Annotated in this window: 217 protein-coding genes, 6 tRNA genes and 3 pseudogenes (2 of these 226 only partly in view); 187 read left to right on the forward strand and 39 right to left on the reverse strand. The window is 61.9% G+C overall.

Features of this window, described 5'->3' with window-relative positions; translation table 11 throughout:
* The 4 genes from metG to tmk form a co-directional block, all read right to left on the reverse strand.
* A protein-coding gene (gene metG / locus ACYQ8E_RS02450; RefSeq protein ID WP_066726672.1) for a methionine--tRNA ligase crosses the window boundary here: on the reverse strand, positions 1–156 show its beginning. The gene continues 1,377 nt to the left of window position 1, outside the view; only the first 156 of its 1,533 coding nucleotides appear in the window; the start codon lies at positions 154–156; the stop codon falls past the left edge of the window.
* A 73-nt stretch (positions 157–229) separates the two neighbouring features.
* On the reverse strand, positions 230–1,318 hold the full coding sequence (locus tag ACYQ8E_RS02455; RefSeq protein ID WP_066726675.1) for a PSP1 domain-containing protein: 1,089 nt from the start codon (positions 1,316–1,318) through the stop codon (positions 230–232).
* Positions 1,319–1,396: 78 nt separating this feature from the next.
* On the reverse strand, positions 1,397–2,365 hold the full coding sequence (gene holB / locus ACYQ8E_RS02460) for a DNA polymerase III subunit delta' (protein WP_066726676.1): 969 nt from the start codon (positions 2,363–2,365) through the stop codon (positions 1,397–1,399).
* Complete coding sequence (gene tmk, locus ACYQ8E_RS02465) at positions 2,362–3,009, reverse strand: dTMP kinase (protein WP_066726679.1); 648 nt, start codon at positions 3,007–3,009, stop codon at positions 2,362–2,364. Before tmk ends, holB begins: the two co-directional genes overlap by 4 nt.
* Before the next feature lie 177 nt (positions 3,010–3,186).
* On the opposite strand from tmk, the gene rnc reads away from it, so the two are divergent.
* From rnc to ACYQ8E_RS02535, 14 genes are all read left to right on the forward strand, one after another.
* The gene (gene rnc / locus ACYQ8E_RS02470; RefSeq protein ID WP_082820243.1) at positions 3,187–3,885 is read left to right on the forward strand and encodes a ribonuclease III; all 699 of its coding nucleotides are present in this window, start codon (positions 3,187–3,189) and stop codon (positions 3,883–3,885) included.
* 3 nt (positions 3,886–3,888) lie between these two features.
* The gene (locus ACYQ8E_RS02475) at positions 3,889–4,911 is read left to right on the forward strand and encodes an elongator complex protein 3 (protein ID WP_066726683.1); all 1,023 of its coding nucleotides are present in this window, start codon (positions 3,889–3,891) and stop codon (positions 4,909–4,911) included.
* The gene (gene era / locus ACYQ8E_RS02480) at positions 4,912–5,820 is read left to right on the forward strand and encodes a GTPase Era (protein WP_066726689.1); all 909 of its coding nucleotides are present in this window, start codon (positions 4,912–4,914) and stop codon (positions 5,818–5,820) included. It abuts the gene before it with no gap.
* Between the two features lie 67 nt (positions 5,821–5,887).
* Positions 5,888–7,204: a ribosome biogenesis GTPase Der gene (gene der / locus ACYQ8E_RS02485; protein WP_066726690.1), complete on the forward strand. Its 1,317-nt coding sequence runs from the start codon at positions 5,888–5,890 to the stop codon at positions 7,202–7,204.
* Positions 7,205–7,316: 112 nt separating this feature from the next.
* The gene (locus ACYQ8E_RS02490) at positions 7,317–9,038 is read left to right on the forward strand and encodes a DUF4388 domain-containing protein (protein WP_066726691.1); all 1,722 of its coding nucleotides are present in this window, start codon (positions 7,317–7,319) and stop codon (positions 9,036–9,038) included.
* A gap of 17 nt (positions 9,039–9,055) precedes the next feature.
* A complete protein-coding gene (locus ACYQ8E_RS02495) occupies positions 9,056–9,433 on the forward strand; it encodes a response regulator (protein WP_257722366.1) in 378 nt (125 codons plus the stop codon).
* Positions 9,433–11,520, forward strand: a complete 2,088-nt coding sequence (locus ACYQ8E_RS02500) for a chemotaxis protein CheA (RefSeq protein WP_066726693.1) — start codon at positions 9,433–9,435, stop codon at positions 11,518–11,520. Before ACYQ8E_RS02495 ends, ACYQ8E_RS02500 begins: the two co-directional genes overlap by 1 nt.
* A 35-nt stretch (positions 11,521–11,555) precedes the next feature.
* Positions 11,556–12,362 carry an ExeA family protein gene (locus ACYQ8E_RS02505; RefSeq protein ID WP_066726694.1) on the forward strand — a complete coding sequence of 269 codons (807 nt, stop codon included), beginning with the start codon at positions 11,556–11,558 and terminating at the stop codon, positions 12,360–12,362.
* Between the two features lie 18 nt (positions 12,363–12,380).
* Entirely contained in the window at positions 12,381–13,064 is a 684-nt protein-coding gene (locus tag ACYQ8E_RS02510) for a chemotaxis protein CheW (RefSeq protein ID WP_082820244.1), read from the forward strand.
* 22 nt (positions 13,065–13,086) lie between these two features.
* Complete coding sequence (locus ACYQ8E_RS02515) at positions 13,087–13,458, forward strand: response regulator (protein WP_066726696.1); 372 nt, start codon at positions 13,087–13,089, stop codon at positions 13,456–13,458.
* Positions 13,455–13,997: a chemotaxis protein CheW gene (locus ACYQ8E_RS02520; RefSeq protein WP_066726698.1), complete on the forward strand. Its 543-nt coding sequence runs from the start codon at positions 13,455–13,457 to the stop codon at positions 13,995–13,997. The genes ACYQ8E_RS02515 and ACYQ8E_RS02520 overlap by 4 nt, the downstream gene beginning before the upstream one ends.
* 55 nt (positions 13,998–14,052) lie before the next feature.
* Positions 14,053–14,946, forward strand: coding sequence for a response regulator (locus tag ACYQ8E_RS02525; RefSeq protein WP_066726700.1), 894 nt, complete (start codon positions 14,053–14,055; stop codon positions 14,944–14,946).
* 21 nt (positions 14,947–14,967) lie between these two features.
* Positions 14,968–16,977, forward strand: a complete 2,010-nt coding sequence (locus ACYQ8E_RS02530) for a HEAT repeat domain-containing protein (RefSeq protein WP_197463758.1) — start codon at positions 14,968–14,970, stop codon at positions 16,975–16,977.
* Positions 16,978–16,988: 11 nt separating this feature from the next.
* A complete protein-coding gene (locus tag ACYQ8E_RS02535) occupies positions 16,989–17,870 on the forward strand; it encodes a CheR family methyltransferase (protein ID WP_066726704.1) in 882 nt (293 codons plus the stop codon).
* Between the two features lie 82 nt (positions 17,871–17,952).
* Here the strand turns inward: ACYQ8E_RS02535 and ACYQ8E_RS02540 are convergent, their stop codons facing one another.
* The gene (locus ACYQ8E_RS02540) at positions 17,953–19,326 is read right to left on the reverse strand and encodes an IS4 family transposase (protein ID WP_066728011.1); all 1,374 of its coding nucleotides are present in this window, start codon (positions 19,324–19,326) and stop codon (positions 17,953–17,955) included.
* Between the two features lie 122 nt (positions 19,327–19,448).
* On the opposite strand from ACYQ8E_RS02540, the gene cheB reads away from it, so the two are divergent.
* From cheB to holA, 7 genes are all read left to right on the forward strand, one after another.
* Positions 19,449–20,471: a chemotaxis-specific protein-glutamate methyltransferase CheB gene (gene cheB, locus ACYQ8E_RS02545; RefSeq protein ID WP_459860478.1), complete on the forward strand. Its 1,023-nt coding sequence runs from the start codon at positions 19,449–19,451 to the stop codon at positions 20,469–20,471.
* A gap of 88 nt (positions 20,472–20,559) precedes the next feature.
* A complete protein-coding gene (locus ACYQ8E_RS02550) occupies positions 20,560–21,393 on the forward strand; it encodes a GAF domain-containing protein (protein ID WP_066726710.1) in 834 nt (277 codons plus the stop codon).
* Between the two features lie 18 nt (positions 21,394–21,411).
* Entirely contained in the window at positions 21,412–21,792 is a 381-nt protein-coding gene (locus ACYQ8E_RS02555; RefSeq protein ID WP_066726711.1) for a response regulator, read from the forward strand.
* Between the two features lie 109 nt (positions 21,793–21,901).
* On the forward strand, positions 21,902–22,120 hold the full coding sequence (gene infA / locus ACYQ8E_RS02560; protein WP_066726712.1) for a translation initiation factor IF-1: 219 nt from the start codon (positions 21,902–21,904) through the stop codon (positions 22,118–22,120).
* 146 nt (positions 22,121–22,266) lie between these two features.
* Complete coding sequence (gene leuS / locus ACYQ8E_RS02565) at positions 22,267–24,822, forward strand: leucine--tRNA ligase (protein ID WP_066726715.1); 2,556 nt, start codon at positions 22,267–22,269, stop codon at positions 24,820–24,822.
* Positions 24,819–25,325: an LPS assembly lipoprotein LptE gene (lptE, locus tag ACYQ8E_RS02570; RefSeq protein ID WP_082820246.1), complete on the forward strand. Its 507-nt coding sequence runs from the start codon at positions 24,819–24,821 to the stop codon at positions 25,323–25,325. Before leuS ends, lptE begins: the two co-directional genes overlap by 4 nt.
* A 20-nt stretch (positions 25,326–25,345) precedes the next feature.
* Positions 25,346–26,341 (forward strand): DNA polymerase III subunit delta, encoded by a 996-nt coding sequence (gene holA / locus ACYQ8E_RS02575; protein ID WP_066726720.1) that lies wholly within the window; start codon positions 25,346–25,348, stop codon positions 26,339–26,341.
* Positions 26,342–26,392: 51 nt separating this feature from the next.
* Here holA and rpsT read toward each other — a convergent pair whose 3' ends face one another.
* Positions 26,393–26,656, reverse strand: a complete 264-nt coding sequence (rpsT, locus tag ACYQ8E_RS02580; protein ID WP_066726722.1) for a 30S ribosomal protein S20 — start codon at positions 26,654–26,656, stop codon at positions 26,393–26,395.
* 220 nt (positions 26,657–26,876) lie between these two features.
* On the opposite strand from rpsT, the gene murJ reads away from it, so the two are divergent.
* Both murJ and ACYQ8E_RS02590 read left to right on the forward strand, forming a co-directional pair.
* The gene (gene murJ / locus ACYQ8E_RS02585) at positions 26,877–28,451 is read left to right on the forward strand and encodes a murein biosynthesis integral membrane protein MurJ (RefSeq protein WP_459860033.1); all 1,575 of its coding nucleotides are present in this window, start codon (positions 26,877–26,879) and stop codon (positions 28,449–28,451) included.
* A complete protein-coding gene (locus tag ACYQ8E_RS02590; RefSeq protein ID WP_066726726.1) occupies positions 28,448–28,975 on the forward strand; it encodes a methylated-DNA--[protein]-cysteine S-methyltransferase in 528 nt (175 codons plus the stop codon). Before murJ ends, ACYQ8E_RS02590 begins: the two co-directional genes overlap by 4 nt.
* A gap of 60 nt (positions 28,976–29,035) precedes the next feature.
* On the opposite strand, the gene ACYQ8E_RS02595 is transcribed toward ACYQ8E_RS02590, so the two are convergent.
* The 4 genes from ACYQ8E_RS02595 to ACYQ8E_RS02610 all read right to left on the reverse strand — a co-directional run bounded on the left by ACYQ8E_RS02595 (position 29,036) and on the right by ACYQ8E_RS02610 (position 35,225).
* Positions 29,036–29,506 (reverse strand): tRNA (cytidine(34)-2'-O)-methyltransferase, encoded by a 471-nt coding sequence (locus ACYQ8E_RS02595; protein ID WP_066726729.1) that lies wholly within the window; start codon positions 29,504–29,506, stop codon positions 29,036–29,038.
* Between the two features lies 1 nt (position 29,507).
* The gene (locus ACYQ8E_RS02600) at positions 29,508–30,392 is read right to left on the reverse strand and encodes a lysophospholipid acyltransferase family protein (RefSeq protein WP_066726731.1); all 885 of its coding nucleotides are present in this window, start codon (positions 30,390–30,392) and stop codon (positions 29,508–29,510) included.
* A 173-nt stretch (positions 30,393–30,565) separates the two neighbouring features.
* Complete coding sequence (locus ACYQ8E_RS02605) at positions 30,566–33,418, reverse strand: cytochrome c family protein (protein WP_066726732.1); 2,853 nt, start codon at positions 33,416–33,418, stop codon at positions 30,566–30,568.
* A gap of 520 nt (positions 33,419–33,938) precedes the next feature.
* The gene (locus tag ACYQ8E_RS02610) at positions 33,939–35,225 is read right to left on the reverse strand and encodes an O-acetylhomoserine aminocarboxypropyltransferase/cysteine synthase family protein (protein ID WP_066726733.1); all 1,287 of its coding nucleotides are present in this window, start codon (positions 35,223–35,225) and stop codon (positions 33,939–33,941) included.
* 290 nt (positions 35,226–35,515) lie between these two features.
* Between ACYQ8E_RS02610 and ACYQ8E_RS02615 the strand changes: the two genes are divergently transcribed.
* From ACYQ8E_RS02615 to ACYQ8E_RS02685, 15 genes are all read left to right on the forward strand, one after another.
* Positions 35,516–37,198, forward strand: a complete 1,683-nt coding sequence (locus ACYQ8E_RS02615; protein ID WP_082820247.1) for an Rqc2 family fibronectin-binding protein — start codon at positions 35,516–35,518, stop codon at positions 37,196–37,198.
* 63 nt (positions 37,199–37,261) lie between these two features.
* A tRNA-Leu gene (locus ACYQ8E_RS02620) sits at positions 37,262–37,348 on the forward strand.
* A 505-nt stretch (positions 37,349–37,853) separates the two neighbouring features.
* Positions 37,854–39,257: a group II intron reverse transcriptase/maturase gene (gene ltrA, locus ACYQ8E_RS02625; protein WP_066724184.1), complete on the forward strand. Its 1,404-nt coding sequence runs from the start codon at positions 37,854–37,856 to the stop codon at positions 39,255–39,257.
* Positions 39,258–39,427: 170 nt separating this feature from the next.
* Positions 39,428–39,772, forward strand: a complete 345-nt coding sequence (locus ACYQ8E_RS02630) for an MmcQ/YjbR family DNA-binding protein (RefSeq protein WP_066726736.1) — start codon at positions 39,428–39,430, stop codon at positions 39,770–39,772.
* A gap of 45 nt (positions 39,773–39,817) precedes the next feature.
* Positions 39,818–40,096 carry a peptidylprolyl isomerase gene (locus ACYQ8E_RS02635; protein ID WP_066726738.1) on the forward strand — a complete coding sequence of 93 codons (279 nt, stop codon included), beginning with the start codon at positions 39,818–39,820 and terminating at the stop codon, positions 40,094–40,096.
* Between the two features lie 11 nt (positions 40,097–40,107).
* Positions 40,108–40,824 (forward strand): M23 family metallopeptidase, encoded by a 717-nt coding sequence (locus ACYQ8E_RS02640; RefSeq protein ID WP_066726745.1) that lies wholly within the window; start codon positions 40,108–40,110, stop codon positions 40,822–40,824.
* Between the two features lie 60 nt (positions 40,825–40,884).
* Positions 40,885–41,559: a Crp/Fnr family transcriptional regulator gene (locus ACYQ8E_RS02645; RefSeq protein ID WP_082820248.1), complete on the forward strand. Its 675-nt coding sequence runs from the start codon at positions 40,885–40,887 to the stop codon at positions 41,557–41,559.
* A 131-nt stretch (positions 41,560–41,690) separates the two neighbouring features.
* Complete coding sequence (locus ACYQ8E_RS02650; protein WP_197463759.1) at positions 41,691–43,391, forward strand: putative bifunctional diguanylate cyclase/phosphodiesterase; 1,701 nt, start codon at positions 41,691–41,693, stop codon at positions 43,389–43,391.
* A 62-nt stretch (positions 43,392–43,453) separates the two neighbouring features.
* Positions 43,454–43,831, forward strand: a complete 378-nt coding sequence (locus tag ACYQ8E_RS02655) for a nitrous oxide-stimulated promoter family protein (protein ID WP_082820250.1) — start codon at positions 43,454–43,456, stop codon at positions 43,829–43,831.
* Between the two features lie 131 nt (positions 43,832–43,962).
* Entirely contained in the window at positions 43,963–44,721 is a 759-nt protein-coding gene (locus ACYQ8E_RS02660) for an ATP-binding protein (protein WP_066726752.1), read from the forward strand.
* 102 nt (positions 44,722–44,823) lie between these two features.
* Entirely contained in the window at positions 44,824–45,240 is a 417-nt protein-coding gene (locus tag ACYQ8E_RS02665) for an acyl-CoA thioesterase (protein ID WP_066726754.1), read from the forward strand.
* A 76-nt stretch (positions 45,241–45,316) separates the two neighbouring features.
* A tRNA-Val gene (locus ACYQ8E_RS02670) sits at positions 45,317–45,391 on the forward strand.
* A 150-nt stretch (positions 45,392–45,541) separates the two neighbouring features.
* Positions 45,542–47,161 (forward strand): HD domain-containing phosphohydrolase, encoded by a 1,620-nt coding sequence (locus ACYQ8E_RS02675; RefSeq protein ID WP_066726757.1) that lies wholly within the window; start codon positions 45,542–45,544, stop codon positions 47,159–47,161.
* On the forward strand, positions 47,158–47,682 hold the full coding sequence (locus ACYQ8E_RS02680) for an alpha/beta hydrolase (protein WP_066726760.1): 525 nt from the start codon (positions 47,158–47,160) through the stop codon (positions 47,680–47,682). Before ACYQ8E_RS02675 ends, ACYQ8E_RS02680 begins: the two co-directional genes overlap by 4 nt.
* Positions 47,683–47,713: 31 nt before the next feature.
* On the forward strand, positions 47,714–48,313 hold the full coding sequence (locus ACYQ8E_RS02685; protein ID WP_082820251.1) for an NUDIX hydrolase: 600 nt from the start codon (positions 47,714–47,716) through the stop codon (positions 48,311–48,313).
* Between the two features lie 4 nt (positions 48,314–48,317).
* Here the strand turns inward: ACYQ8E_RS02685 and ACYQ8E_RS02690 are convergent, their stop codons facing one another.
* Positions 48,318–49,964, reverse strand: coding sequence for a hybrid sensor histidine kinase/response regulator (locus ACYQ8E_RS02690; protein WP_066726762.1), 1,647 nt, complete (start codon positions 49,962–49,964; stop codon positions 48,318–48,320).
* Between the two features lie 445 nt (positions 49,965–50,409).
* Here ACYQ8E_RS02690 and ACYQ8E_RS02695 point away from each other — a divergent pair, with 445 nt between their 5' ends.
* The 3 genes from ACYQ8E_RS02695 (at position 50,410) to htpG (ending at position 54,291) form a co-directional block, all read left to right on the forward strand.
* Positions 50,410–50,748 carry a P-II family nitrogen regulator gene (locus tag ACYQ8E_RS02695; RefSeq protein WP_066726765.1) on the forward strand — a complete coding sequence of 113 codons (339 nt, stop codon included), beginning with the start codon at positions 50,410–50,412 and terminating at the stop codon, positions 50,746–50,748.
* Between the two features lie 89 nt (positions 50,749–50,837).
* The gene (gene glnA / locus ACYQ8E_RS02700; protein ID WP_066726767.1) at positions 50,838–52,247 is read left to right on the forward strand and encodes a type I glutamate--ammonia ligase; all 1,410 of its coding nucleotides are present in this window, start codon (positions 50,838–50,840) and stop codon (positions 52,245–52,247) included.
* A 145-nt stretch (positions 52,248–52,392) separates the two neighbouring features.
* Positions 52,393–54,291, forward strand: coding sequence for a molecular chaperone HtpG (gene htpG, locus ACYQ8E_RS02705; protein WP_066726769.1), 1,899 nt, complete (start codon positions 52,393–52,395; stop codon positions 54,289–54,291).
* Positions 54,292–54,366: 75 nt separating this feature from the next.
* On the opposite strand, the gene msrA is transcribed toward htpG, so the two are convergent.
* Complete coding sequence (msrA, locus tag ACYQ8E_RS02710; protein WP_066726771.1) at positions 54,367–55,557, reverse strand: peptide-methionine (S)-S-oxide reductase MsrA; 1,191 nt, start codon at positions 55,555–55,557, stop codon at positions 54,367–54,369.
* Between the two features lie 239 nt (positions 55,558–55,796).
* Between msrA and ACYQ8E_RS02715 the strand changes: the two genes are divergently transcribed.
* Complete coding sequence (locus ACYQ8E_RS02715; protein WP_066726772.1) at positions 55,797–56,693, forward strand: NmrA family NAD(P)-binding protein; 897 nt, start codon at positions 55,797–55,799, stop codon at positions 56,691–56,693.
* Positions 56,694–56,792: 99 nt separating this feature from the next.
* Here ACYQ8E_RS02715 and thrC read toward each other — a convergent pair whose 3' ends face one another.
* Complete coding sequence (gene thrC, locus ACYQ8E_RS02720; RefSeq protein WP_066726774.1) at positions 56,793–58,181, reverse strand: threonine synthase; 1,389 nt, start codon at positions 58,179–58,181, stop codon at positions 56,793–56,795.
* A 211-nt stretch (positions 58,182–58,392) separates the two neighbouring features.
* Positions 58,393–60,654: an NADP-dependent malic enzyme gene (locus ACYQ8E_RS02725; RefSeq protein WP_459860040.1), complete on the reverse strand. Its 2,262-nt coding sequence runs from the start codon at positions 60,652–60,654 to the stop codon at positions 58,393–58,395.
* A 540-nt stretch (positions 60,655–61,194) separates the two neighbouring features.
* On the opposite strand from ACYQ8E_RS02725, the gene ACYQ8E_RS02730 reads away from it, so the two are divergent.
* From ACYQ8E_RS02730 to ACYQ8E_RS02760, 7 genes are all read left to right on the forward strand, one after another.
* Positions 61,195–61,692, forward strand: coding sequence for a metallophosphoesterase family protein (locus ACYQ8E_RS02730; RefSeq protein WP_066726781.1), 498 nt, complete (start codon positions 61,195–61,197; stop codon positions 61,690–61,692).
* A gap of 10 nt (positions 61,693–61,702) precedes the next feature.
* Positions 61,703–62,191: an HIT family protein gene (locus ACYQ8E_RS02735; protein ID WP_066726783.1), complete on the forward strand. Its 489-nt coding sequence runs from the start codon at positions 61,703–61,705 to the stop codon at positions 62,189–62,191.
* Positions 62,191–62,490, forward strand: a complete 300-nt coding sequence (locus tag ACYQ8E_RS02740; RefSeq protein ID WP_066726785.1) for a lipopolysaccharide assembly protein LapA domain-containing protein — start codon at positions 62,191–62,193, stop codon at positions 62,488–62,490. Before ACYQ8E_RS02735 ends, ACYQ8E_RS02740 begins: the two co-directional genes overlap by 1 nt.
* Before the next feature lie 27 nt (positions 62,491–62,517).
* Positions 62,518–63,126: a MotA/TolQ/ExbB proton channel family protein gene (locus tag ACYQ8E_RS02745; protein WP_066726786.1), complete on the forward strand. Its 609-nt coding sequence runs from the start codon at positions 62,518–62,520 to the stop codon at positions 63,124–63,126.
* Between the two features lie 4 nt (positions 63,127–63,130).
* The gene (locus ACYQ8E_RS02750; protein ID WP_066726789.1) at positions 63,131–63,541 is read left to right on the forward strand and encodes an ExbD/TolR family protein; all 411 of its coding nucleotides are present in this window, start codon (positions 63,131–63,133) and stop codon (positions 63,539–63,541) included.
* A gap of 28 nt (positions 63,542–63,569) precedes the next feature.
* Positions 63,570–64,658 (forward strand): ATP-dependent 6-phosphofructokinase, encoded by a 1,089-nt coding sequence (locus ACYQ8E_RS02755; protein WP_066726791.1) that lies wholly within the window; start codon positions 63,570–63,572, stop codon positions 64,656–64,658.
* 229 nt (positions 64,659–64,887) lie between these two features.
* Positions 64,888–66,885, forward strand: coding sequence for a methyl-accepting chemotaxis protein (locus tag ACYQ8E_RS02760; protein WP_066726793.1), 1,998 nt, complete (start codon positions 64,888–64,890; stop codon positions 66,883–66,885).
* Between the two features lie 130 nt (positions 66,886–67,015).
* On the opposite strand, the gene ACYQ8E_RS02765 is transcribed toward ACYQ8E_RS02760, so the two are convergent.
* The gene (locus tag ACYQ8E_RS02765; protein ID WP_066726795.1) at positions 67,016–67,957 is read right to left on the reverse strand and encodes a cation diffusion facilitator family transporter; all 942 of its coding nucleotides are present in this window, start codon (positions 67,955–67,957) and stop codon (positions 67,016–67,018) included.
* A 23-nt stretch (positions 67,958–67,980) separates the two neighbouring features.
* Positions 67,981–68,499 (reverse strand): hypothetical protein, encoded by a 519-nt coding sequence (locus ACYQ8E_RS02770; RefSeq protein ID WP_066726799.1) that lies wholly within the window; start codon positions 68,497–68,499, stop codon positions 67,981–67,983.
* A gap of 180 nt (positions 68,500–68,679) precedes the next feature.
* Between ACYQ8E_RS02770 and mutS the strand changes: the two genes are divergently transcribed.
* The 15 genes and pseudogenes from mutS (at position 68,680) to ACYQ8E_RS02845 (ending at position 84,020) form a co-directional block, all read left to right on the forward strand.
* Entirely contained in the window at positions 68,680–71,301 is a 2,622-nt protein-coding gene (mutS, locus tag ACYQ8E_RS02775; RefSeq protein ID WP_066726800.1) for a DNA mismatch repair protein MutS, read from the forward strand.
* 3 nt (positions 71,302–71,304) lie between these two features.
* On the forward strand, positions 71,305–73,026 hold the full coding sequence (locus ACYQ8E_RS02780) for an N-acetylmuramoyl-L-alanine amidase (RefSeq protein WP_066726801.1): 1,722 nt from the start codon (positions 71,305–71,307) through the stop codon (positions 73,024–73,026).
* A 14-nt stretch (positions 73,027–73,040) separates the two neighbouring features.
* A complete protein-coding gene (glnD, locus tag ACYQ8E_RS02785; RefSeq protein WP_459860044.1) occupies positions 73,041–75,725 on the forward strand; it encodes a [protein-PII] uridylyltransferase in 2,685 nt (894 codons plus the stop codon).
* Positions 75,726–75,860: 135 nt separating this feature from the next.
* Complete coding sequence (gene xerD / locus ACYQ8E_RS02790) at positions 75,861–76,748, forward strand: site-specific tyrosine recombinase XerD (RefSeq protein ID WP_066726804.1); 888 nt, start codon at positions 75,861–75,863, stop codon at positions 76,746–76,748.
* A gap of 22 nt (positions 76,749–76,770) precedes the next feature.
* Complete coding sequence (locus ACYQ8E_RS02795) at positions 76,771–77,982, forward strand: cofactor-independent phosphoglycerate mutase (protein WP_066726806.1); 1,212 nt, start codon at positions 76,771–76,773, stop codon at positions 77,980–77,982.
* A gap of 53 nt (positions 77,983–78,035) precedes the next feature.
* On the forward strand, positions 78,036–78,629 hold the full coding sequence (locus ACYQ8E_RS02800) for a 2-oxoacid:acceptor oxidoreductase family protein (RefSeq protein WP_066726808.1): 594 nt from the start codon (positions 78,036–78,038) through the stop codon (positions 78,627–78,629).
* Entirely contained in the window at positions 78,622–78,930 is a 309-nt protein-coding gene (locus tag ACYQ8E_RS02805; protein ID WP_066726810.1) for a 4Fe-4S binding protein, read from the forward strand. Before ACYQ8E_RS02800 ends, ACYQ8E_RS02805 begins: the two co-directional genes overlap by 8 nt.
* Positions 78,927–80,138 (forward strand): pyruvate ferredoxin oxidoreductase, encoded by a 1,212-nt coding sequence (locus ACYQ8E_RS02810; protein ID WP_066726812.1) that lies wholly within the window; start codon positions 78,927–78,929, stop codon positions 80,136–80,138. Before ACYQ8E_RS02805 ends, ACYQ8E_RS02810 begins: the two co-directional genes overlap by 4 nt.
* Positions 80,135–81,046, forward strand: coding sequence for a thiamine pyrophosphate-dependent enzyme (locus tag ACYQ8E_RS02815; protein WP_066726814.1), 912 nt, complete (start codon positions 80,135–80,137; stop codon positions 81,044–81,046). Before ACYQ8E_RS02810 ends, ACYQ8E_RS02815 begins: the two co-directional genes overlap by 4 nt.
* 237 nt (positions 81,047–81,283) lie before the next feature.
* Complete coding sequence (locus tag ACYQ8E_RS02820; RefSeq protein WP_066726816.1) at positions 81,284–81,604, forward strand: type II toxin-antitoxin system RelE/ParE family toxin; 321 nt, start codon at positions 81,284–81,286, stop codon at positions 81,602–81,604.
* Positions 81,605–81,606: 2 nt separating this feature from the next.
* Positions 81,607–81,888, forward strand: a complete 282-nt coding sequence (locus tag ACYQ8E_RS02825) for a helix-turn-helix domain-containing protein (RefSeq protein ID WP_066726818.1) — start codon at positions 81,607–81,609, stop codon at positions 81,886–81,888.
* Positions 81,889–81,988: 100 nt separating this feature from the next.
* Positions 81,989–82,687: pseudogene (locus tag ACYQ8E_RS02830) on the forward strand (IS3 family transposase); the annotation flags it as partial.
* Positions 82,688–82,931: 244 nt separating this feature from the next.
* Entirely contained in the window at positions 82,932–83,216 is a 285-nt protein-coding gene (locus ACYQ8E_RS02835) for a type II toxin-antitoxin system Phd/YefM family antitoxin (protein ID WP_066726820.1), read from the forward strand.
* 6 nt (positions 83,217–83,222) lie between these two features.
* A complete protein-coding gene (locus ACYQ8E_RS02840) occupies positions 83,223–83,522 on the forward strand; it encodes a type II toxin-antitoxin system RelE/ParE family toxin (RefSeq protein WP_066726822.1) in 300 nt (99 codons plus the stop codon).
* Between the two features lie 150 nt (positions 83,523–83,672).
* Entirely contained in the window at positions 83,673–84,020 is a 348-nt protein-coding gene (locus ACYQ8E_RS02845) for a DUF488 domain-containing protein (RefSeq protein ID WP_066729743.1), read from the forward strand.
* 337 nt (positions 84,021–84,357) lie between these two features.
* Here the strand turns inward: ACYQ8E_RS02845 and ACYQ8E_RS02850 are convergent.
* A pseudogene (locus ACYQ8E_RS02850) lies at positions 84,358–84,819 on the reverse strand (RT0821/Lpp0805 family surface protein); the annotation flags it as partial.
* Positions 84,820–85,128: 309 nt separating this feature from the next.
* On the opposite strand from ACYQ8E_RS02850, the gene ACYQ8E_RS02855 reads away from it, so the two are divergent.
* The 24 genes from ACYQ8E_RS02855 to ACYQ8E_RS02970 all read left to right on the forward strand — a co-directional run bounded on the left by ACYQ8E_RS02855 (position 85,129) and on the right by ACYQ8E_RS02970 (position 104,471).
* Positions 85,129–85,371 carry a type II toxin-antitoxin system Phd/YefM family antitoxin gene (locus ACYQ8E_RS02855; protein ID WP_066726824.1) on the forward strand — a complete coding sequence of 81 codons (243 nt, stop codon included), beginning with the start codon at positions 85,129–85,131 and terminating at the stop codon, positions 85,369–85,371.
* Positions 85,368–85,631, forward strand: coding sequence for a Txe/YoeB family addiction module toxin (locus ACYQ8E_RS02860; RefSeq protein WP_066726825.1), 264 nt, complete (start codon positions 85,368–85,370; stop codon positions 85,629–85,631). Before ACYQ8E_RS02855 ends, ACYQ8E_RS02860 begins: the two co-directional genes overlap by 4 nt.
* Positions 85,632–85,807: 176 nt before the next feature.
* Positions 85,808–86,227, forward strand: coding sequence for a DNA polymerase III subunit chi (locus ACYQ8E_RS02865; protein ID WP_066726826.1), 420 nt, complete (start codon positions 85,808–85,810; stop codon positions 86,225–86,227).
* Complete coding sequence (locus ACYQ8E_RS02870) at positions 86,205–86,969, forward strand: RsmE family RNA methyltransferase (RefSeq protein WP_066726827.1); 765 nt, start codon at positions 86,205–86,207, stop codon at positions 86,967–86,969. The genes ACYQ8E_RS02865 and ACYQ8E_RS02870 overlap by 23 nt, the downstream gene beginning before the upstream one ends.
* 180 nt (positions 86,970–87,149) lie before the next feature.
* A complete protein-coding gene (locus ACYQ8E_RS02875; RefSeq protein WP_459860050.1) occupies positions 87,150–87,953 on the forward strand; it encodes an RNA methyltransferase in 804 nt (267 codons plus the stop codon).
* Positions 87,946–88,347 (forward strand): hypothetical protein, encoded by a 402-nt coding sequence (locus ACYQ8E_RS02880; RefSeq protein ID WP_066726829.1) that lies wholly within the window; start codon positions 87,946–87,948, stop codon positions 88,345–88,347. Before ACYQ8E_RS02875 ends, ACYQ8E_RS02880 begins: the two co-directional genes overlap by 8 nt.
* Positions 88,347–89,636: a class I SAM-dependent RNA methyltransferase gene (locus ACYQ8E_RS02885; RefSeq protein ID WP_066726830.1), complete on the forward strand. Its 1,290-nt coding sequence runs from the start codon at positions 88,347–88,349 to the stop codon at positions 89,634–89,636. The genes ACYQ8E_RS02880 and ACYQ8E_RS02885 overlap by 1 nt, the downstream gene beginning before the upstream one ends.
* Positions 89,637–89,699: 63 nt before the next feature.
* Positions 89,700–90,335 (forward strand): hypothetical protein, encoded by a 636-nt coding sequence (locus tag ACYQ8E_RS02890; RefSeq protein WP_066726832.1) that lies wholly within the window; start codon positions 89,700–89,702, stop codon positions 90,333–90,335.
* A gap of 137 nt (positions 90,336–90,472) precedes the next feature.
* Positions 90,473–90,961: a ribosome maturation factor RimP gene (gene rimP / locus ACYQ8E_RS02895; RefSeq protein WP_066726833.1), complete on the forward strand. Its 489-nt coding sequence runs from the start codon at positions 90,473–90,475 to the stop codon at positions 90,959–90,961.
* A gap of 78 nt (positions 90,962–91,039) precedes the next feature.
* On the forward strand, positions 91,040–92,293 hold the full coding sequence (gene nusA, locus ACYQ8E_RS02900; protein ID WP_082820258.1) for a transcription termination factor NusA: 1,254 nt from the start codon (positions 91,040–91,042) through the stop codon (positions 92,291–92,293).
* A 7-nt stretch (positions 92,294–92,300) separates the two neighbouring features.
* Positions 92,301–92,897 carry a DUF448 domain-containing protein gene (locus tag ACYQ8E_RS02905; RefSeq protein ID WP_066726835.1) on the forward strand — a complete coding sequence of 199 codons (597 nt, stop codon included), beginning with the start codon at positions 92,301–92,303 and terminating at the stop codon, positions 92,895–92,897.
* Positions 92,897–95,692, forward strand: coding sequence for a translation initiation factor IF-2 (gene infB / locus ACYQ8E_RS02910; RefSeq protein ID WP_066726837.1), 2,796 nt, complete (start codon positions 92,897–92,899; stop codon positions 95,690–95,692). Before ACYQ8E_RS02905 ends, infB begins: the two co-directional genes overlap by 1 nt.
* A gap of 14 nt (positions 95,693–95,706) precedes the next feature.
* A complete protein-coding gene (locus ACYQ8E_RS02915; RefSeq protein WP_066726839.1) occupies positions 95,707–95,994 on the forward strand; it encodes a DUF503 domain-containing protein in 288 nt (95 codons plus the stop codon).
* A gap of 21 nt (positions 95,995–96,015) precedes the next feature.
* On the forward strand, positions 96,016–96,396 hold the full coding sequence (gene rbfA / locus ACYQ8E_RS02920; RefSeq protein WP_066726841.1) for a 30S ribosome-binding factor RbfA: 381 nt from the start codon (positions 96,016–96,018) through the stop codon (positions 96,394–96,396).
* Positions 96,365–97,315 carry a DHH family phosphoesterase gene (locus ACYQ8E_RS02925; protein ID WP_066726843.1) on the forward strand — a complete coding sequence of 317 codons (951 nt, stop codon included), beginning with the start codon at positions 96,365–96,367 and terminating at the stop codon, positions 97,313–97,315. Before rbfA ends, ACYQ8E_RS02925 begins: the two co-directional genes overlap by 32 nt.
* A 7-nt stretch (positions 97,316–97,322) precedes the next feature.
* Positions 97,323–98,261 (forward strand): tRNA pseudouridine(55) synthase TruB, encoded by a 939-nt coding sequence (gene truB, locus ACYQ8E_RS02930; RefSeq protein WP_197463760.1) that lies wholly within the window; start codon positions 97,323–97,325, stop codon positions 98,259–98,261.
* A 99-nt stretch (positions 98,262–98,360) separates the two neighbouring features.
* Positions 98,361–98,627 carry a 30S ribosomal protein S15 gene (gene rpsO / locus ACYQ8E_RS02935; protein ID WP_066726846.1) on the forward strand — a complete coding sequence of 89 codons (267 nt, stop codon included), beginning with the start codon at positions 98,361–98,363 and terminating at the stop codon, positions 98,625–98,627.
* Positions 98,628–98,846: 219 nt separating this feature from the next.
* Complete coding sequence (gene pnp, locus ACYQ8E_RS02940) at positions 98,847–100,946, forward strand: polyribonucleotide nucleotidyltransferase (protein WP_066726850.1); 2,100 nt, start codon at positions 98,847–98,849, stop codon at positions 100,944–100,946.
* Between the two features lie 14 nt (positions 100,947–100,960).
* Entirely contained in the window at positions 100,961–102,241 is a 1,281-nt protein-coding gene (locus ACYQ8E_RS02945; protein ID WP_066726852.1) for a M16 family metallopeptidase, read from the forward strand.
* Positions 102,238–102,693 carry a dUTP diphosphatase gene (gene dut, locus ACYQ8E_RS02950; protein ID WP_066726854.1) on the forward strand — a complete coding sequence of 152 codons (456 nt, stop codon included), beginning with the start codon at positions 102,238–102,240 and terminating at the stop codon, positions 102,691–102,693. The genes ACYQ8E_RS02945 and dut overlap by 4 nt, the downstream gene beginning before the upstream one ends.
* On the forward strand, positions 102,694–102,972 hold the full coding sequence (locus ACYQ8E_RS02955; protein WP_066726855.1) for a YbeD family protein: 279 nt from the start codon (positions 102,694–102,696) through the stop codon (positions 102,970–102,972). It abuts the gene before it with no gap.
* A 67-nt stretch (positions 102,973–103,039) separates the two neighbouring features.
* Positions 103,040–103,654 (forward strand): L-threonylcarbamoyladenylate synthase, encoded by a 615-nt coding sequence (locus tag ACYQ8E_RS02960; protein WP_066726857.1) that lies wholly within the window; start codon positions 103,040–103,042, stop codon positions 103,652–103,654.
* Positions 103,655–103,662: 8 nt separating this feature from the next.
* Positions 103,663–104,079 carry a PDZ domain-containing protein gene (locus ACYQ8E_RS02965; protein WP_459860054.1) on the forward strand — a complete coding sequence of 139 codons (417 nt, stop codon included), beginning with the start codon at positions 103,663–103,665 and terminating at the stop codon, positions 104,077–104,079.
* Complete coding sequence (locus ACYQ8E_RS02970) at positions 104,076–104,471, forward strand: hypothetical protein (protein ID WP_066726861.1); 396 nt, start codon at positions 104,076–104,078, stop codon at positions 104,469–104,471. Before ACYQ8E_RS02965 ends, ACYQ8E_RS02970 begins: the two co-directional genes overlap by 4 nt.
* Before the next feature lie 7 nt (positions 104,472–104,478).
* Here ACYQ8E_RS02970 and ACYQ8E_RS02975 read toward each other — a convergent pair whose 3' ends face one another.
* From ACYQ8E_RS02975 to gap, 6 genes are all read right to left on the reverse strand, one after another.
* Positions 104,479–104,793 carry a hypothetical protein gene (locus ACYQ8E_RS02975; protein WP_066726864.1) on the reverse strand — a complete coding sequence of 105 codons (315 nt, stop codon included), beginning with the start codon at positions 104,791–104,793 and terminating at the stop codon, positions 104,479–104,481.
* A 150-nt stretch (positions 104,794–104,943) separates the two neighbouring features.
* Positions 104,944–105,030 (reverse strand) — tRNA-Leu (locus ACYQ8E_RS02980).
* Positions 105,031–105,136: 106 nt separating this feature from the next.
* Entirely contained in the window at positions 105,137–105,499 is a 363-nt protein-coding gene (secG, locus tag ACYQ8E_RS02985; RefSeq protein ID WP_066726866.1) for a preprotein translocase subunit SecG, read from the reverse strand.
* A 109-nt stretch (positions 105,500–105,608) separates the two neighbouring features.
* Entirely contained in the window at positions 105,609–106,367 is a 759-nt protein-coding gene (gene tpiA, locus ACYQ8E_RS02990; RefSeq protein ID WP_066726868.1) for a triose-phosphate isomerase, read from the reverse strand.
* A gap of 94 nt (positions 106,368–106,461) precedes the next feature.
* The gene (locus ACYQ8E_RS02995) at positions 106,462–107,652 is read right to left on the reverse strand and encodes a phosphoglycerate kinase (RefSeq protein WP_066726870.1); all 1,191 of its coding nucleotides are present in this window, start codon (positions 107,650–107,652) and stop codon (positions 106,462–106,464) included.
* Positions 107,653–107,762: 110 nt separating this feature from the next.
* The gene (gene gap, locus ACYQ8E_RS03000) at positions 107,763–108,764 is read right to left on the reverse strand and encodes a type I glyceraldehyde-3-phosphate dehydrogenase (protein ID WP_066726872.1); all 1,002 of its coding nucleotides are present in this window, start codon (positions 108,762–108,764) and stop codon (positions 107,763–107,765) included.
* A 246-nt stretch (positions 108,765–109,010) separates the two neighbouring features.
* Here gap and ACYQ8E_RS03005 point away from each other — a divergent pair, with 246 nt between their 5' ends.
* From ACYQ8E_RS03005 to pyrE, 7 genes are all read left to right on the forward strand, one after another.
* Entirely contained in the window at positions 109,011–111,089 is a 2,079-nt protein-coding gene (locus tag ACYQ8E_RS03005; RefSeq protein WP_066726873.1) for an ATP-binding protein, read from the forward strand.
* Positions 111,090–111,154: 65 nt separating this feature from the next.
* On the forward strand, positions 111,155–111,928 hold the full coding sequence (locus ACYQ8E_RS03010) for an MBL fold metallo-hydrolase (RefSeq protein WP_335339869.1): 774 nt from the start codon (positions 111,155–111,157) through the stop codon (positions 111,926–111,928).
* Positions 111,929–111,968: 40 nt separating this feature from the next.
* Complete coding sequence (gene purB, locus ACYQ8E_RS03015) at positions 111,969–113,264, forward strand: adenylosuccinate lyase (RefSeq protein ID WP_066726875.1); 1,296 nt, start codon at positions 111,969–111,971, stop codon at positions 113,262–113,264.
* A 316-nt stretch (positions 113,265–113,580) separates the two neighbouring features.
* Entirely contained in the window at positions 113,581–116,562 is a 2,982-nt protein-coding gene (locus tag ACYQ8E_RS03020) for a phosphoribosylformylglycinamidine synthase subunit PurS (RefSeq protein ID WP_459860059.1), read from the forward strand.
* 2 nt (positions 116,563–116,564) lie between these two features.
* On the forward strand, positions 116,565–117,389 hold the full coding sequence (locus tag ACYQ8E_RS03025) for a phosphoribosylformylglycinamidine synthase subunit PurQ (RefSeq protein ID WP_066726879.1): 825 nt from the start codon (positions 116,565–116,567) through the stop codon (positions 117,387–117,389).
* A 149-nt stretch (positions 117,390–117,538) separates the two neighbouring features.
* The gene (gene purF, locus ACYQ8E_RS03030) at positions 117,539–118,948 is read left to right on the forward strand and encodes an amidophosphoribosyltransferase (protein WP_459860061.1); all 1,410 of its coding nucleotides are present in this window, start codon (positions 117,539–117,541) and stop codon (positions 118,946–118,948) included.
* An 85-nt stretch (positions 118,949–119,033) separates the two neighbouring features.
* Positions 119,034–119,594, forward strand: a complete 561-nt coding sequence (gene pyrE, locus ACYQ8E_RS03035) for an orotate phosphoribosyltransferase (RefSeq protein WP_459860062.1) — start codon at positions 119,034–119,036, stop codon at positions 119,592–119,594.
* Positions 119,595–119,885: 291 nt separating this feature from the next.
* On the opposite strand, the pseudogene ACYQ8E_RS03040 reads toward pyrE, so the two are convergent.
* A pseudogene (locus ACYQ8E_RS03040) lies at positions 119,886–120,986 on the reverse strand (IS4 family transposase); the annotation flags it as partial.
* A 343-nt stretch (positions 120,987–121,329) separates the two neighbouring features.
* Between ACYQ8E_RS03040 and ACYQ8E_RS03045 the strand changes: the two are divergent.
* From ACYQ8E_RS03045 to ACYQ8E_RS03065, 5 genes are all read left to right on the forward strand, one after another.
* Positions 121,330–122,742 carry a HEAT repeat domain-containing protein gene (locus tag ACYQ8E_RS03045; protein ID WP_459860064.1) on the forward strand — a complete coding sequence of 471 codons (1,413 nt, stop codon included), beginning with the start codon at positions 121,330–121,332 and terminating at the stop codon, positions 122,740–122,742.
* Positions 122,743–123,403: 661 nt separating this feature from the next.
* Complete coding sequence (locus ACYQ8E_RS03050; RefSeq protein WP_459860065.1) at positions 123,404–124,462, forward strand: hypothetical protein; 1,059 nt, start codon at positions 123,404–123,406, stop codon at positions 124,460–124,462.
* Positions 124,463–124,659: 197 nt separating this feature from the next.
* On the forward strand, positions 124,660–126,678 hold the full coding sequence (locus ACYQ8E_RS03055) for a DUF4384 domain-containing protein (protein WP_459860067.1): 2,019 nt from the start codon (positions 124,660–124,662) through the stop codon (positions 126,676–126,678).
* 43 nt (positions 126,679–126,721) lie between these two features.
* Positions 126,722–127,366, forward strand: a complete 645-nt coding sequence (locus ACYQ8E_RS03060) for a hypothetical protein (protein WP_066726893.1) — start codon at positions 126,722–126,724, stop codon at positions 127,364–127,366.
* A 94-nt stretch (positions 127,367–127,460) separates the two neighbouring features.
* The gene (locus tag ACYQ8E_RS03065; protein ID WP_066726894.1) at positions 127,461–128,186 is read left to right on the forward strand and encodes a FecR domain-containing protein; all 726 of its coding nucleotides are present in this window, start codon (positions 127,461–127,463) and stop codon (positions 128,184–128,186) included.
* 60 nt (positions 128,187–128,246) lie between these two features.
* Here ACYQ8E_RS03065 and ACYQ8E_RS03070 read toward each other — a convergent pair whose 3' ends face one another.
* Positions 128,247–130,397: a CHASE2 domain-containing protein gene (locus ACYQ8E_RS03070; protein WP_459860480.1), complete on the reverse strand. Its 2,151-nt coding sequence runs from the start codon at positions 130,395–130,397 to the stop codon at positions 128,247–128,249.
* A 138-nt stretch (positions 130,398–130,535) separates the two neighbouring features.
* Here ACYQ8E_RS03070 and ACYQ8E_RS03075 point away from each other — a divergent pair, with 138 nt between their 5' ends.
* The 31 genes from ACYQ8E_RS03075 (at position 130,536) to ACYQ8E_RS03225 (ending at position 159,876) form a co-directional block, all read left to right on the forward strand.
* Positions 130,536–130,799 (forward strand): hypothetical protein, encoded by a 264-nt coding sequence (locus ACYQ8E_RS03075; RefSeq protein WP_066726896.1) that lies wholly within the window; start codon positions 130,536–130,538, stop codon positions 130,797–130,799.
* A gap of 264 nt (positions 130,800–131,063) precedes the next feature.
* A complete protein-coding gene (gene fabG, locus ACYQ8E_RS03080; RefSeq protein WP_459860070.1) occupies positions 131,064–131,801 on the forward strand; it encodes a 3-oxoacyl-ACP reductase FabG in 738 nt (245 codons plus the stop codon).
* A gap of 76 nt (positions 131,802–131,877) precedes the next feature.
* The gene (locus tag ACYQ8E_RS03085; RefSeq protein ID WP_066726899.1) at positions 131,878–133,098 is read left to right on the forward strand and encodes a beta-ketoacyl-[acyl-carrier-protein] synthase family protein; all 1,221 of its coding nucleotides are present in this window, start codon (positions 131,878–131,880) and stop codon (positions 133,096–133,098) included.
* Positions 133,095–134,582, forward strand: coding sequence for a phytoene desaturase family protein (locus tag ACYQ8E_RS03090; RefSeq protein ID WP_459860072.1), 1,488 nt, complete (start codon positions 133,095–133,097; stop codon positions 134,580–134,582). The genes ACYQ8E_RS03085 and ACYQ8E_RS03090 overlap by 4 nt, the downstream gene beginning before the upstream one ends.
* Positions 134,570–135,808 carry a beta-ketoacyl-[acyl-carrier-protein] synthase family protein gene (locus ACYQ8E_RS03095; RefSeq protein ID WP_459860074.1) on the forward strand — a complete coding sequence of 413 codons (1,239 nt, stop codon included), beginning with the start codon at positions 134,570–134,572 and terminating at the stop codon, positions 135,806–135,808. The genes ACYQ8E_RS03090 and ACYQ8E_RS03095 overlap by 13 nt, the downstream gene beginning before the upstream one ends.
* On the forward strand, positions 135,801–136,049 hold the full coding sequence (locus tag ACYQ8E_RS03100; RefSeq protein WP_066726902.1) for a phosphopantetheine-binding protein: 249 nt from the start codon (positions 135,801–135,803) through the stop codon (positions 136,047–136,049). Before ACYQ8E_RS03095 ends, ACYQ8E_RS03100 begins: the two co-directional genes overlap by 8 nt.
* Positions 136,050–136,865, forward strand: a complete 816-nt coding sequence (locus tag ACYQ8E_RS03105) for a lysophospholipid acyltransferase family protein (RefSeq protein WP_459860076.1) — start codon at positions 136,050–136,052, stop codon at positions 136,863–136,865.
* Entirely contained in the window at positions 136,862–138,208 is a 1,347-nt protein-coding gene (locus ACYQ8E_RS03110; protein ID WP_459860078.1) for a phenylacetate--CoA ligase family protein, read from the forward strand. Before ACYQ8E_RS03105 ends, ACYQ8E_RS03110 begins: the two co-directional genes overlap by 4 nt.
* A 46-nt stretch (positions 138,209–138,254) precedes the next feature.
* Entirely contained in the window at positions 138,255–139,847 is a 1,593-nt protein-coding gene (locus tag ACYQ8E_RS03115; protein ID WP_066726903.1) for an HAL/PAL/TAL family ammonia-lyase, read from the forward strand.
* 3 nt (positions 139,848–139,850) lie between these two features.
* Complete coding sequence (locus ACYQ8E_RS03120; protein WP_459860080.1) at positions 139,851–140,303, forward strand: hotdog family protein; 453 nt, start codon at positions 139,851–139,853, stop codon at positions 140,301–140,303.
* A complete protein-coding gene (locus ACYQ8E_RS03125; protein WP_066726905.1) occupies positions 140,300–140,932 on the forward strand; it encodes a LolA family protein in 633 nt (210 codons plus the stop codon). Before ACYQ8E_RS03120 ends, ACYQ8E_RS03125 begins: the two co-directional genes overlap by 4 nt.
* A gap of 3 nt (positions 140,933–140,935) precedes the next feature.
* Complete coding sequence (locus ACYQ8E_RS03130; RefSeq protein WP_066726908.1) at positions 140,936–143,308, forward strand: MMPL family transporter; 2,373 nt, start codon at positions 140,936–140,938, stop codon at positions 143,306–143,308.
* Positions 143,305–143,976, forward strand: coding sequence for a LolA-like protein (locus tag ACYQ8E_RS03135; protein WP_066726910.1), 672 nt, complete (start codon positions 143,305–143,307; stop codon positions 143,974–143,976). The genes ACYQ8E_RS03130 and ACYQ8E_RS03135 overlap by 4 nt, the downstream gene beginning before the upstream one ends.
* Positions 143,969–144,346, forward strand: a complete 378-nt coding sequence (locus ACYQ8E_RS03140; protein ID WP_459860082.1) for an ApeI family dehydratase — start codon at positions 143,969–143,971, stop codon at positions 144,344–144,346. The genes ACYQ8E_RS03135 and ACYQ8E_RS03140 overlap by 8 nt, the downstream gene beginning before the upstream one ends.
* Before the next feature lie 30 nt (positions 144,347–144,376).
* Positions 144,377–144,838 carry an acyl-CoA thioesterase gene (locus ACYQ8E_RS03145; RefSeq protein ID WP_066726914.1) on the forward strand — a complete coding sequence of 154 codons (462 nt, stop codon included), beginning with the start codon at positions 144,377–144,379 and terminating at the stop codon, positions 144,836–144,838.
* Positions 144,835–145,968, forward strand: coding sequence for a beta-ketoacyl synthase N-terminal-like domain-containing protein (locus ACYQ8E_RS03150; protein ID WP_066726916.1), 1,134 nt, complete (start codon positions 144,835–144,837; stop codon positions 145,966–145,968). Before ACYQ8E_RS03145 ends, ACYQ8E_RS03150 begins: the two co-directional genes overlap by 4 nt.
* Complete coding sequence (locus ACYQ8E_RS03155; protein ID WP_066726918.1) at positions 145,965–146,702, forward strand: beta-ketoacyl synthase N-terminal-like domain-containing protein; 738 nt, start codon at positions 145,965–145,967, stop codon at positions 146,700–146,702. Before ACYQ8E_RS03150 ends, ACYQ8E_RS03155 begins: the two co-directional genes overlap by 4 nt.
* Entirely contained in the window at positions 146,699–147,964 is a 1,266-nt protein-coding gene (locus ACYQ8E_RS03160; protein WP_066726920.1) for a B12-binding domain-containing radical SAM protein, read from the forward strand. Before ACYQ8E_RS03155 ends, ACYQ8E_RS03160 begins: the two co-directional genes overlap by 4 nt.
* On the forward strand, positions 147,961–149,319 hold the full coding sequence (locus ACYQ8E_RS03165; protein ID WP_066726922.1) for a lipid biosynthesis B12-binding/radical SAM protein: 1,359 nt from the start codon (positions 147,961–147,963) through the stop codon (positions 149,317–149,319). The genes ACYQ8E_RS03160 and ACYQ8E_RS03165 overlap by 4 nt, the downstream gene beginning before the upstream one ends.
* A complete protein-coding gene (locus tag ACYQ8E_RS03170) occupies positions 149,319–150,776 on the forward strand; it encodes a B12-binding domain-containing radical SAM protein (protein WP_066726924.1) in 1,458 nt (485 codons plus the stop codon). The genes ACYQ8E_RS03165 and ACYQ8E_RS03170 overlap by 1 nt, the downstream gene beginning before the upstream one ends.
* Positions 150,766–151,932, forward strand: coding sequence for a DUF2062 domain-containing protein (locus ACYQ8E_RS03175; protein ID WP_231875408.1), 1,167 nt, complete (start codon positions 150,766–150,768; stop codon positions 151,930–151,932). Before ACYQ8E_RS03170 ends, ACYQ8E_RS03175 begins: the two co-directional genes overlap by 11 nt.
* On the forward strand, positions 151,919–152,878 hold the full coding sequence (locus ACYQ8E_RS03180) for a lysophospholipid acyltransferase family protein (RefSeq protein ID WP_066726929.1): 960 nt from the start codon (positions 151,919–151,921) through the stop codon (positions 152,876–152,878). The genes ACYQ8E_RS03175 and ACYQ8E_RS03180 overlap by 14 nt, the downstream gene beginning before the upstream one ends.
* A 14-nt stretch (positions 152,879–152,892) precedes the next feature.
* Positions 152,893–153,147, forward strand: coding sequence for a phosphopantetheine-binding protein (locus ACYQ8E_RS03185; RefSeq protein WP_066726931.1), 255 nt, complete (start codon positions 152,893–152,895; stop codon positions 153,145–153,147).
* Positions 153,144–154,340 carry a beta-ketoacyl-[acyl-carrier-protein] synthase family protein gene (locus ACYQ8E_RS03190; RefSeq protein ID WP_066726933.1) on the forward strand — a complete coding sequence of 399 codons (1,197 nt, stop codon included), beginning with the start codon at positions 153,144–153,146 and terminating at the stop codon, positions 154,338–154,340. The genes ACYQ8E_RS03185 and ACYQ8E_RS03190 overlap by 4 nt, the downstream gene beginning before the upstream one ends.
* Entirely contained in the window at positions 154,337–155,440 is a 1,104-nt protein-coding gene (locus ACYQ8E_RS03195; RefSeq protein ID WP_082820267.1) for a beta-ketoacyl synthase N-terminal-like domain-containing protein, read from the forward strand. Before ACYQ8E_RS03190 ends, ACYQ8E_RS03195 begins: the two co-directional genes overlap by 4 nt.
* A gap of 2 nt (positions 155,441–155,442) precedes the next feature.
* Positions 155,443–156,042, forward strand: a complete 600-nt coding sequence (locus tag ACYQ8E_RS03200; protein WP_197463762.1) for an acyloxyacyl hydrolase — start codon at positions 155,443–155,445, stop codon at positions 156,040–156,042.
* Positions 156,043–156,049: 7 nt separating this feature from the next.
* Positions 156,050–156,475, forward strand: coding sequence for a DarG family dialkylresorcinol biosynthesis protein (locus tag ACYQ8E_RS03205; protein WP_066726939.1), 426 nt, complete (start codon positions 156,050–156,052; stop codon positions 156,473–156,475).
* A 19-nt stretch (positions 156,476–156,494) separates the two neighbouring features.
* Positions 156,495–157,502, forward strand: coding sequence for a BtrH-related acyltransferase DarH (gene darH, locus ACYQ8E_RS03210; protein WP_066726943.1), 1,008 nt, complete (start codon positions 156,495–156,497; stop codon positions 157,500–157,502).
* Positions 157,499–158,251 carry an ABC transporter ATP-binding protein gene (locus ACYQ8E_RS03215; RefSeq protein WP_231875409.1) on the forward strand — a complete coding sequence of 251 codons (753 nt, stop codon included), beginning with the start codon at positions 157,499–157,501 and terminating at the stop codon, positions 158,249–158,251. The genes darH and ACYQ8E_RS03215 overlap by 4 nt, the downstream gene beginning before the upstream one ends.
* A gap of 5 nt (positions 158,252–158,256) precedes the next feature.
* A complete protein-coding gene (locus tag ACYQ8E_RS03220; RefSeq protein ID WP_066726947.1) occupies positions 158,257–159,576 on the forward strand; it encodes an ABC transporter permease in 1,320 nt (439 codons plus the stop codon).
* Between the two features lie 27 nt (positions 159,577–159,603).
* On the forward strand, positions 159,604–159,876 hold the full coding sequence (locus tag ACYQ8E_RS03225; protein WP_066726949.1) for a phosphopantetheine-binding protein: 273 nt from the start codon (positions 159,604–159,606) through the stop codon (positions 159,874–159,876).
* A 218-nt stretch (positions 159,877–160,094) separates the two neighbouring features.
* Here ACYQ8E_RS03225 and ACYQ8E_RS03230 read toward each other — a convergent pair whose 3' ends face one another.
* From ACYQ8E_RS03230 to nadB, 6 genes are all read right to left on the reverse strand, one after another.
* On the reverse strand, positions 160,095–161,243 hold the full coding sequence (locus ACYQ8E_RS03230) for a beta-ketoacyl-ACP synthase III (protein ID WP_066726950.1): 1,149 nt from the start codon (positions 161,241–161,243) through the stop codon (positions 160,095–160,097).
* Positions 161,244–161,261: 18 nt separating this feature from the next.
* The gene (locus ACYQ8E_RS03235; RefSeq protein ID WP_066726952.1) at positions 161,262–162,551 is read right to left on the reverse strand and encodes a B12-binding domain-containing radical SAM protein; all 1,290 of its coding nucleotides are present in this window, start codon (positions 162,549–162,551) and stop codon (positions 161,262–161,264) included.
* Positions 162,552–162,719: 168 nt separating this feature from the next.
* A complete protein-coding gene (locus ACYQ8E_RS03240; protein WP_066726954.1) occupies positions 162,720–163,130 on the reverse strand; it encodes a pyridoxamine 5'-phosphate oxidase family protein in 411 nt (136 codons plus the stop codon).
* On the reverse strand, positions 163,127–163,348 hold the full coding sequence (locus tag ACYQ8E_RS03245) for a hypothetical protein (protein WP_066726956.1): 222 nt from the start codon (positions 163,346–163,348) through the stop codon (positions 163,127–163,129). The genes ACYQ8E_RS03240 and ACYQ8E_RS03245 overlap by 4 nt, the downstream gene beginning before the upstream one ends.
* A gap of 4 nt (positions 163,349–163,352) precedes the next feature.
* On the reverse strand, positions 163,353–163,625 hold the full coding sequence (locus ACYQ8E_RS03250) for a chorismate mutase (RefSeq protein WP_459860090.1): 273 nt from the start codon (positions 163,623–163,625) through the stop codon (positions 163,353–163,355).
* A gap of 116 nt (positions 163,626–163,741) precedes the next feature.
* Positions 163,742–165,340, reverse strand: a complete 1,599-nt coding sequence (nadB, locus tag ACYQ8E_RS03255; RefSeq protein ID WP_459860091.1) for an L-aspartate oxidase — start codon at positions 165,338–165,340, stop codon at positions 163,742–163,744.
* Positions 165,341–165,492: 152 nt separating this feature from the next.
* On the opposite strand from nadB, the gene ACYQ8E_RS03260 reads away from it, so the two are divergent.
* The 14 genes from ACYQ8E_RS03260 (at position 165,493) to ACYQ8E_RS03325 (ending at position 180,849) form a co-directional block, all read left to right on the forward strand.
* Positions 165,493–166,062, forward strand: a complete 570-nt coding sequence (locus tag ACYQ8E_RS03260) for a lytic transglycosylase domain-containing protein (RefSeq protein ID WP_459860092.1) — start codon at positions 165,493–165,495, stop codon at positions 166,060–166,062.
* Positions 166,059–166,646, forward strand: a complete 588-nt coding sequence (gene pgsA, locus ACYQ8E_RS03265) for a CDP-diacylglycerol--glycerol-3-phosphate 3-phosphatidyltransferase (RefSeq protein WP_459860094.1) — start codon at positions 166,059–166,061, stop codon at positions 166,644–166,646. Before ACYQ8E_RS03260 ends, pgsA begins: the two co-directional genes overlap by 4 nt.
* Before the next feature lie 107 nt (positions 166,647–166,753).
* A tRNA-Gly gene (locus ACYQ8E_RS03270) sits at positions 166,754–166,828 on the forward strand.
* A gap of 500 nt (positions 166,829–167,328) precedes the next feature.
* The gene (gene ltrA, locus ACYQ8E_RS03275) at positions 167,329–168,732 is read left to right on the forward strand and encodes a group II intron reverse transcriptase/maturase (RefSeq protein WP_066724184.1); all 1,404 of its coding nucleotides are present in this window, start codon (positions 167,329–167,331) and stop codon (positions 168,730–168,732) included.
* 180 nt (positions 168,733–168,912) lie between these two features.
* Entirely contained in the window at positions 168,913–169,926 is a 1,014-nt protein-coding gene (locus ACYQ8E_RS03280; protein ID WP_459860096.1) for an MBL fold metallo-hydrolase, read from the forward strand.
* A 308-nt stretch (positions 169,927–170,234) separates the two neighbouring features.
* Positions 170,235–172,052, forward strand: a complete 1,818-nt coding sequence (locus ACYQ8E_RS03285; RefSeq protein WP_459860098.1) for a chloride channel protein — start codon at positions 170,235–170,237, stop codon at positions 172,050–172,052.
* Positions 172,053–172,122: 70 nt separating this feature from the next.
* Positions 172,123–172,866, forward strand: a complete 744-nt coding sequence (locus tag ACYQ8E_RS03290; RefSeq protein ID WP_066726975.1) for a TlyA family RNA methyltransferase — start codon at positions 172,123–172,125, stop codon at positions 172,864–172,866.
* Positions 172,863–173,630 carry an SAM-dependent methyltransferase gene (locus tag ACYQ8E_RS03295; protein ID WP_066726977.1) on the forward strand — a complete coding sequence of 256 codons (768 nt, stop codon included), beginning with the start codon at positions 172,863–172,865 and terminating at the stop codon, positions 173,628–173,630. The genes ACYQ8E_RS03290 and ACYQ8E_RS03295 overlap by 4 nt, the downstream gene beginning before the upstream one ends.
* Positions 173,631–173,632: 2 nt before the next feature.
* Positions 173,633–174,595 carry a U32 family peptidase gene (locus ACYQ8E_RS03300; RefSeq protein WP_066726979.1) on the forward strand — a complete coding sequence of 321 codons (963 nt, stop codon included), beginning with the start codon at positions 173,633–173,635 and terminating at the stop codon, positions 174,593–174,595.
* Between the two features lie 5 nt (positions 174,596–174,600).
* A complete protein-coding gene (locus ACYQ8E_RS03305; protein ID WP_066726981.1) occupies positions 174,601–175,659 on the forward strand; it encodes a metallophosphoesterase family protein in 1,059 nt (352 codons plus the stop codon).
* Positions 175,656–177,827: an ATP-binding protein gene (locus ACYQ8E_RS03310; RefSeq protein ID WP_066726983.1), complete on the forward strand. Its 2,172-nt coding sequence runs from the start codon at positions 175,656–175,658 to the stop codon at positions 177,825–177,827. The genes ACYQ8E_RS03305 and ACYQ8E_RS03310 overlap by 4 nt, the downstream gene beginning before the upstream one ends.
* Positions 177,799–178,149, forward strand: coding sequence for a histidine triad nucleotide-binding protein (locus ACYQ8E_RS03315; RefSeq protein ID WP_335339870.1), 351 nt, complete (start codon positions 177,799–177,801; stop codon positions 178,147–178,149). The genes ACYQ8E_RS03310 and ACYQ8E_RS03315 overlap by 29 nt, the downstream gene beginning before the upstream one ends.
* Positions 178,150–178,342: 193 nt before the next feature.
* Complete coding sequence (locus ACYQ8E_RS03320) at positions 178,343–179,770, forward strand: HD domain-containing protein (protein ID WP_459860102.1); 1,428 nt, start codon at positions 178,343–178,345, stop codon at positions 179,768–179,770.
* Positions 179,770–180,849 (forward strand): polysaccharide deacetylase family protein, encoded by a 1,080-nt coding sequence (locus ACYQ8E_RS03325; protein ID WP_066726989.1) that lies wholly within the window; start codon positions 179,770–179,772, stop codon positions 180,847–180,849. Before ACYQ8E_RS03320 ends, ACYQ8E_RS03325 begins: the two co-directional genes overlap by 1 nt.
* On the opposite strand, the gene ACYQ8E_RS03330 is transcribed toward ACYQ8E_RS03325, so the two are convergent.
* Positions 180,803–181,792 carry a glucosaminidase domain-containing protein gene (locus ACYQ8E_RS03330; protein WP_066726991.1) on the reverse strand — a complete coding sequence of 330 codons (990 nt, stop codon included), beginning with the start codon at positions 181,790–181,792 and terminating at the stop codon, positions 180,803–180,805. The genes ACYQ8E_RS03325 and ACYQ8E_RS03330 overlap by 47 nt on opposite strands.
* 253 nt (positions 181,793–182,045) lie before the next feature.
* Here ACYQ8E_RS03330 and ACYQ8E_RS03335 point away from each other — a divergent pair, with 253 nt between their 5' ends.
* The 3 genes from ACYQ8E_RS03335 to ACYQ8E_RS03345 all read left to right on the forward strand — a co-directional run bounded on the left by ACYQ8E_RS03335 (position 182,046) and on the right by ACYQ8E_RS03345 (position 183,172).
* Positions 182,046–182,210: a hypothetical protein gene (locus tag ACYQ8E_RS03335; RefSeq protein WP_197463764.1), complete on the forward strand. Its 165-nt coding sequence runs from the start codon at positions 182,046–182,048 to the stop codon at positions 182,208–182,210.
* A gap of 17 nt (positions 182,211–182,227) precedes the next feature.
* The gene (locus ACYQ8E_RS03340) at positions 182,228–182,701 is read left to right on the forward strand and encodes a ferritin family protein (RefSeq protein ID WP_066726993.1); all 474 of its coding nucleotides are present in this window, start codon (positions 182,228–182,230) and stop codon (positions 182,699–182,701) included.
* 111 nt (positions 182,702–182,812) lie between these two features.
* Positions 182,813–183,172, forward strand: a complete 360-nt coding sequence (locus tag ACYQ8E_RS03345) for a hypothetical protein (RefSeq protein WP_066726995.1) — start codon at positions 182,813–182,815, stop codon at positions 183,170–183,172.
* A gap of 394 nt (positions 183,173–183,566) precedes the next feature.
* On the opposite strand, the gene ACYQ8E_RS03350 is transcribed toward ACYQ8E_RS03345, so the two are convergent.
* Positions 183,567–184,289: a MazG family protein gene (locus tag ACYQ8E_RS03350; RefSeq protein WP_066726997.1), complete on the reverse strand. Its 723-nt coding sequence runs from the start codon at positions 184,287–184,289 to the stop codon at positions 183,567–183,569.
* 221 nt (positions 184,290–184,510) lie between these two features.
* Between ACYQ8E_RS03350 and ACYQ8E_RS03355 the strand changes: the two genes are divergently transcribed.
* The 23 genes from ACYQ8E_RS03355 (at position 184,511) to ACYQ8E_RS03465 (ending at position 204,477) form a co-directional block, all read left to right on the forward strand.
* A complete protein-coding gene (locus ACYQ8E_RS03355) occupies positions 184,511–185,086 on the forward strand; it encodes a YceD family protein (protein WP_197463765.1) in 576 nt (191 codons plus the stop codon).
* A 91-nt stretch (positions 185,087–185,177) separates the two neighbouring features.
* Entirely contained in the window at positions 185,178–185,357 is a 180-nt protein-coding gene (gene rpmF, locus ACYQ8E_RS03360; RefSeq protein ID WP_082820271.1) for a 50S ribosomal protein L32, read from the forward strand.
* 27 nt (positions 185,358–185,384) lie between these two features.
* Positions 185,385–186,410 carry a phosphate acyltransferase PlsX gene (plsX, locus tag ACYQ8E_RS03365; RefSeq protein ID WP_066729757.1) on the forward strand — a complete coding sequence of 342 codons (1,026 nt, stop codon included), beginning with the start codon at positions 185,385–185,387 and terminating at the stop codon, positions 186,408–186,410.
* The gene (locus ACYQ8E_RS03370; RefSeq protein WP_066727001.1) at positions 186,407–187,387 is read left to right on the forward strand and encodes a beta-ketoacyl-ACP synthase III; all 981 of its coding nucleotides are present in this window, start codon (positions 186,407–186,409) and stop codon (positions 187,385–187,387) included. The genes plsX and ACYQ8E_RS03370 overlap by 4 nt, the downstream gene beginning before the upstream one ends.
* A gap of 30 nt (positions 187,388–187,417) precedes the next feature.
* Positions 187,418–188,338, forward strand: coding sequence for an ACP S-malonyltransferase (gene fabD, locus ACYQ8E_RS03375; RefSeq protein WP_066727005.1), 921 nt, complete (start codon positions 187,418–187,420; stop codon positions 188,336–188,338).
* Positions 188,339–188,361: 23 nt separating this feature from the next.
* Positions 188,362–189,102 carry a 3-oxoacyl-[acyl-carrier-protein] reductase gene (fabG, locus tag ACYQ8E_RS03380; protein ID WP_066727006.1) on the forward strand — a complete coding sequence of 247 codons (741 nt, stop codon included), beginning with the start codon at positions 188,362–188,364 and terminating at the stop codon, positions 189,100–189,102.
* Between the two features lie 68 nt (positions 189,103–189,170).
* A complete protein-coding gene (gene acpP / locus ACYQ8E_RS03385) occupies positions 189,171–189,404 on the forward strand; it encodes an acyl carrier protein (protein ID WP_066727007.1) in 234 nt (77 codons plus the stop codon).
* Between the two features lie 158 nt (positions 189,405–189,562).
* On the forward strand, positions 189,563–190,795 hold the full coding sequence (gene fabF / locus ACYQ8E_RS03390) for a beta-ketoacyl-ACP synthase II (RefSeq protein WP_459860106.1): 1,233 nt from the start codon (positions 189,563–189,565) through the stop codon (positions 190,793–190,795).
* A gap of 7 nt (positions 190,796–190,802) precedes the next feature.
* Positions 190,803–191,258, forward strand: coding sequence for a ribose 5-phosphate isomerase B (rpiB, locus tag ACYQ8E_RS03395; RefSeq protein WP_066727011.1), 456 nt, complete (start codon positions 190,803–190,805; stop codon positions 191,256–191,258).
* Between the two features lie 101 nt (positions 191,259–191,359).
* Positions 191,360–192,610 carry a serine hydroxymethyltransferase gene (locus ACYQ8E_RS03400; RefSeq protein ID WP_066727013.1) on the forward strand — a complete coding sequence of 417 codons (1,251 nt, stop codon included), beginning with the start codon at positions 191,360–191,362 and terminating at the stop codon, positions 192,608–192,610.
* A 13-nt stretch (positions 192,611–192,623) separates the two neighbouring features.
* Positions 192,624–193,085 carry a deoxycytidylate deaminase gene (locus ACYQ8E_RS03405; protein WP_066727015.1) on the forward strand — a complete coding sequence of 154 codons (462 nt, stop codon included), beginning with the start codon at positions 192,624–192,626 and terminating at the stop codon, positions 193,083–193,085.
* The gene (gene nrdR, locus ACYQ8E_RS03410; protein WP_066727017.1) at positions 193,082–193,570 is read left to right on the forward strand and encodes a transcriptional regulator NrdR; all 489 of its coding nucleotides are present in this window, start codon (positions 193,082–193,084) and stop codon (positions 193,568–193,570) included. The genes ACYQ8E_RS03405 and nrdR overlap by 4 nt, the downstream gene beginning before the upstream one ends.
* Before the next feature lie 26 nt (positions 193,571–193,596).
* On the forward strand, positions 193,597–194,712 hold the full coding sequence (ribD, locus tag ACYQ8E_RS03415) for a bifunctional diaminohydroxyphosphoribosylaminopyrimidine deaminase/5-amino-6-(5-phosphoribosylamino)uracil reductase RibD (protein ID WP_066727019.1): 1,116 nt from the start codon (positions 193,597–193,599) through the stop codon (positions 194,710–194,712).
* Positions 194,697–195,347 (forward strand): riboflavin synthase, encoded by a 651-nt coding sequence (locus ACYQ8E_RS03420; protein WP_066727021.1) that lies wholly within the window; start codon positions 194,697–194,699, stop codon positions 195,345–195,347. Before ribD ends, ACYQ8E_RS03420 begins: the two co-directional genes overlap by 16 nt.
* A gap of 33 nt (positions 195,348–195,380) precedes the next feature.
* Positions 195,381–196,586, forward strand: a complete 1,206-nt coding sequence (locus ACYQ8E_RS03425) for a bifunctional 3,4-dihydroxy-2-butanone-4-phosphate synthase/GTP cyclohydrolase II (protein ID WP_066727023.1) — start codon at positions 195,381–195,383, stop codon at positions 196,584–196,586.
* Positions 196,587–196,663: 77 nt separating this feature from the next.
* Positions 196,664–197,128 (forward strand): 6,7-dimethyl-8-ribityllumazine synthase, encoded by a 465-nt coding sequence (gene ribH, locus ACYQ8E_RS03430; RefSeq protein ID WP_066727025.1) that lies wholly within the window; start codon positions 196,664–196,666, stop codon positions 197,126–197,128.
* A gap of 5 nt (positions 197,129–197,133) precedes the next feature.
* Positions 197,134–197,604 carry a transcription antitermination factor NusB gene (nusB, locus tag ACYQ8E_RS03435; protein WP_066727027.1) on the forward strand — a complete coding sequence of 157 codons (471 nt, stop codon included), beginning with the start codon at positions 197,134–197,136 and terminating at the stop codon, positions 197,602–197,604.
* A complete protein-coding gene (locus ACYQ8E_RS03440; protein WP_066727029.1) occupies positions 197,601–198,053 on the forward strand; it encodes a M17 family peptidase N-terminal domain-containing protein in 453 nt (150 codons plus the stop codon). Before nusB ends, ACYQ8E_RS03440 begins: the two co-directional genes overlap by 4 nt.
* 46 nt (positions 198,054–198,099) lie before the next feature.
* The gene (locus tag ACYQ8E_RS03445) at positions 198,100–199,410 is read left to right on the forward strand and encodes a homoserine dehydrogenase (protein ID WP_066727031.1); all 1,311 of its coding nucleotides are present in this window, start codon (positions 198,100–198,102) and stop codon (positions 199,408–199,410) included.
* A gap of 217 nt (positions 199,411–199,627) precedes the next feature.
* On the forward strand, positions 199,628–200,974 hold the full coding sequence (locus ACYQ8E_RS03450) for an OmpP1/FadL family transporter (RefSeq protein WP_066727033.1): 1,347 nt from the start codon (positions 199,628–199,630) through the stop codon (positions 200,972–200,974).
* Between the two features lie 63 nt (positions 200,975–201,037).
* Complete coding sequence (locus ACYQ8E_RS03455) at positions 201,038–203,098, forward strand: alpha/beta fold hydrolase (protein ID WP_066727036.1); 2,061 nt, start codon at positions 201,038–201,040, stop codon at positions 203,096–203,098.
* Between the two features lie 171 nt (positions 203,099–203,269).
* Positions 203,270–203,611, forward strand: coding sequence for a hypothetical protein (locus tag ACYQ8E_RS03460; protein WP_066726434.1), 342 nt, complete (start codon positions 203,270–203,272; stop codon positions 203,609–203,611).
* Positions 203,608–204,477: an integrase core domain-containing protein gene (locus ACYQ8E_RS03465; protein WP_066726432.1), complete on the forward strand. Its 870-nt coding sequence runs from the start codon at positions 203,608–203,610 to the stop codon at positions 204,475–204,477. Before ACYQ8E_RS03460 ends, ACYQ8E_RS03465 begins: the two co-directional genes overlap by 4 nt.
* Positions 204,478–204,578: 101 nt before the next feature.
* Here the strand turns inward: ACYQ8E_RS03465 and ACYQ8E_RS03470 are convergent, their stop codons facing one another.
* Positions 204,579–206,447, reverse strand: a complete 1,869-nt coding sequence (locus ACYQ8E_RS03470; protein ID WP_066727038.1) for an AMP-dependent synthetase/ligase — start codon at positions 206,445–206,447, stop codon at positions 204,579–204,581.
* A gap of 190 nt (positions 206,448–206,637) precedes the next feature.
* Between ACYQ8E_RS03470 and ACYQ8E_RS03475 the strand changes: the two genes are divergently transcribed.
* The 16 genes from ACYQ8E_RS03475 (at position 206,638) to ACYQ8E_RS03550 (ending at position 219,049) form a co-directional block, all read left to right on the forward strand.
* Positions 206,638–206,712 (forward strand) — tRNA-Val (locus tag ACYQ8E_RS03475).
* Positions 206,713–206,790: 78 nt separating this feature from the next.
* Positions 206,791–208,707: a threonine--tRNA ligase gene (gene thrS, locus ACYQ8E_RS03480; RefSeq protein ID WP_066727040.1), complete on the forward strand. Its 1,917-nt coding sequence runs from the start codon at positions 206,791–206,793 to the stop codon at positions 208,705–208,707.
* Positions 208,708–208,718: 11 nt separating this feature from the next.
* Complete coding sequence (gene infC / locus ACYQ8E_RS03485) at positions 208,719–209,234, forward strand: translation initiation factor IF-3 (protein ID WP_066729759.1); 516 nt, start codon at positions 208,719–208,721, stop codon at positions 209,232–209,234.
* A gap of 52 nt (positions 209,235–209,286) precedes the next feature.
* Positions 209,287–209,484 (forward strand): 50S ribosomal protein L35, encoded by a 198-nt coding sequence (rpmI, locus tag ACYQ8E_RS03490; protein WP_066727042.1) that lies wholly within the window; start codon positions 209,287–209,289, stop codon positions 209,482–209,484.
* Between the two features lie 99 nt (positions 209,485–209,583).
* Complete coding sequence (gene rplT, locus ACYQ8E_RS03495; RefSeq protein ID WP_066727044.1) at positions 209,584–209,940, forward strand: 50S ribosomal protein L20; 357 nt, start codon at positions 209,584–209,586, stop codon at positions 209,938–209,940.
* Between the two features lie 124 nt (positions 209,941–210,064).
* Positions 210,065–211,081, forward strand: a complete 1,017-nt coding sequence (gene pheS, locus ACYQ8E_RS03500) for a phenylalanine--tRNA ligase subunit alpha (RefSeq protein WP_066727046.1) — start codon at positions 210,065–210,067, stop codon at positions 211,079–211,081.
* 64 nt (positions 211,082–211,145) lie between these two features.
* On the forward strand, positions 211,146–213,560 hold the full coding sequence (gene pheT / locus ACYQ8E_RS03505; protein ID WP_066727048.1) for a phenylalanine--tRNA ligase subunit beta: 2,415 nt from the start codon (positions 211,146–211,148) through the stop codon (positions 213,558–213,560).
* A gap of 133 nt (positions 213,561–213,693) precedes the next feature.
* Entirely contained in the window at positions 213,694–213,975 is a 282-nt protein-coding gene (locus ACYQ8E_RS03510; RefSeq protein ID WP_066727050.1) for an integration host factor subunit alpha, read from the forward strand.
* 26 nt (positions 213,976–214,001) lie between these two features.
* On the forward strand, positions 214,002–214,370 hold the full coding sequence (locus ACYQ8E_RS03515) for a MerR family transcriptional regulator (RefSeq protein WP_066727052.1): 369 nt from the start codon (positions 214,002–214,004) through the stop codon (positions 214,368–214,370).
* Between the two features lie 36 nt (positions 214,371–214,406).
* Entirely contained in the window at positions 214,407–215,186 is a 780-nt protein-coding gene (gene surE, locus ACYQ8E_RS03520; RefSeq protein ID WP_066727057.1) for a 5'/3'-nucleotidase SurE, read from the forward strand.
* 8 nt (positions 215,187–215,194) lie between these two features.
* On the forward strand, positions 215,195–215,848 hold the full coding sequence (locus tag ACYQ8E_RS03525) for a protein-L-isoaspartate(D-aspartate) O-methyltransferase (RefSeq protein ID WP_066727060.1): 654 nt from the start codon (positions 215,195–215,197) through the stop codon (positions 215,846–215,848).
* Between the two features lies 1 nt (position 215,849).
* On the forward strand, positions 215,850–216,443 hold the full coding sequence (locus tag ACYQ8E_RS03530) for a YqaA family protein (protein WP_066727062.1): 594 nt from the start codon (positions 215,850–215,852) through the stop codon (positions 216,441–216,443).
* Between the two features lie 117 nt (positions 216,444–216,560).
* Positions 216,561–217,313, forward strand: coding sequence for a peptidoglycan DD-metalloendopeptidase family protein (locus tag ACYQ8E_RS03535; protein ID WP_197463619.1), 753 nt, complete (start codon positions 216,561–216,563; stop codon positions 217,311–217,313).
* Positions 217,314–217,387: 74 nt separating this feature from the next.
* Positions 217,388–218,425 carry a sigma-70 family RNA polymerase sigma factor gene (locus ACYQ8E_RS03540; RefSeq protein WP_066729760.1) on the forward strand — a complete coding sequence of 346 codons (1,038 nt, stop codon included), beginning with the start codon at positions 217,388–217,390 and terminating at the stop codon, positions 218,423–218,425.
* Positions 218,418–218,933 carry an adenine phosphoribosyltransferase gene (locus ACYQ8E_RS03545; protein WP_066727066.1) on the forward strand — a complete coding sequence of 172 codons (516 nt, stop codon included), beginning with the start codon at positions 218,418–218,420 and terminating at the stop codon, positions 218,931–218,933. Before ACYQ8E_RS03540 ends, ACYQ8E_RS03545 begins: the two co-directional genes overlap by 8 nt.
* 39 nt (positions 218,934–218,972) lie before the next feature.
* Positions 218,973–219,049, forward strand: a tRNA-Arg gene (locus ACYQ8E_RS03550).
* Between the two features lie 71 nt (positions 219,050–219,120).
* Here the strand turns inward: ACYQ8E_RS03550 and ACYQ8E_RS03555 are convergent.
* The 5 genes from ACYQ8E_RS03555 to ACYQ8E_RS03575 form a co-directional block, all read right to left on the reverse strand.
* Positions 219,121–221,034: a putative nucleotidyltransferase substrate binding domain-containing protein gene (locus tag ACYQ8E_RS03555; protein WP_066727090.1), complete on the reverse strand. Its 1,914-nt coding sequence runs from the start codon at positions 221,032–221,034 to the stop codon at positions 219,121–219,123.
* A gap of 62 nt (positions 221,035–221,096) precedes the next feature.
* Positions 221,097–221,474: a hypothetical protein gene (locus tag ACYQ8E_RS03560; RefSeq protein ID WP_066727092.1), complete on the reverse strand. Its 378-nt coding sequence runs from the start codon at positions 221,472–221,474 to the stop codon at positions 221,097–221,099.
* 179 nt (positions 221,475–221,653) lie between these two features.
* Positions 221,654–223,459, reverse strand: a complete 1,806-nt coding sequence (locus ACYQ8E_RS03565; RefSeq protein ID WP_459860118.1) for a sodium:solute symporter family protein — start codon at positions 223,457–223,459, stop codon at positions 221,654–221,656.
* Positions 223,460–223,474: 15 nt separating this feature from the next.
* Positions 223,475–223,729, reverse strand: a complete 255-nt coding sequence (locus ACYQ8E_RS03570) for a DUF4212 domain-containing protein (protein ID WP_066727095.1) — start codon at positions 223,727–223,729, stop codon at positions 223,475–223,477.
* Positions 223,730–224,436: 707 nt separating this feature from the next.
* Positions 224,437–224,962: the 3' portion of an IclR family transcriptional regulator gene (locus tag ACYQ8E_RS03575; protein ID WP_459860119.1), read on the reverse strand. The gene runs 260 nt beyond the window's last position; only the last 526 of its 786 coding nucleotides appear in the window; its start codon lies off the right edge, out of view; the stop codon is at positions 224,437–224,439.

Genomic DNA, 224,962 nt, shown 5'->3' on the forward strand with positions numbered 1-224,962 from the left:
ATGCTCATCGGTGCCGGTGAGGAAAAAGACCTCATACCCGCGAGCGCGCTTGTAGCGGGCGAGGACATCGCAGGCCAGAGTGGTGTAGGCATGACCGATGTGCGGTACGTCGTTGACGTAGTAGATCGGAGTGGTGATGTAAAAGCGTTTTTCCATGGGCCTCTCCTGGTATTGACAGCTGCTTCATTTCAGACTGGGATTTGGAGCTTGTGGCAACTTCCGGCCGCCGTCATTCACTCTTCTTCGGCCGCCGCCGGTTGCGATTCCGGCGCCGCGGTTTCTTGGCCGTCGTCCCCTCAGCCGGCGGCGCCGGCTCCCCGGCGGTTGCCGGTGGCGGCGGGCTCGGTGGCAGGTTTTTGGGTGACGGTGCGGTTTCCGGCTGCTCGCCACTGCGGGGAGGGCGGGGGCGGTCGCCGCCGGGCCGGCGCGGCGGGCGTTCGCGGCGATTGCGGTCGCGACCGGGTTCAGTACGGTCCGGAAGCGGGGTGGGCTGCTGCCCCGGCGCCAGGGGGCGGAGACGTTCGCCGCTGGCAATCTCCTCGGCGGTGAGTTGCACCCGGCTGCCATCGCCCATGCGCACCGTGACCTTCTGGCGCAGGACGTTCACCTCGGTGACTTCCCCATCGTGGCCGTCGACGGTGACCTTGCGGCCACTCTTGGGCAGCCCCTTGCGTAGCGCACAGTAGGTTTCGAATTCGTAGGCGAGGCAGCAAAGGAGCCGTCCGCACTGACCGCTGATCTTGGTCGGATTGAGGGCGAGACCCTGCTCCTTGGCCATCTTCACCGAGACTGGCGCGAAGTCGGTTAAAAAGGTGCAACAGCAGAGCTCCCGGCCGCAGATACCGATGCCGCCGGTCAGCTTGGCTTCGTCGCGAACCCCGATCTGGCGCATTTCGATGCGGGTGTGAAAGTAGTGGGCCAGGTCCTTGACCAGTTCCCGGAAGTCGATGCGGCCGTCGGCGGTGAAGTAGAAGATGATCTTGGAGCCGTCGAAGAGGTATTCGGCGCGGACCAGTTTCATCTCCAGCCGCCGCTCCGCGATCCGTTGCTGGCAAAAGCGCAGGGCATCGCGTTCCCGCGTTGCATTGGCGCTGGCCATCGCCCGGTCTTCATCACTGGCCGGGCGCAGGATCGATTTCAGGTCGCCGGAAACCTCTCCCTCAGCCTTCTCCTCTGGGGGGAGGACGACGATGCCGAGGGCACGGCCGCGGTCGGTTTCGACCACCACCTGCTCGCCGGCGCGCAACTCCCATTGCTGGGCGTTGAAGTCGTATTGCTTGCCGGCATCGCGAAATTTGATTTTTACAACTCTGGGCATCTCTCTATCCATCCCCGGGCGGCGCGCCGGATTGTGGCCGGCGGCGCCCAGCAAGAAAAAGTGGGGTAGCAAAGGGTATCAGGCGGCCAGGCGCAGCAGCAATACCTCGAGGGCAAGCTGCCGGTTGACGTTACGTGCCAGCTGCCGCCGGCAGCCGGCCAGGGCGTCGAGTTTGCGCAGCAGCGACGCGCTGTCTTCCCGGGCTGCGACACGATGAAGTTTCTCCCGCAAATCGATGTTGACCAGCTCTTCCTCGCCGCTGCCATGCTGCAGCAAGAGCAGGTCGCGATAGAAGGCCTGGAAGATCTCCAGGATATCGGGGAGACGCTCCTTCTCCTCGCTCAGACTTCGCGCGAGGTCGAAGGTCGGTGCCACGCTCCCGGCGGAGAGGGCCGTCAGGGCTTTGAGCAGGTCGCGGCGGCGTTCCAGGTAGAGGTCCCGGTCGCGACCAAGAGCGCGTTCGAAGCTCCCTTCGGAGAGGGCAGCGAGGATATGTCCCTGCGCCTCATCGAGGCTCAGCTGCTCGCGCAGCACCCGTTCAATCTCCGTCCGCGGCAGACGCGTGAAGGGGAGGCGCTGGCAGCGGGAGCGGATCGTGATCAGCAGGTTCTCCGGCAGCGGCGTCAGCAGGATCAGCAGCGCCTGCGAGGACGGTTCCTCCAACGTTTTCAGCAAGGCATTGCCCGCGCTGGCGCCCAGTTTTTCAGCGCCGTCGATGAGGCAGACCTTGCGGGGCGCCTCCAGGGGGCGGTAGGCGAGTTCCTTCTGCAGTGCTCTGATCTGTTCGATCTTGATGCTGTTTCCCTCGGCCGCGATCGTCAGCAGGTCGGGGTGGTTGTTGTGGTCGACCTTGCGGCAGGAACTGCAGCTGCCGCAGCCGGTCCCTTCCCGGCAGAAGATTGCCCGCACCAGGGCGAGGGCCATCAGCCGCTTGCCGATCCCGGCAGGGCCTTCAAAGAGATAGGCGTGGGCGAGACGGTTGCCCGCCAGGGCGCGGCGCAGGATATTCTTCTGGTGGTCGTGACCATGAATCTGCGCGAAGGTCATGTCCGGCTCCGCAGGTCAAGGAGCGGGGCCAGGGCGGCCCGGACCCGGGCGGCGACCGTCTCTTCGTCGCCGTTGGCATCGATGACCCGGAACCGCGCCTCTTTGGCGGCAAGGTCGAGGTAACCCTGGCGTACCCTCTGGTGAAAGGCGAGGGATTCAGCCTCGAAGCGCCCCTCGTCGGGTCCGGAGCTCCCTGCATTCCGGCGCCGGGCTCGGTTCAACCCTGCTTCCGGTAAAAAGTCGAGGAGGAGGGTGACATCCGGGGTGACCGACCCGGCGGCAATCTGGTTGAGTTCCCTGATCAGTTCGAGATCGAGCCCTCGGCCGTAACCCTGGTAGGCGAGGGTGGCATCGAAGAAACGGTCACAGAGGACGATCTTCCCCGCATTCAGGGCCGGACCGATCACCTCGGCGACATGCTGGGCGCGGGCGGCGGCATAGAGGAGCAGCTCGGTAGCGGGGGCCATGGCATAATTGGCACTATCCAGGAGGACCTGGCGCAGGGTGTCAGCAATGGCGCAACCGCCCGGCTCCCGGGTCAGCAGGACGGCGTGCCCAACTGCCTGCAGCTCCGCAGCCAGGCGGCGCAGCTGGGTGGTCTTGCCACACCCCTCAATTCCCTCGAACGTAATGAAAAATCCCATCTGCCCCGATTCTCTGCGCTTAAATCAGGGCATTATAGGAACGACCTGTCCGGGAATCAAGGGAAATCCCCGGTTTGAGCGGCCAAGTCAGGGACTTCACGCACGATTTTTGTGTACTCGGCTGTGGATATCTGGTAATTCTTTGGCGCATTCGCTGCGATTTTCCGAGGAGGAACGTTGGACGACACCATCCAGGACCATCCGCTGCAGCGGAGGATTGGCTACCGGTTTGCCGACCCCGGCCTGCTGTGCGAGGCCCTGACCCACAAATCCTACAGTAATGAACAGGCCGATGGCCTCGCCCCGCACAGTGAACGGCTGGAGTTTCTCGGCGACGCTGTTCTCGATCTGGCGATCAGCTCCCTGGCCTTTGCCGCCTTTCCCGGTTTTAGCGAAGGGGAGTTGACCCGGGTGCGGGCCGAAGTTGTCAGCGAGGCCAGCCTGGCCCGGATCGCCCGCGGGCTCGATCTCGGTGCCTGGCTCCGCCTCGGCCGTGGCGAGGCGCGGAGCGGCGGGCGGGAGAAGGAAAGCCTGCTCGCCGATGCCTGTGAAGCTCTGCTCGGCGCGGTTTTTTGTGACGGTGGTTATCCGGCCGCCTGCGCGGTGGTCGAGGAGCTCTTTGGCCCGGCGCTGGCAGCCGCGGCGCACAGCAAGACCGGCGCTGATTTTAAAACCCGGCTTCAGGAACTGTTGCAAAGCCGCTTTGGTCGGCCACCCCGCTATGCCCTGGTCGAAACCAGCGGCCCCGACCACCAGCGCCATTACCGGGTGGAGGTTCACTGCGGCAGTGATCTCCTCGGCAGCGGCAGCGGGCGGAGCAAGAAAGCTGCCGAGCAGGAAGCGGCCCGGGAAGCTCTCGACCGCCTCGGTCCCTGACCGATGGAGATTTATCCGGTTTTTCTCGGCCAGGCCGGCTGCCGCCAGCACTGCATCTTTTGCAGCCGCTGGCAGGTCGCGGCCAATGCGCCCACTCCGGACCCGGCCACGGTGGCCGCCCAGCTTGAGGCGCAACTCCCCGTTTCGGGAAGTGGCGAGGTCGCCTTCTATGGCGGCAGTTTTACCGCTCTGGAATGGCCGCTGCAGGCGGCCTATCTGGCGGCCGTTGCTCCCGCCCTCGCCGCAGGTCGGGTTTCGGGAATTCGGCTCTCCACCCGTCCCGACGCCATTGACGATGCGCTCTGTCAACGACTGCTGGCCGCCGGAGTGCAGACGGTAGAGCTTGGCTGTCAATCCTTTGCCCCCCGCGTTCTCCGCGCCAGCGCCCGTGGCCACGATGCTGCGGCCAGTGGCCGGGCGGTCGCGGCGCTGCGCCGCGCCGGGCTGCGGGTCGGGCTGCAACTGATGCCGGGGCTGCCCGGAGCCGACCTGGCGGAAGCGCGCTTTTCCCTGGCCGCCGCCCTCGCCCTTGAGCCCGACTTTCTGCGCATCTACCCGACCTTGGTTCTCGCCGGCAGCCGGCTGGAGCGGGAGTGGCGGGCCGGTGCCTACCGGCCGCTGGAGCTTGATGCCGCCGTCGATCTCTGTGCCGACCTGCTCCATCCCTGCCGGCTGGCGGGAGTGCCGGTCATCCGGCTCGGGCTGCAGGGGGATGCCCAGCTCGACCGCGGCGCGGGGATTTGCGCCGGGCCTTACCATCCGGCCTTCGGGCAACTGGTGCGGGCCCGGCTCTGGCGGCGTGCCCTGGCGACATTGATCGAGCAGGACTGCCGGGAGCCGATTCATGTTCCGGCGCGCGAGTTCAGTGATGCCATCGGTCATCGCCGCGCCAATTTCGACTATTTCGCCGGTCGCCAGACCCCCCTGGTTTTGCGTACCGACCCTGGCCTTGCCGCGGCCACCCTGCGGCAGGGTCGGGAGGTCTTTTCCCTGCTGCATCTTGCAGCGCAGCACAACGAGGATTGAGTGACCACTGCAGAGAAAACGCCCTTTCATTCCGGATTTGTGGCTATTGTCGGCCGGCCCAATGTCGGCAAATCGACCCTCCTCAACCAGGTCCTCGGCCAGAAGATTGCCATCACCACCGCCAAGCCGCAGACCACCCGGAACCGGATCCTCGGCATCCATACCCTGCCGCAGGGGCAGATTCTCTTTCTGGATACCCCGGGAATCCACCGCGGCAAGAGCCGCCTCAATCGCCATATGGTCGATCAGGCATTTGCCGCCTGCAACGACGTTGACCTGGTGCTGCTGCTGGTCGAAGCCGACGACCCGGTTGGGGGTGGGGATGATTTCATTCTCGAGCACCTCGGTCGCGGCCGTGCGCCGGTAGTACTGGTCATTAACAAGGTCGACAAGGTTCGTCCGGAATCGCTCCTGCCACTGATCGACGCCTACCGGCAGCGTTTTTCCTTCCGCGCCATCGTGCCGGTCTCGGCGCTGAATGGGGAAGGGGTGGAGCGCCTCGAATCGGTCATCCTCGGCGAGTTGCCGGAAGGACCGTCTTACTATCCGGAGGATATGGTGACCGATCTCCCCGAGCGGTTCATTGTCGCCGAGATGATTCGCGAACAGATTCTCCACCGGCTACGGGATGAGGTGCCTTACGGCGTGGCGGTCGAGGTCGAGAGTTTCACCGAACAGCCGGACCGCAACCTGGTCGTGATCCAGGCCGTGATCTTTGTCGAGAAAGACTCCCACAAGGGGATCCTGCTCGGCAAGGGGGGAGCGATGATCCGTACCCTTGGCCAGGCAGCGCGCAAGGAGATCGAGCGCTTTCTCGGCACCCGCGTCTTCCTCGAACTCTTCGTCAAGGTGCAGAAAGACTGGACCGATTCGGAACGGGGACTGCGCCGCTTCGGATTTCATTCCTAGCCGGCATCAGGACCAGTCCAACCCGGGAGCACCCGATCGGGAGTCCCCTTAACCAGAAGTGACGGATATGCCTATTGTTGCCATCGTCGGCCGACCCAACGTCGGCAAGTCGACCCTCTTCAACCGCATTCTCGGTCAGCGCAAGGCGATCGTCGAGGATTTTCCGGGAGTGACGCGGGACCGGAACTATGCCGAGGTGACCCGCTTCGACAAGCCCTTTACGCTGATCGATACCGGCGGCTTCGAGCCGGTCAGCGAGGACCGCCTGCTGGTGCAGATGCGCGAGCAGTCCCAGCTTGCCGTCGAGGAGGCGGACCTGATCCTCTTCCTCGCCGATGGCCGGGAGGGGCTGACCCCTTCCGATCGCGAGGTCGCACAGATGCTGCGCCGGGTCGAAAAACCAATCCTCTACGTCATCAACAAGATCGACGGCGACCGCCAGGAAGAGGCGGTGGCCGAATTTTACGCCCTTGGCATCGACCAGCTCCTCTCCGTCTCCGCCGAGCATGGCCGGGGAATCGGTGATCTCGTCGATGCCATCCTCGACCTGCTGCCGCCGGCCCCGCCGGCCCCCTCCGAGCAGGACGAGACACGGCTCGCCATTATCGGTCGACCGAACGTCGGCAAGTCCTCCCTGGTCAATCGCCTCCTCGGCAAGGAGCGGGTGGTTGCCAACCCGACCGCCGGAACCACCCGCGACAGTGTCGATACCCCCTTCGTCTATAACCGTAACCGCTACGTGCTGATCGATACCGCGGGCATCCGCCGCAAGGGGAAGGTCAGCCAGACCCTGGAAAAGTACTCGGTCATCCAGGCATTGAAGGCGATGGACCGGGCCCACGTGGTCCTGGTCGTCATCGATGCCGTGGAAGGGGTGACGGACCAGGACCTCACCGTTGCCGGCTATGCTTTCGAGAAGGGGCGGGCGGTTATCATCGTGGTCAACAAATGGGACGCCGTTGCCGACAAGGACAACAAGTCCCATACCCGATTCACCGAGGAACTGCGGCGTCGATTCAAGTTTCTCGCCTTTGCGCCGGTCCTGTTCGTTTCCGCTCTGACCGGGCAGCGCGTCAACAAGCTGATGGCCGAGGTGGAGGCGGTCAGCGCCGAATTCAACCGCCGGGTGCCGACCGGTCAGCTCAACCAGGTGGTCGGGGATGCGGTCAAGAAGCACCCGCCGCCGATCTATCAGGGACAGCGGCTGAAGTTCTTCTATGCCACCCAGACTGCGGTGCGGCCGCCAACCTTCGTTTATTTTGTCAGCCGTGCCGAAGGGGTCCATTTTTCTTACGAGCGGTTCCTCGTCAACCACCTGCGGGAGGCTTTCGGCTTTTCCGGTTCACCGATCCGCCTGCAGTTCCGGGATCGGGAACGGAGATAAAACTCCAGGAAAGGCCTTTACTTGGAGTGGTTCCTGAGATATATTTTTTTCATTTAAATTTTAGCCTGTTACGTGGGCTTTCCGGATTCCCCTCCGGAGTGGAACCTATGCCATGAGTCTAGTCGGAAATCTCGAAGACCTCGGCCTCGGCGATATTCTGCAGATTGTCAGCCTGAGCCGGAAATCGGGAGTCCTGGTTTTGAACAGCCGGGGACGCGAGGGGAAGGTTGTTTTTCTCAACGGCCAGGTGATTCGGGCGACCTCCAGTCAGTTCGGGGAAAACCTCGGTGATCTGTTGCTGCGCAAGGGACTGATTACCGTCGAGGTTCTTAAAAAGGCGGTCTTCATCCAGCGCAACAGCGAGCGGCCGCCACGCCTTGGAGCGATCCTCTCCGACAAATTTTCCGTTCCCCAGGCGGAAATCGAAGCCGCGGTCAAGGAACAGATCGAGAAGATTGTTTACAGTTTCTTTGCCTGGGACCAGGGCTCCTTTGCCTTTGAACTCGGGGAACCCGGTGAGCTGGCCACCACCAGTTTCAGCCCCCTGCAGTTCATGCTCGACCAAGGGCTCAACCCCCAATGGCTCGCCATGGAGGGGAGCCGGATCCTCGACGAGATGCGGCATCGCGGTGAGTCTTTCGAAGAGGAGAAGCGCGAACCGGGGATCGATCTCGAGGCGTTGCTGGGGGAACCCTCGCCGGCATCACCCCCGACACGGGCAGCGGCGGTCAACGGCGAGGCGGAGCCCGGAGCGGCGCTGCCGGTCCAGCTGGCCCCCGCCAGCGGCGGGCCGTTGCTCTACCTGGTCGACGATGATGGCCAGACCGGCGAGTCCCTCTCCGTCTTTCTGCGCGATCGGGGTTTCAGCGCCACCGCATTCGATTCCGGTCGGGACTTTTTGACGGCAATTGCCCGCGCTGCTGCTGCCGGGGAAAAGCCCCTGCTCCTGATTGACATGATCATGCCGCGTCTCGACGGCAGTGGTATACTCGGTGGGCTCGAATTGCTCGATCAGGTCCGGCGGCGCTTCCCGGCCCTTACCGTGGTGATGATGTCCGACCATCCCAACTCGGAGGCGACAGAGCGTGCGCGCCGGCTCGGTGTTGAGGAGGTGCTGGTCAAGCCCAAACGCGGTGACCTCGGGAGCCCGCAGGGGCAGGGGCAGCTGGCGCAGATCGGCAAATCCCTGGCCGCTCATGCCGGCCTTCCCGCCCCCTCGCAGGGGGCGGGTGTGACGGTTGACCTCGGTGCCGAACTCTTCCAGGAGTTGGGGGTCGAAGCGTCTGCCGTCAAGGCCGACCAGGGTCAGAAGAGCCCGGGGTTGCACCTGCTGCGGGGAATGCTTCAGGAGCTGCAGAGCCCGGCGCTTGGCGGTGGCATCATTCTGCTGGTGCTGCGCTTCGCCAGCGAGATCATGAACCGTGCCGTGGTCTTCTTCGTCAAGGACGAGTTGGTGGTCGGGCTCGGCCAGTTTGGCATCGAAAGCCGGAACGGGAACGCCGATGCCCGGGTCCGGGAGATCGCCATCCCGCTCAGTGAAGAATCGGTTTTCAGTAAGGTGGTGGCAGAGATGGTCCCGCTTCGCACCCGTCTTGGCAGCGGGCACTGGGATAACCAGCTCCGCCAGCAATTGGGGGGCGGAAACCCGGCCGAGGTTTTCATCGGTCCGATCTTCAGTGAAGGAAAAGTCGTTGCTGTTCTCTATGGCGACAACTATCCTTCCCGGGATCCGATCGGGGACACGGAAGCATTGGAAATTTTCCTTTCCCAGGCCGGCCTGGCCATGGAAAAGGCACTTCTCGAGCGGCGCTTGCGCAGCCGGGATGGGCAATGAAGAGGAAGGGGTCGAAGGTGGCCAAAAAAATCCTGATTGCCGAAGATTCTCCAACCATGCGGTCGCTGATCGTTTCGACGATTGTTGCCCTTGGGGATTTTACCATCGTCGAAGCCGCCAACGGTTTCGAAGCGCTGCGGATTCTCCCCAGGGAAAAGGTCGACCTGGTTATTACCGATATCAATATGCCTGATATCAATGGTTTGGAGCTGGTGAGTTTTATTAAAAACAATCCCAACTATTCCACGACTCCGCTCATAATCATCAGTACCGAAGGGAGCGAACGGGACCGGGAGAAGGGGCTCGCCCTCGGTGCTGACGCCTACCTGGTCAAACCTTTCGAACCCCGGCAACTGCATGAGCTGATCCTGCGGTATCTGGGGGAGGCCAGCTAATGAGCGATAAGCCCTCTTCCCAGGCAATCCGTGAATTCCTCGCTGAGGCCGAGGAGATTCTTGAGAAGCTCAACGTCGACCTGGTGTCCCTCGGGGATAGCCTGGAGTCCGGGGAGAGTGACCCTGATCTGCTTAACAGTGTTTTCCGCGGTGCCCACTCCCTCAAAGGGCTGGCCGGGATGTTCGGCTTCACCGATATCTCCGATCTCGGCCATCACATGGAGAATCTTCTCGACAGCTTGCGCCTGGGAAAGGTTGCTCTTGATGCCCAACTGATCGAGGTCCTGTTCGGCGCAATCGATCTGCTGACCCAGCTGGTCAACGGTAAGGGGGAGTCGGAGGAATTTAGCCTCGACATTGCCCCCATGCTGGCCCAGATTGAGGCAACTCTCGGTCGGAAACCGGCAGCGGCGGTGCTGGCTGGTCCCGGTATCCCGCAGGAAATCCTCAATGTTCTGACCGAATACGAGGAACACCGGTTGCAGGAGAACCTGCGCAAGGGACGCAACCTGGTGCGGGTGAAGGCCACTTTCAGCCTGGCAACCTTCGATCAGGAACTGGCTGAAGTCACCGATATGCTCAAGAAGCAGGGGGAAGTGATCAGCACACTTCCCTGTGTCGGGGATATCTCCGACCGCATCGCTTTCCAGATCCTGCTGGGGTCGGAGAACCAACCTGCGGCGATCACTGCCGCGCTGGGCCGGGACGATCTCGCCGTGGAACTTTTGTGCGCGGGTACCGGTCAAGCGGCCCCGGCTGAAAGTGAGACGGTGCCCCGGGGTGATCAGGCCGGATCCGAAATGCCGCCAGCACCCCCTCGCAGCGTCGAGGACTCGGGGACCGAGACGGCCCGTGACGGCGGTGAGGGCTCCGCCTCCCTGCGCTCCATCAGCCGCACCGTGCGGGTTGATATCGACAAGCTTGACCAGTTGATGAATATTGTCGGCGAGCTGGTCCTCTCCAAGGGCGCGATTGCCGATCTGACCCAGCGCCTACGCGGGCTCGGCGACAACGAGGTGCTTGGCAACCTGCAGAAGGCGACGCGGATGCTGGAGCGGCGTCTCGATGAGCTGCAAAAAGGGGTCATGGAAGTGCGCATGGTCCCGATCGCCCAGTTGTTCGAAAAGATGACACGGATAGTGCGGAGGGTCGCTGGCGAACAGGGGAAAAAGGTCTCCCTCGACATCCGCGGTGCGGACACCGAACTCGACAAGCTGATCGTCGAAGATCTCTCCGACCCGCTGATGCATATCATCCGTAATGCCATCGATCACGGCATCGAGTCCCCGGAAGAACGCCTGGCCTGCGGCAAGCCGGAGAAGGCAACGATCAGCCTCTGGGCTTCGCAGAAGGGGAACCACGTTGTTCTCGAAGTGATCGACGACGGGCGCGGCATCGATCCGGAGAAAGTCCGCCGTAAAGCGGTCCAGAAGGGACTGGTCGCCGACAACACCGAGTTGAGTCGGGAAGATGTCTTTGACCTGATCCTGGCTCCCGGATTTTCCACCCGCGACGAGGTCAGCGAGCTCTCCGGACGGGGCGTCGGTCTTGACGTGGTGCGCAACAACATCGCGGCCCTTTCGGGAATGCTCGAACTCGACAGTGAGCCGGGTGAGGGGACCCGTTTTGCCATCACCCTGCCGATCACCCTGGCGATCATCAAGGCATTGATTGTCGAGACCTGCGGACGCACTTATGCCATCCCGATCAACTCGGTTCTGGAAACCCTGATGCTCGAACCATCGGCGATCCGTACCATCGAAAAACGGGAGATGATCGAACTGCGGCAGACGACCCTTCCGCTGCTGCGGCTCGACGATGCCTTCCGGCTGTCGGCGGCTACCCGCCCGGTCGGACGTTTTTTTGTCGTAGTGGTCGGTCTGGCGGAGAAACGGATGGGGATTGTCGCCGACCAATTGCTGGGCCAGCAGGATGTCGTCATCAAGAGTCTCGGGAATACGCTCTCCTTCGTGCGCGGCATTGCGGGGGCTGCTGATCTTGGCAACCAGAAGACGATCCTGGTGCTCGATGTCGGCGGGCTGATGGGGGAGGCGTTGCGCGGCGAGTTCTCCGCCCTCAGCAACTGATGCCGGCGGGGGATCCCCGGGGCGGGTGGTAATCTATGTACCAGGCATTCTACGGTTTGCAGGAACGACCGTTCAGCAAGACTCCCGATCCGCGCTACCTCTTTCTGAGCCGTAATCACCGGGAGGGGCTGGCGCGGCTTGCCTACGCGGTGGAAGAGCGGGAGCTGGTCCTCTTGACCGGGGAAATCGGCTGCGGCAAAACAACCCTGTCGCGGGCCCTGATGGATGAGCTTGACGACAGCTACCGGGTCCTGCTGATTGTCAATCCGCGCCTGACCCCGGTTGAGTTCCTGCGTACCCTGGCGCTGCGCCTCGGCCTGCCGGAACCGCCGCGCACCCGGATCGATCTGCTGGAATCGATCGGAACGGAGCTGGTGCGGCTTTACCAGGAAGGGCTTTGCCCGGTCCTGGTCCTTGATGAGGCCCAGCTGGTTCCCTACAAGGAGACCTTCGACGAGCTGCGGCTGCTGACCAACTTTCAGCTCGATGATTGCAATCTGCTGAGCGTGGTCATGATGGGACAGCCGGAGCTGCGCAAACGCCTTGCCCATCGTGCCTATGAACCGCTGCGGCAACGGGTCGGAATGCAGTTCAACCTCGGGCCCCTGACCCTCGAGGAGACGGCAGACTATCTCGAACACCGGATCCGGGTGGCCGGGGGGCCGCCAGGAATCTTCGCCGCCGGCGCGGTGGAGCAGATTTTTCATTACTCGGGAGGGATCCCGCGCAAGATCAACCACGCCGCAACCCTTGCCCTGCTTGAGGGTTTCGGGCGGGAGGCCCGCCGGATCGACCGGGAAGTGATGGCCGCGGTAATGATCGAACTCGATCTGTCCCCCTGAACGGGGAGAGAGGCGTTTATGGATTTGGCCGACATCCGTAAAAAAGCCCGGGGCAGCAAGCCCGGACCGGTTAAACCGCCACGCTCGCCAGCGCCGGCAGATACTGATGTGCAGCTGCCGGTTCCGGTTGGGGCCGGCGAGCTTCCGCCACCGGCCCCGCGTTCCGGTCGCGATCGTCTTGCCGAACTCTTCGAATTTCCTGCAGAATTCGACCTGGCGACGGAGGAGAGTTACCTTGAAGGGCTGGAAAAGCAGTCCACCGAGTCGGTGGAGGATCTTCGCCAATGGCTGACCTTTTCTCTTGGCGCCGAGGACTATGCCCTCGATATCCAGCAGATCAGCGAGATTATCAAGCCCCGGGAAGTGACTGAAATTCCGCGGGCTCCCGATTTTGTCCTCGGGGTTGTCTCGCTGCGCGGGATCATCGTGCCGATTTTTGATCTCGGCCGCAGGCTGCGCTTGGCTCCGGCCGAGCTCAGCCCGGTTTCACGGATCATCGTCTGTCACGGGGAGGGTCGCAGTGCCGGTCTCCTGGTCGATCGCATCAATCAGGTGATCCGGCTCCCCGAGCGTTCTCTCGAACCGCCTCCGTCCGTACTTGCCGGTCTCGACCGGGACCTGCTTACCGGGGTCGGGCGCTACCAGGAGCGGATGTATATTTTACTTCACCTGCCGAGCGTACTTAACGCCGAGCTGGTCTGATGCCAAGGAAAGGAGAAAGCCTGTGGGCAAGAAAAAGATTCTCATCGTCGAGGACGAGGAAAGCCTGCTAAAACTGGAAAGCATCCTGCTGACCTCGAAGGGATACGAGGTGAGGGGGGTTGCCAATGGCAGGGCGGCGCTGGAAGCCATTGCCGCAGAGGCTCCCGATCTGGTCCTCCTCGATATCATGCTGCCGGAGATTGACGGTTTTGAGGTTTGCCAGCGGATCAAGGAAAATCCGGCAACGGCAAAGATCCCGGTCGTCATGCTAACCGCCAAAAAGAGCCGGGAGGATATGGCTCGCGGTGAAAAGGTCGGCGCTGACTGGTACATCACCAAGCCATTCAAGTCTGCAATGGTTATCGAAACGATTCAGCGGTTTCTCAACCGATGAAACCGCGCAACGAGCTCGCAGCAACCTCCGGTGCGGACCAGGCGAGTCGCCAGGAGATCCAGCTGGCCTGCTTTCGTATCGGTGCGGAGTATTATGCCCTCGATATCCTGCGGATACGGGAGGTCATTCGGCCGCAGAAGCTGACCCTGGTACCCAAGGCCCCGGAATTCGTCGAGGGGGTGATCAACCTGCGTGGAGTGGTGATTCCGGTCGTCGATCTGCGCAAACGGTTCGGTAGCAAGGTCGACGGTGATGGCAAAAAAGTGCGTACCATTATCTGCGTGCTGGCCGGAAAAATCCTCGGGCTGGTCGTCGACGAAGTCGCCGAAGTGCGTAATTACTCCCGCCAGGAAATCCAGCCGGCGCCCCAGTTTTTGCGGGGGCGGGGTGCTGAATTCTTTCTCGGCGTCTGCCGCCGCGGGGATGACCTGGTCATGATCGTCGACCTGGAAAAGATCTTGAGCTCCGATGAGAAGATCGATCTGCAGCAGGTCGAGTTTCTCCCCGACCGAAAGGGTGCCGGAACCGCAGCGCCCTGACTACCGACCCCCGACCGCAGGCCGGCCGGAATCCTATCCATGAGGTCGTTAACCTATGATCGTCAGTTGTCCCGAGTGTGCTGCGCGGCTGCGCCTCGATCCCAAACGTCTGGCCGGCAAGCGCGTCACCTTGCGCTGTGCCCGCTGCCGGAAAATTTTTCAGGTGGCGGTCCCTAATCCGCGGAAAACGGGAGAACCGTTGCGGGTACTGATTGCGCACAGTGACGAGGGGCTTTGCCAGGCGGTGGTGGAGATCCTCTCGCGCGAAGGGCTCAATGGTGAGGTCTGCCATGATGGGCACCAGGCATTACAGACCTTGCAGCAGAGCGGGGCTCAGGTAGCGGTTATTGATGTGGCCCTCCCCGGGCTGCTTGCATTCGAACTGATCGAGCAGTTGCGCAGTGAACCTGGACTCAAGGATCTGCGCATAATTTTGCTCTCCTCGGTTTTCAACAAGACGGCGTACAAACGCACACCGACCTCCCTTTACGGGGCCGATGACTATATCGAAAAACACCATATTCCCGATGACCTGGTACCTAAAATCAATCGCCTGGTGGCCAATGCCCGTTCCGGCTCCACCAACGCTGGCGTCAGGGTGACGGTCGGGGACGACTATGCCGCTGAACAAGGGTTCCTCGAGGCGATGAATGACAAGATCCAGCAGGCCGAAGAGCAGGAAACCCAGGCCAGTGGCGAGGACGAGGCACGCCAGAAGGCACGGCGACTGGCGCGCATTATCGTCTCCGATATTGCACTTTACAACCAGGAGCGGGTCGACGAAGGACTGCGCAGCGGCCGATTTTACGAGCTCTTTGCCAGCGAAATTGCCGAGGGGAAACGACTCTTTCTGGAACGTCACCCCGCCGGGGGGGAGGCCTCGATGAAGGTCCTTGAAGATGCTTTTGAGGCTTTTATCCGGCGCCGGCGCAGCGAACTCGGCCTCTAATCGTTAATGCAGGGGAAGATCGTGGACAAACGACGGGAACTGGAAGATCGATTGGCAGCGCAGGAGGAAGAACTGCGCCTGCAGGGGCTCAAGGAACTGGGACGGCTCGGGATCGGGGAGTCGCTGCCGGCTCTCTACCGGGCGCTCGGCGATGAAAGCTGGCGCGTGCGCAAGGAGGCTGTCGATCTCTTTCTCGCCCTGCCGGCCGCCACTTCCCTCTGCGGTGAAATCTGTGAACACCTGCATTCGCAGGATAACGCCGGCCTGCGCAACGCCGCGGTAGAAATTCTCACCCGCATTGGCCGACCATCCCTCCCGGTCCTTCTTGAAGAACTTACCTGCCAGGACCACGACGTTCGTAAATTCGCTCTGGATATCCTGGGTGAAATCGGCGACCCGGACGCTGCCCCAGCGATGGTGCGTTCCCTGGCGGATGAGGATGACAACGTTCGCGCGGCAGCGGCGGAGAATCTCGGAAAGCTGCGGTCGGTCGAGGCGGTCCCGGCGCTGCTCGATGCGCTTGAACAGGCCGATCTGCTGCTGCGGTTCACGATCCTGGAAGCTCTCGGGCAGATCGGGGCGAAAGTTCCCGTCGACCGGCTGTTGCCCCTCGGGGCTGACCGCATGGTTCGCAAGGCCCTCTTTGATTGCCTGGGGCGGGTCGGGGGGCTGGAGGCGCTGCCGGTTCTGGTCGCAGGGCTCGATGATGAAATGCGCAATGTTCGCGAGGCGGCCACAGTTGCCCTGATCGGAATCGGGCGGCAGGGCGGAGCTGACTTTTGGCGGCAGTTCGCCGAGTTGGCCGGCCCGAGTCGTGCCGATGCCCTGGTCGAACTCCTCTCCAGCACCAGCGAGGCGGTGCGGCACGCCGCCCTGACCCTCCTCGGTGCCTGCGGCGAGACCCGGCATGCGCGTCATCTGCTGACCCTCTCCGAGGATGGAGCACTGGGCGAAGCTGCCATCCAGGCGTTGACGGCGATGGGGCGACATGCGCCCTGCTCCCTTACCGAGTTGTGGCCCGAAGCCGACAACCGCACCCGGACCTGCCTGGCCTATGTCATTGGTGCCGCACAATGTCGCCCGGGCTGCGGCCTCCTGATCGAGGGGCTGGGGAGTGACGATCTGGACCTGCGCCTGATGTCGGCCCGTGCTCTCGGCGAACTGGGCGAGACCGTGGCTTTTTCTCCCCTGGTTGCCGCTTTGCAGGAACCTTCCGAGGAACTGCGTCGCGAGGCAACCCAGGCCCTGTCACGAATGGCAGCGTCTGCCGCAACCGAAGTTGTCGGGATGCTGCGTCCTCTCGTCAGCGAAGCCGACCCCGGTTTGCGTGCCGCCGCCATCCGGATTCTCGGCGTCTGCGCCGCACCCGAGGTCGGGGGGATGCTCCATTTTGCGCTCAAGGATGAAGCGGCCGAGGTTCGGCGGGCTGCAGTACGGGCCATCGAGGCCCGCCCCGGCGCGGAGCAGGTCACTTCCCTGATGCTGGCCCTGACCGACGAAGATGCCGATGTCCGAAGACTCGCCGCCGAGGCCCTTGGCGCCAGTGGCGAACAGACGGCAGTCAGCGCTCTGGAGCTCGCCCTCAAGGACGAGGATATCTGGGTGCGGGCGGCTGCTGTCCGTTCCCTCGGCCGCATTGGCGGCGCGGAGGCCGGGCGGCTGGTTGAAGGGGCGCTGGGCGACCCGGTCGGGTTGATCGCCATTGCCGCCCTTGAAACCCTGGGACAGCTCGATCCGGGGAGGCTTGAATCCGCGGCCATGCTCGCCCTCAGGCATGCCGATGAAGAGGTGGTCAACTCCGCCATCCAGCTGCTTGCCGGCAGCGGCAACCGCGCCTGGCTCGAAACCAGTGGCAGCGATCTGCTCAACCACCGTCATTGGGAAGTGCGGCTCAATGCGGCTCGCGCCATGGCCGCGCTGCTTGGTGCCGGCGCCGTTGCTCCCCTTGAGGCCCGGTTGCTGATCGAGGGGGAGGACCTGGTTCGCCAGGAACTCCAGGATCTGCTCCTCGATTACCGCTCCGTTTCCTAGGTAGGACCGCAATGCTACTGTTCGCCCCGGATATCCCGATGAGTGCTGACGAATTCCGCCTGTTGCGGGACTTCGTCTATCAGCATTGCGGCCTGAACTTCACGGAAGACTCCAAGTATCTGCTGGAGAAACGACTCGGGAAGCGGTTGCAGCATCATCACCTGAAGAGCTTCAAGGATTACTATTACCTGCTGCGCTACAACCAGAACAAGGATCAGGAGCTTTCCGAGGTTGTCGATCTGCTGACGACCAACGAAACTTACTTCTTCCGGGAAGATTTCCAGCTGCGCAGCTTCACCGAGGAGATCCTTCCGGAGATCCGTCAGCGCAAGGAGCAGATTGGCGACCGTCGGCTGCGGATATGGAGCGCCGGATGCTCCACCGGTGAGGAACCCTATACCATCGCCATGCTTCTGCTCGAGCAGCCCGCCTTCGCCGACTGGCAGATTGAAATTGTCGGGACCGATATCAGCCAGCGGGTGTTGCAGATCGCCCGCAAAGGGGTTTACGGCAGCGCCTCCTTTCGAACGACCCCCCCGTCGCTTCAGCAACGTTACTTTACCGAGGTGGAGGAGGGGAAACTGCGGATCGCCGATCGGGCCAAGAACCTGGTGACGATCAGCCACCTGAATCTTTTCGATGCCCCCCGCGTCGGGCTCCTGGGGCGGATGGATGTCGTCTTCTGCCGTAACGTCATCATCTACTTTGATCTCGCGGCCAAGAAACGGGTCATCGACAGTTTTTTTCAGCGCCTGCGCCCCGAAGGGTTTCTTCTGCTCGGCCACAGTGAATCGCTGATGAACGTCACCAATGCCTTTGTCCTGCGCCATTTTGTGCACGACATGGTCTACCAGCGGCCGGCCCTGGCGTCTGCGTTCGAGGCCAAGCCATGAGCAGGCCGGTCCGTGTTCTGGTTATCGACTCAACTTTCGCACCGATCAAAACACTGCAACAGAGCGAAAACACGTGGATCTTTCAGAAAATACAGGCCGGAAGTAGCATCGGCCGTCGAATTATCGCCGGAATCTGCGCCATGAACTCCTCCAAGGCGGCGGCAACCGGTGCTGCGATTTCGTCGGCGAACTTCTTGAGCATCTGGCGGAATGAATTCAGCAGCAAAGTCACGGCCTCGGCGAAACTGGCTTGCCGCAGCTCGTCGCAGCCGGCATGAAACAGAGTCCCCAACGTTCTCGGATCCTTTGCCGAGCGCCTGGCGAGTTCCAGCATGATGTAGCGGGCGAAGACAATCGTTGTATGGGCTACCAGCGCATCGTAACTGCGGCTCTGAAATTCTTTGGCCAATTTCAGATAGCTCTTTGAGATCTTGAAAAAAACTTCGATGTCCCAGCGGCGCTTGTAGAGCTTGACGATCTCTTCATCGGCAAGATCGACATCGGTCGATAGCAGCGCCAGCCACTTCTTGGTGTTGCGGGCGCGGACAAAGACGATCTTAGCCATAATAGCCCGGTTGCGGGAATCCGTCCCCAGCTCTACCTGGACCGAGGCCAGAATCTTTGCTCGGCCACACCGCTTGCGGACACTCTTGTACAATTCTTTGAGGGTGAGATCGAAACCTTTATAGCCGTATCTGGTCTTCGCCTCCTTGAGCATGCAGATGACCTGCTGCTTCTGTTCGAGCAGGCCGATGATCGTCGCAGGAAAGGCGAACCAGCTGTCGAACAGCAGATAATCGGCCCGGATGCCGCTCTCTCGGGCCTGCTGCACCAGATCCTTGAGCACCTCCGGAGCCTTGCGCAGACTTTCGGCCCGACGCTTGAATCCGTTAGTCCGCTTATCGACTGCGGCCATGGGAGCCAGGCGGTTTTTCTGCTTGGCGGAACTGAGCAGACTGAACGAGACCGGCAGATAGCTGGAACCGTCCGACCAGCCCAGGGTCAGCAGGCGGAAGCCGCGATAGTAGCGCTTGTCGTTATGGTCATGGACACGCGCCAGAAGTTCGACTTTCTTGCTCCGATTGCGGTCGTAGAGTGAGTCGTCGACGATGAAAACCTTGGGTGTCTCTTCGGCCGTCAGCGGCAGGATCGTTTTGCTGAGCACCGTCGCGCAGAGCAGGTGGAGAAACTTCCGCCAGTTGGCGTTTGAAGAATTCAGAAAGCGGTACACGGAATCCTTGCCGATCTCCGCTCCTGAGGATTCGGCCAGCAGATAGCGGAAGAGGTTCTTGCCGGTGAAGACCAGGCTGAAGATCATCCGCATGACCACAACCGGGGCGATCCCGCACTGTTTGACGATGTTGCTTTGCTTCAGTAAGAGTGCGATGCGCTGATTATCAAAGAACGACGAAATTTGGTTCTGACATGAAACAGTTTCTGCTACAATCGGGCTCAAAGCATCATCTCCTTGTATGTGTCTAGGTTGTTTGGCGACTACCTATTTTACAGCAAGAGATGATGCTTTTGTTTAATTATTTCATATTGTTACGTATTTTTTTGTCCTGCGAAAGTTGAGTTATCGATGATTCGGCCTACAACCGGCGAACCATCACCAAGATGCTCGAAGCGATCGCCGGAGTCGAGGTGATTGCCTATGCCTGTGACGGCGAAGAAGGCTTGCGCAAGGCCCTTGACCTCTGCCCCGACCTGATCACCCTCGACCTTGAAATGCCGCGGATGGATGGCTTTACTTTCCTGCGCATTATCATGCAGAACCGGCCGACTCCGGTCATTGTCGTCTCCGCCCGTGCCGACGACCAGAACGTTTTCAAAGCCCTCGATTTCGGCGCGGTTGAATTCGTGGCCAAGCCGACGGCACGAATTTCTCCGGATCTTTTCAATATCCGGGAGGACCTGGAGCGCAAGGTCTGCGCCATTGCCGGCACCGACATGAAGAAGGTGTTGCGGCGCAATCTGCCCGGCGACCGCCCGCGCCAGCTCCCGGCTACCCCCCGCAAGGAGGAGAGCGGCATCTGCCAGGTGGTGATCGGCTCTTCCACCGGCGGGCCACCGGCGCTGCAGGCGATCTTTTCTGCCATTCGCCAGCCCCTTGCCATCGGATTTGCCATCTCCCAGCATATGCCCCCCGGTTTTACCCGGGCCTTCGCCGAACGCCTCAACCGGTTCAGCGCGCTGCAGATTCGCGAGGCCCGGGATTGCGATGTGATGACCCCCGGGACCGTGTTGATCGCGCCCGGTGGCCGCAACCTGGTTTTCCGGCGCCGCGGCGCCGAGGTGCTGGTCGATGTCGTTAAGCCGGAAAAGGGACAGCGCTATGTCCCCTCCGTCGACGTCATGTTCCGTTCGGCTGCGGAAATTTACGGACCCCGTCTCCTGGGGGTGGTTCTGACCGGGATGGGGAATGATGGCGCCCAGGGGGTGACCCGGATCAAGGAAGAGGGGGGAAAGGTGATCGCCGAGGCGGAAGAGAGCAGTGTCGTCTTCGGGATGCCGAAGGAGGCCATTGCCACCGGCAAGGTCGACAAGATTGCCCCCCTGCCGGAGGTTTGCGATCATATCCTGCGCTTCTGCGGATATTAGATATTGCGCATGAAATGGTGGATATTTTTTCAGGGGGCTGCTAGGATTACGCCTGTTGTCAGTTCGCCATGCTATGAGGAGAACCGGGATGTCCGAACGGGATGAGGATAAGGGCCTGACAGGGAAGAAGGGTGAAGAGTTCCTGCAAATTTTCAAAAAGGGAGCTGAATTCACCCAGGACCTGCTCAAGGAGAACGAACGCCTTCGCTTTCAACTCCTGGAGTTGGAACAGGCCGCGCGTCAGCAGCAGGCTGGTAGTGGCGCGGGGGACCCGGAACTCGATCGCCTGCGGCGGCGGGTTGAGGACCTGGAACAGGAAAAACAGGAGATCCTCCACCGGATCAAGCATGTCGAGGAGGAGAACCTGGACTTTGCCAACCGCTATGTTGAGATCGAAAACGAGAACAACATGCTGGCCAACTTGTACATCGCTTCCTACCAACTCCATTCGACCCTCGATTTCCGCGAAGTGCTTCAGGTGATCACCGAGATCGTGATCAACCTGATCGGAGCCGAGGAGTTCGCCATCATGCTCCTCGATGAAAAGACCAACCGTCTGACCGCCATGGCGACCGAAGGGCTCGATCCGGAAACCCTGCCGACCATCGAACTGGGGCAGGGAATTATTGGCCAGATGGCGAAGACCGGCGAAAACTATTTCATCGAGGAGATGGAAAACTACCAGCGTGATTTCAGCCACCCGCTGGTCTGCATTCCGCTCAAAATCAAGGAGCATGTGATCGGCGTTATCGTCATCTACAAGCTGCTGGAGCAGAAGAGCCGGTTTGCCGAGGTCGATTATGAACTCTTCACCCTGCTGGCGGGGCATGCGGCCACGGCGATCTTCTCGTCCAAACTCTATTCCGAGTCGGAGCGGAAGCTCTCCACCATCCAGGGTTTCCTTGACCTGATGACCAAGTAATCGTCGCGGAGGGATTGCATGTCCACATATAAGGTTCTGGTAGTTGAAGACTCACCGACCATGCGGCAGCTGATCGTTTTCGCCCTTAAGCGAATTCGGGGGTTGACCATTGTCGAGGCCAACGACGGCGTCGACGGTCTGAAAAAGCTTTCCAGTGACAAGTTCGACCTGATCTTTACCGACATCAATATGCCGATCATGGACGGACTGAAGCTGGTCAGCCTGGCGCGGAATGACCCCGGTTACAAGGCGGTACCGATCGTCATCATTACCACCGAGGGGGCCAACGAGGACCGCGAACGTGCCCTGGCCATCGGCGCCAACGACTACATCACCAAACCGATCCAGACTATCCGCATCATCGAGGTGGCCAAGAAACTCCTCGATATGCCTGGCTGAGTCCAGAGTTCATCCTTTTGCGGCCGCTTGACAAGAGTGGCCGGCATCATGTCTAATGAGCGCCTCTCCGGGAAGACCGGAGGGGTCAATCGCTCCCAAGGAGGTCCATTTGGCCAAGGAAGAAGCAATCGAAGTTGAAGGCTCGGTGATCGAGCCACTCCCCAATGCCATGTTCCGTGTCAAGCTCGACAACGGTCATGTCGTTCTCGCCCATATTTCCGGCAAGATGCGCAAGTTCTATATCCGCATCCTCCCCGGTGACCGGGTGACTGTGGAATTGTCTCCCTACGACCTGACCCGCGGCCGAATCACCTATCGCGAAAAGTAGGTCTGTCAAAACTTCCCTGGCCCGCCCTGGCAGGCGGCGGACCGGGGGTGGTTTGGCCCTCATGCCTGCACACCACTGTTTCCTGATACCGGCACCGGCCGGTATTCCTGTTTGTAATCGGGTAGCCCATGGGCTACGGAGGAACTATGCAAGAGCGTTACAACCCGGCCGAGATCGAGTCCCGCTGGCAACAGTTCTGGGAAGAGCGTGGCAGCTACCGCGTGAACGAAAATTCCGCGGCTCCCAAGTACTACCTGCTGGAAATGTTTCCTTATCCCTCCGGCCGGATTCATATGGGGCATGTCCGCAATTACTCGATTGGCGACGTGGTGGCCCGCTTCAAGCGGCTGCAGGGGTTCAACGTTCTGCATCCGATGGGTTGGGACGCCTTCGGTATGCCGGCCGAAAACGCTGCCATTCAGCATGGCACCCATCCGGCCAAATGGACCTACGAGAATATCGCCAACATGCGCGCCCAGCTCAAGAAAATGGGCCTCTCCTACGACTGGTCCCGGGAACTCGCAACCTGTGACATCGCCTACTACCGCTGGGAACAGCTGATCTTTCTGCGCATGCTGGAGCGCGGCCTGGCCTATAAAAAGAGCTCCAGCGTCAACTGGTGCCCCTCCTGCCAGACCGTGCTGGCCAATGAACAGGTCGAAGACAACTGTTGCTGGCGCTGCGACAGCGAAGTGACAGCCAAGGAACTCGAGCAGTGGTTCTTCCGCATTACCGACTATGCCGAGGAGCTGCTGGCCGAGACCTGGAACCTGCCGGGTTGGCCGGAGCCGGTGTTGACCATGCAGCGCAACTGGATCGGTCGCAGCACCGGTTGCGAAATCGATTTCCCCATCGTCGGCCGTGACCAGGCGATCAAGGTCTTCACCACCCGCCAGGACACCCTCTTCGGTGCCACCTTCATGAGCCTCGCCCCGGAGCATCCCCTCGCTCTCGACCTCGCCAGCAACGAACAGCGGCCGGCGGTGGAAGCGTTTATCGCCAAGGTGCGCAAGCAGGAGAAGACGCGGCGCACCAGCGATGATTTCGAGAAGGAAGGGGTCTTTACCGGCACCTTCTGCCGCAACCCGGTAACCGGAAGGGAGATGCCGGTCTATCTCGGCAACTTTGTCCTGATGGATTACGGTACCGGGGCGGTGATGGCGGTCCCGACCCATGATCAGCGCGACTTCGAATTCGCCCGCAAGTACCAGCTGCCAATGACGGTCGTGATCCAGCCGGAAGGGGAGAGTCTCGATCCGGCGATGATGACCGCGGCCTGGACCGGCCCGGGCGTTTTGGTGAATTCCGGCCGTTTCGATGGTATGGACAACGAAGCAGCCAAGGAAGCGATCGCCGATGATCTCGCCGCCCGTGGCATCGGCCGGAAGACCGTCAACTGGCGGCTGCGCGACTGGGGCGTCTCCCGTCAGCGTTACTGGGGAACGCCGATTCCGGTTATTTACTGTCCCGATTGCGGTGTGGTGCCGGTTCCGGAGGCGGATCTGCCGGTCGTTCTGCCGACCGATGTCGAGTTTACCGGGGAAGGGGGAAGCCCCCTTGCCAGTGCGGCCAGTTTCGTCAACGTCGCCTGCCCGCGTTGCGGCGGTGCGGCCCGGCGCGAAACCGACACCTTTGATACATTTGTCGAGAGTTCATGGTATTTCGCGCGCTATGCCAGCCCCGGCTTCGCTGCCGGACCGGTCGATCGCGCGGCAGCCGAATACTGGCTCCCGGTCGACCAGTACATCGGCGGCGTCGAGCATGCGGTCATGCACCTGCTCTACGCCCGGTTTTTTACCAAGGTGATGCGTGATCTCGGTCTGATGCAGGTGGATGAGCCCTTCCGCAATCTCCTCACCCAGGGGATGGTCTGCATGGAGACCCGTTCCTGCCCGACGCACGGCTGGCTCTATCCCGAAGAGATCCGTGACGGCAACTGCAGCAAATGCGGTGCCCCGGCGGTGGTGGGACGCAACGAGAAAATGAGCAAGTCGAAGAAGAACGTGGTCGATCCCGATCACCTCATCAAGCGCTACGGTGCCGACACGGCGCGACTCTTTTCGCTCTTCGCGGCACCGCCGGAGAAGGACCTGGAGTGGAATGAAGCGGGGGTCGAAGGGTGCTACCGGTTTCTCAACCGGGTCTGGCGCGGGGTCTACGATAATCTTGAAATCATCGATGGCGTTGCCGTGGCGACCGCGGCCGAAGGTCACGGGCGGGAATTGCGGCGCCAGGTACATCGCACCATCAGGAAGGTCACCGAGGATGTTGACGGCCGTTTCCATTTCAATACCGCCATTGCCGCGGTAATGGAGCTGGTCAATGCCATCTATGCTTTCGAAGCCAAGCAAGAGCATCCTGCCGTGCTGCGCGAAGCGCTGGAGAGCGTGGTGCGACTGCTCGCCCCCTTCGTTCCGCATATTGCCGAGGAGCTATGGTCAGCGTTGGGCCATTCCGCAGGGCTTGACGCGGCGGGCTGGCCGAGCTGGGATGAAGCGGCCCTGACCGAGGATGAGCTGACGATCGTGGTGCAGGTCAACGGCAAGGTCCGCGGCAAGGTGAGCGTTCCGGCAACGGCGGACGAGGCGACGGTGCGGACAGCGGCGCTGGCGGAACCGAATGTTGCCCGCTTCCTGGAAGGAGCAACCGTGCGCAAGGTGGTGGTGGTTCCCGGTCGCCTGGTCAGCGTGGTAGCCGGATGATGCGCCGGCTGTGGCCGTTGCTGCTCCTGCTGCTCCTGGCTGGCTGCGGTTATCACCGTCCCGGCGAAGGGGACAGCCTCGGGGCGATCAGTACCCTGCGCATTCAGCTCTTTGCCAACCGCACTTTTGAGCCGTTCCTGGAGAATGTTCTGACCAATGCGGTAACCCAGCGTTTTCAGCGCACCCGTCGCTGGCGTCTGGTGGAAGACCCGGCTGCCGCCGATGCCATCTTCTCCGGGACCGTCCTCAGTTTCCGCAGTGACCCCGTCTCCTTCGATGCCAATGACAAGGTGCTTGAATACCGGGCGCAAATGACCGTTGCCGGCGAACTCCGCCGCCAGGAAGACGGCCAGGTGCTGTGGAAAGGGAGCGTGAACTGGAACGAGGAATATCCCGGCGGGCTCGACAAGGGGCTGCAGGATGATAACAAGGGGGCGGCGATCCGCCTCATCGCAGCGCGTCTCGCCGAGGAATTCTACTTCCGTCTTACGGACAATTTTTGAGGGATGGTGGAGCGGATGTCATGACTCCAGCGGAACTGCATCGCGCCCTCGCCGATCATAAGGTCCCCCCACTCCTCTGCCTCCACGGTGAAGAAGGGTTTCTCGTCGAGCAGGCCTGGCGCCAGATCCTCGCCGAACTGGTTCCGGCGGATGCCCGGGATTTCAATTTTCAGCAGTTCCAGGGGAAGGAAGCCCGGGCGGCTGCTGTCCTCGACGCCGTTCAGACCCTGCCGGTTTTCGCTCCGCGCCGCCTGGTATTGATCAAGAATGCCCAGGACCTCCCGACCGCCGAACAGGACGGACTTCTCGAGTATCTGCGCAATCCGCTCCCCGAATCGGTGCTGCTGCTGGTCTGCGACAAGATCGATGCGCGCCGCAAGCTGTTCCAGGCCTTCAAAAAAGTGGGCGCCCTGGTCGAATTCAAGCGCCTCTATGACAACCAGATTCCCGCCTTTATCCGCGAACGGTTGCGCATCTCTGGCAAGCTGATGACCGAGGATGCTCTCGCTCTCTTCAACCGCAGGGTTGGCAATAATCTGCAGGAGGTGGTGGGGGAACTGGAGAAGCTTTTCGCCTATCTCGGCGAGCGGGACCTTGCCGATGTCGCCGACGTGGCGGCGGTGGTCTCCGACAGCCGGGTCGACAGCATTTTTGAGCTGACCAACGCTCTCGGCAATGGCGAGAGTGGCGAAGCGTTGCGGCTACTGGGACGGCTGCTGGCTGACGGCCAGGCACCGCTGCTGGTGCTGAACCTGATCGTTCGGCATTTCCGTCAGCTCTGGCTGACCCGGGAACTTATCGACCAGGGAGGGAAAACCAGTGATGTCGCTCGACGGGTGGGGGTCAACCCCTACTTTGTCGATGGCCTGATCCGCCAGGCCCGGCGCTTTTCCGCCGGGCGTTTCCGCCGGGCGTTCGACCTTTTCCTGGAGGCGGATCTCGCCCTCAAGTCGAGTGGCGCCCATCCTGCCCCCTTGCTGGAACGGCTGATTCTGCAGATTGCCGTAATCAAATAAAAAAAGGGGCCGCATCGGCGGCCCCATAATCTTTCCGGCAGGGAACGTTACTCAGGACATGGCGTTGACCAGCTTGCTCAGGCGGGAAATTTTCCGGCTGGCGGTCGCCTTGTGAATAATCCCTTTGCTGGCAGCCTTGTCAATGAACGGCACGGCGCGTTCAAGGGCCGCCTGGGCGGTGGCGCTGTCCCCTTCCGCGACCGCGGTGCGGACCTGCTTGACGTAGGTGCGCATGGTCGAACGAACATGGGTGTTGCGCGCGGCGCGAACGGCATTTTGCTTGTTGCGTTTGATCGCTGATTTGTGATTGGCCAAGGTCCTATCCTCCGACGTTGTGGTGAAGAGCGTTTTGTGATGATCTGATTGGGCACGATTTATAACATTCGCCTATGGCTACGTCAAGTTAAAAAAATTCCAATCAAGTTGAATAAGTCATTAGGTGTCAGCTAGTTAACTCTTGTCGAGTGCGAATTAAATAAAAATAATCCTTTGACTTCGGGCCCTTGGCAGGGTTCCGGAGGCAGGCAGGGACAAAATGTCGGAGAAGGGGCAGATTACCAGGGCAACCGGAATCATGGGGCTGGCGACCGGGCTAAGCCGTATCGCCGGTCTGGTTCGGGACATCGTCGTGGCCGCGCTCTTTGGCGCCGGTTTCGGCACCGACGCCTTCTTCATGGCTTTCACTATTCCCAATCTGCTGCGCCGGTTTTTCGCCGAGGGTTCCCTGACCGCCGCCTTTGTGCCGACCTTCTCCGATGTCTATCACAGGCAGGGTGAGGCCGAGGCGCGGCGGGTGGCCGCCATCTGCGCCACTCTCCTGACCCTGGTGATGGTAGTGGTGGTGATGGCGGGGATCCTCTGCTCCCCCCTGGTGGTCCGGATGATCGGCTATGGATTCGGCGCGGTGGAGGGGAAACTCGCCCTGACCGACACGCTCAACCGGGTGATGTTCCCTTATATCTTCTTCGCCAGTCTCCTCGCCCTGCTGACCGGCGTGGCCAATGTCTTCGGCCATTACTTTCTCCCCGCCCTCTCGCCCCTCCTCCTCAACCTCGCCATGATCGGCGCGGCGGTCCTGCTCGCACCACTGTTCGAGGTACCGGTCATGGCGCTGGCGATTGGCGTTCTGGTCGGCGGGCTCCTGCAACTGCTGCTGCAATTCCCCCTGTTACGGCGCTATGGCCTGTCGCTGCGCCCTGATTTCCATTTCCGGCATCCGGCCGTACAAAGGGTGGCGCGCCTGATGCTTCCCGGGCTGCTCGGCGTCGCCATTTACCAGATCAATGTCATCGTCACGCGGCTGCTCGCCTCGTTTCTCCCCGAGGGGAGCGTCTCCTATCTCTACTACGGCCAGCGGCTCTTCGAATTCCCCCAGGGGATATTCATCGTCTCCCTCGCCCAGGCGGTATTGCCGGCCATGAGCCGGCAGGCGGCGCTGGGGGATCGCGACGGCCTCAAGGATTCGTTGCGCTTTGCCCTGATCCTGCTCAACCTCATCATCCTGCCCGCCGCCCTCGGGCTCCTGCTCTGCTCGGTACCGATCTTCAGCCTCTTTTTCATGGGTGGTGCCTTCACCTTCCATGATGTCCAGCAGACGGCCCTGGCTCTTTCGGCCTATGCTCCCGGCCTGATCTTCGTCGGCATCAGCCGGGTGGTGGTGCCGACCTTCTACGCCATGCAGGATACCCGCACACCGGTCCTCGTCTCCCTCTGGACTCTGCTGGTCAATGCCGGCCTCGGCCTGGCCCTGATGGGCCCCATGCAGCATACCGGCCTGGCGCTGGCGCTGACCCTCGCGGCGGCCTTCAACGCCGTGGTCCTGGTCTGGGTATTGCGGCGCAGGATCGGACACCTGGGACTGAGGGAGGTGGGATCTTCGCTGCTGCGCAGCCTGCCGCCGCTGCTGCTGATGGCTGCGGTCGTCTATCTGCTCCTCGGGCTTGGCGATTGGGCCGCCCCGGGTGAGCGCCTGGTCAAGGGGGCCGTTCTCGCCCTGGCGATCGGCGTCGGGGGGCTGGTCTACGGCGGGGGTTGCCTCCTCTGCCGGGTTCCGGAAGTCGACCGGGTCATGGTATTCTGCAGGGAGAAGATAGCGAGGAGGCGAGGATGAGGCGTAAGGCTGCCAACGCGGCGAGATGCTGCGCGATCGGGATCAGTCCTGCGGGATGGCTGGGTGTCGTGGCCGGGCCGGACGGCCTGCTGGAAATCCTGCTGGCGCCGTCAGAAGAGGATGTCCGTGCGCGGCTCGCCCGCTATGTTCCGCCGTTGCAGGAAGGGCGGGACGGACTTTGCGGGGAGGCGCTTAATCAGTTGGAAGCCTTCCTCTCCGGGGCGCGACTGCACTTCAACCTCCCCCTCGATCTTGGAGATCAAAGCCCCTTTGCCCGTGCCGTGCTGACCGCCCTGCTGCAGGTGCCCGTCGGCGGCACCGTCAGCTATGGTGAACTCGCCCGTCGCGCCGGCCACCCCGGGGCGGCCCGGGCGGTCGGGCGGGTGATGGCCGGGAACCCCCTGCCACTTGTTATCCCCTGCCATCGCGTGGTCGGTGCCAGCGGCGATCTTACCGGCTATTCCGGGGGTTCTGGAGTTGCCACCAAGGAATGGTTGCTCGCCTTTGAACGGCAGCGGACCTGACCCTTGCCAAGTTCCATAAAAATTGTCAGGGGGCGGTTACAGAGGAGAAGGAAGAAACCTTCAACCGAGGCGGCCGGCCTGGCGCAACGCCTCGTAAAGCACGATGCCGGCGGCGGTGGAAAGGTTGAGGCTGCGCACTTCGGGGACGAAGATCGGGATGCGGATCGAGCGCTCGGGGTGAGTCGCCAGCAGTTCCGCCGGCAGGCCGCTGGTTTCGCGGCCGAATATCAGCAGGTCGCCCGGGCGGAAGGTCGCGGCGGTATAGGACCGATCCGCGTTTTTCGAGGTCAACCAGAAGCGGGCGGCGGGGTAGGCGGCGAACAGCGCCTCCAGTGACGGCCAGGTGCGGACGTCGATCACCGGCCAGTAGTCGAGCCCGGCCCGTTTCAGGTAGCGGTCGTCGAGGGAGAAGCCGAGTTGACCGACCAGGTGAAGGACGCTGCCGGTGGCGCCGCAGAGACGGGCAATATTCCCGGTGTTGGGCGGGATTTCCGGTTCGACCAGGACGATATGGAAGGGGAGCACGGTCATCTCAGGGGCGCCAGCGGCGGTGGACCCAGAACCACTGGCTGATGTCGCGGCGCACTGCGGTTTCGATGCAGGCGGTGAGCAGCGCCGTGTTGGCGGTGACCGCTTCCGGCGCCGGATCGTCGGCCAGCAGGATCGGTTTCTGGAACTCGATCTCGTAGCGATTGTCGGGGGTCCGCCAGCAGAAGATCGGGACGATCGGTACCTGCTGCTTCATGGCGATCTGGGTGATGATCGGCGTGGTCCAGGCGGGGCGACCGAAGAAGGGGACCTGAACCGCATGCTTGGGGGTCATGTGCTGGTCGATGAGGATGCCGACGCAGCGTTTTTCAGCCAGGGACTTGATAATCCGCCGGGCGCCCCGCTTGGCGTCGAGAAAACGGCACCCCCCCTGTTCACGAATGCGCTGGAAATAGTCGTTGATGGAGGGATTTTTCATGCGCTTGGCGACGAAGTCGGTGGGAAAGCCGAGGGCCGGCATGACGATGGCGCCGATCTCCCAAAAACCGACGTGGCCGGAGAGGAGGATGACCCCCTTGCCATGGGCGGCCGCCTTGTCCAGATGCTCCTGGCCCTTCACCGTGACGTATCGGTTGAATTGGGCGGGGTCATTGAGGCGATCGAGGAGGAGCATTTCGACGCCGCTGAGACCGAGGTGGCGAAAATGACTGACGAGTGTCCGGTCGAGCTCAGCCGGGCTCATCGCCGGAAACGCCTGCTGCAGATTGGCGCGGGCGGTGCGACGGCGTTTGCCGAGAAGATGGCAACTGAGCCGCCCGAGTCCGGCGCCGATGGCGAGAGCGAGGCGCCGGGGAAGGGCCCTTAGCAGAGCGGCTGCCGCCTGAAAAAGGATGTTTTCTATGTAGTTTTTCAGCCTGCGATCGGCCATGGTTCCGTCTCGGTGGGCTTTGGCAATAGGAGGGCAGGTCAATTTATGCGTGCCGCCGAAGTGGGCGATACTACCATGTGCCGGGAACGGGAACCAAGCAAAATGAACGCGATGAAATGAAGAAAAAGGGCGGGCCCGATGGCCCGCCCTTTTGGTCTGGCGTGTTGCTGCTGTTACCAGCGTTCGCTGCCGTGGCAGCTGGTGGTACAGGTTCGGGTCGAAGCGTTGTAGCTGTTCACCCGGGTGGAGCCGCCACCGATGGTAGCCGCAGCCGGTCCCTCCATGGCCGCCGTGTCAAGGCGGGTGAAGTGGTTGGTCGCCAGGGTGGTGGTGTTGTGACAGACGGTGCAGGCCTGGCGCGCATGGTTGCTTCGGCTGTGCTGACCGGAATTGTAGCTGTTGTATTGACCGGTGCCAATGGTATGGCAGGCGGTGCAGTCGCTGTTGACATTGATGCTGCCGGTCGACCAGTCCGGGGTCGTCTTGCCGCCGTGGCAGCTGACGTTGACGCAGGTCGCGGTGCCGTTGGGGTTCTCGGCGGCGCTGCCGCTCTTGGCATTGTAGGCCGAGAGGAAGCCGAGATCGATCCAGCCGTTGTGGGCGGCACCGGTGTGACAGGTATTGCAGACGGTTCCGACGTTGGCGAGGGCCTTGTGCACGGCATGAGCGCCGGCGCCGTTCGGGTAGGCACTGCCATTGGGCGGCTGGCCGTGGCAGGCGGTGCAATTGCTGTAGTCGGGACCCGGGGGCGTGGTCGGGTCGGCCGGCGGCAATGCATCGGCAATCGCCTGCACCTGCTCTGCAGTCAGGACGATGTAGCCCATGTTGCCGACATTGCCGGCAATGGCGGCGCTGATAGCGGCGGCGCTACGGCCGGGCTTGGTGGTGCTCGCTAGGTCAAGGTGACAACCGGCGCACTCTGCGGCATAAAGGGCGGCGCCGTCCAGGGGACCAGGCGTCGGGGGCGGTGGCGGGGTGACGACGACGCTGTTGGTCGCAACCCAGTCGACCAGAGCGGCGACCTCATTGGCGGCCAGCGCGACGCCGTTGTGGCCGGCGGCGAGCTTGGCGGCGATCAGCGCCGATTTGTTGTTGAGGTCAGGAGCGAAACCCACGGAATCGTAGGTCCCTAGCTTGTGACAGCCGGCACAGTTGCCATCGTAGAGCACGGCACCGTCGAGAGGGGCCGGAGTCGGGTCGGGCGGCGGCGGAGTGACGACGACGCTGTTGGTCGCAATCCAGTCGACCAGGGCCGCAATCTCGTTGGCGGCCAGGACGATGCTGTTGTGACCGGCGGCAAGCTTGGCCGCAATCAGGTTCGATTTGTTGTTGAGGTCGGGAGCAAACCCGGCGGTGTCGATGCTGCCGAATTTGTGACAGCCGGCACAGTTACCGTCGTAGATTGCGGAACCGTCGACCGGAACCGGAGTCGGGTCGGGCGGCGGCGGGGTGACGACGACGCTGTTGACGGCGATCCAGTCGACCAGGGCCGTCACTTCGTTGGCAGCCAGGGCGACGCCGTTGTGACCGGCGGCGAGCTTAGCGCTGATCAGGGTCGACTTGTTGTTGAGATCAGGGGCGAAACCCACGGTATCGTAGGTATCGAATTTGTGACAGCCGGCACAGTTGCCATCGTAGAGCGCGGCACCATCGAGAGGAACCGGAGTCGGGCCGGGCGGCGGCGGGGTGACGACGGTGCTGTTGGCAGCGATCCAGTCGACCAGGGCCGTCACTTCGTTGGCGGCCAGCGCGACACCGTTGTGGCCGGTGGCAAGTTTGGCACTGATCAGGGTCGACTTGTTGTTGAGGTCGGGGGCGAAACCCGCATTATCGAAGGTGTCGAACTTGTGACAGCCGGCGCAGTTTCCGTCGTAGAGGGCGCCGCCGTCCGGGGTCGGGGTCGGCGGCGGGGTCGGAGTGGTGGCGCCGTCGAGATAGGCGGCGAGGTCGCTCACCTGGGTCGCCGAAAGGCTGACGCCGTTGTGGCCGGCGCCGATCTTGGTCGCCACCAGCGATCCCTTGTTGGCCAGGTCCGGCGCGAAGCCGCTGGTATCGGCGCTGCCGAATTTGTGACAGGAGCTGCAACTGTTGTCGTAGACGACCTTGCCGGCAACAGCGTCGCCACCGCCGCCATTGCCGCCGTTGCCACCGCCAGTGGTGCCGTGGTTGGCGACGTAATGCTGGCGGGCGACGGCAGGAGCGGTAATCAGTACGGTGTCGATAGCGTTCAGGACCGGGTTACCGAGGCGTACCGCAGCCTGGGCGCTCTGGCAAAGGCTGGTCGCCGTGGCGACGAAATCGGCAGCTGTGAGCGCAGTACCGGCATCGACAACGGCCGGGTCATTGGCAAGGGCGCTGAAATTGGCCGAATTGAGAATCTCGGTGACGATGGTGACCGCATCCTGGAAGTTGGAGTCGCTGAGACTGGCGGCGTCAGGGCTGTAGTTGCCGGTCAGTTCCATGAAGGCGTTAGCAGCCATGGCGGCCTGCAACGGGGCCAGGCGGCTACCCGCGGTGACTCCTCCGGTCTGGTTGAAGGCGGCCATCGGGTCGGCATAGAGATCGGCCGACGACAGGCCGGTGAGGCCGGAGGCGGCAAAACGGTCGAGGACCTGCTGTTCGCTGGCTCCCCCGGCAAGCAGGGTCGTCAGTGGGGAGACGACCACGGTGCCGCTGGCATTGGTGCCGACCTTGCGCTTGAGAATACCGTGGTAGTCGACGCCGTTATGCTTGGGAACCGGTGACGGTTTGATGGTAATGGTCGATCCGGGGGTCAGCGGTCCCGGGAAGGTGAAGCTGCCGTCCGCCTGGGTCGGTGTGGACTGGCGTTGCAAAACGCCGCCGTCCGCGCCGATTTCCTGCAGGACCGCGCCGACGATGTAGGGATCGACCAGTACCCCCTGGGCGGCGGGGCCGCTCACATTGGTGCCGTCGCTGGCAGAATTGGTGCTTGAGCCGCAGCCGGCCAGCAGCATGGCGGCGGCCCACAGGATCAGTCCGAGGGAAAGAAGTTTTTGAAGTTTCAAGGGTAAGCTCCTTTGGCAAAGCCGGATCCTGTAAGCAGGGACAGAATGTCCTGAATCCGGCGGTTGTTGACCAATTCGGGGAGCGCGGCAGCCTGGTTGGAAGATTGGAAACCGGGTGCAAGGGCTGAGCGCGCTTGTCACCCTCCTGGGGGGATCGTCACTGAAAGGTCCCGACGGGTCAGGGCGGGAAGAATAGGAGCAATGATGCTTACTGAAGTTTGGAGTCGTCAGGGTTTAGCTTAGCAAAACGTGGGCCAAAAATGGCACATTAAAAAAATTTGAATTGCCAACACAGGCCTTAAATGTATGAAAATAAAGTAAAAGGAAGAAACGGCAGTGTGCCGGCTTCGCAACAGCATGGTAGCTGGTGAGGAGTTATACCTGATCTGGAGGAGGGGGGGGAGGGGGGACTACGCAGGAAATTCGGAAATGAACGTAACGGCAATTGCGCAGATGCACAGTTATGAGATGGGCGCCGGCCGGAACCCGGGTATCCCGGGGACCGGCCGGCGATCAACCGTTAACCCTGGCTCGCGGCGAGCGCTTGATCCAGGTCGGCGATTATATCCTTGATATCTTCAATGCCGACAGAAACGCGGATGAAATCGGGAGTGACGCCGGCAGCAAGCTGGGCCTCGGCGGAGAGTTGCTGGTGGGTGGTGCTGGCCGGGTGAATAACCAGCGTCTTGGCGTCGCCGATATTGGCCAAATGACTTGCCAGCTTGACGCCGTCGATGAACCTGGCGCCGGCGGTCATCCCCCCCTTGATGCCAAAACCGAGAATGGCACCCTGGCCGGCCGGCAGGTAGCGGCGGGCGCGGGTATGATCGGGGTGGTTTTCCAGACCGGGGTAATTGACCCAGGAAACCAGGGGGTGAAGCTCCAGGAAGCGGGCGACGGCCAGGGCATTCTCGCAATGACGTGGCATCCGCACATGGAGGGTCTCCAGTCCCTGCAGAATCAGGAAACTGTTGAAGGGGGAAATGCAGGGGCCCAAATCCCGCAGCAGGGTCAGGCGCATCTTGAGGATGTAGGCGAGGTTGCCGAGGGCCTCGTGGTAGACCAGGCCGTGATAGCTGGGGTCAGGGGTGGTGTATTCGGGAAAACGGCCGCTCGACCAGTCGAAGTTGCCGCTATCGACCACGGCGCCGCCGATACTGGTGCCGTGTCCGCCAATGAATTTGGTCAGGGAATAAACAACGATGTCGGCGCCATGTTCGATTGGCCGGAACAGGGCAGGGGTGGCCACCGTGTTGTCAACGATAAAAGGGAGGCCGTGATCGTGGGCAAGCTTCGCCAGGGTTTCGAAATCGTCGACGTTGTTTTTCGGATTGCCAATCGTCTCCGTATAGACGGCTTTGGTGTTGTCGTCAATGGCGGCCTTCACGGCGGCCGGGTCGCCGGAGTTGACAAACTTGACGGTAATCCCCATGCGCCGGAAGGTGTGGCTGAACAAATTGTAGGTGCCGCCGTAAAGGTAGCTGCTCGCGACGATGTTGTCGCCGGCCTGGGCAAGATTGAGAATGGCCAGGGTCACCGCCGCCGAGCCGGAGGAGAGCGCCAGTGCGCCGACGCCGCCATCGAGGTCGGCCAGGCGCTTTTCGAGAACATCGCTGGTCGGGTTCATCAGCCGGGTATAGATATTCCCCATCTCCTTGAGGCCAAAAAGATTCGCGGCATGTTCCGAGGAGTTGAAGGTGTAGGAGCTGGTCTGGTAAATAGGAACCGCGCGGGCGTTGGTGGTCGGGTCGGGGACCTGACCGGCGTGAAGGGCTTTGGTGCCGATACCTGGCGACGGGTTGCTCATGGCGTTCTCCTTAACGGTTGGTTACCCAAGCTGGCAGGTCAAGAAACTGTGTGGTTAATGGCTAGCAGAATGAAGTTTGTCTGTCAAGAATATTCTCGGAGATTTAACGGTTGATCGGCGAGAATCTTCACGGCAGGGCCGGTGGCTCTTTTCTGTGCGGAATTATAACAGTTCCGGTTTGCCCTGGCACAGAAAAGAATCTGCGGGGTTGCGGCAAGGCCGGTTATTCACTAAGCTGAACCGCGACTTCCGGGTTAGGTTTGGCGCAGCAGGAATAAGCCCCCTCAGGCATGGCGGCAATGGACGAGGTTTTTCTCGAAGCCCTGGTTGTTGAGTTGCGGAGCCGGTTGTGCGGTGCCGCGGTCAACAAAATCTTCCAGTGTGGGTCGAATGACCTGGTCTTCCGAGTCTGGACCGGCCGCGACAATCTGCGGCTGCTGCTCTCCGCCGACCCGGGCGCACCACGGCTCTACCTGACCACAACCGCGCTCCCCAATCCGGCAGCGCCCCCCCGCTTCTGCCAGTTGCTGCGGTCCCGGTTACGGCGCCTGCTGACGATCGAGCGAGTGCCCGGCGAGCGCATCGTTCTTCTCCGCTTCGCCGGGGCGGGGGGTGAGCAATGGGAGGTAGTCGCCGAGTTTTTCGGCAATCGGCCCAACCTGATCCTGATCGATGGTGACGGCCGCATTGTTGATGCGTTGCAGCGCATCACCGGGGGCGAGCGTCCCTGCATTCCCGGCCAGGTTTATCCCTTGCCGCCACCTCGGGCACGTTTTCTCCTGGCCACGGGACTCCCCGCCATCCCCCCTGGAGTAGACCTTCGTTCCTGGCTTCTTCACCAGGTCACGCCGATGAGCCCCCTGGTCGCCAGCGACCTCGCCGCGGCGACAGCTACCGGGGTCGACCCGGTCGTGGCCCTGGAGCACTTCCGCCAACGTTGGGTGGCCGCAGACTTTGCGCCGGGCATCGCGGTCATCAATGACCGCCCGGTCCTGTTTGCGTTTCCGCCCGATTACCTGGAAATGGACGGGCCCCAGCTTTTTGATTCATCATCGGCGGCGGCCGAGGCCTTCTACGCTTCCCGGGCGGGGGGTGATCTTTTCGGTGGCGGGCGCAGGGAACTCGAATCGCTGGTAGCAAAGGCCGTCGCCCGCCTCGAAAAGCGCCTTGCCCATATCGCCGCCGAAGAGGAGAGGGCGGCCGGCGCCAAGCGGCAGCGCGAGTTCGGCGACCTGTTGCTCGCCAATCTGCACCTGTTGCGCCGCGGGCTGACTGAGATCGTTCTTACCGACTGGTACACCGACCCGCCGCAACCGGTATGCATCCCCCTCGATCCGGCCCTCTCTCCGCAGGAGAACGCGGCGGCCTGTTTCCGCCGTCATCGCAAGGGAAAGCGGGCGCTGAAGCACATCGAGCGCCGCCGCGCCGAAACCCGCGCCGAACTCGAATGGCTCGGCGGCGTCGCCCTCGCCCTTGATGAGCTTGAGTCGCCTGAGGAACTGGGTGCTCTGCGGGCGGAACTCGCCGCGGCCGGATTGCTCAAACTGCGCCCCGAACCGGGGCGTGCGCGCCAGGCTACTCCCGGCACTCTGTTGCGCAGCACCCGGACGCCCGGCGGGTTTCTCCTCTACTGGGGGCGCAACAATCGCAGCAACGATCGGGTCAGCAGGGAGCTTACCGCTGGCGACGACCTCTGGTTTCATGCCCATAACATTCCCGGTTGCCACCTGGTTCTGAAGCGCGATTCGAAGGGTGTCGAGGTTCCCGAGGAAGATATCGAATTTGCCGCGGCCCTGGCCGCCGGCTATTCGCGGGGGAGGGACGCGGCGCGGGTCGATGTGATCGTCGCCGCCGGTCGCGAGGTGCGCAAGCCGAAAGGGGTGCGACCGGGACTGGTCAGCGTTGGCCATTTCCGTACCGTGCGGGTTATCCCGCGGCGCCTCCCTCCGGCCGGCGATCCCGGTGAGAATTGACGCAGGGCCACTTTTTTTGGTTGCAAAGGATGAGGCCTTTTGTTATAAACACCTTCGCTTCACGCCCAAGTGGTGGAATTGGTAGACACGCTAGGTTCAGGGTCTAGTGACCGTAGGGTCGTGGGAGTTCGAGTCTCCCCTTGGGCACCACAACTAAGATGACGGGCCAGCCGATTGACGGCTGGCCCTTTTTCTTTGGTGCGCCAGGCATGGCGCGTAGCGCCTTGACTGGCGCTGTCTGATTCACTGTGGTGGTGAATCAGTGACTTGGGGGTGCAAGTCCCCTGCGGACCCTGATGGCGGGAACCGCTAGCCGGACGGCAAGGGTGTCCATCGCGAGGTGGAATCTGAAGGAAGCCGCAGGCAAAATCCCGGTCCGACGAACAGAAACCGCATGAGGCAGTCTCATCCGGGCGAGAAGGCCAATATCTTCAAAGCCCGATAGCCATCCGGGAGGGTGGGGCTGTAGATGCGGCGGGTAGATGGGAGGAAGGTCACGCGCATTACCCTGGGAGATCTGTCGGTCTGCCTCGTGCTACCGTCACCGTAAGGTGTCGGGACGGGCCGGCAGAAGTCAGCAGAGGCCGTAGTAGCCGGAGTAACCACCCGGCAAAGGGCCGAACACGAGGCGTCGTTTCAGGAGACTCGCGTTTCGATGACGACAAGAGCAGCAGAAGTCCCGGTCGAGATACCGGGAGCCGTCCCGGAGGGCAGCGGCCGGAAGCCGCCAGAGCATGGGAGCGGTGCGTCAAACGTCACGGCAACGAGAGACCCTTCCTGGACGAAAGCGGAAAGGGGGCTGATGGAAGACGTCGTCAGCCGCCCGAACATGATGGCGGCCTTAGAGCGGGTGGAAGCCAACAAGGGCGCCCCCGGCATCGACGAGATGACGACGGGCGAGCTTCGCGGTTTTCTCAAGGAGAAGTGGCCGACCATCAGGGAAGAGTTGCTGAATGGGACGTATCGCCCCCAGCCGGTGCGGAAGGTGGAAATCGAGAAGCCCGACGGGGGAGTGCGCACCCTGGGAATCCCCACGGTGTGCGATCGGCTCATTCAGCAGGCGCTGCATCAGGTGCTGACGCCGCTATTCGATCCGGACTTCTCCGAGAGCTCCTACGGGTATCGTCCCGGACGGAGTGCCTGGCAGGCGGTTAGAGCCGCCCGTCGGCATGTGGCCGACGGCAAGCGCTGGGTGGTCGATATCGACCTGGAGAAGTTCTTCGACCGGGTGAACCACGACATCCTCATGTCGCGGGTCGCCCGTAAGGTCGAAGACAAGCGGGTATTGCTGCTCATCCGGCGGTACCTGCAAGCCGGAGTGCTCGAAGGCGGGCTTGTGTCGCAGAGGGTGGAAGGGACGCCGCAGGGTGGTCCCCTCTCACCTCTTCTGTCGAACATCCTGCTCGACGCGTTCGACAAGGAACTGGAGAGGCGCGGTCACGCCTTCTGCCGCTACGCCGACGACTGCAACATTTACGTGCAGACCAGGCGCAGCGGCCAAAGGGTCATGGCCAGTCTCACCCGGTTCCTGGAGGAGCGGCTGGCACTCAAGGTCAACGTCGCCAAAAGCGCCGTCGACCGTCCTTGGAAAAGGGTCTTTCTGGGTTACAGCATGACCTTTCACAAGAAACCCCGCCTCAAAGTGGCGGAGTCGAGAGTGAAGCGGTTCAAGGCCGGACTCAGGAAGGTCTGCCGACGGGGCAGGGGACGCAGTCTCGCTCAGGTCATCAAAGAAATCACCCCGAAGCTACGGGGGTGGGCCTCTTACTTCCGCCTGGCGGAGGTCAAAGGCATCTTCGAAGAACTGGACAAATGGCTGCGGCGGAAGCTGCGCTGCATTCTATGGCGACAGTGGAAGCGCCCCTATACCCGGGCCAAGAGGTTGATGCAGCGGGGATTGCCGGAAGCCCGGGCGTGGAAATCGGCCACGAACGGGCGAGGCCCCTGGTGGAACTCAGGGGCCTCGCACATGAATGAAGCGTATCCGACATCCTTCTTTCGCTACTTGGGGCTGATCCGCTTGACCGATCAGCACCGCCGCTTTCAGAGCGCCTTGTGAACCGCCGTGTACGGAACCGTACGCACGGTGGTGTGGGAGGACGGCGGGGGCGACCCCGCCTCCTACCCGATGCCGGCAGCGGAAATCATGTCTTGCCGAGCCGGCAGCGGGCGCTGTATAAGAAAAGAGCTATTCCTGCTGATCTTGGCACCGAAGCGAAGGCTGCAAAGATGGATATTGAGACCTTGCGGAGTTATCTTCTTGCCAGACCCGGCGCCGAAGAGACCTATCCCTTCGACGCGGAGACCCTGGCTGTCAAGGTCGGCGGCAGGATCTTTGCCTTGTTGATGCCTGGCGACGGTCCGGCCTGGCTCAACCTCAAGTGCCTGCCGGAGCACGCCGAAATTCTGCGCGAGCTTTATCCCGCAGTTTTGCCGGGCTACCATATGAACAAGCGCCATTGGAACACCGTGGTCCTCGACGGCACCCTGCCGGATGCGGACCTGGAGGGGATGATCGACGAGTCGTATCGTCTGGTCGTAGCGGGGCTGCCCCGCTCGCGGCGTCCCGGTTGACACCATTATCCTGACTGCTGATTACCCACCCCAAGGGAGTGAACCATGCCGACTGCTACCGCCCGCCATATCCTGGTCGCCAGTGAAGCTGACTGCCTGAAACTCAAGGCTGAAATCGAGGCCGGCGCCGATTTTGCCGAGGTCGCCCTGCAGAATTCCTCCTGCCCGTCGCGGATGCGCGGCGGCGACCTGGGTGCGTTTCGTGCTGGCGACATGGTCCAGGAATTCGACGCCGCGGTCTTTTCCGGTCCGGTCGGGCAGCTCCTCGGACCGGTCCAGACCCAGTTCGGTTTCCACCTGATGGAAGTCACCAAGCGCTGGTAACCGGTGCGTTTATGATCGGGGTGCGTCGCTTCCTGCTGATCCTGGCCCTTCTGCTCCTCCCTTGGCCCGCCTCGGCCGCGAACCCCTGGCAGGGTTGGAACGCGCTCTGCGCGGCGATTCGCAGCGAGACGATCACCCCCGCCCAGGCCCGGGCCCAGGCCAAAAAATTGCTGCCGCAATTGCGTGCCGCCAGCCGGGAAATCGCGCCGACACCACATGTCTTCCCCGTCGCCGGTTATGGTCCCGAGTGTGGCGAGGGGGGGCGCAACTATCATCTTGGCCGGTTCGATTTCTATAACAACCGCAGCCGCAAGGGACTTCACCCCGCCCACGATCTCTTTATCACCGACCAGGACCAGGACAGTCGCGACGACGCCTCCGGCGCCCCGGTGACGATCCTTGCCTTCAGTTCCGGGGTCGTGGCCGCCACCAACAGTGGCTGGCAACCGGGGACACCCACCTATGGCGGCAACTGCATCTGGGTTTACGATCCCGCCAGCGACCGTTTCTGTTACTACGCCCACCTCGAACGGGTCGATGTCATGCCCGGCGATGTCGTCAGCGCCGGAACGCCCCTCGGCATCATGGGACGAACCGGAATCAACGCCCAGGCCCGGCGTAGCCCCACCCACCTGCACTTCATGGTGGTCGCCTGGGACCGGGGACGGATGACGCCGATCAACCCCTGGCCAGAACTCCTCGCGGCCCAACGGCTCCCGGCCCGTTAAGGGTGTGGCCAGCCGCCAATTTCCTTGCCTGGTGGTTACCCTTTTGCTACCATCAGCGCCATGGATATCCGCCTGGTTCTCAAACAATGTCCGATGTTTGCCGGTGTCACCAGCGACGACCTTGACGAGCTGTTGCAGGTGGCAAGATCCCGTGACTGCGAAAAGGGGGAACTCCTTTTCTCCAGCGGTGACACGGCCGCCGGTTTCTATGTCCTGGCTGCCGGCAAGGTCAAAATTTACAAGCTCTCCCCCGATGGCAAGGAGCGCATCCTGCACATCGTCCACCCGGTGGCAACCTTTGCCGAGGCGGCGATCTTCGGTGATGGCCGCTACCCGGCCTACGCCGAGCCCCTCGAAAAATCGTTGCTGATCTTCTTCCCGAAGCAGGAATTCCTCGACCTGTTGCAACGCCAGGGGCGCATTGCGATCAATATGATCGGTGGCCTCTCCCGCTTTTTGCGGCAGTTCGCCACCCAGGTGGAGGAGCTGACCTTCAAGGATGTCCCCGCCCGGCTCTCCCGCTATATCCTCGATCTCGCCGGGGCCAGGGAGACCGCCTTTCTGCCGATCTCCAAGTCCCAGCTCGCCTCCAACCTCGGCACTGTCAGTGAAACCCTGTCGCGAACCCTGCGCAAGCTCTCCGACGACGACCTGATTGCCGTCGAAGGGCGGACGATCCGTATTCTCGATGCCGAACGTCTCGCCGATCTGGCCGATAGTTTTCGCGAACGCTGATCCTCTTTGGCGCGCCGGGGACCCGCCGGCGGCGCAGGAGCCTGCCATGCTCTTCCCGGATCGCGCTGAATCTTCCCTTGCACGGTTTCCGGTCGATGTCACCGGCCCCGTACTCCAAGCAGGAGGTATCCTTGCCGAATAAATTGCGGGACAGCGTGGCTGGTAGAAAGCCGTCCCTTCTGCTGATCGCCGAGGATGCCGCTGTCGGGTCCCGGGTGCGTCAGGCCCTGGCAGGGATGCCGGAGCCAGCCGCCTGGACGATTCACGAGATCGCCTGGGAGCAGGGGGCAGTGACGCTTGCCAGCGCCGATTGCGCTCTGGCCCTGGTCGCCGGCAAGCCCGATAGCCAAGCGGCGCTCGAACTCCTGCGCCAGGCGCAGCTGCCTCCTTCTCGCCCGGTCCTGCTGGTTGGTGGTTTCGATCCCGCAACTGCGAACGAAGTCGGTGCCGCTGACTTAATCACCCTGGACGAACTGACACCGGCGCTCATCGGCCGGGTCCTTCGTTATCAGCTTCAACGCCGGCAGCTCGAAGACCAGATCGCCCGCCTCGGGCAATTCGATTCGCTGACCGGCCTCCCCAACCGCTTCCTCTTCCACGACCGGCTCGCCCAGCTTCTCGCCCGCGCCTGCCGCGATGCCACCCAGGTCGGGGTCATGCTCCTCGGGATTGACCGTTTCAAGGGGGTGACCGAGTCGCTCGGCCACCGGGTCGGGGACTTGGTGCTGCAGGCGGTGGCACGGCGGCTCAGCGATTCGATCCGCGAATGCGACACGGTGGCGCGTCTCGACGGGGACGAGTTCGTCCTCCTCTTTTCCGGACTGCGGAACCATCGCCAGGCAGCGGCCATGGCCGCGCGGATTCTGGTCACATTTGCCCGCCCCTCCCAGATTGGAGAGCGGGAAATCTACCTCTCGCCGAGCATCGGCATCGCCATTTACCCCTTTGACGGCAATGAAGGGGAGCTCCTGATGGGCTGCGCGGAGACCGCCCTCTCGATGGCCCGGAGCAATGGTGGCAACTGCTATCAATTCTTCGCTCCGGAGATGAACGCCGCCGCCCGGGAACGGCTCGAACTCGAAACCGGCCTGCATCGGGCGCTGGAGCGGGATGAATTCCTGCTCCATTACCTGCCCCAGTTTGACCTCGCCAGTGGTGAACTGATCGGTTTCGAGGCACTGCTGCGCTGGCAGTCGCCGGACCATGGCCTGGTGATGCCGCGCCGGTTTATCCCCCTGCTTGAGGAGAATGGCCTGATCTGCAGTGTCGGCGAGTGGGTGCTGCGCAGCGCCTGCCGGCAACTGCGGCGCTGGCAGGAGGCTGGCCTGCGACCGGGTCGCCTCGCCGTTAACCTCTCTGGTCGCCAGTTGCGGGTCCCCGGCCTGGTCGAATTGTTCATGGGGATTTTACGGGAGACCGGGGTTGATCCTGCCCAACTCGATATCGAACTGACCGAAGGGCACGTCATGCAGCAGCTGCAGCTCAACGTCGAGGTTCTGCGGCGTCTTACCGACCAGGGGGTGCAGCTGGTGATGGACGATTTCGGTACCGAGGATTCTTCTTTGAGCTGCCTTAAGCATCTTCCCGTCAACAAGGTCAAGATTGACCAGAGTTTCACCAGCCAGATCGGTCGCAGCGCCGAGGATGATGCCCTGATCCGGGCGATCATCGCCATGAGCCACAGCCTCGGTTTGAAGGTGATCGGCGAAGGGATCGAGAGCCGGGAACAGCTCGACTTTTTGCGCGCCCAGGGGTGCGAGGAAGGGCAGGGCTTCTGGTTTGCGCCGGCCCGGAGTGCTGCCGAAATCGAGCAAATGCTCAGGAGCCGCTGAGGCACGTTTCAATTTGACCCTGGTCAAGGCCGCTCTCCCGGCTCGCTGTTACTATTCCCACCATGTCTGCTAATGCTCCAGCGTTATCTCCCCTGACCCGTCGCGAGCGCAAGGATCTCAGGATTCTCGCGCACTTCACCGCGGTCTATTGTCGGAACCATCATTCCGATGAGCGTGCTCCCCTTGATCTGGCGGAGCCTGGCTACGCCCCCCTGCGCCTGGAGCGATTCCCCCTCTGCTCCGAGTGCCGGGAATTCCTTGCCTACGCCTTTGCCCGCCGTCGCTGTTGCCCCCTCGACCCGAAACCCGCCTGCAAGGAGTGCCCGGTTCACTGCTATCGCAGTGGCCATCGTGAGCAGGTTCGCGCCATCATGCGCTTTTCCGGGCGTCACCTGCTGCTCAGGGGACGGCTTGACCTGCTTTGGCACTACCTGTTCTAATCACCAGAAGGGGGAAGGCTGGCGGGCGCGCGCTTCCCTTGACCTGTGTCAATGCGGGCAGGACCGCAGTCAGGCATAATCATCCCAGTACCATGAATCCTAAACCATCCAAGAGCCATGAGGTGATAGAGATGCAGCGTGACATCGTGAGAATCGACGAAGAAAAATGCAACGGTTGTGGCCTTTGTGTGCCGGCCTGTGCCGAAGGTGCGATCCGGATTATCGACGGCAAGGCAAAGCTGATCGCCGACAACCTCTGCGACGGTCTCGGCGCCTGTCTCGGGCATTGTCCGCAGGATGCGATCATTGTCGAAAAACGGCAGGCCGAGGCTTTCGACGAAGGCGCGGTGGAAAAGCACCTGGCAGCCAGCAGCCATCCTCCGACCAGCCACCCGGCTCCCGCAACCGGAGGTTGTCCTTCGGCCCAGGTTCGGGTGATGCCGGCTGCCGGCGGTTGTCCCTCGGCCCAGGTCCGGCAGCTTGCCCCTGCCACGGGAGGCGGCGCGACCACGGCCCCCGCGCGGAGTTCGGAGCTGCGTCAGTGGCCGGTGCAGATGCACCTGGTACCGCCGACTGCCCCTTTTCTTCAGGATGCAGAGCTGGTCCTCGCTGCCGACTGCGCTCCCTTCGCCTATGCCGACTTCCACCGCGACCTGCTGCAGGGGAAGGCGCTCCTGATCGGCTGCCCCAAGCTCGACGACGGCCAGGCCTACCTCGACAAACTGACCGCCATTCTGCGCCAGAACCAGGTGCGCTCCCTGACCGTTGTTCATATGGAGGTCCCCTGTTGTTCCGGCCTGATCGCCCTGGCCCGGCGGGCGCTGGAAGCGAGCGGCAGCAGCACGCCGCTGCACACGGTCAAGGTGACGATCGGCGGCGAGCTCGCCTGATGCCGGATTCGACCGGGATTCCCCGCGCTTGACACCACACCGCTGCGGTTGCTAAGGTGACGACCTTCTGTCACCGCGCTTCCAATTCGTCGAGGGCCACCGATGACCCGTTCCATGTCGCTCACTGTCCGCTACGCCGAAACCGATGCCCAGGGGATCGTGCACCACTCCCGTTACCTGATCTGGTTCGAGGAGGGGCGATCCGATTTTCTGCGTCAGCAGGGACTGCACTACCGGGACTTTGAAAAGGCCGGTTACTTCATCGTCGTCGCCGAGGCCGAGGTCAAGTACCGGGCGCCGGCTCTCTACGAAGATGTGGTGACAGTCGAGACGACTCTGGTGCGCATGCGCGGCAAGGTGATTGAATTTTCCTACCGGGCCAGCAACGAGGCCGGGACCCTGCTTGCCGAGGGGCGCACTCGTCACGTAGTGCTCGGTCCCGACCGGCGGCCGACCCCGCTTCCGGACTCCCTGCTCGAAGCGATCGGCGTTCCTGCTGAGGTCGTTGAAACCGCCTGAGGCCGATCCTGCTGGCGAATTTCCCGTTGACAGCCGGTACGCCAATTGCTATAAATCCACACCCCCAAATGAATACGGGCGCATAGCTCAGCGGGAGAGCACTGCCTTCACACGGCAGGGGTCGTAGGTTCAATCCCTACTGCGCCCACCAGATAAAAACAGAGGGCTAGCCGACCGGCTAGCCCTCTGTTTTTATCTGGTGGCGCCGGTTCGGGGCTGGAAATAGGGTTCCGGTCCGGGCTGGCCTCTGCTATAAAGAGCTGAGAATCTGAGTTTGCAGCCCGCTTCTGGAGGAAGACGGATGACAACCAGCGACCAGCTCCTCAAGCGTATTGAACTGTTAACCCGGATCAGTACCGCTCTGTCCGCCGAGCAGGATACCAACCTGCTGCTGGAGACGATTCTGCTTGGCGCCAAGGAGTTGACCCACGCCGACGGTGGCAGCCTTTATATTCTGGAAGGGCGGAACCTGGTTTTCCAGCTGGTTCACACCACCTCGCTCCGGCTTCACATGGGCGGAAGCAGTGGCGTGCCGGTCAACTTTCCGCCGGTGCCGCTGGAACTCGCCGATGGCAGTCCCAATCTGCGCATGGTCGTCACCCGCTCGGTTCTCGAAGACCGCATCATCAATATCCCCGACGCCTACGCCGACCAGGAGTTCGACTTCTCCGGGACCCGGGCCTTCGACGCCCGGACCGGCTATCACTCGCGGTCGTTGCTGGCGGTGCCGATGAAAGATCACGAGAACCGGATTATCGGCGTTCTCCAGCTGATCAATGCCCAGGACCCGGAAAACGGCGCTACCACCATTTTCAATGATGCAGACCAGGGGCTGGCCGCGGCTCTCGCCTCCCAGGCGGCGGTAGCGCTCAACCGGCGCCAGCTGATCGATGGCCTGGAGAATCTGCTCCGCTCCCTGACCCAGCTCATCGCCAATGCCATCGACGACAAGTCGCACCACACCGGCAACCATTGTCGGCGGGTGCCTGCCATTACCATGGCGCTGGCGCGGGCGGTCAACGCCGATACCGGCCCCATTTTCGGCCCGGTTCGTTTCGACCAGAAGCAGCTCGATGAACTCGAGATTGCTTCTTGGTTGCACGATTGCGGCAAAATGACGACGCCGGAGCGGGTGGTCGATAAAAGTACCAAGCTCGAAACCATTTTCGACCGCATTCACCTCGTCGATGCCCGCCTCGAAATCCTCCGGCTGGAGGCTGAAGTCGCACGGCTCAGCAAGGGAGAGGCGGCGCACCAGACTCCTTCCGCTTCACCCCTGCCGCTGGAGCAGATTGACGCGATCCGCAGCTTCCTGCATCGCTGCAATACCGGCGGCGAGTTTCTCTCGGAGAGTGACCGGCATTACCTTGCCGAACTCGGCCGGATCACCCTGCCGAATCATGATGCCAGCGCCGCCGCCCCGCTTCTCAATGAGGACGAAATCCGCAACCTGGCGGTGCCACGGGGGACCCTGACCGACGAGGAGCGACAGATCATCAACAACCATGTCAATGTCACCTACCGCATGCTGGAAGCGCTCCCCTTCCCGGAACATCTGCAGAATGTGCCGCTGATCGCAGCCGGCCACCATGAGCGGATGGATGGCAAGGGCTACCCGCAGGGGATTCCCGCCGGGCAGCTCCCGCTGCAGACACGAATCCTGGCGATTGCCGACGTATTCGAGGCCCTGACCGCCAGCGACCGCACCTACCGCAAAGCCAATACCCTCTCGCAGGCGTTGACGATCATGGCGCGGATGTGCGCCGAAGGCCACCTCGACCCGCAACTCTTCGACCTTTTTGTCCGCAGTGAGGCCTACCGGGACTACGCCCGAGCCAATTTCCAGGCGGAGCAGCACGATGCCGTCGATTCTGCCGCCCTGCGCCAGATCTATTCGCCGGCACCTGTGGAGGGAGCGTGAGCCTCGTTGTCTTCGCCCACGGTAAGGAAAGCGGCCCCTGGGGGACCAAGAGCCTCGCCCTGGCGGCCGTGGCCCGGCGTCTCGGCTGGCGCTTTCTCAGCCCCGACCTGAGCGGCACCCGGGACGCGGAAGAACGGATCGAACGGTTTCTCGACGCCCTGCCGGCAGACCCCGGCACCCTGGTCCTGATTGGTTCGAGCATGGGAGGCTACGTCGCGACCTGTGCCTCGGCGCGCCTGCGTCCCGCCGGGTTGCTGCTGCTCGCCCCGGCCTTTTATCTCCCCGGCTACCGCAACCAGGATCCCTTGCCCTGCGCCGGGCATACAGTGGTGGTGCATGGCCGGGACGATGACCTCGTCCCGCCGGCCCATGCCTGGCGCTTTGCCGAGCGCCACGGCGCCGAATTCCATCTCCTTCCCGACCAGCATCCCCTCGCCGGTTCGGTCCCGTTCCTGGAAGAGTTACTGGCCCGGCTGCTGCGGGACCTCACCCCCGGCATCCCCTTTGCCGCCCACCTTTGACAAGCGCTTCCCCCCCAGGGAAAATCGTTTCATGTCGCATCCAAAAACGGAAATGTTCGAAATCGTCGATGAGCAGGACCGGGTCATCGGTATCGCCCCGCGCTCCGCGTGCCACGGCAACCCGGCGCTGGTGCATCGGGTCGCCCATGTGCTGGTATTCCGCCCGGGAGGAGAGCTGCTGCTGCAGAAAAGGTCACGGCACAAGGATATCCAGCCCGGGAAGTGGGACACCAGCGTCGGGGGGCATCTTGACCCGGGGGAGGACTACCTGGCCGCGGCGGTCCGGGAAATGCGCGAGGAACTTGGCCTCCGCGATCTCCCCCTGACTTTCCTCTACAGGTCACGCATCCGGAACGAGATCGAGTCGGAGAATGTCGCCACCTACCTCGCTCTCCATGCGGGCGCGATCCGGTTTGCAGCGGAGGAGATCGAGGAGGTACGGTTCTGGCGGGGAGCGGAAATCGATGCGGCGCTCGGCAGCGGCCTTTTCACCCCCAACTTCGAAATGGAGTGGCGGCTGTTTCTGGACTGGTACCGACGGCGGCTGGGGAGAACGCCAACCGGCATCACCGGCGGCGCGGACTTCGCTGAACTGCTGCGCGAGGTGATCGAGAGCGAAGGAGAACGCTGACGGATCAGTCGAGCAGGGGGAGGGTGAACACGAACCGGCTCCCACCTGCCGGGCCGAGCGGAGATTCGACCCAGATCCGACCGCCGTGGAGGTGGATGATTTCCTGGCAGATCGCCAGCCCCAGACCGGTCCCCTTGCGAAACGGGCCCCGGCTTGGCAACTGCTGGAATTTGCCGAACAGCAGTTTCTGCAATTCGACCGGGATCCCTTCGCCGGTATCGGTCACGCTGACCTGGAGCAAATCACTCTCCGCGCCGCCCGGCAGGCTGGTGGAGACAACGACGCGGCCATCGGCGGGGGTGAACTTGGCTGCATTGCTGAGCAGGTTGGCAAAAACCCGGACCAGCTGTTTGCCATCGGCGAGGAGGTAGGGGAGCTCTTCGGGAATCTCGAGTTCGACCTGGATCGACTTTTCCGCGAAGAGTGGACTGAGGTCGGCGAGAGTTTTTTCCAGCAGTGGCATCAGCTGCAGGGGCGAAGAGTGCAGTTTGAGCTTTCCCGCTTCGAGTTTGGAGAGGTCGAGGATGTCCTCGATCAGGGCAAGCAGCCGGTCACAACCGCTTTCGACATTGCCGAGTGCGTTTTTCTGCTCGGTATTGATGTCGCCGTATATCCCCTCGGCAAGGATATTGGTGAAGCCGCGAATGCTGGTCAGGGGAGCCCGCAGGTCATGGACCAGCATGGAGACGAAATCGGCCTTGACCTGTTCGATCTCGCGGGTCTTGCGCAGGTAGCCGATGACGATCTGGAGACGGTCGGCGACTATGGTCAGGGAATGGCGGCTGCCATCGGTAAGCTTGACGGCGCCGTCATGAAACAGGGCGAGCCGGGTCCCCTGGTCGCTGATCGGCAGGGTGTGGAGCAATTGCAGCCCGTCCCCAAGGGGTGAAGTTTCCGGATCGTCCGGCGGTACCAGGATTTCCCGCACCTGGGCGGAAGCTTCCTTCCGTTCCGAGGCGGCCCAGGTCTGTTCGCGGATGGCGGCCAGCGCTGCCTCGCCGAGTGGGGCAACCGAGTGGATGGCGAGTAAATATTTGTCGTCACCGTCGGCGAAAAGCAGACTTGCGGCACTGTGGCGGCAGATCACCGAGAGGAAGCGCAACACCTCACTGACCAGTTGGTCGCCGTCGTGGGCGAGACCCGTCAGCTTGAGGATCTCGTTGGAAATGGTCGACTCGTAGAGGAGGCGGTCGAGGATTGTCGTTACCCGGGACTGGATATCTTCACTGCTCAGATCCCGGGATTTGCTCGGCAGCCGGCGCAGCCCCTGCGGCGCCCGGTGCAGGGCCAACTCGGTAACGGTGTCGAGGATCGGATCGAGGTCGGTGGTTTTTTCGAGGTAACGGTCGGCGCCGGCCTTTTCCCCCCAGAAACGGTCGTGGCGTTCGCGCAGGTTGGTCAAAAGAATGATCGGGATCGCCGCCGTCAGGGGGTCGTTCTTCAACAGCCGGCAGAGATGGTATCCATTCAGCTCCGGCATCAGGACATCGGAAAGGATCAGCCCGGGGGGAGAGTGGTAGACCCGGGTCATCGCCTCGATGCCGTTGCTGGCCGTCTCGACCTGGAACCCGCGATTCTGAAGCGCGTCCCGGAGGATTGCAAGTTGCGTTTCGCTGTCGTCGACAACCAGGATTGGCGCGAATCTATTCAATGGATCCTCCATTGTCATTGCAGACCCGGTTCACCCGAAAAAGTGGACGCGGGCGAAAACCAACCAAAAAAGCAAGTCATTGTAAAGACTTCAATAGCGATTAGTCAAGCAACTCGGCGGCCTGGCGGGCGCGGATAATAATTTGGCAATGACCGTGCGCAGGCAGTAGGCGTGCCCGCTTTTTGGTCAGGCTCTTTCCGCCCTGCTCAAATTATGGGCATCAGGCCTGCCCGGTGGCGGAAACTGGGACGACGATTTGCCGGAACGTGAACAAATCCATGTGGTTGCCCATGGCTTGCGGTAATCGCCGTTTTGGCAAGCTATTTGCTCTTATGCAGTTCCGTTGTGAAAAATTGATAGTTGTCCAACACCTGATGGGTGGCTATACTGAGCATTCTGCAACTGTATCAGGCGTCCTATAATCCATACCGGGGAGGTAGCTGCGATGAGAAAAGTTGAGGCGATCATCAAGCCTTTCAAACTCGACGAGGTCAAGGAAGCGTTGAACGAGATCGGTATCCAGGGGATTACCGTCAGCGAGGTCAAGGGGTTCGGACGGCAGAAAGGGCACACGGAGCTTTACCGTGGTGCCGAATACGTCGTTGATTTCATCCCCAAGATCAAGATGGAGATCATCGTTCGCGACGACATGGTCAGCAAGGTGGTCGATACCATCGCGGAAGCGGCCAAAACCGGACGGATCGGGGACGGCAAGATTTTCGTTACCCCGGTCGACGAGATTCTGCGCATCCGTACCGGTGAACGCGGCGACGACGCCCTCTAGTTTTCAGGGGGGCAGACTGTTACTGCCTGGGCGCCCCCGGGGCGGGACGGCCAGGATTTTACTCTTACCCAGCCAAAGGAGAAGGAACCATGACCCCCAAGGATGTTGTTGCTTTTGCAAAAGAAAACAATGCCCAGATGATCGACTACAAATTCCTCGATTTCGTCGGGATCTGGCAGCATTTTTCGGTTCCGGTGACTGAATTCAGCGAAGATACCTTTGAAGAAGGGATCGGCTTTGACGGTTCCTCGATCCGCGGCTGGCAGCCGATCCACAACAGCGACATGCTGCTGATGCCCGATCCGATGACCGCCAAGATCGACCCCTTTATCGAAGTGACCACCCTCAGCCTGATCTGCGACGTCATCGACCCGATCACCCGCGAAGGTTACACCCGCGACCCCCGCTTCATCGCCAAGAAGGCCGAAGCCTATCTGAAATCGTCCGGCATTGCCGATACCGCCTATTTCGGGCCGGAGCCGGAATTCTTCATCTTTGACGACATCCGCTACGGGTCCAGCGCCAACGAGTCCTTCTACAGCATCGATTCGGTCGAGGGGGCCTGGAACACCGGCCGCGAGGAGTATCCCAACCTCGGTTACAAGCCGCGCCACAAGGAAGGTTATTTCCCCTGCGCCCCGACCGACTCCCACGTCGACCTGCGCAATGAGATGGTCCAGGTGCTGCAGAGCGTCGGCATGCGGATCGAAGCTGCCCACCACGAAGTCGCCACCGGCGGTCAGAACGAAATCGACATGCGCTTCGACTCGCTGCTGAAGATGGGCGATACCCTGCAGTGGTTCAAGTACATCGTCAAGAACGTCGCGGTCCGTAACGGCAAGACCGTCACCTTCATGCCCAAGCCTCTCTATGGCGACAACGGCTCGGGGATGCACTGCCACCAGTCTCTCTGGAAGGATGGCACCAACCTCTTCGCCGGGGACGGCTACGGCGGCCTGTCGAAGATGGCCATGTACTACATCGGCGGCATCATGAAGCACGCCAAGGCCCTCTGCGCCTTTACCAATCCGAGCGTCAACTCCTACAAGCGCCTGGTCCCCGGCTTCGAAGCCCCGGTCAACCTCGCCTACTCCAACCGCAACCGCTCCGCCTCGCTGCGGATTCCGGTCACCAGCAACCCGAAATCGAAACGGGTCGAATATCGCACCCCCGATCCGAGCTGCAACGGCTACCTCGCCTTCGCCGCCCAGCTGATGGCCGGCCTTGACGGCATCGAGAACAAGATCGATCCGGGTCAGCCCCTCGACAAGGATATCTACGGCCTCTCCCCGGAGGAGCTCAAGGATGTGCCGAACGTTGCCCGCAGCCTCGAGGACGCCCTCAATCACCTGCGGGAGGACCATGCGTGGCTGCTCAAGGGAGATGTCTTTACCGAGGACGTCATCGAGAAGTGGATCGAGTACAAGATGGAAGCGGAGGTCAACCCGAACCGCATGCGCCCGACCCCGACGGAGTTCGCCCTCTACTACGATTGCTGATCAGCACCGCCGACCAGCAAAAAAGCCCCCGGAGTCTTCCGGGGGCTTTTTTGCATTCATCCCCGCTGCGGGTTGACAAGCTCTGACCGGGTGCTTATGTTGTGACCCGTTCCACCATCTTTTGCCCACAGGAGGGACCAGTCCGATGACGGTCAGCAAACGCAAGTTCAAGGCCGAGGTAAACAAGATTCTCGACCTGATGATCCATTCTCTCTACTCCCACAAGGAGATTTTCCTGCGCGAACTGATCTCCAATGCCTCGGATGCCATCGACAAGGCGCGCTATCTCTCCCTGACCGATAGCAGCATCAACCCCGACGGTTCGGATTGGCAGATCGAGCTGATTCCGGACAGTGCCACCGGGACCCTGACCATCCGCGACAACGGCATCGGCATGACCCGGGACGAGGCCGTCGAGGCCCTCGGCACCATCGCCCATTCGGGTACCAAGGAGTTTATGAAACTCCTTGAGAGTCGTGAGGTCAAGGACAACCCGGAGCTGATCGGCCAGTTCGGGGTCGGCTTCTACTCGGCATTCATGGTTGCCGACCAGGTCACGGTTCGTACCCGCAGCGCCCAGGCCCCCGCCGATCAGGCCGTGGTCTGGCAATCCGATGCCGACGGCAGCTATACCCTGGAGGATGGGGTGAAGGAGAGTCGTGGCACCGATGTCGTTCTCCATCTCAAGGAAGATTGCCAGGAGTTCCTGCAGGAGTGGGAACTGCGAAAAATTGTCAAACAGTACTCCGACTTCATCGAGTACCCGGTGGTGATGGCGGTCACCCGCAGCAAGCCCGATCCGGATGACAAGGAGAAGCAGGTCGAGGAGACCAAAGTCGAAACCCTCAACTCGCGCAAGGCGATCTGGCTCAAGGACAAGAGCGAAATCGGTGAGGAAGAGTACAACGAATTTTACAAGCATATCTCCCACGACTTCACCGACCCGGCCCGGGTTATCCATTACCGGGCGGAGGGGACCACGGAGTTCTCGGCTCTTCTCTATTTGCCGGCGAAGCGCCCCTTCGACATCTATTATCAGGACTACAAGGTGGGGCCGACCCTCTACGTGCGCCGGGTGCAGATCATGGATCACTGCGAGGCGATGCTGCCGCCCTACCTGCGCTTCGTCAAGGGGGTGGTTGAGTCCTCCGACCTCCCCCTCAACGTCAGCCGGGAAATCCTCCAGGACAACAAGACCGTCAGCGTGATCAAAAAGAGCATCACCAAGAAGGTGCTCGACACCCTGGCGGAGATGAAGAAGGAGGATGCTGCCGGGTTCGACGAGTTTTACAGCCAGTTCGGCCGCATCCTCAAGGAGGGGATTCACCACGACTTCGAGCGCAAGGATGCCATTGCCGAACTGCTCCTCTTCGAATCGACCAAAACCGAGGCGGGGAAGAAAATCACCCTCGCCGACTACGTGGCACGGATGGTCGAGGGGCAGGAGTCGATCTACTACATGACCGGGCCCGACCGGAAGACGGCCGAATCCTCCCCCTATCTCGAAATCTTCAAGGAGAAGGGGTATGAAGTCCTGCTGATGACCGACGATATCGATGACATCATCATCAGCCGTCTCGACAGCTACCAGGAGAAGCCCTTCCAGTCGGCGCTCAAGGGGGACCTCGACCTCGGTGACAGCAACAAGGAAGAGAAGCAGAAGGAATACGGCGGCCTGCTCGAAATGATGCAGGAGGAGCTCAAGGACCAGGTCAGTGCGGTCCGCATTTCCGGACGGCTCAAGGACTCAGCCGTCTGCCTGGTCGCCGGCGAACACGATCTCGACCCGGCGATGGAGAAGATGTTCCGCGCCATGGGGCAGGAGGTCCCCCGGGGTCAACGCGCCCTCGAGGTCAACTCGGAACATCCCTTGATCGTCCGCATGCAAGATCTTTTTGCCGCTGACGCCAAGAGTGCCCAGCTCAAGGAGTATGTGGAGCTGCTCTACGACCAGGCCCTCCTCCTCGAAGGGGACCGCCCCCGGGACCCGGTCGCCTTTGCCCGGGCGATGTCGAAGCTGATGGCGCAGGGCGTGACGGTCTGATCCGCAAGTACTGGCAGAAAACGACAGCAGGGGCCGCATTTGCGGCCCCTGCTGTCGTTTTTTCACAACTCTCCCCTAGTTGAAGAGCGGCAGATACTCCTCGTATCCTTCCCTGGCCAGATCGGCCGCGGGAATGAAGCGCAGTGCCGCCGAGTCGATGCAATAGCGCAGACCAGTCGGGGGCGGGCCGTCCTTGAAGACGTGACCGAGGTGGGAGTCGGCGTGCCTGCTGCGTACCTCGACGGTGGTGCCGAAGATGCCGGGGTGTTTCACCTCCACCACGTTCTGCTGGTTGAGCGGCCGGGTGTAGCTTGGCCAGCCGGTCCCCGAGTCGTACTTGTCGGTAGAACTGAAGAGGGGTTCCCCGGAGATGATGTCGACATAGATGCCCGCTGCATGGTTGTCCCAATACGGGTTCTTAAAGGGGGGCTCGGTGCCGTCCTCCCGCGTCACCTGGTACTGGATCGGGGTCAGCAGCCGGCGCAGAGTGGCGTCGTCGGGGATGGTGTAGGTCCGCTCCTTGTGGACCACCGGCGCCATCCCTTTAGCGGTCATGCCCGGCTCACCCATCTCCTTGCCGCTCTTCGGTTCCATCTTCATCTCCATCCCGTCCCGGCCGGCGGGAAGTTTGTCGACCTCGGCTTTCCCCCAGCTCTTTTCCAGAAACTGGTCCCGCCCCGAACCCCAGCGGTAGTAGTGATAGCGAACCGGGTTCTCCTTGTAGTAATTCTGGTGATAGTCTTCGGCCGGGTAGAAGGGGCCGAGCGGTTCGATGGCGGTGACGATTTTTTTACTGAAAGGACCGGAGACAGCGAGCTGTGCCTTGGAGGCTTCCGCTGCGCGCTGCTGCTCGGGGTTGGCGTAAAAAATCGCACTGCGGTACTGGGAACCGCGATCGACAAACTGGCCGCCGGCGTCGGTGGGGTCGATATGGCGCCAGAACCAGTCGAGGAGCTGCGGGTAGGTGATGCGTGTCGGGTCGTAGATCACCTTGACCGCTTCCACATGGCCGGTGCCACCGGCCGAGACCTGTTCGTAGCTCGGGTTGGCCATCTCCCCGCCGGTATAGCCGGAGATGGCGTCGATCACCCCGGGGAGTTTTTCAAAATCGGACTCGGTACACCAGAAACAGCCGCCGGCAAAGACGGCGCTGGCGGTCATCGCCGGGCCGGGGGGTGTGCCAGGGGCCGGATCTGCACCCCAGGCGGTCAGGCCGGTTAGCAAGGTTAGGGTCAGGGCTGCCAATGCAGTTACTATCGTTTTCATGAAGACCTCCCGGAACGGGTCCGTTAGGGCACCCGGAAACGTTGGTGAATTTCTGCTCTGTCTTGATAGACAGCATAATGCATCTGCGCAATGCCTGCTTAAATGCCGTGTAAAGATTTGATAAAGTTGGCCGGACCCGGCAGCGGCGCAAACCCGGCCATCGACAGTATAATGAACCGATGTCGTTTCGTGGCGGCGGGAGTGCCGAACGGGGAGCCGGGGGGGCGAAGGAGAATTTCATGATTGTCATCACGGGAGCGACGGGGCATATCGGTAGCCAGGCGGCCGAGCGCTTGCTCTCCATGGGCAAAAAGGTGCGGGTGATCGGTCGTCGCGCCGAGCGCCTGGAGCCGCTGGTGGCGCGCGGTGCCGAAGCCGGCGTGGGCGAGCTGGGTGATGGCGTCTTTCTTGCCGATGCCTTTGCCGGCGCCACGGCGCTCTTCGCCATGATCCCGCCGAACCATGGCGCCAAGTCGTTTCGCGGCTTCCAGAACGAGATCGGTGCGGCCATCGCCGCTGCGATCAGGGGCGCCGGCGTCACCCATGTCGTCAACCTCAGCAGCCAGGGGGCCGAGCTGTCGGCCGGCAGTGGCCCGATACTCGGACTGCGTGATCAGGAGGAGCGGCTGAACCGCCTGGCGGGGGTAAATATCCTGCACCTGCGGCCAGCCTACTTCATGGAGAACCTGGAGATGTCCATACCCCTTATTCGCAAAATGGGGATGACCGGTTCGGCGGTTCGCGGTGACCAGCCGATTGCCATGATCGCGACCTGCGATATTGCCGAACGGGTTGCCGAGCACCTGGCCCGGCGGGATTTCACCGGCAAGGTGGTCGAAGACCTGCTTGGGCCGCGCGATCTGACCTTCCGGGAAGCGACGGCCATCATCGGCCGTGCGATCGGCAAGCCGGGCCTCAAATACCATCAGTTCAACTATACCGAGGCCGAGCTGGGAATGTTGGCGATGGGGATGGGACGGGACGCCGCGCGCCTCTTCATCGAAATGAGCCGGGCCCTTAACGAGGGGAAATTTGCCGTTGGCCGGCCGCGAACCGACCGCAACACGACCGGGACCACCCTGGAGATGTTTGCGGAAGATTTTGCCCGGACCTTTGCCGCTGCTCGGGAATCATAGGGTGGCCTCGACCTAAAAGCAGAGACGCAACAAAAAGACCCGGGGCCGGCAGAAGCTGGCCCCGGGTCTTTTTGTTGCGGCGGGTAGCGGCGAGGCTCGTCAGAGCGCGTGTTTCTCCACATACGCCTTGACCGTTGCCGTGTCCGCAGCGATCACCTCACAGCGCTTCTCCCGCTCCTCAATCCCGGCAAGAGATGCCGGCCGCTGCGGATTTTTGCCGGTCGCATGCAGGACCGCCTCGGCGAACTTGGCCGGGTGGGCAGTGGCGAGGCAGACCACCGGGACTTCGCCGCCGGCGAGTTCTTTGGCCGCCCGGACGCCGACTGCGGTGTGCGGATCGAGGGTGTAGCCGGTGGCGGCGTAAAAGTCGCGAATCGTTGCCACGGTCTGAGCGGTATCGACGGTGAGGGCGAGGAAGTCGTCGGCGACCCTGGCGCGCTGCGCGGCGTCGAAAGGGAGACTGCCGCTCTTCTGGAAGGCGGCCATGGCTGCCTTGACCTGCGCGGGGTTTTCGTCGAAAAGGTAGAAGAGGTAACGCTCGAAGTTGCTCGCCACCTGGATGTCCATCGATGGCGACAGGGTCGGGACGACGCTGCCGACCGAGTAGTCGCCGTCTCGGACGAAGCGGGAGAGGATGTTGTTCTCGTTGGTGGCGAGGATCAGGCGCTTGACCGGCAGCCCCATGCGCCTGGCGATATAGCCGGCAAAGATGTCGCCGAAGTTGCCGGTCGGCACCGAGAAGTAGAGCTCCCGGCAGCCGGTGCTGCGCCGGATCTCGGCCCAGGCATGGAAGTAATAGACCACCTGCGCCAGGACCCGCGCCCAGTTGATGGAGTTGACGGCGCCGAGGGCGTACTTTGCCTTGAAGGCAAGGTCGCCGAAAATTTCCTTGACGATGCGCTGGCCATCGTCAAAGGTTCCCTCGATCGCCAGGTTGAAGACGTTGGCATCGGTCACCGTCGTCATCTGCAGTTCCTGGATCGGAGAGACTTTTCCATGGGGATGCAGGATGAAGATATTGATGTTCTGTTTGCCGCGCACCCCGTAAATTGCGGCGCTGCCGGTGTCGCCGCTGGTGGCGCCGATGATATTCATATGCTCACCGCGTTCGGCGAGCAGATACTCGAAGAGGTTGCCGAGCAGTTGCAGGGCGACATCCTTGAAGGCGAGGGTCGGCCCGTGAAAAAGTTCGAGAATGTAGACGCCGTCCTGATGGACGACCGGTGTCACCTCCGGGTGGGTGAAGCTGGCATAGGAGTGTTCGATCAACAACTTCAGATCGGCCGCAGGAATATCGGTGGCGAAACGCGAGATCACCTGGAAGGCGAGCTCGGGATAGGCGAGACTGGCCAGGGCGTCGAGGTCGCCGGGGGTCAGCGTCGGGATCGATTCCGGCAGCAGCAGGCCACCGTCATCGGCCAGTCCCATCATCACGGCGTCCTTGAAGGGGATGCCTTTAACGCCGCCGCGGGTACTCTGGTACTTCATGAAAGAAACTCCTCTCGGACCGGCCGCAGGCCGGGTTTGTTGAGGGGCAATCTTAGCAGGAAAGAACCGGGCAGGGAAGGGGGAAGGGAGCAGGAAAGCATGGTATTCATAAGTCCCATAGGAACTCTGGGGGCCATCGGAGCAATGACAATAAAACCCGGGGGAGCGGTTTCGCTCCCCCGGGTTTTCCGTGACAACAGTCGTTCAGTTTTCAGCGGTCGGCCAGTTCCTGGGCGTCCACTACCGCCACCGCGGCCATGTTGATGATGTCGCCGACATCGTCGCCGCGCTGCAGGACATGCACCGGTTTCTTCATTCCCATCAGGATTGGCCCGACGGTCTCGGCGCCGCCGAGCTTGTTGAGGAGCTTGTAGCAGATGTTCCCGGACTGCAGGTCGGGGAAGATCAGGACATTGGCATCCCCCTTGAGCTTGGAGAAGGGGTACTGGATCGCGGTCAGTTCCGGATCGAGGGCGACATTGGCCTGAATCTCACCGTCGACGATCAGGTCGGGGGCCCACTCCTTGACCAGGGCGGTGGCGCGCTTGACCTTGAGGGTCAACGGATGCTCGGCGCTGCCGAAGTTGGAGAAGGAGAGCATCGCCACCTTCGGCTCGACCTCGAAGTGGCGGGCCTTCTTGGCGGTGAGGATGGCGGTCTCGGCCAGCTCCTCGGCGGTCGGCTCGATAGTCACCGTGGCGTCGGCGCAGAAGACGACCTGCTTCTTGAAGACCAGCATGTAGAGGCCGTGGACCTTGGAGAGCCCTTCCTGCTTTCCGATCACCTCGAGAGCCGGCCGGATTGTTTCCGGATAATGGTGGTTGAGGCCGGAAAGGAGCGCATCGGCGTCGCCGTGCTGTACCATCATCGCCCCGTAGTAGTTGCGGTTCTTCTTGATCAGCCGCTTTGCTTCGGCGCGGGTAATCCCCTTGCGCTGGCGCAGTTCGAAGAGCTCGTCGATATATTCGCCGCGGATGTCCGAGGTCGCCGGGTCTATGATCTGCACCCCCTTCAGGTCGAGACCGAGCTCCTGGATCTTGTCGTTGATCTCCTTGAGGTCGCCGAGCAGGATCGGGATCGCGATCCCCTCCTCGACCAGAACCTGGGCGGCGCGCAGGATTTTCTCCTCCTCCCCTTCCGGGAAGACGACCCGCTTCGGCTGGGCCTTGGCCTTGTTGATCAGGGTGCGCATGATCTCCTTGGAACGGCCCTGCAAGGCTTCCAGGTGCTCCTTGTACTTCTCCATGTTCTCGATCGGACGGCGAGCCACCCCGCTGTCCATCGCCGCCTTGGCCACGGCCGGGGCGACATGGAGCAGAACCCGGGGATCGAAGGGTTTGGGGATCAAATACTCGCGGCCGAAGCTGATCTCGACGTTGCCGTAGGCCTTGCGCACCGAGTCCGGGACGTCCTGCTTGGCAAGGTTGGCCAGCGCCAGGCAGGCCGCCATCTTCATCTCGTCGTTGATCGCCGTGGCATGGGTGTCGAGCGCGCCGCGGAAGAGGAAGGGGAAACAGAGGACATTGTTGACCTGGTTGTTATAGTCGCTGCGCCCGGTACCGACGATGACGTCGTCCCGGACCGCCTTGGCCTCGTCCGGAGTAATTTCCGGATCGGGGTTGGCCATGGCGAAGATCACTGGATCTTTGGCCATCGACTTGACCATCTCCGGAGTTACGGCTCCCTTGGCCGAGACGCCGAAGAAGACGTCGGCACCTGCCATGGCATCTTCGAGGGTGCGCGCCGCGGTATCGTTGGCGAGGCGCTCCTTGAAAGGGTTCATCCCTTCCTGGCGTCCCTTGTAGATGACCCCCTTGGTGTCGCAGGCGTAAAGATTTTCCGGTTTGGCGCCGAGGACCAGCGCCATGTTGGCACAGGCGATACCAGCAGCACCGGCGCCATTGACAACGATCTTCACATCCTCGATCTTCTTGCCGACGATCTCCAGGGCGTTGATGAGGCCGGCATTGGCGATGATGGCGGTGCCGTGCTGGTCATCGTGGAAGACCGGGATGTTCATGATCTTCTTCAGCTCTTCCTCAATGTAGAAGCACTCGGGTCCCTTGATGTCCTCAAGATTGATGCCGCCGAAAGTCGGTTCGAGGATCTTGACGGTGCGGATGATTTCATCCGAATCCTTGGTGTTCAGCTCGATATCAAAGACATCCACATCGGCGAAACGCTTGAAGAGGACCCCTTTCCCCTCCATCACCGGTTTGCCGGCCATGGCGCCGATGTCACCGAGGCCGAGGACCGCCGTGCCGTTGGAGACGACGGCAACCAGATTCCCCTTGGCCGTATATTCATAGGCCATGGCCGGGTCTTTTTCGATCTCCAGGCAGGGTTCGGCGACGCCGGGGCTGTAGGCGAGAGAGAGATCGCGGCTGGTAGCGCAGGGTTTGGTGGTGATGACTTCGATTTTTCCTTTACGGCCTGAACTGTGATAGTCCAGGGCGTCCTGACGTTTTGACATGGGGGTGGTCCTCCTGTCCGGGTGATTGGTGCCGATGGCCTCACGCTGAAGCGGGGCGAATGTCGTTTCCGTTTGGACGGGCCAAAATAAGTTTAGCTAAAAAAATAAGATAAAATTTTACTGAAGATAAAGCCGGAAAATAGCGCCTGAATTGTCAGTTGTCAAGGGTATTCTGGTTTGCCTAATCCAAAGAAAACAATGTTTCCGAAACATCGTTCGTGATTTTCAGCAATCATGGTGCCAAGCCCTTTGCTTTTGATAAAATATCGCCAATTAGCGCGGCGTCAACGTACCAAGGCGAAGAATTGACATTCGGACTGGGTAGTGGCGAGCTTCTGGGGTGGCCGATTTCGGCCATTCCAGGAATATTTCCGCCGCTGGTTACGTCCCGGTCAAAACTCAAATCCGATTGACACTCCCCGGTCGCAAGGGTACAACAGGTCGGTACCGGGATGGAGTCAGGGTCTGGTCCATCGAGCCGGGCTGAGACATCCCGACAGGACTGTTTTACGGGTCAGGGCGAGGGGCTGAATCTCCCAAATGCAACGCATCGGCGTACTTTCAGATACCCACCTGCACGGATTCGCCACCGGCGGGGCGTTCCTGGAGGGACTGGTGACCCGCTACTTCGGGGATGCCGAAATCATCCTGCACGCGGGTGATCTCGTCGATCCGGATGTACTGCTCGGGTTGAGCGACCGGACCATTTTCCAGGTGCGCGGGAACCTCGATCCGCCCCGCCGCAACCTGCCGCAACGACGGATCCTTGAAATCGGCGGTTTCCGCATCGGGCTGATTCATGGCTGGGGTCCTCCCGATGGAGTGGCCGGCAAGGTGCTGGAAGCATTCCGGGGGGAGGCCCTGGACTGCCTGGTTTTCGGCCACAGTCATCTCCCGTGCTGCGAACGCCGGGAAGGCGTGTTACTCTTCAATCCCGGGAGTCCCAGCGATCGCCGCCAGGCCCCCTGGCATTCGGTCGGTCTGCTCGAACTCGGGACGACCATCGAGGGGCGGATCATCAACATCGACAGTGACTGAAGGAGCGGGTATGGAACGGCTCTGGGCGCCCTGGCGGCTCGACTATATCCAGGGTGAAAAAGGGGAAGGCGACTGCATCTTCTGTCTCGGCGACCGGGCTGCTGAAGATTCAGCGCGCCTGGTCCTCGCCCGTACCCCCCTGGCCTGTGTCCTGATGAACCGTTATCCTTACAGCAATGGCCACCTCCTGATAGCTCCTCATCGGCACACTTCGGACCTGGACAGTCTGGGCGAGGCCGAGGTACTCGACATGCACCGTCTGCTGTGCCGCAGCCGCCAGGTTCTTGCCGAACGGGTCGGCGCCCAGGGTTTCAATATCGGCATGAACCTTGGCCAGATCGCCGGGGCCGGGATTGCCGAACACCTCCACCTTCACATTGTTCCGCGCTGGAGCGGTGACACCAATTTCATGCCGGTCTTTGCCGATGTGCGGGTTATCCCGCAGCACCTGCTGACGACCTACGAACTGCTGCGTGACGGCTTTCCCGGGAGCGAATAATGACGATTTTTCGCAACATCATGGCCTTGCTGATCCTCGGCCTGGTGCTTTTCCTCGCCCTGACCAACGCCGCGCCGGTGCGGGTCAGCGCCTTTGGCTACCAGACCCCGGAACTCCCCCTCTTTGTCTTCCTGCTGGTCTTTTTTGCTCTCGGTTACCTCCTTGCGGCACTGGTCGGGGCGGTGCGCCAGACTGCCCTGCGGCGCCAGATTGCCCGGCTCGAACGGGAACTGGCGCGAGGCGCCGGCCGCAATTCCGCCTCCCCGGCGGCAGCGGGGGGAGCAGACAACGAAAACTGATTTCAACCCGGAAAGGACGCTGCTTTCATGCTGGAGATTTTTCAAAAGGGCGGGCCGCTCATGTACCCGATCCTCTTCTGTTCGGTCCTCGGTCTGGCCATTTTTCTGGAACGGATCCTGGCCTTTTATCGCTTCCGCCGCGGAAGCGAAGAACTGATTCGGGAGGTGGTCAGCCTGCTCGGAGCCAAGCGTCTGGTCGAAGCGGTGGCGGCCTGCCAGCGCGCCGATACGCCGCTCGGGCGGGTGGTCTTCGCCGCCCTGCGTGCCGCCGGTCGCACCCGCACCCAGATCAAGGAGGTCACCGAGGAAGCCGGCCGCCGGGAGGCTGCCCCCCTAGAACGCTACCTCGGCCTGCTCGGCACCATTGCCTCCCTCTCCCCGCTGCTGGGATTGCTGGGGACCGTGCTGGGGATGATCCAGGCCTTCAATGTCATCGCCACCCAGGGGGTCGGTACCCCGGCGACCCTCGGTGGCGGCATCTCCCAGGCGCTGATCACCACCGCGGCCGGGCTGGCCGTGGCGATCCCCACTATCCTGCTGCACAAGTATCTCTCCGGGCGTCTCGACCGGCTGTTGCTGGAGATGGAAGGCTGGTCGCTGCAGATCGTTGATCTTCTCGGCAGCGAGGAGAGCTGAAGCGATGGCCTGGCTGCGCAAACGGCGCGATGAGCCGAAGGTCGACCTGACCTCGATGGTCGATGTCGTCTTTCTGCTGCTGATCTTCTTCATGATCTCGACCACCTTCGTCGAGAACCCGGGGCTGACCATCAGGCTCCCCGAATCGGGTGCAAAACGGAGTGATGCCGAACCCAAGGAGGTCAAGGTCTACCTTTCGTCCGCGGGGAAAATCTCCCTCGGCGACGAAGCGGTCACTCTGGCAGAACTGCGCCGGCGACTCGATGCTTTTGGTCCCCGCGGCGCGGCGATGACCTTTGTCCTTTATGCCGATACCGAGAGTCGTCACGGCCAGGTGGTCGAGCTGATGGATGCAGCGCGGGCGGCCGGGTTCGGCAAGCTGGCGATCGCGACCGATCCGAAAGCGCCTCGGTGATGGCCGCCCTTCGCAAGGGAGGAGATAGATGAAACCGACCATTGCCATTCTTACCGGTGGCGGTGACTGTCCGGGGCTTAACGCGGTCATTCGTGGGGTCGTACGGGCTGCGGTGCTGCAGCGAGGCTGGCGGGTCATCGGCATCGAAGACGGCTTTGACGGCCTGGTCGGCACGCCGCGCTGGCGCGAACTCGACCTCGCCGCCGTCCGTGGCATCCTGCCGCAGGGGGGGACGATTCTCGGTACCAGCAACCGCGGCAACCCTTTCGCCTACCCGGTGCGCGAAAAGGGGGAGATCGTGCTGCGCGATGTTTCGGCCGAAGTAGTGGCCAATTTTCGCGAACTGGGAGCCACCGTTTTGATCACCGTCGGCGGCGACGGCACCCTGAAGATTGCGCGCCGGCTCGGCGAACTGGGGCTTAATATCGTCGCGGTGCCGAAGACCATCGATAATGACCTGCAGGGAACCGACGTCACCTTCGGCTACAACTCGGCGGTCGGCGTGGTGACCGAAGCCCTTGATCGCCTCCACAGCACGGCAGAGAGCCATCACCGGGTGATGATCGTCGAGGTCATGGGGCGGGATGCTGGCTGGATTGCTCTTGAAGCGGGGATTGCTGGTTCGGCGGATGTGATCCTGCTGCCGGAAATTCCCTATTCTCTCGATGCTATTTGTGCCGCGATTGCCGGTCGCCGCGAACGGGGGAGCCGCTTCTCCATCCTGGTGGTTGCCGAAGGGGCTCACCCTGCGGATGGCGGCAAGGTGGTACGAGTGAGTGCCGGGGAGAATCTCGGGGTCGAACGACTCGGCGGGATCGGACAGACCCTGGCGGCGCAGCTAGGCGCACGTTTCGAGATGGAGAATCGGGTGGTGGTTCTCGGTCATTTACAGCGGGGCGGCAGCCCGACCCCCTTCGACCGCATCCTCGGTTCCCGTTTCGGGGTCAAGGCGGTGCAGCTGGTGGAGCAGGGGGAATTCGGGCGGATGGTCGCCCTGGCCGGCCGCGCGGTCGACTCGGTACCGATCGCCGCCGCCGTCGAAGCGCTGAACCTGGTCGACCCCGCCGGAGACCTCTGCCGGACCGCCGAGGAGCTGGGGATCTGTCTCGGTCGCTGAAGCGGGCAGACCCGGTTTTTTCTTGACGATGGCTAATCAGCCCGTTACTGTACGCCAAGGATTTCGTGAATTCAGCCAGTTAAGGTTGACTGCCAGCCTTTTGCGAATGGAGTGGGCATGTCGCTGAATCACTCGGGGAAACAGTGCATGCGGCACCAGGGGGGCGCCCCCGTGGGTGCCTTTTTTTATTCCGGCAAAGTCTGACGACAGGGGAGAGGGAGAAGCCATTATGCGCTCAGGCCTGGAATTCGAACGCAGCTGGAGCTACGCCTTCTATGGCGTCTGCCTCGGTTTTCTGGCGCCGGTCGGCTGGATTGCCCTGCGCCTGATCCTGTTCCGCGATCCGTCGATCGGCCTGTTTGAGCAGATTTTCGACGATATCGTTCGCAGCGCCGAGAGCCTGGCCCTGTACGGTTACATGGCTGGCGGGACCGCGCTGGTTCTCGGCACCTTCGGCTATCTGATCGGCAGCGCTTCCCAGCAGATTCACGAGCGGGCGGCCCGTCTCGATGAGCTCAACACCACCGTTGCCACCCAGAAGGAAGAGTTCGAGCGCCGCTTTCGGGACCTCAATAACGGCATCAAGAACTTCCATGCCATCAACAACCACATCCAGAAGACCAGCGACCCGCGCCAGGTGATGCACCTTGCCGCGGATGGCCTCCATGAAATCCTCGGCTACGACCGGGTCAACATCCTCATGGTCAACAAGGAACGGGACTGCCTCGAATTTACCGCCAGCCGTGGCAGCGGCAATGACAACGTCAAGGGCCTGACGGTTCCCCTCGACGAACGGGGCGGCGCGCTCTTTCTCGCCGTGCGCGACCAGCGACTGCTGCTGGTCGATGACATCACGCGCTACCCGGACGAATTCCATCTCAAGGCCCCCTGTGACCGCATTGTCCAGCTGCGGTCACGCAGCTTCATCCTCTGTCCAATCATTGTCCGCGACGAAGTGGTGGGACTCTTCGGCGTCGACAACAAGATCAAGCGTAAAGCCCTCGACGATACCGATGTCGATACCGTCAAGCTTTTTGCCGACCAGGTCTCCTCGACCCTGACCAAGCTCGAACTGCTGCAGGCGGTCGAGACCCTGACCCGGGAGCTCGAAAAGACCTTTGCCGAACTGCTGCGCTACCGGGAAGAGCACGCGCGCTGTGACGAGTCGCTCTATCGCGCCACCTCGGCGACCGGCGCGTCGATTGCCGAAATTGTCCACGCCGCCGATGTCGTCCGCCACGCGGTTGACACCACCCGCTCGGCGGCGAGCGAAATTTCGGTCTCGATCGAACAGGTGAGCCAGAACCTCAACCAGCTCAACGATTTCATGGACCGTTCCATTTCGGCGATGACCGAAATCGGCAATACCATCAAGTCAGTGGAGGAGAACGGCGCCCGCTCCCACAGCATGTCGGAGACCGTGCGCCGCCAGGCCGAAGAAGGGCGCGCCGGGGTGTCCGATACCCTGGAGGGACTGCAGGGGATTGCCGGTTCGGTCGACGAGGCCGTAGCCGCCATCGATCGTCTGGCTGAAAAGAGTGAGGAGATCGGCACCATCACCGGGGTGATTACCGAAATCACCCAGAAGACCAACCTGCTTGCCCTCAACGCGGCCATCATCGCCGCCCAGGCCGGTGAAAACGGGCGCTCCTTCGCCGTAGTGGCGGACGAGGTGCGCAGCCTCTCCCAGGAAGCAGCCAATTCGACCGGGGCGATCACCGCCATTGTCGAGGAGATCCAGTCCTTCACCCGGGAGACTGTCGACCATATCGGCCAGACCCGCAGCCTGGTCAGGCAGGGGATCGATAAGGGGAATGACCTGGAAATTTCCCTGCAGCAGATCCTGCAATCTTCCGAGCAGGCGATGCTCATGGCCCAGGATATCCGCAAGGCGACCCGCGAGGTATCCAAGGCGGTCGAGTCGGTGAGCCAATCGATCGAGGATCTCGGCGAAATGTCTTCCCAGGTCTTTGTCGCCTCCCGGGAGCAGGCCCAGGGGACCCGCAGCATTGTCAAGTCGATCGAAGAGGTCGTGACCATGGCCGACGACATGGCCGAGGCGACCACCCGGCAACAGCAGTCGACCCGGGATATCGAAGCGGCGGCCCGGGTGGTCACCGGCATGGTCGGGCGGATATTCCAAGCGATGGAAGAGCGCCAGGCCGGCAGCCGCGAGGTCTTCGAGCGGCTGGAAAAACTGAAGGCCGTGGACAGCAGGGGCGCCTAAAGCAGATTCGGGGCAGGGTGCCGGGCCGCAGCAGGCAACCGGAACAGTAACCAGAAAGACCGTCGGGCGCGCGTGAACGCCGGGCGGTCTTTTTTTGTAGTCAGGAAGGGGGGAGGATGCTGCGTTGAGTTCAGGAGGCGGCCTGATCATCCTCGTCCAGGCGGGTCGAGTCGCTGGGACAGTCTTCGCGCCCGGGGCAATGCTCGCGCCGGCAGGGCTCGATGTGGATGGTGACATCGGCCCCCTGGATGTCGGCTTCGATGCGCTTTTCGAGGTGATCGGCAATGCTGTGTGCCTCTTCCACCGAGAGGTGCTTGCAGACAGTGAGGTGGAAATCCATGATCTTCTGCGAACCGGCGCGCCGGGTGCGCAGGTTGTGGTAGCCGGTGATGTCATGCTCGTGAGCCTGGATCAGGCGGTCGACCTCGTCACGTACCACCGCAGGCAGCTCCTCGTCGAGGACGTCGCGCAGGCCCTGGCGGACCAGGCGCAGCGCTTCGAAGAGGATATAACAGGCGATGAGAATGGAGAGGACCGGGTCGAGCCAGGGGATGGCGACAAAGCGGATAAGGATCAGGCCGAGCATCAGGCCGAGGTTGGTGTAAACGTCCATGGCGAAGTGGAGCGAATCGGCCTGCAGCGCCGACGAGTCGGTCGCCTTGGCGACCCGGCGCAGGTAGCGACTGATCAGGACCGAAGCGATGGTTCCGATCAGGAGGACGACGATGCCGCTGTCGATGCGGGTGAGGGTCACCCCGGCGCGCAGCCGGGAGATCGACTCGGCGATGATCCAGATGCCCGAGCCGGCGATCACCAGCGACTGGATCATCGTCGCCAGGGTTTCGTACTTGCCGTGGCCGAAGGGGTGGTTTTCGTCGGCGGGCTGTTCCGCCTGGCGGATGGCGAGAAAGTTCACTCCGGACATCAGGATGTCGAGCAGGGAGTCGATCGCCGAGGAGAGGACCGCCATCGAGCCGGTCATGACGCCGGCGACCAGCTTCAGGATGGCGAGGCTGGTGGCGGTGAGAATCGAGATGCTGGCAGCGCGGATTTTTGCCGAGAGCTGGGCCATGCGTAGTCTTCCCGGTGGTCGGTTCAGTCGCCGACCGGACAGGCCCGGTCCCAGCGGCTGTAGCCGTCGTTGTCGATAGCCCAGAAGGCGTCGATGCGCCCGCGAAAGAATTCGACGTCTCTGGCCTGGTTTTGCATTTCGGTTGCCAGGGTCGGCGGAACCAGTCCCTGTTCGGCCAGGTAGTGATAAAAGACCGTGACCCCCTCGAGGATGGCGCAAAGCTCCTTCAGGTTCGGTTCGAGGTTGCGCACGATGTACCAGTTGCCGGCAAACTGCCGCAGGCGTTGCGGCTGCAATTGCAGGATGTTCTCGCGGCGATCGCCGATGACGAATTCGCGCAGAAAGTAGTCGGCGCCATGGGCGAGGGCGCCGGCTGCGGCCGAATCGAAGTCGCCGGCGGCGACCAGGTCGGAAGCGAAACGGAGCAGCAGCTGGTGGCAGAAGCGGTCGGCGCGAATTTCATCTTCAAGGGTGGTGATACTGAAGACACTTTCCGGGAAGGCTTCGCTCAGCGGCAGATCGGTGGGGAGGGAAGACGGCATGAAGAGCTCCTTGAATGGGGCCTTTCTTATCACTCTGGCGCCTCCCCGTCAAGGATATACCTCTCCTGGCCGGGTTGGGAGGCGTTCCCCTTTACCTGTTTACAGAGGGGTGTGGCGTTTGTTAACATAACGCCCATTTCGAACCTGCCGAGACCGGCTCCTTCCCGCGAGGATTGCTGCATGAACGCCCCCACCCCGATGATGCGTCAGTACCTGGAGATCAAGGCCGATTACCCTGACGCCATCCTCTTCTTCCGCCTCGGGGACTTCTACGAGATGTTCCTGGACGATGCGGTGACGGCGTCACGGGTCCTCGACATCACCCTCACCTCCCGCAACAAGGGGGCCGCCGACGAGGTCCCCTTGTGCGGCATCCCCTACCACAGCTGCCAGCCCTATATTGCTCGTCTGGTGGAGAATGGCTACAAGGTCGCGGTCTGCGAGCAGGTCGAGGACCCGAAGAGTGCCAAGGGGATCGTGCGCCGCGAAGTGGTGCGCGTCGTTACCCCCGGCCTGGTGGTTGACAGCGACACCCTGCGGCCCAAGGAAAACAACTACCTCGCTGCCGTCGCCGGCGCTCCCGGAGGGCGTTGGGGGGTGGCGGTCCTCGATATCACCACTGGTGAATTCCGCGCCACCGAGGTGGCCGGGGAGGGCCCCCTGCGCAGCGAGCTGGCCGCCTTCAACCCGCGCGAGGTGCTCGTTGCCGCCGCCGAGGACGGCAGTGCCTTGCCGCCGGTGCTGGCCGAACTGCCGCCGGAGGTGGTGGTCAACCGGCTGCCGGCCTGGGTCTACGAACCGGACCGGGCGGCGGAACAGATTCGGCGTTTCTTCGCCTGCGCCAGCCTCGAGTCCTTCGGCTGCGCCGAGCTGCCGTTGGCGGTCGCCGCCGCCGGGGCGGTCCTGCATTACCTGGAGCTGACCCAGAAGCAGGGGGTCGCCCATGTCCGCACCCTGCAGACCTACCACAGCCGCGATTTCATGGTGCTCGATGCCGCCACCCGGCGTAATCTCGAACTGACCGCCACCATCTACGACGGCAGTCGCAAGGGCTCGCTGCTCGGGGTCCTCGACCGCACCCTGACCGCCATGGGGGGGCGCAAGCTGCGGCATTGGGTGCATCACCCGCTGGTTGCGGTTGAGCCGGTCCGGCGCCGCCACCAGGCGGTGACCGAACTGGTCGAGCAGTCGCTGCCGCGCCTTGAGCTGCGCCAGGGACTTGACGGCGTCTACGATCTTGAACGTCTCAGCGCCCGCATCAGCATGGCCAATGCCAACGCCAAGGACCTGGCCGCCCTGCGCAGCTCGCTGGAGCGGCTGCCGGCGCTGCGCGATACCCTGCAGGGGCTGGCCAGCCCACTGCTGGCGGAACTGGTGGCGGCGATCGATCCCCTTGAGGATGTCGCCGCGCTGATCGCCGCCGCCCTGGTCGAAGATCCCCCCTTCGTGCTGCGCGAGGGGGGGCTGATCCGCGACGGCTTCGATCCCGGCCTCGATGAGCTGCGGACCATCGCCCGGGAAGGGAAGGGGTGGATCGCCCGTCTCGAACAGGAGGAGAAGGTGCGCACCGGCATCTCTTCTCTCAAGGTGCGCTACAACAAGGTCTTCGGCTATTACCTCGAAGTGACCCGCAGCCACCTCGACAAGGTTCCCGACGACTACCAGCGCAAGCAGACCCTCGCCAACGCCGAGCGCTACATCACCCCGGCGCTGAAGGAATACGAGGAGAAGGTCCTCGGCGCCGAGGAGCGCCTGGTCGAGCTCGAGTACGACCTCTTCCAGCAGTTGCGCCAGCAGGTCTCGGCCCAGGCCGAACGGATCCAGCGCACCGCCGACGCCCTCGCCAGCTGCGATGTCCTCGCCGCCCTCGCCGACCTGGCCCATGAACGGAACTATGTCTGCCCGCAGATCGATGGCGGCGACCAGCTGGTGATCGTCGAAGGACGGCATCCCGTCATCGAAACCATGTCCCTTGGCGAACGTTTCGTCCCCAACGACGTCGACCTCGACAGCGGCGAAAACCAGTTGCTGATTATCACCGGTCCGAACATGGCCGGCAAGTCGACCTTCATGCGCCAGGTGGCGCTGATTACCCTGATGGCACAGATGGGGAGCCTGGTGCCCGCCAAAGAGGCACGGATCGGGCTGGTCGACCGCATCTTTACCCGCGTCGGCGCCAGCGACAACCTCGCCCGCGGCCAGTCGACCTTCATGGTCGAGATGACCGAAACCGCCAATATTCTCAACCACGCGACGCCGAAAAGCCTGATCATCCTCGACGAGATCGGGCGCGGCACCTCGACCTTCGACGGTGTCAGTATTGCCTGGGCGGTGGCAGAGTACTTGCACGACCATGCTCCGGTGGCGGCGCGCACCCTCTTCGCCACCCATTACCACGAGCTGACCGAACTCGCCGTGACCCGGCCGCGGGTGCGTAACTACAACATCGCGGTCAAGGAGTGGAACGACCAGATCGTCTTCTTGCGCAAGATCGTCAAGGGGGGCGCCAGCCACTCCTACGGTATCCAGGTCGCCCGCCTTGCCGGTCTCCCCGAGGAGGTCATCGCCCGCGCCCGCGAGATCCTGCGCAACCTCGAAGCAGGGGAATTCGTCGGCGAAGGGGAACCGCGTCTGGCGCGCAGCCGGCGCCCCGGGCGGCAGGCCACGCCGTCGCCGCAGCTCTCCCTCTTTGCCGCCGCGGGACCCGACCCGCTGCGCGAACGCCTCGAGTGCGTCGACGTATCGGTAGTGACGCCCCTTGAAGCCCTTAATCTCCTAGATGAACTGAAGAGACTGGTATAGCCAATGCCTTTGGTCCGCTCGCTGACGATACTGCTGCTCCTCTTCACCCTGGTGGCGCCGTGCCAAGCCGCCACCAGCGCGGCGGACGCCTATGGGGCGGCCCGCAAGTCGTACCAGCGCCTCCAGGATTCCCCCAAAAAACAACGCTATCGCGACCAATGGCAACGGGTGATCGATGCGTTTCTGGCCATTCCGCAGCGTTATCCCGATGCCGACGAGGGGGCGCGCGCCCTCTACCTGGCGGGTAAAGCGAGCGAGGGGCTCTATGACGTTTCGCGCATCGGCAGCGACGCGCGCCAGGCCGTCGCTCTCTACCTGCGGCTGGTGGCGGAATACCCGCGCAGCTCTCTGGCCGACGACGCCTTGTTGCTGGCCGCTGAAATCTATTCCGCTACGCTCGCCGATCCGGCCGCGGCGGCGCGCCTCTATCGGCAGATTCTGGCCGACTATCCGCAAGGCGACATGGTAGCCAAGGCGCGCCAGGCCTGCCGGGAACTGGACGGCTGCAGCGACCCGGCCCCCGCCGCGGTCAAAACGGCCACCCCTTCCGTGGCGGTGGTCGGCGGCAGTGCTGGCGCTGAATTGACCGGGGTGCGTTTCTGGTCCAACCCCGGGTATACCCGGGTGGTGCTCGATCTCTCGGCCCCGGTGCAGTTCCTCTCCAACCTCCTCGCCGGCAATCCCGGCAAGGGAGTGACGCCGCGGCTCTACGTCGACCTGGTCGGAACTGTCCCGGCGTCCGGTCTGAACGACACCACCAGCGTCGATGACGGCCTGCTGAAACAGATCCGCTCCGGCCGTCCCGCTGAAGAGCGGACCCGGGTGGTCCTCGACCTGGTCAGTTTCAAGGACTACAAGGTCTTCCCCCTCGACGACCCCTTCCGTATCGTCATTGACGTGATCGGCGATGGTCCGATCCTGGAACCGAACCGCCCCGCCCTTGGTCCGCTGCCGGCCGATGACGGCATCTCCAGGATCCTCGAAAATACCCCGGTCGAGCGTCCCGTCAAGCTGCATATTCCGCAGAAAGGGAACAACGCCCTGCGCCGCATCGTCGTCGATGCCGGTCATGGCGGCAAGGACCCCGGCGCCGTCGGGCCCGGCGGATCCCTGGAGAAGGACGTGACCCTCGCCCTGGCCCGGGAGCTAGCCCGCCGCCTCGAAAAGGACCTCGGTTGCGAAGTGGTGATGACTCGTGACGGCGATGTCTTTCTCCCCCTTGAGGAACGGACCGCCATTGCCAACAAGGTCGGCGCCGACCTCTTCATCTCCCTGCACGCCAATGCCAGCACCAAGGGGAGCGTCTACGGCATCGAAACCTACTACCTGAACTTTTCCAAGAACGACCAGGCGGTAGCGGTGGCGGCCCGGGAAAACGGAACCTCCCTCAAACAGGTCGGCGATCTCGAACTGATCCTGTTCGATCTGATGGCCAACTCCAAGATCAACGAGTCGAGCCGCCTGGCGGCGGAGATCCAGAACTCCCTGGTGGCGGGCCTCACCCGCAACTACCCCTCCATTCGTGACCTCGGCGTGCGCCAGGGACCCTTTTACGTCCTGCTCGGCGCCACCATGCCATCGGTCCTGGTCGAGAGCGCCTTCATCAGTCACCCGCGGGAAGAGTCCCGCCTTAAGGATCCAGCCTTTCGCGCCCGCACCGCCGATGCCATTGTTCGCGGTGTCCGCAATTACGCCACCGCTCTGAAGATGATTGCCGCCCAATGAAAGCTGAGCCTGGTATGCAGACCGAACCCTTATTCTCCCGTGAGCTTTTGACCGATCCGGCGCTCCCCTACGAGGAACGCCGGGCCCGCCTGCTCGAGGCTTCGCGCAAATTTCTCGACCATCACCTCGAACAGATCCGTCAGCGTCACCGCAGCGGCGAGAGCGGCCGTCGCATCGTCGGCAGCCTCACCTCGCTGGCCGATACCCTGATCCGCAACCTCTATCGCAGCGTCTCCGCCGATCTCCCCGAGGCCGGCCAGGGATCCTGCACTCTCATTGCTCTTGGCGGCTATGGCCGTGGCGAGCTCAACCCGCGCAGCGACATCGACCTGATGTTCTACTACAGCGGCAAGGATCGCCCTTACGCCGAGAAGATTTCCGAACGCATGCTTTACCTGCTCTGGGACCTCGGCGTCGAAGTCGGTTACAGCGTGCGCACCGAGAAGGATTGCCTGGAGATGGCCGAAAAGGACATCACCGCACGCACCGCCCTGCTCGATTCCCGTTACCTGGTTGGCGACGAGATCCTCTTCCAGGCGTATGAACGCAGCGTCATGACGGCGATTCTCGGCCGCAATACCCCGGGCTTCATCAAGGAGAAACTGGAGGAAAATCGGCGTCGCCTGCAAAAATACGGTTCTTCGGTCTTTCTCCTCGAACCGAACATCAAGGAAGGGGAGGGGGGCCTGCGCGACCTGCATACCGCCCTCTGGATCGCCCAGGTCAAGTTCAAGGCCCGCTCCCTGCGTGACCTGATCATCAAGGGGGTGATGACCGAGCAGGAGGGGGCGAGCTTCGAGGCGGCCCTCGATTATCTCTGGCGCATTCGCAACGAGCTCCATTTCCTCTCGCCGCGCAAGAACGAGCAGATCAACTTCGAGCAGCAGGAGAAGATCGCCGCCTTCCTCGGTTACCAGGACAACCGCAAGGCTCCGGCCGTCGAACAGTTCATGCAGGACTACTACTCCCATGCCACCCAGGTCGAGCACATCGCTTCGCTGCTGATCACCAAGGCGACCCAGCAGGAGGAATCGGGACTGCGCCTCTTCGGTTATCTCAAGCGGCGCGCCGTGGCCGATGGTTTCTACATCCTGCGCGGCGAGCTGCGGCTGACCCGGGACGATCTTTTTGAGAAGAACCCGGCGGCGATGATGACGGCCTTCCAGCTCGCCCAGCACCATGGGGTGAAGCTCGCCGTCCCCCTCAAGGGGCTGATCCGCGACAACCTGCACCGCATCAACGACCGCATCCGCCGCAGCCGCACCATGAGTGAGGGGTTCCTCGAGATCCTGCGGCAGCCGCGGGGACTGGGGCGAATCCTGCGCGACATGCATCACCTGCAGTTCCTCAACCGCTTTATCCCCGAATTCGAGCGCATCTACTGCAAGGTCCAGCATGACGCCTACCACATCTACACCGTCGACATCCATACCCTCTTTGCCATGGAGGAGATCGCCAAGCTCTGGCTCGGGGAGTACCGCGAAAAGAAACCGCTGCTGACCCAGGTCGCCAACGATATCGAAAAGAAGGAGCTGCTGCTACTGGCGGTGATGTTCCACGATATCGGCAAGGGGGAGGGGAAGGATCACTCCAACAAGGGGGCCGACATGGTGCCGACCATCGCCCGCCGCCTTGGCCTTAACAAGGAGGACAGCCTGCGCCTCGAGTTTTTGGTCCGCAATCATCTGCAGATGGCGCACATCTCCCAGCGCCGCGACCTCCATGATGACAAGCTGATCATCCAGTTCGCCCGCACCATGGAGATGAGCGAAAACCTCAGGATGCTCTTTCTGCTTACCTTCGCCGACATCAAGGCAGTCGGTCCCGATGTCTGGTCGGAGTGGAAGGGACTGCTGCTGCAGGAACTCTACGAGAAGGCCTACGAGGTGCTGGAGCGGGGCAATTTCCAGCTCGAGAAGCGCTCGGAGAAGCTGCGCAACCGTCGCCGCAAGGTGCTGGAGCGGCTCAGCGACGAGTTCGACAGCCGCCAGGTCAAGGAACTGGTCGCCTCCCTCGGTACCCGCTACCTGATGTCCTATCGCTCCCAGGGGATCGCCGAACACCTGCGGGTGCTGCTCGGGCGCGGTGAAAAGACCGTGGCGCTCAAGGTCGAGCAGGTTGCCGAGGCCGATTTCACCCAGGTGACGATCACCACCGTCGACATCCCCGGCCTCTTCTCCAAGATCGCCGGGGTGATGGCGGCCAACGGCATCAACATTCTCGGGGCGCAGATTTTCACCACCGGCAACGGCATCGCCCTCGATATTCTCCAGGTCCTCAGTGCCGGCGGCGAGCGCATCACCTCCGCTGACAAGTGGGCGCGTTTCGAGGCCGACCTGACCGCCGTCATCGAGGGGCGGGCCCGGGTCGACGACCTGGTGAAGAAGCGGCACCGGCCGAGCTACCTTTCCGAACGTCCGCTCCCCAGGCATCCCAACCGGGTCGAGATCGACAACGAGATTTCCGCCGAATACACGGTCATCGATCTCTTCGCCCGCGACCAGGTCGGCCTCCTCTACCGCATTACCAGGACCCTCAAGGAACTCGGGCTCTACATCGGGGTTTCGAAGATCTCGACCAAGGTTGATCAGGTCACCGACACCTTCTACGTCCAGGATATTTTCGGCCAGAAGGTGATCGCCGAGGAGAAACTACGGGAAGTGCGGGAAAAGCTCCTGGCGTGCCTCGACGAGGAGTGAAGCCCGGGTGTTGCGGTTTCGCGGGCTCAACCCAACCTTCACGATTTCACATGGGATCCGTAGGTTGGGTTGAATGGAATGAAACCCAACAAGGGCCAGGGTGCCGTTCCATTTCTGCTGATGGAGTAATAGGTTATGAATGAATTCCTTGATCTCTTCCTCAGCTATCTGACGGTGGAGCGGGGGCTCTCCCGCAACACCCTCGACGCTTATGGCCGCGACCTCGCCCGCTACCTCGACTTTCTCGAACGGGAGGGGATCGGCGCACCGGCGGCGATCACCCCGCCGGTGATCCTGCGCTACCTTGCCCACCTGCGCGCCGGCGGTCTTGCCGCGCGCAGCCGGGCGCGGGCCCTGGTGGCGCTGCGCATGTTTCACAGGTTCCTGCTCAGCGAAGGGTACGCCGAGCGCAACCCGACCGCCCTGGTCGAAGCGCCGAAGAGCCTCGCCGCGCTCCCCCACACTCTCAGCCCCGGCGAGGTCGAGCAGCTGCTGGCGGCGCCGCGCGGCGCCGCGCCGCTCGCCCTGCGCGACCGGGCGATGCTCGAGGTTCTCTACGCTACCGGCCTGAGGGTCTCCGAGCTGGTCGGGCTCAAGCAGTCCGACCTGCAGCTTGATGTCGGCTACCTGACCGCCTTTGGCAAGCGCAGCAAGCAGCGCATCGTCCCCCTTGGCGAGACCGCCATCAGCGAATTGCGCAGTTACCTGGCCGATGGCCGGCCCCTCCTCGACAAGGGGAAGGGGGGGAAGCTCCTCTTTCTCAACCGCCTCGGCCAGGGGTTGACACGCCAGGGCTTCTGGAAGATTATTAAGCGCCGCGCCCGGGAGACCGGGATCGGCAAGAAGATCACCCCGCATACCCTGCGTCATTCTTTTGCGACCCACCTGCTCGAGAATGGCGCCGATCTGCGGGCCGTGCAGAGCATGCTCGGCCACGCCGATATCTCGACTACCCAGATCTATACCCACGTGACCCGCGAGCGCCTGCGCCGGCTCCATGAACAGCACCATCCACGGGGCTAAAGCGGCGATCCGAGAGGAGTTTATGAAATACGTCATTCTGCTCGGCGACGGCATGGCCGACGAACCGCTCGAAGAACTCGGCGGCCTCACCCCGCTGCAGCATGCCAGGACCCCGCGCATGGACGAGGTTGCCCGGCGCGGCGTCATCGGCCTTGCCGAGACGGTCCCGGAAGGCTATCATCCCGGCAGCGACGTCGCCAATCTCTCGGTTTTCGGCTACGATCCCGCGACCTGTTACAGCGGCCGTTCGCCGCTGGAGGCGGCGAGCATGGGGGTCGAGCTCGGGCCGGACGATGTCGCCTTTCGTCTCAACCTGGTGACCCTCACCGCCCAGTACGGCCACCTCTACATGGAGGACTTCTCCGCCGGGCACATCACCACCGCCGAAGCCCGCGAGCTGATCGAGTCGTTGCAGCAGGAACTTGGCGATGAGCGCTTCAGCTTCCATGCCGGCGTCTCCTACCGGCATCTGCTGGTCTGGCACGGCGGCAAGGACGACCTGACCTTTACCCCGCCCCACGATCTGACCCACCAGAGCGTCTCCGGCCACCTCCCCCGTGGCGACGGGGCCGACGAGCTGATCCAGCTGACGACCTCGGCGCAGATGCTCCTCAATGCCCACCCGGTCAACCTGCGGCGGCAGAAGGCGCGCCTGCCGGTGGCCAATTCGATCTGGCTCTGGGGGCACGGCCGGGCGCCGCGCATGGCGACCCTGCAGGAGAAGTTCGGCCTCACCGGCGCGGTGATCTCCGCCGTCGACCTGATCAAGGGGATCGGCGTCTACGCCGGCCTCGACGTCATCGAAGTCCCCGGCGCCACCGGCTACATCGACACCAACTACCGCGGCAAAGCCGAGGCGGCCCTCGACGCGCTCAAGAGCCGCGACTTCGTTTACCTCCACGTCGAAGCCCCTGACGAGGCGGCCCACGCCGGCAACCTCGACGACAAGCTCAAGGCGATCGAGGATTTCGACGCCCAGGTGGTCGGCCCGGTTCTCGACGGCCTGCCGGCCCTCGGTCCTTTCCGGGTCCTGGTCCTCCCCGACCACCCGACCCCGGTCAAGCGCATGACCCACACCCTCGGCCCGGTCCCCTTCGCCCTCTACGGCAGCGGCGGTGAATTTGTCGCCGCGACGCCGGCGAGCGGCTACGACGAGGTTGCGGCCGCCGCCTCCGGGCTCAGTATCGACGCCGCCTGGCGGCTGCTGCCGGGGATGGTCGCCGGCAAGCTCTGAGCGGCCGGGACCTGTACCATGATCCGCACATTTTCGTTTTTCAGGAGCAGCAGATGACAAAGACGTCCTCCAAATTGATCCAGATCCGCTGGCATGGCCGCGGCGGCCAAGGCGCCATCACCGCCGCCAAGGTCTTCGCCGAGGCAATGTTCCAGAGCGGCTATGGCGGTGTCGTCATGGCGCCGACCTTCGGCACCGAACGGCGCGGCGCGCCGGTCAGCACCTCGCTGAAAATCTCCCGCGACAAGATCTTCGACCTCTCGCCGATCCAGACCCCGGATATCGTCGTCGTCCTCGATCACCTGATCCTGAACGAGGTCGACGTCACCGTCGGCCTCCAGCCCGGGGGGCTCTTGATCCTCAATTCGCCCCGCAGCGCGGAGGAGCACCAGCTCGATCATTTCCGGGTGGCGGTCGCCAACGTTACCCGCCTCGGCATCGAGGCCGGGCTGCGCAAGGGGATCGTCAACAGCGGCATCATCGGTGTCCTCGGCCGCGCCACCGGGCTGGCGGACCTCGCCACCCTGGAGCGCTGCATCGTCCACGAATTCGTCGGCCGTCGGCCGGAAGAGAACGCCCGGTCCGCCCGGCTGGCCTATGAGGCCACCCAACTCTGCGAACCGCGGGCAGGAGTTGTCAATGGTTGATTCCCGATTCAAGGTTCTGACTTCGGCCTCTACTGCCGGCCCCGGTGACGCCGGCCGCACCGGCTCCTGGCGCGTCGAGCGTCCGGTTATCGATTACAGCCGCTGCACCCCGGCCAAGAGTGGCAGGCACGCCTGTCACCTTTGCTGGCTCTACTGCCCGGATGCGGCGGTGACCAAGACCATCGAGCCGACCTTCGATCTCGAGTACTGCAAGGGGTGCGGCATCTGCGCCGAGGAGTGCCCGGTCAAGGCGATCCGCATGGTGCCGGAGGAGGAATTCGAGAAGGGGGACGAGCAATGAGCGAGAAACGGATCGACTCGGGCAACACCGCCGCCGCCCTCGCGGTGCGTCTGGCTGGCGCCGAAGTCATCGCCGCCTACCCGATCACCCCGCAGACGCCACTTACCGAGAAGCTCTCCGAGCTGATCGCCGCCGGCGAGATGGACGCCGAGTACGTCGCCGTCGAGAGTGAGCACAGCGCCCTCGGTGTCTGCATCGGCGCCGCCAGTGCCGGGGTGCGCGCCTTCACCGCCACCTCTTCCAATGGCCTCCTCTACATGAGCGAGCAGTTGCACTGGGCAGCCGGGGCGCGGCTGCCGCTGGTGATGTGCGTGGTCAACCGCGGCGTCGGCGCCCCCTGGTCGGTCTGGAACGATCACCAGGACGCCATCAGCCAGCGCGACGCCGGCTGGATCCAGGTCTTCGCCAAGGACCACCAGGAGATCGTCGACATGACGCTGAAGGCGTTCCGCCTCGCCGAGTTGGTGCATATCCCGGTGATGGTCAACTACGACGGCTACTACCTCTCCCACACCTACATGCCCTACGAACTCCCCGATGCGGCGGCGGTGAAGGAATTCCTGCCCCCTTACCGCTACCTGCACACCCTCGACCCGGCCCGCCCGGAGAGCCTCAACACCGTTACTCTCCCTGACGCCCGCAACGACATCCACGGTGTCAAGCAGGGGGGATACATGGATATCCGCCACAACCTCCACCAGGAGATGCGCCTGGCGATGGATCTCTGGGAGGAGATCGACGCCGACTACCAGCGGCGCTTCGGCCGCGGCGGCGCCCCGATCCTCGATCCCTACCGCTGCGCGGACGCCGATTTCGTCGTCGTCGCCATGGGGACCCTCGCCAACCAGTTCCGGGATGTCGTCGACCGGTTGCGGGAGGACGGCCTCAAGGCCGGGGTGCTGGCATTGCAGATCTATCGACCCTTCCCGACGGCGCGCATCGCCGAGGCGCTGCAGGGAGCGAAAGGGGTGATGGTCTTCGAGAAGGGCTTAAGCTACGGCAACCAGGGGGCGCTCTACGCCGACCTCAAATCGGCCCTCTACCCCTATCCGAACCGCCCGGCGCTGCAGAACTTCATCGTCGGCCTCGGCGGGCGCGATATCCGCACCGACGACCTCTATCAGCACATGAAGTCGGCCTGCCTGCAGGAGGCACCGCTCGCCCCGGAGCAGCTCGACACGCCGCAATGGATTGGATTACAGCTATGACCACTGCTGCCAAGACCAACGTTCTGACCCTCACCGATGAGGAACTCGTCCACTCGGGGAACCGCGCCTGCTCCGGCTGCGGCCTCAGCGTCCTCTACCGCATCGGCATCAAGGCCCTCGGCCGCGACTGCATCTTCGTGGTGCCGCCGAGCTGTCTCACCGTCATGCAGGGGCTCTACCCGATCGCCGCCAGCCAGCTGCCGATCCTCAACGGCACCTTCGCCGCCACCGCCGCCATCGCCACCGGGGTGCGGGCGGCGATGAAGCGCCTCGGCAAGGCGACCCAGGTGGTCGCCTGGGCCGGCGACGGCGGCACTTCGGACATCGGCATCCAGGCCCTCTCCGGGGCGCTGGAGCGCGGCGAGGATATCATCTACATCTGCTATGACAACGAAGCCTACATGAACACCGGGGTGCAGCGTTCCGGCACCACGCCGCAGGGGGGCCTGACCACCACCACCCCCTACGCCGGCAAGAAGGAGCACGGCAAGAACGTGCCGGCGATCGTCGCCGCCCACAACCCGGCCTACGTCGCCACCTGCTCGGCCGCCTATCCCCTCGATTTCCACGACAAGCTGCTCAAGGCGAAGCAGATCCGCGGCCTCAAGTACATCCACATCCAGACCCCCTGTCCGCCGGGCTGGGGGTGCGAAGAGCACATGACGATCAAGATCGGCAAGGCCGCCGTCGACTGCGGTCTCTTCGACCTCTTTGAAATCGAGAACGGCAAGAAGACCCTCTCCGAACCGTCCCGCCGCCTGCTCGACAAGAGCAAGCAGCACCCGGTCAACGACTATCTGGGAATGCAGGTGCGTTTCAAGGCGCTCTCCGCGGAGCAAATCGTGGCGGTGCAGCAGCGGGTGGATCAGAAGTGGGAGGAGTATCGGCGGGAATTTGCCGCGGAGTAGATTAAAAGCCGGCCAACGTTCATTAAGGGCTGGCCGGGGTAGAGGGTAGGGGCTTCAAGCATTCCTGGGGGGGATATGACAACGTGTCAGATTTTTTTCGCAAGTTGAATAGACCGTCCGTTCCGGCTTTGTGCCGGCGGGCGGTTTTTGCGTTTTTGGGGGGATAGGGGGCAGGTGAAGTTCGGCATCAAGCTAATGTTGCAATTATAGCTTTTTTGCGATAGTTTGGAGGGGCGAATGCGTTGGACCGTTGAATTTCTGAACGAGGTTGTTGAAGAAGAATTCCGTGAATTGCCCAAGGATATGCAGGCTCGGTTCGTGCGTATCTCCGAACTGATCGAAGGTTGCGGAATCGAGCAGGTGGGAATGCCTCATGTGCGCCACCTTGAAGGTAAGCTTTGGGAGATGCGGGCGAGGGGAATCGCTGGAATCTCCCGGGGGATTTATGTTGCGATAAACGGCAGGCGCGTGGTGATCCTGCGAATCTTCGTGAAGAAGACCCAGAAGACGCCGCGATCGGAAATTCTGCTGGCGCTGGACCGGATGAAGGAGTTGTGACTATGGGGAAAAAGATCAGAGATTTGAAGGAAGAGTTGTTGGCCAACGAGGAATTCCGCCGTGAGTATCAGCCGCTGGACGAGGAATTCTCCATCGCTGCACAACTGATTGAAGCTAGAACCAAGGCAAACCTCACACAGGAACAAGTGGCCAGACGCATGGGTACTACCCAATCGGTCGTGGCACGGCTCGAGTCCGGTCATCCGATGCCGAGTTTGCGGTCCTTGCGACGGTATGCGTTGGCGGTTGGGAACAAGGTGGAGATCAAGTTGGTTCAGAAATGAATTTGTTGACAGTAAGATAATCACTATTTCGATGGCGTGGACGAGGGATGTCCGGGGCGGGTAGGGGAATCAATTTTCGGGGGCTGCTGGTTAATTCAATTATTCAAGAACGTCCCTGCAGGCCTTCCTGTGTCGGGAAGGCTATGCCGTCAGCCGTACCCGGATCGGCCGGCTGATGAAGCTGATGGGCCTGTCGGCGATATACCAGAAGCCCAACACGTCAAAGCCGAATATTCAGCACAAGATCTATCCCTATCTGCTGCGCGGCCTGACCATCGATCGGCCCAACCAGGTATGGTGTGCTGATATCACCTACATTCCCATGCCCAGGGGCTTTCTCTACCTGGTGGCGATCATGGACTGGGCAACCCGCAAGGTTCTGTCCTGGCGACTTTCCAACACCATGGAGGCCGACTTCTGTGTCGCTGCCCTCGAAGAGGCGCTGCAGCGCTACGGCCAGCCGGAGATCTTCAACACCGACCAGGGCAGCCAGTTCACCAGTGATGAATTTATCTCCGCCCTCCAGAAACACCCGGACATCCAGATTTCGATGGATGGCAAGGGCCGCTGGATGGACAACGTCATGATCGAGCGGCTCTGGCGCTCCCTGAAATACGAGTGCATTTACCTGCATGCGTTTGCAACCGGCAGCGAGGTTCGGCAAGGCCTCAAGCACTGGATCGATTTCTACAACACCGAGCGGCCCCATTCGAGTCTGGACGACAAGACCCCCGATGAGGCATATTGGCAAAAACCCCGGCCCGGCTACGCCGGCCCGGCCCTCAGGCTGGCGGCATAACCCCCATGGTTTTCCACCTTATTTCTGCCGCCGACCTGTCCGAACATCGGTGCCAGCTCTCTCCTGTAGCAGCTGTGTCCGTTTCATGGCAGTCCTCCCGCAACAACCATGAACCGGACAAACCTTTTGCTACAACCCCGGACAGTTTATTTGCTGCTGACATCGTGAGGAAGAGTAGCTTGTTCATCTCCGTTGATTGGTTTATACTTTGACCACCCTGTAAATCAAAATACGGAGCCATTCGATGAAAACCATTTCCGTCAGCAGCGACATCGTCCCTATCGCGGAGTTCAAAACCGGCATCTCCAAGTGGTTCAAAACTATTCGGGAGTCTGGGCATCCTTTGGTCATCACCCAGAACGGCAAGCCGGCCGGAGTCCTGTTGTCGCCGGAAGATTATGACGAACTGGTCTACCGGAAGGCTTTTCTCGACTCCGTTGCCCGGGGGATTGCCGATGCCGATGCCGGCAAGAGTTACGGCAGCGATGAGGTCAAGGCTGCTCTTGCAGCCCGCCGGAGGAGGGGTTGATCGCGGATGGAACTGCGCTGGAGCCGGGAGGCCCTTGAGCAACTGATCGAGATCGAGGCGTTCATCGCCAAAGGTGATCCGGCGCGGGCAGCGACCTTCGTCGACGGCCTCGTCGATCATGCCGAAACCCTATTGCCCGCCAATCCCCGATCCGGACGTAGCGTCCCTGAAATCTCTCTGCCAGATATCCGCGAGTTGGTTTTTCGGAATTACCGAATCGTCTACCGGTTGGCCGAAAATCAGATCGAAATTCTCACCGTCTTCGAAGCTCATCGTCTGCTGCGTCTCGATGAGCTGGGGTGTTAACCGGATCGAATTCGAAAATCTGTAGGGTCAGGCTTTGCCAAGTTGCAAAGTCTTTCAATCGACGCCCCAGTTGGACCACAACCTGCCTCCCTGCTACCCTCTGCGCTGGCCAATATTGTATGGCGGAAGACTGCTACAATGGTCAGTACCATGGAAATAGCCGTCAAAAGAGCCTATGAGGAACCGTCCGCTAAGGACGGTCGCCGAATCCTTGTCGATCGCATCTGGCCGCGGGGCCGCAGCAAGGAGGTAATGCAGCTTGACGCCTGGCTCAAGGAGGTTGCGCCGAGCGATGAGCTGCGCAAGTGGTTCGGCCACGAGCCGGAGAAGTGGCCGGAGTTCAAGCGCCGCTACTTCGCGGAACTGGATGACCACCCCGAGGCGGTGGCGGAACTGCGCGGTCTGTTGGGGAGGGGACGGGTGACGCTGGTCTTTGGCGCCCGGGATGAGGCGCACAACAATGCGGTGGCGCTCAAGGAGTACCTGGAGCGGGGCTAGCGCGAAATTCCGGCGAGGACGACTGCTGGCTTTGGTCAATAACCGGTCGCTGCGTCCGCCGACCAGGGTCCACAAATCAACGGCAGCCGCACCCGGATGGGGCGGCTGCCGTAGTCATTTGGAGCCAAGGGTGACAAGGAAAGGGTCAATGATCCCGGTGGCGATGATGTCTTGCGCGGTCGTAGCGGTCGGAGCGGTCACTGTACGAGAAGGATAGGTAGGTGGAATACGGCCAGTAGTAGGCCGGGCGGTAGCGGGGGACGTAAACCGGCTCCCGCACGTAGACCCGGGTGGTCTGCTGCGTGACTACCTGCGTCTGGACCGGCTCGGCGTTGCGGACGATTTGCCAGGAGCCATCAGGCTGGCGGCAGGCGGTGCCGTAGGCCTGTTGCTCCTCGCCACCGACGATGACGGTCTGTTGGTATTCGCGGCAGTAGCGGCCGTCGTTGGCCTGATAGGTTCGGGTCGGCGTCACCGCGCCGCTGTTGCCGCTGTCCGGGTTGACCCAGGTGCTGGTCTGGTTGCTGGGGAGGGTCTCCAGGGTCTGCTGGGCGGTCTGCTCCATGTAGATCTGGTCGGTGCGGTCGAGGGTGCGGCCGATATCCTGGCCGATCAGAGCACCGGCCAAGGTGCCGATGGCGACCCCGACCAGTCGACCGGTGCCGCCCCCGAACTGGGAGCCGATCAGCGCCCCGGCGCCGGCGCCGAGCAGGGTGCCGCCGCCTTCTTTCGGCCCGGCCGCGTAGGCAGTCCCCGTGAGCAGGGCGATGAAGCTGAGGATGGTAACGAGTCGTTTCATGGTCACCTCCCTGGCGGAAGTGGGTGATGGTTCATTTTAATCTCAGGTGGGTCGAATTCCCCGAAGCTTGCTTCGATGAAAGCGATCAATCTAAACTTTTGATACCCCGTAGCTTGCTGCGGGGAGATTCATTCCTTCCACCGCGTTTGATGCAAAGGTAGCGCGGGAATGTGAACGAAATGTGGAAGCAATAAGGAAATCCGGCCGGGGTAAGGTTTCGGGGTGGTTCGAAGCAGCGGGAAGAAACAATCGCTGGTTGACAAGGCCTCAGAACCGGCGTACGATTTTGCGTACGCAAAGGAGGTGCCCATGACCACGATAACGGCAACCGAAGCCCGAAGGCTTCTTTACCAACTGCTCGACGACGTATCTGAATCGCACGAACCGATCCAGATCACCGGCAAACGCAACAGTGCGGTCCTGATTTCCGAGGACGACTGGCGCGCCGTGCAGGAGACCCTTTATCTGCATTCTGTCCCCGGTATGCGGGAGTCAATCGTCGATGGTATGAAGACACCGGTGGAAGAATGCGATGAGGAACTGGACTGGTGAGCTGGCGTCTGGTCTACACCAGGCAGGCTCAGAAGGATGCAAAGAAACTCGCTGCTTCGGGTTTGAAATCCAAAGCACAGCAATTGCTCGACATCCTGGCCGAGAATCCCTTCCAAAATCCCCCTCCCTACGAAAAGCTTGTAGGCGACCTGGCGGGCGCCTATTCACGACGTATCAATATCAAGCATCGCCTCATCTACCAGGTTCTCGAGGAGATTGGTACGGTGAAGGTCCTCCGTCTGTGGACTCACTACGAATAGGGATCAAATCCTCTGAAGGGGGTGAGCTATCTCCAGCGCTCCACCGGGCCAGTTTTCTGGTGCACAGATTGCTTCGGGGTACCAAGAGCTGCCGGCATTGAAATCCCCCCGGCAATAATGCTATAGACAGGGGCGGCTGAACGGTCGCCCCATTTGCCTTTCCAAGTGAGCCTGATATGCCCCGCGTTGAGTTCATCCGCCTGAAGAAGCCCGAAAAGGCCAAGCACCTCTGCGAACTGGCCGAAGAGTATTTCAACGCCGGCAAGCGGGTGCTGGTGACTGTCCTCGACGACAACCAGGGAGTGACCCTCGACGGTTTCATGTGGACCTGGAAGAAGGGGGCGTTTATCCCCCACGCCTGGTGCAACGGCGCCGTCGACTGCCTTGACGATCCGGTGGCCATCACTACCGAGGAGCAGAATCCCAACGGTGCCCAGGTGCTGATCATGGGCAAGCCGTGCTCGCCCGGGTTCGTGCGCCAGTTCGAGCACGCCATCGACTTCGCCGAACTCTACGACGACGATCTCGCCAACGCATCCCGCCAGCGTTTTGCCCAGTTCCGGGAGGCCGGTCTTGATCCCGGAATGCGTCAATAGCGGCGGTCCCGGCAGCATCCTCCGCCTCGACGCCGTCCCGACCCTGGAAACGGTCTGTCCCCTCTCCGCCGTCGCCCTGACAGCCCTCGCCGCCTGGCGTGCCCGCCCCGGAGCCATCGTCACCCTGGTCGACCCGGAGCAGACCTGCTACCGCGCCCGGCTGGTGGCGGACGGGGAGGCGTGGCTGGTGATCCCCTTCGAGCGGCTGAAGCGGCCGGCGGAGAGCCGCGTCGCCCTCCACGTCTACCACGCCCTGCCGGAGAAGGAGCGCTTTGAGCTGGTGCTGCAAAAGCTGACCGAACTCGGCGCGACCCGCATCGTGCCGATGATCACCAGGCGCTCGGCGACCCTGGAAGAACGGGATGCCGGGCAGAAGAAATCGCACCGCTGGCCGGAGGTGGTACTGCGCGCCGCCCGTCAATGCCGCCGGGCGATGCTGCCGGAGCTCGGCGCCGTCACCGACTGGGACAGCGCGACCTACGCCGCCGCCCAGGCCGACCTGCGCCTGATCCTTTACGAAGGGGAGGCGGGCTGGGGCTTCGACGAAGCGATCGCCGGCCAGCGCCCCGGGCAGGTTGCCCTGCTGGTTGGACCGGAAGGGGGCTTTGCCCCGGAGGAGGTCGCCGAAGCCCGCGACCTCGGTTTCCTGCCGGTCTCCCTCGGCCCGCGTATTTTGCGCACCGAGACCGCTGCCATTGCTGCTGTGGCGGTGTTGCAGTATGCGTTGGGGGATCTGCGCTGAAAGTTCATTGCGAAAGGCAGGTTCACGCGGATCAAATCTGATCACTTCGGATAAAAATCGGATCAGGCCTTGGGGCTTGGTTGCATCCGAACTTAATCAGATTTGATCCGAAGTTATCCGCGCGAAACGCCTTTGACCCAATTCGTTTTACCCAGTTCCAAAGGAGCCAGCTTGCCCCGCATGAACGCAACGCCAGAAGAAAATTCCGACTCCTCCGATCAGGTCGCCGAATTGTTGCGCAACGTCGTCGTCGTCCTGGTCGAACCCCAGGGGGCGCTGAACATCGGCTCGGTCTGCCGGGCGATGATGAACTTCGGCTTCGGCGAGCTGCGCCTGGTGGCGCCGCAGGTCGACTATCTCGGCGACGAGGGGCGACGCATGGCGGTGAAGGCGGCGCCGCTGCTGGAGGGGGCCAGGCAATATGCCGATCTCGCTGCCGCCCTCGCCGATTGCAGCCTCGCCCTTGGCACCACGCGCCGCTTCGGCAAGTACCGCGAGGATTTTCTCCACCCCCACGAGGCTGCCAGCTATCTCCTGCCGCAGGCGGTCAAGGGGCGCGTCGCCCTTGTCTTCGGCCGCGAGGACCACGGGCTCTACACCGCCGAGCTCGATCTCTGCCAGCGCTTCATCACCATCCCGACCCGCGACGAGCTGCCGTCGATGAATCTCGCCCAGGCAGTTTCCCTCTGCCTCTACGCCGTCGCCCAGGAAGCGGCGGCGAATGCCGGGCTGCAGCGGGCGGGTCGCAAGCTGGCGAGCCACCGCGAGCTCGAATCGCTCTATGCCCACATGCGCAGGAGTCTGCTCGCCATCGGTTTTCTCGATCCGCAGAACCCCGACCACATCCTCCACACCTTTCGCCGCATCTTCGGCCGCGCCGGGCTCAACCCGCGCGAGGTGAAAATCCTGCACGGCATGATGCGCAGTATCGACTGGGTCGATTCGGAACGCCGCAGGAGAGAGGGGGAGGGGAGCGATGACTGAGTTGACGCTGTTGCGGCGCGAACAGCTTGAAAACGGCCTCGTGCTGGAGTTCTTCGACCACAGTAATCGCTATTTTGGCGACTATCACAAGGTCCGAGTCGAGGTTCACAGCCGCCTGCCGCTGCGTATTGATCTTTTCCAGGACGAGGCCGACCCGGCCGCCGCCCTGGCGCAGACCGCGGCACTCTTGGGCGATGCTCCCCTCGAAGTGCGCCAGCTCGAACGCATGGGAGTGCCCGGCGCCGAGGTCGAGCGGGTGCGGACGGCGCTGATCGACGATTTCCTGCGCACCGGCAGCATTTACCTGGCGCGCCCCGATTACCCGCAACGGTTGCTGCGGCAGAAGCTGGCCGTCGCTCGGCCCCGCCCATTTCTTCCCCGGGGGGAACGCTGATGCTGGAGCTGACCATCGACAGCCTCGCCTTCGGCGGCAACGGTGTCGGCCGCCACGACGGCAAGGCGATCTTCGTCCCGCGCAGCGCGCCCGGCGACCGGCTGCGCTGCCGGGTCACCCGGGATCGCGGCCGCTTCGCCGAGGCGGAGCTGACCGAACTCCTGGAGCCGGGACCGGGGCGACGCCCGGCGCCCTGTCCGGTCTACGCCGAGTGCGGCGGCTGCCAGTGGCAGCACCTCGACTATCCGACCCAGTGCCACTGGAAGGGGACGGTCTTCGCCGAACAGCTGTGGCGCCAGGCCAGGGTGGAGAAAGCCGCGGTCCGGCCGCTCCTCGCCGCCGAACAGGAATGGGGCTATCGCAGCCGGGTCCAGTTCAAGTGCCGGCAAACGGCCGCCGGCCTGCAGCTCGGCTTTTATCGCCCCAACAGCCACTTCGTCGTCGATATTGCCCACTGCCCGATCAGCGCCCCGGTGATCAATCGTGGCCTGGCGCTCTTTCGCGCCTGGCTCCCCGAGTCTCCCTGCCCCGACCGCATCCCCCAGCTCGACCTCTCCGTTGACGACCGCGAGCAGTTGCGCGCGGTGGTCCACTGTCTCGATGCGAACCCGCAGCGGCTGGCCGACTACCTGCGCCCGCTGGCTCTCGCCGCCGGACTCGACCTCTTCCTGCAAAGCGGGCGCAAGTCGAGCCTGGTCCAGGTCTGCGGCGGCGAGGAGCTGCTGATCGAGGTCGACACCCCGCCGCTGCAGCTCGGCTACGGTCCGGGGGGCTTTGCCCAGGTCAACCTGGCGCAGAACCGCGCCCTGGTCGCCGAACTCCTCACGGCCCACCCCTGGCAGGGGGACGAGGCCGTTCTCGATCTCTTCTGCGGCATGGGCAACTTTTCCCTGCCGCTGGCGCGGCGGGTCAAAACCGTAACCGGGGTCGAGGACTATGCCCCCTCCATCGCCTCGGCCCGTGGCAATGCCCGCCGCAACGGCCTGGCTAACCTTGACTTCCATGCCCGGCCGGCGGAAGGGGCGCTGCGCACCTACTTCCCGGCGAGTCCCCCGATCCTGGTTCTGCTTGATCCGCCCCGCAGCGGCGCCTATGCAGTAGCGCGGGAGCTGACCACCCACCCACCTGCTCTGATCGCCTACGTCTCCTGCGATCCGGCGACCCTGGCGCGGGACCTGCAGCCGCTGCTGCACGGCCCCTTCCGCCTGCTCTGGTCCCGCCCCATTGACCTCTTTCCCCAGACCTTCCATATCGAGAGCCTGACCCTCCTCGCGCGGCATGAGCCCTGAGCCGGGCATGGCGATTTAAGGTCTGCTATAGTAAGCGAAACCACCGTAGACCAGGAGAGCTGCGTGCCCTTTCTGATCATCTGCCTGATCCTTTTTTGCAGCAGTGTCAGCGCACTGGCCGCTCCCCAGGCCCTGGCCCTGAACGAGCGCCTGACCCTCGAGTTCGACCTGCCGGCCGGGGGGTGGGTCTTCGGGCGCAATCCTCCCGACTTCCTGCTGCGTGCTACCGTCGCCGACCTGACCCGGGAGCTCGCCGGCCGGGGGGAAGAGGTCGAATCCGAGCGGGTAACCGAGTTGGCCCGGCAGCGGCTCGGCGCCAACGAGGGGTTCGTCTACCAGCCGGAGAGCGAATCGCTGCTGCTGATCGACTTCAGCCCGCTGCGCGCCGCTGAAAAAGAGCCCGCTGCCGCAGGCATCGAACGCTCCGCCGAATACGCCGCCGCCAGCCTCGCTGCGGAAGAGGGGGTGAGCGAGGTCGTTACCAGCCGTCGCCCGACGTCGTTCCCGGGGCTGACCTTTGCCTGGCGCATCGAGAGTTCCTACCGGCTGCACGGGGAACCTCGCCGCTTTCTCGGTATTGTCGGTTTCCACGCCCCCTTCTGGGTCTACCTCTACTACACCGAAAGGGGAGGTGCGACCGACTCCTGGGAGGAGATGAATAGTCTGCTCAAAGGGGCCCGGGTGGTGGCCCGGGAGTGACCGGGAGAAGATTTTTTCCCTTGCAAAGTAAGCTTTCTCATGGTATCAACTTGAACGTTTCAGTTCGTTCACTGGTTTTAAGTGAGCTTTCCGCTCACTTTTTTTATTTCAGGCTCTTGTAGCGCGGGATTTTTGCCGTGACCCAGGCAAGTCTGCTCGAAAATATCCAACGGCTGCTTGCCCCGATCCTGGCCGAGCTCGGCCTTGAAGGGGTGGATCTCGAATATCTGCGCGAGGGACGCGACCTGGTGCTGCGGATCTTCATCGACAAGCCCGGCGGAGTGACCCTCGACGATTGCGCCGAGGTGAGTCGGGAGTTTGGCGCCATCCTCGAGATCGAGAACCTGATTCCCGGCGCCTATCGCCTCGAGGTTTCATCCCCCGGCATCGACCGGGCGCTGAAGAAACCGGAGGATTTCCGGCGCTTTGCCGGTGAACGGGTCAAGTTGAAGACCCTGGAGCAGCTCGATCCGGACGGTCGCGGGCAGCCGCGCAAGACCTTTGGCGGGCGCCTGCTCGGTCTCGACGGCGAGATGGTGCGGGTCCTGCAGCTCGACAAGAAGGGCGGCGAGGTGGTCATCCCCCTCGACGCCATCGTGAAGGCAAATCTCGACCCGGAGTTCTGAACTCGCCGGGTTACCCAGTGATCATCCAGCCCTCTGCCTAGGTCCCGGTGGAGGAGTCAGTTACAGGGGGACAGGAGCATGGTGGTAAACCTCAACCATATTATCGACCAGGTGGTCAAGGACAAGGGCATCGATCGCGGCGTGCTGGTCGAAGCGCTCGAATCGGCAGTGCTGTCCGCAGCCAACAAGAAGTACCGCAACACCCGTGATCTTGAAGCCCACTTCAATGACGAGCTGGGTGAAGTCGAGGTCTTCGAGTTCGTGACTGTCGTCGAGGAAGTCCTCGATTCCTACAAGGAGATCGATCTCCAGGAAGCCCAGGAGATTGACCCCGAGGTCGAGGTCGGTGATTCCCTCGGTATGAAGCTCGATGCCGGCAACTTCAGCCGCATCGCCGCCCAGACCGCCAAGCAGGTGATCATCCAGAAGGTCCGTGAAGCGGAGCGCGAAGGGGTTTTTAACGAATTCAAGGACCGGGTCGGTGAGCTCGTCAACGGCATCGTGCGTCGCTACGAGCGCGGCGACCTGATCGTCGATCTCGGCCGCGCCGAAGCCCTGCTCCCCCATCGCGAGCAGGTCCCCCGCGAAAACTATCGCCAGGGCGACCGGGTGCGGGCCTACATCTCCGATGTCAAGATGAGCCCCAAGGGGCCGCAGATCATTCTCTCCCGCACCCATCCCGGGGTTGTGGCAGCGCTCTTCCACTTCGAGGTGCCGGAAATCGCCGAGGGGATCGTCGAGATCAAGAACGTCGCCCGCGAGCCGGGCAGCCGCGCCAAGATTGCCGTCGTCTCCCACGACTCGGATGTCGATCCGGTCGGCGCCTGCGTCGGCATGCGCGGTTCCCGGGTGCAGAATGTTGTCTCCGAGCTGCGTGGCGAGAAGATCGATATCATCCCCTGGACCCCTGATATCGCCCGTTTCGCCTGCTCGGCGCTGTCGCCGGCGGAAGTGACCCGGGTCTACGTTGACAACGACGAGCAGGCCCTGGAAATTATCGTCCCTGATGACCAGCTGTCGCTGGCGATCGGCAAGAAAGGGCAGAACGTCCGTCTCGCCGCCAAGCTGACCGGCTGGAAGATCGATATCAAGAGCGAAACCCGCGCCGCCGAAGCAGAGCTCGAAGAGCTCGCCGCCGAAGCTGCCGAGGAGAAGGCCGAAGCGCTCGCCGCCGAAGCCGAAGACGCCGTCGCCGAGATGTCCCGTGACGCGCTCTACGAACTCGCCAAGGAACACAAGCTCGCCGGGCGCAGCTCGATGAGCAAGGATGAACTCGCCCGCGGTCTCGCCGAACTCGGTGTCCTGCCGGGACATGGCGGGGACGAGGAGTAGCCGGCCCTTGGGCCTGGCAGGACACAGCGCCGAGCGGACCTGTATCGGCTGCCGCAAGACCCTGCGGCAGGGAGACCTGGTCCGCTACGTGCTGGCGCCTGACGGAACCCTGCTGGTCGATTACCGCCACCGCCTGCCGGGACGCGGTGCCTACACCTGCCCCGAACCCGGGTGTATTGCCGCCGCTGTTCGGCGCGGACAGTTTGCCCGGGCGTTTCGTCGCCCGCTGCCGGAGGTGACGGCTGACGATTTGCTCGCCAGCCTCAAAGGGCAAATCTGGGAACGGATTCATGGCCTGATCAGCATGGCCCGCAAGGCCGGGCAGATTCTTTCCGGGTCCAACCTGGTGCTCGACGCCATGACGGCATTGACACCTCCGGCCCTGGTGCTGGTTGCCAAAGACATATCGGCAGGTGTCGGTGACAAGATTACCGGAAAAGCCGCTGCCTGTGGGATACCTTGCTGGCATTGTTTCGACAAGGATACTTTCGGCCGGCTGCTGGGGAAGGAAGAGCGCAGCGTCATTGCCGTCAGAAAGCACTCGCTCGCTGTTTCCATGCACCAGGAGCTGATCCGCTACACGCATATCGCAGGGGAGAATTGATGGGAAAGACAAGGGTATACGAACTGGCGCAAAAGCTCGGTCTTGAAAACAAGGCCCTCCTCGATCGACTGGAAGCCGCAGGTGTCGAAGGCAAGACACATATGAGCGTTCTGGAAGAGGACGATATTCGCAAGTTCGAAGCTGCTTCGACCCCGACCGTCGAAACGACCGTCGAAAAGATCGAAGAGGAGCGGATCACTCCCGGGATTATCCGCCGACGCCGCAAGGAAGTAGCCGCGCCCCCGGTCGTGGAGAGTCTCCCCGAGGAGACCGCCACCGCCGAAGCCGCCCCCAGTGAACCGGCAACGGCCCCCACGGCTGAAGCGGCCAAGGAAGCGCCCGTTGCTGCCGAGCAGGAAGATACTCCTCCCGCTGCAGCAGCACCGGTAGCGGCCGAACCTGTCCAGCCCGTCGAAAAGACGCCGACCAAGAGAGTCGACGCCGGTGAACCGGTCGTCGCGAAAGCGGTCGCGGAAAAGCCGGCTGCAGAAAAACCGGCTGCAGAAAAACCGGCTGCAGAAAAACCGGCTGCAGAAAAACCGGCTGCGGAGAAACCGGCCGCCGCTGCCGAGCCGCGTGCCGAGAAGGCCACCGCCTCGCGGGCGAAGATTCTCGGCCGGGTTGAACTCCACCAGCAAGCGCCCCGCGGCACGGAGACCCGCCCCGACAACGCCCGGCCGGCGCGCGGCGAACGCCAGGAGCGCCCCGGAACCCAGCGTCCGGAGCGTCCCGCCAGCGCCCGTCCGGAACGTCCGGGGGCCCCCCGTCCCGATCGTCCGTCCCGTCCCGGCTCGGCGCCGACACCGTCGCTGCCGGTGGCCGGCGAGCCGTTCGTCGCCAAGGAAGCCCGTGGCGGCAAGAAGAAGAAAAAAGGGAAGGGCGCGGATTACAGTGAGGCTCCGGCCGAGGCCGGACGCCGTCGCGGCAGAAGGGAAGTTTTCGAACCGGATCGCGACGGCGGCAAGCTGCGCCGCGGCAAGCGTCCGCCCAAGATGCAGAAGAAGACCGAGGTGACGGTCTCCAAGGCAATCAAGCGCATCATCCGCATCAGCGATGTAATTACCGTTGGCGAACTCGCCAAACGTATGGGGGTCAAGGCCAACGACCTGATCAAGGAACTGATGCGTCAGGGATCGATGGTGACCATCAACCACCCCCTCGATTTCGAAACGGCAGCGATCCTCGCCTCCGAGTTCAACTACGAGGTCGAGAACGTCGCTTTCGACGAGGAGACGATCCTCGAGCACGACAGCCTGAAAACCACTGATGAAAAGGTCGAGGATCTCAAACCGCGGCCGCCGGTGGTGACCATCATGGGCCACGTCGACCATGGCAAGACCAGTCTCCTCGACGCCATCCGCACCGCCAACGTTACTGCCGGCGAGGCCGGTGGCATCACCCAGCACATCGGTGCCTACGATGTCGAGCTCGACGGCAAGAAGATCACTTTCCTCGACACCCCGGGCCATGAGGCATTTACCGCCATGCGTGCCCGCGGTGCCAAGGCGACCGACATTGTCATCCTGGTGGTGGCCGCTGATGACGGCGTCATGCCGCAGACCAAAGAGGCGATCAATCACTCCAAGGCCGCCGGGGTTCCGATCATCATCGCCATCAACAAGATGGACAAGCCCGACGCCAACCCCGAGCGCGTCAAGCAGGAGCTGACCGAGTTCGAGCTGGTTCCCGAGGAATGGGGCGGCGAAACGATCTTCGTCGAGGTCTCGGCCAAGCAGAAGACCAACCTCGACCAGCTGCTCGAAATGATCCTGCTGCAGGCCGAGGTCATGGACCTCAAGGCCAACCCCGACAAGCGCGCCAAAGGGGTGGTCGTCGAGGCCCGCCTCGACAAGGGGCGTGGCCCGGTGGCCACGGTCCTGGTCCAGGAAGGGACCCTCAAAATCGGCGATCCGATCGTGACCGGGGTCCACTTCGGCCGGGTTCGGACCATGACCAACGACCGCGGCGACCGTCTGGAAGAAGCCGGTCCGTCGATTCCGGTGGAGGTCACCGGTCTCACCGGGGTTCCCGACGCCGGCGACTCCTTCCACTCGGTGGAAGACGAGAAGGCCGCTCGCGACGTCGCCCAGCACCGCCAGCAGAAACTGCGGGAAGCGGAGCTGGCCAAGAGCAGCAAGATCTCTCTCGAACAGCTCTACGCCCGGATTCAGCAGGGGGATGTCAAGGAGCTCAAGGTCATTATCAAGGGAGATGTGCAGGGTTCCGTCGAGGCGGTCAAGGACTCCCTCCTCAAGCTCTCCACCGAGGCTTGCCGGCTGGTCGTCATTCATACCGGGGTGGGCGGAATTATCGAAAGCGACGTTTCCCTTGCTTCGGCCTCCGATGCCATCGTCCTCGGTTTCAATGTCCGTCCCGAACCGAAGGCCGCCAATCTGGCCGAAGCGGAAGGGGTCGACATCCGCCTCTACAACATCATCTATGACGCGGTCGCCGATATCCGCGATGCGATGGAAGGGCTCCTCGCCCCGACCCTGCAGGAGAAGTACCTCGGCCGGGTGGAAGTGCGGGAAACCTTCAGCGTCAGCAAGGTCGGGACCATCGCCGGCTGTTATGTCACCGACGGCAAGGTCCTGCGTGGCGCCCAGGTCCGCCTGCTGCGGGACAACGTCGTGGTCTGGCAGGGGAAGATGAGCTCCCTCAAGCGCTTCAAGGACGATGTTCGCGAGGTGGCTACCGGCTACGAATGCGGGATCGGGCTGGAGAACTACAACGACCTCAAGGTCGGTGACATTATCGAGGCCTTCGAGATCGAATCGATCAAGACGACCCTCTAGCCCCGGGGGGGACAATGGTTGTCGGCGTACTCAGGCTCGACCTTCAGCTCTGGAGTCCGCAGAATCTGAAGGAAAAACGTGCCATCGTCCGGCGGCTTCTCGCCCGGCTCCGGGAGCACTTCCCGGTCTCCGCCGCCGAAACCGGCCTGCAGGATCTCTGGCAACGCTGCGAACTCGGCATCGTCATGGTCGGCAGCGACGAGCCCCTGCTCCAGGGCGTCTTCGGCCGCATCGAGGAGGAGATCGAGCGGCTCGGGGTGGCGGAGGTCAGCGAGCGATTTAGTGAATATCTCCACTACTGAACACAACGGATTGGATAAGGTTTGGAATTCCAGCGTTCTCATCGGGTCGGCGAGCAGATCCAGAAGGAGATTTCGGCCCTGATCCTGAAAGGGCTCAAGGACCCGCGGGTCGGCTTTGTCACCATTACCGCCGTCGAAGTCTCCCGGGATCTGCACTACGCCCGCATCTTCTTTACCGTCATCGGCGACGAACGCGCCCGGGGCGAAAGCGAACGCGGGCTGAACTCGGCGCTCCCCTACCTGCGCCGGGAGATCGGCAAGCGGTTGCGATTGCGCCTGGTCCCGGAACTGACCTTCGAATACGACACCTCCCTCGAATACGGCAACCGGATCGAATCCCTGCTCCGTGACCTGAACAGCGGCGAGAAGAATGCTCAAGGCGATCCTGAAGACGATCAATGAGGGGGAGCGGTTTCTGGTCGCTTCCCATGCCGGTCCCGACGGTGACGCCCTCGCCTCGACCCTGGCGTTGACCCTCGCCCTGCGTGAACTCGGCAAGGAGGTTGTCGCCTACAACCGGGACGGCGTACCGGCGGCTTTCGATTTTCTTCCTGGCGCCGCGACCGTGACCGACCGCATCGAAGCGGGAGCGCGTTTCGATGCCGGCTTCATCCTCGATGCCGGCGAACTGCGCCGGGCCGGGAGCGAACTGCGCGATCACTGTACCGTACTCGCCAACATCGACCACCATCCCTACTCGGAACAATTCGGTTCGATCCACTACGTCGACACCGAGGCCTGCGCCACCGGCGCCATGGTCTACCGGATTCTCGCCGCCGGCGGCTGGCCGATCTCCCGGGAGGTCGCGAGCTGCATCTACGCGGCCATCATTTCCGATACCGGCTCCTTTCGCTATTCCAACTCCAACCCCGAGGCGTTTCGCATCGCCGGCGATATGATCGCCCTTGGCGTCAGCCCCTGGGAAATCGCGACCGGCCTTTATGAAAACCAGGACGCCCGCCGCCTGCAGTTGCTGGCGCTGGCACTGGCGACCCTGACCCTTTCCGCCTGCGGCCGCTATGCCTCAATCAGCGTCACCAGCGACATGTACGCCGCTACCGGCAGCAGCGCCGAGCACACCGACGGTTTCGTCAACTACCCGCGCTCCATCCGCAATGTGGAGGTTGCCATCTTCTTCCGCCAGGTCAGTCCGACCGCCTTCAAGGTCGGCTTCCGCTCCAAAGGGACGGTCGACGTCGGCGCCCTGTCGCGGGAACTCGGCGGCGGGGGGCACCACAATGCCGCCGGTGCCGAGGTTTCCGGGACCCTGGAACAGGTCCGGCAGACCGTCTTTTCCCGCCTCAAGATTCCGGTCGATTGATCCCTTCGTGCACGGTATCCTGCTGATCGACAAATCGCCGGGGATGACTTCCCATGACGTGGTCCGCCGCTTGCGGCGGTTGCTCGGGACCCGACGCATCGGTCATACCGGGACTCTCGACCCGATGGCGACCGGGGTTCTGCCCGTAGCAGTGGGGGAGGGGACCCGCCTCGTCGAGTTCCTGATGGAAGGGGAGAAGGAGTACCGGGCCACCCTGCGGCTGGGGATCGCGACCACCACCCAGGATGCCGAGGGTGAGACGGTCAGTGAAGCGTCCTGGGACATGGTTACCCCGGCTCGCCTCGAGGCCGCGGCCGCCGGGTTGCGGGGCGATATCCTGCAGCTGCCGCCGATGTATTCGGCCCTGAAGCGGGAGGGTGTACCCCTGCACCGTCTGGCCCGTCAGGGGATCGAGGTCGAGCGCCAGCCACGGCCGGTCACCATTCGCAGCCTCGAGTTGCTCCAGGTCGCGTTGCCGCTGGTCGAGATCCTCGTCACCTGCTCCAAGGGGACCTACATCCGGACCCTTGCCCACGATCTCGGTGCGGCCCTTGGCTGCGGTGCGCACCTGACCGCCTTGCGTCGGACCCGTTCCGGGCCATTCGTGGAAGCTGATTGCCTGACCCTGGACGAGCTTGAAGACCGGACTGCCGAACAAGGGCCCTTGCCCCTGCTCGGACCCCGTGCGGCGCTGCCCGAGATGGCAGTGGTGGCGGTCGAGGCCGCGGCGGCCGCCAGGCTTGCCAACGGTGTACCGCCGCAGCTCCTGGAGTGCAGCAACACCGAGGCGCTTGCCGAGGGCGCACGGGTCCTGCTCGAGGCGGCCGGCGCAATCGCCGCCATCGCCCGTTTCGCCCCCCGGCGCGAACGGGAAGGGCGCGGTGATTTCGAATTGTTACGGGTATTCGCCAATCCGGAAATCTGGCGGGAGAATCGATCGATATAGTCCTTTACAGAACCGAATCGGTATGATAAAAGGGACGATGTTTCGCAAATCTCAAGTGCCGGCCAGGGCCGGTGCAGTTCGCTGAAAGGAGGTGGCACAGTGCTGGCCACGGGACGTAAACAGGAAATCATTAGCAAATTCAAGACCCACGAGGGCGACACCGGCTCTCCGGAAGTTCAGATCGCGCTCCTCTCCGAGAGGATTACCTATCTGACCGAGCATTTCCGGACCCACAAGAAGGACCATCATTCCCGTCGGGGTCTTCTCAAGATCGTCGGGCAAAGACGGCGGCTTCTCGACTACCTGAAGAAGAAGGACGTCGAGCGCTATCGGATCGTCATCAAGGAACTTGGCATCCGCCGGTAATCTGGGGCAGCATGCTCTTCGTTGCGACGGAGAGTCTGCTGCCCTTCGTTTTGTCGATGGCATTGGAGGCTGTCCGGAGAGAGGACCTGAAACAGGCGATGCCTGTCGCGGGTGCTGTCTCAGGCCATCCTCCTTCTGCCATTTTTTGTTGGTTAACGGTCGCCTGCGGGCGACAGGTCCCGCACCCGGCCTGAAGGGCCGTGCGGAAAGGAGTTTTTCATGGCGTATCACAAGGTTGAAATCGAGTTCAACGGTCAGCCCCTGACCATCGAAACGGGGAAAATGGCCCGTCAGGCCGACGGCGCCACCGTCATCACCTACGGTGAAACCAAGGTGCTCTGTACCGTGGTTTCCGCGCACAAGATGCGTGAAGGGCAGGATTTCTTCCCCCTCACCGTCAACTACCAGGAGAAGTTCTACGCCGCCGGCAAGATCCCCGGCTCTTTCTTCCGCCGCGAGCGCGGTTCGACCGAGCGCGAGACCCTGATCTGCCGCCTGATTGACCGGCCGATGCGGCCGCTCTTCCCCAAGGGGTACATGTTCGAAACCCAGATCATGCCGACGGTCGTCTCCGCCGACCTGATCAACGACCCCGACACCTTGGCCATGGTCGCCGCCTCCGCTTCCGTGGTGATTTCCGATATTCCCTTCGCCGGGCCGATTGCCGCGGTGCGCGTCGGTCGCGTTGCCGGCGAACTGATCGCCAACCCGACCCTGCAGCAGATGGCCGAGAGCGACATTGAAATCGTCGTCTCCGGTTCCCGCGACGCGGTAATGATGGTCGAAGGGGAGGCTGACCTCGTCTCCGAGGACGAGATGCTCGAAGCGATCTTCTTCGGTCATCGTTCGCTGCAGCCGCTGATCGACATGCAGCTCAAGCTGCAGGAACTGGTTGGCGTCGCCAAGCGTGAATTCGTGGTCGCCGAGACCGATGCGGCTCTTGAAGCCCGGGTCAAGGAACTGGCTGCCGAGCGCCTCGCCGAGGCTGGAACGATCCGTGCCAAGCAGGAGCGCTACGCTGCCATCGACCAGATCAAAGCCGAGGTCAAGGTGGCCCTGGCCGAGGAGTTCGAAGGCCGCGGCGCCGAGATCGGTGCCATCCTCGGCTCCATCTCCAAGAAGGTGCTGCGTCAGAAAGTGCTGAAGGAGAAGGTGCGCATCGACGGTCGCGACATGAAGACCGTGCGTCCGATCAGCTGTGAAATCGGTGTACTCCCCCGCGCCCACGGCAGCGCCCTCTTCACCCGCGGCGAGACCCAGGCACTGGTTGCGGCGACCCTCGGCACCAGTGGCGACGAGCAGCGCATGGACAACATCCAGGGGATGGAATTCAAGAAATTCCTTCTTCATTACAACTTTCCCCCCTTCTCGGTCGGCGAGACCAGCATGCGCCTCTTCCCCGGCCGTCGCGAGATCGGTCACGGCATGCTGGCCGAACGCTCCATCGCCAAGGTTCTGCCCAAACATGACGATTTTCCCTACACTATCCGCATCGTCTCCGACATCCTCGAGTCGAACGGTTCCTCATCGATGGCGAGCGTCTGCGGCGCCTCTCTGAGCCTGATGGAAGCCGGCGTGCCGATCAGGGAAGCGGTGGCCGGAATCGCCATGGGTCTGATCAAGGAAGGGGACGACGTGGCCGTCCTTTCCGACATTCTCGGCGACGAGGACCATCTCGGCGACATGGACTTCAAGGTCACCGGCACCGCCGCCGGCGTTGCTGCACTGCAGATGGACATCAAGATCACCGGCGTCGACCGGGCGATCATGAAGCAGGCCCTGGAGCAGGCCCGGGAAGGGCGCCTGCACATTCTCGGCGAGATGGCCAAGGCGATCAGCGTTCCGAACAAGGAACTCTCCCAATATGCGCCGCGGATTACCACCATCTACGTCAAGCCCGACCAGGTCCGCACCGTCATCGGCTCCGGTGGCAAGAACATCCGCGGCATCATCGAGGCAACCGGCTGTACCATCGACATCGAGGATGACGGCCGCGTCAATATTGCCTCGGCTGACGGCGACGCCTGCAAGAAGGCGATCAAGATGATCCGCGACCTCACCCAGGAGGCGACGGTCGGCAAGCTCTACATGGGAACCGTTCGCAAGATCATGGAATTCGGCGCCTTCGTTGAGATCTTCCCGGGGACCGACGGCCTGGTCCATGTTTCCGAGCTCGATACCGAGCGGGTCCGCAATGTTAGTGACGTGCTCAAGGAAGGCGAGCAGGTCCTGGTCAAGTGCATCGGGGTTGACAAGCAGGGTAAAATCAAGCTCTCCCGCAAGGAGGCCCTCGGCCAGAAGGCTCCCGAGGAGGCCTGACGGCAGGCGGAAAGATGATTCGCAAAACGGTCCTGAATAACGGTATCCGGTTTATCAGCGAACCCCTCCTGGGTGCCCACTCGGTGGCCATCGGCGTCTGGGTGGAGAATGGTTCCCGGCACGAACTGCCGGAAGAAAGGGGCCTGTCCCACCTCCTTGAACATATGCTTTTCAAGGGGACGGAGCGGCGCAGTGGCCTGGAGATCGCGCGCGAGATCGATTCGGTGGGGGGCATGCTCAACGCCTTCACCAGTCGCGAGTTCAGCTGCTACTACGCCAAGGTCCTGGCACAACGGTTACCGCTGGCCATTGACCTGCTCAGCGATGTCATTCGCCATCCCCGGTTTGACCTCGATGACTTGGAGAAAGAACGCAGGGTCGTGCTGCAGGAACTCCACATGGTGGAGGACACGCCCGACGACCTGATCCATGACTTGTTCAGCCAGATCTTCTGGCAAGACCATCCCCTGGGCTCTCCGGTCCTGGGGACGACAGAGACGGTGAGGGCGTTCGATCGGAACGCCCTCATCAATTTCCTGCGGCGACGTTATACCGGCGAAAGCCTGCTGATCTCTGCCGCAGGCGACCTCGATCACGATGATCTCGTCGATCAACTCAACCGCGCCTTCGGCGATCTGCCGGCGAGCGGGGAGTTGCCGGCAACCGCTCCCCCCGGTTACAGCCGGCACCTGGCGATTTGTGACCGGGAGCTGGAACAGGTCCACCTCTGCTTCGGCACCCGCGCCCTTTCCCAGAACCATCCCGACCGTTTCTCCGCCTATATCCTCAATGGCCTGCTGGGTGGGAGCATGAGTTCCCGCCTCTTTCAAAAAGTGCGCGAAGAGCGGGGGCTCGCCTACTCCATCTACAGCTACCTGCATTGTCACAGTGATGGCGGTGCTCTCGTCGTCCACGCCGGTACCGCGCCCGATGACACTCGCTCGGTGGTCGATATCATTCAGCGGGAGATGCGGCGGCTCTGCGATGCCGTGGTCCCCGAGAAGGAACTCACGGCGGTGCGGGAACAGCTGCGGGGAAACCTGTTGCTCTCCCTGGAGAGTACCGAAAACCGTATGACCCGCCTGGCAAAAAACGAAATTTATCTCGGCGGGCAGGTCCCCCTGCGCGACCTGATGCATGCTTTTGACCGGGTGACTGGCGAAGATGTGCAGGCCCTCGCCCGGAGCCTGTTCAGGGATGAGTTTCTCAACCTGCAGTTGCTCGGCCGGGTCGATCCGGCCGATTTCCCCGAGATCGACCTGACCCTTGGCAGGCCGAAGAGTGACCTTTCATGACTCCTCTGACCGTTTCCGTTAAAAAACTGCACCCGCAGGCGATCCTTCCCCGTTACATGACGGCCGGGGCAGCCGGCCTCGACCTCTGCGCCGCGCTTGACCAGGCGCTGCACCTCGCCCCCGGCGAGCGTCGGCTGGTGCCGACCGGAATTGCCCTGGCCATTCCCGCCGGTTTCGAGGGGCAGGTCCGGCCCCGCTCCGGGCTGGCCCTGCGCCAGGGACTGACGATGCTCAACAGCCCCGGTACCATCGATAGCGACTTCCGAGGCGAGATCGGTCTGATTGTCATCAACCATGGGCAAGAGGAGGCAGTGATCAACCCTGGCGACCGGGTTGGGCAACTGGTCATCGCCCCCATCGTCCGCGCGCAACTTGTGGAAGTCGAACAGCTCGACGATACCTGCCGTGGCATCGGCGGTTTCGGCCATACCGGCAGCAGCGGAGGTTTCTAGGTGCAGGCCCCGGTCGCTTCTGAACTGAAGATGGAATTCCCCTGCGAATACCAGTTCAAGGTCTTTGGTCCGGCCGACCCGGCCCGCGATTTTGTGACTGCGGTCCAGCGTGCCGCGGCCACGGTGATGCCGATCCCCCTGGATGCGCTGCGCGTTCGTCCCAGCAAGAAAGGGACCTACCTCTGTGTTACTCTCCTGGCCCGCTTGGAAAGCAAAGCTCAGCTCGATGGAATGTACCTCGCCCTCGGTCGCCTGCCGGGGCTCCTCTATCTGCTTTGAATGACGGGCGGTTCCCATTGTATGTGGTAAACTGCCAGCAGGCTAGAACCCGAGTTTGGAGGTCGCCATGATACTCGAAATCAATCCCCAGGACCCCCAGCCCAGGCTGATTCACCGGGTGGTCGAAATACTCAAACAGGGCGGCGTAATCGCCTATCCGACCGACACCACCTACGGGATTGGTTGTGACATCTTCAATAAGAAGGGGGTCAAGCAGATTTACCAGATCAAGCAGCGCGACCCGCGCAAACCCTTCTCCTTTATCTGTGCCGACCTTTCCGATGCCGCCAGGTATTGCCAGGTAAGCAACTTCGCTTTCAAGACCATGAAACGCAACCTCCCCGGTCCATTTACGTTTGTGCTCGAGGCAACCCGGCTTGTTCCCGACCTGCTGACCACCCGGCAGAAGACGGTCGGGATCCGTATCCCGGATAATCCGATCGCCCTGGCCATCGTGCGCGAACTCGGTCATCCCCTGGTGACCACCAGCGCCAATGTCTCCGGCGAAGAACCGTTGCATGATCCCGCCGATATTGACAGTCGCCTCGGGCGAATGCTCGATACCGTCATCGATGGCGGCGTCCTGCTCGGGGAGCCGTCGACGGTCATCAGCCTGATTGACGACCGGGTCGAAATCCTGCGGCAGGGGAGCGGCGACACCTCCTGGATCCATCAGCTATGAGGCGGGTGTTGCGATTTCTTGTCGCAGCACTGGTCGTGCCGGGGGTGTTGCTGGTTGCCAGCGGCGTCTGGGGTGAGGAAATGGCTGGCGTCGGTTTGCAGGTGGTCGGTCTGGCGAGTGGCAACCTGGTGGTGATTCAGGTCGTTGCCGGGTCATCGGCAGAACAGGCGGGCATCCGGCCCGGGGATCTGCTGGTGGCAGTCGGTGGGAAGAAACTGGCGGGGACCAACTTGGCGACCCTCAGCCGGGAAACCCTGTGGGGTCCGCCGGGCGCTGCGCTCTCGATTGACTACCAGCGCCCCGGGGTTGCCGGGGAGTTCGAAGTGATGTTGACCCGGGCAACGCTCAGCGAGGTCCCGGCACCACCGGCGGGGGTAAGAATGCTGCATCCGCAGCAACTTCAGGAGAAGGAAGGCAGACCGTGACAAAGCAGAAGGAGATCAGTGTCAATCTCTATCGACGGGAGTTCTCCCGCAAGGACTGGCAATATCCCCTTGACCAGGAGGCCCTGGGGGCCTTTCTCGGCCGCCTGGCGGCAGAACTGGAACCGTTTGGCATCGCCCTGGTCCAGGGCCCGGAGGCGGAGGTGACGATCGAGGTCAAGGGATACGGCGATCTTCTCAATGCCGTACGCATCCGCTCTCCCAGGGACGGTTTCAGCAACCTCTGCCTCGGGCATATCATCGGCGCCAGCCCCAATCGGGACCTCTTCGAGGATATCCGTCGTGGGGTCAATCGCGTCGCCTTTGCGCCGGAGACGATCGAGCCGGAGGGGAGCAACAAGGTCGTTTGCCACAACTGCGGTTGCGGCTGCTGAGCAGCGGTTACTGTTTGCCGAAGGTCCTGAGGTAGGCGAGGAGCGCATCGAGCTCCTGGGCCTGGGGATTGAGCATCTTTCCCTTCAGCGCATCGCGGATACAGAAGTTGATCATCTCCTTGAGCTGGCCATCATAATAGGCGGCCAATTCTCCGAGCCCTTTGCCGGCCGGGTGGCAGCTCGCGCAGCTCTTGCCGTTGCTGCCGAGGGTGGTTGCCGTGAAGAGGGTTGCGCCGAGTTCGGCCGTGGGTCCTTCCGCCGCACTGGCGCAGAGGGCAATCGCCAGGAGCAGCGTACAAAAGATCGGGGCAAGTCTGGACATGGTTCACCTCCCGCAAAAAAGTGGGTTGGGAGAAGACTAGCCGAAGGCAATCCCTTTGGCAATGCCGCGCGGGCGAATCGATTTCCGACTGCCGGTAATGAAGAAAGGCCGCAATCCAATGGATTGCGGCCTTTCTTGCTCATTTGATGATGGTGCGGTTGGGGAGACTCGAACTCCCACGACCTTGCGGCCACTAGCCCCTCAAGCTAGCGTGTCTACCAATTCCACCACAACCGCAGAATGACTGGCTTTTGAGCTGTTCGCCGAGCCTGGATGCGCTGGCGAACGGAGAACATTTATACTGATTCGCTTTGCCGCTGTCAACAGCAAAGGCAGGGAACGATCAATTTTTTTGCGCGGCCGCGGGTGCTTCCTCCGGCGCCTTCCCGGGGGTAGCGGCGGGGGCCGGAGCAGTCGGTGCCGGAGCACTGGAAGCGGCGGGAGCGACCGCTTCGGGCATCAGGCTGGAGCTGCCGGGCTTGCCCCAGAAATAGGCCAGAGTGAGGCTGGTGAGCATAAAGATGATCGCCGCGGCGGAGGTCATCCGGCTCATGAAGTTCTTGCCGCCGGAAGCGCCGAACACGGTTTGGCTGGCCCCGGCGCCAAAGGAGGCGCCAATTTCAGCGCCCTTTCCGGCCTGCAGCAGGACGATGATGATCAGGGCAATGCAGACGACGACATGCAGCGCTATTAACAGGTAGGTCATGATGAATTAAAACTCCTCGCACCTTGGGAAATTTCAACAACGCGCACCTTAGCACAGTCGACCGATGTCGCCAAGCAAAAAGCTGAAGGGGGCAGGATTATCTCCCGCGTCAGACCGGCTGAAAGGCGACGATCCGGGCAAAGTCGGCCGCTTTGAGGCTGGCGCCGCCGACCAGGGCGCCGTCGATATCCGCTTCGGCCATAAGGCCGTCGACATTGTCCGGCTTGACGCTGCCGCCGTAGAGGATGCGGGTGGCAAGTGCGGTCTCCGGGTCGGATAACCCCTGCAGCAAACCGCGGATAAAGGAATGGGCTTCCTGCGCCTGATCGTTGCTGGCGACCTTGCCGGTGCCGATTGCCCAGACCGGTTCATAGGCAATCACGACCCCGGCCATCTGCTCAGCCGTTACTCCTTTTAGTCCCTCCTTGACCTGCCGGGTGAGGATATCGAGCATGCGCTCCTCCTCCCGCTCGGCCAGGGTTTCGCCGACACAGAGAATGACGCTGAGACCGGCTGCGAGAACCGCCTGCAGTTTCTGGTTGATGAAGGCGTCGGTCTCGGCAAAGAGCTGCCGGCGTTCCGAGTGGCCGACAATGACATAGCGGCAGCCGACATCGGCCAGGAGTTGCGGTGAAACTTCCCCGGTGTAAGCACCGCTCGCCATCGGGTAACAGTTCTGCGCGGCAAGCTGGATGTTGCTTCCCGCCAGGGCGTCGCCGACAGGCGCCAGTGCCGTGAAGGGGGGAGCTATGACGATTTCGCGCTCCTGGCAATTGGCCACCACCGGAATGAGCGCTTCAACCAGGGCCAGGGCTTCGGCCCGGTTCTTGTGGAGTTTCCAGTTTCCGGCGATCAGCGGAGTGCGCATTTTGTCCTCCTGCAGTGACGGGGAGGGGAACTGCCCTCCTGTGGGGAGATAGGTAGTTGCACGGTCAGGACCCTGTCGTCCTGCCGGGAAAACCTTATTTGTCGGTCAGGGCCACCACGCCCGGGAGCTGTTTCCCTTCGAGAAATTCGAGAGAAGCGCCGCCGCCGGTGGAGATGTGCGTCATCTTCGCTTCCAGCCCGGCCTGGTTGACGGCCGCCACCGAATCGCCACCGCCGATGATCGACAGCGCCCCCGATTCGGCAATTGCTTCGGCAACGGCAAAGGTGCCGCGGGAAAAAGCGGGGAATTCAAAGACCCCCATCGGGCCGTTCCAGACGACGGTAGCCGCCTTCCCGAGAAGTTCCGCGTAGGTACGGACGGTGCGCGGGCCAATATCGAGAGCCATCCGTTCGGCCGGGAAGTTGTCGTTGCCGCATACCAGGGGTTCGCTCTCGGCGCTGAACTCTGCGGCAGTGACGTGATCTTCAGGCAACAGCAGGTTCACCCCGCCGGCTTTCGCCTGCTCAAGCAGGTGGGCCGCCAGTTCGACCTTGTCGGCTTCGAGCAGGGAGCGGCCGCAGCTGACACCGCGGGCCTTGAGAAAGGTGTAGGCCATGCCGCCGCCGATCACCAGGCTGTCGACCTTGCTCAGCAGGTTCTCGATGACCTCGATCTTGTCGCTAACCTTGGCCCCGCCGATGACCGCCACGAAAGGACGCGCCGGATTGGCCAGGGCCGTGCCGAGATAGCGCAGCTCTTTCTCCATCAAATAGCCGGCGGCTGCCGGCTGCAGCAGCCGGGCTACCCCCTCCGTGGAGGCGTGGGCCCGGTGCGCAGTACCGAAGGCGTCATTGACGTAGACGTCACCAAGTCGCGCCAGTTGCCGGCAGAATTCAGGGTCGTTTGCTTCCTCGCCGGGATAGAATCGAAGATTTTCCAGCAGCAGGAGTTCGCCATCGGCGAGAGCGGCGACCGTTTTTTCAACATCGGGGCCGACACAGTCCCCCGCCATGGCCACCGGGTGACCGAGAAGCCGGGAGAGGTAAGGGGCCACCGGCGCCAGGCTGTATTTCGGATTCGATTTTCCCTTGGGCCGGCCGAGATGGGAGGCGAGGATCAGCCGTCCCCCCCGGGAGAGAATGGAGCGAATGGTCGGCAGGGCGGCGACAATCCGGGTGTCGTCGGTGATCTGTCGCTGGTCATCGAGGGGGACGTTGAAGTCGACCCGGCAGAAAACCCGCTTTCCTTTCAGTTCAAGGTCCTCGATGGTGACTTTGTTAAACATGATGGTGCCTCCTGGAACAGGGCGAGAGGGTGTCAAGGCTGGCGCCGGTCGGCTGGTGGACAAAGGAAGAGGGCAGGCTTATCAGATCCTGCCCTCTGCCAATCCGGTGCTCAGCGGCCGGCAATGAAGTTGACCAGGTCGACGACCCGGCTGGAATAGCCCCATTCGTTGTCGTACCAGGAGAGAACCTTGACCATATTGCCGCCGATTACGGCGGTCGACAGGGCGTCTACGGTGGATGAGGCGGGACAGCCGTTATAGTCGATGGAAACGAGGGGGACGGCAGAGTAATTGAGAATGCCTTTGAGAGGGCCCTCCGCTGCCTTGCGAAAGGCTGCATTGACCTCGTCGACACTGGTCGGACGGCCGGTTTCAACGACCAGGTCGACAAGGGAGACATTCGGTGTCGGTACCCGGACCGCCATGCCGTCCAGTTTCCCCTTGAGCTCCGGCAGAACCAGTGCGACCGCCTTGGCGGCGCCGGTCGTGGTCGGGATCATCGACAGGGCTGCCGCCCGTGCCCGGCGCAGGTCCTTGTGCGGCAGGTCGAGAATCTGCTGATCGTTGGTATAGGAGTGGACTGTGGTCATCAGTCCCTTGACGATGCCGAATTCCTGAAGCAGCACCTTGGCGACCGGGGCCAGGCAATTGGTGGTGCAGGAAGCGTTGGAGATGACCCGGTGCCGGGCCGGGTCGAACTCTTCCTGGTTTACCCCGATGCAGACGGTCAGGTCAGCCTCCTTGCCGGGTGCACTGATGACGACCCGATTGGCGCCGGCACTGAGGTGCTTGGCGGCATCGGCACGGTTGGTAAAGAGGCCGGTCGATTCGATGACGATGTCGATGCCGAGCTCCTTCCAGGGGAGGGCGGCGGGATCCCTTTGGCGCAGGACCCGGACCGTTTTTCCGGCCACACTTAAATCGTCGCCACTCACCTCGACGTTAGGTGCAAAGGTGCCGTGGACCGAATCGTATTTCAGCAGATGAGCGAGAGTTGCCGCGTCGGTGAGATCGTTGATGGCGACCACCTCCATGGCACCATGGTTGAATGCCGCACGAAAAACGTTGCGGCCGATCCGTCCGAAACCGTTGATGGCAATTCTGGCAGCCATGGGCGATTCTCCTTTTCTGCGCATTGAAGTTCAGGGAGGGGTGAAAGCCGGATTTAAAACAAGAACTTAGCATCCCGGCACTATGGGCCGATAATAGCGGATGGAAGGTTCGCCGTCAACCGTCATTCAGCAGTGCCAGGCGGGGGATTGTTCTGTTGCCCTTTGCCGGACGATATGCTATTTAGGTGCAACCCTTTGGCGGTCCTCTCCTTTCGGTGGTCGAGAAGCCGGTCCTGTGTGCAGTAGATGAAGAATACCCTCGAAAAACGCATTCTGATTTTCGCCTTTCTGGTCTTGACCCTGACCATTTCGTTCAATACGGGGCTCAATATCGAAGGGTTTCGCAGGGACTACCGGGATGGCATCCTGCTCCGTTGTCAGACCCTGGCCACCGGACTTAAGAGTTCGGTGGAGAAGGTCCTTGGCCTCGGGATCCCCCTGAATGAAATGGAAGGGATCGGTGCCCGCTGCCAGGAGATCGTCGCCAGTGACCCCGAAATTTTCTACTGCCTGATCGAGGACCGGGTCGGTTCTTCCCTCTACTCCAGTAATCCCGCCCTGCGCCTGTCGGCCATTGGGGAATTTCTCTCCTCCATCAATGATCACACCGCCCTTGTTCTGATTCCCGGGCTCGGCGAATTTTATGACGTCACGCTCCCCCTGATGGCCGCTGATGGCTCCCTGGCCGGGCGGATTCGCATCGGCTTTCCGAGCAGTGTCCTGATGGAACATACCACCAAGGTTTTCCAGCGGTCGATCCTGGTGCTGGCGGTCTCCTTTTTCGTGGTCTTTGCCCTGGTGGTCTTTTACACCAAGCGCAACCTGATCGGACCGATTCGCCGGCTCTGCACGGTCGCGGTGGAGATCGCCTCCGGGAACTTCCGGGTCGCTGTGCCGAATATGCCGACCCGGGATTTCGCCGAACTTGCCACCGCCCTTCAGGATATGGCCCATTCGCTCCGTGATCGTGACGAAAAGATCCGCCAGAGCTACAGCGAACTGGAGGAGACCAACCTGCAGCTGCAGGAATCGTATGAACACCAGGAGGCGATCGGGGCCGAACTCGGTCGCAGCCGGGAGATGTACCGGTCCTTGCTCGAGGATGCCTCCGATGCGATTCTGGTCAGTGACGACGAAGACCGCATCGTGCTGATCAACAAAGCGGCCGAAGCGCTCTTTGCCGTACCCCGCGCCAAGACTGAAGGCAAGAATCTCTTCTCTTTTTTCGAACGGATCCAGAGCGAGGAGATCGAATCCCATTACGACTTGCACCGGCAAGTTCTGCAGGGGGAATCCCTGGAGGCCGAACTCTGTTTTGTCCGTCCTTCCGATAGCCGCCGCCTCGTCGGCTGGGCCCGTTCCTCACCGGTGACCGGCAAAGATGGCAAGCGGATGGTGCAGACGATCATCCGTGATGTCACCCAGGAGCGGGAGACCAAGGAGAACCTGGAAAAAAGCACCCGCGAACTCGAACGTCTCAATAAGATGAAGGACTCATTCCTTGGCGTTGCGTCTCACGAACTGAAGACACCTCTGACCGTCATCATCGGTTACACCGAACTGCTGCTGGGCGAGCTCTCCGGCAAGATCGATCCGGCGCTGCTGCCGATGTTGCAGCATATCAGCGATGCGGCCGAGCGTCTCTCGGGGATCGTGCGTGACATGGTGGACGTCTCCATGCTCGACAGTCAGCGCCTGCGCCTCAAGCGCCGTCCCACCGATGTCAACGAACTGGTCCGGCAGACCGTCGCCGAGCTCGAGTTCTTTATCGGGCAGCGACATCAGCACCTGGTCCTCGAACTGGAAGAGGGGCTGCCATTGGCCTCATGTGACGGACCGCGGATTTTCCAGGTCATCACCAATCTGGTGGTCAATGCCATCAAGTTCACCCCGGATGACGGCACCATAACCATCCAGACCCGGACCACCAGGAAGGCGCCGTCGCAGCGGGGACGCAAGTTGACGACGGCGGGGGCGGGGGGATCGGAAGAGATGCTCACCTTTGTCGAGCTGCTGGTTCGCGACACCGGCATCGGCATTTCCGACAAGGACCAGGTCCATATTTTCGACAAGTTCTACGAGGTCGGCAACATCGAGGAACATTTCACCGGCAAGACGGCATTCAAAGGGAAGGGGACCGGGCTCGGGCTGACCATTGCCAAGGGTATGGTCGACAAGCATGGTGGTGAGATCTGGGTCGAAAGCCCCGGCTACGATGCCCAGCTCTGCCCCGGGAGTGTCTTCCATGTCCTCCTTCCGCTGGCCGAAATCCCGGCGGCTAAGGAGGAAGCATCCAGCCCTTCGGAAACGGCCGTGTTGGCCTGATTTCCCCCTTGCACGGGCATCTGAATTCCGGTATAAACACACCGCCTGCCAGGCCGGGAGAAGTTTTGTTGCGTATCTGTCTGCTCGCAAGTGGCAGCAAGGGAAACGCCATCTATCTCGAATGTGGCGAAACCCGGCTCCTGGTTGACGCCGGCCTCTCGGCCCGGGAGCTGGCCTTTCGACTCGCCGCTATCGAAGTCGAGGCCGCCGATCTTGATGCCATTCTGGTTACCCATGAGCATCAGGACCACTGTCGCGGGCTCGGCCCATTCGCCCGGCGATACCGGCTCCCGGTCTTCATGCATGGTGGTGTCCGCGAGATCCTGCCGTCGCTCGGTTCCCTCGACCAACACCACGAGTTTGCCGCCGGGGAACCCTGGGTCTTCAGGGACCTGCAGGTTACCGCCATTCCCTTGACCCATGATGCGCTGGCCCCGGTTGGATTCGTGGTCGAATCGGCTGCGGGCAAGGTTGGGGTTGTTACTGACCTGGGCATTGCCACCCGCCTGGTGGCCGACCGCATGCAGGGGTGCCGGGCACTGGTCGTCGAGGCCAACCACGACGAAGATATGCTTCGGGACGGTCCCTACCCCTGGCCGCTCAAGCAACGCATTCGCAGCAACCACGGTCATCTCTCCAACGCTGCGGCCGCAGACCTGCTCGATGGCCTTCTCTGGGAGGGTCTGGAGGGGGTCTTTCTCGCTCATCTCAGCGAAACCAACAATTTACCGGAGTTGGCCCGCGCCCGCTGTCAGTCGGTGCTCGACCAGCAGAACCAGTGCCGGCCGGATTTGGTCGTTGGCGGGCCGTCCCGGCCGAGCCGCTGCCTCAAACTTTGACCCTGGTACCCCCACCAACCTGCGACAGGAGTTGTAACCGATGATTCCACGTTACACCCGGCCCGATATGGCCCGGATCTGGGAGCCCGAGAACCGCTTCCGCATCTGGCTGGAGATTGAAACCCTCGCCTGCGAGGCCCAGGCCGAGCTCGGCGTGATCCCAAGGGAGGCGGTCGAGGTTATCCGCGCCAAGGGGAACTTCGACATCGCCCGGATCGATGCCATCGAGGCCGAGGTGAAACATGACGTGATCGCCTTCCTCACCTCCGTCGCCGAGTATGTCGGCCCCGAGGCCCGCTTCATCCACCAGGGGATGACCTCTTCGGACGTCCTCGACACCTGTCTTTCGGTGCAGCTGGTCCAGGCCGCTGACGAACTCCTCGCCGACCTCGACCAGCTCCTGGAGGCGATCAAGACCCGCGCCTACGAGCACAGGGGGACGGTCTGCATGGGGCGCTCCCACGGCATTCATGCCGAGCCGGTCACCTTCGGCCTCAAGCTCGCGACCTGGTATGCCGAAATGGACCGCAACCGTGCCCGCCTGCGGGCGGCGCGGGAGGGAATCGCCACCGGTGCCATTTCCGGCGCCGTCGGTACCTTCGCCAATATCGACCCCTTCGTGGAAGAGTACGTCTGCGCCAGGATGGGCCTCAAGCCGGAGCCGGTCTCGACCCAGGTCATCCCCCGCGACCGCCATGCCGAATATTTCTGCGTTTTGGCGATCATCGCCTCGTCGATGGAACGCATTGCCATTGAAATTCGTCACCTGCAGCGCACTGAGGTCCTGGAGGCAGAGGAGTTCTTCTCCAAGGGGCAGAAGGGATCATCGGCGATGCCGCACAAGCGCAACCCGATCCTCTCCGAGAATCTCACCGGCCAGGCCCGTTATGTGCGCGGTTTTGCCGTACCGGCGCTGGAGAACGTTGCGCTCTGGCACGAGCGCGATATCTCACACTCCTCGGTAGAGCGCTACATCGGGCCAGACGCCACCGTTGCCCTCGACTTTTCCCTGCGCCGCCTCGCCGGGCTGGTCAAAAACCTCGTCGTCTATCCGGCGAACATGCTGAAGAACCTCAACCAGATGAAGGGGCTGGTCTTCTCCCAGAAGATTCTCCTCGATCTGACCCAGGCCGGGGTCTCCCGCGAGGACTCCTACCGGTTGGTGCAGCGCAATGCCATGAAAGTCTGGGAAGAGGGGAAGGATTTCCTTACCGAACTGCTCGCCGATCAGGAAGTCGTCGGGGCGCTGGGCGAGGCAAAAATCCGCGAGGCCTTCGACCTGGGCTACCACCTCAAGCACGTCGACACCATCTTCAAGCGGGTGTTCGGGGAATAAGGCAAAAACCCGGTAAAGGCAAGGCGTTTCACGCGGATAAAAATCTGATTTGAACCAAGAGCTTTATGGCTTGATCCGAATTTAATCTCAGGTGGGTCGAATTCCCCGAAGCTTGCTTCGATGAAAGCGATCAATCTAAACTTTTGATACCCCGTAGCTTGCTGCGGGGAGATTCATTCAGGTTTGATCCGATTTTTTCCGCGTGAGAAGGCTTTGGATTTCGGCTTAGGTCTTTCGCTTTAACTAATCGATATGCAGGGCTTTTCCTGGTGCCTCTTGGGGCGCTTCGGAAAGCCGGTTGGCAAAGGAGAACTCCATGCCCTGGAGAATCGTGGTCGGCCTGAAAGACGGCGTGCGCGACGCGCGCGGTGAACGGGTCAAGGAAGAGATTCGCCAGCACCTCGGCATTGCCCTCGACGGGGTGCGGACGCTGGATGTCTACACGGTCGATGCGCAACTGACCGCCGACGAATTGGAGCAGGCGGCCGCCGGCCCCTTCTCCGATCCGGTGATCCAGGACTACGCGGTCAACGCGCCCCTGGCCCACGACTTCGACATGCTGATCGAGGTCGGCTATCGTCCCGGGGTGACCGACAACGCCGGACGCACCGCCAAGGAGGCGATCCAGTACCTCACCGGCCGGGCCTTTGCCGCCGGGGAGGGGGTCTATACCTCGGTGCAATACCTCCTCTCCGGCCGGATCAGCGAGGAGACGGCGGAGAAGATCGCCCGCGGCTTTCTTGCCAACGAACTGATCCAGCGCTGGACCATCGTTCCGGCGAACCGCTTCGATCGATCCAGGGGGTTGCCGGTCAGCGTGCCAAAAGTGACCGGCGGCGCCGAGCCGCAGGTGCGAAAGCTCGACCTTAACGTCTCCGATGCGGAGCTGCTGAAAATCTCCCGGGAGGGGATGCTCGCCCTCAACCTCGAAGAGATGAAGGCGATCCAGGCCCATATCGCCGACCCCGCTGTCCAGGCGCAGCGGGCCAAAGTCGGGCTCGGCGCCCAGCTCACCGACGCCGAACTCGAGGCCCTGGCCCAGACCTGGAGCGAACACTGCAAGCACAAGATCTTTGCCGCGAAGATTGAATACACCGATGAAAATGGCGCCAACCAGGTGGTCGATTCCCTCTTCAAGACCTTTATCGTCGGCGCTACCCGCGACGTGCGCAAGGCCAAGGGATCGCGGGATTTCTGCCTCTCGGTCTTCAAGGACAACGCCGGGGTTATCCGTTTCAACGACGACTGGTCGCTGGTCTTCAAGGTCGAAACCCACAACTCTCCTTCGGCGCTTGACCCCTACGGCGGCGCCCTGACCGGCATCGTCGGCGTCAACCGTGATCCTTTCGGGACCGGCCTCGGCGCCCGGCTGATCTTCAACACCGACGTCTTCTGTTTCGCCTCCCCCTTTTACAGCAAGCCGCTGCCGCCGCGCCTGCTGCACCCGCGGCGCATCTTCGAAGGGGTCGTCGAGGGGGTTGAGCACGGTGGCAACAAGAGCGGCATTCCGACCGTCAACGGATCGATCGTCTTTGACGAGCGTTTTGCCGGCAAGCCGCTGGTTTACTGCGGCACCGCCGCGCTGATGCCGGCGATGCTGCACGGCCGCCCCGGGCACGAGAAGAAGGCGCTGGTCGGCGACCGTATCGTCATGACCGGCGGACGCATCGGCAAGGATGGCATTCACGGCGCCACCTTCTCCTCCGAGGAGCTGCATGAAGGCTCCCCGGTCACCGCGGTGCAGATCGGCGATCCGATCACCCAGCGGCGGATGTTCGATTTTCTGACCATCGCCCGGGATCGCGGGCTTTATAATTCAATTACCGACAATGGCGCCGGCGGGCTCTCCTCCTCCGTTGGCGAGATGGCCGAGGATACCGGCGGCTTCGAACTTCATCTCGATCGCGCCCCCCTTAAGTATCCGGGCCTGCAGCCCTGGGAGATCCTGATTTCCGAGGCTCAGGAACGGATGACGGTGGCGGTTCCGCCCGACAAGCTCGATGCATTCATGACCCTCGCCCGGGAGATGGATGTCGAGGCGACCGATCTCGGCCAGTTCACCGATTCGGGGTTCTACCACTGCCTCTACCGGGGTGAGCCGGTCACCTACCTCTCCATGGAGTTTTTGCACGAAGGGGTCCCCCAGCTGGTGATCCCGGCGCGCTGGGAAGAGAAGGCGCCGCCAGAGCCCCAGCTCCCCCAGCCTCTCGACCTCGACGCCACCCTGCAGAACCTCCTCGCGCGGCTCAATATCTGTTCCAAGGAGAGCGTGGTGCGCCGTTACGACCACGAGGTCCAGGCCGGCACCGTGCTGAAACCCCTCTGCGGGGTCGATAATGACGGGCCGGCCGACGGACCGGTGGTGCGCCCCCTCTTCGATTCCTTCGAAGGGGTGGTGACGACCCATGGCATCTGCCCGCGTTACTCGGACATCGACACCTACCACATGATGGCCTGCGCCATCGACGAGGCGCTGCGCAATTTCGTCGCCGTCGGCGGCAATATCGAGCACGTTGCCGGTCTCGACAACTTCTGCTGGTGCGATCCGGTCAAGAGCGACAAGACGCCGGACGGTGAATACAAGGCGGCCCAGCTGGTGCGCGCCAACCAGGCGCTCTATGACTACTGCCTCGCCTTCGGCGTGCCGCTGATTTCCGGCAAGGACTCGATGAAGAACGACTACCAGATCGGCGACACCAAGATCTCGATTCCGCCGACCGTCCTCTTCTCGGTGATCGGCAAGATCGACGACGTGCGCAAGGCCACGACCATGGATGTCAAGCGCGTCGGTGATCTGGTCTACATCCTCGGCCTGACCCGCGATGAGCTGGGGGGGTCCGAATATTACGCGATGCGCGGTGAAGTTGGCCGCAACGTCCCCCGGGTCGACGCCGCCAGCGCGCTGGCGCGCTACCGGGCACTCAACGCCGCCCAGGCGCAGGGTTTGGTCGCCTCCTGCCACGATCTCTCCGACGGCGGTCTCGCTGTTGCCCTCGCTGAGAGCGCTTTTGCCGGCGGCTTCGGCATCCAGGCCGAACTGGCGCAGCTGCCGACGGAGGGTGTGCTGCGCAGCGACACCCTGCTCTTTTCCGAGTCGCAGAGCCGGCTGCTGGTGACCGTGCACCCGGAACAGATGGCCGCCTTCGAGGCGCTCTTTGCCGGGCAGGTCTGCGGCCTGATCGGCCGGGTCATCGCCGAGCCGGAGCTGCTGGTCTTCGGTTGCGCAGGGGAAATCGTGGTCAAGGCCCCGCTTGCCACCCTCAAAGAGGCCTGGCAACGGCCGCTCAGGGAGCTGTAATCATGTCGAAACAGGTCCGTTCCATCGTCATCGCCGGCAACGGCACCAACTGTGAGCGCGAGGTCGCCAATGCCTGTCGCCTGGCCGGCGCCGAAGTGGCCGACATTGTTCATATCGCCGAACTGCTGGCCGGCCGGGTCGAACTCGGCAGCTACCATTTCCTCAATTTTGCCGGCGGATTCCTCGACGGCGACGACCTCGGCAGTGCCAAGGCTGGCGCCAATCGCCTGACCCACGCCCGGGTGGCTGGCGGCCGGGAGAACCTGGCCGCCCAGATCGGTCGCTTCATTGCCGACGGCAAACTCATCATGGGGGTCTGCAACGGTTTCCAGCTGATGGTCAAGATGGGACTTCTGCCCGGGCTGGACGGTGACTATCGGCGCCAGACTACTACCCTGACCTTCAACGACGGTGGTCGTTTCGAGGATCGCTGGACCTACCTCGCGGTCGATCCCGCATCGCCCTGCATCTACACCCGCGGCCTCAAGGGGATTTACCTCCCGGTGCGCCACGGCGAAGGAAAGTTCGTTGCCGAGAGTCCGGAACTGCTGGCGCAGCTCGCCGCCCGCCACCTCACGGTCCTCAAGTACGCCGATCGCGATTTTACTCCGACCATGGAGTACCCGCTGAATCCCAACGGTGCCCAAGGGGCGGTCGCCGGTCTCTGTGACCCGAGCGGGCGGATTTTCGGTCTGATGCCCCACCCGGAAGCCTATGTCCACCGTACCCATCATCCGCGCTGGACCCGCGAGGAGTTGCCGGAGGAGGGGATGGGGCTGTGGCTCTACCAGAACGCGGTCTCTTTTATCCGCCAGGAACTCCTCTGAGCGGCGCCCAGTTCTGGTCGGGCCGACTAGTCGCCGGGGAGCGGCTATCTTTTCTGCGGGGGCCTGTGCTAGACTACGCTCCTGAATCCCTCAAACTTTATTTAACGTGTTGAATACGCGGGTAAAAACGCCCGAAAGGATAGCCCTACATGTTCGATAAATTCCAGGATGAATGCGGAGTTTTCGGGATCTTCGGCCACCCCGAGGCTGCCAACCTCACCTACCTGGGGCTCTACGCCCTGCAGCACCGCGGCCAGGAGAGCTGCGGCATCGTTGCCTCGGATGGAGCCAAGCTGCGCGCCTACAAGGGGATGGGCCTGGTCGCCGATGTCTTCAAGCGTGACGCCATTTTCGACGAACTTTCCGGTCGCAGCGCTATCGGCCATGTCCGCTACTCGACGGCGGGCGGCAACGATTTCAAGAACTGCCAGCCGATCATGGTCGACTACCATCGCGGTTCCATCGCCGTAGCCCATAACGGCAATCTGGTGAACGCCCAGGAGGTCCGCAACGAGCTCGAGCAGTCGGGGTCGATCTTTTCGACGATTGCGGACACCGAAACGATCATCCACCTTCTCGCCCGCGCCCAGTGCGACTCCCTGCCGGACCGGATCACCGAAGCCCTGATGCGCGTCAAGGGCGCCTACAGCCTGGTCTTCCTTACCGAGACCCGCATGGTGGCTGTCCGCGATCCCAACGGCTTCCGGCCGCTGGCGCTCGGACGACTCGACGGCGCCTACGTGGTGGCTTCCGAGACCTGCGCTTTTGACCTGATCGAGGCCGAATTCATCCGCGAGATCGAGCCGGGGGAGATGATTCTGATCGACAAGAACGGGATGCAGTCTTTTCATCCTTTCGGCGAGAAGGTCGCGCCGTCCCCCTGCATCTTCGAGTTCATCTACTTCTCCCGACCCGACAGCACCATCTTCGGCAAGCAGGTCTATGGTGTGCGCAAGGAGTTCGGCCGCGTACTAGCCCGGGAACATGCGGTCGAGGCGGATGTCGTCATCCCGATCCCCGACTCCGGGGTGCCGGCGGCTATCGGGTATGCGGAAGAGTCGGGGATTCCCTTCCAACTTGGGTTGATCCGCAACCACTATGTCGGCCGCACCTTCATCGAACCGCAGCAGTCGATTCGCCACTTCGGGGTTAAGATCAAGCTCAACCCGGTGCGTGAGGTGATCGAGGGGAAGCGTGTCGTGGTGGTGGATGATTCCCTGGTGCGCGGTACCACGGCGCGCAAGATCATCAAGATGATCCGCAACGCCGGCGCCGCCGAGGTCCACATGCGCGTCTCCAGTCCGCCGACCTCCTTCCCCTGCTATTACGGCATCGACACGCCGACCCGAAAAGAACTGATCTCTTCCAGCCATACCGTCGAGGAGATCAACCGCTATATTACGGCGGACAGTCTCGGCTATCTCAGCAGGGAAGGGATGCGCGCCGCTGCCGGTGCTCCGGAAGGGAACCCCGGGCATTTCTGCGACGCCTGCTTCAGCGGCCAGTACCCGGTCAAGTTCCCGCGTCTCAAGGCGGACAGCCAGCTGGGACTTTTCTAGTTCAGAATCCTGGGAAGCCTGGGACCGATAGGAGATATGCCCCAGGCGTCCCAGGGGTCCTATTAATTTCACAGGAGGATTTTTCATGACTCAGGAAGAACGCAGCGAACTGATGGACATCGTCCGCCGCCTGTCCTACGAAGAACGGGAGGTGACTCTCGCCTCGGGGCGCAAGAGCAACTTCTATTTCGACGGCAAACAGACCTGTCTCCACGCCAAAGGGGGGCTGCTGGTCGGCAAGGCCTTCTGGCAGGAAGTAAAGGAATTTGAAGGTCCGATTCATGGCGTCGGTGGTCTGACTCTCGGCGCCGACCCGATTGCGACTGCCACTTCCATTGCGGCCGCCCTTGAAGGTACCAATGTCCATGCCTTCATCATCCGCAAAGAGCCGAAAGGGCATGGGACCGGCCAGTGGCTTGAAGGGCGCAAGAATCTGCCGCCCGGAAGCCGGGTCGTCATTGTGGAAGATGTCACCACCACCGGCGGGTCTTCGATGAAGGCGGTCGAGCGGGCCCGGTCCGAGGGCCTTGAGGTCGTCGGCATCGTTACCCTGGTCGATCGGGAAGAAGGGGCTCGCGAAAATATCGAGGGAGCGGGGCAGCAGCTGCGCTCGGTCTTCACCCGGACCCAGGTGGTCGGAAAATAGCCAGGCGCCAAATCGTCAATAGCTTTGTCGAGGGAGGCGATCAGCCTCCCTCCGCTTTTGGAAAGAGTTGCAGTCCTCTCGTGCTGCCCCGCCAATCGCTGCGGAAAATGATTATTTTCATCCCCCCGCGCATCCACTCCGGCCAACTCAGGCTGGCCAACTCTGGCCAACTCTGGCTTGACATTTCCCAAGTAAAATAGTTCAATAACCACCAGTAGTGTCCGGTTAAGAAGTTGCATAGGCTCCGAAGTCCAAGTCAATGATATCGGGAGGCCCTAAGCCTGCGGCCGCATCCTCGGCGGCCTCGTTGCGAATATTGTTGCGAAGCTCACGCACCCTGTTGATGCTGACACGTTCGCCATGCTCTTCGTGGCAGTAGATGGCCAGCAGCAAATAAGTAATCAACCCTGCGAGGATCTGCACCAGCAGGCCGTAGGGACTGCGGGCAATCAGGTGATACACCTTGAGGTGGCGCTTCCACCAGGCGAAGAAGGACTCGATCGTCCAGCGTAGCTTGTAGATCAAGGCAATCTGCTCGGCGGTCAGATCGAAGCGGTCGGTGGCGACCCAATAGGATTTTTGGTCAACCTTGTAGCCGACCACACGCACTTCTCGTTCGGTCTGGTTGACATCTTTGGTGCCGAGCAACACCCTGGCGTCATAGAAAACATGACTGCCGGGGACAACAGGATTGGCGCTCAACTCCGTCTTACGAGAACTGGCTTTGATGCGGCAGACAAAGTGGCGTCCCTGATCCTGCCAGTCGTCAAAGTTTTTGTAACACTGGTAATAGCGGTCATAGACACCTGTCTGACCGGGAGCCACGAGCCGTTCCGCCTGAGGACGCTCGTCGCCCTTGCCGTCGGTTAATGTGACTTTCTGGGGGACACCACGACCGATATCGAACCCCAGGTGAACCTTGGCCTTTTTGGCTCCGTCTCGATAGTCCGCCCAGAGCATGGACAGCGTAGCGTCAATCAGCGAACCATCGACGGCGATCAGATCGCCGAGATCGGAGATGTCTTTGGCGACAGGAATCTTTTGTGAGACCTGTTTCTGCAGGTCTTCGTAAACATGAATCATCTGCTCCAGCCCTCGGGTATTGATCGCCTCAAAGAAGGCGCTTTTCCGGATACCGCCGGGCGGTGCAATATGAGTCGCGGCAAAATCTTCCTGCGTCAGAACCTGAAGCAGATGACGCCCCGAAGAATGCTCTTCGAGGTGATAGTAGGTCAGGATTTTCAACTGATCTTCAAACGTCATCTGCAGTGGCCTGTTGCCTCGGGCCTCAAGAACCGGGGCATGTTCGAGAGCGCCCTTGAACGGGGTAAAAAGTCGGACAATGGAGCGCCTGCTAAGCCGGGTACGGTGGCAGCGAACAAGTAATGACATTTTCGTAAATCCTCATATAAAATAGGTATTTACGAAAATCACCGCGCCGACTTCACGACGATTTGTCAAGCAAAAAATACGCTAACTTGTGAAAATATTTACAATTATCTGCAACTTTGGGTGAATGCAATTTGCTAACCGGACACTACTGAATAACCACAAAAATTTAACTTCCTTCCGGTACTGGCGCAGCGATTGCCCTGCCACGGTTTGATCTCGCTGCCGCACTCTCCGGAAAACCCACGTGCACTTAGGTACCATTTCAGTGAATTTGATGACCGCCAGGTCTTTGCCGACGACAGGTGCTTTCTACGGTCTGTCGGGAATCAAGGGGAGTGTGCCCATGTCTATCTATTCAGTATTACCGCGTTTTCGGCGCCACACCAGGTCCCCCCTCTGGCTCTTTCTCCTGCTGTTTGTGACCTTCGGGGCAGTCACCCCGGGGGAGGGGGCCTGGTACGACCAGTACGGCATCTCTTCCAAGGGGGCCCTGACCTCTCCGGCCTCGGTCCCCGGGCTGACCAATGCTCTTGGCAGCCGGGACGCCAACGTGCGCAAGTCGGCAGCCCAGTATCTCGGCAAAATCGGTCCGGCGGCCCGTGATGCGCTGCCGACCCTGATCGGTATGATTGGCTCTGAACCCCACCCCCGGGTACGCGGTGAGATTATCGTCGCGGTTTCAAGGATCGACCTCACCCCCGAGGCGGTTTCGGCGATGCTGGTGGCGTTGACCGACAGGGATGCCAATATCCGCAAGGCGACCCTGATCGCCCTGACCCGATCCGACTATCGGGGGAGTGATTTTGTCGCCGCGGTGGAAGAGATGGCGAATAACGATGCCCACAGCAGGGTCCGGGCGCTGGCCGCCAAAACGTTGCCGTCGCTGCAGAGTGGTCCTACTACCCCCGGGATCGGCAGCAGTGGCGGCGGTGCCATCGCCGGCAGTTTGCCGCGCACCACCAAGGAAAACCGTTACGGTGTCGCTGTCATCATCGGCAACCGCTATTATTCAAACAATAATAAGGACGTTCCTAACGTCGAATATGCCTACAATGATGCCCAGGCAATGTATGAATACGTCACCCAGACCCTCGGCTTTCGCGAGGGGAATATCATTTACCTGAAGGACGCCACTCAAGCCGACCTGGTCAGCACCTTCGGCACCAAGGACAATCCCAAGGGAAAACTCTTCGACTGGGTTCGTCCCGGCCAATCGGATATCTTCATTTACTACTCCGGCCACGGGGCGCCGGGACTCTCCAACGGCCAGGGGTACCTGTTGCCGGTGGACGGTAATCCGCTGAAGGTCGAGCTCAACGGCTATCCTCTCGATACCTTCTACGCCAACATGGCCAAGATCCAGGGGCGCTCCACCACCATTATTCTCGACGCCTGCTTTTCCGGGGTCTCCTCCAACGGTGCGGTGGTGCGCAACGCCTCCTCGATCTCCCTTAAACTGGTAGATACCAAACCAACTCTTTCCAAGGGGACCACGGTGCTGACTGCCGCCGGAATGTCCGAGGTCGCCTCCTGGGATCCCGAATCGGAGCATGGGCTCTTCACCAGTTATTTCCTCAAGGGGATTCAGGGGGAGGCAGATGAAGGGGACTACGGTAATGGGGACGGTATCGTCACTGTCGGCGAAATGAAGAAGTTTCTCCAGGAAGAGGTAGCCTACAATGCCCGGCGCCTCTACGGGCGGGACCAGAATCCGCAAATTTCCGGGAATGCTGCGCAGGTCATCTACGGCGACTAAGCCATACCACCCAGGCGGAGTGACTTCCATGGACCATTTGCGCCCCCTGCACCTGCTGTTCGCCTGTTGCCTGGTTATCTCCCTGGTGGTTCTGGCCCCCGCGTCATTACCTGCTGGCGAAGTTGACCCCGACCTGGCGGAGATAGGTGCGCTTCAGGCCGAGATCGACCAGGAGCTTGCAGCGTTTCGGGACGAAATCGGCACTGAATTTCACGCTTTCCGGGATGAACGGGACCGTGATTTTGCTGAATTTTTGCAGGAACAATGGGCTGCCTTCCAGGAATTCGAAGGACTGGTGGCCACTATCGGCCCGAAACCGAAGGTTATTCCACCTGCCTCGCAAAAACCGGATGATAATGCGGTAAAGCCGAGCGGCCCCCGGGTCCATCCGGCACCCGCACCTGCACCGGCACCGGCTCCTACACCGATCCCGGTTCCTGCACCTGCACCTGCACCTGCACCTGCACCTGCACCTGCACCTGCACCGGCACCGGCTCCTACACCGGCTCCTACACCGGTTCCCGCACCCGCACCCGCACAGGTCCCCGGTCCCGGGGCCGGGCCGGTTCCGGTTCCGGTTCCGACACCGGTCATCGCTCCGGTTTCAGCACCGGTTGGGCCGAATGCCAACGTCGCCCGAATCAATTTTTTCGGGACAACCTTGACGATTCCCTTTGATCCCGCCCTTCGGTCCGAGCTCGGCAACAAGATAAACAATCGCGCAATCAGTGATGTCTGGACCACCTACAGTACCGCCGACTTTCCACCGCTGATCGAGGATCTCGGCCGGTTGCGACAGCAAATCGGGTTAAACGACTGGGGCTACCTTCAACTGGTGCGGGGTCTTGCCGATAGCATCCAGCCGACACCCAACGATGCCGAACTCTTCACCTGGTTTTTGCTTACCAAGTCGGGATACCTCTGCAAGGTCGGTTATTATGGCAGCCAGGTCTACCTTTTGGCCCCGGCCAGCCCGGTCATCTATGAGACGCCCTATTTCAACCTGAACGGTGCCCGTTTCTACAATCTGACCACCTTGCGGGGGGTCGAGAACCCCGGTCGCATCCTGACTTACGGAAAGGACTACCCGGGGGTTGACCAGCCCCTCGCCTTGAATATGGCGCAACCCCCGACAGTTGGCCGGGAACCCTTCACGCGGGAACTGCGCTTCAGCTATGCCGGAAAGTCCTACCTCATCAAGGTCGCCGGCAGCCGGCAGGTGGTTCGGTTCCTTGACGATTATCCCCAGACCGATTTCCCGGTCTTCTTCGCGGCACGCATGACACCGGAGGCAGACAGCTCCCTGCTCGATGCGCTACGGCCCCTGGTCGAAGGGAAGACCGAGAGTGAGGCGGTCAACCTGCTGCTCCGGTTTGTCCAGACCGCCTTCTCCTATCAGACCGATGACGAACAGTTCGGCAAGGAGAAGTACCTTTTTGTCGACGAAACCCTGTTCTTCCCCTATTCGGATTGCGAGGATCGCTCGATCCTTTTCTCCTTCCTGGTCCGCCGCCTGACCGGGCTGCCAGTGGTCGGCCTGCACTTCCCGGGGCACGTCGCCACGGCGGTCAGGTTTTCCGGCAAGGTCCCCGGAGACAGTGTCGTCATCGCCGGTGAACGCTATACCATCTGCGATCCGACCTACATCAATGCCAATATCGGCATGGCGATGCCGCAGTTTCGTACCGTTAACCCGGAGATCATCCCGGTCGGTCTCTGACCGTCCGGTTACCTGGATCGATTTCAACTGGAGCAGGAATGACAGTTTTTCCCGCAAATTTCAGAATCGGGCGGCGCTGGTGGCTACTTGCCGGATTGCTGCTGCTGGCCGGCTGCGCGCCTGCAACCCCTGACCCGACACCTCGGCGGCCTGCTGGAACTCCAGCCGTAGAAGGACGGGTTGCGACCGAATACACCATGATCGATGCGACCGCACCGGAAATGCCGGAATGGACTCTTGCGATTCCTGACGATGCGAATGGTGTGCATTACCTGGTTGCCCTGTCGGAACACCATGCTTCGGAACAGGATGCCCGGGAAACCGCGATGAAGAACGCCCGTCTCCAGTACGCGCAATATACCGGTGTCGAGGTGAGTGAAGTCGATGAGGTCATTCGCTCCATGTACGGGGCATCGAGTTCCGTTCTCGACCCGACCGTCGCCGGACGTAACCAGACCACCCAGAATACCGATGCCGAAGTCAGCCGGATCAAAGCGAAGCAGTGGTACCGGCAGACCTTCCAGGCTACCCGGGGCGGGGTTTCCCAGGGGCTGGTCTACAAATACTATGTGCTGGTCTCGGTGCCGACCGACGAAATCGAAAGGGTTCAGCAATGGCGACGTTCCCGCCAGGCGAATAAGCTTCAGGCGCAGAAACGGCTTGAGGAACAGGCGGAGCGGGAGCTGACGGAACTGCTCGATGGGCATCGCCAGAAGTTACAGGAGATCGACCGCAAGCAGGCGACCGGCGACCTGGTAACCACCCTGGTTTTGATCAAAACGGAAAGTGATCGCCTCGGTCGCGCGGTGGCACAATTTGAAAGTCGGGGCGATGTCTATGCCCGGCGCGCTGCCACCCTGAGCGAGGCGCAAAAGGGAACCCTGGAGCGGGTGGCGCGGCTGCGCAGTTCGCTGGTAATCGATGTCGGTCACTGCAGCAGCGTCTGTATCCTCGATTCGGCCCCGGGGTACGTTATCCCGGTCTGGGTATGGACCAGGAACCCGGGCCAGGTCGAGGCGGTTTCCGGCCTCCCCCTGCTCCTCTCCGATCCGGCAGGAAAAGTGGTGGGGCGTGCGACGACCAGCGCTACCGGCAAAGCAGAATTCAGCCTCCCGGTCCTCGCCCCCGGGCGGTACCGGGTGACCATCGATACTTCCAGCGGCCAGCTCTCCACCCTCGACCCGGAACTGATCCGCGGTTTTGAAGCTGTCGAAAACAGCCTGCAGGCCGTGACGACCACCAGTGATTTCGATGGCGCCATCCAGAACGCCGTTAACCAGCTCTTCACTGGGCCCGGGCATCTGCCGCCGCCGGTCGAGAAGGTTATCCTCGGCCCGGTGACCTTCGCCACGAGCCGCGAAGGGAGCGAGCTCGCTTTGGCCATCCAACGCCAGCTGCGGCTCAACATTACCCGAATCAACGGATTGACGGTTCTCGAACCGAAACCCCGGGATGCCCAGGTGGTGGCCCAGGCCGTGACGCGGGGCATTGCCCTGAGTTCTGACCAGCCTGTGGGGAATAAGGGTGCCGCTCCGACCGTCGGGTCACCGTCGATCCAGGCGATAATTGACGGTGCCCAGGCCGCCCTCGAATCGACCTACACTGTCAACGGGGACAAGGTTCTGCTCGATTTGACCTTGCGGGAAGCCGGTACCGACCGGCTGCTGGCGGCGACCGGAGTGTCGATCCCCACCTCGGCAATTCCGGTCGGACTGCAATGGAGGCCACTGCAGATCCGGGAAGAGGTGGCGCCCCTGGTCGAACCTGTCGGAGGCGCCATTCACCTGCAGGTCGCTTCCCATCTCGGCGATGGCCAGACCTTCCAGGAAGGGGACGTGATTTCCTGGTTCGTCAGCGCTGACCGGGATGCCTATATCCTTTTGATCTACGAAGACGCTGCCCGGAACCTGATCCAGATTCTGCCCAATCGCTACTCCGGGGACGGACATTTCCCGGCCGGGCGTTTTTTGCAGATTCCCTCGGCCAGGGATCGTTTCGAGTTCACGATCACCAGCCCCTTCGGGCGGGAAAAGATCTGGGCCTTTGCCTCGGTCACCCCTTTCCCAAAACTCGCCGCGGCTGAGCTCGAAAACGGCCTCTACTTGTTGCGGGAAGATTTGCCGACCATTGTTCGTCGCCTGCGCAGTGCCGGCAAGGCCGCCGGTAATTTTTACGGTGAAGCCCAGGCAATGATTACTACTGTGGCTTCACGTTGACGTGCCTGAAATATTTCTGACCCCAGACAAGGAGGACTCATCGATGAAAAAAAACCTGAGCATGTTGGTATCTGGTGTATTGCTCGCCTTTTTGGCAGCCTGTTCCGCCACCCAGGAACCGGTCGCCATTCCCCCCACCCCCGGTGAAGCGCTGATCTGGTCATCCGCTGCCGAGCGTCCGGCCTGGACCATGGAAGAGCCGGAGACCAAGGATGGGCAGATGTGGTTTGTCGGCCTTTCCGGGAAACTCTCCACCGAACAGCTCGCCCGCGACGACGCCAAACGCAATGCCACCAAGAGTGTGGTTCAGTACATGGGGACGCTGGTTAAGGACAAGTTCGAGCGCGCCCGGGTGAGCTACGGTCTGGAGAGCGATGTGGTCGATCCGACCGCCGGTGCCCGTGAGTTCGAAAAGCAGATGTCCGTCAATATGGCCAGCAAGGTCAAGGTCAAAAACTGGTACCAGGAGAAGTGGCAGACCCCGACCGGTGTAGCCAATGTCGCTTATGCTCTCGCCTTTGTTCCCCTTGAGGCGATGGATGAGACCTATCAGCAGACGGCGAAAAATCTCGCCAAGGATGCCGAGCGCAAGGCGAAGGAAGCGAATGATGCCGTTGCCAAGCAGCAGGCGGAAAAAGCCGCTGAATTCTGGGCGCAGATGCAGGACCAGGGTGTCGTTGAGAAGTAAGCCCGGCATTTTTGGGGAACCCCAGGTCGGTGCCTGCTGGCCATGGCCAGCAGGCACCGACTTCTTCCTGCTCTTCTCCTCTGAGGCTTGACCGATGATCCGCTATCTTTCGTTGCTATTGATCTTTTGTGCCCTTCCTGCCCTGGCCGCGGAACCCCTCGGCCAGGTCGAGAGTGTTAGCGGCAAGGTCCTTTTCTACCCGCAGGGTCGGGTTCGCGGCGAGACCTTGCGTCAACCCGGGGCCAGACTGGGGGCAGGGGACTCGCTGACGACCCAGCGCGGTGGCGAGTCCAGACTCGCATTCGTCGATGGTAACCGGATGATCCTGACCGAAAATTCAACCCTCCTGGTCAAGGGCCGGGATGCCGCCGAGGTCAAGACCGGCATGGTGCTGCTCGATATCCGGAAACGGGGAGAGCTCAAGGGGTTTGAGGTCAGCAGCGCCACGGTCACCATCGGCGTTCGCGGTACCCGCTTCGCCGTTAGCAATGCGGACGGTCGGGTCGCCGTTCATCTCAAGGAAGGAAAACTGGCGGTAAAGTCGGCCAGCGGTGGCTTTCAGAAACATCGCGACGGGGACTTCGCCGATCAGTTCCAGCAGATGAAGGATGACCTGCGCCAGCGTTTCGACGCCGATCGGGAACGGATGCAGGCCCAGTTCGACGCTGCCCGCGAGCATATGGCGGCAGGGGATATCGAATTCGTCGAGCAGATCGAACTCGAGGAGGGGAGCAGCCTTACCATCGAAGGGAACGAGGCCTGGGTGACCCCTCTCGGAAGCGACCTTGATGCCGAGTTCGCCCGCTTCGAGAATTTCTAGAGAAGAATTTCGACGCGAGTAAATAGGAAGAGGGCGGCGCCTGAATGCGCCGCCCTCTTCCTATTTATTCTGCAGGTCGAAAACTCCGTCCCAATCGGCGGGAGGCGGGGTTTGCACGAAGGCCTGGCAGCGGTCGAGAAAAACCGCCGCGGGTGGGTCACCGGTCGCTGCGACCAGGGCACCGAACCGCTGCGCGGCACGGGCAAAATCGGCCTTGAAATAGAGTTCCAGCGCGGATTCGAACTCCTCTTTCCGGGAACGGTTGTTTCCCTCGTCGGCCATGACCTCGTAGATGGCGACCGGCAGGTGCTTCCCCTTGACCCTCACCCGGTCGAGGAGGCGCACGAGGAAGGGGGCAGCAAGGCGGTCGCGGGTAAATTCACTGATCACAATGCGGACCCGGTAAACCTTGCAGAGCCCTTCGAGGCGGGAGGCGAGGTTGACGGCGTCACCGATGGCGGTGTACTCGAAGCGGACCTTGGAGCCCATGTTGCCGACGATGCAGCCCCCGGTATTGACGCCGACCCCGACATCTATCTGCGGCAGGTCGAGGCGCTCGAAACCGGCGTTGATCTCCTTCAGGCAGGCAACGATGCCGAGAGCGGAGGCGACCGCCCGGTCAGGATGGTCCTCGACGTGGAGGGGGGTGTTGAAGAGCGCCATCATGGCATCGCCGATGTACTTGTCGAGCATGCCCCGCTGCTGCAGGACCACCTGGGTCATCGGGTCGTGAATCTGGTTGAGCATCTGTACCAGTTGTGGTGCCGTAACTTTCTCCGAGAGGCTGGTGAACCCGCGAATATCACTGAACAGGATTGACACCTCCCGTTCGACGCCACCGAGATCCAGCTTGTCCGGGTCTTCGAGGATCTCCCGGACCACCTCCGGTGAGACATAGGACGTGAAGGCGCGTTTCAGTTGCCCGGCGCGCAGCTCGGTCTGGACGAAGGACTCGGTTTCCAGGGCTGTGGCAAAGAGGAAAAAAGGGAAGAGAATATAGAACTCGCGGGTCCAGAGATCGGCGCCGATCAGCAGGGCGTTGGCCGCAGCGAGAACCCCGAGGACCAGGAGGAGGTAGGTTGCGACGCGGGCGCCGATACGGCGTTGGCGCCCGGCGGCCCATGCCAACAGCAGGGTAAGCGCCAACAGGGTGAGGTCAAGGAAAGGGGCCGTTCGCAAAAGCCGTCCCTCCAGCAGGTTGGAGAGGGCGGTTGCATGCAGCCAGACCCCCGGAGTGACCGCGGCTACCGGGGTCGGGCGCAGATCGAAGATCCCCACTTCGGTGACCCCGACCAGAACCAACTTGTCGCGGAAAAACTCGGGGGGGAGGGTGCCGTCGATGATATCGACGGCCGAGACCAGGGGCGCTGCCGCGAGGCTGCCGTAATTCAGGCGCAGAGAGCTTCCGGAGAGCTTGACGTCGCCAAGAACAAAGGAGAGCAGACCGCCGGAGTCGATGCTCAGCACCGGTTCCCGGTCGAGGTCGTAGCGGGCCATCTGCACCGCCAGTGAAGGGAGTGCAAAACCCTGATGCAGATAGGCGATCGGGTAACGCCGGTAGAGACCGTCCGGGTCGGGTTCGGCATTGAAAAACCCCCCGGCAAGCGCGCCGGCGTTGATCTCCGGCAGGTTGGTCTCGACGAAATTGGAGTCCTTCAGGCCGGTTACCCCTCCGGCACTGCGGATATCACGGAATCCCCATTCGGCAAGGTGATCGAGGTCGGCTTCACTGGTCCAGGTGGTGGCCTGGGAGCGGAAGAAGAAACCGGCAACGACATTCCCCGCCTCTTCAATCGCCGCCGCCAGGGCAGTGTCCTGATCGGCGTCGGCGACGTCGGCAAAGATCATGTCGAGGCCGACCAGGCGGGCTTGACCGAGGCCCAGCATCAGCTTGGCGAGGACCTTCCGGTTCCAGGGCCAGCGCCCCAGCTGATTGATGCTGCGTTCATCGACGGTGACGATGACCAGGTTGGGGCGCAAAACCGGCTGCTGTCCCAGACTTTCCCGAACGGCAAATTTGCAATCTTCAAGGGGCAAGGCAAATCGCGCCAGCAGGGATGGGTCCCAGAAATAGCAGAGGGCACCCAGAACCAGGGCGAGGAGAAAGGCGAGTGGCCGAAACCGATTCTCAAGACGTTTGATATCACCCTCCCTTAAATCGCAGAAAACGGCATTTACAGGCGTCGCAGCAACCAGGTGTCGCCTGTGGATAGTAAACGATTATCCCCGGTGACCCAAGGGAAAATCAAGCTCTCCCTCCAGGGCTTTCTGGCGCAATGCGCAGGTTCCGCTATACTGGTGCCCGAAAGGTCGTGCGTCGTCCCACTGCCGAACCGGAGGAAGTGCTTTATGGAACTCTTCTTTGTCCTGCTGTTGCTGGGACTGCTGCCTGCCTATATCGCCATGAACAAGGGACGCAATTTTATCCTGTGGTGGCTCTACGGTACGGTTCTCTTCGTCATTGCTATTTTCCATGCGATCACCTTGAAGCCGACTCCTGAATACCTCGCCGAAATCGGGTTGCGCTACTGCCCCGCATGTGACCGGATCGTCCAGTTGGACGACCCCTCCTGCCCGCACCGGGATTCATCCCCCGCCGAATCCGCCCCCTGAACAGATTCCTTTCCCGGCGCTCTTCTTTTCTGTAGAATAGGCCGTGGCCGGTTGAATTTATTCTTCGACAGCCTTTTTCCTGTTCCTTGCCGGGAAATACTCCGTGGGGGCATTTGAAAGGTTGAAACCCGAGGCGGGAACGTGGTAAAAAACCGTCGTCCTGACGAAGAAAAAAATGACTGAATGCGGTTGCTGGTAGCGGCTGTTTTGCCGCGGCACCCCGCACCTGAAAAAATGCGGCGCGGGGAAGGGGAGGGTAGAGCCATGAACAAGGAAACCGTGCGGGAAGTGGCGCTGGTCACCGGAGCAAGCAAGGGGATCGGCGCGGCCATTGCGCTTGAACTGGCGCAAAACGGTTTCGATATCTGGCTCAACTACCGCTGTGACAGCGCTGCCGCGCTGAAGGTCCAGGCGGCCATCGAGGCGGCCGGAGTCGAATGCCGGCTTGTTCCCTTTGATGTCGGCGATCGCGACTCCTGCGACGCGGCCCTGGCGCCTTTGCTGGCTGAACGGACTCCGTTTGCCCTGGTCAACAATGCCGGCTTCGCCCGGGACGGCTTGCTGGTCTGGATGAAGGAAGAAGAATGGCGGGATGTGCTCAATGTCCATCTCGACGGCTTCTTCCATGTCACCCGCCCGGTGGTGGGCGCCATGCTCAAGAAACGGCGCGGCCGGGTCGTCAATATCGTCTCTACCTCCGGCCAGAGCGGCGTCCCCGGGCAGGTCAACTATTCGGCCGCCAAGGCCGGCCTGATCGGAGCGACGCGCTCCCTCGCCGCTGAGGTTGCCCGACGCAATATCCTCGTCAACGCGGTTTCGCCCGGCTTTATCGAGACCGAAATGATCGGCGATTTGCCGAAGGAAAAAATCCTGCCGATGATTCCCTTGGGGCGGGTCGGCACTCCCGAGGAGGTTTCCGGGCTGGTCGCCTTTCTCTGTTCGGAGCGGGCCACCTACATCACCGGCCAGGTCTTTGCCGTGAACGGTGGCGCCTACATGTAAAGAGAGTCCCCGCGCGACCGCTACCGCCCATAGGGTATAACGTTCAAACATTCAGGGCCAAAGTTCAAGGGATACTATGCATCGGGTTGCAATCACAGGTATTGGTATCGTTTCCTGTCTCGGCAGTGACCGGGCGCGGGTGGCATCCGCCCTGCGCCGGGGCGAGTCGGGGATCGTTCTCGATGCCGAGCGGCAGCGGCTGGGCTATCGCAGCCCGCTGACCGGGGCCCTGCCCGATTTTGACGCCAGCGCCCGGCTTTCCCGCAAGCAACGCAAAACGATGCCCGACTTTGCCATTCAGGCTTATCACGCCGCCGCGGATGCTCTGTCCATGTCCGGTCTGGCGGCGGAGGAGATCCAGAACCCTGCGAGCGGGTTGATCTTCGGCTGTGATTCGAGCTGCATCGCCGCGGTCGAACAGGTCGACCTGCTGCGCCAGGCCGGCGAAACCAAGGCGATTGGCAGCGGGCTGGTCTTTCGGTCCATGACCAGCTGCGTAACGATGAACCTCAATACCCTGTTCCATACCCAGGGCGCCTGCTGGACCCTCAGCTCGGCCTGTTCCAGTGGCGGTCATGCCATTGGTCAGGCCGCCGACCTGATCGCTCTCGGTCGCCAGGAGCGGATGATTTGCGGGGGGGCCCAGGAAATCAACTGGGAGTCGATGTGCAGTTTCGATGCGCTCAATGCCTTCTCGCTGCGCCTCGACGACCCACAGCGGGCCTGCCGCCCCTTTGATGCCGACCGGGATGGCCTGGTGCCAAGTGGTGGCGCGGCCGCCGTTCTCCTCGAACGTTATGACCTGGCCCAGGCCCGCGGGGCGCGGATTCTCGGTGAAGTGGCAGCCTATGCCTTCTCATCCGACGGGCAGCATCTTTCCGTACCCAGCCAGGGCGGGCTGCAGCGGGCGATGGCGGGGGCGATTGCCCAGGCCGGCCTGAAACCGGCCGATATCGACTACATCTGCGCCCATGCGACCTCGACCCCGGCTGGTGACGCCGCGGAGGCGGAGAACATCCACGCCGTCTTCGGCGATGACGGCCCCTGGGTTTCCTCGACCAAGTCGATGACCGGGCATGAACTCTGGATGTCCGGGGCTTCCCAGGTCGTTTACAGCACCCTGATGGCCGAAGGCGGCTTTATCGCTCCCAATATCAATTTCAGCACGCCCGACGACAGCAGCCGCCGGCTGCGCATCGCCGCCGAGACCGTCCCCCGGGCGCCGGAACTGGTCCTCTGCAATTCGGCAGGATTCGGTGGGACCAATTCCTGCCTGGTGCTGAGGTTTGGCGCGTGACCTATGACTTTGTGGTCATTGGTGCCGGAATTTCCGGACTGACCACGGCGTTGATCCTGGCCCGCCATGGGCGGTCGGTGGCGCTGGTCGAAAAGGCTCCCGAGATCGCTCCCCTGTTGCGGGGGTTCAGCCGCAGCGGGGCACACTTCGAAACCGGTTTTCACTACGCCGGGGGCTTGGATGAGGAGGGTATTCTCACCCGCTTTTTCCGTTACCTGGAAATAGCGGACGAGGTCGAGACGACTCCGTTTTCTGGCTCCTGTTTTGATCGGCTGCGTTATCCCGGCGGGGACGAGTTTCATTTCCCGGTGGGGTATGATGCCCTGAATGCGGCTCTCTGTGAGGCTTTCCCTGCGGCAGCGGGCGAAATCACCGCCTATCTTGACCTGGTGCAATCGGCCTGTTCGACCCTGCCGTATCTGAACCTGGACGCGGACTTCGGTGCCCTCGGCCCCTTCGGGGCGCTTCAGGGTCCGACCCTCGCCGAGGTGTTGACACGGGGGATCTCGCCACCCGCTCTGCGTCGCCTGCTGGCGCTGCATACCCTGCTCCACGGCGTTCCGGCCGCCGAGGTTCCCTTTGCTCTCCATGCCAGCGTCGTTGGGTTGTACTATCGGTCGGCGCATGGCATACGTGGCGGCGGAAAGCAACTCGCCGAGGTGTTGGCCCGGCAGCTCGCGGCCCGCGGGATCAGCCTCTTTTGCGGCAGCCGCGCTCTCGCCCTGCAATGGGATGCTGCCGGTGCCCTGGAAGGAGTCCTCACCGATCGGCATGACCTGTTGCGTAGCCGTAATTGTGTCAGCAGCCTGCATCCCCGCTCGTTTCTCGACCTGGTCGGCGCCGCTGCGTTGCGTCCTGCCTACCGCAAACGCCTGCTGGGGCTGGCCGAGACCTGCTCAGGTTACCTCGGGTTCTTCACGGCCAGGCGCCCGGTTCCACTGCTGGCCGGCAGCAACCTCTATCTCGCCGGCAAGGCGGAAGGAGACGCCAGGTCCCCTGGGATGCCGATGGAGGATCGCCTCCTCTATCTGGCGGGGGGGACAACTGATGATGGATCCGGCCCGCACGCCCTGGTCGCTATCTGCCCTGCGGATGTGGCAGAGACCAGTGCCTGGGCCGACTCGCGCCATGGGGGGCGGCCGGGGGCCTATCGTCAGTTCAAGGCGGAAATGATGGCGCGGATGCAGGCCCGCATCGAGGAGGAGGTGCCGGAACTCCAGGGCGCCCTTACCCTGCGAGCCGGGGCGACGCCACTCACCTTAAGGCATTACCTCGGCCATCCCGGAGGAGGGCTGTACGGTGTCGGTCATCGGGTCGGGCAATACAACCCGCAAGCCGCGACTCGCCTGCCGGGGGTTTTTCTGACCGGGCAGGCAACGGCCGCACCGGGACTGCTCGGTGGCATGCTTTCCGGATTTCTGACCTGCGGTGAAATTCTGGGTCACGACCGGTTGCGGATGGAGGTCAAGCGATGCGCGCACTGAGGCGGGTTGTGGTTACCGGGTTGGGGGCTGTTTCCCCCTTCGGTCGGGGTGTTCCGACGCTGATGGCGGCCCTTTATGCCGGGCAAAGCGCCGTTCGCCAGGTCCCCGAGCTGGAGCGGATCGGCGGCTTGCGTACCCGCGTCGCCGCCCTGGTGCAGGGGATTGACCCCCGCGAGATACCGCGCAAGGACCGGCGCTCCATGTCGGCGATGTCGGTCTATGCGACCCTCGCCAGCCACGAAGCTCTGGCCCAGGCCGGCATCGGTACCCCTGAGCTGGAGGGAGGACGCCTCGGTGTCGCCATCGGTTCCACCGTCGGCAGCACTCAGACGACCGAAGACTTTTTCCGCGACTTTTTCACCGACCATAGCCTGGAGCGGATGAAGTCGACCCTCTTCTTCCAGATCATGAATCACAGCTGTGCCGCCAACGTGGTCCAGGCTCTCGGCATAACCGGCCGCCTGCTTGCCCCTTCGGCGGCCTGCAGCACCGGTTGCCAGGCTGTCGGCTATGGCTACGAGCAGGTCGCCCTGGGGCGGCAGGACTTCATGCTCTGCGGCGGCGCCGACGAGTTCCACCCGCTGACGGCAGCGACCTTCGACGTCATGACCGCCGCCTCGATCGGTTTCAACGACGAGCCGGAGCTGACCCCGCGCCCCTTTGATCGTCGGCGGGATGGCATGGTCTGCTCCGAAGGGGGTGGCATCGTCCTCCTCGAAGCACTCGACTCGGCGCTCGCCCGCGGCGCCACCATTCTCGGCGAGGTTACCGGCTTTGCCACGGTCTCCGACCCGAGCAGCATTGCCAACCCCAATGCCGCGGCGATGGAGCGCTGTATGCGGGAGACCCTCGAAGATGCCGAACTGGCGCCGGAAGAGGTTGACTACATCAATGCCCATGCGACCGCGACCACCCAGGGAGATATCGCCGAAGCCGAGGCGATCCGGGCTATTTTTGCGGCCCGGGTTCCGGTGAGCAGTCTCAAGGGGCATATGGGGCATACCATGGCCGCCAGCGGCGCCCTGGAGCTGCTGGCCTCGATTGAAATGCTGCGGCAGGGGCGCCTGGTTCCAACCCTCAACCTCGATGAGGTCGATCCCGCATGCGCTGGCATCCTTCATGTCCGTGGCATGGAGTCCCGGCCAGTGCGGGCATTCATCAAAAACAACTTCGCCCTCGGGGGCGTCAATTCATCGCTCGTGGTAAGGAGATATCCGCATGACTGAAGAACAGATCATTGATCTGATCAACCGCTCCCTCGCTGAAGAGTTCGAGCTCGAACTCGCCGATTTGCAGCCCGAAGCCAATATCTATGCGGATCTCGGTCTCGACAGCCTCGACACTGTCGACATGGTGATCGTTCTCGAAGGCGCCTTCAAGTTCAAAATCCGTGAAGAGGAGGCGATCCGCGAAATTCGCACCCTCGGGGATATTCATCGCTTCGTCATTGCCAAGCTGAAGAACTGAATGACGCCGACTGCCGTGACCCCAACCGCCTCCCAAGAGTTCACCGGGGATTCTCCCCGGTTCGGGGTCCGGGCCCTGCTGATGAATGGCGTGGTCTATCCGCTGCTGGTGGTGTGGACACTCCTCGGCATGCTCTGCTTTCCGCTGTTGTACCTGGTCTGGAAGCTCGTCACCCGCTGGCCGGCCGGTCGCATCATGCGGCACTTTATCTGGATTTACGGACGTGGCTGGCTGCTGATCATGGCCCCCTTCGTGCGCTTTCGCCGCCGTGGCTTTGCCGATCTCGATCTTTCCCGGCCGGTGATCTTCGTCGTCAATCACCAGTCGTTCTTTGACACCTACTGCATGGGCCTGCTCCCCGTCTTTGACGTGACCTTTGCGGTCCGCTCCTGGCCGTTCCGGATGGTCTGGTACCGGTGGTTCATGCATCTCGCCGGCTACCTGGATGTCGAGAGTTCCAGCTGGGGGGAAGTCGAAAGGAACGGAAGCCGGGTCCTCGAAAGGGGGGGGCATCTCCTCTTCTTTCCAGAGGGGCATCGTAGCCGCGACGGTCATCTGCAGCGTTTTTACAATGGTGCCTTTCAGCTGGCAGTGGCAACCGGCCGGCCGCTGGTCCCCCTTTGCCTCAGTGGCACCGGTACCCTGCTGCCGCCGGGACGGCTCAGCCTGCGCCCGGCCCGGGTCTGCCTGACGGCCCTGCCGGCCATCGACAGCCGGTGTTTTTCGGGGGCGAATGCCCACCGTGAATTGCGTACCCTGGCCCGCGACCGGATGATCGCCGTCCTCACCGGGCAGGCTGGCGGAGACTCTGCGTGAATCTGACTGCCGGCAACGACCGCTTTGCCCCTTTCGCCGAACTGTCGTTTACGTCCCCGGCCGCGATTGGCGCGGTCCAGGACCGGCTTCTGCGCGAACACCTCGCCTACCTCGCCGCGCGCTCGCCCCTTTACCGGAAACGCTTCGCAGCCGGCGGCGTCGACCCGCTCCGCATCGGGGGGGTCGCCGATCTCGCCGCTTTGCCCCTGACCGGCAAGGACGATCTGCAGCGCTGCAATGAGGAACTGCTCTGTGTTCCTACCAGTGAAGTCGTCGATCGCTGCCTGACCTCCGGGACGACCGGGCGACCGCTGGTTCTTGACCAGACCCGGACTGATCTCGACCGCCTCGCCTATAACGAGGCCAGGGCTTTTGCCGCCGCCGGCCTCGGTCCCGCCGACCGGGTCCTGGTAGCGGCAGCCATCGATCGTTGCTTCATGGCGGGTATGGCCTATTTTCTCGGCCTGGTCCGCCTCGGGGCGACTGCCATCCGCGGGGGGTCGTCGAGTATCCCGGCGCTGGTCGAACTGGTCCGGGATCAGCGTCCGACCGCCCTGATCGGTGTGCCGAGCCTGCTCCTCGCCCTTGGCGAGCGCATGGCGGAAGGTGGGACGGCGGTGGCCGAACTCGGAGTGAAAAGGATGATCTGCATCGGTGAACCGGTGCGCAATCCCGACCTGGGGCTCTCCGGCCTTGGCCGGCGCCTGGCCGAACTCTGGAGCGGCGAGGTTTACGGGACCTATGCCAGCACTGAGATGGCGACCGCATTTGCCGATTGCAGTGCCGGTTGCGGCGGCCACCTGCAACCGGAACTGATGGTGGTCGAGATCCTCGGTGAGGACGGCAGCCCCCTCCCTCCGGGTGCGGCCGGCGAGGTCGTAGTCACCCCGTTGCAGGTGACCGGTATGCCGTTGCTGCGCTACCGCACCGGGGATATTGCCGTCCTCCATACCGATCCCTGCCCCTGCGGCCGCAACACCCCGCGACTCGGACCGGTACTGGGCCGCAAGGCGCAGATGCTCAAGTATCGGGGGACGACTGTTTTTCCGCCGGCGATCACCTCGGTGCTGCAGGATATGGAAGAGGTGGATGGATTCTATATCGAGGTCTTTGACGACTTCCCCCTCTCCGACCGGATCCGGGTGGTTGTTGCCACCCGGCATTCCGGACTGTCCGGGGAAGAGATCGCCGAACGGATCGCGGCCCGCACCCGGGTCAAACCGGAAGTCGTCCTTGCCAGCAGCGAGGCAGTGCGGAAAATGACCCTGCGCCCGGAAAAGCGCAAACCGGTCACCTTTTTCGACCACCGGCGTAATCGGGCTGTCGCTGGCAGCGGGGACTGACCCGAAAGCCGGATATCATCAACTAATTGCGAAAGAGTAGCCTTCCATGGACCAGCGTCCCACTGTCGTTCTGACCGGAAATGACCTGACAATCGAAGAGATCGTCGCCATTGGCGTCGGTGACAAACGGGTTGCCCTCGATCCGGCCGCCCTGGAGCGTTGCCGGGCCAGCCGTCGGTTTCTCGAAGAAGAGGTCGCCGCCGGCCGCATTATCTACGGCGTCAATACCTCTTTCGGGCCGATGTGCAACAAGATCATCGAGGACAGGGAGATCGAGACCCTGCAGGTCAACCTGATCCGCAGCCATGCCGCCGGTCTTGGCGATCCCCTCAAGCCATACATCGCTCTCGGCGTGCTGACGGTGCGTTTGAACACCCTGGTCAAGGGGTACAGCGGGGTGCGTATCGAGCTGCTCGAGTTCATGCGCGATATGATCAATCGCGGCATTGCGCCCTATATACCCGAATGCGGCAGTGTCGGCGCCTCGGGGGACCTCATTCATCTCGCCCATATGGCGCTGGGGATGATCGGGGAAGGGGAGGTCTACGACCGCGGCACCCTGCGCCCGGCAGCAGCTGCCCTCACCGACCATGGCCTGGCACCCTTCCGGCTCTCCTTCAAGGAGGGGATTGCGCTGATGAACGGGACCAGCGCCATGACGGCGTTGGCCGCTTTTGCCCTCTTCGGGGCAATGAAACTGATGCGCCTCTCCTGTGTCACCGGGGCCTTCGCCCTCGAAATATTCGGCGGCATCGATGACGCATTCGACGAAGACCTCCACCTGGTCAAGCCCCATCCCGGGCAGCTCGAGGTGGCCGGCACCATTCGCGCCCTCTACCAGGGCTCGAAGAACATCGTCCTGCGGGAGAACATGCATCAGCTGATCCGCAGCCAGAAGAAGGATGGCCCAGTCTTCGAAACCAGCATCAACGTGCAGGACGTCTACTCAGTGCGCTGCACCCCGCAGGTCCTTGCCCCGGTCGCCGAGGCGATCGAAGTGGCGGTGCGGACCGTGACCACCGAGGCCAACTCCAGCAATGACAACCCGATCATCATTCCGGACAAAAAGAAGGTGATTCACGGCGGCAATTTCCATGGCCAGTCGATCGGATTCGTCATGGACTCCCTCTGCATGGCGATTGCCACCCTTGGCAATATCTCGGAGCGCCGCATCAACAAATACCTCGACAAACATCTCAATGAGGGGTTGCCCGAGTTTCTGATCCCCGGCACCCTCGGTCTGACCATGGGTTTCATGGGCGCCCAGTACCTGGCGACCTCGACCACCGCCGAGAACCGGCAGCTGGCCGGGCCGGTCTCCACCAACTCGATCTCCTGCAACGCCTCCAACCAGGATGTGGTGAGCATGGGGACGGTGGCGGCACGCAAGGCGTTCAAGGCGGTGAGCAATGCCAAGCATATCCTGACCCTGGAGATTCTCGCCGACCTGCAGGCGCTCTCCTTCCGCAACGCGGATGGGCTCGGGCGCGGCACCGGACGCATTTACCGGGAGCTGGTCAAGGAGTTCACGCTTTACGATAACAGCCAGGTTTTTCACGAAGAACTGACCCGGTTCCGCCGGCTCCTCTTCTCCAGCCAGCTCTTCGATGATCTGGCCCCCTATTGCGAGGCGGACTAGGAAATGACCGATTCCCCTACCTCCCTTTGCATCCTGCCGCAACCGGCGCGGGAGTTCCTCCCCCATCGGCCGCCGATGCAGCTGGTTGACCGGCTCCTCGCCGTCGATGGCGAAGAGGGGTTGCTGGAGGTGGTCCTTGCGCCCGGCAACCCGCTGCTGGGTGACGATGGCAGACTCGATGGCGTGGCATTGATCGAACTGATTGCCCAGGGGTTTGCTGCCATCCAGGGGTATGCCGATTACTGCGCCGGGCATCCCCCCGGGCGCGGTTTTCTGGTCGGCATCCGCCGGGCCGAATTCCTTGCCCCGGCCCGGCTCGGTGACCGCCTGCTGGTCAGGGTGCGCACCCTGGCCCGGCTCGATACCTTTGCCATGATCGAGGGGGAGGTCCGCTGTGGCGACTCCCTGTTGGCCACGGCGGCCCTCAAGCTCTGGCTTCCCGGAGAGACGTCATGACCCGGCTGCTGCGTTTTCTTTGCAGCGTTATAATCGCTCTGCTGCTGGTCCCTGCGCTGGCTGGGGCCGAAAGCGCCGACCAGGACCTGGACCAGGTACTCGACCGGTTGGCCCAGGCGGCGGCCGGTATCGAGACCCTCGCCAGCGATTTTGTGCAGGAGAAATATCTGGCTGTTTTCCAGGAGGCGCTCCGCTCCGGCGGACGCTTCTACTACCAGAAACCTGACCGCCTGCGCTGGGAACTGCGCACCCCCGTGGTCACCGGGTTTGCCCTCAACGGCAACAGTGGGCGGCGCTGGCGCGGTGACGAGGCGAACAGCGAGAGCTTCGATATCCGCCAGGATCCGGTGATGAAGGTGGTCGCCGAGCAGCTCCTGGCCTGGGCACGGCCTGATTTCCCCTGGCTGCAGGCCCATTACCGGTTGATCCTGGTGGCGACCGCACCGGTCGAGTTGCGACTTGAGCCCAAATTCGAAACGGCGGGGATGATCGATTACCTGCAGATCGTCTTCGCCGCGGACGGCAGCCATGTCGCCCAGGTCGAGATTCACGATCGGGACGGTGATTATACCCGGCTGCGTTTCTCCGCCACCCAGGTCAACCTCCCGCTCGACCGGAAGCTTTTTTAAGCCGTGCCCGGGATCGGTCTATTCTTCGCTGCGGCCTATCGCTGGCTGGCGCCGCGCCGCCGCTGGCTCTTCGCTGTGACATTGCTGGTGCTGGTGGCGAGCGCCTGGGCTGCCTCCTCACTGCGGCTCGAAGAGAATATCGCCACCATGCTGCCGGACGGCAACAGCGGGGTGGCCGAAGATTTCCAGCTGCTGCAGGAAGCCCCCTTTGCCCGCAAGCTGGTAATCAGCGTCCGGGCCGACACCGGCAGCGACCCGGCCCGGCTGCCGGCCGTGGTCGATAGCCTGGCGGCGGCCCTCGACCCTGGGCTCTTCATCCACCTGGCGAGCGGGCCGGATCAGCGGCTGCAAACCCGGCTCATGCCTTGGTTGATCGACTCCCTGCCGAACCTGGCCAGCGCCGATGATCTCGCAGCCATGGCGAAGCGACTGGAAGGGGGCGGGGCCGGGGAGGCGCTGCGCCGTAGTTATGAGCAGCTGCTTGGTCCGGAAGGCTGGGCCCTGAAAAACATGATTCGCCGCGATCCTCTCGACCTGCGGCGCATCGGCCTCGAAAAGCTGCGCTATCTCAACCTTGTTCCGGGTGTGCGGCTGGTTGACAACCACTTCGTCAGTGCCGATGGGCGCAGCGCCCTGCTGCTCGCCGAAACGCCGATAGCGATCACCGATTCGGCCGGTGCCGCGGCCCTCGAACAGGGGTTCGAGCAGGCGCGCAGGCAGCTGCCGGCAGGCTATTCGGCGCTGCTGGTCAGCGCCCATCGCTATACCCTGGCCAATGCCCGGGTGATCCAGCAGGATTTGTGGTGGATTCTCGGTTGTTCCGGCGTCGCCCTGTTGCTGATTTTTGTCCTGTTGCTGCGCAGCCTGCGGGCCGTTTACGTCTTCCTGATCCCGGTGGCGGTCCTGGCTTTCGCCGGTCTGGCGGTGGCGGTCCGGTATCCGACGGTTTCGGCGATCACCCTCGGTTTCGGTGCTGTCCTGATGGGGATTACCGTCGACTTCGGCCTGCATGTCTATTACGCCCTGCGCTATGGCCAGGGAAGCAGCGCCGACCTGATCGGGCGCGTCGCCCGGCCGGTCCTCTTCGGTGGCCTGACCACCATCGCCGCCTTTGCCGTCCTGCTCGGCTCCGATCTCCCCGGGCAACGGCAGCTGGCGCTCTTCTCCATTGCCGGGCTGACGGCGGCGCTGCTGCTGGCGCTGCTGGTATTGCCGCATCTGGTTCCGGTCGGCAGCCAGCCGATGGCTCTGCCCCGTCCGGTCTCCTCCCGGCCTTCGGCCAGGCGCCGGCGGCTGCTGGTGCTGATGGTCTGGGCCCTCTTCTGCAGCTGGTGCGCCTGGCAGGCGCCCAAGGTGGAGATCAACGGTGACCTGCGGCGGATGAGCCTGGTCCCGCCGGAACTCGCGGCAGCCGAGAAGAGACTTGCCGCCGAGTGGGGTGGCTTCCGCGACCAGGCCATGATCTGGACCCGGGCTGGGGCACCCGACACCGCGCTCAGCAGTGCCGCCGCGGTCGCTCAATCCCTGACCGCGGCCGAGTTGCCGATGGTAAGCCTCGCGCCGCTGGTGCCGCCGGCTGGAGTGCAGGCGCAAAACCGGGAGCGCTGGCAGGCGTTCTGGACCGGCCCACGCGGTGTCGAAATCCTCGCCGCCCTGGAGCGGGAGGCGGCAGCCCTTGGCTTTGCCGCCGGGGCCTTTGAACCGTTCCGGCAGAGCCTGGTCGCCCCGGCGCCGCAGATCACCCTGGCCGGGGCAAGAGAGGCCGGCCTCGGCAGCCTGGTCGATGCGCTGGTGGTGCCGTCGGGAGAGGGGATTCGCATTCTCACCCTTACTCCCGATTCCCCCCGGGTCGCGGCCCTGGTGGCTGGTCTGGGCCCCGCCCTGCGGCTTGTCTCGCCAGCCCGTTTCCGGGAGGAGATCGGTAGCGCGATCAGCAGCGACTTTTTGCGCTTCATCAGTGGCGCCGGCCTGCTGGCCGGGGCCCTGCTGATTCTGCTGTTCCGGCGTGTCGGCAAGGTACTGACCGCGGCTCTGCCCGTCGTCACCGGGCTGCTCGGCATGTTCGGCATCATGGGTTTTTGGGGGATTGAGTTCAACCTCTTCAATATTGTTGCCACCATCCTCGTGATCGGACTGGGGATGGACTACGGAATCTTCATGGTCTGCCGTTACAGCGAAGGTCAGGATATGGCGACCGGGCGGGCCATCCTCGCTTCGGGACTTACCACCCTGGCTGGTTTTGGTGCCTTGGTCCTCGGCCGTCATCCCGCGCTGCATTCGATCGGCGTGACGGTCCTGCTCGGCATCGGCTGTGCCATTCCGGCGGCGCTCCTGGTTATCCCGGCGCTCTATGGCCGGCGGCAGGTGGGGCGATGAAGGTTTTTGCCGGCCTGCTGACCCTGCTGCTGCTGACAGGCTGCAGTGGCAGCTTCTTTCCGCCGCCGGCGGCGGAGGCGTTTCCCCCTGGCCTCGACAGCGCACTTCTGGCCGCCTCCGACTGGACCCGGCAAGAGGGGCCCTGGCGCCTGCGGCAAACGGTCGAATTCGATTTCCATGGTCGTCAGCTGACGATGCGCGGGCTGATGAGTCTCGACCCGGTCGCCGGCACCGCCCGCCTGATCGCGGTCGATGATCTCGGCATCAAGCTCTTTGATCTCAGCGTTTACCGTGACCACGAAATGCTTCATTTTCTCCTTCCCGACCTCGGGCGCTATCCACGCCTGCTCGAGGCGGTGGCAATCGCCGTACGGCGCATGTTTATTGCGCCACGGCCGCAGCCGGGGGACGCGCTGAAACTTCGGGACGATGGTTACGAGCTGCAGGCCCGGGAAGGGGATGTCGTCACCTCCTTCCTTTTCCGGGGGGGAGGCGCCCGTCTCGATACGATCCGGGCCGAAGGGCCGGGCGTAGCCTGGCAGGTCGGTTACTACGACTATCATCGGCAGGGGGAGTTGGAGTATCCTGAGAAGATATTGCTTGAGGACCGGATCGCCGGCTATCGCCTGCGTTTGCGGATCGAGGAGATGAGGGCCCATCATGAGTGAACTGCGCAATGGCATCGCCCGGGCGGTCTGTGGCCCCCTGGAGACCGGCGCTGACGGCAGCCTCTGCCAGCGATTTAAATTTGAACATGATTTCCAGGGCTTTGCCGGACATTTCCCCGGTTATCCCCTCCTCCCCGGGGTGGTTCAGCTGTTGATCGCCCAGACCCTGGTCGAAACGGCCCTCGGTAGGCGACAGGTGCTGGCGGAAGTGGTCGGGGCCAAGTTCCTTGAACAACTGCTGCCGGGGCGGGAAATCGTCGTTCAGTGCCGGACCCGGGACGCGGACCGGCAGGCCTGGAATGCCCGCCTCGAGGTCGAAGGGCGCCTTGCCGCCAGTTTCCAGTTGCATTTTCGGCCGGCAGCGACCTGAGCAAGGGGAGGGGAGGAGATTTTTTCAAGGATGCAAAAGGCTTATTTCAAAAGTGTCGCCGGCCAACCGGAGCCGTTGCGGGTCATCGTCGAGCGGACGGTCCGTTTCGAAGAGGTCGATCCGCTCGGGATTGTCTGGCACGGTCGCTATCCCGGCTACTTCGAAGATGCCAGGGTTGCCTTTGGCAACCGCTTCGGCATTGGCTACATGGATTTCTACGCGGAAGGAATTCTCGCGCCGATCAAGAAGATGCACGTCGATTACCTGCGCCCGCTCCACTTTGGCGATCCCTTCACCATCGAGGGGGTGCTGAACTGGTCGGAAGCAGCCCGGCTCAACTTCGAATTCATTCTGCGTAACGCCGGTGGCGAGATCACCACCACCGGCTACACGGTGCAGATGCTCATGGATACCAGCCACAACCTGCTCCTGGTGCTACCCCCTTTTTACCAGGCCTTTTGCGCCCGCTGGGCGAGGGGAGAATTCGCTTGAACCGGGTCGCGGTGGTGGCCGCCAACGTCGTCAGCGGTCTCGGAGCGAGCCTGGATGCGACCTGGGACGGACTGTTGCAGGGCAAGTCCGCGATTGCGCCCCTGGCACGCTTTGACTGCAGCGGCTACCTGACCGATCTCGCCGCCTGCGTCGCCGGCCTCGGCCGCCAGCCCGGCGCCAGCCGCCTGGAGCCGCTGCTGGCGCTGCTGCTCAACAGCTTTCCACAGGTCCCGGTCGACAGCCGCCTGCTGACGGCGACCACCAAGGGACCCATCGACCTGCTCGAAGACCAGGTGCGTGCTGGCAGTGGCGCTATCGGACCCTTGCTGCTGGAGAACTTTTCCCGCCAGATTGCCGGCCGCCTCGGGCTTGCCGACCCTGGCATGAACGTCAACGCCGCCTGCGCCTCCTCGACCATCGCCCTGGCGCGGGGCGCCGCCCTGATCGCTGCCGGCCGCGCCGCGGCGGTGCTGGTCGTCTGTGCCGACCTGGTCAGCGAATTTGTCTTCTCCGGCTTTTCCGCCCTGCAGGGGTTGTCAACCGCCTCCTGTCGACCTTTTGACAGCGAGCGCAGCGGCCTCAGCCTCGGGGAAGGGGGAGCTGCCCTGCTGCTGATGAGCGAGGAACGGGCTCGCCGGGATGGGCGGGGAGTGCTCGCCTGGCTCCTCGGCTGGGGGGTGGCCAATGATGCCAACCACATCACCGCTCCCGCCCGCGACGGCTGCGGTCTGCTCGCCGCGATTCGCGCCGCTCTCGCTCGTGCCGGTCTCAGCACCGGCGCCGTGGCCGCGATCAGTGCCCACGGCACCGGCACCGTCTATAACGACGCCATGGAAATGACCGCCTTCGACCAACTGTTCGGTACCCGCCAGCTCCCGGTCAACTCGATCAAGGGAGCGATCGGCCACACCCTGGGGGCGGCGGGGGGGATCGAGGCCGCCATCGCCTGCCGGGTTCTGCAGCAGAAACGCCTGCCGCCCACGGTCGGCTGCCGGCGCCCAGATCCGGCCGCCGCTGGGCGAATTATGGCTGCGGTGCAGGAACTCGACGGTGACGTCCTGCTCAGTACCAACAGCGGGTTTGGCGGCATCAACGCTGCGCTGCTGCTCGGTGCCGGAGGTGAGCAATGAAGGCGCGCGTTCTCGGTTCCGGTTGGGTGACCTCCGGTGGTTGGGGACAGGGTGGCAGCGACGCCCTTTTCGGCCTCGATGGGGGAAGGTTGCCGGAGCTGACGCGCAAGGATCTCTTTGCCGACCCCTATCCCCGTTTCGGGCGGCTCGATCCCTTTTCCCGTCTCGGCCTGTCGGCGATCGCGCTCGCCCTTGCCGACGCCGGCATCGCCTCCTGGCAGGAGAAGCGTCCGATCGGTCTGGTGGCGGATAGCCGCTACGGTTGCCTGGCGACCGATTTCGACTACTTTCGGGCGCTGCTGCCGGAGGAAGGTGGTTTGGCAAGTCCCAACCTTTTTGCCTACACCCTGCCCAACACCCTTCTCGGCGAAGCAGCGATCCGCTTTGGCCTGACCGGGCCGGGATTCGTGCAGAGCAGTGGAGAGGGTTCGCCCTTTGCTGCCCTTGAGGTGGCGCTGGAACTGCTCTGCGACGGTGATGCGCCGGCGGTTGTTGCCGGTTTCTGCGAACTGCCACCCCTTTCTGCCGGAGGCAGGAGTGAACCGGATCGAGCCGGCGCGGCTTTTCTGGTGCTCGCTCCGGTCGAGGAGGATTCCGCAGCGGGACCCCGCCTCACCTACGACGGCACCTGGCGGGTTGACGATCGAATGGTGACAGACTGGCCCGGATTGATAGCGGCCTGCCGGCAACCTGCCGGAAGCGAATTCTGCAACAAGCGCAAGGAGCCTTCATGAAGCTGAAGCTGATTTACCCCAGTTGGCCGAAACTCGACCGGCAGACTGAATTCCACCTGCCGCCTCATGGGCCGGTAGTCTTTGCCGCGGCCCTGCCAGCCGATGTCGAAGTCGAGTTTACCGACGAAAACCTCGAGCCGATCGATTTTTCCAGCGCCGCTGACCTGGTCGGGATTTCGGTGATGCTCTCCTGTCAGCTGCCGCGCGCCTTCGAGGTTGCTCGTCAATTCCGGGACCGCGGTCTGACCGTGATCTTCGGCGGCATCGCCACCATGCTGCACTCTGAAGAGGTAATGCAGCACGCCGACGCGGTCTTCCTCGGCGAAGTCGAGGGACGGATCGGCGCGGTCCTCGACGATTTCAGAAACGGCTGCCTGAAGCCGGTCTACGACTACATGAACAACCCGCCCCGGATCGAACTGGTCGGTACCGCCCGCCGGGATATCCTCAACCGCGAGCTCTACAACTACCGCGGCGTGCAGATGCTTGACCTGGTGCATGCCTCCCGCGGCTGCAAGTTCGACTGCTTTCCCTGCTGCACCGGCTTTCTCGGCGGCAAGAAGTTCCGGCCGCGGCCGGTTGAGATGGTGATCGCCGAGATGGAGGCGATCCAGAACAACCGCCTCTTCATCGTCGACAACTCACTTGCTCAGGATCGGCAGTGGTTGAAAGAGCTCTTTACCGCCATGGCGCCGCTGAAGAAGAAGTGGGTCTCCCACCCGATCCTCGACGATGACGAGATTCTGGGGCTTGCCGCCGATGCCGGCGCCTGGTACGTCTACCAGGCGGTCTTCGATACCTCGGACGTAATCCGCAACCGGATCCGGCGGCTCAAGGAGCATGGCATCGGCATCGAAGGGACGATCATCCTCGGTACCGACGACCAGAGCGAGGATGACATCAAGCGGCTTGTCGACTTCCTGCTCGAAGTGGAGCTCGACGTCGCCGAGTTCACCATCCTCACCCCGTTTCCCCATTCGCCGATCCGCGCCCAGCTTGAACGGGAGGGACGCATCCTCTCCAACAACTGGCACGACTACAGCGCCGACAAGGTGGTCTTCCAGCCGGCGAAGATGACGCCGGAACGGCTGCAGGAGCTCTATTACTACGCCTGGGATACCTTCTATGCCAATGGCGGCCATGCCCTGAAGATGGGCAAGCTCTTCAAGGACGTGATGCTGCGGGAAATGAACGACGGCACCTATCGCCGATACAATCCGAAAGTGGCCCGTTCCTTCAAGCGGGAGAAAGCGCTGGCATGAGCCGGATCTTCTGTCTCTCCAGTAACGTCACCACCGAACCCTATCCGGTCTATCCGCTCGGGATGGCGGTGATCGCCGGCGCCCTGAGCCGCAGTGGCCATGAGGTGCGCCAGTTCGACTTCCTCGTCTCCGGCTGCTCGGAGCAGGCCCTGCTCGACGCGGTCACTGAATTTGGCCCCGAATTCATCTGCCTGTCGCTGCGCAACATCGACAACGTCGACTCCTTCAGCGCCGAAAATGCCTGGTACGTCGGTCAGGCCCGGCGCCTGGTGGAGCTGTTACGGTCGGTGAGCCGGGCGCCGGTCATCGTCGGCGGACCCGGGTTCTCGATCCTTCCCGAGGAGATCCTCGCCTATCTCGGCGCCGATCACGGCGTTGTCGGCGAAGGGGAGGGGGCCGTCTGTTCCCTGGTCGCCGATCTTGCCGCCGGCAAAACCGCGCCGGCACTGCTGGCCGGGAGTCCCCCCCTGGCCGGGGGCGCCCAGGGGGGACCCCTTTTGTGCCGTGAACTGGTCGATTATTACGTTGAGCAGACCGGGATGGTCAACCTGCAGACCAAGCGCGGCTGCCCCCACGACTGTGTCTACTGCACCTATCCGAGCCTGGAGGGGAAACGCTTTCGCCCGCGCTCGGCCGGGGCGGTGGTCGATGACATCGAGCAGATCGGCCGCGATTTCGGGGTGAAAGGGTTCTTCTTCACTGACTCGGTCTTCAACGATGCCCGCGGCGAATACCTCGAACTCGCCGAGGAGATCCTGCGCCGCAACCTGGAGATCTCCTTCAGCGCCTTTTTCCGCCCCCAGGGGATCGGGCGCCGGGAGCTGGCCCTGCTCAAACGCGCCGGCCTGCATGCCGCCGAACTCGGCACCGATGCTGCCAGCGACACCACCCTCGCCGGCATCGACAAGGGCTTCACCTTTGCCGATGTCTTCGAGGTTAACCGGGCCTGTGTCGCCGAACGGATTCCGGCCGCCCATTTCATCATCTTCGGCGGTCCCGATGAAACGATGGCGACTGTCGCGGAAGGGTTGGATAATATCGCCAGCCTCGAACATTGCGCGGTCTTTGCCTTTTCCGGCATCCGCATCCTGCCGGGGACGCGCATGCTGGAGCGGGCCATCGCCGACGGCATTATCACTGCCGGCGCGCCGCTGTTGATGCCGGTCTACTATTTTTCGCCGCTGCTCGATCCCGAAGGGATGAACGCGGCGATTCTCAAGTCGTTCCAGGGGCGCCGGGACCGGATCTTCCCCCCTTCGGAGGGGCAGGTGCGGATGTCGGTTATGCGCCGCTTCGGCTTTCGCGGCCTGCTCTGGGATCGGCTGATCGCGTTTCCGCGGGAGGAGCTGGCCTGATGAGATCGCTTTCCGCCAAGAATGTCCTCCTCGTTCACCCCCTCGGCTACCGCGCCGAGGCCGCCGGCCGGGACATCTCCCGCCTCGCCAATATCATGCCGCCGCTCGGGCTGGCGAGCATCGCCTCCTACCTGGAACGGGACGGGGTCGAAGTCGGCATCATCGACTGCTACGCTCATCCCGACAGCCAGCAGGTGCTGCGCGAACTGCTGCGCTCGGAACGGCCGGCCCTGATCGGCTTCTCCTGCACCACCTCCAGCTTCCTCGACGGGGTGCGCCTGGCCCGGCTTGCCAAGAGTGAACTGCCCGGTATCCGCTGCGTCTTTGGCGGCGCCCACGTCTCGGCTCTCAAGGAGCAGGTCTTCCGCTACCCAGAGGTCGATTACGTTGTCGTGGGTGAAGGGGAGGAGACCCTTGCCGAGCTGGTGCGCGCCGGCGACGCCGATCTCGAGCAGATCGCCGGCCTGATCTACCGCCGCCGTGACGGCGAGGTGGTCTTCAACGGCTACCGGGAGCAGGGACTCGACCTCGACAGCCTGCCGTTCCCGGCCTACGAAAAGCTCGCCGGCTATCCGCAGGCCTATCAGCTGCCGATTTTCAACTACCCGAAAGCGCCGAACACCAGCTGCATCTCGAGCCGCGGCTGCCCTTACGCCTGCAGCTACTGCGACCGCTCGGTCTTTCGCCGTAGCTTTCGCTACAATTCGGCGGAATACCTCTACGCTCACCTGCGTTACCTGCGCGAGGCGTTCGGCATCCGCCACGTCAACTTCTACGACGACCAGTTCACCTTCAACCGGGAGCGGGTTGAGGCCTTCTGCTCCCTGCTCCACGACCGGCCGCTGGGGATGACCTTCAACTGCGCGGTGCGGGCGGAGCATATCGATCCGGAGCTGCTGCGGATGATGAAAGGGGCCGGCTGCTGGATGGCGAGCCTCGGCATCGAGACCGGCGACCCGGAGCTTCTCGCCCAGCACCGGCAGAACGCCAATCTCGACATGCTCGCCGACAAGATTCGCATGATCAAGAAGGCCGGCATCCGCACCAAAGGGCTCTTGATGATGGGGCTCCCCGGCGAGAGCGAGGAGAGTATCCGGCGCAGCATGGAGTACGTCTTCTCCCTGCCGATCGATGACTTCAACCTCGCCAAGTTCACCCCCTTCCCGGGCTCCCCCCTCTATGCGAAGATTCATGAGCTGGGGGAATTCGAGGAGGACTGGGAGAAGATGGACTGCATGCAGTTCCAGTTCGTCCCCCACGGCATGAGCAAGGAGCGCCTCGAACTTCTCTTTACCGAATTCTACAAGCGCCATTTCCAGCGCCCCCGGGTGCTGCTCGGCTATGCCGCGATGCTCTGGAAGTCGCCCGATTCCTGGCGCCGGTTTGCACTTAACCTCGGTGATTTTCTGCGGTTTGCCCGCAGTAACCGACGCCTGGCGGCTGATCATGATGTTTGAGATGGAAAATCTGCTGATCGTCATTCCCCTCTACAACCACGGCGGCACGGTGCGTGCCGTGGCCGAAGCCTGCCTGGCGGTCCACCCCCAGGTGCTGGTGGTTGATGACGGCAGCAGCGACGGCGGGGCGGAAAAACTGGCCGGCCTGCCGCTGGAGCTGGTGCGCCACGAGCGCAACCTCGGCAAGGGGGCGGCGATCCTGACCGCCGCCAGCTTCGCTGCCGGGCGGGGCTTGACCCATATTGCCACCATTGACGCCGACGGCCAGCACGACCCGGCCGACCTGCCGCGGCTCTGGCAGGCGGCTCTCGCCGAACCGCTCGCCCTGATCGTCGGCTGCCGCGATTTCACGGCCGCCAACGTCCCGGGTTCGAGCCGTTTCGGCCGCAACTTTTCCAACTTCTGGCTGCGGTTGCAGACCGGGGTCGTTCTTCCTGATACCCAGAGCGGTTTTCGGATCTACCCGCTGGCGCTCCTGACCGGGCTCACCTTCTGGTGCCGGCGCTACAACTTCGAGATCGAGGTGCTGGTGCGCGCGGCCTGGGCCGGGGTGGCGCTGCGCAGCGTGGCGATTTCGGTCTACTACCCGCCGGGAGCGGAACGGATTTCGCATTTCCGGGGTTTTCTCGACAACTGGCGACTGACGCTGCTGAATACGCACCTGACGCTGCGCTCCATCGTTCCCTGGCCCCATCCGCGCCTGGTGACGGCCGAGCCCGAGGAGAAGGTCAGCCTGCTGCGACCGCTGCAGTCGCTGCGTCGCCTCCTCTCGGAGAACAGTTCACCGGCCCGGCTCGGCGCCGCCGGCGGACTCGGCGTTGCGGTCGGCGCCACGCCGCTGTTTGGCGCCCACACCATCACCATCCTGTTTGTGGCCGGGTTCTTCCGTCTCAACAAGGTGGCGGCCGTGGCGGCCAGCAACCTCTGCATGCCGCCGCTGGTGCCGGCCCTCTGTATCGAACTGGGGCATTACCTGCGCCATGGCGAGTGGCTGACCGAATTCTCGCTGCAGACCCTCGGTTACCAGGGGCTGCAACGGCTTTGGGAGTGGCTGCTCGGTTCGCTGCTGCTCGGTCCCCTCCTCGGGGGGGTGAGCGCCGTTGTCATCTACCTGGCCGCGCTGCTGCTACAGAGGGATGCCCATGCCGCCGGCTGAGGTTGATCGTTCGGCAAACGGCTGGAGCAGCCGCAGCGTCGGCAGCAACTGGCAGCACCGCTTCTTCTATCTGCTGATCCGCCTCGGCGGCCGGCCGGTCGCCTACGGTTTTCTGCGGCTGGTGATCCTCTACTACACTCTGTTGCGCGCGGACCAGCGGCGCAAGGGGCTTTACTACCTGCGCCGGCGGTTTCCGGCGGCCCGGGGGCTGGAACTGTTGCGGCACAGCTATCGTCACAACCTTGCCCTGGGGCAGGTCCTGATCGATCGTGCCATCGTCGGCATCCTCGGACCCGGCGAGCTGCAGGTGAGCTTTCCCGCCGGCCCCCGGCTGAAGGAGATCTTGGGCGCAGGACGCGGGCTGATCCTGATGACCGCCCATGTTGGCTGCTGGCAAGTGGCGATGGCTGCCCTTGATGACCTCGAGACCCCGGTTCATCTGCTGATGAAGCGGGAACCGGGAGATGTCGACCGGCTCTACTTTGAACATGGTGGCGGCGAACGGCCGTTTCACCTTATCGACCCGGAAGGGGAATTCGGCGGCGCGTTGGAAATGATCGCGGTGCTGAAACGCGGGGAGGTCCTCTCCGTGATGGGGGATCGCCTGCTCGGCAGCGACCGCAACGGAGTTGCGGTTGACTTCCTCGGCGCCCCGGTCCTTTTCCCCTTCAGTGCCTACAAACTCGCTTCGGCGACTGGGGCCCCGATCGCGGTCCTGCTCAGTCGCAAGGTCGGGCCGGCGGCCTATGCCCTGGAGCTGGCACGGGAGATCAGCGTACCGCCCGGGCTCGGTCGCGGCGGCGAAGGGTTTCGCCCCTATGCCGCCGAACTGGCTGCCGGGCTCGAAGCCTTCGCCAGAGAGAACCCTTACCAGTTCTTCAACTTTTTTGACATGTGGTCCGCTCCGCAACCGGCAGCGGCCCCGAATTCTGCCGATACCCCTTGAGAGGAGTCTGCCCGATGGAGATCACTGAACAGCTGAAAAAGATCCTGGTGGAAGAACTGAACCTGGAGGATGTGAGCCCGGAAGAGATCGCCGACGATACCCCGCTCTTCGGGGAAGGGCTCGGCCTCGATTCCCTCGACGCAGTCGAACTGGTGGTGCTGGTGCAGAAGCACTTCGGTGTCGAGATCAAGGATATGGACGAAGGTCGCCCGGCACTGCAGTCGGTCGCCACCCTGGCTGCCTTCATTGCCGAGCGGCGCAGCAAATGACGACCCTAGCTCCCGTCGCCGTCACCGGGGTCGGGTGCCTGAGCGCGGCCGGGCTCGACTTCCCGTCCTGCATGGCCGCTCTTTTCAGCGGTCAGCGGCAACCGATACCGCCCGAGTCCTTCACCAGCACCCACCCGGTGCGCTACCCGGTCTTCGAGGTGGCGGTGGAGTTTCCGGAGCAGCGGGGGGTCGGCAAGCCCGACGTCCTGCGCACCAGTCGTCTCGCCCTGGTCGCCGCGGCTGAGGCCTTGGCCGATGCCGGGATCGAGCGCGAACAGCTGCGCGGGCTGCGGGTCGGGGTCTGTGTCGGTACCACCGTCGGCAGTGCCATGAATAACGAGCTCTTCTATCGCCAGTTCAAGGCGGGGGAACGGCCGGCGATCGATCCGATCGTCAAGTTCCTCAATTCCAACCCGGCCGCCTCCATCGCCCGCGAGTATGGTTTCGACGGACCCTGTCAGACGGTGGTGAATGCCTGTTCCTCGGGGACCGACGCCATCGGCCTGGCGGCCTCCTGGATCCGCGCCGGAATCTGCGACGTTGCCCTTGCCGGTGGCGCCGACGAGCTCTGCCGGGTCACCTACAACGGCTTCATCTCCCTTTTGATTACCGACGAGGAGCCGTGCCGCCCCTTCGACCGCGATCGCAAGGGACTCAACCTCGGCGCCGGCGCCGCGGTGCTGGTGCTCGAGTCGGAAGCGGCGCGGATCCAGCGCCAGAAGGCGCCCCGCGCCCGGGTGCTCGGCTACGGTTCGGCCAGCGATGGCTACCACCTGACCGCCCCGCGCCCCGACGGTTCCGGCCTGAAGCGGGCGATCGCCGAGGCGCTGGCGACCAGCGGCGTCAGCGCTGCCGACATCGCCTTCGTCAACGCCCACGGTACCGCCACCCCGGACAATGACCGGACCGAGAGCAAGGTGCTGGCCGAGGTGCTTCCCGGGATCCCCTTCGTCTCCACCAAGGGGTATACCGGCCACACCCTCGGCGCCGCCGGGGCGATCGAGGCGGCCTTTACCATCGGTTGCCTGGAGCAGGGCCGGATCCCCGGCAATATCGGCTGCACCACGCCGGACCCGGAATTTCCCGCGGCGCCGGTCCTGGTCGAAACATTGGTCACCGGGCGGGTGGCGCTCTCCGAGTCGCTCGCTTTTGGCGGCAACAACGCGGTCGTGGTTCTCGGGAGGGACGCATGAATTCTCAACCTATGGCCATTCGCGGCATCGGTGTCGTCGGCGGTTTCGGTGCGGGCCTCCACGCCCTGGAGGCGGCCCTGCGCGGCGAGTTGCCGCGCCCGGGACAGGTCACCTTCAGCAATGACGGCCGCGAGGTGGTGCTGCCGGCCTTTCTCGCCGATACGGAACCCCTGGCCGAGTTTCTGCCGAAGAAGTCGCTACGCCGCATTGACCACTATTCGCGGCTGGCGCTGCTCGGGGCCTCCCAGGCTTTGGCCGATGCCGGGCGCGAGCAGTTCGACCCGCAGCGCATGGGAGTGGTAGTCGCCAGTGGTTACGGGGCGACCCGCACCACCTTCGCTTTTCTCGACTCGGTGATCGATGACGGCGACCAGTGCGCCTCGCCGACCCACTTTTCCAACTCGGTGCACAACGCCGCCGCCGCCCACATCTCGATCCTGCTCGGCATCACCGGGCCGAGCCTGACCGTCAGCCAGTTCGAAATGTCGGTCCCCTCGGCGCTCCTTTCCGCCGCCCGCTGGCTCGCCGAAGGGCGCGTCGATTCGGTCCTCTTCGGCGGCATCGACGAATACTGCGATGTGCTCGGTTACTGCTGGGATCATTTCTTCGGCAGCGGCGACGGCGGCCCGATCCGGCCGCTGGAACTGCAGCGCCAGAGTGCCATCCTCGCCGAAGGGGCGGCCTTCTTCGTCCTCACCCGCGCTGATGAAGGATCACCTTCCCGCTACGGGACGGTGCAGGGGATCGACATCGGCCACCAGAGCGGCCAGAAGCTGCCGGTCGCTGCTGATGCGCTGCTGCTGCTCGGCGTCGATGGCCATCGTCGCTGCGGCAGTCTCTACCCCAGCCAGATTCCAGCCCAGGCGGATGTCGTCTCCTATTCACCCCTCTACGGCAGCCTGCCGGTGGGGCCGGCCTTCGACATGGCGATCGCCGCCCTGATCCGCGCCGGCGGCGAAATCTATCCGGCGCCGGTGGGAGCGGACGACGGTTGCCCGGGGCGGGTGGTGCGCCAGCCCGAAGCAATCGCCGGGCGGCCCCTCGCCTGTCTCAAGTGCAGCGGGGCCGGTGAAATCAGCATCATCAACCTGGGGGGATGAGGATGAGGGGGCGACGACTTACAGGGTTTTTGGGGCGCAGCATCGGTGGACTGCTTCTGTTCCTGGCGATTGCCGTGATCTCTCCGGTCACCTGCGATGCGGCTTCCCCCCTGCTGGAACCGGAGCGGGTCGGCCTCGCCCTCGACGTCGGCCCGAGCTATTCCCCGGACGGCGTCCGCTACCACCTGCTGACCCTCAGCACCCTTTACGACTACAGCGCCATCTGGCGCCATGCAGCGCCCGCGGCGCTGCGCTTCAAGCTCGACGCCAGCCTTGGCTTCGCCGAAGGGAGTGCGGTCTCCGGGACCCGCGGGGTCGCCGCTGCCGGCTTCATGGCGCTCTACTACCTTGATCGCTGGGCCGGAGCGAGCTGGCGCCCCTACGGCGAGGCGGGGATCGGCCTGATCTACACCGATTTCCAGGTCAAGGACCAGGGGTTGCGCCTCAACTTCAACCCGCGCTTCGGCATCGGCTGCGAATTCGGCGGTCCCGGGCGCCCCTGGTTCGGCGCGGTGCATGCTCACCACGTCAGCAACGGTCATCTGCACCATGACAACCGTGGTATCAACTCGGTCGTGTTCGAGCTCGGCCACTACTTCTGAGGTTTCCATGCGCAAGGACCAGGTTCCCCAGGACGGCTGCCTGCTCGAGGGGCAACGCGAAGTCTGCTACGCCGTCGACGAGAGCGGACGCTACGTACTGGCCCCGAGTGCCGGCTGGGAACCGAAGAACGTCGTCAATCTCCAGGCCTGGGAGCTGATCCGCGACCAGGTCGCGGCGGTCCTCGCCGACATCCGGGCCGGGCGGCAGAGCGTCCTTGCCTACCACATGGTTCGTAACCAGATGGATGTCGGCATGCTTGCCGCCTACGTCGGTCTCCCCCGCTGGCGGGTCCGGCGCCATCTCAAGCCGGCGATCTTCAGTCGCCTCAAGCCGCAGTTGCTGGAGCGCTACGCCGCTACCCTGAAGATGCCGGTCGCCGAGCTTTGCCGGCTCCCTGAAAACCCCGAGTTGCCGCTGCCGCAGCCTGAATGAACCGATTTCAGGAACAACCATGATCGCTTTTCCCCATAACCAGTCCGCCCACTGCGAGAGCGGCGTCACCGCCAACCTGCTGACCCATGGCGGCATTCCTCTTTCCGAGGCGATGGCCTTCGGTATCGGTTCGGGGCTCTTTTTCGGCTATGTCCCCTGGATCAAGATGAACTATTTGCCGCTGATCACCTTCCGCGGTGCGCCGGGGAGCATCTTCCGCAAGGCGGCCCGGCGGCTCGGCGTGCAGGTAGCGAAACAGAAGTTCCGCCATCCTGCCGCCGCCCGCGCGGCGGTCGATCACCTCCTCGAACAGGGGGTGCCGGTCGGCGCCCAGACCGGCGCCTACTGGCTCCCCTATTTTCCGGCGGCGCTGCGCTTTCACTTCAACGGCCACAATCTTGTGATCATTGGCCGCGAGGGGGAGACCTACAAGATCAGCGACCCGGTCTTCCCGGGACTGGTCGACTGCCCGGCGGCCGATCTGGAACGGGCGCGCTTCTCCAAAGGGGCAATGGCGCCCAAAGGACGGATCTATTACGTGAAGCAGATGCCGGCCAGGACTGATCTCGCCGAGGCGGCGGCCTCGGCAATCCGCGATGTCTGCAAGGTGATGCTGAATACGCCGATCCCCTATGCCGGCATTCGGGGCATGCGCCTGCTCGCTCGCGATCTCGAGGCCTGGCCGGCCAAGCTCGGCGAACGCAAGGCGAGTCTGCATCTCGGCCACATGATCCGCATGCAGGAAGAGATCGGCACCGGCGGCGCCGGCTTCCGCTTCATCTACGCCGCCTTTCTGCAGGAAGCGGCGGCGCTCCTCGCCCTGCCGGAACTGGAGGCGATGGCGACGCGCATGACCGCCATCGGCGATCGCTGGCGCGAGTTCGCGGTGCTGGGCGCCCGGCAATGCAAAGGGCGCGGGGAAGGATCCGAGGTCTACCGCACTCTGGCCGGAATCCTGCGCCAGTGCGCGAGCGAGGAGGAGCTCTTCTTCCGGGACCTGGCCCTCCTGATCGGGCGCAAAGGATGATGGTGACGCCCCTGCTCACCGCGCAGGCGCTGGAGCTGACCTATCCGGGGGCGCAGCGGCCGGCCCTCAACGGTCTCGACCTGACGGTTGGCGAAGGGGAGATCTTCGGCCTGCTCGGTCCCAACGGCGCCGGCAAGACCACCACCATCTCGATTCTCTGCACTCAATTGCGCCCCTCCGCAGGAAGTGTTCAGCTCGCCGGCATCGACCTGCTCGCCCATCCCGGCCAGATTAAAGCCCTGATCGGCCTGGTGCCGCAGGATATCGCCCTCTACCCGGCGCTTTCGGCCCGGGAGAACCTGAATTTTTTCGGGCGTCTCTACGGCCTGGGTGGCGAGCTGTTGCGCCAGCGAATCGACGAGGCACTGGAACTGGTCGGCCTGGTCGAGGCTGCTGATCGCCGCGTCGGCACCTACTCGGGCGGGATGAAACGGCGCGTTAATCTGGCGATCGGCGTACTGCATCGCCCCCGGCTCCTCTTCCTCGATGAGCCGACGGTCGGTATCGACGCCCAGTCGCGCAACCTGATCCTCGCCAACCTGCAGCGCCTCCGGGGGGAGGGGATGACGATGGTCTACACCACCCACTATATGGAAGAGGCGGAAGCGATCTGCGATCGGGTCACCGTCGTCGACCAGGGGCGGGTGATTGCCGAGGGGAGGCCGGCCGCGCTGGTTGCGGCAGCGCCGGACGTCAGCGATCTCGGCGAGCTCTTTTTGCAATTGACCGGCCGCCAACTGCGAGACTAGGAGCTATGGCAGGGAAAATCTTCGCCGTCACCAGCCGGGAACTGCTGCAACTGCTCCGCGACCGCGCCGGGCTGCTGGTCCTCTTCGTCATGCCGATGGCGCTGGTGCTGATCATGTCGCTGGTGCAGGAGAGCGTCATGAAAGCGACCGGGGAGTCGAGCTTCGATCTGCTCTGGATCGACCATGACGGTGGACCGCTGGCGGGAGAAGCTGCCCGGCTGCTCGAAGCGAGCGGGGTAATCAATCTGGTGCGCCACGCGGATGGGATTCCCCTCGATGAGGAACGGGCCCGCGCGCTGCTCAATCGGGGCGACTATCCCTTCTGTCTGGTCTTCCCGGCGGGCTACTCGGACGCCCTGCGCCGGCGCGCCGAGCAGCAGGTGGGCGCCGCTTTCGCCTCCAGCAGCGTAACCGCTTTGGCGGTCACCGTCCCCGAGCCGCAACTGCTGATCGACCCGGCGGTGCAGGGGGCGTTCCGGGTGGCGGTCAGCAACCTGCTGCAGCGGGTGCTGCTCGGCATCGAGGTGCGCGAACGCAGCAGCGTCTTCGCCCGGGAGTTGCCGCGGCAGATGCAGCAGCTCGGCGGCGCTGGCTCCTTTGCCGGCCTGGCAACCAACCCCGTGGTCAAGCTCGATTTGGCCGAAAATGGGCCGACACTCCTTCATGAAGAGTTCGCCAGCGGTCGCGGGGCGGTGCGCCCCAACGCAGTGCAGCAGAACGTCCCGGCCTGGACCCTGTTTGGCATGTTCTTCATCGTCGTCCCGCTGTCGGGAATGATGATCCGCGAACGTCAGGCCGGCACCATCCAGCGCCTGATGACCCTGCCGGTTTCGCCGCTGACGATCCTCGCCGGCAAGGTGTTCGCCTTTGTCCTGGTCTGTATGGTGCAGTTTCTCGGCATGCTCTCCATCGGCTTCTGGGTCCTGCCGCTTCTCGGCACCGCGGCGCTGCAGGTCGGTGCAAGCTGGCCGGCACTCCTGCTCGTCGCCCTCTGCGCCTCGCTGGCGGCAACCGGTTATGGTCTGCTCCTTGGCACCTTGGCCGGCAGCTACGAGCAGGCCTCCATGTTCGGCGCGGTGTCGGTGGTGATCGCTGCCGCCATGGGCGGGGTGATGATCCCCCTCTACGCCATGCCCCGCATCATGCAGACGTTCAGTCTCGTCTCCCCCCTTGGCTGGGGGCTCGACGCCTTCCACGGTCTGCTGGTGCGCGGTGGCGGCCTCCTTGATATCTGGCCGCGGCTCCTGCTCCTGTTCGTCTTTTTTGTGGTCACCTTGCTGACTGCCTGGTATTTCCTGTATCATGGTCGGCGCCGGCCGGATTGAGGCCGACGCTGCTGATTGGAGTGAAACATGTCTGAAGCACTGATGGCGGAACTGCGCGAAATGATCTTTGCCACCTGCAACGTGGAGGATGTCGATCCCGACGAGCTTGGCCCCGACGACCCGTTGACCGGGCCCGACTCCATGCTCGGCCTCGATTCGATCGACGCGGTGGAGATCGTCGTCGAGGTCCAGAAGAAATACGACGTCCGCATCGGCGGCAAGGAGATCAGTCGCGAGATCCTGACTTCGTTGCGGACGCTGGCTGATTTTCTGATCGGGGAAGGGGTCACGGCTTCCTGATGTTTGTTGGGAATCACAGAAATGATGATTAAGCCGGGAATATAACAATAGAGGGGAAATCTGGTTTTGGGGTTGCCGTGATCGGTAACAATCAGATTTGTATCCCTGTCCAAAGATTGAACGCCCTTCAACCCTGATAGCTCAGCTCATCCTGTTTTTAACAAAAAATGAGGCCCCATCCGGGAGCCTCATTTTTTGTTTAGCGAGGGGAGGGTCTGCTAAACCACCGTCAGCAGCGCATAACACATGGAGAAGCGGCCACTCTCGGGGACGTAGCAGAGGACCTTGTCGCCGGGCTTGATGCGGTCGGAGTGGAGCAGCTCTTCAAGGATGATATAGACCGAGGCGCTGCCGGTGTTCCCCTTGTCGGGGAGGTTGGTGTACCAGCGCTCCAGCGGAATATGGAAGCCGACATCCTTGAGCCCCTGGTAGATTGGCAGGCGGAAGTAGTCGGAGGAGTAGTGGGCGACGAAGATGTCGACCTCCTCGGCCTTGATGCCGCGCTTGGCGGACAGCAGCGGGATGGTGCGGTTGGCGGTGGTGGCGACGATCTCCCGTTCAAGAAGCTTGACGTCCTGCTTGACCAGCAGGGCGTGGGACTCGAGCATCTCCTGGGGTTTGTCGAATTCACGCCAGCCGGTGATGGAGCCGTCAGGATTCTTCACTGCGCCGGCGTACATGCAGGTGTCGAGCTCGTTGGCGAAGGAGAAGATGTCGATCCACTCGATCTTGAAGGCGCGCTTGCCGGGAGTCGGCTGCGGGGCGATGAAGGCGGCGCCGGCGCCGTCGGAGAGCATCCAGCGCAGCAGGTCGGCGTTGAAGGCGAGGGCAGGCTGCTGCTCCACCGCCTCGGCCACCTCGGCCGGGATGGTGCCGGCCATGCGCGAGCGCATGAAGGAGGAGGCCTGTTCGGAGCCGGTGGCGACGGCGTTGCGGCTCTGGCCAAGGGCGACATTCATCGCCGCGTACTTGAGGGCGGTCATGCCGGAGATGCAGACCCCGGCGGTGCTGATGATGTCGCAGGGCGGCGACTTGAGCTCGCCGTGAACCATCGAGGCGTGGCCGGGGATCAGCTGGTCGGCCTGGGTGGTACCGCAGGCGAGTACCTCGATCTCCTCAAGGGAGAAGCCGTCGTAGGGGTGGAGGCCGCGCACCGCCTCGGCAGCGAGCTGGGCGTTGCTGTGGGTGGTCCTGCCGGTGGCCGGGTCGATGGCATAGTACCGGGTGCGGATCTTGTTGTTGCGCAGGATCATGGCACGGGTGCGTGACGGCAGCTGGTTGACCATGCCGAGAATCTGTTCCATCTGCTCGTTGCTGACCGGCGCGTTGGGAAGAAAGACTGCCAGATCGGTGATATAGGCTTCCATGCGAGTTACCGCCCCTCTTTAGATTTTGGCTTTCGGGTGGGTCAGTTGAAACAGTTCGGCATAGCGCCGGTAGAACTCCGCGTCGCCGAGCCGGGTTGGAACCACGGCGTTGGCGAGGGTGTAGTAGTCGAGGTCATGATTGACGATCCGCTCCCGCCAGGCGCGGTGGAGGGCGGTCCCGGGGAGCGGCGTCATCACCGTAAAGATCGGCAGGTCGATCGGGTTCGCCTGCAGGTAGGCGACCAGCCGGTCGAAATCGTCGTGGCCGTAGGCCGGGTCAACGATGAAATCGCCGACAATGGTAACACCGATCTCGCGCAGGATGGCGATCGCCTCGCGGTTGACCGCCTCACGGTTTTCCTTGTTCATCTGCGCTAGGCCGGCGTCGCTGATCTCCTCGAAACCGATTACCACCGTGCGCAGGCCGGCGGCATGCCATTCGCGCATCAGGTCGGGGTGGCGCACCACGGTGTCGGAACGGACATCGCCGAGGAACTGCTTGCCGAGTTGTGCCGCGGCGATCGCCTGGCAGAGCCTGCGGGCGTGGCCGACGTTACCGAAGGTGTTGGCGTCGACCAGGCGGATGATCGGTACCTCGCCGAGCAGGCGGATGTCGCGCAGCACTGTCTCGATGGAGCAGGAGAGGTAACTGCCACCGGCCTGGCCGGCGATGCAACAGAAGTTGCAGTCAAAGGGGCAGCCGTAGGCGGAGGCGACAAAGCCCATCGGGTGCCCGAGCAGGGTGTAGTGCTGACGCTTGTCGGCGACCAGGTCGTAACGCGGCGGCAGCGCCTCAAGCAGGTCGTTGGGTCCGAAGCTGCGCCGGTCGAAGTTGAGTGGCCAATCCGGGCTGGTGACGGCGACGCCGGGAATCTGCGGACGCCGCTCGCCCCGCTCCAGGGCGTCGACCAGCTCGCGAAAGCTCGCCTTGCCGAGACCGATGACGACAAAGTCGATCTCGGCGACGTTGAAAAATTCCGGGTCGTTGCTGGCGTGAATGCCACCGACCACCGTGGTGGCGTCAGTGCTTTCCTTGACTGCTGCGGCGAGTTGCCGGGCCGTCTGCGCTTCACAGGTCACCGCGGTAATTCCCACCAGGTCGGGAGCAAAACCGGCGAGTGTCGCGGCCAGGCCGTCCGGGTCGACCTTGAGGTCGAGCAGCGCCACTTCGTGGCCTGCCAGGTTCCCGGCCAGGGTCTCCAGTGCCAACGGCTCCCCCCGAAAGATCTGTTTGATCGAGGTGAGACCGTAGCGCTCTTCGGGGATACTGCGACCACAATTGGGTGGATTCACCAGCAAGATGCGCATAACGGTCTGGCCTGCTCCCGGGGAGGACGTTTCCGCTCCTAACCCTCCTGGGCGGTAGCGGGGTCAGCATATTAACCCGATTCGAACCCGATGTAAATGCGCAGCTGACCATGGCAATGGGTTCGGCGGGAAAAATTTTCCTGGGCCGCCACAGTATCTTCGTTTCGATCAGAGCGTGGGGGAGGGGACTTCGATCAGGGGTCGTTCGGCGCTGACCCGGCAGCTGACCGCACAGCGGATGGCGCGCCCGGCGCGGCGCCCGGCCTCGGCGGTTACTGCGGCGACCAGGCTTTCGAAGAGCGGTCCGGAGGTCGCAAAGTCGAGCGCTTCGAGATAAATCCGCCTTCCCTGCCAAAGGGGGAGGCTGGCGCCCGGCAGACAGGCGAGGAGCGCTGCCAGGCCCGTGGCGCGCAGGTTGGCGAGGGTGCGGTTATTGCCGAGGCCGATCACCCAGGCGTCATCGGGGAGGGGGCGGACAGCGCCGATAACCGCCAGGTTGGGGAGGCCGTTTCCATCGCTGGTGGCGAGGACGGTGACCCGGTGCGGATCGTTCAGCAGCGCCTCGATGGCGGTCTTCATTGCTGTTCCTGGTCCTCGGGTGGAATGCGGAAAATCTCCAGTACTCCGGGGAGGGCCCGCACGGCAGACTGATCGATGCTGCCGGCATCACCGATGACGCCGATGATGACCCGGTTGGCGCCGGTTGACTGGTGGAAGTCGAAGTCGCCGTCGATAAGGTATTGCTTGACCCGTTCGAGATCGTCGGCAGTAGCGGTGGTGCGCATAACGATGAGCATAATTCTATTCTCCCTTGGTCCGAATCCGTTCCAGGCGCCGCGACTCGTCGATGACACGTTCGAAGAGACGGACGATGGCGCCATCTTCCAGGGGGCCGGGGTTGGCGGCCCGCATCCGGTCGAAGATCCGTTTCTCCCGTCCCGGATCGTAGACCGGCAGCCCCCGTTCCTTCTTGATCTCGCCGATCTGCAGGGCGAGGGCGGCGCGCCGGTTGAAGATCTCCAGCAGTTGGGTGTCAATCTCGTCGATGGCCACGCGGATCTCGTCGATGGTCAAGGCGGACTCCGTGAAAAAAGTTATCAGCTACGCGCCGTTAGCTACAGGTTTCAAGAAAATGGATTAAGTTAAGACGGGACATCTGGTGACCGGTGACGAGCAACGGGCAACTGCTCTCAAAACTCCTTGCGCAGCAAGGTGGGGCGTTGCCAGTGGTCGTCGTCGGTGGCCGGGAAGTCGAGATTGTAATGAAGCCCGCGGCTCTCTTCCCGGGTCAGGGCGCTGCGGATGATCAATTCGGCGACGGTGGCGATGTTGCGCAGTTCGATCAGGTCGGAGGTGATATAAAAGTTCCAGTAGTAGTCGGCGATTTCGTCCTGGATCATCTGTACCCGGCGCAGGGCCCGGACCAGGCGCTTGTTGGAGCGCACGATGCCGACGTAGTTCCACATCGAAAGGCGAATCTCGTGCCAGTTGTGGGCGACCACCACCTCTTCGTCGCTGTCGGTGGCGCTGCCGGAATCCCAGGGATCGATGGTCGGGAAGGCGGGGGCGCTCTCGTTAAGGCGTTCGAGGGAGCGGACGGCGGCGCGGGCAGCGTAGACCACCCCTTCGAGGAGGCTGTTGCTGGCGAGGCGATTGGCGCCGTGGAGGCCGGTGCAGGAAGTTTCGCCAATGGCGAAGAGATTCTGGATATCGGTCTCGCCCCAGCTGTCGACCTGGACTCCGCCGCAAAGGTAGTGGGCGGCCGGAACGACCGGGATCGGTTCCCGGGTCATGTCAATACCGTAGCCAAGGCAGGTTTCATAAATAGTCGGAAAACGCTCCCGGATATAGTCGGCACCCTTGTGGGTGATGTCAAGGAAGACGCAGTCGTCGCCATGAACCTTCATTTCATTGTCGATGGCGCGGGCGACGATGTCGCGCGGGGCGAGATCCTTGAGCTGGTGGTAGCCCTCCATGAAGGCGGTGCCGTCGCGGCGGCGCAGGATCGCTCCTTCGCCCCGTACCGCTTCGGAGATCAGGAACGACTTGGCGTGGGGGTGAAAGAGGGTGGTCGGGTGGAACTGCATGAATTCCATATTGGCGACGGTGGCTCCGGCGCGATAGGCCATCGCCACGCCATCGCCGGTGGCGACATCGGGATTGCAGGTATAGAGGTAGACCTTGCCGGCGCCGCCGGTGGCGAGGATCGTCACCCGTGCCCCGAAGGTGAAAACCTCGTTCGCCCTGATGTCGAGGACATAGGCGCCAAGACAGCGGTTGGGGCCGTTGCGGTGCTGGCTCACCTTGGCTTCGGTGATCAGGTCAACGGCGATATGGTCCTCGAAAATACTGATGTTGGGGTGGCGGCGCACGGCCGCGACCAGGGCCCGCTCGATCTCCCGGCCGGTGATGTCCTGGGCATGGAGGATGCGACGGGCGCTGTGCCCCCCTTCGCGGGTCAGGTCGAAGGTGTCGTCGACATTGCGGGTGAACTGGACCCCCCATTCGATCAGATTCTGAATCGCCTGCGGCCCCCCCTCCACCACCATGCGGACGATCTCTTCGTCACTGAGAAAGGCCCCTGCCACCATGGTGTCCTCGATATGGGCGGCAAAGGAATCTTCCGGCGAGATGACCGAGGCGATCCCGCCCTGGGCCAGATTGGTGGCGGTTTCGCTGCATTCGCGCTTGGTAACGACGGCAACTTTGCCGCGGTCGGCCACCTTGAGGGCGTAAGAGAGACCGGCAATGCCGCTGCCGATGACCAGAAAATCGGATATGACCTTCATCGATGGCCTCGCATGACTGGAATGATTGCGGCCCGGGAGTCGCAGGTCGTCATTATCGGCACAGCGGACTGCGATGTCAAGGATTTCGGGGCGCTAAACAGGTTGAAATACTGAATGTTTTGGGCTATAGTTCGGCCCGGAGACTGCGCCTGATGAAACTTGCCCTGCCACTGTTGCTGCTTATCGCCATCGGCCTCGCCGCGCCGCGCCCGGCCGCTGCCGATATCTACCGTTATGTCGATGAGCACGGCGTTATGCATTTTACCAATAATCCGACCAGCAGCCGCTTCACCTTCTATCGCAAGGAGACCAGGGTAACTTCCGGCATCGGCGACATTATCAGCCGTTATGCGCGGATCTACCGGATCGAAGAGGCCCTGGTCCGGGCGGTCATCAAGGTCGAGAGCGATTTCAATCCGCAGGCTGTCTCCAGCAAGGGCGCGTTGGGGATGATGCAGCTGATTCCGGCAACCGCCCGCGAGATGGAGGTGCACAACCCTCTCGACCCGGAGGAAAACATCCGCGGCGGCAGCCGTTACCTGCGGCAGATGCTCGACCAGTTCGACGGCAACCTCGAACTCGCCCTGGCGGCCTACAACGCTGGTCCGACCGCCGTCCGGCGGCACGGCGGCATCCCGCCCTATCCGGAAACCATCAATTACGTCGATCGCGTCAAGTCCTACCTCAACGACTACCGGAGAAACCGGAACCCCCTGTTATGAGTATGCGCTCCGGTCTGCTCAACCTCCCCAACCTGCTCACCCTCGGCCGCATTGCCGCGGTGCCGCTGATCGTGATCCTGCTCCTCTCGCCGAGTCGGGAGGCCGGATTCTGGGCTGCCGCCGTCTTCTCCCTGGCGGCGGTCACCGACTGGCTCGACGGCTGGCTCGCCCGTCGCTGGCAGGTGGTGACCGTCCTCGGCAAGTTTCTCGACCCGCTGGCCGACAAACTGATCGTCATGGCGGCGCTGATCATGCTGATCCCGCACGGCCGGGCGCCGGCCTGGGCGGTCTTTGTCATCCTCGCCCGCGAAATGGTCGTCACCGGCCTGCGTTCCATCGCCTCCTCGGAGGGGATCGTCATCGCCGCCTCCGACCTTGGCAAGTTCAAGACGATCTTCCAGATGGTGGCGATCATCGGCCTGTTGCTCCATTACGACTATTACTGGTTCTTCGGTCTGCGCTGGGAACTCTTCCATGTCTCGATGCACAACGCGGGAATCTTCTATTTCTGGATCGCCTTTGCTCTGACCGCCTGGTCCGGGGGGGACTATCTAGTTAAATTCTTTAAAGTTATCGCTCGTTGAACGGTTCGCTGCGGCGGAAAAATATTTCCGAATTTTTTGTTGACTTGAAAATCCCTCTTTGCTATTAATAACGGCGCTCGACGGAGCGGTACCAAAACGCCAATCGGGCGGGAATAACTCAGTGGTAGAGTGCAACCTTGCCAAGGTTGAAGTCGCGGGTTCGAATCCCGTTTCCCGCTCCAGAAAATGACGACGGAACCCCGAACTAGGGGTTCCGTTTTTTTGGTGCGCCAGGCATGGCGCGTAGCGCCTTGACTGGCGCTGTCTGATTCACTGTGGTGGTGAATCAGTGACTTGGGGGTGAAAGTCCCCTGCGGACCCTGATGGCGGGAACCGCTAGCCGGACGGCAAGGGTGTCCATCGCGAGGTGGAATCTGAAGGAAGCCGCAGGCAAAATCCCGGTCCGACGAACAGAAACCGCATGAGGCAGTCTCATCCGGGCGAGAAGGCCAATATCTTCAAAGCCCGATAGCCATCCGGGAGGGTGGGGCTGTAGATGCGGCGGGTAGATGGGAGGAAGGTCACGCGCATTACCCTGGGAGATCTGTCGGTCTGCCTCGTGCTACCGTCACCGTAAGGTGTCGGGACGGGCCGGCAGAAGTCAGCAGAGGCCGTAGTAGCCGGAGTAACCACCCGGCAAAGGGCCGAACACGAGGCGTCGTTTCAGGAGACTCGCGTTTCGATGACGACAAGAGCAGCAGAAGTCCCGGTCGAGATACCGGGAGCCGTCCCGGAGGGCAGCGGCCGGAAGCCGCCAGAGCATGGGAGCGGTGCGTCAAACGTCACGGCAACGAGAGACCCTTCCTGGACGAAAGCGGAAAGGGGGCTGATGGAAGACGTCGTCAGCCGCCCGAACATGATGGCGGCCTTAGAGCGGGTGGAAGCCAACAAGGGCGCCCCCGGCATCGACGAGATGACGACGGGCGAGCTTCGCGGTTTTCTCAAGGAGAAGTGGCCGACCATCAGGGAAGAGTTGCTGAATGGGACGTATCGCCCCCAGCCGGTGCGGAAGGTGGAAATCGAGAAGCCCGACGGGGGAGTGCGCACCCTGGGAATCCCCACGGTGTGCGATCGGCTCATTCAGCAGGCGCTGCATCAGGTGCTGACGCCGCTATTCGATCCGGACTTCTCCGAGAGCTCCTACGGGTATCGTCCCGGACGGAGTGCCTGGCAGGCGGTTAGAGCCGCCCGTCGGCATGTGGCCGACGGCAAGCGCTGGGTGGTCGATATCGACCTGGAGAAGTTCTTCGACCGGGTGAACCACGACATCCTCATGTCGCGGGTCGCCCGTAAGGTCGAAGACAAGCGGGTATTGCTGCTCATCCGGCGGTACCTGCAAGCCGGAGTGCTCGAAGGCGGGCTTGTGTCGCAGAGGGTGGAAGGGACGCCGCAGGGTGGTCCCCTCTCACCTCTTCTGTCGAACATCCTGCTCGACGCGTTCGACAAGGAACTGGAGAGGCGCGGTCACGCCTTCTGCCGCTACGCCGACGACTGCAACATTTACGTGCAGACCAGGCGCAGCGGCCAAAGGGTCATGGCCAGTCTCACCCGGTTCCTGGAGGAGCGGCTGGCACTCAAGGTCAACGTCGCCAAAAGCGCCGTCGACCGTCCTTGGAAAAGGGTCTTTCTGGGTTACAGCATGACCTTTCACAAGAAACCCCGCCTCAAAGTGGCGGAGTCGAGAGTGAAGCGGTTCAAGGCCGGACTCAGGAAGGTCTGCCGACGGGGCAGGGGACGCAGTCTCGCTCAGGTCATCAAAGAAATCACCCCGAAGCTACGGGGGTGGGCCTCTTACTTCCGCCTGGCGGAGGTCAAAGGCATCTTCGAAGAACTGGACAAATGGCTGCGGCGGAAGCTGCGCTGCATTCTATGGCGACAGTGGAAGCGCCCCTATACCCGGGCCAAGAGGTTGATGCAGCGGGGATTGCCGGAAGCCCGGGCGTGGAAATCGGCCACGAACGGGCGAGGCCCCTGGTGGAACTCAGGGGCCTCGCACATGAATGAAGCGTATCCGACATCCTTCTTTCGCTACTTGGGGCTGATCCGCTTGACCGATCAGCACCGCCGCTTTCAGAGCGCCTTGTGAACCGCCGTGTACGGAACCGTACGCACGGTGGTGTGGGAGGACGGCGGGGGCGACCCCGCCTCCTACCCGATTTGGGGCGACAGAGGGCACGATGGTGCGGCCTGAGGTAAAATCTACACAATCCATGAGACCGATAGGTCGAATTGGACTTGTCATGGGTTCAAATAGTAGAGGTTACAGGTGCGATCGGTCTTTTTCCCACGGCTTCTCAATGGTCCTTTCGGTGATCCGGCCTTTTATGTGCGGCTGGCCCATCACCGCGAGGCGCTCCTCATTGACTGTGGCGACCTGCGGCGGCTTGGCACCCGGGACGCGCTGAAGATAACCGCCCTCTTTGTCTCCCACGCCCACATCGACCACATGGTCGGGTTTGACGCCCTGCTGCGGACCTTTCTCTACCAGGACCGCACCCTGCTCGTCTATGGTCCTGCCGGCATGGCGGACCAGGTCCGGGGGCGGCTCTCCGGCTATACCTGGAACCTGATCGAGGGCTACCCCCTCGCCCTTACCGTGCGGGAATGGGACGAGAGGCCGGGGCGGGAAGTCACCTTTCGCGCCGCCAACGGGTTTGTGCCGGAAGGGGAAGGGGCCTGGGGGTGGGGCGGCGCCGAGGACCTGCTGCTGGCCGATGATCATTTGCAGGTACGTGCCCTCGCCCTCGATCACGGCGGCATTGTCTCTCTCGCCTTCAGCCTCGAGGAGCCTCTCCACGTTGCGATCCACAAGGATGCCCTGGAGCGGCACGGCTACCTCCCCGGCCCCTGGCTGGCCCGCTTCAAGGATCTGCTCCGAAAGGGGGCGGCGGGGACGACCCCGGTTCAGGTGCCGCGAACTTCAGGGGAAGCTCTTACGGTGCCCCTTGCGGATCTGGCGCCGCGTATCGCCCATACCGAGCGGGGCATGAAGATTGTTTATGTCACCGATGCCGCGCCGAGCAGCGACAACCTTGAAAAGATTGTCACCTTCGCCAACGACGCCCACCTCCTCGCCATCGAAGCAGTCTTTCCCGACGCCGAACTGGACCGGGCCCGGGAGCGCAACCACCTGACCGCCCGCCTGGCCGGGGATAGCGCGCGCCGCGCCGGTGCGCTGCGCCTGTTGACCTTCCATCACTCTCCCCGCTACCAGGATGATCCTGATCGGCTCCCCGACGAAGCCCGGGCTGCCTTCGCGCCCCCGCTCGGCGAATCCTGACCGTTGCCGGTTGCGCCCAGCGGGGCTCTTTCTATTCCCGGTGGGGATGGAAAATGACGGGATCGATTCTCTCTGCAGGCGGATAAGCGGTTGACGCCCCCGTTTTGTTCTGGCATTGTCCAACGAATCCCTGGCCTCGCCTGACCTGCAACCCGGGTCGGCCGGCAAGGGGAGCGAAACCTCGCGTAACGGTTCAAACCCTTTGACTCATCTTCCAGTCTTTAAAGAGAAATGGATCGTTCCCACTGCGAGGTCTAGCGCCGATCGCGACCACCGGTTCTGATTGACCTCCTGCCCGGATCTGACCATTGTTCGAGCATCTGACCAAATTCTCTTATTTGCGCCGTCTCTTCGGGCATGCCGAAAGTCGCCATCTGTTGCTCAGCGTCCTGGTCGGACTGATTGCCGGGAGTGGCGCGGTCGCCTTTTATTTCACCACCAATGCGGTTGACCACGGCCTGCTCAAAGGATTCGCCGGTTTTCATCCCCCTGGCGAGGGGGTCGGGACCAGTGCGGCGACGATGCCGATGATCGCCTCCCTGGCGATGGAGCATCGCTGGTTTCTCTTCCTGCTCCCCGCACTCGGCGGGATCGTCTCTGGGGTTCTGGTCTACAAGTTTGCCCCCGAGGCGGAAGGGCACGGTACCGACGCCGCCATCGATGCTTTTCACAATCGCGGCGGGCTGATCCGTGGCCGTGTCCCCTGGATCAAGGCTCTCGCTTCGGTAGCGACCATCGGTACCGGTGGCTCGGCCGGCCGGGAAGGGCCGATCGCCCAGATCGGCGCCGGATTCGGCTCATTTCTCGCTACCCGCCTTCGTCTTTCCAGCAGCGATCGCCGCATCCTGCTCCTGGCGGGAATCGCCGGTGGCATCGGCGCCACCTTCCGTGCCCCTCTCGGGGGAGCGCTCTTTGCCGTCGAGGTCCTTTACCGCGACCCCGAGTTCGAGCACGAGGCGCTCATTCCCTGCCTGATCTCCTCGATTATCGCCTATTCTCTCTTCGGCGCGGTCACCGGATGGCATCCGCTCCTGGTCACTCCTCACTTCGTCTTCGAAAATCCGAGCGAACTCTTTCTCTACCTGCTGCTCGGCCTGCTTTGCGGCGGCCTCGGCAAGCTCTATGTCCGCACCTTTTACAGCCTGCGCGACTTCTTCCGCGGCCTCGCCATGCCCTCCGTTCTCAAGCCGGCCCTTGGTGGTATCCTTCTCGGGGTGCTGGCGATGGCGGTGCCGCAGGTGCTCGGTTCCGGCTACGGCTACGTCCAGGCCGCCCTCTACGGCAAGATGGCGCTGTGGGTGATGCTGGTGGTGGCGCTGGCCAAAATCCTCGCCACCAGTCTGACCATCCCCTCCGGGGGGTCGGGGGGCGTCTTCGCCCCGAGCCTGGTGATCGGCGCCCTGCTTGGCGGCGCCTTTGGCGCCATTGCCCTGCAGCTCTTTCCGGGGCTGGTCAGTGACCCGCGCAGCTATGTCCTGGTCGGCATGGCCGGCTTTTTTGCCGGGGTCTCCAGTACCCCGATCGCGACCCTTATCATGGTCAGCGAACTGACCGGAAACTATGCCCTGCTCGCGCCGCTGATGCTGGTCTGCGTGGTGGCGATGCTCGCCTTCCGCCAGAACTCCATTTATGAGAAGCAGGTGCGCAGCCGGCTCGACTCCCCCGCCCACCTCGGCGACTTTGTCGTCGATGTTCTTGAGGGGCTCACCGTTAATGACATCGCCGATCAGGGCCATGCGCCGACGCTGATCCCGGAAAACCTCACCCTTCCCGACATTCTGCTGCGGATCGCCCGCGCCGAGGGGGCCTACTACCCGGTGGTCAATGACGCCGGAGTCATGACCGGGATCTTCTCGGTCAACGATATCCGGCGGATCCTGGACGAGGAGATTCCTCCCGGGCTGGTCTGCGCCAAGGATATCGCCGCCTCCCAGGTGGTGACCTGCGAGGTGGGGGATTCGATGAATGACGCGATGCGCAAGCTGGCCAGCCGCGGTTTCGAAGAGCTTCCGGTGGTGGCCGGCAATGAGCCGGGGAAGGTTCTCTTCATGCTGTCGCGGCGCTCGCTGCTGGCCCGCTACGCCAAGGAACTGGAGAAAAAAAAGGGGCATTATCAGGGCGCCTGAGGCAGCTCGGGAATTGCCGCCGGTTACTCCTTCGTGCTAATCTAACCCGCCCCTCAACAGTGAGTAGCCGGTGAAAAAAGAGCGTCTCGACAAGCTGCTGGTAAGCCGTGGACTGGTGCAGTCCCGCGAACGGGCGCGGGCGCTGATCCTGGCCGGCAAGGTCGTTGTCGGCGATCACGCCGTCGACAAGGCCGGCGCCCAGGTACCTGGTGATGCCGAGCTGCGCCTGAAAGGGGAGGATATCCCCTACGTCTCCCGCGGCGGATTGAAGCTCGCTGCCGGACTCGATGCCTTCGCCCTCGACGTGACCGGCCAGGTTGCCATCGATGTCGGCGCCTCCACCGGTGGCTTTACCGATTGCCTGCTGCAGCGCGGCGCGGTCCGGGTTTACGCCGTCGATGTCGGTTACGGCCAGCTCGCCTGGTCGCTGCGGGAGGACCCGCGAGTGATCAACCTGGAGCGCACCAATATCCGGGAACTTACCCGCGAGCAGCTCCCCGAACAGCCGCAACTGGCAGTCATCGACGCCTCCTTCATCTCCCTTGACAAGGTGCTGCCGCCGACCCTGGCGCTGCTCGCCCCTGCCGCCACCGTGGTCGCTCTTATCAAGCCGCAGTTCGAGGTCGGCCGAGGGGAGGTCGGCAAGGGCGGCGTGGTGCGGGATCCGGCCCAGCATCTGCGGGTAGTCGAGCAGGTGCGAGAGCTGGCGGCCGCCCTGGGCTGTCGCGTGATTGGCGTAACCGACAGCCCGCTCCTCGGCCCCAAGGGGAACCGGGAGTTTCTCATCGCCCTGACCCGGGGAGGGGCGGCATGAACAAGGTCTATTTCATCGGTGCCGGCCCCGGCGATCCCGAACTCCTCACCCTGCGTGGCGCAAACCTGCTGAAAGGGTGCGCAACGGTCTTCGCTATCGACGCCTTCGCCGAAACCTTCGCCGGACTGGTGGCCGGCAAGGAACTGCGCGACCCCTTCGACTATCCCTTCGCGGAGCTGATCGCCCTGCTGCAGGCGCTGGCCGAAAAGGCCCCCGTGGCGTTCCTGGTCCCCGGCGATCTGACCTTCTACTCCCCCTTCCAGGCGCTGGTCGATGGACTTGGCGATCAGGCGGAAGTCATCCCGGGTGTTGGTACCGCCAATGCCGCTTCGGCGGCGCTGAAAAAGACCCTGGACCTGCCGAGCATCTGCAATCGCACCATCCTGGTCTCGCCGCGCACCCTCGGCGACGGGCCGGACGCGCCCACCCTCGAAGCACTCGCCGCGCCCGGCGTCACCCTCCTGATTTACATGAACAACCTCCCCCTCGACGAGCTCTGTGCGCAGCTGCGACGCGGTTATGGCGGCAACGTGCCGATCGCCCTCCTGCACCGCCTCGGGCTGGCCGGGGAGACTGTCCTGGTCGGTGCCCTGGACGATATCGCCGCCCAGGTTGGCGAGCGGGACTTTTTCAACCTCAGCGGGCCGAGTCGCCGCCCGGCCCTGACCCTGGTCGTGGCGGGCGAGACGCTGGCGAGCCAGGTCGACGGCAGCTGGTGGGATTTTCGGCGCGACCATATCTGGCGGCCGGGGGGGGAGGCTTGAGCGTGCGGATAATCTCCCCGATTGATTCCCTGGCCGAGACAGGGGCGCTCCTCGATGCCGGCGCCGATGAGCTTTACGGCGGCTGCCTGCCGGCGGAGTGGTCGAAACGCTTCAGTCTGCTTACCTCGGTCAATCAGCGCACCTTCGCCGGCGCGCAGATCGACACTTTTGCCGATCTTGCCAGCATTGTCGCGCTGGTTCACGATCGTGGCCGCCGCTTTGCACTGACCCTGAACGCCCCCTTTTTCAGCGATCTGCAACAGCCGCTGGTCCTCGATTTTGTCGATCAGGCGGTCGCGGCCGGGATCGACGCGGTCATCCTTGCCGACATCGCCCTGTTACGGGCCCTGCGGCCGCGCCATCCCCGCCTCGAATTGCATGCCAGCACCCTGGCCCATCTCTCCAACTCGGCGGCGATCCGTTTTTATGCAGGGCAGGGGATCGAGCGGGTGGTACTCCCGCGCCATCTCAGCGTCGCCGAGATGGAGGCGATTACCGCCGCGGTCGCCCCGGTGCGCTGCGATGCCTTCCTGCTGATCGGCAAGTGTCCCAACACCGAAGGGCTGTGCAGTCATCACCACGCCAGTGCCGACAAAGTCTGGCCCTGTGAAATTCCCTATGCGATCGAACCTCTCGCGCGGGGGGCGGTTTCTTCGCGCCTGCGGGCGGCGATCGAGCGCCAGGGAGGATGGGCCCGGACCAATCGCCGCCACGGCTGCGGTCTCTGTGCCCTGCCGAGGTTGCAGACCGCCGGCATTTTCGGCGTCAAGCTGGTGGGGCGGGGTGCGCCAACCGCCCAGAAGGTGAACAACCTGCTGCTGACCCGGGAATTTTTGCAGCTCGCCACCAGTGAAACCGACCCGGTGATTTACCGGCAACGGGCCCGGGCTGCCCATCGCGCCCGGTTTGGCAGCGATTGCTCGGCCAATGTCTGCTACTATCCTGAATTTCTCGAAGAGGGTTAGCCTGGATGCTGCGTCTCCTTCACACCGCCAGCCCGTTTTTGGACGCTCCCCACTCCTGCTTTGGCGCCGTCGCCGCGGCCCGGGGGGAGGACTTTCTCCATACCTTCGAGCAGGTGCTGGAGGTGGCCCGGCGGGAACAGGCCTCGATTTTCCTGGTCGCAGGGGATCTCTTTGCGACGCCACGCCCGCGGCGGGAGATCCTGGCGCGGGTGGTGGCCGGGCTCGAATCCCTGCGCGCCGCCGGCATTCATCCCGTCGTGCTCCCCGGTCCCCGGGATACCGGGCTGAGTGCCGACGCCGTCTATCGGCGTCAGGACCTTCCCGGAACCATCCTTTCAACCTCCGGAGCGGTTACGAGCCTGGAGGTCAACGGCCGGCTGGTGCGTTTTGTTACGGCGGGCGCAACACCTCCGGCACCTGTCGCGGGGAGCTTCGACATCGGTGTCGCCTGCGCAGCGCCCGACGCGCTGCCTCCCCCCTTCTCCGGGACCTGGCGCCCGGACTACCTGGCCCTCGGTGGTCGGGGTGACTTTGAGCTGCTGAGCCGGGAAGAGATCGTCTACGGCTGTCGTCCCGGGGGGGCAGAGGGGGTCGATTTCACCGAAACCGGAGCGCGGCATGCGGCCCTGGTTGACCTCGAGCCGCAAAGCTGCCTGGTGCGGCAACTCAAGGTCAATCGCCGGCTGTTGCTGGAACGGGAAATCGTTCTGAGCGGCAGCGAGGACGACGCCGCTCTTGCTGCCCGGGTACGTGCCGAGTTGGTGCCCGAAGCCGCTCTGCGCCTGGTCCTGCGTGGGTCCGTGGAACAGCCGATTGACCTTGCCGCCCTGGAGGACCAGGTCGCCGGAGCCAGTTTTTTCCTGGTCATGGAGGACCAGACCAGCTTGGCCGGCAGCCGCCTCGTTGCCCGGTTTGCCGCCGAGGATACGGTGCGCGGGCTCTGTCTGCGCCGGGCGCTGGAGCGTCTTGCCTGCGCCGGGGAAGGGGAGAAGGAGCTGCTGGAAGCAGCGCTGCGGGAAATTCTGACCCGGTTGCAGATGGTATCCGGCGGAGCCGAGTCATGATTCTGCGGCATCTCGAGTTAAAGCAGTTCGGACGCTTCAGCGAGCGCAGTTTTGAATTTCGCCGCGGGCTCAACCTGGTGGTCGGGCCGAACGAAGCGGGGAAGTCGACCCTGGTCGAGGCGATTCCGGCGATTCTCTTTGGCAGCAGCAAAGCCGAACGCTTTCGCCCCTGGGGGCGTCCTGCCGAATGCCGGGCCGCCCTGGTCCTTGAAACTCCAGGCCGCACGGTGCGCATCGAGCGGGACCTCCTTTCGGACCATACCGAACTCCTCGAACAGGATGATCTTTACCAGGTCCGTGACAGCTTTACCGGAAAAGCTCCCTGCAGCGGTCGCGGCGCCACCCGTGCCGACTACCTCGAGCGCCTGGTACGCCTTTTTGGGGTGGCCGACGAGGAACTCTTCCGGGCGTCTCTTTTCTTTGGCCAGGGGGCCCTCGGTTTTGGCGGGGGCGAGGGGTTCGCGGCACGGGTGCGCAGCCTCCTGACCGGTGCCGTCGATACGGATTACCAGGAGGTATTGAGCACTCTTGGCGACGAATATTTTGCCCTGACCCGGATTAACCCCTGGGGACGAGATCGCGCCAAGGATCGCCAGCTCGAGATCCTTCGCGCTGAGCTGGCGGAGCTGGAGCAGCGACAGGCTGACGCCGCCCGGCATCTTGCCGCCGCCGCCGAATTGCATGGCCGAATCGGGGAACTGCGGGAAAACCTGACCCAGGAACGGAGCGATCACGAGCAGGGGCGGCAGTATCTGGCCTGGGCGCACCAGCAATGGCGGCGCATCGGCGCCGGGGAGGCGACCGCGGTGCCACCGGTCGTTCCTTCGGCAGATGTGGCCGCACTCCTCAAGGAGCGGGAGGGGTTGCGCCGGGACTATCGCCAAACGGGACTTCCGGACCCGATTCCCTCCGAGTTACCGCCCCTGCTCGAAACTGCGGACGGGATCCGCCAGGAGCTGGTGACGATCGGCAGCGAAGCGACGCGGCTGCGGCAGGCGCAACTCAAGTTGCCGCGCCTTCCCTGGGTTGCCCTGGGAAGCATTAGCGCTATCGCCATACTGCTGGCCCTGAGCGCCGCCTGGCTGTTTCCGGACTGGCTGTGGGCAGTGCTGGCGACGGTGGCGGGCGTGTTGGGCACCTGCTGGGGCCTGTTACTGCGCAAGGGCGCGACCACCAGGCGCAGGCGCCAGGAACTTGAGAAGGAAGGGCGGGAGGTCGAGGCGGAGCGGGAAGCGGCGCAGGAGCGACTGGCCGCCCTCGACGAAGCTTTTGAAGCCCTTGGTCTTTCCCCCTCTGCGGTGGAAGTGGCACGGATGCAGAAAAACCTGGAGCGTGCCCGCCGCATCGGTGAACAGCTGCAGGCGATCGAGAACGAATTGCAGCTACGATCGGCCCCAGCCAGCCCCGGCTCTGCAGCCGTGGTCGCGGCGAGCCCGGCACCGCCGGCCAATTTGCTGCCGCTGGCGGAACTGCCGGAGGCCGAGGGGCGCCTGGAGGCCTTAGGCCGGCAAATCGCCGAGCACGAAGCGGAGCTGTTGCGGCTGGTGGAAGCCGAGGCGGCGCTGCAGGGAGAGCTGCTTGCCGCCGAGCAACTCGATGCCGAAATTGCCCGGCGGCGCAGCGAGGAGGCTCAGCTCCTGCGGCGTCGCGATCTGCTCGCCCTGAGTATCGATCTCCTTGCTGGCGCCGTCGAAGAATATCATCAGGAACATTTCAACCGATTTGCTGAAGAGCTCGGCCATTCGCTGCGCCTGGTTACCGGCGGTCGCTATGCCGAGGTGCGCTGCCACGACGATTTTTCTTTCTCCCTGCGGGGCAAGGGAAACAGCTGGCAACCCCTGGAGCGTTTCAGCCGCGGCACCATCGACGCCTGTCAGCTGGCGGTTCGACTGGCGCTCACGCGGCGCCTGGCCCGGGATCGCCATCTGCCGCTGATTCTGGACGATCCGCTGGTCAACCTTGACCGCTTCCGCATGGCCGAGGCGCTGAAGATGCTGGAGCGCCTGAGCAGTGAGCACCAGGTCATTCTGTTCAGCCACGACGAGCAGCTCCTGAAACGGGCGGCCCGGGATCGCTGGCATGTTATCCCTCTTGAAGAGACGCGGGGGATCCCCCCTCAAAGCTCACAGGAAAGGAGCGATGATAGTGGACAACTGCATCTTTTGTAAGATTCTCGCCGGTGAAATCCCCGGCAAATGTGTCTACGAGGACGACAAGGTGGTGGCCCTGATCGACATCAATCCTCAGGCGCCCCATCACTATGTCCTGGTGCCGCGCAAGCACATCCGTACCACCCTCGACCTGACCACCGCCGACAATGAGCTCGTCGGCCACATCTACCAGGTGGCGGGGAAGGTGGCCCATGATCTCGGTTTTGCCGATGACGGCTTCCGCATTGTCAATAACTGCAACGAGGCGGGTGGGCAGGTGGTCTGGCATATCCATTTTCACCTCCTCGGTGGCCGCGACCTCGGCTGGCCCCCCGGATAACGGCTTGCCGGAGGTACCTGTCTCGACTAAGATGAAACGTTCGCAGAACCGCAATCTCATTTTCAGGACCGTTAATCAAAAGTTGGGTTCAATTCCCCGCAGCTTGCTGCGCGATTTTTACTAAGGGTGTAGGCTGTTGATACCCCGTAGCTTGCTGCGGGGTAGTTCATTGGATAATCCGCAGGCACATCAGGTGGATCGCCAGCAACTCCGCCTGATCAACGAAATCATGGAATTGCTGGTCACCCATTACGGGGGCGGGCTCAGCGAGACCGAACTTGATCGTGGCATCGATGTATTGCAGCGAGCCCTCGAACTGGCGCGTGCCTCTCACGCCGACCAGGTCCGCAAGTCGGGAGAGCCCTACTTCTATCATCCGCTGCGGGTGGCCCATCTTGCCGCCCGGCACTGGATGGATTTCGATTCGATCATGGCGGCAATACTCCACGATGTGGTCGAGGATACCCCGGTCACCCTGGAAGAGGTGGAGAGCCAGTTCGGTTCGGAGGTGGCGCTGCTGGTCAATGGGCTGACCAAAGCGGCCGACGAACGACTGAACCGCCAGGCGCTGAAGGAGAAGACCTATCGCAAGCAGTTGCTGGCGGCCATTGAGGATGTCCGGGTCCTCTGCCTGAAGTTCTGGGACCGCATGGACAACCTGCAGACGATCAGTGCTCTGAACCCGCAAAAGCAATCGCTGATCGCCGAGGAGACCCGTTCCATCTATGTGCCGCTGGCGCGTCACCTCGGCATGGGGCTGGTCGCCTCGGAACTCGATGCCCTGTCGCTGGCGATCCTCTACCCGCGCCGTGCCGAGCGCTACCGGGCGGTCATCGTTCAGGCCCAACAGCGCTTCGAGCCGGCCCTGCGCAAAATCCGGGCGGAGATCAATAACAGCTGTGAGCATCACCGCATCCACGTCCTGCTGCGCGACCGCTGGCGCCCCTTCTCCATCGCCGGGGCGCAGGCGATGGGACGGGGGCTGACCACCCTCTATACCCTGGAGATGCAGGTGGATCGCACCATGGATGCCTATCTGGCCCTCGGTCTGCTGCACAGCCTCTATCCGCCGATTCCCGGGAAACTGCGGGATCACCTCAATGTTCCGTCCCAGTTCGGCTACCAGGCCCTGAAAACGACAGTCCAGGCCGGGGAGAACCGGATCCGGGTGGAAATCACCACCCGCAAGCTGGCCCGTTTCAACGAAGCTGGCGTTCTCGCTCCCGGTTTCGAATTTCGCCGCGCCAATTTCCGCGAGCTGATGCAATCCCTGCTCGAAGGGGAGTCCGCTTTCGATACCGAAAGCCTGCGCCTGGCTTCGGCCTCGATTCAGGTCTACACGCCGCGCGGGGAGATTCGTACCCTGCCGGAAGGGAGCAGCGCCCTCGATTTCGCTTTTGATATCCATGAAGAGCTCGGTTTGCATGCAGTCCGAGCCCGGATCAACGGCCAGACCCGGCTGCTCAAGTCGCGCCTGATGGACGGTGACCAGGTCGCGATTGAACGGGGAGAAGGCCCGGCAGTTCTCCCCAAGTGGCTGGAGTGGGCGGTTACCCCCCGCGCCCGCAACCGGATTCGCCGTTATCTGCGCAGTCGCGTGCAAAAAGGGGCGGGTGAATAATGCGGGTCCTGACCCTTCTGCCATTCCTGCTGTTCCTTATCGCCAGCATCTTAATGTCCGCCCCCGCGCTTTCCCTGCCCGCGCCATCGAACGAGGCGGTTGTCTTCATCTACCACCGCTTCGGTGACGTCAGGCATCCTTCGACCAATATCGACCTGGAGGTCTTTGCCGCCCAGCTCGCCTGGCTCAAGGCGGAAAAGCGGCCGGTGCTGGCCCTGGGCGAAATCGTGCGGCGTCTCGATGCCGGGGAACCTCTGCCCCAGGGGTGCGTCGCGCTGACCGTGGATGACGCCTATACCTCCTTTCTCACGGGGGGGATGCCGCTGCTGCGCCGTTTTGGATTCCCGGTCACTCTTTTTGTCAACACCGACGCAGTCGGCGCTGCCGACTACCTGAGCTGGGATGAACTGCGCGGGCTTGCCGCCGAGGGGGTGGAGATCGGGAACCACAGTGCCAGTCATGCCTACCTGCTCGAGACTCGGCCGGGAGAAGATCACGCGACCTGGCGTTCCCGGGTAGCAGCCGACATCGAGCGTGCCCAGCAGGCCCTAATCCGGGAGCTGCGCCTGACGCCCCGGCTCTTTGCCTATCCCTTCGGTGAATATTCGCCCGCCTTGCAGGACCTGGTCCGGGAGCTCGGCTTTGCGGCGGCAACCAGCCAGCAGTCGGGAGTGGTCTGGACCGGCAGCGAGCGTTTTGCGCTGCCACGGTTTCCCATGGGGGGCGCCTATGCCACCCTGGCGGAATTCCGGGGCAAGGCCGGAATGAGGGCGCTGCCGGTCACGGTACTGGCCCCTGGAACACCGCTGGTGAGCGGTTCGGAAAACCCGCCCCGATTGCGGGTGCGCATCGACGCCCCCAATGCTGACCTGGGTGGCCTTCGCTGTTTTGTCCAGGGGGAGAACCGGTGTCAGGTGATTGCGGTGGAAGGGGCGCCCGGGGAGTTTCTGGTTACGGCTGCCGGGCCCCTTGGCGGTCGGCGCAATAAATATACGCTGACGGCTCCAGGTAAGGCCGGAGGGTGGTACTGGTTCAGTCAGCCGTGGTTTCAGCCGCGGCAGGGCGCGGACGGCGGCTGAAGGATGGGGAAGAGAGGAGGCCCTTGGCATTGCCGACGTCGCCAGCGGGTGCCGGTCTTAGCGAGGCCGCCGAGAGGCGGGTGAGCCGGTTGCGGAGAATAATCTCCCGCAACTCCTTGACATAGTCGAGGCCGCGGGTCGAATAACGGTCGAGACCCTCGGCCAGGTCCAGACCGCGAAGGGGCTTGCCGGCAGCGCGGATTTGCGCCCGCTTGTGGCGGAAGTCGCGATAGGCCCAGTGGGTGTTGATATTCCGCAGGTAGGAATGAAGGGAAGCGGCCACGTTCGGAAAACGGCGGATTTCGTAGGTTGCTCCTTCGGGACGTTCCAGCGGGACCAGGCCGGTGCCGGGGAGAAAGGTCCATTCGCCGAAGAGGTTGTTGGCGCGGCGGGCAAAGCGCGACGTCCCGTAGGCCGATTCCGTGGCCGCCTGGGCCAGGACCAGAGAAGGCGGAATGACATCAATCCGTTCCAGCAGCTCACGACGCAATTCGGGGTCGAGATAGAGGTCGCCTTCCACGGCATACTCCCGCTGCAGTCCCAGGAGCTGGGAGTTCTCTTCCGGCGAAAGTTGACCGTCCCGCTCCAGCCGGTGCAGGAGTTCTTCGGCCTGGGCCCGTTGGGCGCTAATCTCCTCGTTGGCAAGAAGTACCATCGGCAACAGGGAGAGGAAGAAGATATGCTTCTTCTCAGTTACTCGCTCCACCCGGTGAAGGTCGGTTGGCAGAGTCTCCAGGATGAAGGGGGGGACACCTTCGAGGACCGTGCTCCAACCGTAGTTGTGGCTGGCAAAGAAATCCTCCAGCTCCTGATGACTGGCCGGCCGAATGGTTTGCGGCCGGGATGCCGCAGTGAGGCGGTCCTCCTCGTGGGGCTGGCAACCGCCAAGGGGGGCAAGCAGGAACCAGAGCAGGCAAATTATGAGGGGTAGCGGGGTGCGCATAGGCTTAATTACAATTCCCGGGAACACGTCCTGAATTTCAGGCGATTGTTGATAGCATATCCGCGTCGATTTGGCAATTTTTCCATCCGGGTTCCATCCGGGTTGAATGCGGAGAAGTGAGCGGGCCTCGATCTGGGGCTTGCTGCCGGCTGGCCGCCGGGTTTTTCTCCAAGTTGGGAGGGTGGTTGTCTGGCGCCCATCGATGTGGTATTCAGATATTATACGGTGACAAATCGAAATGACGGGAATTCGTATGGAAACGATCAAAACGGCTAGTTTTGAATATCTGATCAGCCTCGCCGAGGAACTCCCGGAAGGCGGTTTTCTGTTTCGTCTCGATGGCGTTGACTATCAGATTTCGGACGTCCTGGAAATTTCGCGTATTGCCGACCGGCATGGTTACATCGTCATCTATTGAATTGAGGGAGAGGTTGCATGACTCAGTCGGCTCAGGTTTGTTACACCTTTGAAGCGGCCCTTGAAATGGCGGTCAAGATGGAGCAGGAAGGCTTCCGCCACTACTTTGAGGCGTTGCGGATCGTGCGCGACAAGGCGGCTCAGGAAATACTCAGGGATGCCGCCCTCGATGAACTGGAGCACAAGTTCCAGCTCGAAAAGGCCCTGATCGAAGGGCAACTGGCCGGAGATGCTCTCGCGGCGCCGGTGCCGACCATGAACCTTGACTACGTTCTCGAAAAAAAGAGCCTGAATGCCGATGCGGATGGCCGCCAGGCCCTCGCCTATGCCATTCATCTCGAAAAGAGTTCCCTCGATTTTTACCGGCGAATGGCCAGGGGGTGCAGCGGGGCGCCGATGGGAGATCTCTTCACCCGGATTGCCAACGATGAAAGCCGGCACCTGCAGCAACTGGAGGACCTCTACGAGAAGCACTTCCTGACCGAGAATTGAGGCATATCTTGCCCGCTGGAAAATGCATGGAGGGCTGGTATCCGGCGCTACTGTTCTTTTTCGCAGGATGGGGTAAAGTAAAGCAAGACAGAACGCATTCGGGAGGCGCCGATGAAAAGTTACCTGGTGCTGGGACTCTTTTCCCTCCATGTTGTTGTTGTCTCCCTGGTGCGATATCTTCGCGACGAGGAATTCTTTCGCCTGACCGCCATGAAACGCGCCTGGGGCCGTTCCCGTGGGCTGGCCATGCATTTTCTGGCCAATATCGCATTGCCGATGGTTTTGGGGATTGTTTTTATATCCCAGGCCGTCGTCAGTGACCGGTCGAACCCGCACCATCCCCTGGAGGTCTCCCCCTCCCTGACCGAGCGGGTGGTATCTTCCCACGCAGGTGACCGACCCTGGTCGACGGTTTCCGTCGCAGCGCGGTCCGGCGACGACCTTTATCCCCTGCTCGTCCTCTCCCCCTGATCCAGCAAACTCTCTGACCGACCTCGTTTCTGGAGTCTCCCGGAAGAATATCCGGGTATTTTTCTGCGTATTGCCAAATCCGGGAATATTCCCGGGGGATAACTCCCGGGATTTGTGAAACTCGGTATGTGAATTGTAAGTAGCCGAAAAATAACTAGAAAAAAAGTGCCCAAAATCTAGGCAAGGAGACAAGTGGCCTGAGTTCGCAGGAACAGGGGAGGTAATCAACAAGGTTTTGAACAGGTTTTCCACAGTATTTGTGGACAAGGGGAGCAGGGGGTTGAAGCGCCTGGGTTTTTCCAGCCTCAGGAAATTTTGACCATTCCGGGTAAAGGGACGGAAGGGGGGGGGAGGACTCTTGAAGTCCAGTTAGGGAACCTTTGCCGGAGCCATTTTAGGGGTGTGAAGCGAGGTTTTGAGCAGGCTTTCCGGCGTGCCGGTTGAGGGCCTGCCGCAATGCCTGCTCGGCATCCAGCCCCGCGGTCCGGCCCCAGGCAACTGTAGCTAAAATGAATTCTCCGAAGGCTGCTTCGAGGCGTGATGCATCGTTGGCATTGGCGGCGGCGTCCACCAGCGGCCGATACCGGTTCTCAAGGGTTAGCACGTCCTGGGGCGCCTCCGGTGCCAAAACCGATTTTCGACTGGCGCGTTCAAGGAATTTGGCGGCGCGGGCGAGAGCGGGAAGATCCTTGGGGATCCCGTCGAGAAGATTTCTTTCCGTGCTGTGGTTCGGCTTTTCCTTGCGCTTGATCTGGTCCCACTGCTGGTTGAGTTCGTCAATCGTCGTAAGGGGGCTGTCCGCAAAGACATGAGGGTGGCGGCGTTCGAGTTTGTCACTGATACCATTGGCGACAGCGGCGAGGTCAAAGATTTCCTCTTCGGCAAAGATCTGGGCATGAAAGACGATCTGCAACAGGAGATCACCCAGTTCGTCCTTGATCTGGAGCGGATCTCCCCCATCCAGCGCTTCCAGGAGTTCGTAGACCTCTTCCAGCAGGTAAGGTTTCAGTGAAGCTGTCGTCTGCATGGCATCCCAGGGGCACCCCCCGGGGCTGCGAAGGATTTCCATGATGCGGTGGAGCCGACAAAGCGCGCGGCCGATTGCCCGGTTTTCCATGACTGATATCTCCTGACCGTGGGGAAGAAATTTTCTACCTTATATGCATCCTGATTGCAAGCAAGAGCCGGCCTGCGGCAGGGGAAAATTGTCCTTGCAAATTCCCCGGTATTAGGCTAATACAGAAGCCTCCGATGGGGCTGGAGGGGAGGAATTTCCCTTGACAAGCAGGGGGCAGTCTTTATACTGGCCGCTCTTTGCGGGGCGAGAAAGGCGCACAGGTGTTGCAGCTTCGCGTTGACGATATCAAGGACCAGGGGCTTCTCCTGGACTTCAGTGAGCCTCCGGAGTCCTTTCCCGCTCTTGAGGAGCTGCAGTTGCAGGGCGAAGTCAGTTTTGACGGTCCGATCGTTGTCAGCGGTCGGGTACAGCGGGTCGCCGGTCTGGTCGAGATCGAGGGAGCGGTTCAGACCGCAGCCCGGATCCCCTGTGGGCGCTGTCTGGAAGATGTCTCGCTCCCTCTGGATGCCAGGTTTTGCGTCACCTTCAGCCGGGAACTGCCGGAGATCGTGGACGAAGAGGATGGCGCGGAGCTGGAGCTCTCAGCCGAGGAGATGGGACTTATTCCATTTACCGGCGATGAGATCGATTTGCGCGAGGCGATTCAGGAGCAGGTCATCATGGCTCTGCCTCTGCGGCCGCTCTGCCGGCCTGAATGCCTGGGGCTCTGTCCCCAGTGCGGCGCCGACCTGAATCGTGAGCAGTGTGGTTGCGAGGCGCCGATTTTCAACAGCAAGTTCGGCAGCCTGCGCGAGTTTAAGATCAATAGTGAGGATAACGGCTCAGGGCGTAGCTAGAGCTGGAAAGAGTGTCTGGCCCGGCACGCGCCGGTTTCGGCCCCTGAATAGATCAAAACCCGGCATTGACCGGCACAAGGAGAATAGAATCATGGCGGTACCTAAGAAAAAGACTTCCAAATCAAAACGCGACATGCGGCGTGCCCATGACGCCGTAAACGCTCCTGGTATTTCGCTCTGCCCCCAGTGCAAAGAACCGAAACAGCCCCACCGCGTTTGCCCGAGTTGCGGGACCTATAAAGGTAAAGAAGTCATCTCCAGCGAAGAATAACAGCAGGGGACTGACTTGAAAGAGCGCATCATCGTTGCGGTGGACGCCATGGGAGGGGACAACGCACCTGCCGTGGAGGTCGAAGGGGCCGTTGCCGCCGCGCGGGAGTGGAATATCCCGATTGTTCTGGTCGGCGACAGGGCCCGGGTTGCCGCCGAACTCGAAAAATTCGACATCCGGAATCTCGACATCACCATCCACCATGCCAGCGAAGTGGTCGGGATGCACGATTCGGCCTCCGATGCCGTGCGCAAGAAGAAGGATTCGTCGATCCGCGTAGCCTTCAACCTGGTGCTGCAGAAATCGGCTTCGGCAGTGGTCAGCGCCGGGAACTCCGGGGCGACGATGGCAGCCGGCATGTTTGTCCTGAAGCGGGTGAAAGGGATTGACCGGCCGGCAATCGCGACGATCGTTCCCAACCTGGACAGCCAGACCCTGGTCCTCGATGTCGGAGGGAATGTCGACTGCAAACCGTTGCATCTGGCCCAATTCGCCCTGATGGGGGAGGTCTACGCCCGCCAGGTGCTGGGCAAGGAGCGTCCCCGGGTCGGCCTTCTCTCCAACGGGGAGGAAGCGACCAAGGGGAATGAGCTGACCCGCGACGCCCACCGCCTGCTGAGCACGGCGCCCTTTAATTATCTCGGTTATATCGAGGGCCGCGACATTTATAACGGCAAGGTTGACGTTGTCGTCTGTGACGGCTTTGTCGGCAATGTCGTTCTCAAGGTTTCCGAGGGGCTGGCCGAGGCCATCTTCACCATGCTGAAACGGGAAATTGGCGGTCGTTTTTTCGCCAAGCTCGGATTTCTGATGGCTCGTCCGGCTTTGCGTGCTTTTCGCAAGCGGGTGGATTATGCGGAATACGGCGGCGCTCCCCTGCTTGGCATCGAGGGGACCGGGATGATCTGCCACGGCGGCTCGAGTGTTCTGGCGATCAAGAACGCCATTCATATGGCACGGGAAGCCGTCCTGCAGAATGTGCACGGTCGTCTCGCGACCCAGTTGCAACAGGGCGAAGTCGGCGGTGCCTCTGGGGAAGGAGCTGAGTATTGATCAAAGCGCGTATCATCGGCACCGGGTCCTATGTGCCCGAAAAGATACTGACCAACTCCGATCTCGAAAAATTCCTCGACACCACCGACGAATGGATCGTGACCCGCACCGGGATTCGCGAGCGCCATATCGCCGCCGAAGGGGAAACGACATCCGACATTGCAACCCATGCCGCCAGGCGGGCCCTGGATATGGCGGGGCTGCAACCGGATGATCTTGACCTGATCGTGGTCGGTACCATCAGTGGTGATTACCCCTGGCCGGCAACCGCCTGTCTGGTCCAGCATAAGCTTGGGACTCGCGGGCAGGCTACCTTTGACGTCTCCGCCGCCTGCTGCGGTTTTCTCTATGCGCTCTCCAATGCGGTGGCCCAGGTTGAAAGCGGCCGGGTGCGGCGGGCACTTGTCATCGGTGCGGAAATCCTGACCCGGCTGGTCGATTGGGAAGATCGCAATACCTGTGTGCTCTTCGGTGACGGTGCCGGCGCGGTCGTAATCGAAGCGCAGGAAGGCGAGTCTGGAGTCCTCTCGACCCACCTGCATGCCGATGGCAGTTATTGGGAGCTCCTCTATCAGCCCGGGTTCGGTTCTGCCAATCCCCCCTCCGTGGAAGGGATTGCCGCCCGTCTCCCCTTTTTGAAGATGCAGGGAAACGAGGTTTTCAAGATCGCTGTTCGCTCCCTCCACGAGGTTGCGATGGAGGCCCTGACGGCAAACGGATACACCGCCGCTGACGTCAATCTTTTCGTCCCGCACCAGGCCAACCAGCGGATTCTCGATGCCACCGCCAAGCGTCTCGGTTTGCGCGATGACCAGGTCTTTATTAATGTCGAGCGCTTCGGCAATACCTCCGGCGCCTCGATTCCGATTGCCCTGGATGAAGCGAACCGCGCCGGAAGGATTGCCGCCGGGGATCTTGTCCTGCTGGATGCCTTCGGGGGGGGCTTGACCTGGGCTTCCGCCCTGGTGCGCTGGTAGGCGTCCCGTCTATTCTTCAGGAGAGTTGTCATATCTATGATTGCGTTTGTCTTTCCCGGACAGGGATCTCAGTACGCTGGCATGGGCAAAGAGCTCGCGGCCAATTTTGCGGCAGCACGGGAGGCCTTTGCCGAAGCCGATGAAGCCCTCGGCTTTGCCTTGTCCAGGCTTTGCTACGAGGGGCCGGAAGAAGACCTCAAGTTGACGACCAATACCCAACCGGCTATTCTCGCCACGAGTATTGCCGCCCTGCGGGTTTTGCAGCAGGAGACCGGGCTGGTCGCCGATTTCGCCGCCGGGCATTCTCTGGGGGAATATTCGGCCTTGGTTTGTGCCGGGGCCCTCGATTTCGGGGATGCACTAAGGACCGTTCGGTTGCGCGGCAGTTTTATGCAGGAGGCGGTCCCGGTGGGGGTCGGCTCCATGGCCGCGATCCTCGGTCTGGAGGGGGCTGATCTCGACGCGGTCTGTAATGAGGCGGCGCAGGGCGAGATCGTTTCCCCGGCCAATTTCAATAGCCCCGGGCAGGTGGTCATAGCCGGTCACGCCGGTGCTGTCGAGCGCGCCATGGAGCTTGCCAAGGCACGGGGTGCCAAGCGGGCGCTGCCGCTGCCGGTTTCTGCTCCTTTCCACTGCGCTCTGATGGAACCGGCCGGTCTCCGTTTGCGCGAGGTGCTGGCGGGGATTACCGTTGCGGAGCTTCAGCTCCCCGTGGTGAGCAATGTCGAAGCGCTCCCCAACCGGGATGCGAGCCGGGTCCGGGATTTGCTGGTCTCCCAGGTCAGTGCGCCGGTCCGCTGGGACGAATCGGTGCAGGCCATGGTCGAACTCGGCGTGGACCGCTTCGTCGAGATCGGCCCCGGCAAGGTTCTTTCCGGCCTGGTCAAGCGCATTGCCAAGGGGGTAACGACGCAGAATGTTGAAGATTGCTCCAGTCTCAAGGTATTCTGAGGATCGGAAAGGAATCGGCTACGATGCTGTTGACTGATAAGGTTGCCGTTGTCACCGGAGCTTCCCGGGGAATCGGACGGCACATTGCTCTCGACCTCGCCGGTCGCGGTGCCCGGATTGTCGCCTCGGCCCGCAACGTTGATGCCCTTGATTCCCTGATCGCAGAAATCGTTGCCGCCGGTGGTTCGGCCCTGGCTGTTGCCGCCGACGTTGCCGTAGCCGCCGATGCGGAGCAATTGATCGCAGCGGCGATGGAGCACTTCGGCCGCGTCGATATTCTGGTCAACAATGCCGGGATCACCCGGGATGGCTTGCTGCTGCGGATGAAGGAAGAGGATTGGGATGCCGTTCTCGACACCAACCTCAAGGGTGCTTTTCTCTGCACGCGGGCGGCTGCCAAGGTGATGAGCAAGCAGAAATTCGGGCGGATTATCAATATCTCTTCGGTCGTCGGCGAAATGGGGAATCCCGGGCAGGCGAACTATTGCGCCAGCAAGGCCGGACTGCTCGGCCTGACCAAATCCGTGGCCCGTGAACTCGCTCGCCGCAACGTGACGGTCAACGCCATTACGCCCGGTTTTATCGTCACCGACATGACCGACTCCCTGCCCGAGAAGGCTCGTGAGGAACTGGTCAGCCAGATTCCTCTCGGGCGTTTTGGGACCCCCGAGGATATCGCCTTCAGCGTCGCCTTTCTTGCCAGTGACCAGGCCGGCTACATTTCCGGACAGGTGCTGGGTGTGAACGGCGGCATGTACATGTAGCCAACCTTTAACCCGGATTCAGACCGATCGCTGATCGGCTCGAACATTCAAACAAGGAGGTGAAGCAAATGGCTTCGATTGAGGAAAGGGTCAAGCAGATTGTTGCCGAGCAGCTCGGCGTCGACGAGGAGCAGGTCACCAACGAAGCGTCTTTTATGGACGATCTCGGTGCCGATTCTCTGGACACAGTAGAACTGGTGATGGCTCTGGAAGAAGAGTTCGACATCGAGATTTCCGATGAAGATGCCGAAAAGATCCAGACCGTCCAGGATGCCGTTGACTACATCGGCGAGCACTCCTGAGTGGTTAGCCCGGGGGAAGGGGGCCGTGGCTCTCTTCTCCCGGTATGCTCCCGCTGGGGTGCAGAAACCTTCGGACTTGATCCCTGCTGTTTCAGGCAGCTTGCAGACGCTAGTTCAGCCTGCATCGATACCGGCCTTCACGGAGGAACGAGAGAACCATGCGTAGAGTCGTTGTTACCGGGGTAGGAGTTATCTCCGCCCTTGGCACCGGGAATGAAAAGAACTGGTCCGCTCTGATGAACGGCCAGTCGGGCATCGACCGCATCAGCCGTTTTGATGCTTCTGATCTGCCGACCCAGATTGCCGGGGAAGTCAAGGATTTCAACGCGGAAGACTTCATCGACAAAAAAGAGATCAAGAAGATGGATCTCTTTATCCAGTATGCCCTCGGCGCGGCCGAGCTTGCGATGCAGGATTCGGGTTTGCAGATTACCGACGAGAATGCCGAGCGGGTCGGAGTACTGGTCGGCGCCGGGTTGGGAGGCCTGCCCGCCATCGAGCGTTACCATGAGGCGATGCTCGAAAATGGCTACAAGAAGATTTCGCCTTTCTTTATCCCGATGCTGATCATCAACCTGGCACCCGGGCATATCTCCATCCGTTACGGCGCCAAGGGTCCGAATGTCTCCTCGGTTTCCGCCTGTGCCACCGGCACCCATTCCATTGGGGATGCCTTCCGGATGATCCAGCGCGGTGACGCCGATGCCATGATCGCCGGGGGGACCGAATCGACGATTACGCCCCTTGGCATTGCCGGCTTCAATGTCATGAAAGCCCTGTCCACCCGCAACGATGATCCGACGGGCGCCAGTCGCCCCTTCGAGAAGGGACGGGATGGTTTTATCATGGCGGAAGGGGCCGGAATCGTCATCCTCGAAGAATTCGAAGCGGCCAAGGCGCGCGGGGCAAAGATCTATGCCGAGGTCTGTGGCTATGGTCTGACCGGCGACGCCTACCACCTGACCGCGCCGGCTCCGGGCGGTGAAGGGGCCGCACGCTGCATCAAGATGGCCCTGAAGACGGCCGGCGTCAACCCGGAAGAGGTCGACTACATCAACGCCCACGGGACCTCGACCCACTTCAACGATCTCTACGAGACGATGGCGATCAAGAGCGTCTTCGGTGACCACGCCGGAAAATTGATGGTCAGTTCGACCAAGAGCATGACCGGCCACGCCCTCGGCGCCGCCGGTGGTCTCGAGGCGGTCTTCACCCTGCTCGGGATGGAGCGCGGCGCGGTACCGCCGACCATCAACTATCAGGAGCCCGATCCTGAATGCGATCTCGATTACGTCCCCAATTCCGCCCGTCAGGCGCAGGTTAAGGTGGCCCTTTCCAACTCCTTCGGGTTCGGTGGTACCAATGCCACCCTCCTGTTCCGGAAGGTTTGAGGACGTGATGATTCTTCTTGCCAGCGATCATGGTGGTCTCGAATTGAAAGACGCCATCCGGCAGGAGCTGGTTGCGCGCGGCATCGAGGTGAGTGACCTCGGTGCCATGAAAGGTGAATCGGTCGATTATCCCGACTATGCCGAAAAGGTCGCGCGGGCCATCGCCCGCGGTGAATCGGACCAGGGGATCCTGATCTGCGGAACCGGCATCGGGATGTCGATTGTCGCCAACAAGTTTCCCGGGGTGCGGGCGGCCCTGGTCAGTGACGAGTTCACCGCGCGGATGGCGAAGGAACACAATAATGCCAATGTCCTGGTCATGGGAGGGCGGGTCCTGCAGATCGACCAGGCCCTGGCCATGTTGCGGATCTGGCTCGAGACCCCTTTCGAGGGAGGTCGGCACCAGCGGCGTCTGGATAAGATTTCACAGATTGAGGACGAGTTTCGCAGCGGGCGGTTTTAGCCCGGACCGATTCAACCAGATGGGCAGGCTCGCGGCCTGCCCATTCACTTTCCGGCACTTCGCGCTCTGGCGCGGTGCAGTCTTCCCGTGGAGGATTCCCCATGTCTCTTACTCTTGCCCAATTCGATCCCGAGATTGCCGGTGCTATCCGCCGCGAGACGGAGCGTCAGGAATACAGCCTGGAGTTCATCGCTTCGGAGAACTTTGTCAGCGAGCAGGTTCTCGAAGCGCAGGGCTCGGTTCTTACCAACAAGTACGCGGAAGGCTATCCGGGCAAGCGCTATTACGGCGGTTGCGAATTTGTCGATATCGCCGAGGACCTCGCCATTGACCGGGCCCGGCAGCTGTTCGGCGCCGAACATGCCAATGTTCAGCCCCACTCCGGTTCCCAGGCGAATATGGCGGTCTATTTCTCCGTCTGCCAGCCGGGGGATACCGTTCTCGGCATGAATCTCGCCCACGGCGGCCATTTGACCCACGGTTCACCGGTCAATTTCTCCGGCAAGCTCTTCAATATCGTCCCTTACGGGGTCAGTCGCGACACCGGAACCATCGATTACGACGAGGTCGAAAAGTTGGCCCGGGAACACCAGCCGAAGCTGATCGTCGTTGGCGCCAGCGCCTACCCGCGCACCCTCGATTTTGCAGCCTTCCGCCGCGTCGCCGACGAAGTGGGGGCCGTGGTGATGGTTGATATGGCGCATATTGCCGGCCTGGTCGCCGCCGGCGAGCACCCCAACCCGGTTCCCTACGCCGAGTTCGTCACCACCACCACCCACAAGACCCTGCGCGGCCCCCGTGGTGGGATGATACTCTGCCGCGAAGAATACGCCAAGAAACTCAACAGCAATATCTTCCCCGGGATCCAGGGTGGACCGCTGATGCACGTTATCGCCGCCAAGGCGGTGGCCTTTCGCGAGGCGTTGCAACCGGAATTCAGGACCTATGCGGCACAGGTGGTCAAGAACGCCAAAGCGTTGGCGGCCGGCCTGCTCGAGCGTGGTTTCAACCTGGTCTCCGGGGGGACCGATAATCACCTGATGCTGGTCGACCTCTCCGGAACCGAGCTCACCGGCAAGGTGGCCGAGGCGACCCTCGAAAAGGCGGGAATTACCGTCAACAAGAACGCGGTCCCCTTCGATACCCGCTCTCCTTTCGTCACCAGCGGCTTTCGCATCGGAACGCCGGCGACCACCACCCGCGGGCTCAAGGAGGCCGAAATGGGGCAGGTGGCCGACTGGATCGCCCAGGCCCTGGCCAACGTGGAGAACGAATCGGAACTGAAGCGGATTCGGGGCGAGGTCCGTGCTCTCTGCAGTCAATTCCCGCTCTATGCCCATCGTCTCAAATAACCAGGGCGCCCCTATGGACCGACCGAGCTGGCCTGAATATTTTATGGATATCGCCCGCCTCGTGGCGCGGCGCTCTACCTGTCTGCGTCGCCAGGTCGGGGCCGTCATGGTCAAGGAGAAGCACATTCTTGCCACCGGCTATAACGGTACCCCGACCGGGATCACCCATTGTGCCCAGACCGGCTGCCTGCGTGAACAGCTCGGGGTCCCCTCGGGGGAACGGCATGAACTCTGCCGGGGGCTTCACGCCGAACAGAATGCCATCATCCAGGCGGCGCGCCACGGCGTCAACATCGCCGGCGCCACCCTGTATTGCACCAACTCCCCTTGTGTCATCTGTTCGAAGATGCTTATCAATGCCGGAGTTCTGAATATTGTTTACCTCGAAGGCTACCCCGACAAGCTGTCGCTGGAGATGCTGAAAGAGGCGGGTATCGAAGCTGCCCCGTTTGCCGAGGGAGAATCCGCCCCATGAAATGCCCCTTCTGTGGTTTCGCCGATACCAAGGTTATTGATTCCCGCCTCGGTCGCGAAGGAAACAACATTCGCCGACGGCGGGAATGCGTCGACTGTGAGCGGCGCTTCACCACCTACGAACGGATAGAAGAGACCTTGCCCCTGGTTATCAAGAAGGATGGTCGTCGGGAAGCCTTCGACCGGACCAAGATTATCGCCGGGATGCAGCGGGCCTGCGAGAAACGTCCGGTCTCTATCGGTACCATCGAAAAATTTGTCGACCGGCTCGAGCTGAGTCTGCAGGAGAGTGGCGAAAAGGAAGTGGAAGCAAGCCGGGTCGGCGAGGCGGTGATGGCCGCCCTGCACGCTATTGACGAGGTCGCCTATGTCCGGTTTGCCTCGGTCTATCGCCAGTTCAAGGATATCAATGAATTCATGGCCGAACTCAAGGAGATCCTTGCCAAGGGTGAAAACCGGAGCCCTGCCGGCGCCGGCAAGGTCTGACTCCTGTAACAACTTGGATTTTCGCCATGACAATGCTGGCTGAAGATTTCATGCAGCGGGCCCTCGATCTCGCCCGGCAGGCCGAAGGTCGCACCCGCCCCAATCCACCGGTCGGGGCCGTCGTCGTTCGCGACGGAGCCATCGTCGGCGAGGGCTTCCATCCTCGGGCCGGGGATCCCCACGCCGAGATTTTCGCCCTTCAGGCCGCCGGTCCCCTGGCCCGCGGCGCCGATCTCTATGTGACCCTGGAACCCTGCAGCCACACCGGTCGTACCGGTCCCTGCGCCGAGGCGGTGGTGGCTGCCGGCATCGCGCGGGTCTTCATCGGCAGCGGCGATCCCAATCCGCTCGTCTCCGGGCGGGGGATCAATCACCTGCGGCAGGCCGGTATCGTCGTCGAAACCAATATACTTGCCGACCAATGTCGGCGCCTGATCGCTCCCTTTGCCAAGCATGTAACGACCGGGCTGCCCCTGGTCATTCTCAAGAGTGCTCTCACTCTCGATGGTTGCAGTGCCACCGTCACCGGCGACTCGTGCTGGATCAGCGGACCGGAGAGCCGGGCGATGGTGCATCACCTGCGAAACCGGGTCGATGGGATCATGGTCGGAATCGGCACCGTGCTCCAGGATGACCCCCGCCTGACCTGCCGGCTGCCGGACGGAGGCGGGCGCGACCCGCTGCGGGTGATCGTCGATTCCCGGTTGCAGATTCCGGAGACGGCCGCCGTCATCAGCCCGGCGCTGGCGAAAGGTACCGTCGTCGCCACCACCGCCGCCGCGCCGGAGGAAAAGCTGCAGCGGTTGCAGCAGCAGGGCGTGACCATTCTTTTCTGCGACAGTCGTGAGGGACGGGTCGATCTGGGCGATCTGCTGCAAAAACTTGGCGCCCAGGGACTCCAGAGCCTGCTGGTCGAAGGGGGGGGCGTCCTCAACCAGTCCCTGCTTGGCGCCGGCCTGGTCGATCGGGTCATGGTTTTCATTGCACCCAAATTGCTCGGAGGGAACGACGGCAGGAGGATGTTCAGTGGCCCCGGCGTCCGTGCCCTCGCTGATGCCGTAACGGTGCGGGATGTCCGGGTCAGCTTTTATGGCAAGGATATCCTGATCGAAGGGGAGGTAGGGGCATGTTTACCGGGTTGATCGAGGACCTAGGAACCGTACGGGAATTGCGTCCTTCCGGAACCGGGGCCCGCCTGACCGTCGCCACCGCGATTCCATGGAATGAACTGGTCCTGGGGGAGAGTATTGCCGTCAACGGAATCTGCCTGACCGTCGTTGCCATCGACCGCGGCGCCTTTGCCGTCGATGTTTCGCCCGAAACCTTGCAACGCTCCACCCTGGGGCGGCTGGCATCCGGAAACCGGGTCAACCTGGAGCGGGCCCTGCGGCTCGGTGATCGTCTCGGTGGTCACCTGGTCAGTGGGCATATTGACGGTACCGGGGAGGTTGTCGCCCGGGTCCCGGACAGTAACGCCATCCGCTTTACGATTGGCTGCGGTGGGAATCTGAGCCGCTATATTGTCCCGAAGGGGTCGGTGGCCATCGATGGCATCAGCCTGACCGTCAACCAGGTCGAAGGGGATCGTTTCGAGGTTTCAATCATTCCCCACACTCTCGCAATGACGACGCTCAAACATCGCGAACCCGGGGCCCGGGTCAACCTCGAGGTCGACGTCATCGGCAAGTATGTCGAGCGTCTCCTCGGGCCTCGCGAAACCCCGGGTGAAGGGGGCGGGCTTGCCCTGGAGACCCTTGCCAAGTATGGATTTCTATGAGATAGTGGCGGGCCACGGAAGGAGCCACACCGCATGCCGATAGCCAAGATCGAAGCCGCCCTGGAGGATATCCGCCAGGGCAAGATGATCATTCTGGTCGATGATGAAGACCGTGAAAATGAAGGCGACCTGGCCATGGCCGCCGAACTGGTCACCCCCGAGGCGATCAACTTCATGGCCCGGGAGGGAAGGGGCCTGATATGTCTCTCTCTGACGGAAGACCGGGCCGACCTGCTCGATCTTCCGTTGATGGTTCGGGACAACACCTCCTCATTCGGGACCGCCTTCACCGTTTCGATCGAAGCCCGCCGCGGGGTCACCACCGGGATTTCTGCCGCCGACCGCGCGCAAACGATTCGCGTCGCCATCAGCGAGCAGACCACCGCCGCCGATCTGGCGCGTCCCGGTCACGTCTTTCCCCTGCGGGCCAAGAAAGGCGGCGTGCTGGTTCGCGCCGGCCAGACCGAAGGATCGGTTGACCTCGCCCGCCTCGCCGGCCTCAAGCCGTCGGGGGTGATCTGCGAGATCATGAACGACGATGGAACCATGGCGCGCATGCCGGAACTGCGCAAGTTCTCCGAAAAACATGGTCTGAAAATTGTCACCATCGCCGATCTCGTCGCTTACCGCATGCGTAAGGAACTGCTGGTGCGGCGGGCTGCGGAGACCGTTCTGCCGACCCCCTTCGGCGGTGAATTTCGGGCCATCGCCTATGAAAACGACGTTGACGACGCCCAGCACCTGGCCCTGGTCAAGGGCGATCTTGCCCCGGACCGCCCCATTCTGGTGCGCGTCCATTCCGAATGTCTCACCGGGGATGTGTTTGGCTCCCAGCGCTGTGATTGCGGTGAACAGCTGCATGCGGCGATGGCACAGATCGATGCTGAAGGGGAGGGTGTCATTCTTTATATGCGCCAGGAAGGTCGCGGCATCGGGCTGATCAACAAGCTTAAGGCCTATGCATTGCAGGATACCGGCCACGATACCGTTGAAGCGAACGAGGTCCTCGGCTTCAAGGCGGACCTTCGCGATTACGGCATCGGGGCGCAGATCCTCGCCGAGCTCGGCATCCGGAAGATTCGGCTGATGACCAACAACCCCAAGAAAATTGTCGGCCTTGAAGGGTACGGTCTGGAAATCGTTGAGCGGGTGGCGATCGAAATTCCGCCGACCGGCAGCAATCTCCAGTACCTGAAGACCAAGCGGGAAAAACTCGGCCACCTGCTCGAGAATCTTTAGCCGACCCCGGTGACTGTAACGGCGACCGACTGCTGCCAGTCGTCGTCCCAACCCGGGCCGAATCGGGAGGACAAGTGATGACCAAGACCTTCGAAGGAAAACTGGATGCCCAGGGGCTGCGTTTTGGTATCGTCGCCGGGCGCTTTAACAGTTTCATCAGCGACCGTCTGGTCGAGGGTGCCATCGACGCCCTATTGCGCCATGGGGCCGCGACGGAAAATATCCACCTTGCCAAGGTTCCCGGTGCCTACGAAATTCCCCTGGTCGCCGGCAAATTGGCGAAATCTGAAAAATATGACGCGGTGATCTGTCTCGGTGCGGTGATCCGCGGCGCTACACCCCACTTCGATTATGTCAGCTCGGAGGTTTCCAAGGGGGTGGCTGCCGTTGGTCTGGCAACCGGGGTGCCGGTTATCTTCGGTGTCCTGACCACGGATACGATCGAGCAGGCCGTTGAACGTGCTGGTACCAAGGCTGGCAACAAGGGCTTCGAGGCCGCCATGGGTGCTATCGAGATGGCCAATCTCCTCAAGGTGCTGTAGTCGATATGAGTAAAGGATTGCGGCGCCAGGGGAGGGAGCTCGCCCTGAAGGCTATTTACGGAATGCACGATGGGGACGCCGAACCGGCGTCCTTTCTGCGGTCATTCTGGAGCAATTTCAGATTCCGGGACGATGTCCTCGGTGAAGCCCAGGAAGAGCCGGCCGGCAAAGTTCCTGAGGATGTCCGGATTTTTACCGATGAACTGGTCACCGGCACCATTGAGAACCTCGAACGTATCGATCAGGTTCTCGGAGAATATTCAACCAACTGGTCCCTGGAGCGGATGTCCCGGGTTGATCTCGCCCTGTTGCGCATGGCCTGCTTCGAGCTCCTCTACCGGAGCGACGTGCCGTCCAATGTCGTTATCAATGAAGCCATTGAAATCGGCAAAACCTACGGCACCAAGGAAACACCGTCTTTTGTCAACGGTATCCTCGACAAGGTTTCCCGGACCTATCGCCAGGTTCAACAATGAGCCAGGTGCGACTCCTTGACCTCCCTGCCGACCGCATGGACGGTGAGGTGGTCGCCGCCCTTTTTTTCCAGGACGAGAGGCCGCTGCAGGGGCCGGCGGCATTACTCGACTGGCGGCTCGGGGACCCTCTGACCAGGGCTTTGGTCGGCGGGGGAAGCCGTGGCCGGGCAGGGGAACACCTGCTGGTAGGTAACAACGGAAAACTCAACAGTGACTGGGCACTCTTCGTTGGCGGAGGGAGCTGGCACGGGCTCGGACCCGAGACCTATCGCAGTCTTGTCGATCACGTGTTGCAGGTCTGTCGCAACGCCGGATTCCGGCGGATTGCATTGTGTCTGGCGCCTCTGGCCGGCATGCGCCCCGCCGATCTGGAGGCCATGGTCAATCAATCTCTGCAGCAACTCGATTTTCCTGGCTGTGAATGCCTGCTCTCCCTGGAGACCATCTGAATCAACGGCTTAAAGCCGTACCATCTGTTGCGGAAAAGAGGAAGGAATGAAACAAATAAGGGTTGGCCTGCTCGGATTCGGCACTATTGGCACCGGCGTCGTCAAGGTGTTTCAGGAAAATGCTCAACTCCTGCGCGAACGGCTTGGGGCCGAACTGACCCTGGCCCGTATAGCCGATCTCGATATAAAGACCGATCGTGGCGTCAAGGTCGATGCCGGTCTGCTGACGACCAATGCCGAAGCCCTGCTGACGGCACCCGACATCGATGTTGTCGTCGAACTGATCGGTGGCTATGAGCCGGCCCGGAGTTTTGTTCTCAAGGCGATCGCCAATGGCAAGCATGTTGTTACCGCGAACAAGGCCCTTCTCGCCCTGCACGGGGAAGAAATCTTCGCCGCGGCCGCTGCCAAGGGTGTCGAAGTAATGTTCGAGGCCGCCGTTGGGGGAGGGATCCCGGTCATATCGGCGATCAAGGAAAACCTCTGCGCCAATCGATTCCGCAGCATCTTTGGTATCCTCAACGGCACCTGCAACTACATCCTGACGCGAATGACCAATGACGGGGCCGAATTTTCCGATGTTCTTGCCGATGCCCAGGCCAAGGGCTACGCCGAAGCAGACCCGACCTTCGATATCGAAGGGGTCGATACCGCCCATAAACTGGCGTTGCTGATCTCCCTCTGTTTCGGCACCAAGGTTGCGTTTGCCGACATCTATACCGAAGGGATCAGCGAAATTTCGGCTCTGGATATCCAGTTCGCACGTCAATTCGGCTACAAGATCAAATTACTGGCAATCGGCAAACAGGATAACGGCCAGATTGAGGCCCGGGTCCAGCCGACGATGATTCCGCTCAACTATCCCCTGGCCGATGTCGATGGGGTCTTCAACGCGGTTCGCCTTTCCGGGGATTTCGTTGGCCCGGTAATGCTCTACGGTCGCGGTGCCGGGATGGAGGCAACCGCAAGTGCGGTGATGGGCGATGTCATGGCGATTGCTCGCAACCTGCGCTCCGGTGGCATAGCAAGGACGCCAGCGCTCGGTTGCTGCCCCGAGTTCGTGACTGAAATTCCGGTCAAGCCGATGGCCGATATTGTCAGCCAGTATTATCTGCGGTTCGGGGCGCTCGACAAACCTGGGGTTCTCGGCCAGGTCGCCAGCATTCTTGGGCGCTACAACATCAGCATCACCTCGATGATTCAGCCTGAGCGGCAGATTGGGGGGGCCGTTCCCATCGTTCTGCTGACCCACGAGGCGCGCGAGGACGATATCCTGGGAGCGCTCAAGGAGATCGACCGCCTACCGCTCATGTCGCAACCGAGCCGCTTTATCCGGATCGAGAGTGAACTCGACTAACCTCTCATTATCATTCAGAAAAAAAGAGCCGGGCGCCATGCGCTCGGCTCTTTTTTTCTGAATTTTTTCTGCCATCGCAAAATTCATCCTTTTTGAACTTGATAAAGAGGAGTTCGCTGTCTAAAATCAAAACACTGTTTTTAAATGGCGTTTCAGCTCAGGGTCATCGTCTTTCCGTTTTCGTTAATGTAACCCCCCCACAGTAAGGAGGAATGGTATGCGAATCACGAGGTACAGAAGCTGCCTGCTGGCAGCGGGGTTCATGGCCTTGACCCTGGCGATTCTTCCGGCCACGGTGCAGGCGGCGGGTTTCTCCCTTATGGAACAAAGCGTCAGCGCTCTGGGGAACGCATTCGCCGGTGGTTCCGCCATTGCCGAGGACGCCGCCAGTCAATATTACAACCCGGCCGGGCTTATTCGTCTGGAGGGACAGCAGGCGAGCGCAGGCCTGCACCTGATTCGAACCAGCTTCAAGTTCAAGAACGAAGGCTCGACACATTTGCTTGATCCCCAGTTGAACGGAAACAATGGTGGGGATGCTGGCCAGTGGAACGCGGTCCCCAACGCTTATTTCGCGATGAAGGTCAACAAGGACCTGGCCCTGGGACTCGGGATCAACGTGCCGTTCGGTCTGACAACGGACTACAAGGCTGGCTGGGTCGGCCGTTACCATACGTTGAAGTCGAGCATCATGACCATCAACATCAACCCGAGCGTCGCCTACGCGATCACCGACAAGTTGAGCATTGGCGCCGGTGTCAGCGCCATGTATATCAGCGGCGAATTCTCCCAGGCGATTGATTTTGGCACCATCCTCGCTGTTGGTGGTGATATTTCACAGCAGGACGATGGCAAGGCCGTTATCAAGGCAGACGACTGGGGGTATGGGTTCAACCTCGGTGTGCTCTATCAATTTACCGAGGATACCCGCGTCGGTGCCGCCTACCGTTCCCGGGTCAAGCAGTCGCTCAGCGGTGACGCCGATTTTACCGTGCCGGCTACCGCCCAGGCTATTCTTACGGGTCTCGGCTCTCCTCTATTCGCTGATTGCAACGCCGCGGCCAATGTCACTCTTCCCGCGACTGCGTCGGTCAGCATCTATTCCCGCGTGAATTCCAAGCTGGCCCTGATGGGGAACATCGGCTGGACTGAATGGTCCCAGTTGGAGGAGCTGCGCATCACTTTCCCCAATACGGCTCAGCCTGACAGCGCCACGACTCTCTCCTGGGAAGATGCCTGGCAGGTTGGCGCCGGTGCCACCTACACCCTCGATTCCCGGTGGGACCTGCGCACCGGACTGATGTATGACCAGACTCCCATTCCGAATGCCCAGGTGCGTACCCCCCGCCTTCCTGACCAGGACCGGTTGTGGCTCGCTTTCGGCGCCGGCTACAAGTACAGCGAAGCACTCAGTTGCGACTTCGCCTATGCCCACCTCTTCATGCTCGGTAGCGGCCGCATCAATATGGATCCCGTTGGCGAGAATGCCAACAAGGGGGGGCTGAAGGGGGACTACGACAATACCGGGGATATCTTCAGTGCCCAGGTCAACTATCGCTGGTAAGAACTCATCTTCGCGGAATTTCGATCATGGTTCCCTGGGCACGGCCCAGGAAGGAGGATAAAGATGAAGATCAGGGCTCTAATCTTTAGTCTGTGGTTGCTTGGGCTGGTGCTGGCGATGGCCGGCTGTTCCAGTGACAACAACGGCAGCACTGCCGGTGTTGACCCCTATACCAATCCCGACGGCACACCGGTCACCTATGCCCGCTTCGACGCTATCGCGCTGCCGCTTCCCAATGATGTCGCCTGGGGGAATAACAAGGGGGTCTGCCCCAATGGCCAGGTTTGCCTGCCGCTGAGTGCCGGAGAGACTCCCACCGACGGCGGCATGGGAACCTTGAAGAGTATTGTCAATGCTCAGGCACTGCCGGGACTTTCGCCGAACATGTTTCTTACCATTCCGGTAACCGGGCCGGTAGACCTTTCGACCCTCGATTTTCTGGTCTTCCGTCTTGACGATACCAATCTTTCGACCCTGCTCGGGGCGCTTGCTGCCAACAATCTCCCCGCTGCCGGCGCCGCCTTTGCGGCCCTGGAAAAATACACCGAAAACGATTTCATTCTCGCTACCGGTACCGGCGCGGTCAAGCTGCTCCCCAAGAAACCTTTCAACCCCGGTGGCAGCTACGCCGTGGTGGTTCATTCTACCCTCATGGATGGCAATAATAACCTGGTCCAGTCGGGGCTGACCATGGAAGCCCTCAAGCAGACCACGCCCTTCGGTCCGGACTCTCCCTTTCTCAATTTCGAAGCGCTCCGCGCCAAATACAACGATGACGTTTCGCCAACCGAGCCCGCTCTCTTTACCGTTACCCAGGGAGTTACTGCGGTGGCCAACGGTGGCATCCCCTGGTCCCGTGCTGACACCCTGGTCCTCTGGACCTTCCAGACCGCGGATCGGACCCTTGACCTGAATCCGACTGCAACTATCGGCTATCCGGATGGCGTTACTGATCCCTTTAATGACTCTGCCGCCAATTTCAAATTACTCTCCGCAACGACAAATACTGCGCCGAGCCTGATCTGGATTGACAAGACGGTAACCCCGCCGGTTGATTCTGCGAGCCCGGTGGGCATCCCGGCAGGTGGGCTGCTATCCGGAACTGGCATTCCGTTTGACCACCTCGGCAATATTTATTTCGGCCAGTTCCTGAGCCCGGTGCTGACCGGGGGGACTGACAGCGTCTCCTTTCTGGTTTCTGTCCCCGACTCCTTGCAACACCCGATGCCGGTTAACGGCTACCCGGTGGTGGTCTTCCAGCATGGTATCACCTCGTCCAAAAATGCCGCCCTGCCGATCGCCAATGCTCTCGCGAAGGCGGGGTATGCAACCCTCGCGATCGATGCACCGTACCATGGAGACCGGACCCTCCCTGACATGACCTCCGGCGATGGCTTCTTCACTGCCAACCTAATCCAGGATCGGGCCAATATTTACAAGGCGGCCCTTGATCTATGGGAAACCGTAGATCTTATTGAGGCCGGAATCGACCTCGACGGAATCGCCGGGGCAGATCTTGATGCCGGCAACGTTGGGTTCGTCGCCCATTCTCTCGGGTCAATTATCGGGTCGGTCTTCCTCTCCCAGGAGGACACCGGACGTGTCGACCGGATGGTCCTCTCCAGCCCTTCGGCCCTACTGGTTAATGTTCTGGATGAGACTGCGCTTCCTGATTTGCAGGCCCTGGTCGCGTCTCTGGGCTACACCGCCGGGACGACTCCTTATTTTATCTTCCTCGACCTCGCCCAGTGGCTGCTTGATCCGACCGATTCCAGCTATGCCGGTATCGGAGGGAATGACACCGGCAACCTGCTGACGGTCATGGCTTATGGCGACCCCATCGTTTCCACCGATTCGACCCGGGTTTTCCTCAGCAATATCGGCGTCGATACCGTGACCACCGTAGATCCGGAAGACTTCCCTGCGACCTTCCCCACCGTTGCCGGAGATTTTGCCGCAGGGGCATATGAGTATGGACTGGAGGGGAAACCGGTGGTACACAGCTTTCTGCTTGATCCCACTGTGCCGGCCGATGAGCCCTGGTACACCGGGTACAACAATCTGATTCAGCAACTGGCCACGGGCGCTGCCCAGACCCAGGTCGCTGGATTTCTGGCCCCCTGATTTCTAACCGAATTTTTTGCAGGAAAACAAATCCCCGGGGGGGGTCTCCCGGGGATTAGTTTTGGGTAATCGGCAATTTGTGGCGAGCTGGGAAGAAACACCGAGTATAGCGGCACCAGTTTTCTTGGACACTGATTTGGGATAGAATCCCGATGTCCAAGGAGATTAATAATGACAACAAACAACAAGAACGAAACAGTCACTGGGCCTTTGGCCGAAGGGCAACGTTGGAGCGCTGCCCGCAAGCGTGAAGTGGTTCTGCGCTTGCTGCGGGGCGAATCGGTTGATGCTCTGTCCCGCGAGTTGAGCATCGAAATCTACCGCCTGGAGCAGTGGCGAGAGAAAGCGCTGACCGGAATCGATGAGTCGTTGAAACAACGTCAGAACGATCCGACTCAAGCGGAACTCAACCAGGCCATGCGCCGGATCGGCGAATTGACCATGGAAAACGAACTACTTTGGGAACGGGTTAAAAAACCCGGCCCTTTAGCCAAACGGAGGTCGTCGAAATGAGCCAAACGATCTCCCCAGGCGCTGAAAAGGCCTACGGCGTCCAGCGGGTTTGCAATGTTTGGGAGCAGGCTCGCTCCTCGTTCTACCATGCCTCGCGCCAGATTCCGCAATCAACTCCCAAGCGTCGTGGCCCACGTCCGTCAATCAGTGATGAGGATCTTCTCGCCATGATCCGTCACGATCTGGCCACGTCCCCGTTCACCGGCGAAGGACACCGCAAGGTCTGGGCCAGGCTGCGGATTTGTGACGGCGTGCGCATCGCACGCAAGCGGGTTCTGCGGTTGATGCGCGAGAATCATCTGTTGTCACCTCACCGGGGTTGGCCCAAAGCAGCCAAGGCGCATGATGGTAAAATCATCACCATGGCTCCGAATCTAATGTGGGGCACCGATGGCACCCGCGTATTCACTCTCGACGAAGGCTGGGTCTGGATCTTTAGCGCCGTCGAGCACTGGAACGCCGAATGTGTCGGCTGGCATGTTTGCAAGACCGGCGACCGTTATGCTGCTCTTCAACCACTTTCCATGGCGTTAGACAACATCTATGGGGGCGTAGAGAAAGATATTGCCCGAGGGTTGTCTCTGCGTATGGATCACGGCACCCAGTACCTCTCAGACCATTTTCTGAACCAGATCAAGTTCTGGGGAATCACCCCCAGCTTTGCCTTCGTTGCCGAACCACAGACCAACGGAGTTGCTGAACGATTCAACCGCACCTTGAAAGAGCAAGCCATCTATGGCCGAATATTCCGTACCATCGATGATGTTCGCGAGGCCGTGAAAACCTTCGTCGAACTCTACAACAGCGAATGGCGAGTCGAGAAAAATGGCTTCCGGTCGCCCGACGAAATCCGTCAGGCGGCATAATCTAAACTTGTGTCCAAGGAACCGGTTCCGCTACAGAAGAAACACCGAGAGCCTCGTCCTGCCCGACGAGGCTCTCCTGCTAAATTGGTATATGGTAGGTTTTACTCCCCGGCCTGGACATCCGCCTCGACGGCGAAACGCTTGATCTTGCGGGTGGTTGTTTTCGGAAATTCGTCGTCGCGCAGGGTAAAACGCTTGATCCGCTTGTAGTCGGCGAGGCGCTTGCCGGCTTCGAGGACCTCGCGGCGGATGATCTCCTCGACCTCGGTCTGGTTGAAGGGGGGGGCACCACTCTTCTGCCGGTAATCGTCGAGGGCCTCCTGGTTGGGATAGATAACCGCGTGGACTTCTTCGGCGGTCGGACTCACCTTGTGGCCGTAGACCATCGCCTCGGCGATGAAGGGACTCTGCAACAGCTCATTCTCGATCTCCTCGGGGTAGACGTTCTTGCCGTTGGGAGTGACGATCAGGTTCTTGACCCGACCGCAGATCTGCAACATTCCTGCGTCATCAAAGCGGCCAAGATCGCCGGTCTTGTACCAGCCGTCCTGCAAAACCTCAGCCGTGGCCCGCGGGTTGTTGTAGTACCCCTGCATCACGTTCGGACCCTTGACCCAGATCTCGCCGACCCCCTCTTCGTTGGGCTGGTGAATTCGCACCTCGACCTTGTTCAGTGGCACTCCTACGGTACCGGCCCGGCTCTGCCCCGGGCGCTCGGCAGCGATGACCGGGGATGTCTCGGTGATGCCGTACCCCTGCAGCAGGGTCAGCCCCAACTCGCGAAAGCCGTCGGCTACCGCCGGGTCGAGGGCGGCGCCACCGCTGACGAAGGTGGTCCCTGCCCCAACCTTGCGCCGCACCTTGCCGGCGACCAGGCCGCGGGTGAGGGGGAGGGCGAAGAGCCAGCGGGAGAGGGTGTTGGCGGCCAGGTTTTTGTGGACCCGGTCGAGGATCATCCGATAGACTGCCGGCACCCCGAGCAGGAACGTCGGTCGCACCTCTGCCAGATTCTCGCCGAGTTTCTTGATCGACTCGGCAAAGGAGACGTTGCCCCCCAGCGAGAGCGGCAGGAGAATACCGCAGACCTGCTCGAAGACATGGTTGATCGGCAGGAAGGAGAGGGTGGTGATGGTCGCGTCAAGCTGGAAATGTTCGCAGGCGGCACGGATATTCGAAACAACATTGGCGTGGCTGAGCATGGCACCCTTGGACTGGCCGGTGGTGCCAGAGGTGTAGAGAATGATAGCCGTGTCATCGGTTTTGCGCGGCGAGGCCGGCGGCGGCATAACTCCCGAGTCCTGCAGCTGTTGGAATGGAAGCAGACGACCGCTCTTTTGCCAACGGTTGCGCAGTGCCTGGGTCGGCGCCAGGAAGTCGGTGATTTTATCCCCCTTGCGGCGGCCCCCCGGCGCGACCAGGGCCTGGTAGGCGTTACGGGCCAGATCCTCGAGACGGGTAGCTTCTTCCCGCGGGATCTGGCGCTGCTGGACCAGGCCGTGCCAGGTGTCGGTCAGGGTTGCCAGGATGGCCGCAAGCTGGGGGTCCTGGCCGCTGGTTTCTGGGCTATCCTGCAGCAGGATCACGCGCTCCAGATCCGGAAGGTCCGGAACCAGTTCCAGGAGGGTGTCGAGGTAGGTTTCCGTGGTGAAGACGAGCTTGGCTCGGCTGTCAAAAAGGATATGGCGAAGCTCCGCGGTCTTCAGCTCCTTGTCGACAGGGACGGCTACTCCGCCTGCGCGCAGCACGCCAAGGTAAGCAGCCACCCACCAGGGCGATGCCGGTGCCAGCAGGGCACAGTGGTCGCCGGGTTTCAGACCCTGCTTGAGCAGTCCTGCCGCGACTCCTTCCAGATGCTGCAGCAGGGTGGCGTAGGAAAATTCCTGCCAGCTGCCGGCAACTTTATGGCGCAGGGCGATGCGTGGTCCGGCTGCCAGGCAACGGGAACTGATAAGGGCGTCGATGGTTTCCACGTTCTTCTCTCCCTATCCCGGGTGAACTGAAATTGACAGATTCAACCAACGTTATGAAATTACCGGGAGTTCCCTTGCAAAGCAAGCGGAATCAAATACGTCTAAGCTTTTGAACTATTTGCTGGTTGTCCAAAAAAGAGCTTGACATGTTTTGCTCCGATTTGCTAAAAGTTAGCGGCATTTCGGTTGTAGGCACGTAGCTCAGTGGGAGAGCACTACCTTGACACGGTAGGGGTCGGCGGTTCAATCCCGCCCGTGCCTACCAGATTCCCAGACCACAACCGTTACGATTTGTGAATGAGGCATCCACGGATGCCTCTTTTCATTCGTGGAGAAACCAAAGATGGCCGAGATCCGGATGACCTTGCCAGATGGGTCGGTGAAAGAAATCCCTGCCGGCAGTACCCCTCTTGAGATCGCCCGCGGCATTGGCGAAAACCTTGCGCGCCAGGCGGTTGCGGCGCGGGTTGACGGGCAGTTGGTCGACCTTGGGACCCCGCTCGCCCGGGACGGTAGCCTTGAACTGGTGACACTCAACAGCGCGGCCGGTCTCGATATCTATCGCCACTCTGCGGCCCACCTGATGGCGCATGCGGTCAAGTCCCTCTACGGCGACAAGGTGCAGGTAACCATCGGTCCCGCCATCGAAAATGGTTTTTATTACGACTTTTACAGTCCCGAGCATACCTTTACCCCGGATGACTTCGCTGCCATCGAACAGAAGATGGAAGAACTGGCCGCTGCCGACCTGCCCATCGAGCGCGAAGAGATCAGCCGCGACAGCGCCATTGCCCGGTTCCGGGAAATGGGGGAAACCTTCAAGGTCCAGCTCATCGAAGATTTGCCCAACACCACTGTTTCACTCTACCGCCAGGGTGATTTCGTCGATCTCTGCCGCGGACCGCATCTGCCCACCACCGGGCGCCTGAAAGCCTTCAAGTTGACCAGTGTCGCCGGCGCCTACTGGCGCGGCGACGAAAAGAACCCGATGCTGCAGCGTCTTTACGCCACGGCGTTTGCGGACAAAAAGGAACTCCGGGCCTATCTGGCCCGGCTCGAAGAAGCCAAAAAACGCGATCACCGCAAGCTCGGCCGGGAGCTTGACCTCTTCTCCTTTAACGAAGAGGCCGGTGCCGGCCTGGTTATCTGGCACCCCAAGGGGGCGCTGTTGCGGACCTTGTTGGAAGATTTCGAGCGCCAGGAGCACCTGCGGCGCGGTTACGATATTGTCATGGGACCGCAGATCCTGCGTACCGAACTGTGGAAAACGTCCGGTCACTACGAAAACTATCGCGAAAATATGTACTTCACCGAGATCGATGAGCAGAGCTACGGCATCAAGCCGATGAACTGCCTCGCTCATATGCTGATCTATAAATCGAAGATGCGCTCCTATCGGGATCTCCCCCTGCGCTTTTTCGAGCTCGGGACGGTGCACCGGCATGAGAAATCCGGGGTCCTGCACGGTTTGCTGCGGGTTCGCGGTTTCACCCAGGATGATGCCCATATCCTTTGCGCACCGGAGCAGCTCGACGGCGAGATCAAAGGGGTTCTGAAGTTCGTTCGCGATGTCATGACGATTTTTGGGTTCGAATACGAGATGGAAATCTCGACCCGGCCGGAAAAATCGATCGGCTCCGACGTTGACTGGGAGCGTGCAACGGCAGCCTTGATGAGTGCACTGCAGGATTCCGGGCTCCCCTTTGAAATCAACGAAGGAGACGGAGCGTTTTACGGGCCGAAGATCGATATCAAGCTCAAGGACGCTCTTGACAGGAAATGGCAGTGTGCTACAATCCAGTGCGATTTTACCCTGCCTGAGCGTTTTGACCTTACCTACGTGGGGAGCGACGGCGAAAAACATCGACCGGTCATGGTTCACCGGGTTATTCTCGGAGCCATCGAACGGTTCATCGGGGTGCTGATCGAGCACTTCGCCGGCAACTTCCCGCTCTGGATTTCCCCGGTTCAAGCGGTCGTCGTCAATGTGACCGACAACCAGGCGGAATACGCCGAGCAGGTCTATATGGCCCTGCGTCAAGAGGGGATTCGTGTCCAGAAGGACTTGCGAAACGAGAAGCTCGGCTTCAAGATTCGCGAGGCCCAGATGGAGAAGGTCCCCTATATGCTTGTGGTCGGGGATAAGGAGATGGCCGATGGCACGGTTGCGCCGCGGCACCGCTCCGGGAAAAACCTCGATCCGATGTCGCCGGCAGATCTGGTCCGTTTCCTCAAGGAAGAATGCCGGCAATACCACTAGGAGGTGGCGTCATAGCTAAGCCAGAAACCAATATTAACCGCGCCATTCGCGCCCGTGAAGTGCGGGTGGTCGATGACGAGGGCGGGCAGCTCGGGATTCTCAGTCTGGAACAGGCATTGGCTGCTGCTGCCGAAAGGGGACTCGATCTGGTCGAAGTTTCTCCCAATGCGGCACCGCCGGTCTGCCGGATCATGGATTACGGCAAGTACAAGTACCAGGCCAGCAAGAGGGCGGCCGAAGCCAAGAAAAAAGCTGCCAAGGTCGAACTCAAGGAAGTCAAGATGCGCCCCAAAACCGAGGAGCATGACTTCCAGTTCAAGCTGAAAAATGCGCGGCGGTTTCTGGAAGAAGGAAACAAGGTCAAGGTAACCATCATGTTTCGGGGACGCGAAGTCACCCACCCGGAATTTGGCCAGCGCCTCCTTGAGCGGGTCTCCGAAGAGGTCAAGGAGATTGCCGTGGTCGAATCGCAGGGGCGGTTGACCGGCCGCTTCATGACAATGGTTCTGGCTCCGAATAAAAAATAATCATTTCGACTTGTCAACGACAGGTCGTATCAATCCAGCAAGGAGAACGGGGATGCCCAAAATCAAGACCAATCGCGGCGCTGCCAAGCGTTTTCGCAAGACCGGGACCGGCAAGGTTCGCCGTAACCAGGCCTTTACCAGCCACATCCTGACCAAAAAATCGAGCAAGCGGAAGCGTGAACTGCGCCAGGGAACCCTGGTGGCAGCCGTCGACCAAAAGAATATCAGCCGCCTGATCCCTTACCTTTAAGGGCGGCTCGGCCTAAGTCCGTGAACTGGGGGGAACTGTCTCCCCCTCCAGATCCGGCAGCGGGATCACCCGCCTATTTTTGTCCAGAAGGAGTATCTGATGCCGAGAGCAAAACGAGGATTCAAAGCGAGACGTAGACGCAACAAGGTTCTGAAACTGGCCAAGGGGTATCGGGGCGCACGCAGCAAGCTGTTTCGCAGTGCTGCCGAAGCCGTTGACCGCGCCCTCAACTACGCATTTCGTGATCGCAAGGTCAAGAAGCGTGATTTCCGGGCCCTTTGGATCGCCCGCATCAACGCGGCGGCCCGTGACAACGGTTTGTCCTACAGCCGTCTTGTGTTCGGCCTGAAGCAGGCCGAAGTTGGGCTTGATCGCAAGATTCTCGCCCAGTTGGCAGTCACCGACCCGGCCGGCTTCAGCGCCGTGGTCGAAAAAGCCAAGGCCCAGCTCCATTAAACGGAGAACCGGAAGAGATGGGGGCTGTCCCTCATCTCTTCTCTTATTTGGGGCAAACGACGAAAGAATGGAAGCCCGAAGGCTTCCATTCTTGTTTTTAACGCAACGACGGGAATTTTAAACGATGAAGGACAGACTTATTGCGATGTTGGCGGCAGGCCGTGCTGCTTTGGAACAGGCTGTCAACGAAACCGAATTGCAGGATGCAAAAGTTCGCTTTCTTGGCAAAAAGGGTGAATTGACCGGAATCATGAAGGGGATGGGCGCCCTCTCGGCGGAGGAGCGTCCGGTTATCGGCGCCCTCGCGAACCAGGTCAAGGATGAACTCGAGGGTCTCTTTGAGACCCGGGCCGTTCAACTTCGCCAGGCCGAAATCGCCCGACGTCTGGAGCGGGAACGGATCGATGTGACCCTCCCGGGGCGCACCCGTCCCCTTGGCAGTAAGCACCCGATCTCCCTGGTCACCGAGGAAATCTGCGCCATTTTCGCCGGTCTTGGCTTCGGGATTGCTGAAGGCCCTGAAATTGAAAAAGACTTTTACAATTTCGAAGCGCTAAATTTCCCCAAGGATCATCCGGCCCGGGATATGCAGGATACCTTTTTTGTCAGCGACGACGTTCTGCTGCGGACCCACACCTCCCCGGTCCAGATTCGAACCATGTTGCAGCAGGCGCCACCCCTTCGAATAATCGCACCCGGTACCGTCTATCGTCGTGATTCGGATATTACCCATAGCCCGATGTTCCACCAGGTGGAGGGTTTCCTGGTTGACCAGAATATTACCTTCGGTGATCTCAAAGGCGTTTTGAGCGCCTTTGTCAGCCAGTATTTCGGCAAGGAGATTGGCGTTCGTTTCCGTCCCTCCTTCTTCCCCTTTACCGAACCCTCGGCCGAAGTCGATATCCAGTGTGTCAACTGCGGTGGCAAGGGGTGCCGGGTCTGTAAAAATTCGGGCTGGTTGGAAATTCTCGGGAGCGGCATGATCGACCCTGAAGTCTTCCGCGCCGTTCAGTATGATCCGGAAAGATTCAGCGGATTTGCCTTCGGTATGGGCGTGGAGCGAATTGCCATGCTCAAATACGGCGTTAATGACCTGCGTCTTTTCTTTGAGAATGATGTCCGGTTTTTACAGCAGTTTTAACTCCCGGGTTGCCGTCGCCGAATCTTGATATCGCGTTGATGATAATGGCAAAGGATAAATAGCAATGATCGTGACCTACAACTGGCTGAAGGAATTCGTCGATTGCAATCTGAGCGGCGCGGATCTGGCGCACCGGCTGACCATGGCGGGCCTCGAAGTTGACGCCATGGAAGAGATTGGTGCCGGGCTCGACTCGGTTATCGTTGCCCGACTGATCACCGTCGACCCCCATCCCGATGCCGACCGGCTTACGGTCTGCCAGGTCGATTCCGGCAATGGTACCGTTCAGGTGGTCTGCGGTGCCAAGAACCATCGTGCCGGAGACCTGGTTGCCCTTGCCCAGGTCGGATCGGTGCTGCCCGGTGATTTTAAAATCAAGAAATCGAAGATTCGCGGCCAGGAGTCGCAGGGAATGCTCTGCTCTGCCAAGGAACTCGGCCTCGCAGAGGAGTCGGAGGGGATCCTGATTCTCCCGGCCGGCCTGAAGCCGGGGACTCCGGCTTTCGAGGCTCTCGGCTACAAGGATATCCGTTTCGAGTTGGGATTGACTCCCAACCGGGCCGATTGTCTCAGTCTGGTCGGTGTCGCGCGCGAAGTCGCGGCAATGACGGGTAGCCCCTTGCGGTTACCGCGGCCCGAGGTCGAAGAGCGCGGCGAAGCGATAGAGAGTCAGACCTCTGTTTCGATTGAAGAACCGACTCTCTGTCCGCGCTATGCCGCCAGGCTTATTCGCGGGGTAACTATCGGTCCTTCCCCCGGTTGGCTGATCCGCCGCCTCGAGTCGGTGGGACAGCGTTCGATCAATAATGTGGTCGACGTGACCAATTACGTGCTGATGGAGCTGGGCCATCCGCTGCACGCCTTCGATTTCCGTCTGCTGCGGGGCGGACGGATTGTGGTCAAACGGAGCACCGAAGGGCAGGCATTTACCACCCTCGACAGCCAGGAACGGCTCCTTACCGCCGGCGACCTGACGATTTGCGACGGCGAAGGGGCGATCGCCCTGGCGGGTATCATGGGGGGTGAAAACTCGGAAATTCAGCCTGATACGGTCGATATCCTGCTGGAGAGCGCCTATTTCAATGCCGGAGCGATCCGGCGCACCAGCAAGCGCCTCGGGATTCACACGGAGTCCTCGCATCGCTTTGAACGGGGGGCCGACATCGATATGGTTCCGGTTGCCCTCAATCGTGCTGCGGCATTGGTGCTAGAGGTTGCCGGCGGCACCATAGCACAGGGAATGATCGACAACTATCCGAGTCCTGCCGTGCCGCAACGGGTCGAATTGAGCGTGACCAGGACCAACCGCCTGCTCGGTCTGGCACTGGACCAGAAAACCATCGGCGGGCTGTTGCAGGCCATCGGCCTCGAGGTCGTTCCCGTTGCCGCCGGCGGGGAAGGGCGGCTGAGTGTCGCTTTGCCAACCTTCCGCCCTGACCTGGAACGGGAAATTGACCTGATTGAAGAGGTGGCACGGCTTAATGGGTATGACAATATCCCGGTCACCCTGCCGGAAAGCCGCATCACCTGCCATACCCCGCCGGAGCATGTCGAACGGATCGTCCAGGCGAGGAATGCACTGGTTTCATCTGGGTTTTCCGAGGTCATCAACTACTCCTTCGGTGCGCCCGGGGCCCTGGACAAAATTCGCCTTCCGGCAGATGACCCGCGGCGCCAAGCAGTCAATATCCTCAACCCTCTCAATGAAGAGCAGTCGGTCATGCGTACCACGCTGGTGGCCAGCCTGCTCGAAACCACAGCACGGAACCTTGCCTATCGCAGCCGGGATTTACGGATCTTCGAACTGCGGCCGGTTTTTCATCCCAGCCAGGCCGATGAACTGCCGTTCGAACGGCAGCATCTGGCCGCTGTCATCTGTGGCCGCCGAGCTCCGGAAGGCTGGAGCCAGCCGGCCGAAGGTGCTGATTTCTACGATCTCAAAGGGGTTGCGGAGGTTTTTTTCAAACAGTTCCGGATTCCAGAAGTACGATGGGACCCGGCGCGGACCGAACCGTATCTGCACCCCGGTAAGAGTGCTGCCATTCTGGTGGCTGAAAAGGTTGTCGGATTCATCGGCGAAGTCCACCCCGAGGTTTTGGCCAATTTTGAAATCGATCTACCGATTTATCTGCTGGAAATTGACCTGGAGTCCCTCTTTGACCTCGTCGGCGGCTTCCCGGGAATACGACCTTTGTCACGATTCCCCGATGTCTGCCGGGACAGCGCGTTACTGCTCCAAGATGAAATCAGCGCCGCCCAATTGCTGGAAGCCATTGCCAAAGTAAAACCGCGGTCGGTCGAAGAGGTGGTCCTCTTTGATGTTTACCGTGGCCAAGGGATCCCCGAGGGGCTCAAGAGCGTGGCGATCCGGGTGCGCTATCGCAGCGCAGAAAAGACCCTCACCGACGACGAGATCCAGTCGGCACATGGTCGGATTATTTCCGCCCTGGAGAAGGAATTCGGGGCCCGCTTGCGTTGAGGATTTGTCCCGGCAGGGATGATTTCACTACCAAGTTGAAATGACTTTAAAAAAGCGGTTGCTATGGTTTCCGGGCTGTGTTATAAAAACCCGTAAATTCAGGGACCTGTAGAATTTTGGAGGTGACGGAGCCATGACCAAGGCGGACCTTATTGAAAGCGTTTATCTGAAAACCGGCTTTTCCAAGAAGGAATCCGCCGAAATTGTCGAGACGGTCTTTGACCTGATCAAGGATACCCTTGAGAAGGGGGAAAAGATCAAGATCGCCGGTTTTGGCAATTTCGTCGTCAAGGAGAAGTCGACCAGGCGCGGTCGAAATCCCCAGACCGGCGAAGAGATCGAAATTTCTTCCCGGCGAATTCTCACCTTCAAGCCGAGTCAGGTTCTGAAGAGCTCCATCAACGGTGAAGACTAAGCCATCGCTTGGCTCCCGGGGGGAGCATGAGTACGGAGATTCCGGATAAGCTCTATTTCAAGATCGGGGAAGTTGCCGAACTTACCGGCATAAAGCCTCATGTCCTGCGGTACTGGGAATCGGAATTCAGCCAACTGCGCCTGACCAAAAGCCGTTCCCGGCAGCGTCTCTACCGGCGCAGGGATATCGAACTGATTCTCCGCCTGAAAGACCTCCTTTACAACCAGGGGTTCACCATTTGCGGTGCGCGGAAGAAACTGCGTGAACCGGAGGCTGTTGTCATGGCCGCCGCCGACGCCGGTCAACTCGACCTGCCTCTGGACAGTCGCGCAGAGCGCCGTCTTCTCGACGACATTCGCGCCGACCTGCTGCGCCTGAGAGCTCTCCTCGATTAACCCCAATAATAATCATCCATTTCCAGCGAGGCTCCGTTGCTCATCCTGGTGACGAACGACGACGGTGTCCATTCTCCCGGACTTACCGTGCTGGCCAGGTCCCTGGCGGATCTGGGCCGGGTGGTGGTGGTCGCACCAGACCGGGAGCGCAGCGCCGTGGGTCATGCCTTGACCCTGCATGCTCCCCTGCGCGCCGAAGAGATCCGCCCGGATGTCTTTGCCGTCGACGGGACCCCGACCGATTGTGTCAACCTCGGTATCCACGGGCTGCTCGCGGAGAAGCCGTGGCTGGTCGTTTCCGGGATCAACCGGGGGGGCAACCTGGGAGATGATATTACCTATTCCGGTACGGTCGCCGCAGCAATGGAGGCGACGCTGATGGGAGTCCCGGCCTTCGCTGTCTCCCTGGACGGGGATCGCTTCCGGGAGGAAGACTTTGCCGCCGCCGGGGAATTCGCGCGGAGACTGGGGGAAGTCCTTCTGGAGAAGGGGCTTCCCCTCGATACGTTTCTGAACGTCAACGTTCCCGCCGGTTTTCCCAGAGGCGTCCGGCTTACCCAGCAGGGAAAACGCCGCTTCAACGATCTGGTGGTGGAAAAACTTGACCCGCGCGGCCGGAAATATTACTGGATCGGTGGCGGTGAAATGGGGTTCCACGATCTCCCGGGCAGCGATTTTCATGCTGTCCATAGCTCCTTCATATCGATAACTCCGCTGCATCTCAACCTGACCAATCACCGGGCTTTCACTGTCCTCGACAAGTGGGGGCTCGATTCCCTTTTCCCCGCGCAGCAAGACTGCGATAACGGCAGCTGAGGGTTTGTATGGATTTCGCCATTGCCCGCCGACGGATGGTCGAGCAGCAGGTCGTGCGTCGCGGGGTGACCGACCCGATGGTTATCGCGGCCATGCTCAAGGTTCCTCGCCACCTCTTCGTTGAAGAAGCACTGCGAAGCCAGGCTTACAGCGACTTCCCCCTGCCGATCGGGGAAAAACAGACCATCTCCCAGCCTTTTATGGTCGGCTTCATGACCGAAGCCCTGCTCCTTAAAGGGGGCGAAAAAATCCTTGAAATCGGTACCGGCTCCGGTTATCAGGCCGCGGTCCTGGCACAGATCGCCGGGCAGGTTTTTTCCGTCGAACGCCACGCCGCGCTGGCCCGCAAAGCGCGCCTTTGCCTTGACGCCGGTGGTTGCCGCGGTGTCATCGTCAAGGTTTGCGACGGAACTAGCGGCTGGGCGGACGAGGCGCCCTTTGACGGGATTATTGTTACCGCAGGGGCCCCCGCCATCCCTGAAGAGTACCGCCAACAATTGAAAACCGGTGGCCGCCTGGTGATTCCGGTCGGAGACCGCAGTTCCCAGGTCCTCTTTCGCATCACCCGCCTGGCGGACAATGAGTACCGGGAAGAGCGGCTGCTCGACTGTCGCTTTGTCCCCCTGGTCGGCCAGCACGGATGGCGGGGAGAGGAAGGTTGAGATGAGACTTTTGCGCCGCCTCTATGACTGGGTGCTGCACTGGGCAAATACCCCTTATGGCGCGCCGGCGCTCTTCCTGCTGGCCCTCGCCGAGGCTTCCTTTTTCCCGATTCCGCCTGATGTGCTGCTCCTGGCGCTTTGTCTCTCCGTCCCGGCCCGGGCCTACCGGTTCGCGCTGGTTGCGGCAGCCGGATCGGTTCTCGGCGGGATTCTCGGCTACGGGATCGGACAACTCCTCTGGGACCTCCTTGCCCCGATTTTCTACACCTATGTTCCTGGTTTTACGGAAGATATTTTTCTGCGGGTGCAGCAGCTCTTTGCAACCTATGATTTCTGGACCGTATTTGTGGCCGGCTTCACGCCCATTCCCTACAAGGTCATCACCATCGGTGCCGGGGTGTTCCGGATCAACTTCGGAATCTTCGTATTCGCGTCGCTGCTCAGCCGTAGCCTCCGTTTTTTTCTGGTTGCCTGGCTGCTTCACCGCTACGGTGCTTCCATGCGTTTATTTATCGAACGCTACTTTAACCTTTTGACCCTTGGTTTTGCCGTTTTGCTGATCGGTGGTTTTCTCCTGGTGAAATTGTTCTATTAGGTCCGCTGCGGTTGACGGGTTACGGGGAATCCGGATAACATAGCTCCGGTTTGACCAGGGCTTACAAATATTCCGCGAACGGTTGCAATAATGCCCGCGAGGAACATTCCTCTCCTGTTGACCTTCCTTCTTTTCCTGTCCGCCTGTGCGGCCTCGGCCGGGGTCTACCATAAGGTGTTGCCCGGACAAACCCTCTACAGCATCAGCCGAAGTTACGCTGTGGACGAGAACTATCTCGCCAGGATCAATGGCATCAACGACCCGACCAGGCTGAAAGCGGGACAACAGCTCTATATACCAGGCGCCGATCGCCAGAAACGGGTTCCGGTCACCGTTTCGTCTCCAGTAGCACCGAGCCGGCCGGAAACGCCGCAAGGTTTAACCGCCAACTCCCCCCAACCCAGCGCCAAGCCGGCTCCATCGACCACCCGAACAGCGACTCCTCCGGCCCCGGCAGTTCAGTCTCCTCCCCCCCAGGCTCCGGCAACGGCGCAGCAGGGGCGCTTTGACTGGCCGTTGCGGGGTAAAGTTCTGCGTCGCTTCGGCAGCAAGATCGACGGGTCGCTCTGCAAGGGGCTGGAGATTTCCGCCCGACCTGGCGAAGCGGTCGCCTCAGCGGCGGCGGGGAAGGTTATTTACAGCGGTGACGGGATCAAGGGCTACGGAAATTTGATCATTGTCAGGCACGACGACTCCTACTTCACCGTTTATGGATTCAATCAGAAGAATCTCGTCAGCAGTGGTGCTTTTGTCAGCAAGGGACAGCAAATCGCCCGGGCCGGAACCCCTCCGAAAGGAGGAACTCCTCGACTCTACTTTGAAATCCGTTCTGGCAAGCAACCGGTCGATCCGATTTTTTACTTGCCATAGTTTGGGCCATTTCATAGACTTCACACGTCTTTTCGTTGTGGCCGCCAATCAGGGAGCGTTCGAAGATGGAAGATATGTCGCACGATTACGATGACCTGGAAACGGGGGAGGCAAATCTCGGATTTGCCACTGACGAAGAAACCATCGATGGCGAGTTGGATCAAGTCGGCGAAGATGAAGAGGTCGACGCAGCAGAGGAAGAAGAAGAGGATGAGGAGGCGGTTGCTGAAAAGGCGGCGGTCGACGATCATTCCGATGATGCCATCAAGCTCTACCTGAAGGAGATCCAGAAGACCAATCTTCTGACTGCTGAAGATGAGCGGGACCTGGCCCGGAAAATTGCCGTTGGTGATATGGCGGCGCGTGACCGGATGATCGAATCGAACCTGCGTCTGGTGGTGAAAATTGCCAAGCGTTACATGAATCGTGGACTTCCGTTCCTCGACCTGATCGAAGAAGGAAATATGGGGCTCATCAAGGCCGTTGAGCGGTTCAAACTTTCCAAGGAATGCCGCTTTTCAACCTACGCCACCTGGTGGATCCGCCAGTCGATCGAGCGGGCTCTGGTCAACCAGAGTCGCACCATCCGCCTGCCGGTGCATGTCTCCGACGATATTAACAAGTACATCAAGATCAGCCGGGAATTGACCCATCAACTGAGCCGAGAGCCGCAACCCAAAGAGATCGCCGATGCAATGGGCGTGGAAGCGGCCTACATCCGGCGGCTGATGGTCCTGGTCAAGAAAACCTATTCCATTGAACACCCGATGGGTGAGAATAATGACTACAGCCTGATCGACACGATCGAGGATTCCAACAGTGTCGACCCCGCAGCCTTGATCGAAGACCTCAACAAGTTTGCCCATGTCAGCGAGTGGCTGGGGACCCTGGGGGAAAACGAACAGGAGATTCTTGCTCTCCGCTTTGGTCTCGATGACCGTGAGCCCCAGACTCTGGACACCATCGGCCGCCGTTTTGGCGTCACCCGGGAACGAATCCGGCAGATCGAAGCCAAGAGCCTCGATAAATTAAGAAAAATCATGGAGGAGAAGGAGTTCTCCAGCGTGGCGTTTGGCGAGGAAAACCACAGGGAGGGCGGCGAAGGTGGATGAGTTAAGGAATATTATTCGTGATATTCACAACTTCCCGAAAGAAGGGATCGTGTTCAAGGATATCACGACCTTGCTCGGCGATGCCCGCAGTTTCCACCGCATGGTCGACCTGTTGGGCCATCGCTATCTCGGCAAGAAGATTGACAAGGTGGTGGGTGTCGAGGCGCGGGGATTCATTCTCGGTGCAGCGCTGGCGTATAAACTTGGCGCAGGAATTACCCTGGTGCGCAAACCGGGCAAGCTTCCCTACAAGACCCGGAAAAAAAGTTACGAGCTCGAATACGGGACCGATACGCTCGAAATTCATGAAGATGCTTTCCTGCCGGGTGAGCGCGTCCTGATCGCCGATGACCTCCTGGCTACCGGGGGGACCATGGCGGCGGTGGTAGAGCTGGTAGCTGAACTCGGCGCCGAACTGGTTGAATGCTGCTTTCTCGCCGAACTTGAATTTCTCAACGGCCGGCAACGGCTCCCCGCCGGGAAGGTCTTCAGCCTGCTGAAATTCTGAGAAACTTGTCGCGAATCTTCTCCTTTAACTGATGTACCTGGCCCCGTAGCTCAGCCGGATAGAGCAACCGCCTCCTAAGCGGTAGGTCGTGCGTTCGAATCGCGCCGGGGCCGCCATTAGAGACAGCCACTCGGGTCGAACCCGGTGGCTGTCTTTTTTGTGTCGGAAGAACGGGGAGGGGGTGAAGTCAGCGCAGGCCGCGCCCGAAATGACGGCGGGCTGAATCCTGGAGCTTGGCAACGGCGCGAAAGGCCTCCTGCAGCAGCTCCTGTTCGTTTTTGCTCAGGGAACTCGGGGTGATGTAGTGGGAGGGTTTTTCTCCCTGTTCAATCAGGGCGATCTCCTGCCGCAGCCGGAAAAAAATGAAAACCTCCAGTGCTGCCCGGAGATTTTCCGCAGTTTCCTGGTTAAAAACCTTCAGCTGGACCAGCTCATTGAGTCGGTCGAGGGTTGTGGTCGCATCGACCCCTTTTTCGAGAAGGAACATGCGGACGCAATCGACAATAAAAACACTCCCAGCCTGTTTGATCGAAAGCTGCCCCTGGTGGGGGCCTGACTTTTCAACGATAAACCGCCCCAGCAGGTTGAGGGGAGGGGAGTGGTTCAGGTCATTCTCGAGAAGATGGTAGAGGTAGACCGTATTGCCTTCCAGTTCATGGTGGAGAATCTCCCGCAGATCCTGGCAGAGGGAAGGGTCTCCCGCCAGCGGCATGAAATCGAGAAAGATCGTTGAATACATGATCATTTTCGGATCGGGAACCTGGATCCAGCCGTCAATCCGCTTTTGCCAGTCCTTGAGCCGGCCACGCCAGCGTGGATTATTGGCCATCACCCTGCCGTTGCAGAGGGGATAACCGACTTCCTCGAAGGCCTGGATCAGCCGTTCGGAGAAGGGGACGAAAAAGGCGTCCACTTCCTCCTGCATCGCATCGGGATAGTCTTCGAAAACCAGGCCATTGTCCTGGTCCGGACCGAGCAGCATCTCCTTGCGGCCGCCGCTGCCCATTATCATCAGGCAGAAACGGATGGCGGGGGGAGTCATGCCTTGCCGGCGGAACTCGTCGAGAATCAGGTCGAAGCAGCGGCGCAGGATCGTGTGGTGGATGTAAGAGAGGATCTCCATAATCTCAAAATGAGAACGCCCCTCCGCCATAAAGGCCTTTGCCACCTGAACAATCTGGGCGTTGGCCTTGGCCAGATCCTCGACGGATCTGGCCTCCTTGATGCTGTTGATCAATAACATCGACTTCTGGCTGCGGAAGCGCATCAGGTCGCGCAGGGTAACGATGCCGACGAGCCGGTCCTGGGCGACGACGGGCAGATGACGAATTTTGTGGGTCATCAGGAAGGTGGCGGCTTCGAACATGTAGGCATCGACCGGCATGACCAGCGGATTTCTGGTCATCACCTCGGTCGCCGTCAGGGAACTGCAGTCGACCTGTTCCGGTGCGAGGACCTTGCTGATCAGATCCTTGCGGGTGATGATGCCGGCAATCTTTCCGCCGGCCGAGGCGACGACAATGGCGCCGACGCCACGCGCCGTCATCCGCCGCGCAACCTCACGCACCGGCGTGTCGGGCGGGCAGGTCTCGACCGGGGTTGACATGATTTCCGTCAACCGTTTCTGAAACGGGTAGGCTTCGATGGGGACGGCTGCGGTTCGGGCGTGATCCGCCACCATGTCCGAATAGAGACTGCGCACCCGCGACAGGATTGTCCGGGTAAAGAGTTCGATGATATGGGGAAAACGACGACCAAGGTCGTTAAGGATATCCTGGGAGATAAGGAGACAGGTGGTGGCGGTAACGGTACGGGCGCCGGCGGTATAATTGTCGCCGGTGAAGACTGGCGTGCCGCCAAAGAAACTCCCTTCCCGCCGGTAGTCGACGACCATTTCGACCCCGCCCGGGGTCAGGGCGACTATTTCCACCAGCCCCTTGCTGACCACGTAGAGGTAACCGGTTGGTGGATCATGCTGCTTGAAGATGAGAAAATGAGCTGGATATTCCCGGGTAATGGCGACGGCAGCGAGCTCGTCGACAACTTCCTCGGGGAGACCCCCGAAGGGGTCGGTCTTCAGCAGGGTACGGGATACGACCATGATCGTTTCCAGGGGAAAGCAAGCCTGCAGCCTTGGGTGCCCGGGTATCGGCAGGCTGCAAATTATTTCGGGTCTTTCTCCGCCTCTTTTTTCCTGCCGAGCGTAAACGGGTGTGCCTGGCGACTGATGATGAAATCGAAAATTATTTTACCCCAGAAGGTCAGGCCGGCGATCTCGATCCATTTGGCAAAGTCGTAAAGCCCCAGGGGGATGGCGATAATGAGCCAGATTGCAATCAGGCCACCGACCAGGTTGGAAAGGCCGGTATAAGGTGCCCAGCGTTTCGGGTTGGGAGGCGACACCCCCTTTTTCAAGGCGACCTCTGCATAGTCCTTGTTGACGAAAATACGATAGCTCCGGCGCAGCCAGAAGAAGGCGACCGGAAAGAGGCCGAGATAGAGGACCCAATTCAAAACAAAACTGATCAAAGCGTTTCCCATTCAAATACTCCCGTAGAACGTAAAAACAGAACGAAGAATTTTGATTAGTCAAGAGAGGTTTTACCGAGGATAGCCGGAGCAGGCAAGTTAAATAAGCGGATGGTTCAAAAAAACCCGCCAGTAAAACTGGCGGGTTTTGAATTGCAACCAGATATCAATCCACCGGCAGTGCGGATGGATTAATGAGCGCCGTCCACCGCCTTGGAGCCACGGGGGATACGAACCGATTCGACCATGGCCGCGATGTCTTCGGGGACCGCGGGGGTCATGTTCTTGACGGCGAAGGCAACGGCGAAGTTGACGATGGCGCCGATGGTGCCGAAAGCGTTCGGCTCGATACCGAAGAAGAAGTTCGGGCCACCGATGGAATTGACGAACTCCGTCCCCTTGATGAAGAAGATCCCTTTGTGGGCGAAGACGTAGAACATGGTGATGCCGATACCGGCGAGCATGCCGGCAATGGCGCCCTGCTTGTTCATGGTCTTGCTGAAGATACCCATCATCAGGGCCGGGAAGATGGAACTGGCGGCGAGACCGAAGGCAATGGCCACGGTACCGGCGGCAAAGCCCGGGGGATTGAGGCCGAGGTAACCGGCGACGATGATGGCGCCAGCCATGGCGATCTTGCCGGCCATCAGTTCGCCTTTTTCGGTCAGGTTGGGCATGAAGTTCTCTTTCAGCAGGTCATGCGAGATCGCCGAAGAGATGGCGAGGAGCAGACCGGCTGCGGTCGAGAGCGCGGCGGCGAGACCACCGGCGGCGACCAGGGCGATAACCCAGTTCGGCAGCAGCGCGATTTCCGGGTTGGCGAGAACGATGATGTCGGCGTTGACGCTCAGCTCGTTGCCGGCCCAGCCGGCAGCCGCAGCCTTGGCCTGGAAGGCGGCGTCTTTGCTCTTGTCATTGTAGTACTGGATCCGGCCGTCGCCGTTCTTGTCAGAGAACTTGAGCAGGCCGGTGACTTCCCAGCGCTTCATCCAGTCGGGACGCTGATCGTAGACGATCTGGGCGCCAGGGGCGAAGACGTCGGCGTTGGTCATGATCTGGGGATTGACGGTCTTGAGCAGGTTCATCTTCGCCATCGCCGCCACGGCCGGAGCGGTGGTGTAGAGAATGGCGATGAAGACCAGCGCCCAGCCGGCCGAGGAACGGGCATCCTTGACCTTGGGCACGGTGAAGAAGCGAACGATAACGTGGGGCAGGCCCGCGGTACCGATCATCAACGAGACGGTGTAGACAAAGGTGTTGAGCTGGCTGATCCGGGTGCTGGTGGTGTACTGGGAGAAACCGAGGTCCTGCACGATCAGGTCAAGCTTGTGCAGCAGGGCGACGTTGCTGCCGACCATGTCGGAACCGAGGCCGAGCTGCGGGATCGGGTTGCCGGTCAGGTGCAGCGAGATGAAGATCGCCGGGATGGTGTAGGCAAGAATCAGGACGCAGTACTGGGCGACCTGGGTGTAGGTGATCCCCTTCATGCCGCCGAAAACCGCGTACATGAAGACGATGCCCATACCGACGTAGATCCCGGTGGCGTTGGAGACGCCGAGGAAGCGGGAGAAGGCGACGCCGACGCCGGTCATCTGGCCGATGATGTAGGTGGTCGAGGCGATCAGCAGGCAGAGAACCGCAACCATGGCGGCGCTCTTTGAATAGTAGCGGGTGCCGAAGAACTGGGGAACGGTGAACTTGCCGAATTTGCGCAGATACGGCGCAAGGAGCATGGCAAGGAGGACATAGCCGCCGGTCCAGCCCATCAGGAAGAGCGCGCCGCCGTAACCCATGTTGGAGATCAGGCCGGCCATGGAGATAAAGGAGGCCGCGGACATCCAGTCGGCGCCGGTCGCCATGCCGTTCATAACCGGGTGGACCGAGCCGCCGGCGACGTAGAACTCCTTGGTGCTGCCGGCGCGGGCCCAGATGGCGATGCCGATATAGATGGCAAAGGTGATACCGACGATGAGATAGGTTGTAAATTGAAGACTCATAGTTAAGACACCTCCCTAGTTCTCGTGAACGTCAAATTTTTCGTCGATCTTACCCATCCGATTCGCATAGAAAAAGATGAGCGCCACGAAAATATACATGGATCCCTGCTGGGCAAACCAGAAACCGAGCGGGTAGCCGCCAAGATGGATGCTGTTGAGGGCTGGTGCCAGGATGATGCCGAAGCCGTAGGAAACCACGAACCAGATGACCAAAACGAGCTTGATCAATCCCAGTGTTGCCTTCCAGTAACCGATGCTATCGTGTTGCATGAATAGCCTCCTCTCGTCAAATTAGATGTTGCCGTGATACCGTTTTTGGTGGTTGTGAACTGATTAGGTTTTCCTTGATAACCATGGAGCTGATGGGCAATTCAGTTCGTGGGCAACCTCCTTTCTCTGTTGTTTGATTTGAAATTTCGTTAATGGAGGGGGCGGCTGACTGTTCCTTCCCCTCCGGTAAAGCGAGCGATCCATCAATAGCCTTTGCGTCTGCCTGATTGCCTGCTCCCGTGGCAGGTCGGGAAGAGGTGCTCCTGGCCGTCAGGGAGAAGGATGCTGGATCCGGCTCAAAGAATAAAAGAACGTAGAGAGATGCCAACAGTTTACACTGTGTCTTCAGTTTTCAAATGCCTGGCCGAAAAAACACCTTGTTGCGAAAAATACTCAAATTAAATCTCGGTGAGAAAAAAATCGTTTCGCTGGGTAAAACCTTTTCGCCAAAAATCTACCACAACATATGCCAGTTGTCGACTCGTTGTCAATAAAAATATAACCATGTTTTGTATGAGATAAAAATTTAAAAAACCATTGGAATTTTAAGCATAATTTCATTTATTAAAAAGAAATTATAAGAGTAAATTACTGCGGTGAAAGTCGAGTTACGGTAACATGTTTTGTAAGTTTCGCTCCGAATAACTTCACCAGCGGGCCGTTGTCGGAAGGGGATCTGAAGCCTCGGGCCGTGGTTGCTGTTCCGTTCAGCTCAGATGTTTTTCCCCAAAAACATGCCCCAGGTAGCCCAGGCGGGAGGAGACCATTTCCTTGGCGATGGAAAGGGCCGGAAGAAGGACCTGGTTGACCCGGTCCCCTGGCATGCGGAATTCCGGTCCGACCAGGGCGAGGACACCGGCGACTTCTCCGGGGCCACTGAACAGTGCGGCTGCGATGCAGGTGGTTCCGTCGCCGATGCAGCTCTGGTCAATACAGAAACCGGTTTGCCGAACCTGGTTTGCATCTTCCCTGCTGATGACCGGTTTCGTCGCTTTTTTCGGCGGAGTGCTTTTAAGCCCCGCCCCGTCAAGATCGAAGGCCAGGAATATCTTCCCTGCCGCTGTCGTTTCAATGGGAAAACGACGTCCTACCAGAGGGACGATCTTGACCTGCTGGGTGCTGTCGACCATGTCAAGGAAGAGCACTTCATCACCCCGCCTGACGACAAGATAGATTGCTTCGTTGAATTCCCGGGCCAGCTGTTCCATGACCGGGCGTGCCTTGCGCAGGAGC

This window comes from Desulfuromonas carbonis, from assembly GCF_054658035.1.

What these genes read in the sequence shown, in the direction of transcription:
- ACYQ8E_RS02490 (WP_066726691.1), top strand. Translation starts at nt 7,317, where the DNA reads ATGAGTCTAGTCGGAAATCTCGAAGACCTCGGCCTCGGCGATATTCTG.
- pgsA (WP_459860094.1), top strand. Translation starts at nt 166,059, where the DNA reads ATGAGTATGCGCTCCGGTCTGCTCAACCTCCCCAACCTGCTCACCCTC.
- ACYQ8E_RS02730 (WP_066726781.1), top strand. Translation starts at nt 61,195, where the DNA reads ATGCAACGCATCGGCGTACTTTCAGATACCCACCTGCACGGATTCGCC.
- ACYQ8E_RS02640 (WP_066726745.1), top strand. Translation starts at nt 40,108, where the DNA reads ATGATCGGGGTGCGTCGCTTCCTGCTGATCCTGGCCCTTCTGCTCCTC.
- lptE (WP_082820246.1), top strand. Translation starts at nt 24,819, where the DNA reads ATGATGCGCCGGCTGTGGCCGTTGCTGCTCCTGCTGCTCCTGGCTGGC.
- ACYQ8E_RS03560 (WP_066727092.1), bottom strand. Translation starts at nt 221,474, where the DNA reads ATGGGAAACGCTTTGATCAGTTTTGTTTTGAATTGGGTCCTCTATCTC.
- rpmF (WP_082820271.1), top strand. Translation starts at nt 185,178, where the DNA reads ATGGCGGTACCTAAGAAAAAGACTTCCAAATCAAAACGCGACATGCGG.
- tmk (WP_066726679.1), bottom strand. Translation starts at nt 3,009, where the DNA reads ATGGGATTTTTCATTACGTTCGAGGGAATTGAGGGGTGTGGCAAGACC.
- ACYQ8E_RS03055 (WP_459860067.1), top strand. Translation starts at nt 124,660, where the DNA reads ATGATCGATGCGACCGCACCGGAAATGCCGGAATGGACTCTTGCGATT.
- ACYQ8E_RS03145 (WP_066726914.1), top strand. Translation starts at nt 144,377, where the DNA reads ATGCAAAAGGCTTATTTCAAAAGTGTCGCCGGCCAACCGGAGCCGTTG.
- ACYQ8E_RS03530 (WP_066727062.1), top strand. Translation starts at nt 215,850, where the DNA reads ATGAGACTTTTGCGCCGCCTCTATGACTGGGTGCTGCACTGGGCAAAT.
- glnA (WP_066726767.1), top strand. Translation starts at nt 50,838, where the DNA reads ATGACCCCCAAGGATGTTGTTGCTTTTGCAAAAGAAAACAATGCCCAG.
- ACYQ8E_RS03330 (WP_066726991.1), bottom strand. Translation starts at nt 181,792, where the DNA reads ATGCGCACCCCGCTACCCCTCATAATTTGCCTGCTCTGGTTCCTGCTT.
- ACYQ8E_RS03325 (WP_066726989.1), top strand. Translation starts at nt 179,770, where the DNA reads ATGCGGGTCCTGACCCTTCTGCCATTCCTGCTGTTCCTTATCGCCAGC.
- ACYQ8E_RS02475 (WP_066726683.1), top strand. Translation starts at nt 3,889, where the DNA reads ATGGAGATTTATCCGGTTTTTCTCGGCCAGGCCGGCTGCCGCCAGCAC.
- leuS (WP_066726715.1), top strand. Translation starts at nt 22,267, where the DNA reads ATGCAAGAGCGTTACAACCCGGCCGAGATCGAGTCCCGCTGGCAACAG.
- fabG (WP_066727006.1), top strand. Translation starts at nt 188,362, where the DNA reads ATGCTGTTGACTGATAAGGTTGCCGTTGTCACCGGAGCTTCCCGGGGA.
- ACYQ8E_RS03105 (WP_459860076.1), top strand. Translation starts at nt 136,050, where the DNA reads ATGACGCCGACTGCCGTGACCCCAACCGCCTCCCAAGAGTTCACCGGG.
- ACYQ8E_RS03510 (WP_066727050.1), top strand. Translation starts at nt 213,694, where the DNA reads ATGACCAAGGCGGACCTTATTGAAAGCGTTTATCTGAAAACCGGCTTT.
- ACYQ8E_RS03045 (WP_459860064.1), top strand. Translation starts at nt 121,330, where the DNA reads ATGTCTATCTATTCAGTATTACCGCGTTTTCGGCGCCACACCAGGTCC.
- ACYQ8E_RS03225 (WP_066726949.1), top strand. Translation starts at nt 159,604, where the DNA reads ATGTCTGAAGCACTGATGGCGGAACTGCGCGAAATGATCTTTGCCACC.
- ACYQ8E_RS03200 (WP_197463762.1), top strand. Translation starts at nt 155,443, where the DNA reads ATGAGGGGGCGACGACTTACAGGGTTTTTGGGGCGCAGCATCGGTGGA.
- ACYQ8E_RS02505 (WP_066726694.1), top strand. Translation starts at nt 11,556, where the DNA reads ATGTACCAGGCATTCTACGGTTTGCAGGAACGACCGTTCAGCAAGACT.
- ACYQ8E_RS03180 (WP_066726929.1), top strand. Translation starts at nt 151,919, where the DNA reads ATGCCGCCGGCTGAGGTTGATCGTTCGGCAAACGGCTGGAGCAGCCGC.
- xerD (WP_066726804.1), top strand. Translation starts at nt 75,861, where the DNA reads ATGAATGAATTCCTTGATCTCTTCCTCAGCTATCTGACGGTGGAGCGG.
- mutS (WP_066726800.1), top strand. Translation starts at nt 68,680, where the DNA reads ATGAACGCCCCCACCCCGATGATGCGTCAGTACCTGGAGATCAAGGCC.
- ACYQ8E_RS02960 (WP_066726857.1), top strand. Translation starts at nt 103,040, where the DNA reads ATGATACTCGAAATCAATCCCCAGGACCCCCAGCCCAGGCTGATTCAC.
- ACYQ8E_RS02820 (WP_066726816.1), top strand. Translation starts at nt 81,284, where the DNA reads ATGCGTTGGACCGTTGAATTTCTGAACGAGGTTGTTGAAGAAGAATTC.
- ACYQ8E_RS03345 (WP_066726995.1), top strand. Translation starts at nt 182,813, where the DNA reads ATGAAAAGTTACCTGGTGCTGGGACTCTTTTCCCTCCATGTTGTTGTT.
- secG (WP_066726866.1), bottom strand. Translation starts at nt 105,499, where the DNA reads ATGACCTACCTGTTAATAGCGCTGCATGTCGTCGTCTGCATTGCCCTG.
- ACYQ8E_RS02770 (WP_066726799.1), bottom strand. Translation starts at nt 68,499, where the DNA reads ATGCCGTCTTCCCTCCCCACCGATCTGCCGCTGAGCGAAGCCTTCCCG.
- fabG (WP_459860070.1), top strand. Translation starts at nt 131,064, where the DNA reads ATGAACAAGGAAACCGTGCGGGAAGTGGCGCTGGTCACCGGAGCAAGC.
- ACYQ8E_RS03465 (WP_066726432.1), top strand. Translation starts at nt 203,608, where the DNA reads ATGAGCCAAACGATCTCCCCAGGCGCTGAAAAGGCCTACGGCGTCCAG.
- ACYQ8E_RS03140 (WP_459860082.1), top strand. Translation starts at nt 143,969, where the DNA reads ATGAGTGAACTGCGCAATGGCATCGCCCGGGCGGTCTGTGGCCCCCTG.
- ACYQ8E_RS03515 (WP_066727052.1), top strand. Translation starts at nt 214,002, where the DNA reads ATGAGTACGGAGATTCCGGATAAGCTCTATTTCAAGATCGGGGAAGTT.
- ACYQ8E_RS02675 (WP_066726757.1), top strand. Translation starts at nt 45,542, where the DNA reads ATGACAACCAGCGACCAGCTCCTCAAGCGTATTGAACTGTTAACCCGG.
- ACYQ8E_RS03305 (WP_066726981.1), top strand. Translation starts at nt 174,601, where the DNA reads ATGCTGCGTCTCCTTCACACCGCCAGCCCGTTTTTGGACGCTCCCCAC.
- ACYQ8E_RS03005 (WP_066726873.1), top strand. Translation starts at nt 109,011, where the DNA reads ATGAAGAATACCCTCGAAAAACGCATTCTGATTTTCGCCTTTCTGGTC.
- acpP (WP_066727007.1), top strand. Translation starts at nt 189,171, where the DNA reads ATGGCTTCGATTGAGGAAAGGGTCAAGCAGATTGTTGCCGAGCAGCTC.
- ACYQ8E_RS03195 (WP_082820267.1), top strand. Translation starts at nt 154,337, where the DNA reads ATGAATTCTCAACCTATGGCCATTCGCGGCATCGGTGTCGTCGGCGGT.
- nusB (WP_066727027.1), top strand. Translation starts at nt 197,134, where the DNA reads ATGAGTAAAGGATTGCGGCGCCAGGGGAGGGAGCTCGCCCTGAAGGCT.
- ACYQ8E_RS03400 (WP_066727013.1), top strand. Translation starts at nt 191,360, where the DNA reads ATGTCTCTTACTCTTGCCCAATTCGATCCCGAGATTGCCGGTGCTATC.
- ACYQ8E_RS02810 (WP_066726812.1), top strand. Translation starts at nt 78,927, where the DNA reads ATGAGCGAGAAACGGATCGACTCGGGCAACACCGCCGCCGCCCTCGCG.
- ACYQ8E_RS02815 (WP_066726814.1), top strand. Translation starts at nt 80,135, where the DNA reads ATGACCACTGCTGCCAAGACCAACGTTCTGACCCTCACCGATGAGGAA.
- ACYQ8E_RS02835 (WP_066726820.1), top strand. Translation starts at nt 82,932, where the DNA reads ATGAAAACCATTTCCGTCAGCAGCGACATCGTCCCTATCGCGGAGTTC.
- ACYQ8E_RS03565 (WP_459860118.1), bottom strand. Translation starts at nt 223,459, where the DNA reads ATGAGTCTTCAATTTACAACCTATCTCATCGTCGGTATCACCTTTGCC.
- ACYQ8E_RS02750 (WP_066726789.1), top strand. Translation starts at nt 63,131, where the DNA reads ATGGCCTGGCTGCGCAAACGGCGCGATGAGCCGAAGGTCGACCTGACC.
- ACYQ8E_RS02875 (WP_459860050.1), top strand. Translation starts at nt 87,150, where the DNA reads ATGAACGCAACGCCAGAAGAAAATTCCGACTCCTCCGATCAGGTCGCC.
- ribH (WP_066727025.1), top strand. Translation starts at nt 196,664, where the DNA reads ATGACCAAGACCTTCGAAGGAAAACTGGATGCCCAGGGGCTGCGTTTT.
- ACYQ8E_RS03060 (WP_066726893.1), top strand. Translation starts at nt 126,722, where the DNA reads ATGAAAAAAAACCTGAGCATGTTGGTATCTGGTGTATTGCTCGCCTTT.
- ltrA (WP_066724184.1), top strand. Translation starts at nt 37,854, where the DNA reads ATGACGACAAGAGCAGCAGAAGTCCCGGTCGAGATACCGGGAGCCGTC.
- ACYQ8E_RS02455 (WP_066726675.1), bottom strand. Translation starts at nt 1,318, where the DNA reads ATGCCCAGAGTTGTAAAAATCAAATTTCGCGATGCCGGCAAGCAATAC.
- ACYQ8E_RS03295 (WP_066726977.1), top strand. Translation starts at nt 172,863, where the DNA reads ATGAACAAGGTCTATTTCATCGGTGCCGGCCCCGGCGATCCCGAACTC.
- ACYQ8E_RS03570 (WP_066727095.1), bottom strand. Translation starts at nt 223,729, where the DNA reads ATGCAACACGATAGCATCGGTTACTGGAAGGCAACACTGGGATTGATC.
- rpiB (WP_066727011.1), top strand. Translation starts at nt 190,803, where the DNA reads ATGATTCTTCTTGCCAGCGATCATGGTGGTCTCGAATTGAAAGACGCC.
- ACYQ8E_RS03220 (WP_066726947.1), top strand. Translation starts at nt 158,257, where the DNA reads ATGGCAGGGAAAATCTTCGCCGTCACCAGCCGGGAACTGCTGCAACTG.
- rpmI (WP_066727042.1), top strand. Translation starts at nt 209,287, where the DNA reads ATGCCCAAAATCAAGACCAATCGCGGCGCTGCCAAGCGTTTTCGCAAG.
- ACYQ8E_RS02590 (WP_066726726.1), top strand. Translation starts at nt 28,448, where the DNA reads ATGAGGCGTAAGGCTGCCAACGCGGCGAGATGCTGCGCGATCGGGATC.
- ACYQ8E_RS02840 (WP_066726822.1), top strand. Translation starts at nt 83,223, where the DNA reads ATGGAACTGCGCTGGAGCCGGGAGGCCCTTGAGCAACTGATCGAGATC.
- darH (WP_066726943.1), top strand. Translation starts at nt 156,495, where the DNA reads ATGATCGCTTTTCCCCATAACCAGTCCGCCCACTGCGAGAGCGGCGTC.
- pheS (WP_066727046.1), top strand. Translation starts at nt 210,065, where the DNA reads ATGAAGGACAGACTTATTGCGATGTTGGCGGCAGGCCGTGCTGCTTTG.
- nadB (WP_459860091.1), bottom strand. Translation starts at nt 165,340, where the DNA reads ATGAAGGTCATATCCGATTTTCTGGTCATCGGCAGCGGCATTGCCGGT.
- msrA (WP_066726771.1), bottom strand. Translation starts at nt 55,557, where the DNA reads ATGAAAACGATAGTAACTGCATTGGCAGCCCTGACCCTAACCTTGCTA.
- ACYQ8E_RS02825 (WP_066726818.1), top strand. Translation starts at nt 81,607, where the DNA reads ATGGGGAAAAAGATCAGAGATTTGAAGGAAGAGTTGTTGGCCAACGAG.
- ACYQ8E_RS02845 (WP_066729743.1), top strand. Translation starts at nt 83,673, where the DNA reads ATGGAAATAGCCGTCAAAAGAGCCTATGAGGAACCGTCCGCTAAGGAC.
- thrC (WP_066726774.1), bottom strand. Translation starts at nt 58,181, where the DNA reads ATGAAGTACCAGAGTACCCGCGGCGGCGTTAAAGGCATCCCCTTCAAG.
- ACYQ8E_RS03245 (WP_066726956.1), bottom strand. Translation starts at nt 163,348, where the DNA reads ATGCTCATCGTTATGCGCACCACCGCTACTGCCGACGATCTCGAACGG.
- ACYQ8E_RS03065 (WP_066726894.1), top strand. Translation starts at nt 127,461, where the DNA reads ATGATCCGCTATCTTTCGTTGCTATTGATCTTTTGTGCCCTTCCTGCC.
- ACYQ8E_RS02805 (WP_066726810.1), top strand. Translation starts at nt 78,622, where the DNA reads ATGGTTGATTCCCGATTCAAGGTTCTGACTTCGGCCTCTACTGCCGGC.
- dut (WP_066726854.1), top strand. Translation starts at nt 102,238, where the DNA reads ATGACTCCTCTGACCGTTTCCGTTAAAAAACTGCACCCGCAGGCGATC.
- ACYQ8E_RS02615 (WP_082820247.1), top strand. Translation starts at nt 35,516, where the DNA reads ATGGCGGCAATGGACGAGGTTTTTCTCGAAGCCCTGGTTGTTGAGTTG.
- ACYQ8E_RS03155 (WP_066726918.1), top strand. Translation starts at nt 145,965, where the DNA reads ATGAAGGCGCGCGTTCTCGGTTCCGGTTGGGTGACCTCCGGTGGTTGG.
- ACYQ8E_RS02595 (WP_066726729.1), bottom strand. Translation starts at nt 29,506, where the DNA reads ATGACCGTGCTCCCCTTCCATATCGTCCTGGTCGAACCGGAAATCCCG.
- ACYQ8E_RS03525 (WP_066727060.1), top strand. Translation starts at nt 215,195, where the DNA reads ATGGATTTCGCCATTGCCCGCCGACGGATGGTCGAGCAGCAGGTCGTG.
- rplT (WP_066727044.1), top strand. Translation starts at nt 209,584, where the DNA reads ATGCCGAGAGCAAAACGAGGATTCAAAGCGAGACGTAGACGCAACAAG.
- ACYQ8E_RS02510 (WP_082820244.1), top strand. Translation starts at nt 12,381, where the DNA reads ATGGATTTGGCCGACATCCGTAAAAAAGCCCGGGGCAGCAAGCCCGGA.
- ACYQ8E_RS02865 (WP_066726826.1), top strand. Translation starts at nt 85,808, where the DNA reads ATGCCCCGCGTTGAGTTCATCCGCCTGAAGAAGCCCGAAAAGGCCAAG.
- purF (WP_459860061.1), top strand. Translation starts at nt 117,539, where the DNA reads ATGTTCGATAAATTCCAGGATGAATGCGGAGTTTTCGGGATCTTCGGC.
- ACYQ8E_RS02975 (WP_066726864.1), bottom strand. Translation starts at nt 104,793, where the DNA reads ATGTCCAGACTTGCCCCGATCTTTTGTACGCTGCTCCTGGCGATTGCC.
- ACYQ8E_RS03075 (WP_066726896.1), top strand. Translation starts at nt 130,536, where the DNA reads ATGGAACTCTTCTTTGTCCTGCTGTTGCTGGGACTGCTGCCTGCCTAT.
- ACYQ8E_RS03425 (WP_066727023.1), top strand. Translation starts at nt 195,381, where the DNA reads ATGCCGATAGCCAAGATCGAAGCCGCCCTGGAGGATATCCGCCAGGGC.
- tpiA (WP_066726868.1), bottom strand. Translation starts at nt 106,367, where the DNA reads ATGCGCACTCCGCTGATCGCCGGAAACTGGAAACTCCACAAGAACCGG.
- ACYQ8E_RS03240 (WP_066726954.1), bottom strand. Translation starts at nt 163,130, where the DNA reads ATGAAGACCGCCATCGAGGCGCTGCTGAACGATCCGCACCGGGTCACC.
- thrS (WP_066727040.1), top strand. Translation starts at nt 206,791, where the DNA reads ATGGCCGAGATCCGGATGACCTTGCCAGATGGGTCGGTGAAAGAAATC.
- ACYQ8E_RS03205 (WP_066726939.1), top strand. Translation starts at nt 156,050, where the DNA reads ATGCGCAAGGACCAGGTTCCCCAGGACGGCTGCCTGCTCGAGGGGCAA.
- ACYQ8E_RS02610 (WP_066726733.1), bottom strand. Translation starts at nt 35,225, where the DNA reads ATGAGCAACCCGTCGCCAGGTATCGGCACCAAAGCCCTTCACGCCGGT.
- ACYQ8E_RS03165 (WP_066726922.1), top strand. Translation starts at nt 147,961, where the DNA reads ATGAGCCGGATCTTCTGTCTCTCCAGTAACGTCACCACCGAACCCTAT.
- ltrA (WP_066724184.1), top strand. Translation starts at nt 167,329, where the DNA reads ATGACGACAAGAGCAGCAGAAGTCCCGGTCGAGATACCGGGAGCCGTC.
- gap (WP_066726872.1), bottom strand. Translation starts at nt 108,764, where the DNA reads ATGGCTGCCAGAATTGCCATCAACGGTTTCGGACGGATCGGCCGCAAC.
- ACYQ8E_RS02735 (WP_066726783.1), top strand. Translation starts at nt 61,703, where the DNA reads ATGGAACGGCTCTGGGCGCCCTGGCGGCTCGACTATATCCAGGGTGAA.
- ACYQ8E_RS02745 (WP_066726786.1), top strand. Translation starts at nt 62,518, where the DNA reads ATGCTGGAGATTTTTCAAAAGGGCGGGCCGCTCATGTACCCGATCCTC.
- ACYQ8E_RS03445 (WP_066727031.1), top strand. Translation starts at nt 198,100, where the DNA reads ATGAAACAAATAAGGGTTGGCCTGCTCGGATTCGGCACTATTGGCACC.
- ribD (WP_066727019.1), top strand. Translation starts at nt 193,597, where the DNA reads ATGACAATGCTGGCTGAAGATTTCATGCAGCGGGCCCTCGATCTCGCC.
- der (WP_066726690.1), top strand. Translation starts at nt 5,888, where the DNA reads ATGCCTATTGTTGCCATCGTCGGCCGACCCAACGTCGGCAAGTCGACC.
- ACYQ8E_RS02500 (WP_066726693.1), top strand. Translation starts at nt 9,433, where the DNA reads ATGAGCGATAAGCCCTCTTCCCAGGCAATCCGTGAATTCCTCGCTGAG.
- ACYQ8E_RS03190 (WP_066726933.1), top strand. Translation starts at nt 153,144, where the DNA reads ATGACGACCCTAGCTCCCGTCGCCGTCACCGGGGTCGGGTGCCTGAGC.
- ACYQ8E_RS02725 (WP_459860040.1), bottom strand. Translation starts at nt 60,654, where the DNA reads ATGTCAAAACGTCAGGACGCCCTGGACTATCACAGTTCAGGCCGTAAA.
- ACYQ8E_RS02665 (WP_066726754.1), top strand. Translation starts at nt 44,824, where the DNA reads ATGACCCGTTCCATGTCGCTCACTGTCCGCTACGCCGAAACCGATGCC.
- ACYQ8E_RS03160 (WP_066726920.1), top strand. Translation starts at nt 146,699, where the DNA reads ATGAAGCTGAAGCTGATTTACCCCAGTTGGCCGAAACTCGACCGGCAG.
- ACYQ8E_RS02655 (WP_082820250.1), top strand. Translation starts at nt 43,454, where the DNA reads ATGTCTGCTAATGCTCCAGCGTTATCTCCCCTGACCCGTCGCGAGCGC.
- pheT (WP_066727048.1), top strand. Translation starts at nt 211,146, where the DNA reads ATGATCGTGACCTACAACTGGCTGAAGGAATTCGTCGATTGCAATCTG.
- ACYQ8E_RS03135 (WP_066726910.1), top strand. Translation starts at nt 143,305, where the DNA reads ATGAAGGTTTTTGCCGGCCTGCTGACCCTGCTGCTGCTGACAGGCTGC.
- ACYQ8E_RS02885 (WP_066726830.1), top strand. Translation starts at nt 88,347, where the DNA reads ATGCTGGAGCTGACCATCGACAGCCTCGCCTTCGGCGGCAACGGTGTC.
- ACYQ8E_RS03120 (WP_459860080.1), top strand. Translation starts at nt 139,851, where the DNA reads ATGACCGATTCCCCTACCTCCCTTTGCATCCTGCCGCAACCGGCGCGG.
- ACYQ8E_RS03450 (WP_066727033.1), top strand. Translation starts at nt 199,628, where the DNA reads ATGCGAATCACGAGGTACAGAAGCTGCCTGCTGGCAGCGGGGTTCATG.
- ACYQ8E_RS03315 (WP_335339870.1), top strand. Translation starts at nt 177,799, where the DNA reads ATGATAGTGGACAACTGCATCTTTTGTAAGATTCTCGCCGGTGAAATC.
- ACYQ8E_RS02880 (WP_066726829.1), top strand. Translation starts at nt 87,946, where the DNA reads ATGACTGAGTTGACGCTGTTGCGGCGCGAACAGCTTGAAAACGGCCTC.
- ACYQ8E_RS03440 (WP_066727029.1), top strand. Translation starts at nt 197,601, where the DNA reads ATGAGCCAGGTGCGACTCCTTGACCTCCCTGCCGACCGCATGGACGGT.
- pyrE (WP_459860062.1), top strand. Translation starts at nt 119,034, where the DNA reads ATGACTCAGGAAGAACGCAGCGAACTGATGGACATCGTCCGCCGCCTG.
- holA (WP_066726720.1), top strand. Translation starts at nt 25,346, where the DNA reads ATGACTCCAGCGGAACTGCATCGCGCCCTCGCCGATCATAAGGTCCCC.
- ACYQ8E_RS02715 (WP_066726772.1), top strand. Translation starts at nt 55,797, where the DNA reads ATGATTGTCATCACGGGAGCGACGGGGCATATCGGTAGCCAGGCGGCC.
- ACYQ8E_RS03095 (WP_459860074.1), top strand. Translation starts at nt 134,570, where the DNA reads ATGCGCGCACTGAGGCGGGTTGTGGTTACCGGGTTGGGGGCTGTTTCC.
- ACYQ8E_RS03025 (WP_066726879.1), top strand. Translation starts at nt 116,565, where the DNA reads ATGTCGAAACAGGTCCGTTCCATCGTCATCGCCGGCAACGGCACCAAC.
- ACYQ8E_RS02995 (WP_066726870.1), bottom strand. Translation starts at nt 107,652, where the DNA reads ATGTTTAACAAAGTCACCATCGAGGACCTTGAACTGAAAGGAAAGCGG.
- ACYQ8E_RS02685 (WP_082820251.1), top strand. Translation starts at nt 47,714, where the DNA reads ATGTCGCATCCAAAAACGGAAATGTTCGAAATCGTCGATGAGCAGGAC.
- ACYQ8E_RS02555 (WP_066726711.1), top strand. Translation starts at nt 21,412, where the DNA reads ATGTCCACATATAAGGTTCTGGTAGTTGAAGACTCACCGACCATGCGG.
- ACYQ8E_RS02660 (WP_066726752.1), top strand. Translation starts at nt 43,963, where the DNA reads ATGCAGCGTGACATCGTGAGAATCGACGAAGAAAAATGCAACGGTTGT.
- ACYQ8E_RS02600 (WP_066726731.1), bottom strand. Translation starts at nt 30,392, where the DNA reads ATGGCCGATCGCAGGCTGAAAAACTACATAGAAAACATCCTTTTTCAG.
- ACYQ8E_RS03085 (WP_066726899.1), top strand. Translation starts at nt 131,878, where the DNA reads ATGCATCGGGTTGCAATCACAGGTATTGGTATCGTTTCCTGTCTCGGC.
- ACYQ8E_RS02695 (WP_066726765.1), top strand. Translation starts at nt 50,410, where the DNA reads ATGAGAAAAGTTGAGGCGATCATCAAGCCTTTCAAACTCGACGAGGTC.
- ACYQ8E_RS03125 (WP_066726905.1), top strand. Translation starts at nt 140,300, where the DNA reads ATGACCCGGCTGCTGCGTTTTCTTTGCAGCGTTATAATCGCTCTGCTG.
- nusA (WP_082820258.1), top strand. Translation starts at nt 91,040, where the DNA reads ATGGTGGTAAACCTCAACCATATTATCGACCAGGTGGTCAAGGACAAG.
- ACYQ8E_RS03420 (WP_066727021.1), top strand. Translation starts at nt 194,697, where the DNA reads ATGTTTACCGGGTTGATCGAGGACCTAGGAACCGTACGGGAATTGCGT.
- ACYQ8E_RS03170 (WP_066726924.1), top strand. Translation starts at nt 149,319, where the DNA reads ATGAGATCGCTTTCCGCCAAGAATGTCCTCCTCGTTCACCCCCTCGGC.
- ACYQ8E_RS03020 (WP_459860059.1), top strand. Translation starts at nt 113,581, where the DNA reads ATGCCCTGGAGAATCGTGGTCGGCCTGAAAGACGGCGTGCGCGACGCG.
- infB (WP_066726837.1), top strand. Translation starts at nt 92,897, where the DNA reads ATGGGAAAGACAAGGGTATACGAACTGGCGCAAAAGCTCGGTCTTGAA.
- ACYQ8E_RS03115 (WP_066726903.1), top strand. Translation starts at nt 138,255, where the DNA reads ATGGACCAGCGTCCCACTGTCGTTCTGACCGGAAATGACCTGACAATC.
- ACYQ8E_RS02855 (WP_066726824.1), top strand. Translation starts at nt 85,129, where the DNA reads ATGACCACGATAACGGCAACCGAAGCCCGAAGGCTTCTTTACCAACTG.
- ACYQ8E_RS03175 (WP_231875408.1), top strand. Translation starts at nt 150,766, where the DNA reads ATGATGTTTGAGATGGAAAATCTGCTGATCGTCATTCCCCTCTACAAC.
- ACYQ8E_RS03230 (WP_066726950.1), bottom strand. Translation starts at nt 161,243, where the DNA reads ATGGAAGCCTATATCACCGATCTGGCAGTCTTTCTTCCCAACGCGCCG.
- ACYQ8E_RS02525 (WP_066726700.1), top strand. Translation starts at nt 14,053, where the DNA reads ATGATCGTCAGTTGTCCCGAGTGTGCTGCGCGGCTGCGCCTCGATCCC.
- ACYQ8E_RS03405 (WP_066727015.1), top strand. Translation starts at nt 192,624, where the DNA reads ATGGACCGACCGAGCTGGCCTGAATATTTTATGGATATCGCCCGCCTC.
- glnD (WP_459860044.1), top strand. Translation starts at nt 73,041, where the DNA reads ATGCAGACCGAACCCTTATTCTCCCGTGAGCTTTTGACCGATCCGGCG.
- ACYQ8E_RS02550 (WP_066726710.1), top strand. Translation starts at nt 20,560, where the DNA reads ATGTCCGAACGGGATGAGGATAAGGGCCTGACAGGGAAGAAGGGTGAA.
- ACYQ8E_RS03185 (WP_066726931.1), top strand. Translation starts at nt 152,893, where the DNA reads ATGGAGATCACTGAACAGCTGAAAAAGATCCTGGTGGAAGAACTGAAC.
- purB (WP_066726875.1), top strand. Translation starts at nt 111,969, where the DNA reads ATGATTCCACGTTACACCCGGCCCGATATGGCCCGGATCTGGGAGCCC.
- ACYQ8E_RS03260 (WP_459860092.1), top strand. Translation starts at nt 165,493, where the DNA reads ATGAAACTTGCCCTGCCACTGTTGCTGCTTATCGCCATCGGCCTCGCC.
- ACYQ8E_RS02795 (WP_066726806.1), top strand. Translation starts at nt 76,771, where the DNA reads ATGAAATACGTCATTCTGCTCGGCGACGGCATGGCCGACGAACCGCTC.
- nrdR (WP_066727017.1), top strand. Translation starts at nt 193,082, where the DNA reads ATGAAATGCCCCTTCTGTGGTTTCGCCGATACCAAGGTTATTGATTCC.
- ACYQ8E_RS03350 (WP_066726997.1), bottom strand. Translation starts at nt 184,289, where the DNA reads ATGGAAAACCGGGCAATCGGCCGCGCGCTTTGTCGGCTCCACCGCATC.
- ACYQ8E_RS03335 (WP_197463764.1), top strand. Translation starts at nt 182,046, where the DNA reads ATGGAAACGATCAAAACGGCTAGTTTTGAATATCTGATCAGCCTCGCC.
- ACYQ8E_RS02780 (WP_066726801.1), top strand. Translation starts at nt 71,305, where the DNA reads ATGCCTTTGGTCCGCTCGCTGACGATACTGCTGCTCCTCTTCACCCTG.
- ACYQ8E_RS02945 (WP_066726852.1), top strand. Translation starts at nt 100,961, where the DNA reads ATGATTCGCAAAACGGTCCTGAATAACGGTATCCGGTTTATCAGCGAA.
- htpG (WP_066726769.1), top strand. Translation starts at nt 52,393, where the DNA reads ATGACGGTCAGCAAACGCAAGTTCAAGGCCGAGGTAAACAAGATTCTC.
- fabF (WP_459860106.1), top strand. Translation starts at nt 189,563, where the DNA reads ATGCGTAGAGTCGTTGTTACCGGGGTAGGAGTTATCTCCGCCCTTGGC.
- ACYQ8E_RS03310 (WP_066726983.1), top strand. Translation starts at nt 175,656, where the DNA reads ATGATTCTGCGGCATCTCGAGTTAAAGCAGTTCGGACGCTTCAGCGAG.
- ACYQ8E_RS02535 (WP_066726704.1), top strand. Translation starts at nt 16,989, where the DNA reads ATGCTACTGTTCGCCCCGGATATCCCGATGAGTGCTGACGAATTCCGC.
- ACYQ8E_RS02765 (WP_066726795.1), bottom strand. Translation starts at nt 67,957, where the DNA reads ATGGCCCAGCTCTCGGCAAAAATCCGCGCTGCCAGCATCTCGATTCTC.
- ACYQ8E_RS02630 (WP_066726736.1), top strand. Translation starts at nt 39,428, where the DNA reads ATGGATATTGAGACCTTGCGGAGTTATCTTCTTGCCAGACCCGGCGCC.
- ACYQ8E_RS03540 (WP_066729760.1), top strand. Translation starts at nt 217,388, where the DNA reads ATGTCGCACGATTACGATGACCTGGAAACGGGGGAGGCAAATCTCGGA.
- ACYQ8E_RS02740 (WP_066726785.1), top strand. Translation starts at nt 62,191, where the DNA reads ATGACGATTTTTCGCAACATCATGGCCTTGCTGATCCTCGGCCTGGTG.
- ACYQ8E_RS02635 (WP_066726738.1), top strand. Translation starts at nt 39,818, where the DNA reads ATGCCGACTGCTACCGCCCGCCATATCCTGGTCGCCAGTGAAGCTGAC.
- ACYQ8E_RS02915 (WP_066726839.1), top strand. Translation starts at nt 95,707, where the DNA reads ATGGTTGTCGGCGTACTCAGGCTCGACCTTCAGCTCTGGAGTCCGCAG.
- ACYQ8E_RS02760 (WP_066726793.1), top strand. Translation starts at nt 64,888, where the DNA reads ATGCGCTCAGGCCTGGAATTCGAACGCAGCTGGAGCTACGCCTTCTAT.
- ACYQ8E_RS03100 (WP_066726902.1), top strand. Translation starts at nt 135,801, where the DNA reads ATGACTGAAGAACAGATCATTGATCTGATCAACCGCTCCCTCGCTGAA.
- ACYQ8E_RS02755 (WP_066726791.1), top strand. Translation starts at nt 63,570, where the DNA reads ATGAAACCGACCATTGCCATTCTTACCGGTGGCGGTGACTGTCCGGGG.
- ACYQ8E_RS03215 (WP_231875409.1), top strand. Translation starts at nt 157,499, where the DNA reads ATGATGGTGACGCCCCTGCTCACCGCGCAGGCGCTGGAGCTGACCTAT.
- ACYQ8E_RS02925 (WP_066726843.1), top strand. Translation starts at nt 96,365, where the DNA reads ATGCTCAAGGCGATCCTGAAGACGATCAATGAGGGGGAGCGGTTTCTG.
- ACYQ8E_RS03340 (WP_066726993.1), top strand. Translation starts at nt 182,228, where the DNA reads ATGACTCAGTCGGCTCAGGTTTGTTACACCTTTGAAGCGGCCCTTGAA.
- ACYQ8E_RS02520 (WP_066726698.1), top strand. Translation starts at nt 13,455, where the DNA reads ATGAAACCGCGCAACGAGCTCGCAGCAACCTCCGGTGCGGACCAGGCG.
- ACYQ8E_RS03460 (WP_066726434.1), top strand. Translation starts at nt 203,270, where the DNA reads ATGACAACAAACAACAAGAACGAAACAGTCACTGGGCCTTTGGCCGAA.
- ACYQ8E_RS03235 (WP_066726952.1), bottom strand. Translation starts at nt 162,551, where the DNA reads ATGCGCATCTTGCTGGTGAATCCACCCAATTGTGGTCGCAGTATCCCC.
- ACYQ8E_RS03455 (WP_066727036.1), top strand. Translation starts at nt 201,038, where the DNA reads ATGAAGATCAGGGCTCTAATCTTTAGTCTGTGGTTGCTTGGGCTGGTG.
- ACYQ8E_RS02645 (WP_082820248.1), top strand. Translation starts at nt 40,885, where the DNA reads ATGGATATCCGCCTGGTTCTCAAACAATGTCCGATGTTTGCCGGTGTC.
- ACYQ8E_RS02800 (WP_066726808.1), top strand. Translation starts at nt 78,036, where the DNA reads ATGACAAAGACGTCCTCCAAATTGATCCAGATCCGCTGGCATGGCCGC.
- pnp (WP_066726850.1), top strand. Translation starts at nt 98,847, where the DNA reads ATGGCGTATCACAAGGTTGAAATCGAGTTCAACGGTCAGCCCCTGACC.
- murJ (WP_459860033.1), top strand. Translation starts at nt 26,877, where the DNA reads ATGTCGGAGAAGGGGCAGATTACCAGGGCAACCGGAATCATGGGGCTG.
- holB (WP_066726676.1), bottom strand. Translation starts at nt 2,365, where the DNA reads ATGACCTTCGCGCAGATTCATGGTCACGACCACCAGAAGAATATCCTG.
- ACYQ8E_RS03555 (WP_066727090.1), bottom strand. Translation starts at nt 221,034, where the DNA reads ATGGTCGTATCCCGTACCCTGCTGAAGACCGACCCCTTCGGGGGTCTC.